A 230,686-nucleotide genomic window follows, 5' to 3' on the forward strand; every position below is an offset into this window, starting at 1 on the left:
CTGCCGGCCCTCATGTACTGGCTGCTCGCCCGCCGCGGCCAGGGCGCCGTCCCCGGGGGCAAGGACGGCGTCCTGGGGTCCGGCGTGCCGGCCCCCGTCGAGCTCAGGAGTCGGTAGGGGTGTACCTGGTGCGCAGCCAGGCGGCGAGCACGGTCAGCGGCACCGCGGTTACGGCTGCCACGGCGAACAGCTCCTGGTAGTGCCCGTGTTCGGTGAGCGGGCCACCGAGCCCCGAGCCGATCGAGCTGCCGACGAACAGGGCGGACACGAACAGCGCGACAGCGGTGCCGCGGGCCGCGGGCACCAAGGTGGTGGCCCATGTCTGGAGCGAGGAGTGGAAGAAGGACCAGCCGCCTCCCAGCAGGATCGCGGCCACTGCGATGCCCGCCACGGACAGGCTGAGGGAGGCGACCAGGAAGCCTCCCGCCATCATCAGGCCGCCCGCCGCGAGCAGCGACCACGCCGGGCGCATCGCCACCCGCTTGAGGAGCCGGGAGAAAGCCAGCGTGCCGACCCCGTAGAGGGCGGTCACCCCGCCCGCGCCCATGGTGCCGACGCCCTGGTCCTGAAGGGCGGGGGCCAGGAACGTGAAGCAGCCCAACAGGACCGCGCCCTCGACCAGGCCGAAGAACATGACGACCCACGACCACCGCAGCCGCAGCACCGAGCCGAGCTGCTCGGTGGGGCGGCGCAGGGTGGTGGCGGTCATGGACTCCGACAGGCCGCGCGTGGCGAACACCGTGATCGCCGCGAGGACGGCGGACAGGGCGAGCATCGCGCGCCAGCTGAGCAGTTCGGACACCCCGCCGGCGACCAGTGTGGCCGCCGCGGTGCCGATGGCGAGAGCGACTTGGAGGTCCGAGAGGGCTCGCTGGCGCACCGCGGGGGAGACGGTGTCCCCGACATACGTCAGGGAGGTGGGTACGACCGCCCCGAAGAAGGCTCCGGTGGCGATCCGCAGCACCACCAGGACGGTCAGGGTCGGAGCGGCCGCGGACGCCAGCCCGCACACCGCCGCGGCGGCCAGCGAGAAGCGGATGACACGCAGGCGCCCGTAGCGGTCGGACAGCATGCCCCACACCGGCTGGGCGCATCCGTACGCGAAGAAGTAGCCGCTCGCGACCAGCACGACCTCGTCGAGGCGTACCTGGAAGCCGGCGGCGACGGCCACCAACAGGGGCGTGATCGCGAACCGGTCGAAGTTGCTGAGGAAACAGGCCACTCTGAGGACCGGTGGCACACGTCCGGCCTCCGGCGGCCGCGGTGTCGAGGCGGGCTGCGCGCTCGGTGGCGGTTCGGGGCCGGTCTTGCCGAGCCGTGTGTCGTGGGACATCTGGTGGCCTCTCTGCGACGCGCGGATGCTGGTCGCTCCAGCCTCGGCCGGACACCCTGCGGGAGCCAGGACACAAAGAGTCCTAGCATCAGCGCTCCCCCTCTGGAGGTGGCGTGGTCCGTCAGCGCCCGGGATATGTTTGATCCCGGATTTTCGCGGGCCTGAATTCCACAAGGCCGTCGGTGAAGAGCGCTTGCGGACAGGAGGGGAGAAGGCCGTGTTCGAGGACATCGAGCTCTCGTCGTTGACCAGTCGCCCGGGAGTGAAGTGGAGCCGGGCCGAACCGGGTGTGCTCCCGGCGTGGATCGCGGAGATGGACTTCGCGCCGGCCCCCGCCGTCCGGGAGGCTCTCATCCGGTGTGCGCGGGAGGACCTGGGATACCCCTCGTGGGACGGGCGGCCCGAGGAGATCCCGCTGCGGGCCGCCTTCGCCGAGCGCATGCGCGAGCGCTACGGCTGGGTGCTCGATGCCGGTCACGTACGGGAGTTCACGGACATCAACCAGGCCCTCCAGGCCGTCCTGCGGGTCGCCACCCGCCCCGGCGACGGCGTCGCCGTGCACACTCCGGCCTATCCGCCCTTCCTGGCGACGGTGACGGACATGGAGCGGCGCCTGCACCCGGTCCCGTACGTCCGGGCGGACGGAGGCTGGGTCTTCGACGCCGACCGGCTCGACGGGGAGCTGGCCGACGGCGGCTGCCGGGTGCTGCTGCTGGTCAATCCGCACAACCCCACGGGGCGCGTGCTGCGGCGCCAGGAGCTGGAGACGATCGCCGAACTCGCCGAGCGCCACGACCTGTTGGTGATCTCCGACGAGATCCACTCCGACCTCGTGCACGGTCCGAACCGGCACATCCCCTTCGCCTCGCTGTCGCCCGAGGTGGCCGCGCGGACGGTGACCCTGACGTCCGCGACCAAGGCGTTCAACGTGCCGGGGGTGCGCTGCGCCGTCGCCCACGTCGGTGCCGCCGACGTGCGCGCGGCACTGTCGTCCCCGACCCATCTGTACGGCGAGCCCAATACCTTCGGCGTGGCGGCCACCTTGGCGGCCTGGCGCGACGGCGACTCCTGGCTGGCAGAACTGCGGCCGGTCCTGGAACGGAACGCCGCGCTCGTGGCCGAGGAGCTGCCCCAGGGCCTCGGATACGCCGTCCCCGAGGCCACCTTCCTCGCCTGGCTGGACTGCCGCGCCCTCGACATCGGCACCGACCCGTACACGTTCTTCCTGGAGAAGGCGCGTGTTCTGCTGAACGACGGCCGCGCCTTCGGTCCCGGTGGCGAGGGCTTCGTCCGGCTCAACTTCGGTACCTCTCCCACCCTCCTGCGGGAGATCCTGGGCCGCATGCGCGAGGCCGTGGGCTGACCGCGCCCGTTCGGCCCCGGTGGGTCCCCGGACAGGGGTACGGGGCGGGGCGGGACCCTGTGCCGGTCCGGCCCCGCACCGCGGAAGGTGGTGTCGGCTAGGCCTCCAGCGGCAGCCGCTCCGAGGCGAAGGCCGGGACGCTCCGTACCGGAACCGGCGCGGCCACCAGGTGCGGATCCACGATCAGGCGCGTCACCCCCAGCGGCTCGGCCAGCGCCCGAAGCGTCGGCTCGGCGAGTTCGACGCAGGCCTGGTCGTCACCCAGCGCCATGGCCAGCCGGGCCCGCGATGTGAAGCCGACGACGGCGCGGCCACCCATCGGGGTCTGGAAGAGCCTGACGAGGTGGCCGCGCCTGCGCCGCCGGACGGGGACGAACAGCCGTCCGGCGGGGGCGCGTCGGGGTCCGGCGCCGTGCCTGGGTTCCATGGGTTCCTCCGTAAGGTGGTCGGCGGTCCGGGAGGAGCCGGCGGTGGCTCCTGGATCCGCCCGGATCGGAGTACGGGACGTCGCGGACGAACATGTGCCGGACCGGGACGACGACGCGGCTGCGCGGAGTGAGCGGCTCCCGATGTCGTCCGCTTCGGCTATGGGAGGTCAAATCCCTTTGGCGCTCGGCCAGTTGACCGTCCCGGCGGATCGGCTCAGGGGGCCAGGTGGCCGGGCGGCCGGTGCGCGCCTCGGTCGGCACGTGGCATGGAGTCCCGCTGACCGGCGCGGCCGGTTCGGTCGGCGTCCGCGGGCCGTGCTCGCCGATGGCCGCCTCAAGGGCGGCCCCGACGGGGGCCGCCCTCAAGGACCGCGGCGAAGGCTGTGGGCACATCCCGGCCATCACCGCCCCGGCCGGTCAGGCCACCCGGTCATCGTGCGCCGCCGCCGGGCCACCCCGCAGGACCACGCCCCCCGGCCCCTCCACGTGCTTCTCCCCCAGCATCACCGTGCCCGCTTCGGCCCCGGTCACCGACGCGACGGCGGGAGCGGACCCGGGCGGTTCGGCCACCAGTCGGCGAAGCCGGGCGAGGGCCTCCTCGCGGCGGGCGGCCGGCTCGTGCTCGGCGCACTCGGCGGCGTAGATGCCGATGAGGCAGTGGAAGCGGTACTGGTGGCCCGGCCCCTCCTCCAGCAGATGGTTGGCGGCCAGGACCGACAGCAGCCGACGGGCGGTGGCGCGGTCCGTTCCCGCCAGCGTCGCGGCGATCTCCACCGTCAACGGGCCGTCGTACAGGCCCAGATGACGGAACATCCGGGCCGCGTCCGCGGGCAGCGCCTGGTACGACGCGTCGAAGACGCCCCGCACGCTGGCCGACGCATCGTCCTTCACCATGAGCTGGTCGAGCCGGCCGCGTTCAGCCGCGTACGGCTCGACCAGCGCGCTCAGCGGCACACCCGGGTTGGCCGCGAGCCGCTCGGCGACGATGCGCAGCGCCAACGGCAGCCCTCCGCACTGTGTCACCAGGCGCGCGGTGGCCGCGCGCTGCCCGTGGAGTCGTCCCCCGCTGAGCTCGGCCAGCAGCTGCGTCGACTCGTTCTCGTCCAGCGGCCCGATGGTGACGAGGTGCGCGCCGTCGCGCGCCGCGAGCCCGCTGAAACGCTGCCGGCTCGTGGCCAGGACACAGGACGAGCCCCGGGGTATCAGCGGCCGCAGTTGGTCGGGGCTGTACGCGTCGTCGAGCACCACCAGCATCTTCTGGCCGTGCAGCAGACTGCGGTAGAGGGTGGCGCGCGCGGCGAGGCCCGCGGGCATCCGCGAGTCGTCCACTCCCAGGCTGCCCAGGAGCTGCCCGAGTGCGTCCGCGGCACTCACCGTGCGGCCCTCCGGTCCGGTGCCCCGCAGGTCCACGTACAACTGGCCGTCGGGGAACCGGTCGATGAGCCGATGTGCCAGCTGGAGGACGAACGCCGACTTGCCCACCCCGGCCGGACCGTCGACCACCGCCACCGGTGTCGATGCACCCCCGCGGGCGCTCTCACCGCTCACCACGTCTTCCAGCCACGCCAGCTCCTTGACCCGGCCCACGAACCCGCGTGCCAGCGAAGGGAGTTGGACGGGTTTGGGCGCGGCCTGGAGCCTGGCGTGCCGGCCCGCGAGCAGAACGGGTGCGGGGTCCGCGCCGGGCGAGCGCGGCTCGGGACGTCCGGACAGGATCTGCTGGTAGAGGTGGCGCAGATCGACGCCGGGTTCTATGCCCAGTTCCCTGCGCAGCAGCTCCCGGGTCTCCTCGTACAGGCGCAGGGCGTGGGCCTGCCGGCCGCCCCGGTACAGCGCGACGATCAGCAGCCAGCGCAACCGCTCCCGCAGCGGCTCCTCCGCCACAGCGCTGGTCAGTTCGGTCACCAGCTCGGCGTGACGTCCCACCGCCAGCATGTCGACGGCCCACTCCTCGACAGCCGTCAGCCGCAGGTCCCGCAGCCGGGCGCGCTCCATCACCGCGAAGGGGCCGGGGACCGCGTGCAGTGCCTCGCCCTGCCAGCACGACAGGGCCTTCTCGTACAGCCGCAGGGTCGCCTCGGTCGTGGTCTCCCCCCGTGACGTGCGCGCCTCGCCGAGGCGCCGGGCGAAGAGCGTGGCGTCCACGGCCGCGGGGTCCATCCGCAGGCAGTACCCGCCGGACTCGCTGCTGAGCACGGCGCCGGCGGCTCGTCTGCCGCGGCCGGGCTCCAGGGCCCGGCGCAGGCCTGCCACATAGGTGTGCACGCCGTTCGCGGCCGTCTGCGGGGCCACACTGCCCCACACGGCGTCCACCACGTTCTCGACGCCCACCACGTCACCGGCCCGGCTCGCGAGCAGGCCGAGCACGGCCCGCTGCTTGGGCGGGCCCAGGGCCACCTCCACGCCGTTCCGCCAGGTGCGCACCGGCCCCAGGAGCTGTATGCGCAGGGGTGCTCCAGCGGTCGCCATGGGTGATTCGCCTCCTGAATGATCTGCACAAACAAGAAGTAGAGGAAGCGCCGTCGCGTCTCGACACTGAGACAGCGTCACGAGAAATGGTTCTTCATGAACGCACGCCAACGCAACGGAGAAATTTCGATGGACCGACGGTTGCACTCACTCGTCGGCGCCAAATCGTGTCCGGCGGGAGGGAGTTATCGGATGAACACCCATGTGAGGCTCACTGAGCACGTTTCCACCTCTCCATTATTGAAAGGCGTACGCGAAAATTACCAGTAAAGGCGTGGCAGCTCAATATCGGCCGCTGCGCCGGAGCCGCATCCGACGGAATGAATGAAGGATGACATCCGTTTGTTTACGCGCTCACGGAGATGACGGGCCGTGCGGGACCACCCGCGAACATCGTGCGGCTCGGCCATCCTCACGCACGTGTTCAAGTGCTCGCTCTGGGCAGTTGAACATCAGCGCGGGCGGCGCCCGGGGGCCACCAGGGCGGCCGGACCCGGCTGCTAGGTTTGACCGATGGCAGCCCTGACACGTTCCAGCGAATCCGGCCGCCGTACGCTCGGGGCCTTCGTCAGATCACGGCGCGAGCGCCTGTCTCCCGACGACGTGGGGATCTCCGACTCCTCGCGCCGGCGCACACCCGGGCTGCGCCGTGAGGAAGTGGCCGCGCTGTCCGGGGTGAGCCTCAGCTGGTACACGTGGCTGGAGCAGGGCCGGGACATCAAGGTCTCCCGCCAGGTACTCGCCTCCCTCTCGCGGGCCCTCAGGCTCTCCGCGCCGGAGATCCGGCACCTGTACCGGCTCGGTGACGAGCTGCCCCCGGACGTCGGGGATCCGCGCGGCTGCCCCGAACGGGACGAGCAACTCGACGCCATGCTGCGGGCGTTGGAACCCAACCCCGCGGTGCTGCTCGACCACCACTGGGACGTCATCGCCTGGAACCGGGCGGAGGCGGGCCTGTTCACGGACTTCGGTGCGCTGCCCGTCGAGCGCCGCAACATGCTCTGGGTCATCTTCGCCTGGCCGCCCGCGCGTTTTCTGATGACGGACTGGGAGGCCCAGGCCGGCCAGGTGCTGGCCCAGTTCCGCATGCGCGCCGACGAGGAACCCGGCGATCCGCGCTTCGCGGCGGTCGTCGCCGACCTGCTGGCCGCGGCACCCGACTTCGCCCGCTTCTGGCAGCGGCATGAGGTCGCCGACTACCGGGCCGTCAACAAGCACTTCACGCACCCGAGGGCGGGCCGTCTCACGTTGCGCCAGTCGAAGCTGATCGCCGCCGACGACCCCCGCCTCCACCTGCTGGCCCGCTTCCCGGCCGACGAGGGGACGAAGGACGCCCTCGCCCTGCTCGTGGAGGAGTAGGGGCGCGCCGCCGTTTCGCGTACGCCCCGCAAAGGTGCCGGCCCCCACGACCGGGTGCGGTCGTGGGGGCCGAGGGGAGATGCGGGCTCACTGCTCGTGCAGGAACTCCCGGATCGGGTAGCCGACATGGCGCTGGTCGGTGAGCGCGTAGCCGAGGATGACGTCGCCCGGCTTCAGCTCGGTGATGTTGTGGACGCTGCCGCCGGGGCCGAGCACCCGCACGTGCCAGTCGTCCTGGCAGATCACGTTCACCTTGCCGCCCGAGGGCGACTCCGCCTCGATCAGGAGCATCGGGCGGCTCTCCATCTTGATGCGGCCGACCACGACGCGCCGGGTGTTGCCGTCGGTGTCGACGGCCAGCAGCTCGGAGCCGGAGCGCAGTTCGGCGAGGTAGCGCGTCCGGTTGGCCGGCGTGAGGCTGTAGGAGTGCAGCGCGGCCGCGTTCACCCGGAAGGGGCGGGTCGGCATGTAGGGAAGCGGGTGCGTCTCGCTGCTCACGAGGATCATGCCCGTGGCGTGCGAGCCGACCAGGATGCCCTCGTTCTGCTTGAAGTGGGAGCAGGTGTCGACGCACACCCGGTCGCCCAGGCCCACGTGGGCGAGCCCGGTCACCGTCAGCTCCTCCAACTTCAGCTGCTCGGTGCCCTCCTGGACGATCTCGGTCAGGGTGGTCGCCTCACCCACCGCGGTGGGCTTGAGCATGATGCCCTCGGGACCGCGCTCAAGGACGGTGAGCGTGATCTCGGCGTCCTCCAGGTCGGTGACCACCGTGATCAGCTTGCCCTCGGCCTTGTCCGTGGCGCCCAGCAGGATCTCCAGCGGGATCTTGCTGGGGTCCTGAAGGAACTCCACCACCGTCCACGCCGCCGTGGACGCGACCGAGCAGGCCACCGCCAGCGACTCCTCGCCGGTGACGGTGACGAAGACGCCCTTCTCCGCGTTGGGCGAGGCCGGCTCGTACTTCTTGGCCAGGGTGTGGTCGACGATCAGGATGTCGGCGGTCTCCGCCAGCTTCGCGGCCGCCGGCTGCGGGGTGTCCGCGAGTATGAGGCCGACCTTGCTCTTGTTCGGCGGAATCGTGGCCAGCAGCTCCGGGTCGTCGGAGACGAATCCGTCGATGCCGACGTGCACGGCCTCCTCGATCACGGTGGCGGTGAGATCCTTCAGCCCGCGGACGTCGATCCAGGTGAGCTTCACAGCGAACTCCTCATTGGTATTCGGGTCAGGTCTGGGCGGGTGTGGGAGAGGCGGCCGCCAGCGCCCGGTCGGGGCGTACGGGGGCACGGGTGGGGATGTCGTCGCCGCCGGTACAGTCGACGGACGGCAGGTGCAGGGCGTCGGCGACCAGGCGCACGGTGCCGGCGACATCGGGCGAGGCCCAGACGTTGCGGCCCATGGCGACGCCGAGCGCGCCCGAGGCCACGACGTCACTGACGGTCTGGGTCAGCTGCCGGCCGCCCACCGGGGCACCGCCCGCGGTGATGATGCCGATCGGGCAACTGCGCACCACCTCGGCCATCGTGACCGGTGAGCCGGTGTAGGGCACCTTCGCGATGTCCGCGCCGAGGTCGGCGGCGAGGTTCGCGGCGTGCGCCACCAGGTCGGGGTCCGTCGGATTGCTCATCCGCGGCCCGCGCGGATAGACCATCGCGATGAGCGGCAGGCCCCAGCGGGTGCAGCCGTCGGCGGCCCTGGCCAGGTCGCCCAGCTGCTCGGCCTCGGTGTCGGAGCCCATGTTGATGTGGATGCTGACGGCGTCGGCCCCAAGCTCCAGCGCCTCCTCGACCTCGGCGAGGCGGACCTTGGCGTTGGCGTCGGGGGCGTGCCGTGTGATGCCGTTCAGATGGAGCACCAGTGCCGTGCCACGCAGTACGTCCGCCGGCAGGAACCGCATGCGGCCCTTGTGCACCAGCAGGGCGTCCCCGCCGTTGCGCGAAACCGCGAGGGCGATGTCGCGAACGGCCGGAGCGGAGGCGATCGGGCCGTCGGCGACCGAGTGGTCAAGCGGCACCACGAAGGTCCGGCCGGACACCGGATTGATGAGGCGGCTCAGCCGCAGACTTTTTCCCGGGGAATGGTGGACCACTTCCATGGAGATTCCTCTCACGCCGGACGCAACCACCCTGGCGCATCCCGGCCGTGCCGGCAGATGGATGGGAGATCGTCCCAGAACTGCGGCGGAAGGCCTGATCGACGGGACTCGGCACATCGAAGTCGTAAAGGTTCGGCCATGTCAAGTGTCCATCGATGCCTATGAGTTGGGTGCCGAACCGCGATTGACAGGGCGTACGGCGACCGTATCGTTGAGCCTTGTCGAATCGCGCTGCACCAGCCGGTCCTCCCCTCTCACTGATGGGCGGACCACCGTAATACGTCCGTCCTCGCGGGCGGACTTTTCTCGGCCGCGGATTGAATATCGACTTGCGCGCGACGCCCACTGATATCTACAGGAGAGCTCAATGAGTGCTTTTCCGCAGAACTATTGGTATGTCGCTGCCTGGAGCAAGGAAGTGGGCAGGAAGCTCCTCAGCCGGACGATCTGCGGCGAGCCGGTCGTGTTCTACCGGAGCCGCGACGGACAGCCGGTGGCCCTGGCGGACCGCTGTGTGCACCGCCGTTACCCGCTCTCGCTCGGCAAGCTCCAGGACGACTCCATCGAGTGCGGCTACCACGGCTTCGTCTTCGACTGCTCCGGGACCTGCACCTTCGTGCCCGGCCAGGACCGGGTTCCGCGCACCGCGCGGGTGCCGCGCTACCAGGTGGTGGAGCGGGACAAGTGGATCTGGATCTGGATCGGCGACCAGAGCAAGGCCGACCCGGCGCTGGTGCCGGACGCGCACTGGCTGGACGACCCCGAGTGGGCATCGGTCGAGGACATGGCGTACTCGCCGTTCCGGTACAGCCTGCTGATGGACAACCTCATGGACCTGTCCCACGAGACGTATCTGCACGCGGGGCTGATCGGCACGCCGGAGATCGCCCGGACGCCGTTCACCACCCACGTCGACAACGCGCGCAACCGGGTCACCTTCTCGCGCCACATGGAGGCCGTGGCGTGCCCGCCCTTCTACGAGAAGACCACCGGCTACACCACGCCGATCGACCGCTGGCAGGACGTGGCGTTCCAGCCGCCCGCGTTCTGGGTGAACAACGTGCGGGTCGCGCCGCAGGGAACACCGGTCGGCCCGAACGGGGACGAGGGCGGCGCCCACGTCAAGATCGTGCACGGGCTCACCCCGGAGACCGAGAACAGCACGTGGGACTTCTGGGCGGTGGTCCGCGACTTCGCGCTGGACGACGACTCCGTCAGCGACGCACTCCTGACGATGAATCAGGAAGTGGTCCAGCAGGACCTGGACGCCCTGACCGTCCTTGAGCAGGTGGTGGCCAACGAGCCGCCGGGGACGCAGGAGCTGAGCGTCGAGATCGACGCGGGCGGCCTGGCCGCGCGCGCGATGCTCCGCAAGATCAACCCGTAACCGTCCGCACCGAGCCCGGGGGGGCAAGACAATGGCTCGCGACACGTTCGAGGTCCTGATCCGCGAGCGGACCGAACTCGCTGCGGGCGTACTGGGTCTGGAGCTGGCGGCACCCGACGGTGGCCGACTGCCCAGCGCGGAGCCCGGAGCCCACATCGACCTGGTGCTTCCCTCGGGGCTCGTGCGGCAGTTCTCCCTGTGCACCCCCGAGGGCCGGCCCGGCACCTGGCGCATCGCCGTCCTGCGCGAGCCGAACGGCCGCGGCGGATCGATCGAGGTGCACGACAGGCTCGAAGTGAACACGCGGCTGCGCGTCGCCGGCCCCCGTAACCGCTTCCCGCTGCTGCCCGCCGAGGACGTGCTGTTCATCGCGGGCGGCATCGGCATCACCCCACTGCTGCCGATGCTCGCCGAGGCCGAAGGCCGGGGCACCCGCTGGCGGCTGGTCTACGGCGGCCGGACCAGGGCGTCCATGGCCTTTCTGCCCGAGCTGGCCCGCTACGGCGCTCGCGTCACGGTCGTGCCGCAGGACGAGTACGGGCTGCTCGATCTCCAGGGGACGCTGTCCGAGGTGCCGGCCGGCGGCCGCGTCTACTGCTGCGGTCCCGAACCGCTGCTCCGGGCGGTGCAGGAGCGCTGCGCCGCGCTGCCCCGACTGACCCTGCACACCGAGCGGTTCGCCCCCTCGGCGTCCGACGCCGACGGCCCCGAGCGGACGGACACGGATTTCGAGGCCGTGCTCAAGCGCAGTGGCCGGACGGTCCCCGTGCCCGCCGGGACCTCGGTGCTCAACGCGCTGCGCGAGGCGGGTGTGGCGGTCCTGGCCTCCTGCGAGGAGGGCACCTGCGGCACCTGCGAAACCACCGTGCTGGAGGGCACACCGGAGCACCGCGACAGCCTCCTCACTCAGGAGGAACGCGCGGCCGGCGACCTGATGCTCATCTGCGTCTCCCGCTGCCGCGGCCCCCGGCTGGTCCTCGATCTCTGACCGCTTCGCATCCCCCACACCCCCGCGTCCCCGCTCGACGGCCCACCGCCCCCGGTCGCACCTGGAGAACACCGATGTCGCACCCCTCGTCCTGGGACGGCCTCATCGAGGACGCGTTCCTCGAACAGGTCCGGGCCCGCCCGTCGGCCACGGCCCTGGTCGCGGGCCCCCTCGTCCTGACCTACCGGCAGCTGTACGAGCGTGCGGCGGGCGTCGCCGCCGGGCTGCGCCGCGCCGGTGTGCGGCGCGAGACCCTGGTCGGCCTCGCCTTCGACCGCTCGGCCGACTCGATCGTGGCCCTGCTCGGCATCGTCCTCGCGGGCGGCGCGTACGTCCCGATCGATCCGGCGTATCCCGATCGCCGGGTCCGCCAGATCTCGGAGACGGCCGCGCTGCGCCTGGTGGTGTGCCCGGAGCCGGTGCGCGAGCGGTTCACCGCGCCAAGTCCCGTGCGAACGTACGGAGTTGACGAGCTGCTCGGCCTCGGCGGCGCACCCAGGGAGGTGGCGCCGCTCCACCGGGAGCCGCGCGCCGGGCACTCTCCGCTGGCCTATGTGATGTTCACGTCCGGCAGCACCGGACGCCCCAAGGGTGTGATGGTCGAGCACCGTGGCGTACTGCGCCTGGTCAAGGACACCGACTACGTCGACCTGTCGCCGGCGCAGCGCATGCTCCAGGCCGCCTCGCTCGCCTTCGACGCGGCGACGTTCGAGATCTGGGGCGCGCTGCTGAACGGCGCGTCGCTGCACGTCGTCGACCACGAGACGGCCGTGGTGCCGTGGCGCTTCGCGCAGGTGATCCGGGAGCAGGGCGTGACCGTCGCCTGGGCCACCGCGCCGCTGTTCCACCGCATCGCCCAGGAGGACCCGACGGCCTTCGGCCCGCTGGTCACTGTGCTGACCGGCGGCGACGTGGTGTCCCCCGGCCATGTGCGGCGGGTCCGCGAGGCCAACCCCTCGCTCACCGTCGTCAACGGCTACGGCCCGACCGAGAACACCACCTTCACCACCACGTTCCCCGTTCACGGGCACACCGAGGGCCCGCTGCCGATCGGCCGGCCGATTCCCGGCACGACGGTGCGCGTCTGCGACGAGCAGGGCCGCCCGGTGCCCGCCGGATGCGTCGGCGAGCTGTACACCGGCGGCGTCGGAGTGGCCCGCGGCTATCTGGCCGACCCCGATCTCACGGCGCGGAAGTTCGTCCTGCTGGACGGAGAACGCCACTACCGCACCGGCGACATGGTGCACGCCACCGAGGACGGGCTGCTGCACTTCCACGGCCGCCAGGACGACCAGGTCAAGATCCGCGGCCATCTCGTGGAGCTCGCCGAGGTCAACGCCGCCTTGCGGGCGGTACCGGGCGTGGCCGACGCGCACACCCGCGTCGTCGGCGAGGCGGGCGAGGAGCGCTCGCTGGCCGCGTACGTGGTGGCACCCGGCATCGAGACCGCGGCGCTGCGGCGCACACTGCGCGAGCGGCTGCCGCAGTACCTGTGCCCGGACCGTTTCGTGCTGCTCGACCGGCTGCCCCTGACGTCGAGCGGCAAGGTGGACTGGCGGTCCCTGCCACCTGCCACGGCCGCCCCGGCGCCGGAGCGCGCGGGCCACGAACTCACCGCCGGACAAGCCCGGTTGGCCGAGCTGTGGGCCGACGTCCTGGACACCGATGCCGCGGGCATCGGCCCGGACTCGGACTTCTTCGAACTCGGCGGCAACTCGCTGCTCCTGGGTGTCCTGATCGGCCGGCTCGCCCGGGAGGGCGTGGTGGTGCGTTACGCGGAGGCGATCGCGACGCCCTCACTCGCCGCGATGGCCGGCACGGTCGCCACCTCTAGCTCCGCCCCGGTGCCGGCCGTCCCCCGCCCGGCACCGGGTGCGGTACCCCTCCACCCGCAGCAGCAGGGTCTGTTCGCGATCTGGCAGGCCGATCCCGAGTCGTTGACGTACAACATCCCGGTGCGCCTGGAGCTGACCGGGCCGGTGGACGCCGAACGGCTGCGAGCGGCGCTGACCACCCTGGTGGCCCGGCACGAGGCGCTGCGGATGCAGTTCACCGTCGACGCCGACGGTGTCAGCCAGGAGCCGGCCCCGCCCGCGGCACCGGAGTTCACGTTTCTGCCCGCGCCGGACGAGGCGGCCGTCGCCGGGTTCGTACGCCCCTTCAGGCCGCACCGTCCCGACGGAACTCCCCTGCTGCGGGCCCTGCTGGTGCGCACCTCGGATCCCGACCGGCACGACCTCCACCTCGACACCCACCACGCGGTATTCGACGGGGTCTCGCTGCGCATCCTGGTCGAGGAGCTGCTGGCCGCGTACGCGGGCGAGCCGCTTCCCGAGCGGCCGGCGGACTACCGGGCGGCGGCGCGGTGGGCCCACGACCGGGCCGCCGACGGGGACGACGCGCCCGACGAGGCTTACTGGCTGCGGCAGTTGGCGGACGTGCCCACCGAGCCGCTGCTTCCGGTGGATCACCCGCGCGGACCGGTCCGGGCCACCCGGGGAGCGGTGGTCAGCGCCGTGCTTGAGGCCGAGCGCTGCGCCGAGGTGCGCGCGGCGGCGCGCCAACACCGCACGACGGCGTTCGGGGTGCTGTTCGCCGGGTGGGCCGCGACGCTGGCCCGGATCTCCGGGCGCCGCGACTTCACCATCGGCACACCCACCAGCGGGCGCGTCCATCCTCATCTCGACGCCGTCGTGGGCATGTTCGTGAACACGGCTTGTCTGCGGGTGCGGCTGGACGACGGCGCGGCCACCCTGGGCGATCTGGTGGCGCAGGCGGACCGGCTGGCCCGCGAGGCGCTCACGCACCAGGGGCCCCCGTTCCCCCAACTGGCACAGCGGCTCGGGGTGTTGCCCGAGCCGGGGCGCAACCCGCTGTTCGACGTGCTGTTCGCGCTCCAGGACATCGACTTCCACGTGGTGCGCCGGGCCGGGCTGACCGCCCGTACCGAACTGGTCAATCCGGGGACCACCCGCTTCGACCTCAACCTCCAGGCGTATCTGCGCCCCGACGCGCTGCGGCTCGACCTGGAGTACGCGACCGACCTCTACGACAGCGCCTCGGCCCAGTGGCTGCTCGACGCGTATCTGGAGGCCGTGACCGAGCTGCTCGACGATCCAGCGGCCCCCGTGATTCGGGCGAGCCGCACGACACCGGCCGCCGACGTCCCGGACTTCGACCTGTGAGGGCCGCCGAAGTGGACACGAAGGGAACCATGAGCACCGCGTTCGAGCTCAGCCGAGCCATCCACACCTTCCCGGAGCAGACCGCGTACTGGTCCGCCCGCCTCGCCGGCTGGGAGCAGCCCACGCTCCTGCCGCGCGACTTCCTGGCGCACGCGGCCGAGCCCTCCCACGACCAGGTCCGGGTGCCGCTCCCCGCCGACTGCGCCGCCCGCTGCCGCACCCTGGTCAAGAACCGGCCCGCACTGGCGCAGGTACTCGTCACGGCCGTCGTCGCGGTGCTGGGTGCCCGAGCCACCGACACCGAGCAGGTGCAGGTGGTGACCGCGCACCGGCCCTCCCCCACGGCAGCCGCCGTCGCCTTCCCGGTGGGTCTGACGATCACCCGGCAGACCACCCCGCGCGAGCTGCTCGCCGCCACCCGGGCCGCGTACCAGGAGGCGACCGCGCACCTGGACGTGCCGGTGGACCACCTGATGCGCACGGAGGGGTACGCGCCCACCGATCTCGCGGCGGGTGTCGACGGGGAACTCTCCGCGGCGCGGGCCGATGACGCCGGGTGCGTGATCAAGGTCGACGTACAACTGAGCGCGCAGGAGCCGCAGTTGGTGCTGCGTCACCGTGCCGACCTGTTCACCGCGGACACCGCGCGGCGGCTGGCCGACGCCTGCGCCCGGCTGCTCGACGCGGTCACCCGCGACCCGGACGCTCCGCTGGCAGACCTCCTCGACGCCGCCCCCGCCGAGAGCGCCGCGATCGCCGGATTCAACGCCACCGCCCACGACTTCCCCGACGGCGTACCGCTCCACCACTTCCTGGAGCGGCGGGCGGCCGAGACTCCGCAGCTGGTCGCGATACGCGACGACGGCACCACGTACGCGGAACTGGACCGGCGTGCCAACCAGCTCGCGCACCGGCTGCGCGCCGCGGGCGTCGGGCCCGGCACGGTCGTCGGTGTGTGCCTGACGCGCTCACCGATCACCCTCACCGCGATCTACGCGGTGCTGAAGGCGGGCGGGGCCTACCTCCCGATCGACCCGACGCTGCCCGCCAACCGCGTCGCCTACATGCTGGAGCACAGCCGCACGGACATCGTCATCGGCGACGCCACGACGCGGGACGCACTTCCGGCCACCAAGACGTTCCTCGACGTGAGCGAACCGGGCGCCTTCGACGGCGACTTGGCCGCCCCCGAGGGCGGCGCGGGGCCGGACGACCTGTGCTACGTCATCTACACCTCCGGCTCCACCGGCCGCCCCAAGGGGGTCATGCTGGAGCACCGGGCCGTCGTCAACCGGCTGGTGTGGATGCAGCGCGCGTATCCGCTGACCACCGATGACGTGATCCTGCACAAGACGCCGTTCACCTTCGACGTCTCGGTGTGGGAGATCTTCTGGTGGACGCTCGCCGGGGCGTCCGTCTGCACCCTCGCCTCGGGCGCGGAGAAGGACCCCGCGGCGCTGGTCGCCCGGATCGGCGAACACCGCGCCACCGTCATGCACTTCGTTCCGTCGATGCTCCAGGTGTTCCTCCAGTACGTGGGCCACAGCACCGGCGCGCTGGCATCGCTGCGCCGGGTGTTCGCAAGCGGCGAGGCCCTCGGCACGTCACACGCCGTCCGCTTCGCCGAGCTGCTGACCGGCCCGCTCGGCGTCGAGCTCGTCAACCTGTACGGCCCGACCGAGGCGGCCGTCGACGTCACGTACTTCCCGTGCGCGGCCCTGGATGCGCGGTTCCCCGTACCGTTGGGGCGTCCGATCGACAACATCGTCCTGAGGGTGCGCACCCGCGCCGGCACCACCGCTCCGATCGGGACCCCGGGCGAGCTGTGCATCGGCGGAGCCGGGCTGGCCCGCGGATATCTGAGCGCTCCGGAGCTGACCGCCGAACGGTTCGTCGACGACCCGCGGCTGCCGGGCGGGCGCGGCTATCGCACCGGTGACCTGGCCCGCTGGCTGCCGGACGGGACGCTGGAATACCTGGGCCGGATCGACACCCAGGTCAAGATCCGCGGCTACCGCATCGAGACCGCGGAGATCGAGCACGTCGCCGAGTCCACGCCCGGTGTCGCCGCCTGCGCCGTCCTCGCGCTCGACGACGGCACGGACCGCAGCCTGTGCGCGTACGTGGTGCCCGGCACGGGCTACGACGAGGCGACGGTGCGCGACCGGCTCGCGGCCGAACTGCCCGCGTACATGGTCCCGCAGTTCGTCGTCGCCCTGCCCGCCATCCCCACCACCCACAACGGCAAGCGCGACGTCAAAGCCTTCCCGCCGCCGCCCCGGACCACCGCCGAAAGCTCGGGAGACGCTCCGACGAGCCCGGTCGCGGTCCGCCTCGCGGAGATCTGGGCGCGCGTGCTGGGTGTGGAGAGCATCGGCATGGAGGACAACTTCTTCGCCCTGGGCGGGGATTCGATCAAGATCGTGCGGGTGCTGGCCGAGGCGCAGCACAGCGGGCTCGACTTCTCCTTCCAGGATCTGTTCGCCCATCCCACGCTCGCCGGGCTGGAGCCGCGCGTACGCCAGGGCACTTCGGACGCCGAGGCGGTCGAGGAGGCGAGCCTGCTCGACCCCGACGACGCCCGCCGGCTGCCGCCGGACGCCGAGGCCGCCTATCCCCTGTCCGCGTTGCAGGCCGGTCTGCTGTACGAGGTGGAGCTGACCGGAAACCGGCCCGGCCTCTACCACGACGTCGTCAGTTTCCGCATTGACGAACCCGTCGTCCTGGACGCCTTCCGGGCCGCGGCCGCCGCGGTCGCCGCCCGCCATCCGATGCTGCGCACCTCGCTGCACGTCTCCGGCTACCGCGAGCCGCTGCAAATCGTGCACGCCGACACGCCTGACCTGGTCGAGGTCACGGACCTGTCGGAACTGGACGAGGCAGCACAGGAAAGGGAACTGGCCGCCTTCTACGACGATGAACTGGCCCGCGGCTTCAGCCCCGAAGACGGCGGCCTGGTGCGCGTCCGGCTGCATCTGCTGGGCGAGCGCGGCTACCAGTACAGCCTCAGCTACCACGCGGCCGCGCTGGACGGGTGGAGCGTCAGCGTGGTCCACCACGACCTGTTCGCCGCCTACTTGGCGCTGCGCGCGGGCAGGGCTCCCGAGTTCGCCCCGTTGAGCTCCGACTACCAGGGATTCGTACGCCTGGAGCGCGCCGCGGTGGCATCGGCGGACAGCCGTGACTTCTGGCAGGGCCTGCTCGACGACCACGAGGGTGCCCGGCTGCCGCGGTACCCCTTCGACCCGGCGGGCGCCCGCGGCGTGGCCATGCACGACGTCGCGCTGGACGGCCCGGTCCCGGCCGCGGTCGAGCGCGTCGCCGAGCGGCTGAACGTGCCGGTGAAGTCGGTCCTGATGGCGGCGCACGTGGCGGTCCTCGTCTTCGTCACCGGCTCCGGCGACGTGCTGACCGGCTACGAGCACAGCGGTCGGCCGGAGGTCGTCGGGGGCGACCGGATCGCCGGTCTGTTCCTCAACTCGGTGCCGTTCCGGGTCCGCCTCACCGACGGCAGCTGGGCCGATCTGGTGCGGGAGGTGTACCGCGCGGAAACGGAACTGCTGCCCCACCGGCGCTACCCGATGGGCGAGATGAAGCGCGTGCGGCAGGTCCAGGAGCCCTTGTTCGAGGCCGTCTTCAACTTCACCCACTTCCACGTGCTGGACGATCTGCGCCGCGACCACGGGCTGCGCCTGGAACGCAGCCGGGTCGCCAGCGAGACGGAGTTCCCCTTCCGCGCCGAGTTCTGGCAGGACGCCTTCAGCGGCGAGGTCGCGCTGTCGCTGCACTACCACCGCGACGTGTTCCCGCCCGAGCAGATCGAGCGGATCGCCGGCTACTACCGGCGCGCCCTGGAGCTGCTGACCACGGAGCCCGAGTCCGCGCACCGCGGTGCGACGCTGATGGGCGACGACGAGCTGGAACTGCTCACGGAGCGGCTGGCCGGACCCGCGCGGGAGCTGCCCAGCGGCGGAGTGCTCGGCCTTTTCGCCGCACAGGTCGCGGCCCGGCCCGACGAGATCGCCGTACGCCACCGCGCGACCTCGCTGACCTACCGCGAACTGGACGCCGCCTCCGCCCACTTGGCTGCCCGACTGCACGCGGCGGGGGTGCGGGCGGGTGACGTGGTCGCCACCCCGATGGACCGCGGAGTTCCGTGGGCGGTGAGCGTCCTGGCCCTGCTGCGGCTCGGCGCGGTCTACCTGCCCCAGGAGCCGACCGATCCGGCGGCTCGGCTGCGCGCCATGCTGGCGCGGTCCGCGTGCCGGCACGTACTCACCGGCGCCGGACACCGGGACACGCTGGTGAGCCGGCTGGCCGGTGACGGCGAAGACGCTCCCGCGGTGCTCTGCTACGAGGAGCTCATCGCCGAGCCGGCCGGGCGGTCCACACCCGGCGCGCCTCCCGGCCCCGGATCCCCGGCCTACCTGATCTTCACGTCCGGTTCGACCGGTGAGCCCAAGGGCGCGCTGATCCACCACGAGGGCATGCTCAACCACCTGCTCGCCAAGATCGACGATCTGGGGATGGGCCCCTCGGACGTGGTGGCGCAGGTGGCCACCCAGTGCTTCGACATCTCCGTGTGGCAGCTGCTCTCAGCCTGGCTGGTGGGCGGCCGTACGGTCGTCTTCGACGCCGAACTCGTCACCGATCTGCCCGGTTTCGCCCGTGCCCTTGAGGACGAGGCCGTCAGCGTCCTGGAGGTCGTGCCCTCGTTCCTGGACGCGCTGCTCGGCGAACTCGACGACCGTCCGCGGGCATTGTCCGCGCTGCGCTGGAACCTGGTCACCGGCGAGGCCTTCCCGCCCGCGCTGACCCACGGCTGGTTCGAGCGCTACGACGTGCCGATGGTCAACGCCTATGGGCCGACCGAGACTTCGGACGACGTCACCCACCACGTGCTGACCGGTCCGGCGACCGGGGAGCGCGTACCGGTGGGCCGACCCATCGCCAACACCAACATCCACATCGTCGACGCCGAGGGCCGGCACGTTCCGTTCGGCACCTACGGCGAGATCCTGGTGACGGGCACGGGCGTCGGGCTCGGCTACCTCAACGACCCCGAGCGCACCGCGCGAGCCTTCGTCCCCAACACCCTCGACGCGCTGTCCTCGACGTCCGGACAGCTCTACCGCACCGGTGACATCGGACGCTGGCTGCCGGGCGGGGTGCTGGACTGCGCCGGGCGGCGCGACCACCAGACGAAGCTGCGGGGCTTCAGGATCGAGCTGAGCGAGGTGGAGGGGGCGCTGGCCGCGGTGCCGGGCGTGGACCACGCCGTGGCACTGGTACGCGGCGACGGCGGCCGGGACCGGCTGGCCGCCTGGTACACGGGCACCGCCGAGCCCGCTCCCCAGGAGCTGTCGGCCGCGCTCGCGCGGATGCTGCCCCGGTACATGCTGCCGGACGTCTTCGAGCGGCTTGAGAGCTTCCCCGTGACGCGGAACGGGAAGGTGGACCGCGCCGCGCTGAGCCGCCGCCCGCTCGCCGACCGGAACCCGGCCGCGGTCGAACCGCCCGCGAACCCCGTGGAGTCGGCGATGGTCGCGGCGTTCGCCGAGATCCTGAGCCTGCCCGCGGACACCGTCTCGGTCACCGCCGGGTTCTTCGACCTCGGCGGCCACTCGCTGGCCGCGATGCGACTCGCGGCCAAGCTGGACGGGGTGACGCTGCGGGACGTGGTGGCCCATCCGACCGCGCGGGCGCTGGCCGAACTGGCCGCCGCCCGTACCGAACCGGCCGGGGCCGAACCGGCCGGGCACGCCCCGGCGGCGGGCCGCAACGCCATCGGTCTCACCGATCTGACCGCGGCCGCCGGTCTTGAGGTCTCCGGACCCCCGGCCACGGTCGTGTGCTTCCCCTTCGCGGGCGGAACGGCCGTCAGCTATCTCGAATTCACCAGGGCGCTGCACCGGGCGGGGGCTCCCGTGCGGGTGCTCTGCGCCGACTTCGGCGACGCCCTGGCCGACGGAGGCGACGCGCGGGAACTGGCCGCCGCGATAGCCGACCGCGCCGAGGGGCCCGTGGTGCTCCTGGGGCACTCGGCGGGTGCCGCACCGGCCCTGGACACCGCGTTCGCGCTCCGCCGTACCGGCCGGGAGCCCGCGCACGTCTTCGTGGTCGCGTCGCTGCCGCGGTCCGACGACCCGGCGGCCTACGACCCCGACGAGGCCCTGCGACGGAGCGACGAGGAGGTGTGGCAGTGGCTCGGGCAGAACACCGGCCTGGACACCGCCGTACTGCCGGCCGCCGGGATGCAGCGGCTCGCCCGGGACTTCCGCCGGGACTCGGCCGCCGCGGCCCGGTCCTGGGCGCGGCTGCTGGCCCTGGTGGGGGACACCGCGCTCGACTGCCCGCTCACGCTGCTGCTCGCCGCGGACGACCCCCTCACCCAGGACCACGAACAGCACGTGCACCGCTGGGCCCGTCTCACCCGCGAGCTCGACCTGAGCATCGTCGGTCACGGCGGCCACCACCTCAACGCGACCCGGCCGGACTTCCTGGCCGAGCGGATAAGAAAGGCGGTCCGCCCGTGAGGGCGCAGGGTGCCTACGAACTGGGAGCGCCACACGCCTTCCTCGAACTGCCGGAATTCGCCGGTGAGTTCACCACCCACCTGAAACTCGAAGGACTCAACCCGGCCGGTTCGATCAAGCTCAAGGCGGCGCGGGCGATGGTCGAGGACGCCGAGGCGGACGGCGTCCTCAAGCGGGGGTCCCGACTGATCGAGTCGACCTCCGGGAACCTCGGGATGGCGCTGGCGTCCGTGTGCGCCGCCAAGGGCTTCCACCTCACGGTGATCACCGATCCGAACGCCAACGAGAACAGCATCCGCTTCATGCGCGCGATGGGAGCGGAGGTGACGGTGGTGACCGAGCAGGACTCCAACGGCGGTTTCCTCCAGACCCGCATCCGCCTGCTCCACCAACTCCTGGCGGAGGACCCGTCGTTGGTGTGGCTCAACCAGTACACGAATCCGGCCAACCCCGGTGCTCACCGCGAAGGCACCGCCGTGGAGATCTTCCAGGGCTTCGGGGAGCCCGACTGGCTGTTCATCGGCACGGGCACCAGCGGCACGCTGATGGGGTGCGTCGAGTACGTACGTGACGCGCGGGCGTCCACCCGCGTCGTGGCCGTGGACACCCTGGGCTCGGTGACCTTCGGCGGGCCGCCGGGGCGGCGGTGGATACCGGGGCTCGGGTCGAGCCGCCGGCCGGAGCTCTTCCGCGACGACGGGTCTTTCGACAAGGTCCTGGTCGAGGAGCGGGACACCGTCATGATGTGCCGTCACGTGGCCAGGACGTACGGCCTGCTGCTCGGCGGCTCCACCGGGACCGTACTGGCCGCGGTGCGGTCCATGCGCGACGTGATCCCGCCCGGCGCCACCGTGCTCGCCATCTCCCCCGACCTGGGCGACCGCTACCTGAACACCGTGTACGACGACGACTGGGTGTGCGACCGCTTCGGGGTGACCGATCTGATCGACATCGAAACCACTGGCATGACAAGGGCACAGGCATGACGAAAGGCGAGGGGACACCGATGGCAGGGTTCTCGGTTCTGAGCGGCAATGACGTCCAGGCGCTGCTTGACGGCAGCGAGAAGGACGTCATCGAGCAGGTGCGTGCGGCCTATCTGACGCACCACAGCGGCGACACCGTCAACCCGGACAGCTACTTCCTGCGCTTCCCCGAGAAGCCCGACGCGCGCATCATCGCGCTGCCCGCCTACCTCGGCGGGGAGGCCGGCGTCGCGGGCATCAAGTGGATCAGCAGCTTCCCGGCCAACGTCGCCAAGGGCGAGCCCCGCGCCTCGGCGGTGCTCGTCCTCAACGACTACGACACCGGCCGCCCGCTGGCCCTGATGGAGGCGGCCGGAATCAGCGCGGCCCGCACGGCGGCGTCGGCGGCCCTGGCGGCGACCGCGCTGAGCGCCGCAGCCCCGGCCACCGTCGGCGTCGTGGGCGGCGGCGTGATCGCCCGCACGCTCTGCCAGTACCTGCACGCGGCCGCAGTGCCGCTCGACCGGGTGCACTGCCACGACCTCGATCCCGCGTCGGCCAAGGCCCTGACGGACCACCTGCGCGACCGGTACGGCGCCGATGCCCGCGCGAGCACGCTGGAGGCCGCCCTGGACTGCGACCTGGTGCTCTTCGCGACCACCGCACCGACTCCGTACGTGCCCGCCGAGCACCGCTTCCGCCCCGGCCAGCTGGTCCTGAACATCTCCCTGCGGGACCTGGCACCCGAGACGCTGCTCCCGGCCGACAACATCTTCGACGACGTCGAGCACTGCATGAAGGCGAACACCTCGCCGCATCTGGCCGAACAGCTCACCGGTGGACGGGACTTCGTCACCGGCACCCTGGCCGGCGTACTGCTCGGCGAGGTGGCCCGCCACCCGGACCGGCCGACCGTGTTCTCGCCCTTCGGCCTCGGCGTCCTCGATCTGGCGGTCGGCCACTGGCTGTACCGGCGGGCGTTGGAGGAGAGCCGGCTGACGGAGCTGCCCGGCTTCTTCGGGGAGACGCGGCGGTGGTGAGCGGGAAGCCGACCCCGGCGATGGCGGCGGGCGACTCCGGCAGCCCGTTGGCCGCACGGCAGTTGACCGCCCTGGTGGTGGCGCGGGCGACGAGCTGTGCGGGCTTCTTCGCCGTGCTGCCCTACCTCGGGCTGTGGCTGGTGGACGACCAGGGCTTCTCTGGAGGAAGCGCCGGTCTGGTCGTGGGCGCCTCCATCCTGGCCAACCGGGCCGGTGCGGTCCTGCTGATCCCGCTGATCCACCGGCTGGGGCTCAAGGCCTCGGTGCTGACGGGCTATCTGGGCGCGGTGGTGGTCTTCGCCGTGCTCGGGCTCGGGCTGACGCTTCCGGTCCCGGGATGGCTGGTCCTCGCGGCGCTGGTCGGCCTGTTCCTGGCGATGTCGACGACGGCGATGAAAGCCTCGGTCGCCGCGCTCCCGGCCGAGCAGCGGCTGCGCGGCTTCAGCTACCTCAACATGGCCGTCAACGCCGGCTCCGCGGTGGGCCCGGTCATCGGCGGCCAGTTGCTGGACTGGCACGCGAGCCGGCTGCCGCTCGCGGCGGCGGTGCTCCACCTGGTGGCGCTGGCCGCGGTGCCGGGACTGCCCGGTGGATGGCGGGCCTGCGAGCCCCCGCGGCCGGTCGCCGACAGCGGCCGCCACCGCTGGCTCCCGCAGCGCCCGTTCGTGGTGTTCGCGCTGCTCGCATGCGGCACCTGGGTGGCGTACGCGCAGGTCATGGACGTCCTCCCAGCCTATCTGGGCGATGCGGTCGAGGCCCGCGACCTGGGCTTGGTGTTCACCCTGAACGCCGTGATGGTGGTCGCGCTGCAAGTGCCGATGTCGTGGCTGTCCCGCCGGGTGCTGAACGCCCCGCGCGGCGGTTTCGGCGTCCTGTGGGCGGCGGCCGGTGCGGTCCTCGCCGCGTCCGTGCTGCTGTTCGCGCTGGGCCGGTCGGCCGGGCTCGCCCTGGTGCTGGTGGCGATGACGCTCTTCACCCTGTCCGAGCTGGTGTGGAGTCCGCTGTACGACGCCCGGATCAGCGAGCGCCGCGGGACGCTGTCCGCGCCGGCCGCCTATGCCCTGGCGGGTGTGGCGTCGGGCGCGGCGGAGTCGGCGGGCGCGTGGCTCGGGACGGCCCTGGTTGTGCACCGCTCCGGTTCGGGAGCGCTGCCGGCGGCGGCGCCGTACTGGGCCGCGGCCGCGCTCGCCCTCCTGACCGGTCTGGCCATGTCCGGCGGCAGGCGCCCCTCGTCCAACACCCCGCGCGATGTGCACGAAGGAGAAGGGAATGACCATGACGTGGATATGTCTGCTCGGGCCTAGCCCCGGCGGGGCGAGGGCCATCGCGCTGCACGGACACCGGGCGGTGGTGCTGGTGGCGCCGGGCGTGGCGGTGCCTCGCGAGGTGGCGGCGCATGCGGAGCGCGTCGTCTTCTGCCCCATCACCGACCACGACGCGGTCCGGTCTGCGATGGGCCGCCTGATCGCCGAACTCGGCCCGCCGCGCCTGGTGGTCTCGTTCACCGAGTACGCCCAGGAGGTCTGCGCCCGCGTCGCCACTGACCTCGGCCTGCCCTCGGTCTCTCCCGCCGCGGCGGCCCACGCCCGTGACAAGGTGGCGATGCGCTGTCTGCTGGAGGGCACCCCCTATGCCTGGCGGTACGCCGCCGGTACCGCGGCAGAGGTCGCCGCCGCGGTGCGCGCCGAACCGGACGGCGTCTCCTGGATCGTCAAACCGGCCGACGGGGCGGGCAGCGCCGGAGTGGCGGCCGTCAACTCGTACGCCGAGCTTGCGCGGTGGCAGGACCGGCTGGCGCGAGAAGTGGTTGCCGGGCGGCGGCCGGGCGCCACCCGGTTCATCGCCGAACACGCCGCGCAGGGGCCGGAGTTCAGCGTGGAGGCGGTCAGCTCGAAGGGCCGGCACACCGTGCTGGCGATCACCGCCAAGCAGACCACGGGCAGCCCCGGCTTCGTGGAGACGGGGCACGTCGTCCCCGCCCCCCTACCGGAGGGCGACGCCGAGCGGCTGAGGGAGGCGGTGCACTGCGTCCTGGACCGCCTGGAGATCGGCCACGGCGCGAGCCACACCGAAGTGCGGCTGGATCCGGTGCACGGTCCCGTCGTCATCGAGACGCACACCCGCGTCGGCGGTGACTGCATCCCCGAACTCGTCGAACTGGCCACGGGCCAGGACCAGTACGAGCGGGCGGTGGCGGCCCTGCTGGACACGGCCCCGGTGCTGACCGCGGCCCCGGTCGCACCGGCGGCGGCGATCAGCTTCGTGCTGCCGCCCGCGTCCGGGACGCTCACAGCCGTCTCCCTCACTCCGGTGGACGACGTGCTGCGCTGGGACTTCGAGCGCGTGCCCGGCACCGACGTCTCGGACGTGCACAGCTCCGAGGACCGGGTCGGTTACGCGATCGCCGTGGGCAGTACCGCGGTGGAGGCGATGGAAACGGCCACCAAGGCGACGGCCGGCGTCTACCTCCAGGTGGCTCCGCACCCGGACCACGCCGTGTGAGCCACCGCCCCTGAGCAATTCCGCGCCCGCCGCGCCCCGTTGGGGGCCGGCGGGCGGCTGCTTGGGGCCGTCAGATCCAGCGCGCGTCCCGGGCGATCCGCAGGGCGTCGATCCGGCTGCGCGCGCCGAGCTTCGCCACCAGGGAGGAGAGGTAGTTGCGCACGGTGCCCTGAGAGAGGTGCAGCTGCGCCGCGATCTCCATCACCGTGTCACCCCGGGAGAAGTACTCCAGTACCGAGAACTCCCGTGTGCTCAGCGGGCAGTCGCTATTGCTGAGCGCGGCGACGGTCAACTCCGTGTCGAAGACGCGCTCGCCCTGATGCACCCGCCGGATGGCCTCGAAGAACTGGCGGGGCGGCATGCTGCGTTCGACCATCCCGCCGGTGCCGGCCGCGAAGGCCTGACGGACGAGCGAGCGGGTCACCGTCGTGGTGAGCAGAATGCTCCGGCAGCCCAGGGACGCGATCTTGTCGGAAAAGGCGATCGCATCGCTGTCCTCGCCTTCGAAGCTGATGATCACCACGTCCGGTTTGTAGATCTCGGCGAACTCCAGCGCGTCGAAATTACTGTCCACGGATCCAACAACTCGAATCCCCTCGTGCTGCTCCAGCAATGCAGCAAGCGAGAAACGGGACAGATGCAAGTCATCGGACACCAATACATCGATTCCCATGCGAGCCCCCTGTGTAGATCCTCGACTTTCGTCATTCTGGGGCAGCTCGACTGGGTGAAGTATGGATGGCGTCTATACAACCGCTGTCGTCGTTCGCGGGGGCGGCACGCTTTCCCCGCGCCCGGCGGCTTCCGGCCGGTCGGCGATGGCCGGGCGCGCGGTCCGCCCGGTCCGGCAGAACCGCAGGTGGCACGGTGTCCGTGCCGGGTCTTCGCTGTTCGCCGACTCCTCGACGGCCGTCGGCCGAGGCGCCGAAAGGGCGGCGGCCCGACGACTTCAAGCCGTGACTCCCTCATACGGCGACAGGCGAACGCGGCCCCTGTTCGCGACCCGGGTCGTTCAGGACCTGGGTCGCCAGAGGCCGCTTTCGCCATGCTCGCCGGGTGGGTGCCGCACCGCGCCGACTCCGGTCGACGGTCCGTCTGCCGGTACGGCGCGGCACTCCCGGCCGGGGGAGAGCAGGTCAGGGGGGCCAGGCTCGGCCGGTGTGCGCTCGGGGGCGCGGCAGGGCGATGAGGACGGCCACGGCCGTGATCACGAGGGTGGCGGCAACCAACTGGCCGGGATGCGGCACGAACTGCACGACGGCGACCGCGGCCGGACCGGCCCCAAGCCGTGCACCCCGTGCGACTACCGACGCCGCTTCCGCCAATCGCCTACCAGCCACCGCAACCCATCCCGTCCGCCGGATGAACCAGCAGAGTTTCCGAACACGTTCTGAAATTAACACCACATGCGTCCGCTGTCGACCTCCAGGGACGACAGAAGTCCGCGACCAGGGCACGACGGGGTGGCGACCTTCCGGGACGGCATGGATCCGCGGCGAGGGCACGACGGGGGTGGCGACCTTCCGGGACGGCATGGATCCGCGGCCAGGGCACGACGGGGGTGGCGACCTTCCGGGACGGCATGGATCCGCGGCCAGGGCACGACGGGGGTGGCGACCTTCCGGGACGGCATGGATCCGCGGCCAGGGCGCGACGGGGGTGGCGACCTCCGGGGACGGCAGGAGCCCCGCGGCCAGGGCGCGACGGAGGAGTGGGCGCCCCGGCCCGAGGCACCGCGTGGCCGCGTCGGCCGACCGCCGTTGATCTCCGCGCGCGGGTCCCGGACGCGGCCCGCGGGCTGAGCGATCAGCGGACGCACCCGGTCAGGCCACCCACGCCTTCCGCAACCGCCGGCGCCACCCGAGGGCCGCTGCGGGCTTGTTCAACTGCCCCGCGTGGCCAGTTGAACAAACCCGGCCGCTGGGCCCGGCCGTCCCCTCGGCCGGACTCCCCCCGAGCAGCCCCCACGTTCCCCGCGGATCGCGTTACCGCAGAAGGCAGCGCGCCGGAGCGGCTGACCTCGATCAATATCCAATCCGTGCGATATTCACCGCGAGTCGTGAGAAATCCACGCGTGAATCAGAGGGATGAGCGCCACCGACGTGGGCTATATTCCATTGAGGCGTCTCATTGAAAGGGCAAACGCATGGAGTGGCGAGGCTGACGTGTAAACCGATGAGTAATTACGTCGAGCCGTCCGGCGGCCGGCGCCGGGAATCATATCTACTCGACGGTTAAACTCGGAGGATACGGAAATGAACACCCCTGTTTATATTGCGTCCGCGGCCGCCTGGATTCCGCCGGCGGAATCGGCGCACAAAGCGGTGGCCGACGGAAAGTACAACGCCAAGGATTTGATCCCGAACAACATTCTCTGCCTGCCCGTCGTATCGGACGACACCTCGGTCCCCGACATGGCGGCGATCGCCGGGCGCCGGGCCATGGACCGGGCCGCCGACATGGTCGGCGACCGAGTGGACATGATCGTGCACGCCTCGATCTACCACCAGGGCCGCGACTACGGCTGGACGTCGGCCCCCTACGTCCAGCGTGAGCTGGGCATCACCGGCGCCTTCGCGGTGAACGTCCAACAGCTGTCCAACGGCGGCATGGTGGCGATGGACCTGGCGATGGCCCAGCTCGAAGCGGGCCGCGGGACCAGCGCCCTGATCACCAGCTCGGACCGTTTCTGCCCGCCCGGCATCGACCGCTGGCGCGGTGCCTACGGCATCGTCCTCGGTGACGGCGCCACCGCGATGGTCCTCTCCACGGTCGGCGGTTTCGCCCGCATCCACGCCATCGAGTCGCTCACCGACGCCTCCCTGGAACCCCTGCACCGCGGCAGCCACCCGTTCACCACGTCCTCCCAGGCCGAGGTCGAGGATCTGCGCGCGCCCAAGAAGTCGTACCTGGAGGAGGTCGGGAGGGAGTCGGTGATGCAGCGCGCCGAGGAGGCGCTGATCACTCTCATCTCTTCGCTGCTCAAGACCACCGGCCACGAACTCGACGACTTCGCCCGGATCCTGATGCCCAACCTCGGCCACGAGCTGATGGGTTCCCAGTTCCTCAAGCCGCTCGGCATTTCTCCCGAACGCTCGCTGATGGACTGGGGCCGCTACACCGGCCACCTGGGCGCGGGCGACCTGACCGCGGGCGTGGCCCGCCTGGTGGAGAAGAAGGAACTGCGCCGGGGCGACCACGTGCTCCTGATCGGCGCCGGCGGCGGCTACTCCCTGACCGCGGCGGTGGTCGAGATCGAGTCGGTGCCCGACTGGCCCGACATGACCACGGACTTCACCCTGCCCGCCGACATCACGGAATGAGGTCGCCCATGAGCCCGCACACGGCACCACCCGTCGCGATCCTCGGTACCGGGTCCTGTGTCCCGGACCGGGTGATGTCCAACGCCGAGGTCGGTGCGCCGGCCGGTGTCGACGACGCCTGGATCGTCCGGAAGACCGGCATTCGCGAACGCCGTTGGGCCGCGCCCGACCAGGCGACGTCCGACCTCGCCACCGGCGCCGCACGGCGCGCGCTGGAGGCCGCCGGGATCACCGCGGACCAGTTGTCCGCCGTCGTCGTCGGAACCTCGACGCCGGATCACCAGCAGCCGGCGACGGCCGCCTTCGTGCACCAGAACCTGGGTGGGTCCCGGACGGCGGTCTCGGTGTTCGACGTGAACGCCGTCTGCGCCGGATTCATGTCCGCGCTCGAAGCGGCCCACGCGCTGGTCGCCAGGACCGGCGGATACGCCCTGGCCATAGGCGCCGACACGTACTCGCGGATCCTCAACCCGGCCGACCGCCGCTCCGTCATCCTGTTCGGCGACGGCGCCGGCGCGGTGGTCGTCGGGCCGGCCGACGACGCCGGCCGCTCCATCCGGACCTCGGCGTTCCACATCCACAGCGGTCTGACCGGCCTCATCCGGGTTCCCGCGGGCGGCAGCAGGCGGCCCTACGATCCGGCGGCGCACGACGCGGGCCTGCAGTACTTCACGATGGACGGTCGCGCCGTGCGGGAGTTCTTCATGAGCACCGTGCCGGGTCTGACCAAGCAGTTCCTGCACGACAGCGAGGTGTTGCCGTCCGACATCGCCCATGTCGTCCCGCACCAGGCCAACGGCCTCATGCTCGACGAGATGGCGCCGACGCTCGATCTGCCCCGCGCGACCGTGCACCGCACCGTGCACGAGTGCGGCAACACGGGGGCCGCGTCGGTCCCGCTGACCCTGGACCGCGCCGCCCGTTCCGGGGCGCTGCGCCGGGGCGACCTGGTCCTGCTGCTCGGCATGGGTGGCGGCATGTCGATCAGCTTCACGCTGGTCGAGTGGTGACCGCGGCCCTCCCGTACTGGAGACGAACATGGAATATCGACGGCTCGGAAACTCCGGCCTGCACGTCCCGGCTCTGAGTTTCGGCGCGGGTACGTTCGGCGGCCGGGGCAGCCTGTTCAGCGCCTGGGGCGACACCGATGTGAAGCAGGCCCGCAACCTGGTCGACATCTGTCTGGACGCGGGCGTCACGATGTTCGACACCGCCGACGTGTACTCGGAGGGCCAGTCGGAGGAACTCCTCGGCGCGGCCGTCGCCGGGCGGCGCGACCGGGTACTGCTGTCCACCAAGGCCGGTACGCCCACGGGGCCCGAGCCATGGGAGATGGGCACCGGCCGGTCCCGGCTTATCCGCTCCGTCGACGGCTCGCTGCGCCGGCTCGGCGTCGAGCACATCGACCTGTTCCAGTTGCACGCCTTCGACGCCGGTACCCCGGTCGAGGAGGTGCTCGCGGCGCTGGACGATCTGGTCCGCGCGGGCAAGATCCGCTACATCGGCGCGTCCAACTTCGCCGGATGGCAGCTGATGAAGTCGCTCGCCGCAGCCGACCGCTCCGGGTTCCCCCGCTATGTGGCGCACCAGGTCTACTACTCGCTCGCCGGACGCGACTACGAGTGGGAGCTGATGCCGCTCGCCCGTGACCAGGGTCTGGGCGCGGTCGTGTGGAGCCCGCTGGGCTGGGGCCGGCTGACCGGCAAGGTCCGCAAGGGACAGCCGCTCCCGGAGTCGAGCCGGCTGCACAAGACGGCCGCGGCCGCACCGCCGATCGACGACGAACGGCTCTACGACCTGGTCGACGTCCTTGACGACGTGGCCGCCGAGACGGGCAGGACCGTGCCTCAGGTCGCGCTGAACTGGCTGCTCACCCGCCCGACGGTGGCGACGGTGATCATCGGCGCCCGCAACGAGGAGCAGTTGCGGGACAACCTGGGCGCGGTCGGCTGGAATTTGGAGAGCGAGCAACTGGCCCGGCTCGACAAGGCCAGCGCGGTCACCCCGCCGTACCCCTACCACCTGTACTACCGACTGCGCGGGTTCACTCCACTGAATCCGCCCCTGGTGTGAGAACGAGGAGCGTCACGTGCCGATGGACCGCTTTATCCGCGCCCTGATCCGATGGCAGGCCGCCGATCAGCCGGCGCCGGCGCGCACGCTCACCGTCGCCGAGCTGCGCAGCCGTTACGCCGACAGCGCGGCCCGCTGGTGCGAGGGCGCCGCGCCGGAACCGATCGCCGCGGTCGCGGACGAGCAGATCGACGGCCGGGGCGGCCGGTTCGGCGTCCGGGCGTATCTGCCGATGGCCGACCGGGGGCGTCTGGTGACGTATCTGCACGGCGGCGGCTGGACGGTCGGTGACATCGACACCCACGACCGGGTGTGCCGTCGCATCGCCGCCGCGCTCGGAGCGGTCGTCGTCTCCGTCGACTACCGCCGCGCGCCGGAACACCCGCACCCGGTCCCGCTCCAGGACGGCATCACCGCGGCCGCGTGGGCGGCCACCGCCTTCCCGGACCGCGACCACGTGATCGCCGGCGACAGTGCGGGGGCGGCGCTCGCCCTGGGCATCGCGATGCACCACCGCGACCACGGCGGCCCCGGGTTCGCCGCGCAGCTGCTGTTCTACCCGCCGGTCGATCCGCACATGAGGTCAAAGTCCCTCCGCACCTTCGGAGTTGGCTACCTGACCGAGGCGGATGACCTTCGGTGGTACTACGAGCAGTACCTGCCGGATCCGCAGTCCAGGACCGATCCGGCGGTCGACCTGCTCGACGCCGACCACCGCGACCTGCCACCGACGGTCATCGGCACCGCCGGATTCGACCCGCTGCACGACGAGGGCGTCGAACTGGCGGCCCGGATGGCCGCGCGCGGCGTCGCCGTCCAGCACGTACCGGCGCCGGACCAGGTGCACGGATACCTGCTCTTGGCCGACATCGTCCCCAGCGCCGCGGCGGCGATGCACCGCGTACTGGCGGCGGCGGAAGGGGCGTTGAGCCTGACGCCGGCCGCGGCGGATCACGCGGACCGGCTGAATCCTGCCCGGGAAGCCTCTGTGTGAGGAGCCCGTCCCGCCTGCGGTCGACCTCCCCACGGCCTCGGCAGCGCGGCACGTTCCATGTAGCCCAACCCCCGATACTCCCGTCAACGACGGGCAGCCGAGCCGGTCAGGTCCGACGGGAAGATCCCCGTCGCCCTGCCGGCCGTCAGGTCCCGGGTGGTCGGCGGCCGGACCGGCTGCCGACCACCCGGGTCCTCCTATGTCCAGGCCGCAGTGGCTCGCCGCCGTGCGCGACGGCCGCTCACTCGTCACTCACCAGGCCAACGGGGTTGCCACGTAGGCGAGTTCACACCCGCGCCTTACCGTCCCTGAGCGCTGACACACGAACACGGCCCCCGTTCACGATCGGATGTGGAAAGTCCCGATCGTCGGGGGCCGTGTTCGTGAGGTTGGAACCGGGTGCCGCGTCGCCGGCCGTCACGTCACGACTTCTACGCTCCGTCGGCGGTGGCGCGGGCGGGCCGGGGCAGGACGAAGAGCGCGATGAGGACGGCGCAGACGAGGATTCCGGCGCCGACCAGCATGCCGAGCGCGTACCCGTCGTTGAGGCTGCCGGGCGTGATCGCGTGGCCGGTGCGGTCGGCGGCGATGGTGCCGAGGGCGGCGAGACCGAGCGAGGCACCGATCTGGCGCGTGCTGTTGAGCACGCCGGAGGCGGCTCCCGCCTCGTGGGGCAGGACGCCCCCGGTGGCGATGGAGACGGCCGGCGCGAGGCACAGGCCGATGCCGACGCTGGCGAGGACGGACGGGCCGAGGACGTCAACCAGGAACGTTCCGTCGGGACGAATCAGACCGAACCAGGCGTAGCCGAGCGCGGCCAGCGTGCCACCGGTGATCAGCATGTTCCGGGGGGCGAACTTGTAGCCGAACTTGACGGCGAGGGTGGAGCCGAGGACCACACCCAGCATGAACGGCAGGAACTCGGCTCCGGCGCGGGCCGGGCTGCCGCCAAGCACCCGCTGGAGGTAGAGGGAGACGAAGTACAGGGCCGAGGCCATGGCGCCGCCGAACAGCAGCATGTAGATGTTGGCGCCCGCGACCGAGCGGTTGGCGAACAGGCCGAGGCGGATGAGCGGGTCGCGCTTGGTGGTCCGCTCGACCTGGATGAACGCGGCCAGCAGCACGACGGCGATGGCCAGCGTGATCAGGGTGGTCGGCGAGGTCCACGAGTGCTGGTCGGTACGGACGACACCGAACACGAGCAGGGCCGCACCCGCCGTGGCCAGCACGGCGCCCAGCACGTCCGGGCGGCCGCGGCGCGCGGCCGGGGTGTCCCGGGCGATGCCGCGCCAGGCCAGGGCCAGCGCCAGGGCGGCCATCGGCAGATTGATGTACATCACCCACTGCCACCCCGCGTACTGGGTGAGCAAACCACCGACCAGGACGCCGACGGCACCGCCGGAGGCGTTCACCGCGCTCCAGATGCCGAAGGCCTTCACACGCTCCTTGCCGCCGGGAAAGGTCGAGGAGAGCAGCGCCAGCGCCGCCGGCGCGACCGCCGCGGCGCCGATGCCCTGCGCGGCGCGCGCGGCCACCAGCTGACCGGGGTTCTGCGCGAGGCCGCCGACGAGGGAGGCGACGCCGAACAGGCCGAGCCCGAACAGCATCATGCGCTTGTGCCCGAACCGGTCGGCGATCTTGCCGCCCAGCAGGAGCAGGCCGCCGAAGGTGAGGGCGTACGCGTGGATCACCCAGGTCAGACCCACCTCGCTGAAGCCGAGGCCGCTGCCGATCTGGGGAAGTCCGACGTTCACCACCGTCAGGTCCAGCGACACCATGAACTGCACGACGGAGACCGCGGCGAGGGTGGTCCCAGGCCGCGCCCCGCTCGCGACGACTGTCTTCTCACTCGCTACTTGCGTACTTGCCACCGCACCCAGCCCCTCTGCTTCTGGTCGTGCCGATAGAGTTTCCGAGCATGTTCCGAAATTAGCAGCGGGGACGGAGAGGTGTCGACCGCGCAGGTCATACACCGGGTGGCGCGGCGAGGCATGATGGGGCGATGCCCCGATCGAACGCACCGCGCCGGCCCGTCGGCCGACCCCCCGTGACCTCCCGCCAGCAGATCCTGACCGCGGCTCGCGGGCTCATCGACGAGTACGGCTGGGAGAAGCTCACGGTCCGCCGGCTCGCGTCCGAGATCGGCGTCGGGACGACGACCCTGTACTCACACGTGCGGGACAAGGAGGATCTGCTCTTCCTGCTGATCTACGAGTACGCGGAGCAGATTCCGCACCCCGAGCTGCCGAGCGATCCGCGGGAGCGGATCATCACGGCCGCCGTCACGATCCACGACGGTCTGGCGGCATGGCCCTGGGCGGCGGAGGTCCTCACCACCGACGGGTTCATCGCCCGGCTCGGTGACTCGTTCCTGTGGCTGGTCGAGACGATCCTGGCCGGAGCCGTCGACGCCGGATGCCCTCCGGAGCAGACCGTCCGGATCTTCCGCAGCATCTGGTACTACACCGTCGGCGAGATCCTCGTGCGCGCGCACACCAGCCACCGCAAGATGGACGAACAGGACCCCACCTACCTCAACCCCTACTTCGGCAAGGCCGACGGACCGCTCCGGCACCCTCACCTGGCCGCCATCGCCGACCGGTGGGCAACGCTGGCCGGGCAGGACACCTTCGCGCAGGGGCTCCGCGCTTTCGTCGACGGCCTGCTCGCGCAGTCCCCGGCGGAGACGTCGCAATCACCGAATCCGGAGCCGAGCTGACCGTTCGACTGCCTCCCGTGGGCAGTTGAACATTTCGAGCAGGGCTGTCGCGAGCGTAACGGATCAAATTCCTGAATTCAGTCCGCGCGCACCCCACGTGCATTACGCACAGCGTTCTGTGAATCCCTCACGCATTCGTTCGTCCGTCATTCATCTCGGGATCAAGTCCGGACTCCGGTCGCAGAGTTCACATCGCTCACCTGCGCCCACGCGCAAGTGACAATGCCACCGGAAGTCATGAGAAATGCATCTACGAGAGCTCGGGGTCGGCATTGTAGCGTGACCGCGTCCCGATGAAACCTCCGCGATCCGAACTCCGGATCACGAAGTACGAGCGCACTCACCGCAAACCATTGCCAGACGGGCATCGAATTCGGAAGAGGAATTGAACAATGAACATCCCTGTCTATATCGCGTCGGCTGCGGCCTGGATTCCGGCCGCCGAATCGGCGGCGGAAGCGGTGGCTTCCGGCAACTACCCGGCCGACGACAACGCCGTGAACAAAATCCCCTGCCTGCCGGTGGCCACGGACGAGATATCAGTTCCCGACATGGGAGCGATCGCGGGGCGAAGAGCCCTCGACCGGGCCGCGGACGTGGTCGGAGATCAGGTCGATCTGATCCTGCATGCGTCGATCTACCACCAAGGCCGCGACCACCACTGGAATTCGGCTCCGTACATCCAGCGCGAGCTGGGCGTCACCGACGCCCTCGCCCTGAACGTGGAGGGAATGTCGAACGGAGGAATGGCGGCGATGGATCTGGCGATGGCCCAGCTCGAAGCCGGCCGCGGGACGAGCGCTCTGATCACCACCGCCGACCGGTTCTGTCCGCCCGGGTTCGACCGGTGGCGGGGTTCGTACGGCATCGTCTTCGGCGACGGCGCCACGGCGATGGTCCTCTCCACGGCCGGTGGTTTCGCCCGCATCCACGCCATCGAATCGACCACCGACGCCTCCCTGGAACCGCTGCACCGGGGCACCACCGCGTTCACCAACGCCTACGGGGTGGTCGTGGACGAGAATCTGCGCACTCCCAAGAAGTCGTATCTGGAGGAAGTCGGGTCGGAGTCGGTGCTGAAGCGCGCCGAGGAGACGCTGATGAGCGTCATCTCCAAGGTGCTGGGCCGGACCGGGAACAAGCTCGACGACTTCGCCAGGATCCTGCTGCCCAACATGGGGCACGGGCTGATGGAGGCCCAGTTCTTCAAGCCGCTGGGCATCCCGGCCGAGCGCACGCTGTGGAACTGGGGCCGCTACGCGGGGCACTTGGGCGCCGGCGACCTGACCGCGGCGGTGGCCCGCCTGGTGGAGAAGAAGGAGGTCAGCCAGGGCGACCTCGTACTCCTGGTCGGTACCGGTGGCGGCTACTCGGTGACCGTGGCGGTGCTGGAGATCGAGTCGGTACCGGCGTGGGCCGAGACCACCACGGACTTCGACCTGCCCGCCGACGTCACGGTGTGAGTTCGCCCGTGCCGGCCCCTTCAGGACCCGCCGCGCTACCCGGCGCCGGGGCGTACGCCCCGGCCCGCGCGGTGGAAACCAGCGGGGCCGGCACGACCGCCGGGACCGACGGCGCCCGGGTGGGAGCTCCTGCCGCTCGGGCATGACCGGGGCATCGGTGTACGTGCCGGACCCGGTGCGCCGCACGGACCCGGAGACCTCAACCTGCTGAGCGCCGATCGCCGCGGGCCGCCGCCCACGGGGATCGGCGCGGCCGGTTCGACCCGCCGCAGGACGAAGGTGTCGAGCCCGCGGTGCGTCGGCTGCCGACGGCGTCGCTATGTGAGTCCGCGTCAGCGGGCCGCCGGCTCGGCCACCGGTTCGGCCGGTTGAGCCGTGCGCGCTCCGTCGGCGGCGGTCCCGGTGGGCGGGGCCAGAGGGAAGGCGCCCGGCTGTCGCAGCTCGCCGATGAGTTCGTCGACGCGTTGCCTGGTGAGGTGGCTCATCGCATACATGTGGACGTAGGTGCGCGCGGCGCCGTCCACGTTCACGGTCTCGCTGGACAGGGAGTAGCGGCGGACGATGGCCGCGTGTGGCTGGCGAAACCGTATGGAAAGCGACTGCGGGCTGCGTGCCACCCACAGGTCCTGGCCCAGCTGCTCCTGTAGCGCGAGAAGTCGCTCGTGCGTGTAGGCGGCGAGGCCGTCGCACTCGGCCGCGAGCCGGGCCTGGTCATCGTAGGAGTGACGGGCCAGGTAGTCCCACATCAGCAGCGAGGAGAAGCCGTTGCGGGAGCCCGCGAAGGTGGTGTCGGCGGCGCCGATGTACTCCGATGCCTTGGGCGGGGCCATCTGGAGTCCGGTGCGGGTCATGAACACTCCGCACGCCCACGGCGTCCCCATCCATTTGTGGCCGCTCATGGTCAGTGAGTGCACGTCGAAGAGCCGGAAGTCGAAGGTCGGCGGGGCCTGTTCCACCATGCCGGCGTCCCGGGCCATCTCCAGGTAGGGCGCGTAACCGGCTCCGAGCGCCCCGTCGACGTGCAGCCAGTATCCCGACCGCTCGTCGGGCTCGCTGTTCGTGTCGCCGTCGCGGTGGACGCGCCGGTTGTCCAGCCCGTGTTCGGCGCAGATGTCGCGCACCGTGCGGGCGACCGCCTCGACGTCGTCGTAAGCGCCTTTGAAGGTGGACCCGTAGTTGAGGCTGACCAGGATCGGGTAGCCGCGACTGGCGAAGAAGCGCACCAGGACGGCCAGTTGGTCGATGTCGATGGCGCCGTCCTCGGTGGAGGGCACCTCCCGCGGCCATGGGGTTCCCGGTGCGAGCGGGTTCTCGTCGGGGTAGCGCGTGCAGCCCAGGGCGTGGAAAGTGTCAATGTCCAGTGCCCGTACCGCTTTGGTCAGTGAGTAGTGGGTGTCTTCGGAGAAGAACGCCACCGGATGGAAATCGTGCGGTCCCTCGCCGCGCGGTGCCTGCTCGAAGGCCACATCGCCCGGCTCGCGGTGGTGGGTGCGCAGGGGCTTGCCCGACAGGTAGTCCCGCGCGTTCCACAGGCCGTACAGGTTCCCCTCGCTGGCGCCCATGGTGAGGACGTAGCCCCAGTACGACTCGGGATCCTCCGGATCGTGCGGCCACTTCGCGTGCCACAGCGAGGCGAAGTAGTCGAGTACGGCCCGCTCAAGCACCTTGGAGTTGAGCGTGTACGAGCTGGACTGGTAGGGGTCTCCGACGTTGTTGAGGTGCCGGTTGAGATAGTGCCCCAGGCGTTGTTCGTAATCGAGATCGCTGGTGACCTGGTAGCCGGCGAAGTTCCGCGTCTGGGTGTCGATGTGACGGCGAAACAGCGCCTCGGCCTCGGTGTACTGCTCCGCGTCCAGTCCGGTGGGAGGCAACTGCACCTTGTGGTGCGGTACTTCGGGCACACCGATGTAGGCCGCCCGGGGGTCGGAGGACGGGGGTGTGCCGTAGGGGCGGCCCCCGACGACACGTAGGCCGCTGAAGGTCTTCTGCCACGGGGTGTCTTCGGGACCGAAGGGTATGTCTGCATGCGTTTCGGCTTCACGAGCCATTGGATCTGATCCTTTCACTGCGCGGCTCCCAGATCGAGCCGGAGTCACGGCGCTGCTTGGGAGAGGCTGCCGGAAGGGTCCTTGGCCGGGGCGGTGGGCGCCGGCGCCGGCACGGATGTGCCGCCCAGGCGCGCGTACTGGTCCGGGCGGGCCGAGCGCAGCCAGGAGGCGAGGGCGACGCCGAGGCCGCCGACGATCAGCAGGAGCCACGGCAGGGCGGTGACGAGGGGCTCGGTGGTCCCGGTCAGCACGTCGAAGTTCGAGACCACCAGGATCGCCGCGGTGATCAGCCCCAGGGCTCCCAGCGCGGGCGCGATGACCGTCTGCCAACGTCCCTCACGCCGACCGCGGAAGTAGCCGATCACGGCCACCGAGGCCACGGCCTGGAGCAGGATGATGCCGAGGGTGCCGAGGCCAAGCATGCTGGTCGACATGTTCACGTACGGGTCCAGACCCGCGGCCGCGAACAAGGCGACCACCACCGTGCTGAAGACGGACTGGATCACGCTGGCCCGGTGCACGGAGCTGCGCCCCGTGTGCGTGGCGTGGAGACTGCCCGGCAGCAGGCCGTCGCGGCCCAGGGCGTACATGTACCGGTTGGCGGCGTTGTGCAGCGCCAGCCAGGAGGCGAACAGGCTGGTGCACAGCAGGACTTGCATGATGACGGTGGCCGCGTGCCCCAGGTAGCTGTCGCTGAGCAGGAAGAACAGGTCTCCGAGGTGGCTCGCGGCTTGGGCGCGTACCCGCTCGGGTCCCACGGCGCCGACGGCGACCCAGCTGGTCAGGGCGTAGAACGAGGCGACCACCAGCACGGCGATGACGGTGGCGCGGGGCACGCTGCGGTGTGGTGCCTTGGCCTCCTCGCCGTACAGGGCGGCCGATTCGAAGCCGAGGAAGGAAGCGAAGCCGAACATCACGGCGACGCCGAGCCCGGGGGCGAACACATCGTGAGGGGCGAAGGAGGCGGAGGGGAGAGCCGCGCCGCCGTGGCGGGCCAGGATGGCGACGTCCAGTGCGACCAGGATGGCGATCTCGCACACCATGCACACGGACAGCAGCCGGGCGCTGAGGTCGGCCTCCCGGTAGCCGAGCATTCCGACCAGGAGCAAGCCGAGTCCCGCCCACACCTGCCAGGGCAGGTCGAGCCCGTGGGATGCGGCCACGCTCTGGGTGAAGTAGGCGAAGGCGCCGAGCACCCCGACCGTGGCGGCGTTGTAGGCGAGTACCGCGAGCAGTCCCGCCCCGGCCCCCGCACGGCGGCCGAGGCCGTGCACGATGTGGGTGTAGAAGCCACCCATGTGGCTGATCCGCCGTGCGATGGCGGCGTAGCCGGCGGAGAAGCACAGCAGGGTCAGGCCCGCGAAGAGAAACATGGCCGGCACGCCGGGACCGGTGCCGATGGCGAAGGCGAGCGGGACGGTGAACACCATCGCGGCCAGGGGGGCGGCCGCGGCGATGATGATGAACACGATCTTCGGGGTGGTCAGCGTGCGCTGGAAGCGTGCGCTCCCCTCGGGCGGGGGTGTGCCGGTCATGAAGGTCTCCAGATTCCGTAAACGTCAGCGCCGTATCGCCACGGCGAACGAAAGATCCACCTCCGAGCGAATCCACACGGGCACCGATTCGCCGCGGTACGTTGCGGTCAACGCGCCATCGGACCGGCTGAGGCCGATCTGCCAGAACAGGAACTCCCCCAACGTGCCGAGGCAGTTCATCGCCTTGAACGCGGCTTCCTTGGCGGCGAACAGGTCGCGCGCGGTGTAGGACCCGGCCGGGGGGAGCAGCAGGCGCCGCTCCTGTTCTCGCAGGATGAACGCGGCGACGCGAGGGGTGATGGTCGTCGGCTCGATGTCGACCCCGACCGCCTCGGCACCGGGGGCCACCACGGCGACCGCGAGCCGGTCCGTGTGGGAGATCGAGCCGGCGAACCCCTGGGGGAAGAGCGGCCTGCCGCCTCGGGCCCGCGGCACGGTTCGCTCGATCGCCCCGGCTGCGGCCAGGGCCGCGGCGGCCGCACGACGACCGGCTGTGAACTGCTCGGCCGGTCCGTGGGGCGGCGGCACCAAAGACGTCTGCATCGACATCTCGGGTGCCGCGCCCCAGGGCACGGCCTGCTCAGCGGTCACCGTGCGGACCTCAGTTGCGCAGCGCCACGACGTGGCCTGCCAGCGAGTCGATCGAGCGCAGCACCTCGGGCTGGACGTCGTCGTCCCACTCGAAACCGAACGCGTCCTCCATCGCCACCAGCAGGGCGACCAGCGCGGTGGAGGGGACCCCGGCCTCGCGGAGCGACACGGCGTCCTGCACTCCGCTGACGAAGGAGGGGCCGCCGAACACATCGACCAGCAGCTCGCGAATCCGCTGCCGTACCTCCACCGCCGTGTCCTCCATCACCGTGTCAGACATTTGCTTCCGCTTCGTCGATGAACTTCCGTACGAGCTCCTGGAAGCCCTCGGGGTCGTCGAGGAAGGGCACATGGCCGGCCTTCGGCATGATCGCGCAGCGACCGTTGGGGAACAGCTCGGCCAGCTCGTGGCCCGCCGTCGGGCCGAGCAGGATGTCGTCGTCGCCCAGGGCGATCAGGGTCGGCGCCTGGATGCGGGTCAGCAACTCGGAGCTGGGGTCGCCCTGCTGAGCCAGCGTCAGGCCGTTGTTGAGCTCCTCGGGCGTCGACATGGCCAGGAAGCTCTCCCGAAGGCCGAGGTAGCCCGGCACGCCGTACTCCTCGATCATCTCCGTGCTGACGAACTCGGGGTACATGTGGCTGAACAGCACCGGTATGTCGTGGCTGTTCAGCGTCCGCAGCCAGGCCCGCTGGAGCATCCGGTGACGCCGCATCTGCGGGCCGACGACCGGTCCGGCCAGCACGAGACCCCGGACCCGGTCCGGGTACGCGAGGGCCACGTCACGGGCGAGCTGGGTGGAGGCCGACGAAGCGAGCAGATACGTCGAGTCGATCTCCAGGGCGTCGAGCAGCCCGACCAGGTCCGCCGCGTGCTCCTCCCAGGTCGGCTCCTGCTCCAGACGCGTGGAGTGGCCGTGGTTGGCGAGGTCGTAGCTCACTACGCGGTAGTGCTTGGCGAGTTCGTCGGTGTAGTCCCGCCAGAACGGCGCGGTGAAGAAGAAGTTGTTGAGCGTCGTGATGGCAATGCCCTCACCTGTGGACTCGCAGTAGAGCTCGACGCCCTCCCTGGTGCGCATCAGGGGTGTGCCCTCGCGGTAACTAAGGTCGTGGTAGTAGTCGCCCTGCTCTGCATCAGCCGACATGGCTTTCCGCCCTCTCTTTGCTCTGGATGGTTTCGGCCCCCGTCAGGGCCGGCGCGAATGTGGCGACGACATCGGCCGCCGAGACTTCGTCGGAGATCTCCCCGCAGGACCGGCCGCAGTACAGCGCCATCTCTTCGATGCGGCCGCTGGTCGCCTCGGTGGGCACCGCCGCGCTGAAGCGCGGCACCAGGTACGGCTTTCCCTCGACCACCGTCTTGCCGATGAACTTCGCGGGCTGCTCCGGATCGGCGGTGACAGGCGTGGCGAGCACGCGGTGTCGTCGGCCCGGCCAGCCGATCTCGTACACATCGGTGATGACGGTGTCGCTCTCGTCGGCGCCGGTCACCGCCGACTTGAAACGGGCGTGGGCCCGTGATTCGTGGGCGACGACGAAGGCGGTGCCGAGCAGCACCCCGTCGCCACCGGCGGCCAGTGCCCGCGCCGCCTCCTCGGGCGAGCCGATTCCGCCCGAGGCGACCAGACAGGCGTCGGGCAGCAGTGCCCGCAGCGCGCCCACCAGGTCGTCACGCCGTGACGTACCCAGGAGGTGGCCGCCCGCCTCGATGCCCTGGACCACCACCACCGCGCCCCGCGCGGCCGCCTTCAGCCCGTCCTCGACCGTCCCGATCTGGACCACCGTCTGACGTCCCGCCGCGGCGACCCGGTCGAACACCGCGTCGTCGGGCATTCCGAAGAAGGACAGGTGCACGCGCTGCGGTGTCTCGTCGAGCACCTGCGCCACCTGCCGGTCGAGCTCGTCCGGCCCGACCACCTCCGGGATCAGGTTCACGCCGACGGGCCGATCGGTTCCGGCGGTCAACCGGTCGAGCATGGCCGACAGCGCGCCGTCGGCCAGCTTGTAGCCGCCCGCACAGCCGGCCGCCCCGGCGTTGGACACCGCGCAGGCCAGCTCCGTGCCCGCAACACCGCCCATGCCCGACTGGAGCAGACTCACGTCCAGGCCGAGCACCTCCGCCGCCGTGGCTCGCATCAGCTCAGGCTCTCGACCGCGGCCGCGGCGGCGTCGGCGCTGCCGAACCGCTCGGTCAGGGCGTGCACCCAGCGCTCCAGGCCGAAGGCGAGGCAGCTGGTGTGCGCGGTGTCCTCGCCGGCCAGGATGCCGCACCGCTCGCCGAAGAAGTTGCGGTGGTAGTTGACGGAGCCGATCGCCAGGCCGTTGACGACGAACTCCTCCTTCACCGGGAAGAGCCGCTGCATCTTCGCCTTGCCGCTGTTCTTGTCGAAGAACGGGTCGGTGGCGACCTCCAGGTGAACGTCCAGGCCGAGTTCGGCGCACAGGGCGGTCACGGCGTCCTTGGCGCGGAGCAGGTGGTTCTTCGCCACGTCCTCCGGTGCGACGCAGACGATCTCCCGCATGGAGAAGCCGAGCAGTCGCTGAAGGCCCTCGTAGTGGGTCTCGTTGCGGAAGCAGGTACCGACCGTGGTCCGCATCGTCCCCTCGGCGGGCAGCGTGGAGCCCGCCAGGTCGACGTAGATCGAGTAGCACGCCGCCGAGGGCAGCGCGAACGCGGTCGACTCCATCACCTCGGCCGGCATCCGCTCGACCGGCCGCTCCGTCTCCTTCAGCAGGGTGCCGAGGCGCTCGGGGTCGAGCCGGGTGGCGGCGAGACCCAGGTGCGGGAAGTTGTCGTAGTAGTCGAAGGTGTCGAGGTCCTTGCAGCGCATCAGGAACGGGAAGCGGAACTCCGGCGCGTTCCAGCCGTCGGCCAGGCGCCGGAACACCGTGTCGATCGCCCGCAGCACCCGCAGCTGGCTGCCGTCGAGAACTCCCAGGCCGTTGTCGGTCACCGTGGTCATCGGACTGCTTCCTCCTTGAAGAATCGGGCGTTCAGCGCGCTGAGGGTGCGGAAGTCGTCCAGATCCAGGTCCTCGGGATCGATCGACTCGCCGGTCAGCTCCTCCAGCAGGAAGATGAACTCGACGAAGGCCAGCGAGTTGATGGCGCGGCTGTCGATGAGGTCGAGGTCGTCGGACAGCTCGTCGAGTTTGGGGTTGCGGCCCACGATGAACTCGCGCACCGCCCGCATGGGCTCGGTCATTACTTGATCAGCTCCCTGCCGACGCCTGCCTTCGAAAGGAACTTCCTGGTCCGCTTCAGCACCTGGTCGTGCGCCTCCTGGCGGGCGGGGTGCTCCAGCGCCCGCCGCCGCAGCGCGAGGGCGTCCGGGATGTTCGCGTCGCGGTAGGCGGCCGGGTTGTAGAGGGTGCCGATGCTGTACTGGAGGTAGTTCTCCAGGTACTCGGCGACCACCGGCACCTCGTCCGGATCGCGCTTGGCCACCTGCGCCAGCAGGTGGGTGAAGACCATCCGGCCGAACGCGACGTGCCGGCTCTCGTCCTGGTGGTGCACCCGGTTGATCTCACGGGCGATGTCCGGCAGCGACTGGTCGGTCGCCATGTGCGCGTTGTAGTAGTCGACGATCTCTTCGAAGATCAGGATGCGCGCGAACACGATCAACTCGCGGGCCACCGACGACAGATGTGCGACCGAGTCGGCCTTCAGCGTCGGCTGCGCCGGATAGAGCTTGCCGCCGTAGCGCAGGCAGAACTGCGCGAAGAACCACATGTGCTCGTTTTCCTCACCGATGAAGTGGTGAAGGAACTCCGAGACGTCCGCGTAGGTCCGCTCGTGAATGCGCATCACGACATCGCTCAGCAACTCACGGATGCCGTGGATGTTGAGGCTGAAGAAGTTGATCGCCTCGTACTTGGTCAGCGCGAGCTGCTGCTCACGGGTCAGCTCGTCCCACATCTCGGTACCGGCCAGCGTGGTGAGGCTCTCGCTCATCCACGGCAGGTCGGGCTCGATGGAGTCGGGCCACTCGAACATCGAATACGGGTTGTAGTAGCCGGATTCGGCCAGGTTCTCCAACCGGCCCAGGTCCAGCACGACCGGCTCGATTTCACGTACCGCCATTTTCACTCGCCCTTCCGAACGACGTGGTGCGAGAGTTCACCCTCAACGCACCGCTCGAATGTCCGCCCGCACCTGGACCGGCAGCTGTGAGCCACATTCGTGATATCCGAAGGACGCATTGCCGGAAGCGGTGGACGGGATCACCTTGTTGTAGATCGACCCGAGGCAGAGCTCCTGGAAGTCCCCGGTGTCCGGCGACAGACGGGCGGCCAGCTGCGCTTTCGCGATGTCGACGGTCTTGAGCGCACCGTCGTCGTCCTCGACCTCCACGCATGCGTGCGGCAGGTCGAGGGCACCGCCGAGCACGCCGCAGAACCAGCCCCGCTTCGCCTCGGCCCGGTATCCGGCCGCGCGGAACCGCTCGGCCAGGAGCAGGCTCGCGGCGATGCAGCTGGTGGCGCCCAGGGCGTGCACCAGCTCGTAGTCGGCCTGCATGGCGACGGGGATCATCTGCCAGCGGTAGCCGGAGTCCAGGTAGTCACGGGTCAGTTGGCGCAACTGCGAGGAGACGAGGGGGGTTCGCGCGCCGACGGTGGTGACCGTCGCCGCGTACGCAGTCGAGCCCGCGCTCGCCCGGGGGACCTCTTCGACGACGACGTTGCCTCCGAAGCGGGCGGCGTCCGGCGCGGCGAAGCGCCAGGGCGCCTCCCCGCCGCATTCGACGCAGTCCAGCTGGACCCGGAAGTCCCATTTCTTGTCGCGCAGCAGATCGTCAACCGGACGGCCGGCGAACCGGAACAGCATGCGGAACGCCAGCTCCGGCTGCGTGTTGGTTCGGCCCGAATACATGCCGAGGTTGTACAGATCGCTCACGTCGAAGTAACGCACCCCCGACCGCGACTCGAACGGCAGGCCCGCATCAATGAGCCTGTCGATGTCCGCAGGATCGCATCTCAGCATTTCCTGGGCCGTGGATTCGGACTGGGTCTTGTCGGAATACTCGGCGGGTATGAACTCGATAGAATTCGCCACCGTTTCCCAGGATGCATTCGGGGTGACAGCTTGACGCAGCACAGCCTATCCCTCCAGGCAAAACGATTTCGCCGGCAACTCGGCGCCCACCACTGCCACAACGCCAGGGCAACGCAACTAACTCGACATTAGCCGCCGGGGGTTGCCTGATGGAATGGTGTTTCCGCATGCGCGCCCGTGCGTTTCGCATACTCGGACTTGAGAAACCGCACCCGGTACGCGCGCTACCGCGACAGCCCCTTGGAGACGCCGGGATAAGGTGCTATACATCTCCCAATTTATCTGCCCGCTTGAGGGCTTACGGCGGCGACCGCTGAAGTGGCCCGCCTGCGGCGTCCGGGCAAACGGGAGGTTCTGTGCGAGTTCCGATGGCTGTCGGGGACTTCTTGGAGCGTGCGGAGCTGGGCTTCGCGGGCAGTGCGGGGGTGGTGGACGAGCCGCTTCAGCCGGCGCCGCCGGTGCCCGCGTCGACGTACGGACGGCTGGGCGAGCGGGTACGGGCCTGGCAGGCGGGACTTGATGCGCTGGGCGTCGGTGTGGGCGAGCGGGTCGCGGTGGTCAGCCACAACTCGGCCCGCCTGCTTGAGCTGCTGTTCGCGGTGCCGATGAGCGGGCGGATCTGTGTGCCGGTGAACTTCCGCCTGAGGCCGGCCGAGGTCGACTACATCGTCCGGCAGAGCAACGCGTCGGTGCTGCTCGTGGATCCCGAGCTGGATGAGGCGCTGTCGTCGGTCACGGCCCGCCACCGGTTCGTGCTGGGCGAGCGGACGGAGTCGGAGCTGATGCGGTTCGGCGTGGAGCCGCGCCCGTGGGCCGACCCGGACGAGGACGCCACCGCGACCATCAACTACACGTCGGGGACGACGGCCCGGCCCAAGGGCGTACAGCTGACGCACCGCAACATATGGATGAGCGGACTGACGTTGGCCCTGCACACGCGGGTGTGGGAGCGGGATGTGTATCTGCACACGCTGCCGATGTTCCACTGCAACGGCTGGGGCATGCCGTACGTGATGGCCGGCCTGGGCGTGAAGCAGGTGATCCTGCGCAAGGTGGACGGGGCGGAGATCCTGCGTCGGGTGGCCGAGCACGGCGTCACGCTGATGTGCGGTGCGCCGGCGGTGTGGAACGCGGTGCTTGAGGCGGCCGCGTCCTGGGAGGGGGAGATACCCGGCCGGGGCCGGGTGCGGATCGTGTGCGCGGGAGCGCCACCCCCGAGCAGGACGATCCAGCGCGTACAGGAGGAACTGGGCTGGGAGTTCATGCAGATCTACGGTCTGACGGAGACGTCTCCGCTGCTGACGATCAACCGCTCCCGCCCGGCCGACGACGGCCTTCCGGCGCTGGAGCGCGCCCGCAAACTGTCCCGCGCGGGGCTGCCGGCGCTGGGGGTGAAGCTGCGGCTGGCCGAGTCCGGGGAGGTGCTGGCCCGCTCGAACGTGGTGCTCGCCGGCTACTGGGACAAGCCGCAGGAGACGGCTGCGGCGCTGGAGGGCGGCTGGTTCCGCACCGGCGACGGCGGCACGATCGACCCGGAGGACGGCCACCTGACCATCTCGGACCGTAAGAAGGACGTGATCGTCACCGGCGGGGAGAACGTCTCGTCGATCGAGGTGGAGGACACCATCTTCAGTCACCCCGCCGTCCGCGAGGTCGCCGTGATCGGCGTACCGCACGAGAAGTGGGGCGAGACGATCAAGGCACTCGTGGTGCTCGCGGCGGGGGCCGCGGCCGACGAGGCGGAGATCATCGCGCACTGCAAGCAGCGGATGGCCGGCTACAAGGCGCCCACCTCGGTCGAGTTCCGCGAGAGCATCCCGCGCACGGCCACCGGCAAGACCCAGAAGTACGTGCTGCGCCGGCCGTACTGGGCCGACCGGGACCGGGAGGTCAACTGACCGGTCCCGTCCGCCCGCGACTCACCCCCGCCCGGAGCGGGCGGGGGTTCGCATGCGCGCCAGGGCGTCAGATGTGTTCGACGGTACGTGCGTAGTCGGCCAGATCGACGCCGGCGCCGTTGGCGATGGGGATCGCCGCGAGGAACTGGTCGGGCAGGTCGAAGCCCTCGACGAGGGTCGCCATGTGCGGTGCGAGGTCGTCGAGGAGCGAGTCGCTCACCAGCGGCAGCTCGCGGACGTGGTCGGCGTTGATGTGTTCCTCGGCCAGGAGGTCGCCGGTGTGGGGGCCGATCTGGTCGAGCAGGAACAGCGTGCACAGCTGCTCAAGCAGCTGCCGGGCCCGGGGTTCACCGGCCTGCTCCACCGCTTCGATGAAGGCGTCGGCCGCGCGCAGGGCGGCGTGGACGGAGACCATCTGCAGCGCCGCCGTGGAAGCCTTGTTCCAACGGGCGACCGAACCCCCGGAGCGCTCGCCGCGCAGGGCGGTCCGGGCGCGCGCCTGCCAGATAGCTTCGGCACGGGCGAGCAGCGTGCGCAGGAAGTGGAGGTCGGTCAGCTTGCCGGGCCGGGCCGACGGGGTGGGCGCCACTGAGGCGGTCTGGTGGCCGAGCAGGAGTTCCGCGGCTGCCTTGGCCCAGATGACGATGTTGTCGCCTTCGGCAGTGACCGTGCCCTCGATGTACGGCGCGTAGTCGGACAGGCCGTTGACGGCGAACAGGCCCTGGGCGCCGCAGCGTTCACGGCACTCGGCGGCGATGGCGCGGGCCTGCCAGGTGATCCAGCCCTTGGCGACCGCCACCTGGCGTTCCGCTTCGTCACGGTTCTCGGTGGTGTGGTGGGCCCACTCGAAGAGCACCGATCGGTGCAGGAAGGTCATGGCGTAGGCCGTGGCCATCGAGTTCAACAGGCGGCTGTGGTGGGTGCGGTGGGCGTTGATGGGGATGCGCTGTCCCACCTTCGGTCCGGCGACGCGACGGTGCTGGCCGTAGCGCACCGCGATGTTCAGGGCGGCCCGTGAGGCACCGATGGCCGCACCGCTCATGCAGAGCTTGCCGACGGTGACCCGGCCTATGGAGTGCAGGAACCGTTTGCGTCGGTTGCCGAAGGTGCTGGTCAGGGTGGCGTCGTCGGCGAGCCGGCCGTGGTCTGCTTCGAGCAGCGCCTCGCGCGGCAGCCGGACCTGGTGGAAGGCGGTGAGGCAGTGGTCGACGGGTGCGCCGGACCGGTAGGGCAGCCGCCGCACCTGGACTCCCGGCAGCAGGCCGCGTTCGTCGCTCAGAGGCGTCAGGAACAGGAACACGCCCTGGTCCTGGCCGTCGACCAGGAGACGGGCGGCGACCATCGCGGTCTTGGGACCGCCCGTGGTGCTGGTGTTGGGCATGAACTTCTGGGCGCCGGGATGCGGTGTGTTGAGGATGAACTCGCCGGTCTCACGGTCGAATTCGGCGGTTGTCTCCAGGCTGGAGCTGTCGTTGCCGTGGTCGACTTCCGTGCACAGGAACGTTCCGATGCGGCGCATGGACGTGAAATCGGAGAGGTCGCGGCGCGCGTCGGGGTCGTGGTCCAGGAGGCTGCCCAGGAACAGGTTGTAGTGGATGCTCGCCACCGTGCACAGGCCCCCGCCGCCGTCCACGATCGCGGCCCACTCGTGCAGGTTCGCCAGCAGGTTCGGGTCCCTGGCGAGGCTCTCGGCGTCTTCGATGGTGTCGTTCATCAGTCGTAACCACGTGTAGGACTGCGCCACCTGTTCGGCGGGCGAGCGGCCGGGCCGGTGGCGGAACGTCTGATTGCTGATCAGCCGGCGCCACCTGCCGTGGTTTCGTTCCCGGTCACTGCCGGACCCGAAGAGCAATCGTGTGAGCTCCTGAGCTGATGGTTCGTCTATTTCGTCTGGTTCAGCGGCAGTTGGGGCCGCGGCGGCGCGCAGGGCGTCCGGCCGGGGACCATGCGTGGGAGGACTTTCGGAATTGGTTGTAGCGGGCCCGCCATGCTGGGTTGTCAGCAGGGTCATTCGTCTCCCCCGTTTATTGCAGATCCGTAGGTTGGGATGTGCAGCGACCAGAAGATACGGGGCGACCGGTTTGCTTCTCAAGTAAAAAAACAGTAACGCGTTGGCAAGCGGTTGCTCGCTCTCCAGTCGGAACCATCCCCGACGAGCAGCTGGACGTGCGAAGCTCCAGGCGGACGTGATCCTGGCCGAAAGCCTTGTCCACCGGGGCTCCACCTCTTCTTTCCCGACCCGACAACCAAGCCAACTGGCAGGCTCACAAGCCAGGTTGGGAACGACTCAGTACGACGAGCCGCAGCCGCAGCCTACCGCGCGGGCTGGCTTCTTTTCGGTGCAGGTTGCCGTCGGAGTGTGCGTCAATTGAGTGCACCACGGGGCCGACGACAGGTACGGCGGTGGATCGCCAACGGAGCGGGAGGATCCTGTGGCGGATACGAACCCGTTGGTTTACTTTTTGTTTTCAGAGTGCTGGTAGGTCAACGGAGGTGTGCTGTGGCGCTGCAGGAACGGGCCATCCGAACGAGGCGCGCCATCCTCGTCGCGGCCGCCGTGGTCTTCGCCGAAGTGGGGTACGAGGCAGCGACCATCTCGGAGATCCTCCACCGGGCCGACGCGACCAAGGGATCCCTGTACTTCCACTTCGCCTCGAAGTTCGAGCTGGCCCAGGCGGTCCTGGCCGGACAGCTCGCCGCGATTCCGACTCCGCCCCCGCAGGAACTGATGCTCCAGCAGGGGGTGGACGAGGCCTTCCTGCTGGCCCATCTGCTCTTCATCGGGGACCCGGTGGTGCGGGGCAGCATCCGGCTGACGGTCGATCAGGGATCCCCGAACGACGCGCTGGACCGGCGGGTGCCGATGAACGCGTGGATCGAGCACAACACCGCGATGCTCTGCGGGGCCAAGGAGCGCGGCGAACTGCTGCCACACGTCGACGTGGCGGCCGCGGCCCGGATGTTCGTCGGCACGTTCACCGGTGTCCAGGTTCTGTCCAAGGTCATGACCAATCATGGTGACCTTCCCGAACGAGTCTCGGACCTACAGCGCCACTTGATGGCGGGCATCGCCGTCCCGGCGGTGCTCGTGCAACTCGACATGGCCCCCGATCGGGGGGCCCGGGTGTACGAGGCGGCACTGAGGCTGCGCGACGAGGGCGGTGCGGCCGAGCAGGCCCCGGCCGCCGAAGCGGCTCGCGCGGCCAGGTGACGGCCGGTCGCACGAGCGGTGCGGCGGGGCAGGTCGGCCCGACGAGGTGAAGGAACAGTCGTTGTGGGCGGGGTCGAACACCCTCAGGGAGGGCCGAAAGACTCCGCTCCTGGCAAGGCGCAACACAACGTGTGCAGAAACGACCAGGGAGAGACGACGATGAAGACGACTGGCTGCCCTTACGCCCTGGATGTGACGGGGCGCGACCTGGCCGCGGAGGGGGCGATGCTGCGGGCGCAGGGCCCCGCCGTCCCGGTGGAACTGCCGGGGAACGTCATCGCTTGGGCCGTGGTCGGACAGCGGCACGTCGAGCAGTTGCTGACCGACTCCCGGGTGTCCAAGGACGCCCGGCAGCACTGGCCGGCGTTCATCGAGGGGAAGATCACCGAGGACTGGCCCCTGTACCCGTGGGTGGCGAACGAGAACATGCTGTTCGCCTACGGGGACAGCCACGCCCGGCTGCGCCGGCTGGTCGCCGGGGCGTTCACCGTGCGCCGCACCGAGCTGCTGCGCCCGCGGGTCGCGGAGATCACCGCGGAGCTCGTCGAGCGGCTCGCCGCCGTTCCGGCGGGAACCGCCGTCGACCTGCGGAGCGCGTTCGCCGAACTGCTGCCCATGCGGGTCATCTGCGAACTGTTCGGCGTCCCGCAGGGCGAAGCCACGGACACCCTGTGCGCCGCGCTGCACACGATCTTCAGCACCACCATCTCCGGCCAGGAGATAGAGGCGGCCCGACTGCAGGCGTACCTGCTCCTTTCGGACCTGGTGAAAGCCAAACGGGCCGAGCCCGGGGACGACTTGACCACCTCGCTGATCGAGGCGCACGACCAGGGAGACCGCCTGAGCGAGGAGGAACTGCTCGGCACGCTCTTCCTCATGATCGCGGGCGGGCAGGACACGACCGCCGCGCTGATCACCAACGCGATGGGCGCGCTGCTGAGCCACCCCGAGCAGCTGGAGCACGTGCTGGCGGGCCGGGCGACCTGGCAGGACGTGTCCGACGAGGCCATGCGGGTGCACACCCCCGGCGCGTACTCACCGATGCGGTTCGCCGTGGAGGACATCGAACTGGACGGCGTGCTGATCCCCAAGGGCGACCCCATTCTGGTCTCGTTCGCTGCGGCGGGCCTGGATCCCGAGCGCTACGGCCCGGACGCCGACCGCTTCGACGTCCTGCGCAAGGACCGCGACATCCTCGGCTTCGGGCACGGTACGCACCGCTGCATGGGCGCACCGCTGGCCGAGGCGGAGGCGACCACCGCCTTCGCCGCGCTGTTCGAGCGCTTCCCCGACATGCGGCTGGCCTGTGCCCCGGACGAGCTGGAGCCCATGAAGAGCTTCCTGATGAACTCCTACCGGGAGCTGCCGGTGATCCTCTCCCCGGCGGCCTGAGGCCGGCACTCCCCGACCGGCGGTGGCTCCGCCCCGGCCGACACCGTGACCGTCTCCGCCTCACCCCGCCGCCCGCGGGCCCGCTCGGCAGCAGGTCCGCGGGCCCGTCGGCCGGGGACCTGGGGGGCTCAGGCGGCCACGGCGTCCCAGGCCTTCTGCGGGGCGGGGTGGTGGGGCCGGCGCGGGGCCCGCTCGGCGAGCTTGGTCATCCAGGCGCCGATCTCCTGGAGCTCCTTGCGGCCCACGGCGGCTCGTACGTGCGGGAACCACATGTGGTCCTCGGTGTCCATGTGGCGTTCGACGATGTCCATCAGGAGGCGAGCCTTGGCGTCGAAGGCGATGCTGCCGGGGCGCATGTCCTGGAGCTCGGCGGCCAGCACCTCGGCGATGTGGTGTTCCTCGCGGAGGTCCACGATGGTCAGCTCGGTCTCCGGGGCGAGGGCGGAGACGCGCGGGTACATGCCCTCCCGCTCGATGTACGCGTACACGGTCAGTGCGCGCAGGAACCGCTCCACCTCCCCGGGATCGCGATCGGCCCGGTAGGACCGGATCAGCCGCCTGAGCTCCTTGTGGCCTTCCCTCAGCATCACGATCGCGTCGGTCGTCGACATGGGCAGCTCCCTGAAGCGCAGGACTCACTTCCGTGACAGGCCAATACCCGGCAAACCGGACGGTCATGCGCCGGGGACCCGGCCCTGCCCGTCCGTCGTCGTACGGATACGAGCCGTCACGAGCGCAGCCGGTCGGGGGTGAGCGGAAGCTCCCGGAGACGGATGCCGGTGGCGTGATGGACGGCGTTGCCGATGGCGGCGGCCGTTCCGACGATGCCGATCTCGCCGATGCCCTTGCTGCCCATCGGGTTGACGTGCGGGTCGTCCTCCTCGATCCAGTGCGCCTCGATGGCGGGCACGTCCGCGTGGCAGGGCACGTGGTAGCCCGCGAGGTCGCTGCCGGTGAACGCACCGAAGGCGGGGTCCATGGGGCCCGCCTCGGTGAGCGCCATGCCCAGGCCCATGGTCATGCCGCCGATGAACTGGGAGCGTGCGGTGCGCGCGTTGAGGATGCGGCCCGCCGCGTACACGCCGAGCAGTCGGCGCACCCGGATCTCGCCGGTGTCGGCGTCGACGGCGGCCTCGGCGAAGTGGGCGCCGAAGGCGTGCCGCGCATACCGCGAGTCCCGGTCCGCGGTGCCTTCGGTGTCGGCGGTGGCCGTGAGCCCCTCCGGCGGCAGCGGGCCCGTCCGCCCGGCCAGCTGCCGGGCCAGCTCCCGGCACGCCTCGTGCACGGCCCAGCCCCACGACGAGGTGCCGGCCGACCCGCCGGCGAGCGGCGCCCGGGGCAGGCCAGTGGCTCCGATCTCCGTACGCACCGACTCGACGCCCACTCCGAGCGCCTCGGCCGCGATCTGGGCGAGGACGGTACGGGCGCCCGTACCGATGTCGGTGGCGTTGATGCGTACGACGTGGAGGCCGTCGGGATGGGCGGTGGCCGTGGCACGGCTCGGCGAGACGAGGACGGGGTAGGTGGCGGCCGCGACCCCGGTGCCGGACAGCCAGCGCCCGGAACGCCGGATGCCCGGCCGCGGGTCGCGGCCGTCCCAGCCGAAGCGCGCGGCGCCCTCGCGCAGGCACTCCAGGAGGTGGCGGCTGCTGAACGGGCGCCCGCTGTCCGGCTCGACGGAGGGCTCGATGCGCGCCCGCAGGGCGATGGGGTCCATGCCGAGGGCGCAGGCGAGTTCGTCGACGGCGGATTCGAGGGCGTACATGCCGGGCGTCTCTCCCGGCGCGCGCATCCAGGACGGGGTGGGCACATCCAGGGCGACGACCCGGTGGGCCGTGCGGCTGCTCTCGCTGGCGTACATGACGCGGGCGGGCACCGCCGCCTGCTCCACGAACTCCTTGACGCGCGAGGTGTGCGTGGTGACCTCGTGGTCGACGCAGACGAGGCTGCCGTCGGTCATCGCCCCGAGCCGGATGCGGTGGCGGGTGGGGGCGCGGTGGCCGACGAGTTCCGTCAACTGCCGCCTGGTCAGGGCGAGTTTGACCGGTCGGCCGGTGTGCTGGGCGGCCATCGCGGCGAGGACGACGTGCGGGCGGGGCGTGCCTTTGGAGCCGAAGCCGCCGCCGACGTGCTCGGCGACGACGCGTACGCGTTCCTCGGGCAGCCCGAACAGCGCGGCCAGCGCGTCGCGCACGGCGTCGGAGCCCTGGCAGGAGTCGAACACCGTGAGGTGGCCGTCCTGCCAGATCGCGGTCGCCGCGTGCGGTTCCATGGGGTGGTTGTGCAGGGGCGGCACCTCGTACGACACGTCGACGCGCACCGGGGCCGCGGCGAAGCGGCCTTCCGCGTCGCCCTGCTGACGGTCCGCCGGGTGGCCGCCGTTGGCCTCGCGGGGGCGGTAGGCCGCCGGGTCCCCCGCGGTGAAGGTGACCTCGTGCGGCTCGCTCTCGTAGCCGACCGTTACGGCCTCGGCGGCGGCGCGCGCGGCCTCCAGGGTCTCGGCGACGGCGAGCGCGACGGGCCAGCCGTGGTGCGGCACCCGGAAGTCCTGGAGCACCGCGAGCGTCGGGTCGTCCTGGTCGCCGAGGCGGGGGGCCGCATCCGGGGTGAGGACGGCGAGCACTCGGGGCAGGGCGAGAGCCGCCGTGGTGTCCAGCGACACGACCCGGCCCCGGGCGATGGTGGCGGGCACCACCCAGGCGTGGGCGGCGCCCGGAGGCGCGTAGTCGACCGCGTACCGGGCGGTGCCGGTCACCTTCGCCCGGCCTTCCCTGCGCTCGACGGGTGCGCCGGTGGTGGGGCCCATGACGGCGTTCCTTTCAGGACCGGGCGGTCAGTGAGCCGAGCACCTCGTGGGCGAGGTCGCGGGCGAGCGTCACCTTGTAGGCGTTGTGCCGGAGCGGCACGGCGGCGGCGAGTTCGGCCTCGACCGCCTGCGTGATGGTTGCGGTGCTGGGCGTGGTCCCGAGCAGCGCGGCCTCCGTCTGCCGGGCGCGCCACGGCCGGTGGGCGAGGCCGCCGAAGGCGACGGCGATGTGCCGGACGGTGCCGCGCTCGAGGTGGACGACGGCGGCGACGGATGCGAGCGCGAAGGCGAACGACGCCCGGTCGCGGGTCTTGCGGTAGCGGGAGGCGGCCCCGCCGGGCAGCGCCGGCAGCACCACGCCCGTGATCAGCTCGCCGGGCCGGATCAGGGTGTCCACGTCGGGCCTGTCCTTCGGCAGTCGTTGGAACTCGGTCACCGGCACGGTCCGCGGGCCCGCGGGGCCGACCAGCTCGACCACGGCGTCGAGCGCGGAGAGCGCCACGGCCAGATCGGAGGGGTGGGTGGCCACACAGTGCGGTGAGTGGCCCAGTACGGCGTGGTCGCGGTTGACGCCCTCGATGGCGGCGCACCCGCTGCCCGGCACCCGCTTGTTGCAGGGCCTGGACAGGTCCTGGAAGTAGGTGCAGCGGGTGCGCTGCAAAAGGTTGCCCGCCGTGGTCGCCACGTTTCTGAGCTGGTCCGACGCGCCGCTGAGCACGGCCTGCGACAGGACCGGGTAGCGCTCGCGGACCACCGGGTGCGCGGCGAGGTCGCTGTTGCGCACGGTCGCGCCGATCCGCAGCGTGCCGTCGCCTGGCTCCTCGATGCGGTCCAGCGGCAGCCGCGTGATGTCGATGAGCACGTCGGGGCGTTCGACGCCGAGCTTCATCAGATCGACCAGGTTGGTGCCGCCGCCGAGGTAGCGGGCCTCGGGCCGCCCCGCGTGGACGGCGGCCGCCTCCCCCACGCTCGCGACGCGCACATAGGCGACCGGCTTCATGCGATCACGTCCTGTACGGCGTTGACGATGTTCGAGTACGCCCCGCAGCGGCACAGGTTGCCGCTGAGCCGTTCCCGGATCTCCGCGGGCGTGAGCTGCACCGGGGCGTCCGTCGGCTGCTCCATGTCGGTGACGACAGAGGGCTGTCCGGCCTTGGCCTCCTCCAGCATTCCCACGGCCGAACAGAGCTGGCCGGGTGTGCAGTAGCCGCACTGGAAGGCGTCGCGGTCGAGGAAGGCGCGCTGCAACGGGTGCAGGTCGCCGTCCGGGCCCGCCGCGGCGGCGAGGCCCTCCACGGTGACGATCTCGTAGCCCTCCTGCGCGACGGCCAGCATCAGACAGCTGTTGACCCGCCGGCCTTCGAGCAGCACCGTGCACGCCCCGCACTGCCCGTGGTCGCACCCCTTCTTCGAGCCGGTCAGGCCGAGGTTCTCGCGCAGCAGGTCGAGCAGGGTGGTGCGATGGTCCACCTCGACCATGTGGGAGGCGCCGTTGACCCGCACCTCCACGCGCGACTCGGTGGCGGCCAGGCGGGCCGCCTGGGCATCGGGCTCAAGGAGGTCTTCAGTCGCGCCGTCGCTTACTTCCATTTCCCGGGCTCCTCGATCTGGACGGGTCAGCCGCCTGCCGCGTACCCACCCTGGTACAGGTGGCGGCCCCCGGCATCTCGGCGGTGGCCGAGCGTGGGACGCCGGAGTGCTCCGGGGCGGGCCGTCCGCCCGGGGAGCGGCCCGCGCCCTGCCTCTCAGGGGCGGTGGGAGCTCATTCCTGCGGGTCCGGCCTGCTCGGCTGGGTCGCCTTCAGGCGCTTGACCGCGGCGGCCAGTTGCCGGCGCTCCGGGCCCGGCACCGGGTCGCCGTCGGCGGAGTCCACCACGTACTGGGCCAGTTCGTGGAGCTTGGTGTTGCTGTGCTGGGACGCCTCGACCAGGACGGTCCAGGCGTCTTCCGGGCCCAGGCCGAAGGAGGCCATCAGCAGGCCACGGGCCATGTCGATGACCGGACGGGTCCGCATGGCCCGGCGGAGCTGGACCACTTCGCTGCGCAGGTCCGGCTCGGCGTCCTCCGGCACGGCTTCCTCCTGGATGCAGAGGCGGACGGTGCCCGTGGCCGGGCCCCCGCCGGGATCGATTTCGCTGACGCCGTCCGGGGAGGCGAGCAGGGGAAGGGTGTGGGTCACGGCCAGCAGCCGGCCCACGGCGGCGCTGACCGCGCGGACGGCGAGCGTCTTGCCATCCCGCAGCGCCCGGTGGCGCACCCGCAGCAGGACGTTGAGACCGGAACAGTCGCAGAAGTCGACGTTGCTGAGGTCAAGGTCGACGCCGCTGCACGAGCGGCCCAGCGCGTCGCACAGCCCGACGTACAGCAGCTCGTCCGCGTGGATGTCGAGCTCGCCGGTGATCACGGCGAGCCGCCGGTCGCCCAGAGGACGGACCTCGATCCCCACCACCGACGGCGGCCGGTCGACGGGCGGGCGCGCCGTTGCGGTGCACGTGGCAGTGCCTCCGTCGGCCACCTGTGCAGTTGTCGACTGCTCTGACATGGCATTGGCTCCCGAAGCGTCCGCACGCGCCCATGGCTTCACTCCATCTCAGGTTCCGACGACACGCCAGACACGTCAAGAGATACCGGAAATTTATTTCGCCTATTTGTTTGCGTGAATGACGCGTCATACCCTGAGGAGATGGGTGCCGTACCTGAACCGCATGCGGGCTGGACGTTTCTGACAAACCACGCCCGTGTGCTGGCCGCGATCGCCGACGATCCCTCCGCCCGCATACGCGACATCGCCGCGCACTGCAGGCTCACCGAGCGCGCCGTCCAGAGAATCATTTCCGATCTGGAGGACGCCGGGTACCTCTCGCACACCCGGCAGGGGCGGTCCAACACCTACCGCATCGAATCGGCCACCCCGCTGCGCCATCCCGCCGAGGCTGGACTGACCGTGGCCTCCCTCCTCGCGGTCCTGGCCCAGCACGACGAGCAACGCGGGCAGCCACCGCGCCTGCAGACGACACCCGTGCAGGCGCGGGAGGCGCGGAGCGAGGGCCCGCGATGACCTTCCGGCAGCCCCGGCCCCTGAGGGCTCCTGGTCTGCCGAACTTCCCGGTCGGGGAGAAGATGGTGGGGACCAGCACGGCGGGAGGCACGAGACCGGGACAGGAGTGAGGTACCTGGCGGGCGGAAGAAGGGGCCGAGCGACATGGACGCATCCGAAGCCTTCGGGGAGCGGCTCGGCCCGCGTCTCGCCGCCTCGGAGCCCGGCGGCCTCCTGGACGTGCTGGGTGTCGCCGCCATAGTCCTCGACCACAACGGGCGGATCACCCTGTGGAGTCCGCAGGCCGAGGAACTGTTCGGCTGGAGCGCGCGCGAGGCCCTCGGCCACCCCGCCGCGAAGATCCTGGTCGCCGAGGAGCACCTCGCCCTGGTCCTCGAACTGTTCGCCCGGGTGATGAGCAGCGGCGAGCCTTGGGCGGGCGTGTTCCCGATCCGGCACAAGGACGGGCGCCAGCGGATGGTGGAGTTCCGCAACATGCGCCTCCAGGACGAGCGCGGCGGTCTGTACGCCCTGGGCATCGCCACCGACGAGCCCACGCTGCGCAGCGTGGAACGCGACCTGGCGCTGTCGGTGCGCCTGGTCTCGCAGTCCCCCATCGGGCTCGCGGTGCTCGACACCGATCTGCGGTACGTGCTGGTCAACCCGGCGCTGTCACGCATCAACGGCGTGCCCGCCGAGGAGCACATGGGCCGCACCGTCAGCGACGCCCTGCCGTTCCTGGACGCCGAGCAGATCGAAGGCTCGATGGTCCGGGTCCTGGCCACCGGCGTACCGCTGCTCGACCAGACGACCGTCGGGCGGGTACCCGGCGATCCGGACGCCGACCACGCCTGGAACGTGTCGTACTACCGGCTTGAGGACCAGGCGGGCCGGATCCTGGGTGTCGCGATCTCGGTCGTGGATGTCAGCGAGCAGTACGACGCCGCCAACGAGGCCGCCGAAGCCCGCAGACGCCTGGACCTGATCGCACGGGCATCGGTGTGCATCGGCACCACCCTCGACCTCAACCGCACCGCGCACGAACTCGCGGACCTGGTGGTGACCGACCTCGCCGACATCGCCGCTGTCGACATCCTCGACTCCATACTGGACGGCCGCAGCGCGCCCGAAGCCCCGCTCTCGGGGCCGGTGGCCATCCGCGCCCTGGCCGTCGCGACCGCGTACCCCACCGAGGCGCTCCAAGCGGCCGACCCGCCGGGCAACATCGCCAAGTACAACGCGGAACGCCTGGTCACCCGGTGTGTCACCACCGCCCGGCCGGTTCTGGTCAGCCATGTGGGGCGCGGGGACCTGGCGAACATCGCCCGCGACGAGCAGGCCGCCGCCCTCCTGGAGCGTGCGGGACTGCACTCCTACCTCGCCGTCCCGCTGATCGCGCGCGGCGAGGTCCTCGGCGCCCTCGACCTCAAGCGGGCCCGCAACCCGCAGCCCTTCACCCACGACGACGCCATCCTGGCGCTGGAACTGGCCACCCGGGCCGCGGTCTGCATCGACAACGCCCGCTGGTTCCAGCAGCAGCGCCACGCGGCGCTCGCCCTCCAGCGCCATCTGCTGCCCCGCCAGCCGCCGCAGCCCGTCGGTCTCGACGTCGCCTACCGCTACCAGCCGGCCGCGGCCATCGGCGAGGCCGGCGGCGACTGGTTCGACGCGATACCCGTCGCCGGCGACAAGACCGCCCTCGTGGTCGGTGACGTCATGGGCCACGGCATCAACGCCGCCGCGACCATGGGCCAGCTGCGCACCGCCGCCCGCACCCTCGCCGGCCTCGATCTCGACCCCGCCGATGTCCTGCGCCACCTCGACCGCATCACCTCCGAACTGGAGGAGACGACCGCCACCTGCGTGTACGCCGTCTACGACCCCCACCGGACGCGCTGCCGCATCGCGCTCGCGGGCCATCTGCCGCCCATCTGGGACCGGCTGGGCCGCCCCCCGCGGTTTCTGCGGCTTCCCACCGGGGCGCCGCTGGGCGTGGGCGGGGTGGCCTTCGAGGCGACCAACGTCGAGTGTGCGCCCGGCGACCGGCTCGTCCTGTACACCGACGGCCTCGTCGAGACCCGCGACCAGCCCATCGACGACCGGTTGCGCGCGCTGCTCGACGTGCTCACCCACCGCCGCCTGCCGCTGGAGGCGACCTGCGACCGCCTTCTGGCCGCGCTGCCCGCACCGCAGGGCCATGACGACGTCGCCCTGCTAATCGCCGAGGTCGCGCCCTCGCGGCGCCACACCTGAACGTTCGCTGGCCGCACGCGGCGAACGGGAGGACCCTGGAACGAGGGGTACGGGTTTCGCGTACGCGGAGGCGAACGTCATGTACAGCAAAGCCACCATCGCGGGCCACCCGGTCCACCCGATGCTCATCGCCTACCCGGTGGCCGGCTACACCGGCACACTGGTGGGCTTCGCCGTGTACGCGGCGAACGGGCAGCAGTTCTGGCTGAACTTCGCCATCGCCCTGAACATCGCGGGTGTCGGCGGCGCCCTCCTCGCCGCGCTGCCGGGGTCCGCCGACTTGGCGTTCGGCATCCCGCGCACCTCCGCGGCCAAGACCGTCGGGCTGGCCCACGCGGGCCTGAACATGGCCGCGTTGGCGCTGTTCGCCATCACTCTGGCCGTGTACGCGTCCCACTGGGACGGACCGGCGAGGAGCGCCACGCTCGGCCTCGCGCTCTCGGCCGCCGGGGTGGCGATCACCATCGGCGGCGGCTTCCTCGGCTGGATGCTGGTCCAGAACTACCACATGGGCGTCAGCCTCACCCCGACCCAGGAACGCGATGAACTGGCCGTCCAGAACGCCCGGTTGATCCGCCTCCACCACGACCGCGCGGCCTGACGCGAGCAGCCCTCAGCTCTCTTCCAGCACCGCCCGGATCACATGCCGCGCATTGCGCGCCATCGCCGCGTTCCGCGTCCGGTACCAGGGCAGCGCGATCAGGGCCTGGGAGAGGGTGCGGGCCCGGCCGCGTTTCCAGGCCGCCTCGTCCACGTCGACGGCCTCACGGAACACCTCGCGTGCGGCGGGCGGCAGCAGGTTCCACGCCGGGAACAGATCGCAGGCCGGGTCACCCGTACCCAGACATCCGAAGTCGATCACCGAGGTCAGTCGGCCGCCGTCGTCCACGAGCAGGTTGCCCGGCATCAGATCGGCGTGCAGCCAGACCGGCGGCCCGTCGTGGCCCGGCGCGCGCAGCGCGTCCCGCCACAGTGCCTCGACGGCGTCGCAGTCGACGCCCTCTTCCGGGATCGCGCGCAGTTCCTCGATCGCCGCCCGGGTCGAGGCGTCGAGCGAGGCGAGTGCCCCTCCGCGATGAGCCTTCGGCGCCCCCGGCAGGGTGATGCTCCGCATCGCGGTCACGAACGCGGCCAGGTCCTCGGCCAGCAGCACGGGCTCGGTCAGCGCCCCCGCTTCGGGGTTCTGCCCCGCCCGCCACCCGTACACCGACCACGGCCACGGGTACCCTTCGGCGGGCTCCCCCGCCCCCAGCACCTCGGGGACGACCGTGGGCAGCAGGGGCGCGAGGCGGGGCAGCCACCGGCACTCCGCCGCGACGTCCCCGGCACCACCCTCCACCAGCGGCAGGCGTACGACCATGGAGTCGCCGAGCCGGTACATGGCGTTGACCGTGCCGCCGGAGGCGAACCGCTCGACCGCGAGCCCGGCCCACTGCGGGAACCGCCCGGCGATCAGGCGCCGTACGAGGGCGTCGTCGATGGGGTGCGGGCCGGGGCGCATCGCGGGTCAGTTCGCCGATCGGGGGTGGAAGAGGGCGTCGTCGTAGTCGGGGAACATCCGGGGCATGTTCTGCCGGAACGCCGAGACCTCTGCGGATTCCTCGGCTCCGGGGCAGAGGGTCTGCAACCAGTACCAGTAGCCGCGTGAGGCGAGCAGCCGCTCCAGGTATTCGGCGAAGCTGAATTGGGTGTCGCAGAGCTCTTCACCGAAATAGTGGTAAGAGACGGTGTCGCCCGGCTCCCCGCCCGGCTTCTGAATGAAGGCCGCACACGCCTCGGGGACGAACATGTCGAAGGGCTTCACCGCCCTGAAGTCCTCGTTCTGCCCAGGGAAATAGGTGATCCCCTCCCAGTCCCCGAATACCTGAGTGACCGGCAGAATGTTGATGAAACCCTGGTCGGAGAGGTTCCCCTTGCGAATGTCGGCCACCGTGTGCCGCCATTCCAGGCGAAGGGAGCCCACCTCCTGGTAGAAGTCGGCCAGGCCGGCGGGGAGATGGCCCTGCGCCAGGCGGCTGGCCTCCGTCAGGTCGGCCTCGGACGCCGGATCCCCCACCACGGAGTCGATCAGATCGAGGTGGGGATTCTGGTCGATCTCTTCGATCATCCGCGTGATGCGCGATCGGATGCCGTGCATGCAGCACTCCTGTTTCGTGAGTTCGAGATAGGATTCCGCTCCGCCCTAAAGGCCGTCGTTACCGATCCACCAGGACTGTTCCTTGTTGTCCAGGGTCTTGACGTCCCGCTCGTTGCCCTGCTGGTCGTAGACGGAGTACTCCACCTCGATGGCGTGCGCCAGATGGTGGGCGTAATTCGAATCGATCTCGCTCTGTATGCCCTGCGGAGCCTTGAGGTCCTTCGCCGACGGCGAGTTGGAGTAATCCACCCGAACCTCGTACTCGACGACGTAGTTCTGGTTCACATACCCCTTGATGTCCTGTTCGACCTTCTTGGAGTGGGTGCTGTTGGCCGACTTCACCAGCGGTGTCAGGTTCTTCATGTCGTCACCCGGCCCGCCGATGTTGTGGTTCAACAGGTGCCCCTGAACCATGTAGTTGGAGAACCAGGTCTGGGTGGCCTGGGAGGCGTTGGAGGAGCCGTCGGGCCACCAGTTGGGGCGGACACTGGGCTTCGACCCTCCACCCGTCTTCCCTGGGTGGACCTCGGCGTGCATGAGCGTTCCGGCGTCGTGGGTCGGGTGGATCGGCCCGTACTGTACGTACGGCTGGCCCGTGAAGGCCCGCTGGATCGCGACGCCCGCGGCCGGTCCGGCTGCCAGTGGGAGCGCTCGCTGCACGGCCGCCTCATCGGAACGCGGCGCGCTCGTGGAGCGCATGACGCGCGTGGCGTTGGCTTCCGCCTCGCGCTCGAAACGGTCGGACGGGTCGGAGACGCTGAGCCCTGACCCGTTGTCCGTGCCGGACACCGGGCCCTGGCGCTGCTGGATCACATGCGTCAGCTCGTGGGCGAGGGTGTGCTTGTCCGCGCCGCCGTCACCTATGACGACGTGGCTGCCCGAGGTGTAGGCGCGGGCGCCCACCTCGGCCGCGGAGGCCTTGGCGGCGCTGTCGTTGTGGATGCGGACGTCGGAGAAGTCGGCCCCGAGCCGGCTCTCCATGTCCGTACGGGTCGCCGTGTCCAGGGGCCTGCCGCTGGAGCGCAGGACGTCGTGGACGGCGGACGACCGCTGCACGGCGGGCTGTTGGGTCTGCTGGTGGCCGCAGCCGGCGCCGTGCTGGTGCCGCTCCTGGGCCGCAGAGGAGTGGTCGGCCTGCCGGAGCATCTGCACGACGGCCGCGTTGCCCGCGCTCGCCTGGAGGGCGAGGAGCTGGGCGGGCACGCCGCCGGGAGCCTCGGTTCTGGCGGGTGCGCGGCCGGACCGCTTGCCGTCGGTGGTCTGAGCCTGCTCGTTGGCGTGCATCCGGGCCTTTCAGGGAAGTCGGACTGGTGCGGGGGCGGGTCCGCCCGCTGCCGTGCCTCCGCGTCGTCACGACGCCGACCCCCGGCGGGCCTACAGCCCCCGCACAAGTATTCCATCAGCATCCAACACACCCCTAACGTCCCGTCAGCCCCACGGTGGCCGAAATCCGCACAGGCGTCAGGGGTTGATCGGTGCGGCTCGGGGCGGGCGGCGGCGCGGTCGCGCACCCAGGGCTTGCCTGCTCGACGCCTTCGTCGCGTTCCCCCGTACGGCCGGACAGGGCCGGACTCGCCCTACGAATGCGCTTACGGCGAGCGGTCAAGGGGTGATCAAGCCAGAGTGGAACTCGCCGAAAGGCGATGGATCGGAGAACGACGATGCGCTACGTCAAGCCGCGTGACCCGGAGATCCCGGATCGGTGCCGACACGCGCGGGCCCGCGCTTGCTCGAACGCTGATCTGTCCCCACCCCGTACTCCTCCCGTCATCGCACCCAGAAGGACATCCCCCATGCAGAACGTCACCCTGAACAACGGCGTCGAGATGCCGATCCTCGGTTTCGGCGTCTACCAGATCCCGCCGGAGCAGACCGAGCGGGCCGTGACCGACGCCCTGGCGGCCGGATACCGTCTGCTCGACACGGCGGCCGCGTACGGGAACGAAGAGGGCGTCGGCCGCGCGATCAGGAACAGCGGCGTCCCGCGCGAGGAACTGTTCGTCACGACCAAACTGTGGATCCAGGACGCGCCCGCGCAGGAGAACACCCGGCGCGCCTTCGAGGCGTCGCTGACCAAGCTGGGCCTGGACCATCTCGACCTGTATCTGATGCACCAGCCCTACGCCGATGTGTACGGCCAGTGGCGGGCGATGGAGGAACTCCACCGCGAGGGCCGCGTCAAGGCGATCGGCGTCGCCAACTTCTACCCCGACCGGCTCGTCGACCTCATCGTCAACAACGACATCACGCCCGCGGTCAACCAGATCGAGACCCACCCGTTCTTCCAGCGCACCGCCGACCAGGAGGTCATGCGAAGGCACGGGGTCCAGATCCAGTCGTGGGGCGGGTTCGCCGAGGGCCGCAACAACCTCTTCGCCCACCCCCTCCTGAGCGAGATCGCCGACAAGCACGGCAAGTCCGTGGCCCAGGTGGTGCTCCGCTGGCTGGTCCAGCGCGACATCGTCGCGATCCCCAAGTCGGTCCACGCCGAGCGCATGGCGGAGAACATCGCCGTCTTCGACTTCGAGCTCAGCGACCACCAGATGGCATCCATCGCCACCCTGGACACCGGAGCCTCCCTGTTCTTCGACCACCGCGACCCGTCCGTCACCGAGCAGTTCGGCGCGCGGCGGCTGGAGGACTGAGGCGGGTGGGCATCGGGTGCCCTGTCAACAGCGCGCCGACTGCCACAAGAGCGGAAAGGAGCCAGGCACTCTGAGGGACCGGCCCTTGCGGGCGGGCCGCGCTCAGCGGCCGATGCTCCTGGGCGGGCGGCGGCGGGCCCAGTCGGCGAAGCCCCGGCGTGGCGGGCGGGCGATGATGTCGCCTCCGCGGGACTGGCCGGCCACCTGGACGCGCAGGGTGACGGGGGCATCCGGGTCGGAGATGGGCCGGATCTTGATGTCGCCGCTGCTGCGCACCAGTTCGTCGGTGTCGACCACGATGCCCGGCCTGGTCACCAGGATCAGGTTTCCGCCCAGGCGCAGATCGACGTCGATGTCGAGGATGTTGTGGGTGATCACGGCGTCCGTGAAGTCGAGCTTCGCGTCGCCGAACGTCATGCGGATCTCCATGCGGCGCGGAACCAGCCAGCGCCCGGCACGGGTGACGTCGCCGAAGCGCTGATCGATCCGGACCAGCTCCTTGGCCTGAGCGGGCATGCCTTCCGATGGCAGGTCGGCGGTCAGACCGGCCAGGTCGCCGAGGGTGCGGGCGGCCAGGGCTGCGTCCAGGCGCTCGTCCAGTTCGGCCACGGTGATCCGGCCGTCGCCCGCGGCGATCTGCAGGATCTCCACGACCCTGTCCCGGTCCTGGTCGGATGCCCGCAGCTCGGGCGTCGCGCCCTGCCCGGAAGAGTCGTCAGCTGGCCTGAGTTCGCCCGTCATGGTCGCATTCTTGTGGCCCGGCCGGTGCCCTGCAAGGCAGCTGATCACCTTGTGGCCAGGATCTCCGCCTGCGCCTCGACCTGCTCCACCACCAACTCCCTTACCCATACGGGCACTTGCCGCCTTCGCGAGGTCCTTCTTCCGTCCAGCTGGATCTCCGGTGCCGCAGCTGTTTCCGGATGGATGGTTGCGCGCGAGCGCCGCCCGTTGTCAGTGGTGCCTGCCAGACTCGTTGCGTACCTCGGACCACGTCCTGGGGTCCTGGACGGACCACGTCGACGCACGTCCGCGATACGTGTCCGTGAGGCATGTCCTCACATACGCCCCCGATCAGGAAGGCAGTTGATGACCGAGGTACCTCCCCCCAAGCACTACGCGCCCCGGTGGGGCGACGACACCCGGCCCGAGCGATCCGCCGTGGGCGGCGAGCGCGAGACGCTGGGTACGGTTCTGGACTGGCACCGGGCGACCTTCGAGCTCAAGTGCGCCGGTCTGCCGCCGGAGCGCCTGTCGCAACAGGCGGTGCCGCCGTCGACGCTGTCGCTGCACGGTCTGCTACGACACCTGTCGGGCGCCGAACGCTGGTGGTTCCGCACCCAGTTCGCGGGTGAGGACGTACCGATGCTCTACTACTCCGACGAGGATCCCGACCAGGACTTCGACAGTCTGGACGGTGATGTCGAGGAGGCCTTCGCCGTCTGGCGGGCGGAGTGCGAACGCTCCCGGCAGATCACGGCCGCCGCGGCCTCCCTGGACGAGACCGGGATCCGCAGGAGTACCGGCGAGCCGATCTCGCTGCGCCGGATCATGGTGGACATGATCGCAGAGTACGCCCGCCACATAGGCCATGCGGACCTGCTCCGCGAACGCATCGACGGCCGCACCGGGTTGTAACCACGCAGAGCCGCGTCCTCCACGCCGTGCCTACGTCAACGGCGCCCGGCGCGCACCCGAGGCGGGTCGCACCCGAGGCGGGTCGCACCCGAGGCGGGTCGCACCCGAGGCGGGTCGCACCCGAGGCGGGTCGCACCCGAGGCGGGTCGCACCCGAGGCGGGTCGCACCCGAGGCGGGTCGCACCCGAGGCGGGTCGCACCCGAGGCGGGTCGCACCCGAGGCGGGTCGCACCCGAGGCGGGTCGCACCCGAGGCGGGTCGGGAGTGGCTCCGCTCTCCCGACCCGCCAAGTCACCGCAGGATCCCGCTCAGTTGCCGACGTACGCCGCGAGGTGTTCGCCGGTGAGGGTGGAGCGGTCGGCGACGAGATCGGCGGGAGTGCCCTCGAAGACGATGCGGCCGCCGTCGTGACCCGCCCCGGGACCGAGGTCGATGATCCAGTCGGCGTGCGCCATCACCGCCTGGTGGTGCTCCACCACGATGACCGATTTGCCGGAGTCTACGAGGCGGTCGAGCAGCCCGAGCAGCTGCTCGACATCGGCGAGGTGGAGGCCGGTGGTCGGCTCGTCCAGGACGTACACGCCGCCCTTCTCCGCCATGTGGGTGGCCAGCTTGAGCCGTTGGCGCTCGCCGCCGGACAGCGTGGTGAGCGGCTGGCCGAGGGTGAGATAGCCGAGCCCGACCTCGGCGAGGCGCTCAAGGATCTTGTGCGCGGCCGGGGTGCGCGCCTCGCCCGCGCCGAAGAACTCTTCGGCCTCGGTCACCGACATCGCGAGCACCTCGCTGATGTCGCGGCCGCCGAGGTGGTAGTCGAGGACCGCCGCCTGGAACCGCTTGCCCTCGCACTCCTCGCAGGGCGCGGCGACGCCGGCCATCATCGCGAGGTCGGTGTAGATGACGCCCGCACCGTTGCAATTGGGGCAGGCGCCCTCGGAGTTGGCGCTGAACAGCGCCGGCTTCACGCCGTTGGCCTTGGCGAACGCCTTGCGAATCGGGTCGAGCAGCCCGGTGTACGTCGCCGGGTTGCTCCGTCGCGAACCCCGGATGGGGCTCTGGTCGACGGACACCACGCCCTCGCCAGGCGGGATCGAGCCGTGCACGAGCGAGCTCTTGCCGGAACCCGCGACGCCCGTGACGACGGCCAGCACCCCGAGCGGGATGTCGACGTCGACGTTCCGCAGGTTGTGCGCCGTCGCGCCGCGGATCTCCAGCGTGCCGGTGGGCTTGCGCACCGTCTCCTTGAGAGCGGCCCGGTCGTCGAAGTGGCGGCCGGTGATGGTGCCCCCGGTCCGCAGCCCCTCGACGGTGCCCTCGAAGCAGACGGTGCCGCCTGCCGTCCCGGCGCCGGGGCCGAGGTCGACGATGTGGTCGGCGATGGCGATGGTCTCCGGCTTGTGCTCCACGACGAGCACGGTGTTGCCCTTGTCGCGCAGTTGCAGCAGCAGGTCGTTCATCCGCTGGATGTCGTGCGGGTGCAGGCCGATGGTGGGCTCGTCGAAGACGTACGTGGTGTCGGTGAGGGAGGAGCCGAGGTGGCGGATCATCTTGACGCGCTGGGCCTCGCCGCCCGACAGGGTGCCCGCCGGCCGGTTGAGCGAGAGGTAGCCGAGGCCGATCTCCACGAACGAGTCGAGGGTCTGGCGCAGTGCGGTGAGCAGCGGCGCCACCGACGGCTCATCCAGAGCGCCCACCCACTTGGCCAGGTCGCTGATCTGCATCGCGCAGGCGTCGGCGATGCTGATCCGCTTGATCTTCGACGACCGGGCGCCCTCGTTGAGCCGGGTGCCCTCGCAGTCGGGGCAGGTGGTGAAGGTGACGGCCCGGTCCACGAACTCCCGGATGTGCGGCTGCATGCCCTCCCGGTCCTTGGCGAGCATCGACTTCTGGATCCGCGGGATCAGCCCCTCGTAGGTCATGTTGATGCCCGCGATCTTCATCCGGGTCGGCTCGCGGTGGAGGAAGTCCTGTAGTTCCTTCTTGGTGAACCTGCGGATCGGCTTGTCCGGGTCGAAGAAGCCCGACTCGCTGTAGAGGCGCGAGTTCCAGCCGCCCCCCGTGTAGCCGGGGACGGTGATCGCGCCCTGCGAGAGCGACTTGGAGTCGTCGTAGAGCTGGGTGAGGTCGAGATCGGTGACGGCGCCCCGGCCCTCGCACCGGGGACACATGCCGCCGGTGATGCTGAAGCTGCGGCGCTCCTTCACCTTCTGCCCGGCGCGTTCCATGGTGACCGCGCCCGCCCCGCTGATCGAGGCGACGTTGAAGGAGAACGCCTTGGGCGAGCCAATGTGCGGCTTGCCGAGCCGGCTGAAGAGGATGCGCAGCATCGCGTTGGCGTCGGTGGCGGTGCCGACGGTGGACCGGGGGTCGGCGCCCAGCCGCTGCTGGTCCACGATGATCGCGGTGGTCAGACCATCGAGCACGTCGACCTCGGGCCGCGCCAGCGTCGGCATGAAGCCCTGCACGAACGCGCTGTACGTCTCGTTGATCAGCCGCTGCGATTCGGCGGCGATCGTGTCGAAGACCAGCGAGCTCTTGCCCGACCCGGACACCCCGGTGAACACCGTCAGCCGACGCTTGGGGATCTCGACGCTGACGTCCTTGAGGTTGTTCACGCGCGCGCCGTGCACACGGATCAAGTCGTGGCTGTCGGCAACGTGCGGCGCGGGCGGCTGCGGGTCCTTCTTCGTGGCCATGCTGCTCGTGTCTCCATCTGTACGTCTGTGGGGGCCGAGCCCTCTTGTACGTCTGTAGGGGGCGGGTCCTGTACGTCTGCGAGGGGCGCGGGGCTCTGTACGTCTGCGGGGCGGGTCCCTGTACCTCTACTGGGCGGGGCCCGCATTGTGGAACCGGCCGCCCCGGCCGCCCCGCCGCCCCGCCGTCCGACTCGATCCGACCGGCGTCGAGCCTAACCGCCGGGTGCTCTGCGGGCGCGGGGTTCTGTTACGTCTGCGGGCCGGGTCCGCGTACCTCTGCGAGGGCCCCCGCGTCCCGGCCGCGCCTCGAACTGCCACCGCGCCCCCGCGGGAGCGCAGAGCACGGGTCGGCGCTCACCGGTCCTGGAGCAGTCCGAGGACGTTGCCGTCGGGGTCCGTGACGGTGGCCACGAGGCGGCCGCCCCCGACATCGTGCGCGGGCTCCTTCACGACGGCTCCCGCCGCGGTCACCTCCGCCAGCTTCGCCTCGATGTCCGGCACGTGCCAGTAGGCGACCGGCGAGGTCATGCCCTGCGCTCCCCCGTTCGGCACCAGCCCGATGGACTGGCCCTCGGCCTCGAAGCCCACGTAGTAGGACTCGTCGGTCTGCGGCGCGACACCGAGCAGGGCCGTGTACACCGCCTTGGCCTTGACCAGGTCGGAGACGGGGTGCAGCACGGTCTTGATTCCCTGCGTGGAAGAGCTCGTCATGATCACTCCTGAGGTTCGCGGGTCAGATCGCGGGCCGGCCGCGATGTCCATGACCGTCACGCTAATGGCGGGCCGACGGGCGCGCTTCTCGATTCCTGATCGGTTCGCTTCCCCTCTCCCCGCGCCCCCTGACGCACGGATCCAGAAACAAGGGCGTCGGGAAAAGCAATCACCGGTTCGAGTGGTCGCCATCCCAGGAGTGGATCGAACGCAAGATCACGGCGCTGCGGCCCGGCAGCACGGACCCGCCGCCCCCACGGGAACGTTCGAGCGACGACTCGCCCCCACGTCACCGTTACGCATGACCGGCCCGGCCAGTTTCCCGAGCACCTGTCCGTACGGATGCCACCGGAGGCGCTCTCATGCGAACCCAGCCCAACATCGTCGGTGTTCACCTCGTGTTCGAACAGGTCGGCCAGGTACTTCTCCAGCGGCGGTCTCCCTCGGCCCGGTTCGCTCCTGAGGAATGGCATCTGCCGGCCGGCCATCTCGAAGCGGAGTCGGCCATGGAGTGTGCCGTGCGGGAGTCCGGTGAAGAGCTCGGCGTGGACATCGATCCGCAGGACCTGCGGCTCGTTCACGTACTCCACTACCGCGGGGCGGGCACCCCGCACATGCAGCTGTTCTTCCGCGTCCTCGCCTACCGGGGAACCCCGAGGATCTGCGAGCCCGATCGCTGCACCGCGCTGGGCTGGCATCCGTACGCGGCGCTGCCCGCCCCCCTCGTCGACTACACCGCCGTGGCCCTGACCGCCATCGCCGCCAACCGCTCGTACACGGCCATGGGCTGGGGCGCGTGATGGCCGCACCCGGGCGCACCGCCCCGCTGCCGCCGCCCCCGCCCGTCGAGATCACGTACGAGGGGAACCACGCCAAGAACCCGCTCAGCGAGACGTCGTTCGCGAGGTTGTGCTCCCGGCTGCCCTCGGTGCTGGCTCACACGGCCCGTATGGCGTGGGAGATCGACCGCGCGGCAGTGCTTCTGCTCCTGTTCTGCCACCTGCTCACCGGTGCGGCCGCCGCAGTCCTGCTGGCCTTCACCGCGCGGGCCATGCAGCCCGTCCTCGGCGCCGGCGCGGCCTCGGAACGCCTCCACGCCGCCCTGCCCTTCCTGCTGGTCATCGCCGGTGCGACCGCCGTCGCCCGGATCGCGACCGCGCTGTCCTCGTACGCGGACGGACGGATCACCCCGGCGCTGACCACCGAGGCGGACGCGGCTCTGGTGGCGGCCGTGTGCCGGGTCGAGGCCGCCGCGCACTCGCGCGACGGATTCTGCGACCGGCAAGAGGCGGCGGAGATGGGCGTGGTCCGCACTCACACGATGGTGCAGGACGCGACCCGCTTCCTGTCCGCGCTGGTCCGGATGGCCACCGCCAGTGGCGTGCTGTCCCTCCTGCATCCGCTGATGCTTCCGCTGATTGTCCTGGCCGTCGTGCCCGCCGGGGTCGGCGCGGTGCTGTCCGCGCGGGTCACGTACGAGACGCACTACGCCAACGTCGGCGACCGCACCGTGCGCCACATGATGCGGTGGTGGTCCACCACCGCGAAGTACACCGACGAGGTGCGGGCGAACGGGATGACCGGCTACCTCCTGTACTGGTACCGGGCCCTGTCCGAGCGGATCGGCCAACGCACCCTGCGCGAGGCGCCCCGGTTGCTGCGCATCGTCCTGGCCGGTTCGGCGATCGGCGGGATCTTCCTCGCCGGCACCTGGGCCACGCTCGCGTGGCTCGCGGTCACCGGCCGCGTGGCGCTCGCCGTCGCCGCGACGGCGGTCGTCGCCGTCCAGACGTCGCTGGCCGCGCTCGCCCAGCTCGTGATCTACGGCGCGGCGATGTTCCACACCAGTCTCTACCTCGCCGACATGCGTTCCTTCCTCGACCTGGCCGAGCAACTCGCGCCCAGGCGCGGAGGGTTGAAGGTGCCGGAGCAGGTGCGGGAAATCCGGCTCGACGAGGTCGTGTACCAGTACCCGGGCAAGGATGCCCCGGCGGTCGACCACGTCTCGCTCACCCTGCGCCGCGGCGAGATCGTGGCCGTGGTCGGCGAGAACGGCTGCGGCAAGTCCACCCTGATGCGCCTCGTCACCGGCATCCTGCTGGCCGACAAGGGCGTGGTGACCTGGGACGGAGCCGACCTCGCCGGGGCGGACCCGCACAGCGTCTGGGCGCGTACCGGTCTGGTGCCGCAGGACTTCGCCCAATGGCCGCTGCGCGTACGCGAGAACGTGACGCTCGGCCAGCCCCGCACCCCCAACGACGACCTCGTGTGGGAGGCCCTCGACGCGGTCGGCATGCGCGGCCCGGTCGCGGACCTGCCCCACGGTCTGGACACCTTGCTGGCCCGCGAACTCTTCGGCGGCGTCGAGCTGTCCGGCGGCCAGTTCCAGCGCGTGGCCTGTTCCCGGGCGCTGTACCGCGGCCCGGCCGTGCTGGTCATGGACGAGCCCACGTCCCAGATGGATGTACGCGGCGAACGCGACATGTTCGACGCGATCAGGGCGATCGCGGCCGACCGGATCACGCTCATGGTCACCCACAACCTGGAGAACACCAAGGTGGCCGACCGGATCGTCGTCATGGAGCACGGCAGGATCACCGAACAGGGGCCGTACGACGAACTCGCCCACGGAGGCGGGCTGTTCGCGGAGCTGCTCGCCATCTCGAAGGACCGGTGAGGCGGCCCGGCGCCGGGCCCCGCTCCGACGACGGTTGACATGTCTTCGTCGCAGAGACCATGATTCCACTAGTTAACTAGTGGAATCATGGAAAGGGAGGGACGCATGCCACACATGGCCACTTCCGGGGCGGCGGCCGGTGGGCAGTGGGCTCTGGAAGCGCGCGGTCTCGGCAAGAAGTACCGGCGGGGATGGGCGCTTCAGGACTGTTCCTTCCGGATTCCGGCCGGCCGGGTCTGCGGTCTGGTGGGGCCCAACGGGGCCGGAAAGAGCACCCTGCTGGGGATCGCCACCCGGCTCGTCGAGCCGACCGGTGGGGAGCTGCGGATCTTCGGGGTACCGGTCGACGAGCCCGGCGCCATGCCGCGGTACGCCTATCTCGGCCAGGACAAGCCGCTGTTCAAGCGGTTCACGGTGACCGAAACCCTGCGGCTCGGCCAAGAGCTCAACCCGGGGTGGGACCAGGCGGCCGCCGAGGGGATCGTCCGGGCCGGGCAGATCCCGCTGGACGCCAAGGTGGGGAGCCTTTCGGGCGGCCAGCGCACCCGCGTCGCCTTCGCGCTGGCCTTCGGGAAGCGGCCCGAACTGCTCCTCCTGGACGAGCCGATGGCCGACCTCGACCCGCTGGCCCGCGACGAGATGGGCTCACTGCTGATGTCCGAGGTGGCCGAGCGGGGCACCACGGTACTGATGTCCTCCCATGTGCTCGGCGAGCTGGAGGACATGTGTGACTTCCTCCTCGTACTGTCCGGCGGCCACGTCCGCATGGCCGGTGAGACGGACGAGCTGGTACCGATGCACACGCTGGTCACCGGGGTGACCACCGACCAGGGGCTCCCGGCCTCGCTGTCCGCGCACACCGTGATCGATGTCCGCACGGCAGGGCGGCAGTTCACCGCTCTCATCCGGCACGAAGGACCGCTCGACCCGAACTGGCAGCGCGCCGAACCCAGCATGGAAGAAGTGCTGCTCGCCTATCTCCGCCACCCCGAAGCTCCCGCGCTGCTCTCCCCCACCGCGGGCCCCGACAACCGAAAGGAGTACGCGGCGTGAGCACCCTCACCAGCACGCCCGTCCAGCAGAAGACCGCGAGGCCCCGGCGGCTGCGCGGACTCCCCTGGCTGATGGCGCGTCAGCACCGCTCGGCACTGCTCGCCTGCACCACGGTGACCGTGCTCGGCGCGGCGTGGATCATCTACCAGCGCGGAGTCATGCTGGACACGCTGCACGGCCAGGGCTGGCCCGGCAAGTCCACCGAAACCCTCGACAGCGCCACGCTCCAGCACCTCAGCGACACCTTCAGCAACGCCGCCCGCTACCTCGGGTACCTGCCGATGCTGTTCGGCGTGTTCCTCGGCGCCCCCCTTATCTCCTCGGACCAGGAACACGGCACCTCCCGGCTCGTCACCACCCAGTCCGTGCCCCGCATGCGCTGGCTGCTGTGGAAGCTGGGCTTCGCCCTGGGCCTCGTCCTGGTGATGACCGGGATCCTCGCCACGCTGTTCACCTGGTGGTACCGGGCCGTCCACCCCGTCGTCTTCAACAACTGGCTCGACGGGGCCGTCTTCGACAACACCGGCCCGGTGCTGACCGCGCTGTCCCTGTTCACGACATCCCTCGGCATCGTCATCGGCACGCTGGTGCGCCGTGCGGTCACCGCCATGACGCTCACCTTCGTCGGCTCGGCCGCCTTCCTCCTCGTCGCCGACCACTTCAGGCCCAGACTCGGCACCCCTCGCCGCCTCGCCTTCCCCCTCAACACCGACACCCCTTCGGCGCTCCACGACGTGGCCCAGGTCGACCAGTGGGTCGGCACGGCGTCCGGCAATCTCTACGGGTGGGGCACCTGTGTCAACGACTCGGCCACCGACGCCTGCCGTGCCAAGCTCGGGATCGTCAACTCGGTCTGGGACTACTTCGGTTACGACCAGATGGGCACCCTGCAATGGACCGGGGCCGGTCTGCTGCTCGTGGGGAGCGCGGCCCTGGTCGCGCTGGTCCTGTGGCGGACGCGGCGCCACCCCTTCTAACCCGTACGACGATGAGCCACGGCATACGCTGGGACGCCCCCACCACCAGAAGGGGCGCTGCCCACCAGGACGGAAGCGGAAGGAGGCGGGTGTGATGGTCGTGTTCCGCATAGAGCGACGCAGCGGCGTGCCCGCGTACCTCCAGATCGTCCACCAGGTCGAACAGGCCCTGCGCATGGGCGCGTTGACAGAGGGCGACCGGCTGCCCACGGCGGCGCAGGTCGCCGCGGACACCAAGGTCAACCCCAACACCACATTGAAGGCGTACCGCGAGCTGGAGCGCTCCGGCCTGGTCGAGGTACGCCAGGGGGCGGGCACCTTCATCACCCGCTCGCTGGCCACCCCGCAGACCGCCGCCGAGTCACCACTGCGCTCCCGCCTCGGCGACTGGATCCGCGAGGCGAAGACGGAGGGCCTGACGGAACAGGACATCACGACCCTGTTCCACGCGGCCCTCAGCGAGACGTTCATGTGACTGAGCCGCCTGGCGTTCGCGCGACGCCGGGCCGAACGGAACCGGGCCGCCGGAGCCGACCGTGCGTCGGCTCGGCGGCCCGCTGGAAGCCGACGGAGCCTTACCGGTTTCGTCCCGTGCCCGATGCCGCGGCCCGCAAGGCGGTAGCGTCGGTCCGTGATCGTATGGCTCAACGGCACCCACGGGGCAGGCAAGACGACAACCGGTGCACTCGTGCAGCAACTGATCCCGGATTCACGGGTGTTCGACGCCGAGAAAGTCGGCGAGACGCTCATGGACATCACGCCGGGGCTGCCCAGTACGGACAACTTCCAGCACTGGCCGCCATGGCGGCCGCTCGTGGTCGAGACCGCCCGTCGCGTACTCGACTACACCGGCGGCACCCTGGTGATGCCCATGACGGTCCTGGTCGAGCAGTACTGGCGCGAGATCAGCACGGGCCTTGCCCAACATGTCATCCCGCTGAGGCACTTCGTCCTCCACGCCGATCAGGAGACCCTCCGCGGGCGCATCGCCGGGGACACCGTCCTTGGCCCCAACTCACCATTCCGTCTCAAATACCTTGAGCCCTACGCCGAGGCGGCCCGTACGTGGCTGCACAGCGAGGCCGAGGTCGTCGACACCACGCACCTGACGCCTGCCCAGGTGGCCCTCCAGATCGCAGAGGCCGTCCAGAGCTGAGGCCCGCCACCTCTCCGTCTGTTCGACACCGGGCACGTCGCACTTGAGGGCCGCGTGCCCGAGAACCCCCGTTGATCTCCGGCTTCCTCACCCGCGTCTGGGCTCGACCGCACCGCTCAGTCAGCCGGCTCAAGTACCCAGGGGGCTCGGGACCGACTTGGCCACCTGAAGCGTGGCATTCACGTCCCAGGAGCCCCCTGAGCCGCTCCAGTCGACTCCTCACGACATCGAAAAGCGCCGTACGGCTCTCTGAGCGCCTGTCGGACCCTTGAAGGTCCCGACACACCGGGCTGGTCCCGCTCGGCGCTCCACGATGGCATTCTGCGGGTCGCTTTTGTGCGCGTATCTCCGAATTCACTGGCCTCGGGTCCATTCTCTGACTAAGGTCAGAGAATGGACCCTTCGGAACAGATCGAGCAAGTACGGCGGTTCAACCGCACCGTCACCGAGCGCGTGGGCGTGCTCCACGAGCACTACCTGGGGCGCGACCGGCCCATCGGCGAGGCCCGGCTGCTCTGGGAGATCGGCGAGGACGGGCAAGACGTACGGCGGCTGCGCGAACGCCTCGGGCTCGACTCCGGGTACGTCAGTCGGCTACTGCGCTCCCTGGAGGGCGACGGCTTGGTGACCGTGGAACCGCAGCCCGAGGACCGACGGGTGCGTACTGTCCGGCTCACTGAGGCGGGCCGCGCGGAGCGCGCCGTGCTCGACGGCCGCAGCGACGAGCTGGCCGGAGCCCTTCTGGAGCCGCTCAACCAAGCCCAGCGCGCCCGGCTCGTGGCCGCCATGGCTGAGGTCGACCGCTTGCTCACCGCCGCCACGGTCACCCTTGACACCGTCGCCCCGGACTCCCCCGACGCCCAGCACTGTCTGCTGGCGTACTTCACCGAACTCCAGGAAAGCTTCGACACCGGCTTCGACCCCGCGCGGAGCCTGCTGCCCGACGCGAGCGAGCTCCGGCCGCCGCGCGGACTGTTCCTGGTGGCACGGGTGGACGGGCAACCCATCGGCTGCGCCGGGCTGAAGCTGCCGCCCGGCGCCCCCGCCGAGATCAAACGCATGTGGGTCGCCCCCCAAGCCCGGAGCCTGGGGCTCGGCCGCCGTTTCCTCACCGAGCTGGAGGCACGCGCCGCCCAGCACGGCCGCGACGTACTGCGCCTGGACACCAACAAGGCGCTCGGCGCCGCGATCGGCCTCTACCACTCGTTCGGCTTCCAAGAGGTCCCCGCCTTCAACGACGAGCCCTACGCCCACCACTGGTTCGAGAAGCGCATCACCACGTCGAGTACAGCGTGAGGCTTCCGGCGGAAGCCGAACCCTCGTCATCAGGTTGAGACTCAAGAACGCAGCACGGTGCGGTTGTGGTGTTGCAGCAGCAGCGTCAGCGCAAGGACGTCCTCCTGCTCCAGCCGATCGATGATGCACTGGGCCAGCTGCTCCACGCTCTCCCATGCCGTCGGGTTGGGCGCCGCTTGGCCGTTGGCGTGCGGCGCACGCTCGGCATCGGCATCGGCATCGGCATCGGCAGCCGGGGTCATAACGCCGTTATGGGTCGGGGCCGCGGCAGGGGTGATGACGCCGTGGTCGATGGAGCCGTCGGCCTGAGTCATAACGCCGTTATGGGTGGAGGCGTCGGCCTGAGAGACAGCGCCGCTCTCGGTCGGGGCGTCGGCCTGAGTCATAACGCCGTTATGGGTGGAGGCACTCTCGGTGGGGCCCGATTCCGTGCCCGCGCCAGTGCCTGACGGAACGTCTGCTGCCGCCTTCGACCGCTGAGCCATAACGGCGTTATGGGGTGCGGGGTCCTGACTGCGGCGACCCTTCTTCTGCTGCTTACGTTCGTCGGCCTCGCGCGCCCGGCGGTCCGCCGCTTCTTGCTGCTCCTCGGGAGAGAGCCGGGCGAGACCGCGTACGTGCTCGATCTTGCGCTTGCCGCTCTCCAGGTCGGCCTGAAGAGCTGGGGTGAGGGCGAGGAGGGACAGCTTCTGGGAGATGTTCGGCTGGCTCAGTCCGAGGCGTTTGGCGGCCTTTCCCTGAGAACCGTAGAAGTCGACCAGCTTCTTGAGCGCGGTGGCGTACTCCAGGTCCGAGAGGCTCTCCTTCTGGGCGTTGGCGACGAACGCCGCTTCCAGGAGGGCTTCGTCGGTGGCGGCGAAGCCGTCGTCGAAGGTGACCTTGATGTCGGTGAACCCGGCCTCCAGTGCGGCGGCCAGGCGCCGGTGCCCGTCCACGACGACGTATTCCGCACCGGCCTTGAGCTCACCCTGCCGCCCGGGACGGCCTTCCAGATAGGCGGCGGCCGACGCCACGGTGATGGCCTGCACCTGTCCGACCTCGGCCAGGCTGGAGGCGAGACCGCTGAGGTCGCCGAGCGCCTCGCGGGGGTTGTCGGGGTTCTCGCTGATCAGCTCGATCGGCAGCACGGAAGCGTGCTGCGGCGGACTGGTGCCGGTGACGTTGGCGATGAGCTGGCCCCGCAGGCTGGTGGCGCGGGCCGCGTTGCTGAATGACGTGGAGGGTCCGACTCGGGTGGCGGCGCTCTGACGACTGTTCACAGGCTTTCCTTGGCGATGGCCCGCATGACGTTGGCTTGGGGGCAGTCGGGTGCGTAGGACAGGAGAGGGACTTTCCCGCGTACCGCTTCGCGCTGTTCCTTGAGACGGTCGATCACCGCGATGACGGGCGGGTGCCCCTCCCCCAGTTCGAGCCATGACTTCATGGACGACGTGATGATGTAGCCGTCGCGTGGGTCGAAGGCGTTGACGACGAGGCCGAGGTAGTCGACCTCGATGCGCCAGTCGTGTTTGCCCGACTCGATCTGGTCGATGAGCATGGCGTAGGCGTCCGCCGAGGAGTCTTCCGCGAGCACGACGATGATCGTGCCGGAGACGCCGGGGGCCTCGCCGTCTCGTCGGCGGCCGTAGTAGATCGCGGCGTCCATGCCCACTCCGAGGCTGGGCGGACAGTCGACAACGATGACGTCGTAGTCCGATTCCAGTGGCTCAAGGGCTCGTTCGAGGGTCGCCTGCCGGTTGCGGGCCGAGACGATCATGATGTCGAGGAGGAAGGAGTCCGGGCAGGCGGGCAGCACGTCCAGGCGGCCGCCGAAGCGGGGCTCCTTCACGGTGACAACCAGGTCCTTGATCGTGCCGTTGGTGGCCTGCCCGGACATGTGCTTCGCCAGGCTGTCCCCGTCGGCGGGGAGGTGTTGGAGGCCGAGCTGTTTGGTCAGGTGCCCCTGGGGGTCGTAGTCCACGAGGAGTACGCGAAGGCCCATGCCGGTGGCTTGTTGCGCCTCCGCGAGCGCGTCCAGGTTCTCCCGGGGAATGCCGGCTGCGGTCGCGGCTTTGACGATGCCACTCTCAATGCTGACGACGGCCGAGGGGTTTTCGGAGTACGCCTCGGCGATCCCGGCGGCGACGGCGGTCTTGCCGACGCCGCCCTTCTGATTGCAGACGATCTTCCGCCGCGGGATCCCGGTGACGGGTCGGTGCTTGGGGGAAGGGTGTTCACGCAGCCACAGTGCGATCGACTGGGCGAGGCCTTGAACGAAGGGGATGCGGCCGCGCTCGTGGCACGTGGCTTTCAGCGCGTCCCACTGGCCGGGCAGCAGCCAGGTCGAGAAGGTCGCGGCCCCCGAGGTGTCGACGGCGGGGAGCGTTTCGTCCGTCGCCCGCCACAGTTCGATGCCCTCGGCGGCGGCATCCTGGATGTCCACGCCGAGTTCAGCGGCGCGAATCTTCAAGTCCTGGCGCAGCCAGGCGGGCAACTTGGAGACAACTTTCTCTCTGTCTCCGACGGGCTTCTGGGTAACCATGGCGTCAGCATACTAACTTCCGCCTTCTTGCGGATGACCTGCCATCACATGGCCCTTCGGCTGCCCGAATTGAGGGGGCAGTGGGCTGCGGAGGGGCTGGGCGGGGGCCCGGGGCGGGCCCTGGGCGGGTGATGGGGACGGCGCTTGTGGCTCCGCTCCCCCGCCCGGACAGGCCTCGGGATGGCACCCTTCGAGTGCCCCACTCCCTCAGCGGTGCGTCGACAGCGGCGCGATTCGGCGCCTTGCCCGCAACCGGTGCCACTTCCGACCCTCTGGAAGGGGCACCAGAAGGGTGCTCGCCGACGCTCCAGAGCGGCGAGTTGGGCGCGCATTGGTTCACAGAAGACGCAGTGCGAACGCGTCAGGCGGCTGCCTTGAGCGCCGATCGGCGCTCGGCCGCAGCTCGTAAACGACTCGACCGAGGCTCGGACGGAGCTCGGACGGAGGTCAGACGGAGCTCGGACGGAGGTCAGACGGAGCTCGGAACAGGCTCACTGTCGGCGGGAGAGGGCTCCGTTATGAGCTCCGCAGGCCCTCTGATGCTTCGCTGGGGCAGCACGAAGAGGCGACAGCTCGACGGCTTTGGGGCAAGTTGAGGTTGGAGGCGCGACGCGAGGAGCGTCCGGACGACGGCGCAAAGCGGCTCTCCGACTCGCAGCAGCTCACTTTCGACTTCACCAGCCGTCGTTTTTTCGAGCCGCGTTCTCGACTTCGGACGGCGGCCGAACGCGTTTCGACGGCCTCTGGCGAGCCTCCGCAACGCCCGGAAGGAGAGCCTGGGAAGCTTCAAAGCGCTCCCCCACACGAAGATTTCAGGCTCGCAGAAGCGCTCAGCTGGGACGGCACCGAGCGGACTTGGCAGCAGCTGAAGGGGCGGTTTCGTCGAGTTTCACGCTGCCACCAACCCCTCACCCTCAGAGTTAAATACCCCATCTGACCTGGGAATATAACGATAGATGTTTCGTCAGAGGTACCCATGAAAGTTTGCTGCGTTATCACTGGGATGGAAGCGATGGAAGTTGTGATACTTGTTGCCATCAATAAACTGATCTATGGAGCGTCCCTTGTCTGGAACGTTGAACCGTAGAGTGTCTTGATTTATGCAACGCTGTTTGTTGCCCTATAACTAGCTGTCTGTCTTACTGCGTTGCTAGTCATCTAACTGACGAACGCGCTAACGAACCATCTAACGTACGGACGGACGAACGAACCAACGCGCTTGCTTGCTTGCTGACCAGCTTGCTTGCTAGCTGTCGGACGAACCGTCGTGCTGTCCGTCCAGCTGACTTACTAGCTTGCAGACGGACTTGCCAGCTGACGTACGAACCCTGTTGCGTACGGACTGACGGACGATCGTGCGTGCTGTCCAGCTTGCTTGCGCACTTACTGACGGACTGACGTACTGACGCGCTTGCCTGCGAACGCGCGAACCATCGAACCGTCGAACCGTCCGTCGATCGCGCTGACCCTCGCTCTGTCTGTCTGTCTGCCGGACTACCTGTCGGTCGGTCGTTCCGTCCGTCCGTCCGTCTTTCTGTCGGACCGTCGGACCGTCGGACCGTCGATCGGTCCGTCTGCCTGTCCGTCCGTCCGTCGGTCCGTCGGTCCGTCGAACGGACGCGCCCGCTGTCGCGGGAACCGTCGGTCTGACGAACTGCCCTTCGTGCCGCCCGTCCGCTCGCGTATCGTCGTACGGCCGGTCGGTCGGCTGGTCGTGCCGAGGCTCAAGCGGCGGGCTCGCGTTCGTTCGGACGGCCAGGGCGGACCGACTCGCTGCCCAGGTGACACCGCGTCAGATGTCCCGCCGTGCGCGCGGTTCAGCGCGTCGCCTCACAGACGGTCGGGAGATCCTGTTATCGTCACCCTCAATGATCCCGTGTCACTAGATCACTGGCCACACCCGGATAGGGGATGGGCGGGAAGTAAAGGGACATAGACGGCCCTTCCTCGCTTCCATCACCGTTCCAGGCCTGGCTTGCTGACCTCGTGTCACGGACGGATAAGTCTGATACCAGCAGCCGATAGGCAGAGAGGCGGTAGTCGCGATGAAGGTCATCGCCGTCGCAACCCAGAAGGGAGGGGTCGGCAAGACCAGCACTACCGTGAATCTCGGGGCGAGCCTGGCCCTCGCCGGCGCACGCGTACTGGTCGTGGACCTCGACCCACAGGCGCAGGCCGGTACTGCCCTCGGAGTGAACCTGTCCGACGGGGAGCAGCTGGCCCGTTCACTCGGTTGGGTATTGCAGGGCCGACTGCAAGGCATGCCGCTGGATCTTCCCAGCGCCTGGTACGACCGCAGTGAGCTCCTCGCCGAATGGGAGGACGCGGGCACCCTGCATCTCCTGGCGAGTGAGGAATCGACGATGACGTCCGTTCAGGACATCATCCACCGCAAGGGCTACCACGCGACGCCGATCGTGCGCCGCATGCTCCTTGAGGTGTCCGACCTCTTCGACTTCGTCGTCATCGACACCCCGCCCGCGGTCTCCTCGCTCTCGGCCACCGCCCTGGCCGCGGCCGACTACGTCGTGACCGTCTGCGTCCCGGAGTACCCGGCCCTCAAGGGAGCCGCCGCCACCCGGGGAACCGTCGCATACGTCAAGGACCGCACTGGCGGGGAATGTGATCCGCAGTACCTCGGCGCCGTACTGAACCGCTCGAACCCGCCGTCGAAGTGGAAGGCCCAAGAGGTCAACATCCGCAACGGCATGCTTGAGGCGGACCTGAAGCCGTTCATGACGGACATCCGCAGCGACAACCGCATCTCGGATTCCTTCGCCTACGGCGTCCCGGCCGCGATCCGCTTCGCCAGCCACGCGCCCGGCAAGTTGTACGGACAGTTGATGACCCAGATCCTTGAGCGTATGCAGCAGCCTGCGCAGAAGTGGGAGACTCCCGAGCTGATCTCGATGGAGGACTCCGTTGAGTAACTCCGAGGACAGCACCAAGCCCGTGCCGCGCGGGGGAGGGGGCAGGCCGAAGAAGAAGGCACCCAACCACTTCAAGGCGGCGGGCACTTCCCTGGTGGCGGGGCTGCTCGCAGGCGCCGACCAGGTGGCCGAGCGGTCGTTCCTCGGCGGCGCCAACCTCGACTCGGAGGCCGGCGGCCCGACGGCTCAGACGCCGCCGAAGTCCGGAAGGTCGGTGCCGCCGCAGGCCAGTGAGGCACCGCCCGCCGCGCAACCGCCGACGCCGACGACACCCATTGGTTCCGCGTCCTCCGCATCCCCGGTGTTCGAAGCCCCGCCGGGCGCTGACATCGATGCCGAAATCGAAACCGGAGCCCGAGCCCAAGCCCAAGCCCGAGTCGACGCGGAACCCGGAACCGGGGGAGGCCCCAGGGCCACGAAGTCCCCTGCGACCCTTGCGTCCCCTCCGTCTCCTACTTCCCCTCCGTCCCTCGCCGCCCGCCGCGCCGCCGCGCCCGACGACGTACGGCCGTCCGCCCGGGTGACCGAGGCGCCGTCAGCGGCTCCTGTCCGTACGATCGCTGAGCCGAAGGCCGCCGTTCGCGAACCCGAGCCCGAGCCCGTGGCCACCCCGGTCCGGCGGGATCCGGCTCCGGTCGACGACGAGGCGTCACCGCCGCGCCGCCGTATGCGGGTCAGCGGGAAGCCCTGGGCTCACACCGCCGTGCACGAGAGCTTCGCCAGCGCCAAGATCCGCTCGGAGGGCTGGACCAGTTATGGATTCCGGCTCGACCCGGAGGTGCTGGCCGAGCTGAAGGAGCGGCTCAAGACGGATCGCCGGACCTCCGGGAACCCCATGCTCAGCCAGGGGCACTACCTCGATGCGGCGCTGCGGCACATCCCCGAGGACGTCCCCTCCCAGATCGCGATGGCGCAGACCTTCCTGGACGACCGGATGGGTGTGGTGGACGCGGGAAAGCAGTCCACTTTCCGGGTGGGTCCGGAGGCCTACGCCCTGGTCTCCAGCCTCAACCAAGGGCTCCAGGAAGCGGATTACGGACGGCGGGGACTGTACGTCGTGTCCGCCGCACTGGAACTTCTGATGCAGGCGATGGACGCCGAGGGGGAGCTGCGGCGGCCCGAACGACGGACAAAGGCGCAGCGCCCGGCAGCCTCCTAAGGGGTAGCGGAACGGCGAAATAGCGGAAGCTGCCGCGCAGTTGGCGGTACTGATGTGGGTGTGGCCCGTGCCTAGGCACGGGCCACACCCACATCCGCGTCCTGGGCGGACCTGCGCGTATACCGATAGCCATACCGATAGATCTAGCGACAGCTCTACCGATACACACAGCGAAGGCTACGGCGATGTTTGTCACGCTCTGTGTTGCGCTGTTTGTTGCCCTCGAACTGTCTTGCTTGCTTACTGTCGGACGATCTATCTCACGGTCTTGCTTGCTAACTATCCATCTGTCGCGAGAGCAATGGGCTGGACCAAATGGGATGACGTTTCCTGATAGGCCAACAAATTCCAGGCACAACAGGCCTGCTGACGAAACAGCAACACGCGCGATTTCTAGTGTCAGGCGGAACCGCGCGAGATTTCCGGTAACGTAATCACCACGATCCACCCATGTATCCCTGGAGTGATGGCCATGTCGCTGACAAACGACCAGCTCAGCGCCAGTGCGGTCGCAATGGCCGCCGGGCTGAGCGAGTCCTGGGCCTGGAAGGCCCGCGACCAAGGCATCCTGTTCGAGCCGCATTTCGAAGACGCCGTCGTCGCGCTGCGCGTGTACGCCTTCGTCTCCCAGATCGTGTGGCCCGGCAGCCGCCGCCCCCGCAGCGCCCGTCAGGACCTCGAACTGTGGCAGTCCAGCGCGGTGGAGGCGGCCCGCCAGGCGGTTGACGATCCGCTCACCACGCGCGAGACCGCGCTGTGGGTCCTGGAGGACTCCGTCTACCTGGTCACCACGCCCGCGGAGCGCGCCGCCTTCGACCTCAAGCACCTGGAAGGGCGGGCCGCGTTCCGCATCCCCATCGGGATGTGGATCTGCGAGCTCCCCGACGCCATAAACGCGCTGCCGCGCCGACGCCAGCGCAACTTCCGTTCCAGGGCCTCCATCTGAGCCCCAGCCCCCTCCAGGAGCCCGCCGGACGGCGAATCTCCTGGGTGCCCGCCCAGACCCCCGAACCCACCGACGACGACAGCCAGTGAGGTGACCCGCAGCCCCCTCCCCAACTGAATCCCGTCCTCGCGTTCGTCAGCAGCCTGCCGAACGGCGATGGCGTTTTGCCTTCTTCCCCCTGCCAGGAGCACATCATCGCTACCAGCACGAGGGCTGGCTCAGTGTTGCCTTCTACTGGTCCAGCCTCGCCCGACCACCCCCTGTCCCCCCACAGCACACCGGGCCGCGAGACGCGCCCCGACAGCCCCAACTCCCGTACTCTCAAGGGAAGTTACGCGCCCGCAGCGAAGCCGGACCGGCGCCAGCGGGTGCGGGTGCCCTGGGCGCTGGTGGAGTCGGCGTTCTACGCCGATGTCGCCCTGGCCGTGTACATGAAGGTCAAGGCCCTCGGGCAGCGGCCGGAGGGCTGTACCGCCGGAGCCGCGACGCTCGCCTCGTACCTGAAGATGTCGACGTCGTCCGTCGAGCGCGGACTCGCGCAACTGCGCAGCCCCCGTCCCGAGGACGGCGTGGTCGAACTCCCCGAGAACACCCGCCGATCCCTGCCCGGCGGCACCGGCACCACCGCGCGCCGCCGGGTCCGGGCCATGTCCGCCACCGAGCGGTACGTATGGCTGCCCGTCGCGGCCTGCGAGGACCTCACGTCGCGTCAGCTGCGGGCGTACGCGGTGCTGATGTTCACGCAGGTGCAGCGCATCCCGCTCACGCTCGGCGAACTCGCCGGGCTCCTGCGCCACCACTCGGGGCAGCGCGCCGGGCAGCCCATCACAGCCACGGCGGCCGCGGCGGTGGTGGACGAGCTGGAGGCATCCGGCTGGGCCACGGTGCAGCGGCGGGCCGGGGGACAGGGACGCAACCACTACCTGGCGCACGAGATCCCGCGCTCGACGACGGCGTACGGGCCCGGGACAACGGCCGGACCGATCGACGCGCCGGCGGACGAGACCACGCGAACCACCGCCAATTCGGCCACCGCATCGGCCACCGGCGAACGTCCTTCCGCCCCCTCCAGGGACCTTCCGCCTGCTGTTGTTGGTGAAGGATCGGGTGCCCCGGTTCGTGGGGGATCGCTCGTGAACAGGGAAGACCAGAGAACTGCCCGACCCGATGACGAGCCCCGCCTTTCCTCACCCGCCGTAGGCGAGACTCGGGTAGTAACGAGCGCTGCGGCTGCGCGAAATCGTCGCGAAGCGCGCGCCGTGAACCCGGCGCCAGGTCTCGCGCTGCGCGCGGATGGCGAAAACTCGCCCCCTCCCGCACAGCGGCCAAGAACCGGGACGAGTGGGGGAGCGGCGAGACCCTACACCGGGCCACAACTCACCCTCAGCCCGCAGATCTACGCCGTCCTTGAACCCGTCCACTGGTTGCTGCACCGGGTCGACAACCCCTTCCTGGTCCGCCAGATCGCCCGCGAGGTGGGCCGCCAGCTGCGCGATGGGACCGATCCCGCCCGTCTGAGCCACCGCCTCACCGTCCGCTTCGCCGGTACGTCCGTGGCCGAGATCCGCGACCCCGGGCGCTGGCTGCTCGGTGTGGCCCTGCCTCGATGGGGCTGCGGCCATCTGGACTGCGAGGCCGGAACGATGTGGTCCACCGGCGCTGCCTGCGCCGTGTGCGCGGAAGTCGTCGCGGACCGACGCGCGGCCCGCCAACGAGCAAGCCGTCCCCTCGACCCGTCCGCCACCGCCGCTGTCGCCGAGACCGACCACAGCCCGGTTGTCCCGGCCGTGGCCGCCTCCGGACCGCCGGGACCGCCCCGTGCCACCTGCGGCGAATGCGGCTGCCGCATCTTCCTGATCGGCCCGTCCCTCACCGACGGTCTGTGCAAGCCGTGCCGTACGCATCACTCTCAAGTCGAGGGAGAGGTCCAGGAGGCTGGTGCCGAGCCGTCGGTGAAGTGCGCCGGGTGGAACGGCCTGCCGTGCGACCGGCCCGCGCTGCCGACCCGGACGGTGTGCGCCCGGCACCGGGCGCGGGAAGTGGCGGGGGAGAGGGAGGCGTCTTGAGGCGGCCCGGCGGGAGAGCGGCCCCGGACGCGCACTCCGCCAGGTACACGGGCCAACCGCGCCGGTCGCCCCCCCACCTGTACGGCACAGCCGCCGCCGACGACCGTGCCGTACGACTACTTCCGTACGGCCGCCGTGGCAGGACGGCACGGTCGCGATCGTCACAGGGCCGCAGTGCCGAGGTCGCGGACGATGCGGACGAAGGCGCGGACCATCTCGTTGTCGACGTCGCTGCGCCAGACCAGGCTCCAGCTGAGGAGGGGCGCGTCGTGGAGGGGGATGTACACGATGTCGGGGCGGGAGTAGTAGCGGACCACATGGGCGCCGAGACTGTTGACGGCTTCGCCCGCGGCGACGATGGCGAACAGCTCGTCCAGGTTGGCCGCCGAGTGAGGGCGTTCGATCTGGCGGCCGCTCGGCGTCCGGTAGGGGATGAACGCGTCCTCCCAGTAGTCGGGCAGCGGCGTGACCGGGCCGATGACGCCGTGGTCGCCGAGGGCTTCGAGTGAGACCGATGGTCGGTCGGCCAGTATGTGATCGCGTGCGGCCAGGGCCACTCGGTGCTCGGTGAACAGCGTCGGCCCGACCGTGAGGTCGGGTTCTTCCACGGGGGTCCAGGACACGAGCACGTCGATGTCACCCGCGCGAAGTTGGCCCCAGGGGTCGATGAACCCCGCGTGCCGGATGCGCAGCCCCCACTGGGGGTGCCGGGTGCGGAAGGCATCCCAGAACGGGCGCAGATCATGGGCGTTGACGGGCATCATGCCGATCCGCAGCACGTCCGTCTTGCCTTGCGCGGTCATCCGGGCCCGCTCAAGGCTCTCCTTGAGGCCCTGGTAGACCGGCCGCAGATCCTCGCGCAGCCGCTCGCCGACGGCGGTCAGCCGCACCGCGCGACTGGTGCGCTCGAACAGGGCCGCCCCGATGGTGCGTTCCTGCTTCTTGATGGCCTGACTGACCCGCGCCGCCGACACATGGAGCCGCTCGGCAGTACGCCCGAAGTGCAACTCCTCCGCAAGGGTCAGGAAAATCTCTATGTCGCGCAGCTCCACCGTGACCCCGCCCCATTCATAAACCCCTGTGTTAACCATCGTTGCGGGATCGGCCGTTGTTCGGCGCCCCCGCCACCGTGATGCTTGTGAGCGCTGCCGGAAGTCACTCCGGCGGCACGAACGACCAGCTCGGAGGGCAGTCTGACATGACCATGGATCGCATCACCGCGTGCCGGACAGCGCGGCGCACCGGACCCGGCCCCGGGCGGTCGCCGGCACCGTGAACATCACCGCTTCCGCCGTCTCCTTGTACATCGCCGACGCGGCCGCTTCCAGCGAGTTCTTCACGACCTACCTGGGATACCGGGAGGAACTGCGCGGTGAGGGCTACATCTGCCTCAGCCGCGATGACGCCGCCGCCGACATCGTTCTGCTGGAGCACTCCGCCGAAGCTCCGCCCCAGGACAGCCCCGGCCCCCAGCACATGGCCGTGTCGTTCACGGTGACCGCCATCGCCGACGAGCACGACCGGCTGCGCCGCGCAGGCGCCCCCATCACCACACCGCTGCGTCAACAGCCCTGGGGCGAATGGGCGTTGCGGCTCACCGACCCCAACGGCGTCATGGTCGAACTCGTCGAATGGGTCCCGCCCGCAGGGGCCTGACCCCCCTGTCGACACGGCGTACACGTCGTACGTGGCGTACACGACGCACACAACACATCGCGTACGCCACCTCCACCACCCCCTTTTCTTCCCGTGTGCCGCGCCCGTCACAGGGCTGTTCGGCGCGCCCCGAAATCCGAGAGATGCATATGGAAGCGATACCTGCCCGAAACCCCCGCCGCTGGCTGATCCTCGTCGTGTTGTGCCTCAGCACCCTGGTGCTGGTCGTCGACAGCATGGTGCTCACCGTGGCGGTCCCCACGATCGCGGAGGAGCTCGGCGCGAGCGCGCAGGACCTCCAGTGGATCCTTGAGTCGTACATGCTGGTATTCGCCGGTCTCCTGCTCACCGCGGGCAGCCTCTCCGACAGGTTCGGCCGGCGGAAGATGATGATCATCGGGCTCGCGCTCTTCGGCGCGGCCTCGGTGATCGCCATGCTGGCGACATCCCCCGATCAACTCGTCGTCGGGCGCTCCCTGATGGGTGTGGGCGGCGCCCTGGTCATGCCCAGTACGCTCTCGATCCTCATCACGGTCTTCGACGAGGCCGAGCGCCCGAAGGCGATCGCCGTGTGGAGCGCGGTGGCGATGGTCGGCCTGGTCGGCGGACCGGTGCTCGGCGGTGTGCTGCTCGCCCAGTTCTGGTGGGGCGTCGTGTTCCTCATCAACATCCCGATCGCCATCCTCGCGATCGTCGCCGCGATGGTCCTGATGCCGGAGTCCAAGGGCCCCTGGCGCAAGGCCGATCCGGTCGGCATGGTGTTGTCCGTCATCGGCATGGCCGCGCTCGTCTGGACGATCAACGAGCTGCCCAAGGGCGGCCTCAGCCACCAGTCCACCCGGATCTCCCTCGCCGTCACCGTCGTGAGCCTCATCGCGTTCGGCGTCTGGGAAGTCCGCTCGAAGTCCCCGATGGTTCCGCTCGCCCTGTTCCGCGACAAGGTGTTCACGGGTGCCAGCTTCTCGCTGGTCCTTCTCACCCTCGCCAACGGCGGCCTGATGCTGGTTCTGACCCAGTACCTGCAGTTCGTCCTCGGTTACACCCCGACCGAGACCGGTCTGGCCTTCACACCGCTTGCCGTCGCCACGCTGCTGTTCAACGCGGTCGGCGCCTCGCTGGTCGCCAAGACGGGCAGCCGCGTGATGGCCGTCCTCGGACTGCTGGTGATCGCCTCGGGCTTCGCGCTCCTGGCCAACATGACGACCGAGTCCGGCTGGACGGTGCTGGCCGGTGCGATGGTGCTGATGGGCACGGGCGCCGGTTTCACGATGCCCGCCGCGATGGGCGCCATGATGGGTGCCATCCCCGACGAGCACGCCGGCGTCGGCTCCGCGCTCAACGACACCATCCAGCAGGCCGGTGCCGCGCTGGGCGTCGCGATCCTGGGCGCGGTCCTCTCCAGCACCTTCACCGGTCACATGCCCGCCGACGCTCCCGAGGCCGCCCGCCACTCCGTCGGCGACGCCGTCGCGGTCGCGATGCGGACCGGGGACGGTGGCCTGCTGGCCGCCACCCACCGAGCCTTCACCGACGCCATGTCCGCCAGCTTCCTCGTGGGAGCGGCCGGAATCGTGGGCGCGGCGATCCTGGCGGCGTTCCTCATGAAGGGGAAGGAAGCTCCTGCCGTCGGCACTGGGAGCGAGACCGGGACGGCCGGTCCGCTCGCTACCGACGCGGCCCTCCCCGTCCACTGACATTCCGTCCCGGCACGGGGACGAAGAGCGGTGATCGCGGCCCCTGTCGGGTCTCGGTCGCCGCGCTTCGGCGGCGGGAGGGGGTGTGGAAGGGGGGCCGGGGAGGGGCGGAAGGGGGGCGGACCGCTTAATGACTTGTCGGCATAGCTATTCCAGCCATCTGTGACGTGTGTTTCGCGTGTGATTCGATGTGCGATCCGTGTAGTGTGCGCTGCTGGAGGTGGTGGATGTGGCCGATGGTCAGGATGAGTTGTTCGCCTCGATCGACGCGCTGCTGGAGCAGGTGTACGCGCAGGACGGGCTCCCCGAACCCGCGGAACGCAAGCGTCTGCGGAAGGCCGCCGGCCTGAGCCAGGAACAGGTCGCCAGGGCGCTCGACGTACGCCGGGAGTCGGTGACCTCCTGGGAGGCCGGGCGCACCGAGCCCCGCCCGCCCAAGCGAGCCGCCTACCTCCGCCTCCTGGACGGGCTCGCCGCACGGCATCCGGCACCGCAGCCGGACGCAACGCCGGACGACGCGGCCGAGCTGTCGGCTCATCCGGCCCGTACGGCCGGTGGGTCGCCGTCCACTTCTCCATCGGCTGCCGTGGCCGAGCCCGCCGCCGTGGCCGAAACAGGCGCCACGCCCGAGCCGGTCACCGCTCAGGCCACATCCGCCGCCCCCGCTGCGGCTCCGCCCATCGAGCACCCCGGCGAGCCGTCTTCCCCGGTGCGCCGTCCGCCGGAGTCGAAAGCCACCCGGAGCGCCGCGCCGGAGGCCGCGCACCGGCCTCCGCCGAAGACCGGGCCGAACACTCGGGCAACCCGGCCGAACACCCGGACCGGGACCAAGCCCACGGCCACAGCCGGGACCGGGACCGCGGCCAAGTCCACCCCCACGACCGGGACCAAGCCCACGGCCAAGCCCACGGCCAAGGCCACCGCCCCGGCCGGGGCCACAGCGACCGCCCCCGATCCGCGTTTCGCGCACGGACCGATCGCCGTCCTGGACGGGGACGGGTCCGCGTACTGCGTCGGCGGTCTCGTACTTGACTGTCCTGTCGACGACATCGTCTCGGTGGTCGAATGGGCCCTGAACGAGGCGAAGTTGGGGGCATCCCGGCTGCACCGGTCGGGCAAGGACGCCGACCCGCTGGTCGTCCTCACGGCGGCTGCCGCCGAACGCCTCGGGCTTCCCGCCGTGTTGGAGGACCGGCGGGGACTGCGCCTGCCGGACGACCACAAGGCCGTCCAGCAGATCACCAGGGCCAAGTGGAAGCTGACCAGGCGCGGTTTCGGCCCGTGGCCCCGCGTCTACCGCCCGGCGCGGGCCGGGCAGCGCCAGTGCGTACAGTTCGCGGTCCTGCCGTGGGGCGCGCTCGACGCGCGGGCCTGGGGGAGCGCGGGCCAGTTGCCGCCGGCCGAACTCGCCCGTGTGCTGGGCGACTACGCGACCCGGGTCATCACCCCGCGCGGCTCGACCGCCGTATCGGGCTTGGAGCTGATGACCGCGCTGCGGCCGCCGACCCGGGCGGTGAAGGACCCGCGCTCCGACGCGTGGGTGTCCGGTGCGATGCCGGGCTCACTCACCGAGCCCGTCGACCCGGCGCCCCCCGAGGCACCCGACGAGCACCCCGTCGTCGCCGCCCGCCACCCGCGCGGCCACCAACGAACCCCCGCCGAGGTCCTCGACGAAGAGGCCTTCGACTGGATCCGGGACCCGCAGTTGCTCACCGACGCCGAGTGCACGCGGAAGTACGCGGTGGGCATCGACGTGAACACCGCGTTCCTCGCCGCCGCGAACCGTCTCGTCGTCGGCCTCGGGGCGCCCGTCCACGTCAGCGCGCCCGCCTTCGACAAGGCGGTGCCCGGATCCTGGCTGATCGACCTGTCGGCCATCGAGACGGACCCGCGCCTGCCCAGCCCCTTCACACCGGACGGCGTACGCCCCGAGGGGCCGGCCTGGTACGCGACGCCCACCGTGGCGTACGCGCACGAGCTCGTCAGCACCTACGGCCTGCCCGTCACCCTCGCCCCCGTGGAGGCGTGGCTGCGTCCGGAGAGCGGGCCCTACCTCGACCCCTGGTACAAGCAGTTGAGCGAGGCGTACAAGGCGACGATGGCCGACCTCGGCATCGAGGCCGGGATGGACGAGGGGGCGTTCCTCGCCGCGATGGAGACGTACAAGCAGAGCGATCCGGGCACGGCCGCCGTGCTGTCCGCCATCAAGTCGACGGTCAAGGGCGGCATCGGCAAACTGCGCGAGCGGCCACAGGGAGCCGGCTACCGTCCCGGCGAACGCTGGCCCGCGCTGGAACGCCCCACCTGGCGGCCCGACATCCGCGCCGCCGTCATCGCCACGGCCCGCGTCAACATGCACCGCAAGCTGATCAAGACCGCCCTCGCCACCCAGCAGGCGCCCGCCCCGGCCGGGCATCTGCACTTCGCGGACGAGGCGCTGCTGCCCGTCGCCCTGCTGTCGGACTGCGCGGTGTACCTGGCTGATGGGCCCGGCCCGCTGGACTTCCTGCCGCGCACCCCCGACGGGAAGCCCGCACCGGGTACGTTCCGGCTGGGAGTCAGCCCCGGCATGGTCAAGCACGAGGGGACCCAGGAACTGCTGTGGGCGGTGAAGATGCTCGACGAAGGACACAACCCCGCCCGGCACATCAAGGGCACCGACGCCGCGATCGACGGAGAGTAGGCCACCTCGATGGGCATCATGGGCGACAGCCTGGACAAGGCCGCGGCGAACACGTTCACCCGGCCCGTCCCCAAGTCCGCGACCGCGCAGATGAAGTTCCTGGTGAAGCAGGAGAAGGGCTCGACCCGGGCGGTGGCGCAGCTGCTCGGGGTCTCCCAGCGCACGGTGGAGCGCTACCTCAAGGGCCAGCTCAAGCAGCCCCGTCCGGAACTCGCCGCCCGGCTGTTCGGCGAGGTGCGCAAGCGGTGGCAGCCGAAGGTGCGCGCACGGGCGCGGCAGCGGGCCGCGGCGACCGGCGGCATCGTGATCGAGACCCGCGCCCGGTTCGGCTACACCGCGGCCCCCGGCACCTCCGACGACGGCCGGCTACGCCTCATCACCCAGTCCCTGCCCCCCGCGTACGCCGCCCGCCTCTTCGAGGCGCAGTCATCCGGCGCCACCGAACAGCAACTCCAGTCCATCGCTGCCGAAGGCCTCCAGGAGATCTACTTCAAGGACCGCGGCCGCCGCGCCCACGACCTCATGGTCGAGTTCACGGACATCGACTACGTGGAGCTCGACTACTAGGCGGGGTGGCAAGTGGACTTCGTGTACGTGGGTGTGAGCCGACGCACGACAGTTGTCACAACGGCAGGCTTGTGAGCCGAAGCACGATAGTTGTCACATAGGCAGGCTGGTTGTCACCGACAGTGTTGTGGGCGGTTGAGCCTGAGCGCGACAGGTCGCAACTGGGGGCATCCGTGTCCGGCCTCCCAGTTCTGGTTCTCCTGGGTCGGCCTCTGCGGGCTCAGGGAAGCGTCAATGTCAGTGGGCTCTGCCAGGGTGTGCGTCGTGGATGAACTGGTGGAGCGTGTCGACGATCAAGATCGTGTGCTGGGGATGGTGGTCAGCCGCCGGCAGGCCATCCAGGAGGGTTGGCTGCACCGAGTCGCCGTGACGGTGTGTCGTGATGAGCGTGGACGGATCCTCGTCCACCGACGGTCGGAGCAGGTATCGCGCTTCCCCGGGCACTATGAGGTCGAGGTCGGTGGCGCCGCAAATGTCGGCGAGTCCTATGAACAGGCCGCCGCGAGGGAGCTGGCCGAAGAGCTGGGCATCCGTGCGCTGCCACGCCTGCTGTTCACGTTCATCAACCGCAGCGGCTTGAGCCCTCACTGGCTCGGCGTGCACGAAGCCGTGGTGCCGGACGCCGTGGTCCCCGATCCCGATGAGGTCGCCTGGCATGGCTGGCTGACCGAGCCGGAGCTGCGGTCGGCCCTGCTGGAGTGGCGCTTCACGCCCGACAGCCACGAAGCCTTCAGCCGGTATCTGGCGTTCCGGACCGCGCGGTCCTGACCTTGCCCACCACGCTCAGGCTCAGCGTCTGTCGATCTCCTTGGCCAGGTGCTCGGCGTGGTCTTCGAGCAGTGGCTGGAGGGCTCCGTAGTAGGGCTGGTGGGCAGCTTTGCGGAGCCACTGGAACACGTTGTGTCGTTCCCGGGTCCAGACGGCGCGGAGTTGGGGGTCCTGGGCGATGTGCGGCGGGCAGGGCGCGTAATCGGGTTCGCCTTCGGTGACCGAGGGTGTCGGATTCTCACTGGTTCTCGTTCGTGCTGGAGGATTCTCATTGCATCTCACGCTTAGCGGCGGCGTTTGCCCCATACATGGGGGTTGATCTCATTTTCCTGGTCCGGTTCTCTCTGTACCTGTCACGGTTGTTTGCGGCAGGTACGCGGAGCCGGGGGTGGCGATGGATCCGGTCTGGTCGATGTCGAGTGGCCCGACGGCGAGGGGGGCGGGCTGAGGAAGTCCCTACTGGGGACGGTGTCCTGGGTTCCGTTCGAGTCGGTGTTCCCGCCCCGCTGGGTCCTATGCAGGCTGACCGAGGAAGCCGCGACTACCGTCATTGACCAGGCATGCCGGATGCTGCGGCTCCCCACTGTCCGAGGGCAGTTTCCCGATCTCGCCGGCGCCGCGTCGCGTGAGCAGATGTCGTACCGGGGTTTCCTCGCGGAACTGCTGCTGGCCGAGTGCGACGACCGGGCCCGCCGCCGCTTGATCGCCAGGGCGCTGCGCTCTTCTTTCAGGTGCTGACGGAAATAGGCGGGAGGCGGCGAGCGCGACCAGACCCAAGGCTGTCAGGGCACGGTGATGACGATCTTGCCGCGCGCGTGGCCGGTGGCGCTGGCGTCGTGAGCTGTGGCGGTCTCTTTCAGCGGGAACACGGCGTGCAGCGGGACCGTGAGGCGGCCGTGGTCGGCGAGGTTGGCCGCAATTGGCAGTCCTGCCCAGCCCGGCGACTCTCCTGCTTGGGAGCGGGAGTACCGCACTCCGTGTCGGTCGGCGTCGAAGTCCGCGATGGTCACCACGCGGTGCGGGTCGCCTGCGATGGCTACCAGTTCGGCAAGAGAGCCCTTGCCGGCCGCGTCCAGAACCACGTCGACGCCGTGCGGAGCCAGTGGGGCAAGGCGATCGGCCAGCCCCGCCCCGTAGGTGACCGGTACGACGCCGAGTCGGTCGAGGAAGCCGTGGTTGCCTTCGCTCGCGGTGCCGATCACGGTGAGGCCGCGAGCCTGGGCGAGTTGCGCGGTGATGGTGCCGACGCCTCCGGCCGCACCATCGATCAGCAAGGTCATGCCCTCGGCGGCATCCAGGGCCTCCAGTACACGCATGGCTGTGTCGATGTTGCCCGCGGCGCCACCCGCTTCCTCGAAAGACCACGACTGGGGCTTGGGTGCCCATGCCTCAAGGACGGCGTACTGGGCCGCGGCGCCTCCCTGATCCAGGAAGGGGACGAGGCCGAAGACCTCGTCTCCCAGGGCGGTGCCGGTCACCCCCTCTCCCACCTCGTCGACTATTCCGGCGGCATCCATGCCGGGGATGTGGGGGAAATTCAGGGTGGCGATGTCCTGCAGCATCCCTGAACGCAGGTAGTGGTCAGCCGGGGTGACGCCGGTGGCACGCACAGCGATGCGGACCTGACCGGGCCCGGCGTGCGGCTCTTCGGCCTCCTCCATGCAGAGGACTTCGGAACTGCCGTAACAGTGGTATCGCATAGCGAACACGGACAACCTCCATACGCGTAGTAAGTCGTTCAGCAGGAGAGCTTGCAGTCGCACACCTCTGCGGGACTGTCAGATTCCTGCTCGGTCTCCGTTGGTGAAGAAATTGATCAGGTCCTGAGGCGTGGGGTTGTGGGCGACTTCGGCGGCGGCCGCGGCACTGCGGGGGAACAGCGCTTGTTCGTATGAGGTGAGGGCGGTCTCGATATCGTCGGGGTGCGCGGCGAGGGCCTCTCCGAGTTCGGCACCGTCCAGCATGGCCAGGTTGGCGCCTTCACCGTTGGGGGTCGAGAGGTGGGCGGCGTCGCCGAGCAGGGTCACTGCCGGCACCCGCTCCCAGCGGTGCCCGACCGGCAGGGCGTGGAGGGGACGCAGGACCGGCGCGGTCCGGCCGGCGGTGATCAGGGCGGTGAGTTCCGGTGCCCAGCCGTCGTACTCCTCCACGATCCGGGCGGCGGCTGCGGCGGCATCGGTGAAATCGATGGTGGCGAACCAGGCCTGCGGCTTGGCCAGTGTGACGAGAGTGCGGAGGACCCCGCTCTGCTCCCGGTGAGCCACAAGCCACTTCCCGTTCCCGTCCGGGTCGAGCGCGGCGAGTGTGCCGCCGCCGACGGCTTTCGCGGTGGCCGGGTGCTGGGCGTCGGCGTCGTGCAGGTACGTCTCGACGAAGGACCGGCCGACGTATTCGGGTGTGGTGTCGGATAGCAGCGGTCGGACTCGTGACCATGCGCCGTCCGCGCCGACCAGCAGGTTCGTGACGACGACGGCGCCGCCTGCGAAGGTCACCTCGTGGCGGCCCTCGGTGAGGGCGCGGACGCCAGTGGCCTTGTGGCCCCATCGGACGGTGTCGTCGGGGAGCGCGTCCAGCAGGATCTGTCGCAGCTCGCCGCGCTGTACCTCGGGGCTTTCGCCCGTGCCGTCGTCGGCCTTGTCGAACAGGACGGTTCCGTTGCGGTCCAGGAGCCGTATCGCTTGGCGGCCCTCCAGGACGATGCCGCGGAACTCGTCCATCAGTCCGGCTGCCTTGAGGGCGAGTTGGCCGTTGTAGTCGTGGATGTCGAGCATCCCGCCCTGCGAACGCGCCGTCGGGGACGATTCCGCCTCGTGGACCGTGACCGGGATGCCGTGGAGGTGCAGGACGCGGGCCAGGACGAGGCCGCCGAGTCCGGCGCCGATGATCGTGACAGGAGTGTGCATGGGGCTCCTTGCGTGTCGCACACCTGCCGGGTGGGCCCCGGCAGATCGCTGGAAGGAAGGCAGCTCGCCTGGGCGTGCGACCGGGCGGGGAACGGCTCAGACGACGATGACCCGGCGCCCGCGCGTGTGACCGGCCTGGCTGTCGATGTGCGCCGTCGGGGCCTCGGCGAGCGTGTACGACTTCTCGACCGGGATATGGAGCTTTCCCCGCGAGATGAGGTCGGCGGCATCGGCGAGGGCTTGCGGCACGTCCCCGGTCACGCCGGAGAACCGGACACCGAACTCCGGCGCGCCGAGATCGGCGATGGAGACCACCTTGTGCGGGTCCCCGGTCAGTTCGACGAGTTCGCGGATCACGCCCGACCCGGCCAGATCGAGAGCCGCGTCGACACGGCCGAGCCGCCGCACCCGCTCGGCCCAGCCGTCGCCGTACGTCGCCGCGAGGGCACCCAGGCTCCGCAGATAGTCCTGGTTTGCGGCCCCGGCGGTGCCGATCACCGTGATGCCGCGCTCGCGAGCGATCTGCAGCACCGCCGAGCCGACTCCCCCGGACGCGCCGCTGACCAGCAGCGTCTGCCCGGACCGCACACCGGCCTCGCGGAGGATGCGCAGCGCGGTCTCCACCACGGAGGGGTACCCGGCCGCCTCTTCGAACGTCAGCCCCTCTGGTATCCGGGCCCAGGCCGACAGCACAGCGACCTCGGCATAGGTGCTCGAGCCGCGCCCGAACACGTGGTCACCAACCTCGACCCCGTCGACGCCCGCGCCGACCTCGTCCACCACCCCGGCGGCATCCTGCCCGACGCCGGCGGGCAACTCGATCGGGCGAACCTTCTGGAACTGGCCTTCCCGGATCCTCCAGTCGACGGGGTTCACGCCCGCCGCCCGCACGGCGACGCGGATCTGACCGGGACTCGCATGGGGCTCCTCGGAGTCAACGAGGTGGAGAACGTCGGGACCGCCGAACTCGGCGAAGCTCACTCTCTTCATGCCGCCGACCGTAACACTAACGGTTATGGTTTAGAAACCGTTAGCCATTTGGATTTGGTAGTGTCAGCGGTATGACCGTGCCGACGACCGGACGCCGCGAGCGCAAGAAGGCCGCGACCCGCCAGAAGATCGCCGACACCGCACTTCGGCTCTTCCTGGAACGCGGGTACGACGCGGTGGGGATCCGCGAGGTGGCCGCGGAGGCCGACGTGGCCGTCACCACGCTCTTCTCCCACTTCGCCTCGAAAGAGGCCCTGGTGTTCGAGCAGGACGCGGACTTCGAGCAACGGCTCACCCTCGCGGCCACCGGCCGGGCGCCGCACGAGCCGCTCATCCCCGCGCTGCGCCGCGAGATCCAGGCCATGGTCCGGCACTGCACGGGGGACGGCACCGCCCCGATCTACCGCATGATCGACGAGTCACGCGCCCTGCGGGAGTACGAGGAGTCGATGCGGCTGCGCCACGCGGAGTCACTGGCAGCGGCCATCGCCGCCGATCCCGACCTGACACAGAGCGCAACGGCCTGCCGGACGATCGCGAGGTTCGTGATCGACGCCTATTCACTGGCCCGTGAGACGGACGATCCGCAGTCCGCCGTGGACGAGATCTTCCGGATGATCGAGGCGGCCTGGAAAGTCACCTGACCTACCACTTTGCGAGCATCGCCCCGAGGTCGGGCCCACCCTGGCAACAGGCTCAAGGACGTCAGGATCTCCTGCAGAGCAACTACTTCGGCGGAGCTGGCACAGGGTGCCCGGCCAGCTGCCTGGGGAACCTCAGCCAAGGACCGTTCCGCCTCTACCGAGAGCGCGACTTCCGCGAAAGCACCTCTTCGGCTTCCTGAAGGTCACCCGCTCCCGGGCGCCGTCCTCCCTCACCAACTGCACCCGTCCCAAGTGCGGTTCGCGCCGCTCGACCGTCCACTCCGTCCCGTCCAGCACCAGGCGCGGGAGAAAGGTCAGCACCGCCGCCGCGGTCACCGGCCCGTCTCCCCGGCGGGCATCACGAGCGGGCAATCCTGAGGCGGGCCGGGCAGGTCGGCTCGGCGACGGCGACTTCGGCGGCCGCCGCGAACGACTCCCGGTCCGCCTCCTTGAACAGGGGCTCAGGGCGTACGTCGATCAGCTGGACGCCCCTGCGGGCCACCCTAGGTGGTCAGTGCGAGCTGCGCTTCACACAGGTCCCGAAGGCGATCTTCAACGGCTGCGAGACGACGTCGACCAGTGCCTTGTGGGTAACGAGCGTTGTGGTTGCGTCCGGTGAGGGGTCAGGCCCGGTGGCCGTCCAGCACCTCGACCGCGGGGTTGAGGGTGTTCCACTCCAGGACCTTTGTGCCGTCCATGCGCTCCACGGTGTAGCGGTCTCCACGGAACCAGAGGCACTCGGCGACCCTCACACCGTCGGCCTGGTACTCCCTTACGATCTGCTCTTCGGTGAAGTGCTCGTTCACCTCGCCGGAGTAGGTGGTGACTTTCAGCTCGCGGCTGTAGGTGGTGCTCAGAGAGGCGGAGAAGCCCTTGTAGGCGAACGACGCCTCAGCGGTCACCGAGATGCCGGTGGTCTCTTCCACCGTCTTGCCGGTGCTCGTTGTCAGGCCGACCGTGACCTTCTTCGTCTTCGTGACCTTGCTGGTGCCGGGGTGCTCGTAGAAGAACACCTTCTGCCAGTAGCCGTACCGCTTGAGGATGTAGTACGGGCTGTTGTCGACCTGCCACTGGGGGGAGGAGTCCCCGATCGTGAAGAAGGGCACGGCCAGCTGGCCGATCAGCACCTCAGGTGTGGTGTCCCGAGAGGGCTCCGTAAAGCCTGTGAGCCGGATGACGTCGCCGATGTCGTTGGGGTCCCTGTCGACCGGCCTGAGGCCCGTGATCTGCGGGTACTCGTCCTCCACCTCCAGCGCCCAGTACTGATGTTCACGCTCGCCCGGCCCGCCGGGGGTGTACTGCTGCAGGTTGGTCGACGGCGATGTGCCCCACCGCTGAGGAGTCAGTTCCAGACCGCTCTTCTTGTTGACGACGGTGTAGTAGCCGCTTGTCGCGGGCCTGAGCATCCACGTCTGCGAGGAGTTCACCGCGGGCGACTGGATGTCGTACTGCTGCACGCCCATCGACGGAGCCGTGCTGTTCTGGTGGACGTTGAAGCAGAGGCCGGTCTTCTTGCTGATCAGCATGACGTCGTCGTTGTCCAGCGGCATGACGTGCCAGACCTGCCTGATGCGGTTGCCGTCGCTCTGCAGCGGATAGATCTGGAGCTGGGTCTCACCGGAAGCCCAGCTCTTGGGTGTCACCACCAGGCCGTTGCTCGGCTTGTTGCGAATCCGGTACGTCCTACCGGGCGTGAATGCCACGGCGTTCCCCTCCTGCTGGGCCCGCACCAGGGTGCCTGCGGGCAACCGGAAGTCACACAGACTGTGCCTGTGATGCCGAGCGTGCCTGACCACGGTTGGTCTGATGGCCCATCACGTCAGCGACGGCAAGCTACCGTCGAACAATGACGGCGGTCATGTAATTGCATGGAGTGGTGACTTTTCTCGCCATGCAACATATGGCGGGACATGCCGGGTTGGCCTGCTTGGCAGCCATGCGCGCGAAGCTCCGGATGACGACGTGGGCAGCTCCCGAGGAAGAGCGATGGCGAGAGTGGACGGACAACCGTCCGCTCCACTGTCGGCCGATCGGCAGGCAGTAGTCGCGGAGGAGCGGATGCCGTAGGGCCCGTGGGCTCCGCCGCACGGCGCAGGCGTAACAGCCGCGAGTACGCGCGAGCCCGTGCGGGCGGGACCAGCGGAGAACCCGCCAACCTCCCAGGCACCCACACGCCAACGATCGGCCTGATGGCTCGGCTTGGCCCTGGCTGCGGAACGCCACGGGGAGCCACAGCAGACGTAGGAGTTCGTGCAGGTCGTTCAGGCCTTGACCTTCGTGACCCTCCATCATCCGGCTCCGCTGTCACGTCACGTCACATCGCTGGATGGGCGCCCTTCCGTAAAGGGGCTGACGGGTGCTCGCGCGGGCTCGTCCGTGGTGCCGGATCTTCAGGTGGTGCGCAGGCCGAGTGGTCCCGCGCGGTTACCGCTGGGGGGCAGCTGGTCGCGCGAAGTCGCCGCCATCTTGACGGTCCTGATCACCGGTGCCGTTTCGAAGTGTGTGACGGCGGGGAGTGCGGCGACCCGGGTGGTCAGGTACCGGTACAGCTCCCGTTGGTTGGCGCACACCACGCTCGCGTACAGATTGGTCGGGCCGGTCGTGGCGGCGGCGAACGCGATCTCCGGATGCCCGGCCAGCGCCTGACCGGCCTCCTCCAGGTGTGCGGGCGCGACCGAGAGCCAGAGCAGGGTTCGGGCGTTCACGCCGAACATTCGCCAGTCGACGTCGATGTCGAGATAGAGCAGGCCGTGTCCGCGCAGCTCCGTCATCCGGCGCCGGACCGTCGTCGGCGACCAGCCGGTCGCCGCGGCCAACTGCTCGAACCCGGCCCGGCCGTCGGTGGCGAGCAGGGCGAGGAGCTTGCGGTCACCGTCGTCGAGCCGTACCGGTCCGCGTCGATGCGGCAGCGCGGGCGGGCGCAGTCGCTCGATCGCCTCCTCGTCCAGCGACCCGAGTTTACCGACCAGGTTGTCCGGGCCGCCGTAGAAGGCGTGCAGCACGGAGTGCGCGGTCACACCCTCCACGCGCGGGGTGCGGGGGAGTTTGGCCAGCAGCAGTGACTCGCTGTCCGCGTCGCTCTCGGTTCGGACCACGCAGGTGATCTCGGTGCCGCCGGAGCTGAGGCTCACCCAGGACGTGTCGGGGCGTTTGGCCAGCGCCTCGGCGACCGTGAGCGACGCGGCGGGCGCACATCGCACCCGCAGAAACCACAGGACGGCCCCCAGCACGGTCGGGTCGATCCCGCCGAGCACCCGTACCGCTCCGGTCGACCGCAACCGGGCGTACCGGCGGGCGATGGTGCGATCCGACACGCCGAGAACCTCGGCGATGGTGCTGAACGGGGCGCGGCCGTCGATCTGGAGGGCGTGTACGAGCTGGCGGTCCAGCTCGTCGTAGTCGGATTCCACCGAGCTGAAGGTAGACGGCGTCAGATACCAACGCAATGGGTTCGGTTTCTGGCTCGGGCAGCTCGGCCGACGGAGCGTTGCTTCTGTCCTCATCGACACATCCAGAACCAACACATCCACAACCGACTCGTCCAGAACCAACACAGACAGAGTCACCACAGACAGAGGAGAGCCCGTGGACACCGATGTGCTCATCGTCGGCGCCGGCCCGACCGGAATGACGCTGGCCAACGAGCTGCTGCTGGCAGGAGTGTCGACCGTGCTGGTCGACAAGCTGTCGCAGCGCAGCGACCTGTCCAAGGCGGGCGGCGTGCAGTCCCGCACGCTGGAGGCGCTCGACCAACGAGGACTGCTTGAGCCCTTGTTGGCCACCGGAGATCACCCCGTCACCACCGGCCACTTCGCCGGTGTCCCACTCCCGCTCCACTCCAACCGGCACCGTTTGGCCTGGCGGGCCGTGCCGCAGGTGGTGATCGAGGGGTTCTTCGAGCAGCATCTCGCCGCGCACGGCCTGCACGCCCGGCGGGACCACGAACTGGTCGGCCTCACCCAGGACGCCAACGGGGTCGCCGCGGCCTTCGCCAACGGGGCCACTCTCCGCGCCCGTTACCTCGTCGCCGCCGACGGTGCTCACAGCGCCGTACGGTCGCTGCTGCGGGCCGGGTTCCCCGGTCAGCCCGGTACGTTGACGATCATCGCCGCCGACGTGCGGCTGGGCGGCGTCGATGCGGCCACGTCGCACACCTGGAACGCGGACGGGCACTGGGCGGCACTGTTCCCGCTCGGCACCGATCCGCAGGGCAGGCAGCTGCGCCGACTGGTCCTCGGCGGGCCGGGCATGTCACTGCCGAGGGAGACCCCGGTCACCGAGGACGACATCCGGCAGGGCCTGAGCACCGTGTTCGGAACGGGGGTTGACCTGCTCGAACTGCGCTACGCCCGCCGCATCACCAACGCGTCGCGGCAGGTCGAGCAGTACCGGCACGGGCGGGTGTTCCTGGCGGGCGATGCCGCCCATGTCCACCTTCCGCTCGGCGCGCAGGGCATGAACACCGGTATGCAGGACGCGCTCAACCTCGGTTGGAAGCTCGCCGCCGCCGTGCACGGCTGGGCACCGAAGGACCTGCTCGACACGTATCACGCGGAACGGCATCCCGCCGGGGCCGCCGTATTGCGCAACGTCCGGGCGCAGAGCCTTCTGATGGACTGGGCCGGTACCCGCGATCCGGACGTGCTGGCCACCCGGGAGGTCTTCACGGCCATGGCCCAACTGCCGGACGTCCAGCGCCATCTCGCCGACCTGATGTCCGGGATGGTCATCCGCTATCCGATGCCGGGCACTGAAGCCCATCCGCTCGTCGGCAGGCCCGCACCGGACCTGGACCTCGGCCCGGCTCGGGTGCACGAACTGCTGCGGTCCGGGCGCGGCATATTGCTGGACCCGGCCGACACGTTCGCCAGGGTCGCCGGACCCTGGTCGGACCGTGTGGACCGGGCGGGCCAGGGCGCCGACACCGAGCCGATGCTCATCCGGCCGGACGGCTACGTGTGCTGGGCAGGCGCCGCTGACCTGGAACCGGCGCTGGACCGCTGGTTCGGCGAACCCCGCTGAGCCGACGTTCAGGACGCCGACCATCCGTCGTGGAGAGGTTGGTGGGCCTCAGTGGGCGTCAGCGGGCGCCGCTGGTGACGGCCAAACGCGCGCCCGCCCACCGTGGGCAAGGCTCACCACCGTGGGCACAAGGTCGGCCAAGTGAGTGCTCGCGTCGGCCGAGTACCGGCCATTCTTCCGGGCTGCCGTAACCACCACCCCGTCAGCAGGGATGATCCGCCCGCGAGGCGTCGTATACGCCTGCCGGAACACGTGTGAGTCAGGGAGCGGACATGGCCGAGCGCCAAGCGGGCACTGTGAAGTGGTTCAACGACGAGAAGGGGTTCGGTTTCATCAGCCCCGAGGACGGCAGTCCTGACCTGTTCGTGCACTTCAGGGCAGTCCAGGGGAGCGGGTTCAAGAGCCTGAAGGAGGGGCAGCAGGTGACCTACGTCGCGGTGCAGGGGCAGAAGGGCATGCAGGCGGACGAGGTCGTCGCGGAGTACTGATCGCGCCATGGCGTCGCGGCTTCGACGCTGCCCGGCGAGCCCTGGACCGTCCGGGCTCGCCGGGACCTGGTGTCACGGCGGGCCCGGACGGTCCTCCCCGCGGGCTGTGAGCGCCTGGTCGACGCGGAGGCGCATCGGCGCACCATCCGCGGCCCGCGGGCTACGGCGGCAAGGCGCGGCACCATCCGCGGCCTGCGGCAGCGACCAGCAGCGACCAGCGGCGGCGAGTCGCGGCAAGCCGAGGTGTGGGAGGTGTGTCACGACAAGTCGAGGTGTGTCACGAGTGGCTGCGGGCCAGTTCCGCCCCGTGCTGCGGTGCGTGGTCGTGGCGGGGAAGCAGGAGCGGGGTGGTCAGCATGAGTAGTCCCGCGACTGTGAGAGCGGTGCGGGGGCTGGTGGCGTCGGCGAGCAGCCCGGCCAGCGCGGTGAGGATGGCGATGGCTGCCTGCTGGCCGATTGACCAGGCCGACAGGGTGCGGGCCACGAGATGGTTCGGGGTGTGTTCGAGCCGGTAGGTGGCGAGCACCGGGGTGTACAGGCTCATGTTGATGATGATCGCCAGCTCGACGGCCATCACCGTGACGAGGCCGACGACGCCGGGACGGACCAAGGCCAGGCCGATCAGCCAGATGGCGCGCAGGGTGCCGACGGTCCGGAAGACCGCGGACCGGCCGTAGCGGGCCACGACACGGTGGGCCAGCCGGGAGCCGATGAGCCCGCCGAGGCAGGGGGCGGCGAAGGCGAGGCCGTACTGCCAGGGCGGAAAGCCGAGCTGGCGAAGGAGGAGGACGGCCAGCAGCGGCTCGGTAGCCATGATCAGACCGCCGACGAGCATGTTGTTGAGGTAGAGCGCCCGCAAGCCGGGGTGGCCCATGATGTGTCGCCAGCCGTCAAGCAGTGCGCCTGCCCGGACCGGGCCCTTGCCCGTCGCCTGTGACGCTTCTTCTCGTTTCCGCGGCGCTTCTTCTCCGCCTCGGATCGCTGTGATGCCCAGCGCGGAGAGCAGGTAGCTGAGCGCGTCGGCCACCACGGTGGTGACCGGTCCGAACAGGGCGATCGCCGCCCCGCCCAGCGGGGGCCCGACCGCGATGGAGCTCCAGTTGGTGGACTCGAACCGGGCGTTGGCCACGAGCAGGTCATCCGGTTGGACGAGGGCCTTGAGGTAAGCCCCGCCGGCCGCGTTGAAGGCGATCTTGGCTGCGGCGACCAGGGCCGAGACCACGAGCAGTTGGACGAAGCTGAGCCAGCCAAAGGCGTAGGCGACCGGGATCGTCGCCATGACCGCGAACCGGGTCAGGTCCATCGCGATCATGACCGGGCGCTTGCGCCGAAACTCCACCCACGGCGCGAGCGGCACCGCGATCAGCGCACCCACCGCAGGCCCCACCGCGGAAAGCGCGGACACCTCGGCGGGGCCGGCATGCAACGCCAGCACGGCGATCAGCGGGAATGCCCCGAACCCCAGCCCTGACCCATAGGCGCTCACCGCGTACGCCGCCCACAGCCAGCCGAACTGCCGACCAAGCGGTCTCCTGCCCACCATGCGCGGCGCGCCCCCTATTTGATGTCCCACCCGTACAGACCGACGTTGACCAGTGAGAGCTAAGCGAGCAGCGCGGCAGCAGGTCAAACAACTGCCCCGCCAGCCAATCACAACCATCCGTTGTTCACTAAGGTGGATCGACGTGGATCTCGAAGCCGTACGTACCTTCGTCGCCGTCGCGGCAGCGGGCCAGTTCCAGGAAGCCGCCGCCACCCTGTCGATCACCCAGCAGGCCGTCTCCAAGCGCATCGCCGTACTGGAGAGGGACCTGGATGTGCGCCTGTTCACCCGCACCGCCCGCGGCGCCCGGCTCACCATCGACGGCCAGGCGTTCCTGCCCCACGCCCGTGAACTTCTCCGGGTGGCGGAGCGGGCCGATGCGTCCGTCCGCCCCGGCCGGCGCGCGCTACGCGTCGATGTCGTCAACCGGCGCATCGTGACAGCGGGCCTCGTCCAGGACTTCTACCGTGCGCATCCCGAGATCGAGCTGGATGTGGTGACCCTGGACGCCGATGTTGAGGGCGCGATCGCCGCCGTCGAAGCCGGGACGATCGACGTCACCTTCCACGCGGTTCCCCCGCAGCAGTACGTACCGGACGCGATCAGGACGGCCCCGGTGATCGACGAGCCGCACCAGCTGCTCGTCGGACCGCGACATCCGCTCGCCAACGCCCGTGCCGTCACGCCGGGGCAGCTCGCCGGACACCGGATCTGGATGCCCGGCCTGGACGCCCGCGGCGAGGTGGCCGTCTACTACGACGAACTCGCCACCGCCTTCGGCATCACGATCGACGTGGTGGGACCCGTCTTCGGAAACGAGGCACTGCTGGCCGAGATCGCCGACTCCTCGGACCTGGCGACCCTGGTCGGTGAAGGTTCGCGGTATCTGTGGCCGGACAGCTATGACCTGCGACGCGTACCGGTACGTGACCCCGCACCGGTCTATCCGATGTCATTGATCTGGCGCGAGGACAACCCCCATCCGGCACTCGGCGAACTGCGCCGCTACCTCGACTCCCGACGAACCCACTCACCCGGCACCAATGTCTGGGTACCGAAATGGCAGCAGCGAACAGCCCCGATGTCGTGATCAAAGCCTGCGCAGCGATGACGGCCGGCAGCCGGGAAAGGTGACTGGCGAGCACACCGGGCTGCTTGCGCAGCGACCCTGAGTCGTTCGGTCGCTGGCTTGGTCTACGGAGAAAAACCCAGGTCACGGCCGTACTGTGACCCAAACAGCGACTGAAGCGACTGAAGCCTCCTATCTATGACGCGCACACGCGCACACGCACGCACACGCGGGAATGTCTTCATAGATCCGACTCTCGGTCGCTTCAGTCGCTACGTTCCCGATGGGAGCGCTGTGACCTGGTGTTTTTCCAAGTCCACAGGCTCGCCCGTTCCGTCGCTGAGGCGCTGTACGCCTTCAGTCGCTGGTCGCTGCTGAGGGCACGGACGTATGCGTGGCCAAGGCGCTCAGGCCTTCGGCAGCGTGATGCCCAGTTCGCGCATCGCCTCGGACTCCGGGCCGCCCTCGGAGCGCTGGGTCTTGTAACCCTTGACGCGCGGGGCGATCGTGCGCGGGTCGACGGCTTCCGACGGGGCGCCGGAGGCGTACAGGCCGCGGGGCTGACCGTCGCGGTCGTGCGGGGCGAGCCAGAACACGCGGCGCAGGAAGGTGCCGGAGGCACGGGAGGAGCGTGCGTCGGGGCCGAGCACCGCGTACCCGACCATGCGGCCGCCGCGGTGGTAGGCGGGCTTGCCGCGGCGGGTGGGCAGCCGGTCCAGGCTCTGGCGCACGTAGTCCAGGTCCGTGGTGTCCTCCAGCCACACGAGCTCGCTCTCGTGGGCGATCTGCCCAGGCTCGATCAGGGCGCTCATGAGGTTGCTCCCACTTCAGCGTTGAGCCCGATACCGGGATAGAACTTCCGCTGATTCGAAAGGATCATGTCTTTGGGGGTGGCGATGCCGACAGTCTCTCGCACCCGGGCGGCGAAGGCTCTGGACGAGACCGGGTTGGCCCCCTCCAGCTGGCACCAGTTCTTGTAACTGTTGTAGAGCTGCGCCTGCTCGGCGCGCATCGCGGGCTCCAGCGTGCAGCACTCGCCCAGGAAGCGTCCGGTGTGGTCCTCGGTCTCGGCGTACGCGGTCGTGGCGGTACGGACCCGCTGAGGGCCGGTGAGGTCCCGCGACCCGGTGAGGTAGCGACGGGCGCCGGTGACCAGCCAGTTGAGGATGCCGGGGCCCTCCTCGGTGACCAGGACGTCGGCGAGGTTGTCCACTTGGCGGTCGTCCGCGACGACCCGCTCGAAGGGGATGAGCTTCATCCTGCGCCAGAACGCGTAGCCCCCGGTGCCCACTTCGGGGCGGTGGTTGCCGAGGAGCCACAGTTTGTGGGTCGGGTTGAAGCCGAAGAAGTCCTGCCGCATCCGGCGGGCCTTGATGCGGTCGCCGCCGGTGAGGAGCTTGACCCTGGCCTCGTCGAACCGGTCACCGGGCTTGAGCTCCGAGCACACGATGATGCGCCGCCCGTGCAGTTCGGCCAGGTCGGTGGGGTGCCCCTCGAAGGGGCGGGCCATGAGGAACCCGGGCGGGGCGGCGTCGGCGTAGTCGCCGAGGAGTTTGACCATCACGTCCAGCAGGACGCTCTTGCCGTTCTTGCCCTGCCCGTACAGGAACGGCATGATCTGCGCGCCGACATCGCCGGTGATGGAGTACCCGAGCAGTACGTGCAGGAAGTCGATCATCTGGCGGCCGTCGGCGTCGTCACCGAAGGTGTCGGTCAGGAACTGCTGCCAGCGCGGTGTGGCCATGGTCCGGGAAGGGACGCTCGTCGCGCGCGAGTGGTAGTGCTTCTCGGGATCGGGCGGGGCGAGGGCCCCCGTGGCGAGGTCGATGACGCCCTCGGGCGTGCACAGCGCGTACGGATCGGCGTCGAGCAGGGAGGCGTTGAGGACCATCCCCGGTGCGGCCTTCGCCTGCATCAGCATGGCCTTCATCCCCGACGTCGACAGGGCCCGGCGCCGATGGCGGCGCAGTGCCGAGTCCGTGTAGCGCGTACGGGCGTCGGTCTCGGCGAGCGACTCGGCCATCTCACCAGCCGCCCACAGCACGGTGTCGTCCTCGTCGATCTCCCAGCGGAACCCGGACCAGCGGTACCAGCCGAGCCCCGGCACGTGCCGGAAGTCGCGTCCGTACAGGGACACGAACAGTTTGGCGTTGCCCCGGTCGCTGAGGCTGTCCGGCAGCAGTCCGTGCTCGGTGGCCTCGGCGGCTCCATGCGCAGTTACGCGATCGGGCGCGGCTTGGGCGGGGATGCTGCCGTCGGCGGAGCCGAGCATGATCTGGCGGGCGACTTCGACCGGGTCGAACAGCCCCTCCCTGGAAGCCGGTGCGTCGTTCACGTACGTACTCCCGGATCGAGCGGCCGTCGGCTCCCCGCGCTCATCCCGCTGCGGATGATCTGCAGACAGCGGCGTTCCTGGCCGGGGCGGGCCTGCGCGGCGGCAGCGACCAGCGCGGCCTCCGCGTCGGCGAGGTGCATGCGGCCGGCGCCGACCAGGCCGCCCGCGGTGAACGCGGCGCGGTTCAGCTTCTCGGTGAAGCCGGCGCCCTCGGCCGTGCCGGCGCAGTCCGTCACCGCGGTCAGGACGGTGGACAGGGTGCGTGCCGCGGCGTCCCGGCCACCGCACGCTGCGATGACGGCGGCACGGGCGCGTGAGGGAACGGGCGTCGCCGCGGGGGCCGTTGGGGCGGCCGGGCGGTGGCCGGTGCGCTCCAGCTCAGCCGCCAGCCAGCCCGGCAGCGGCGCGGGGCGCCTGACGGGATGACAAGCGGTGTACGTGCCGACGGCCGTCGTGGTGCCCGGAGCGATGATGTAGCCCCCGTGGGCGCGTACGTCGACCTGCCAGGCCAGGGCCCGCCGGGCACTGGAGCCGTTGGAGCAGCGCCAGTTGTGGCCGGGCTGCGCGGTGTACCACAGGTGCAGGCCCCCCGAAGGGGTGCGTACCCGAAGGGTGGTGTCGTCCTGGCTCGGGTCCGGTGCGCCGCGCAGCGCGGCCAGCAGCGCCAGGCTGTGGAAGCCGTGTTGCAAGCCGCCCAGGGACACCGAGGCGGGGATGTGAATGCCCGGCAGCAGGCGGTCGGGCTCGGGCAGCGGGGCCGCGTGCGCGTCCACGTCGATCACCACGAGGTTCGCGGGCCCGCAGGCCACGCCCACGCCGAAGCGGGGCTGCTCGGTCCACCAGGCCAGGATCCGGGAGGTGTCGGTGGTGGCGGCGTGAAAACCGTGGCACCAGCGACCGGCGGGGATGCAGGGGCAGTCCTGCGCGCTGTGCGACTGGTCCCGGCAGGGGCCGCAGTTGGCGGCGGGAGTCTTCCTGCCCGGTGCCAACGGGAGGACCGGCCAGCCTTGTTCCGCGCACCACAGAGCGGTCCCGAGCGGCGTCCGCGGTCTGCGCTCCTCGTGCTCGATCGCTCCGCGCGGATATGAGTCGCTATCTGAAAACCCCAGGTCAGGGGGCATGGGTGGTTCCTTTCAGCGACCGAAGCGACTCACCTTCGAGATGTGTTCAGCACAGGCTAGTGCAGAGCGCTCGAACAGTCCCGCGGTCGGCGAACTCCACTGGGGCGCGGGTGCGGGCACGGGGGTCCGCACCCGCGACAGCGACCGAAGCGACCGTAGCCGGGTGTTGATGGCGACATGCGGGCGGAGGGGCGAAATGTCCGCCGTCCAGCGCTTCGTGAGGAGGCCGCAGGGTTCGGAGAACAGCCGGTTCGCCGGCTTCCGAAGGGTCGGGGGCCCGAGGCCAACGGGTCAGGAGTACGTCCGCGCCCTCAGGGGCGCGTCTGCCGGCACCGGGCGCCGTGCATGCTTCTGGGCGCCGTCGTATCCGGCGAACCCTGCGGTGACGTGGGCGAACGTCCTTCGGTGATCAGCATGCCTTTTCCCCCGGGCGTGCGAAGTGGCGCACTTTCCTAAGCAAAATAAAGGGTGCTCGGTCTGTTTGTCGAGTGACTGGGCAGGTCTCCTGAGGCTGAACGGAACGCTTCAGGAACAGCTGGCTGACCAGTGTTCCGAAAGGCCGTCATCATCGTGGCCAGTCTGGACCGTTGGCCTGTCCACAGGATCGGTTCTCGGCCACCCGGCTTCCTCGGCCGAGCCCGCCTCCGTCGTGACGCACACTCCCGCAAGGGCGAGCCGCCAGACGCTCTTGAGCTGAGCGACGGTGGTCCCGGCCGCCGCCCCCGCGTCCGGGTGGCCGCGCAGAAACGCCTCCGCGCCCGCAGTCAGGTACTCGACCAGCATCGCGACCTCCGCCGGCCCGGCGCCGTACCTCAACTGCCCGTTGGAGTGCGCCTGGTCGAGCAACTGCTTCACCACCGGACGCCAGATGTCCGACCAGCCCCCGGTGCCCGGCCGCTCCCTGGCCAGCCGCACCGCACAGCGCACCGCCGTCTCCTCCTCCAGCAGGCGCGTGAGTTCCAGCGTCAGCCCGACGACCTTGCGCAGCGCGGGACCGGGCAGCGCCGAGACTCGCAGCAGCGCCGCCTGTGTCAGCGCGCGGCCTTCGGCCATCACCGCGTCGGCGAGTGCGCCCTTCGTCGGGAAGTGGAAGGTGAGCGCACCCAGGGAAGTACCCGCGGTCCCGCACACCTTGCTCAGCGAGGTGCCCTCGTACCCTTCCCGGTCGAAGTGCGCGGCCGCGGCCTGCACGAGGGCGGCCCGCGTCCGCACCGCCCGGCCCTGCTGCTTCGTCATGCTCACTCCGAGGTGGGGCGGCCGAGGGCGGGGAGCCCGGCTGGGGGCTCTGCCTCGCGTACCCGCCCAGTATCGGCACACCGGCGTCCGGCGCGCCGGGAGAGCGGTCAAGTGGGGGCGGGCCGGGCGTAGTTGGAGCACGAGCAGAACGCGTACGTGCTCATGCACATCCCTGGTGAATGGGCCCACCATCCAGCGCGAATGCGCCATCAAGAGCCCAACAGCGGAAGGGGGAAGGGCGTAAGATACATACCAACCGGTTTTTACTTTCGGACATCTTCCGGCCCGTGATGGCCCGTTGTGGCGTAACCTGCCGTCCGTACGGGTGGGGGAGCCCGGCCGCCGGACGGCGATCACGGGTGTGACATGCCGTTACTGAGTGCGCGACAGCGAGCCCGTCCCGTGCCGTCCCATTGCGGGACGAGGGCCGATGGAGGCACGAAAAACCGGTCCACTGGTTTTGGGTTTTACCCATGCTTTGCGATTTTGCCGGACGACCACCAGAGTCTCAAGCCCTTCGGGACCTGGCCGGGCACGGAAAGCTTCCATTCCGTAACTTCCGCACCTACGGAGTGTTACTGGTGTTAGCATACGAACCCTACGGTTTCTTTTCGGGGGGTGCGGAGGTGTGTTGTGGCGAAACAGGAACGGGCTATCAAGACGCGGGAGAAGATCCTCCTCGCGGCAGCTGAGGTCTTCGCCGAAGTCGGATACGACGCAGCCACCATCGCCGAGATCCTGAAGCGCTCCGGGGTGACCAAGGGAGCCCTCTACTTCCACTTCTCGTCCAAGGACGAGCTCGCCCAGGCCGTGCTCAGCGACCAGCTCTCCTCGGTGCCGCGGGTGCCGACGCAGGAACTGGTGCTACAGGAAGGCCTGGACGAGTCGCTGTTGCTCGCCTACCTGCTCGGCAAGGGCGATCCGATGGTGCGGGGCAGCGTGCGGCTCACCGTGGACCAGGGGACGTCACACGACGCGCTGGACCGGGCCGTGCCGATGCAGAACTGGATCGACCACAACGCGGAGACCCTGGAGCGGGCCAAGCAGAGCGGGGAGCTGCTGCCCCACATCGATGTCGCGGCGGCCGCGAAGATGTTCGTCGCCGCCTTCACGGGCGTTCAGATCCTCTCGAAGATCATGACCGGACACGAGGACATGACCGAACGCATGACGGACCTTCAGAAGCACCTGATGGCGGCCCTCGCGGTCCCGGGAGTGCTCGTCCGGCTCGACTTCGCCCCCGACCGGGGGGCGCGGGTGTACGAGGCCGCCATGAAGCAGCGGGAGTTGGCGGCGGCGGAGCCCGCGTCGGCCTGACGGCGGGTGTGATCCGGTCCGGCGGCGGGGGAGTCGGGGACCGGCGGCGCGGGGCCGGGCGGGAGTGATCGGCCGGCCCGTTGCCCGTCGCGAAAAACTCATTCTGGTCAATTTCGCCGTCGGTGGCCTCGACTCGGACGCTATGGCTGGAGTCGGCACCTCCCTTCCGGTGCTCTTCGAGCGCCTCCCGGACCTGCGGTCGGCCGTGCCCTGATCGGCCCGTTCCGGAAAGGAGGAATCGGGCGAACTCGGCCTCCCGGTCCGACTCTCCGGAGTCTGTTGTTCCGGATAATCATTCGTTTGTTCGTATGCCCTGGCAGTGGAAACCGGCAGAGCGGTTCGTTAGTGTTGATCGCGCGGCAAGGGCTGATGCGATGGTGACGTGCCCTGGCCGGAGGTGACGGCGGCCATGAGGGGGGCCCGTCCCGCCGGGGTAGTCCGCCCGCTGCCTGCCCCTCCGCATCACCGGAGCCTCAGATGGCCAAACAGGAACGCGCGGTACGCACCCGCAACACCTTGATCGAGTCCGCTGCCGAGCTGTTCGACCGGGATGGCTACGACGTGGCCTCGCTGTCCACGATCAGCGCGCGGGCCGGGGTGAGCAGCGGGGCGCTGCACTTCCACTTCACCAGCAAGGCCGCCCTCGCCGACGCGGTGGGACAGGCGGCCGCGCAGCGGCTCGAAGGGATCACCCGTCAGGAGGCCGACTGCGCCCTCCAGATGCTGATCGACGCCACGCACGCCCTGGTGCGCAATCTGGACCAGGATGTGGTGCTGCGGGCCGGGTTCGGCCTGAACGACAGTCTTGAGCACGTTCGCGCCGTCGTGGGCCTGCGTGCCAAATGGCAGGAGTGGGTGGAGGGCGCCTTCGCGCGGGCCGAGGGGGAGTGCGCCCTGGCGCCGGGACCGTCGGCGCGGGACGCGGCGACGGTCGTGGTCGCGGTCACCGCGGGTCTTGAGATCCTGGGCCGCCAGGATGCGTGGTGGCTCTCGCGGGCCCCCCTCACCCGGTTCTGGGGACTGCTGCTGCCGACGCTCGCCGAGTCCTCCTGTCTCGACTCCCTGGTCGCGTCCGGCACCAAGTCCAAGGTGCCCGGCGCGACTTGATGCCGCGAGGCGCAACGCTGCGCGGCGTGACGAGCGAGGTCCGAACGGGGCTGCCCATACGCGACGCGAGAGGGGTAGTCAGAAACCGGGGAAGCGGTATAGTTCCTCTTGTTGCAGGCGGGCCCTGGGCTCCAGCCGCTTCATCCCGTCGAAGCCCTCCCCCGGCTTCGAGGGGTGGTTTCGAGTACCCGTGGCCGTACCTCTGTCCCCCCTGGGTACGGCCACGGGTCGCTTTCCACGTGCTCGTCCGCGCCGGCGAAACGGCCCGCGCGACGAGCCCCGGCCCGTCCGCCGCGGCGTCAACTGCCTGTGCCCGCCCGTGTGTTGAGCGCAAATGAGCCACGCGGCCCCCACTCCACTGGTGCCCGTTCCGGCGACGTACGCCGGTGGGGCCTCCATCGCGTGAGGATGGTCGACGCCTGTGTTCAAGTGTTCAGGCGGCGCTCGCAGCGAGAGTGGTGAGTTGGTGAGTGGTGAATCGTGTGAGGGGAGGTGTGATGCGGAGTAAAAGAACCGGCCTGCCGGTTTCATATTTCTTTTCCTCGAATGCCCTCCTCCCCGGGCCTCGACGGGGCCGAGAGTGCGCCTGAGCAGTCGGCGCACTGGACAGTCGCCGCACCGAGCAGCAGCCGGACGACAACACCACACTCCGCACACCACACTCCCCGCAGAGCTCCTAACGGCGTCGGCGGTTCTTCATTCGGCGGATGCGTTCTTCCCAGCGGCCCGCGCGTCGGCCGGCCGTCCAGATGTGGTGGGCCCAGCAAACCGCCAGGCGCGTTCGTCGGCGGGGGCGCATCACGCCGCCTCGTAGCGGTGGGCAGGCGCTCCCTGCCACTCGATGTCGCGGGAGTCGCCGTCGACCATGGCCTCGGCGTCGGTCTCTTCGAGTCCGGCCTGCCGCAGGAGTTCGACCAGGTCGCGGTCGGAGTGGGCGACGCCGATGTCCTGACCGAGAGCCGTGACGTGCCGACCGCCTCCCGTCGCGCGGGGCCGGTGCACGGTGATCGTCACCTCGTCCATGACTCCAGGGTGATCCGTCCGGCCGCCCGGCGCATTCCGAGATGTGTTTTTTGGGGGCGCCGCGCCGGGGGTCTGCAGCCCCCCGGCAGGATGGGCCAGCGGTCGGCTCAGCTCAGTCGGTTGTCCGCGTACACGAACATCGCATCGCGCTGGTACTGGGCGAGACCCTCGGCGATCTTGTCGTAGTTCGCCCGCATCTGCGGGTCGTCGACGTAGGTCTGACCCAGCCCCCTGTACGCGGCCGCGTTCGGCGTCCAGAACCGGCAGATCCCCTGGTAGTGGACGTCCATTTCGGCCTGTACCGCAGGGTCGTCGACCGGGGTGCCGGCCACCATGAACTCCGCGAAGCGGATCATCTGGGCGGTCACCTCACGCTGCCACTGCTCCGAGTCCTCGTCGGTCATCGTCTCGATGGCCTGCCGGGACTGCTCGTACGCCGCGGGCCAGCGCTCGCGCACCTCGGCTTCGGCGGCGGGGGAGGGCTCGAACCCCTCGAACAGGTTCTCCGGCCTGTTGATCTTCGTCATGCTGTTTCCGTCCTTGTCTTCCTCCAGTTCGGCGATGGTGCGCCCGACCGTGCGGGCCAGCGTGTCCAGTCGGTCCCGCTCGGTGAGCAGGCGCTGGTGGTGCTCGCGCAGCACGGCCACCCGGTCGACCTGGCTGTCCAGAACCGCCTGGATCTCGCGCAGCCCCAGGTCGAGCTCCCGCATCAGCAGGATCTGCTGGAGTCGCAGCAGGTCCGCCGCTTCGTAATAGCGGTGCCCGTTGCTTCCGATCCACGCGGGCGGCAGCAGACCGATCTCGTCGTAGTGCCGCAGGGTCCGGGACGTCACCCCGGACATCCGGGCCACGTCCGCGATCGACCAGGCCATTGCCGTGCCTCCCATCACCCGGCCGGTTTCTCCGGCCGCACAACTGACGGTACGAGTTGACGCAGCGGCAACCGCAAGCCCGATCCGGCGTCCGGATCGGGACGCACGGGGAGACCGGTTATGGAGCACCCAACGACCGCGGGCGGCGGCCTTCGCAAGTCGACCGGTGCGGTACGCCCCCGAGGGCCTCGGTGCGCCACCCCCAGAGGCTCGGCGCGCCTGAGCGACGTCCCGCCGCCGACCGACTGCGGCAGATTCGCGGCCGCTCAGTCGAGACAGAACTCGTTGCCCTCGATGTCCTGCATCCCGAGGCACGACTCGTTGAATTCATCGGCACGCAGTAGCCGCCCGCGTACCGCGCCCAGTGCGACCAGTCGCGCGCACTCGGCCTCAAGCGCGGCCACCCGCTCTTCACCCACCAGGCCGGTGCCGACCCGCACGTCGAGGTGCACCCGATTCTTGACGACCTTGCCTTCGGGAACGCGCTGGAAGAACAGGCGCGGGCCCACACCTGAGGGATCGATGCACGCGAACGCCGAACCCTGACGCTCAGGCGGCAGAGAGCGATCGAAATCGTCCCACGTGGCAAACCCCTCCGGGGGCGGCGGTACGACGTACCCCAGCGCCTCGCACCAGAAACGAGCGACGCGCTCGGGGTCTGCGCAGTCGAAGGTGACTTGGAACTGCTTGATCGACGACATCGGGCCATCGTAGGGGCGAGGTCTTCCGTCGTCTCCACGGGCCCGCTGCTGGCCAGGCTCCCCCTGGCGGCGTGATCACATGCCCACCCCCGGACTTGTCCCCGACGCCCTCCGGGAGATAGGCAAGGGGCGAATGAAGGAGGCCACATGAAGGAGGCCAGATGAAGGAGACGGACGCCGCCGGTGCAGTGGGGGAGCCGGATGTGGATGCCGTGCTCGCCGAAGTGGCGCGGCTGCGGGAGGAGGTGCGTCATCTGCAGGCCCGGGTCCGCAGCCGGCCGCTGATCTCGCACGCTCAGGGCATCCTGGAGGAGCGCTACCAACTCCCGGACGCGGAAAGCGCGTTCGCGCTGCTGCGGCAGGCCTCGCAGCGTTCCAACATCAAGCTGAGGGTCCTGGCCGAAGCGGTCGTGCGTACACCCAGACCTGATCAACACAAGGAGCTGTGGTTCCCGGGACGCACCCGGCAGCCACCGCCGCCGCTGTACGCGATCGGAGTCGAGGACGAGGAGAGCGTGAACCGGAGCACGGTGCTTGGCGCGGTGCTCTCACAGAGTCTGGCCGTCACGGGAACCGACATGGGCAACGTACAGACCGTGGACCGCGACGCACAGGGTCTGCGCATCGAACGGCACACCGGCCTGAGCGAGGACTTCGTGGAGTTCTTCGCCTTCGTCGGCGAGAGCGGTACGTCCTGCGCCCGCGCCGCCCAGGACGTGGCACTGACCACCGTGCACGACGTCGCCACCGACCCGGTCTTCACCGAGCAGGCCCGCCACGCCATCCTCGCCGCGGACAGCCGCGCCTGCCACAGTGTCCCGCTGGTCGATGACGAAGGTACGTGTGTGGGAATGGTGTCCGCACACCTCCAGCGTCCCGCGGCGGACCTGCACCCTGCCCAGGTCAAGGCTCTCATCGCCACCGGCCGCCAGGTGGGCCGCTGGCTCACCTGGCACGAACGCACCGTCGTCGCGGACGCACTGGAATACCTGCACGCTTTGGGAAGGCGCGCCTGAGGGAAGATCTCCGACGAGGGCAGCCGGGGCCACCGGCTCCAGGGGAGGGGAGGCTCGTGGAGATCACCGTGGACACGCTCACCACACCGTGGGAAGGCGTACTGGCAGAGCCTGTTGGCGGCAGCGCGGTGGGCGTACTCGTGCTGGCCGGTTCGAGCGGTCGCATCGAGACGCACCGATGTGACTTGCTGGCGCGAGCCGGAATGGCCGCCCTGTCGCTCAGATGGTTCGGCGGTGCCGGGCAGCCCGGAGGAATCTGCGAAGTTCCGCTGGAGACCTTCACCAAAGCCATCGACCTCTTGCAGGCCAAGGGGGCGGACAGGATCGGCGTGCTCGGAGCGTCCAAGGGCGCCGAGGCCGCTTTGCTGCTCGCGGCCGGAGATCCCCGTATCGACGCGGTGGTGGCGCTCTCACCTACGTCGCTGGTCTGGGGAAACCTCGGCCCCGGCCTCGACGGGAAGAGCCACCCCTACCGCTCATGCTGGACATGGCGGGGCGAGCCCGTCCCGTTCGTTCCGTATGACGACGACTGGGCGCCGACGGAACCGGCCGGCGAGCCCGTCGCCTACGCGCCGCTCTACGAACGCAGTCGGCGCACCTTCCCCGAGGACGCACGGCAGGCCGTGATACCGATCGAGCGGTCCGCGGCGGAACTTCTGCTCGTGGCCGGCGGTGACGATGAGATGTGGCCGTCGGCGGCATTCGCAAGGGAGTTGGCGTCACGGCGGTCCGCGGCGGGCCGTACGTCACACGTTGTCAGCACTCCCGATGCCGGGCACCGACCGCGGCTGCCGGGGGAGGGGCCGCCGCCTCCGTCGGGCCGGTTCCGCTACGGCGGCACGCCACAGGCGGACGCGGCCCTCGGCGCGAAGGCCTGGCCACACATCGTGAGCGTCCTCACCGGACGGGACGCCTCTGCGGTCCCGCCACCGGAACAGGCCGACCGTCACTGAGGTCGGGGGCCCGCCCCCTCTACGCGGGGCATGGGCAAGTGGCTCGCCACGACGGCAACACGTAGACCGGCCTGGGACGGGCAGGCCGTCGCCGTCACGGCGGCGCGGTCGGCCGGGCACCGTCAGCCCGTGACGGTCGGCCCGTCACGGTGGGGCCGTCACCGTCACCGTCGGCCCGGCACCGCCAGCCCCTTACCGTCACCCCGGCGCGGTCAGTCGGCCACGTCGTCCCAAGCCATCGAGCTCATACGCCACCCGGCGGGCGTCCGGACGAACTGGGTCGCCTTGTGGCCGGAGCCCTCGAACCACGTGCCGTTGAGGAAACCGGACTTGCGGTACTCGCTGAACCGCTGCGCGACCGACCCGAACACCTCGGTGTGCTCGGCGACTTCCCACTCGGAGAACTCCGTCAGCGAACCGTCGGTGAGGATCTTCTCGCGGGGCTCGATGAAGGCATCGAGATCGTAGACCACGGGCTCGTCCCCGACGTTGCTGATGATCATCCCCTGCGGGATGAACACCTCCCGGACCCGGTCGACGTCGGGCCGCCTGCCGTCGGTGTTGGTGAACGCACCGAGGAACCTACGCATCAGCCGGTCGAGTTCGGCCTTGACCTCTGAGGCTGCGGAGGCCTGGGAGGCTCCGGACTTCCCAGACGCCCCAGACACGTCTGATGCCCCAGACACGTCGGATGCATCAGACGCGTCGGATACCGCGGAGACCTCAGATACCGCGGAGGCCTCAGGTACCTCAGATGCCTCGGACACTTCAGATACCTCGGACAGCTCGGACACAAGTACCCCCCTGGGAGACGACGGTTCGTGCTTGATCGTCGCCCACGGGGGCCCGCTCAGCAAGGCTGGTGACGCGCCGTCATCCGGAGCTCGGCTGCACCGACGGGGTCGATGAGGGCGACGGGGCCGACGGGTGTGGCTCCGGGGTGGGGAGCCCGAACACGTGCCCGGGGGACACGATGCGCGTGATCGCCTGCCCGAAGAGCGTGCTGGGCTCGATGTTGTTGTGCAGGATGTCCGTGTTGAGGACCACGACCATCGTGGCCTTCGCCTCGGGGAGGTACACCGTCAGCGTCTCGTAGCCGGGCAGTGAGCCGTTGTGGCCGATCCAGCCCTGGACGTTGAGGATGCCCAGGCCGTACCCGGCGCCCGGGATCGGCGTCGGGAGGAACCTGAGGCGCGCGGCCTGCGTCTTGGCGGACAGCAGAGTGCCAGTGGCGAGCGTATGGGCCCAGCTCTTCAGGTCCGGCAGGTTGGAGATCATCGCGCCGGCCGCCCAGGCCCAGGAGGGATTCCAGTCCGTGCTGTTCTCGACCTTCCCGGAGAGGGTCTGGTTGGTGTAGCCCTGGGCGTGCGGGTTCGGGAACTCGGCGCCGGTCGGGAAGACGGTGTGGTTCAGCCCGGCCGGTTTCAGGACCTTCTGCGTGATGATGTCGTGCAGCGGCATGCCGCCCACCTTCTCCACGACCAGACCGAGCAGGATCAGGTTGGTGTTGCAGTACACGAACCGGGTGCCGGGCTGGAACGCCACCGGGTGCTTGAACGAGTAGTCCAGCAACTGCTGGGGCGTCATCGGCTTCTTCGGATTGGTGAGGAACGCCTTCACGAAGCCCGGGTCCTCGGAGTAGTTGAACAGTCCGCTGCGCATGTCCGCCAGGTCGCGCAGCCGGATCTTGTCCCCGTTGGGGACGCCCTTGACGTACTTCGAGATCGGGTCGTCGATGGCCAGCTTGCCCTGGTCGACCAGTTGGAGCAGGGCGGTCACCGTGAAGGTCTTGGTCTCGCTGCCGATCCGCACGTACAGGTCCGGCTTCATGGGCGCGCCGGTGGACTTGTCGGCCACGCCGAAGGCCTTGACGTAACTCCCCTTGCCGGGTGCCGACACGCTGACCGCCACGCCGGGCACGTTCGCCTCGCGCATGACCTGCTTGATGGCGGTGTCCAGGCGGGCGGCGACGGCCGGGGTGAGGTTCGCGAAGCCGGTGTCGCTGGAGGCCGACGCGGAGGGGGACGGGCTCTGGGTCGAGAGGAGGCCGTACGCATTCGCCGTTGACGCCGGTACGGCGAGCACTGCGGTGGCCGTCAGGCCCACGCACGCCTTGCGCCAGTGAATCCGTGAATACCTCATGGGCAGGCCTCCTGCCGGACGAGGAGGTCCGGACGATGACGTCCGGACGAGGACATCAAACCTTTTCCACGCTAGGCCTGCCCGGTCGTCCGCGCATGGCGGTGCTCGGGTTGCGGATCCCGCGAGACCGTGCCGGGCCCGCACCGCGGGCTACCGTCCCGCGCACACCTTCGCGCGCTTCACGGTTGCCAGGTGCGCAGCCGAGCGGCGATGCGTGCCGCGGTGCAGCGCGGGTCGTACAGGTCGCCGGCCAGTTCGGTGAGCTGTTCGCGGGTGGGGTCGACGGGGATGCCGCTCGCGTTGAGGTACATCACGGCCACCGCGCACGCGACGGTGAGGTTGGAGCGCTCCAGCCAGCGCAGCGCGAGGGTGTGGACCAGAGCGGCGGCCCGCGCGAAGGGGCCGCCGTAGACGGGCTGTTCGAGGAGTTCGGCGCGGTGGCGTGCGACGGCGGCGATGGGAACACCCAGGTCGTCCGGCGCGGGGTCGCGGTGCCCCGCGCGTTCGGCGACTTCCAGGATCCAGGACAGGTCGACGTGCAGGGACATGCTCACGCAGCGGCGCCCCGGGAGGAGGCGGTGGGGGTGTGCCGCGCGTCCAGGTCCGCCTCCAGGCCGTCGAGGAAGTCCCCGTGGGTGTCGATCAGCCGCTGGGCGGCCGCCATCCCGGCCGCGCGGGCTCCGGTGGTGTCCTCGGTGATGAGGATCTCCACGTACTTGTTGAAGTCCAGCCCGCGGGCGGCCGCGGCGTCCTTGCCCGCGGCGAGCACCGTGGGCTCAAGCCGAACCTGGGTCTGCTTCTTCGCGCTGCTCATGATGACAAGGTAGCACCCTGGTAGCAGACGGGGCCGGTCGATCTGGAGCCTAGGGCTGGGCGCCGTCGACGAAGTGCCAGTACGTCGTCGCCTCCGGGCGCGGCCGCCGCTCCAGCGGGTCCGCGACCATGCGCCGCAACCGGCCCCACGGTGTGACGGCCAGGTAGTAGACGGCGGCAAGCAGAATCCGGCGCACGGTCGTGCACCTCCTCGGGATCGGACAGCAGGGTCGTCGGCGCGTGAAGGGGTGGGCGGCGCGAACCCGGGCGGACCCTCGGTCCAGGCGCGGGGCCGCGGCACATGACCCGGTCGGACCCTCAGTCCACCGGAATCCTCGCCCGCCAGTCCGCTTCCTCCTCCCACACCGGTTGTGCCTCCTTGCGCAGGAGGAACCCCCCGATGGCGAGCGCGTCGATGTTGGTCCGCATGAAGCACGTGTACGCGTCTTCCGGGCTGTTCACGATCGGCTCCCCGCGGACGTTGAACGACGTGTTGATCAGCACCGGACAGTTCGTCCGCTCCTTGAAGGCCAGCAGCAGGCGGCGCAGGCGGGGGTGGGCGGGGCCCACCGTCTGGACGCGGGCGGTGCCGTCGATGTGGGTGACGGCGGGGATGGTGGAGCGGGGAACCCGCAACAGGTCGAGCCCGGCGGTGCCGGCCGGCACCTCGTGATCCAGCCGCTGCGCCGCGGACACCCGGCTCACGAGCAGCATGTACGGGCTGTCCTGCCGCAGTTCGAAGTAGTCCTTGGCGTCCTCGGCCAGGACGGCGGGCGCGAACGGGCGGAAGGACTCACGGAACTTGGTCCGCAGATTGAGTGCCGACTGCATCCCCGGGTCGCGCGGGTCGGCGAGAATCGAGCGCGAGCCGAGCGCACGCGGCCCGAACTCCATGCGGCCCTGGAACCACCCCACGATCTTGCCGTCGGCCAGCGCGGCGGCCACCTCCCGAACCAGCGCGTCCGGGTCCAGGCGGGTGTAGGGCGCTTGGAGCCGGTCGAGGCGGGCGCCGATCTGTTCGTCGGAGTACTCCGGGCCCAACAAGGCGCCGGACATGGCATCTTGACGGTACGTCAGAATACTCGGCCGATGGTGCGTGCCGGAGTGCTTCGGCTCCCGTACGCCGCCACTGGACATCGCGTCCAGGCCGTCGGCCGTCAGGTGGGCGCGGGCCGCGCCCCGCCCGTGCGTCACCGCCAGTGCCGCGCCCAGCGCGCCGCCCGCGTCGCCCGCCGCCGGCTGCACCCACAGCTCGTCGAGGCCCGCCTGCTCGACCACCTTTCCGTTGGCGACGCAGTTGAGGGCCACCCCGCCCGCCATGCACAGACGGGACTCGCCGGTCAGCGCGCGGGCGGTCCTGGCGAGGCGTACCACCACCTCCTCGGTGACCTGCTGTACCGAGGCCGCGAGGTCGAACTCCCTCTCCGTCAGGGGCCCTTCGGGCTCCCGGCGGGGGCCGCCGAACAGCTCCTCGAAGGCGCGACCGGTCATGACGCGGCCGCGCAGAAACTCGAAACGGCGGACGTCGAGCCGGAAGGTGCCGTCCGGTTTGACGTCGATCAGCCGCTCGCGGATGAGCGCGGCGAACCGCGGCTTCCCGTACGGCGCCAGGCCCATCAGTTTGTACTCGCCGGAGTCCACCTTGAAACCGCAGAAGTAGGTGAACGCCGAGTACAGCAGGCCCAGCGAGTGCGGGAAGCGCAGTTCGGCCAGTTGCCGCAGCTCGGTGCCCCGGCCGTGCCAGAGCGTGGTCGTCGCCCACTCCCCGACGCCGTCGATGCACAGCACCGCGGCCGTGCGGAACGGGCTGGGGAAGAACGCGGAAGCGGCGTGCGAGGCGTGGTGGCGCAGGGCCACGATCGGGGGCACCGTACCGCCGCCCCGGGCGAGTTCGTCGCGTACCGCGTCGGTGGCCCTGCGCTTCCAGCGCAGCCAGCCGGGAAACGAGTCCCGGAAGGCGGGCAGGGCGTGCGGGGCGGATTCGGCGAACGTGGCCATGACCCGGCGGAACTTGAGCGCCGGGTCCTCGTAGTACGCCACCGCCGACAGGTCGTCGAGGGTGATGCCGCCCGCCTCCAGGCAGTACTCGACCGCGTGCCGGGGAAAGGACGGGTCGTGGCGGCGCCGGCTGAACCGCTCCTCCTGGGCCGCCGCGACGGGCACGCCGTCGGCGACCAGGGCGGCGGCACTGTCGTGGTAGAACGCGGACACGCCAAGGACCAGCTCCGTCACGTTCCTCCTCCCCTCATCGGATGCGGGCGGCGCGCGGTTCAGAACATCGGGTAGATGGAGGCGTCGTCCTTGGGCTGGGGCTTCAGCTTCGGTTTGCGGCGCATAAGTCGGTCCAGAATCCTCCGCAGCCGCGTCATGGTGAGTCCGTCCTCATGGGTGAGTCCTCCTACGACAGGTCGAGGTGCTCGGCCAGGACGCGGGCCACGGCGTCGTAGCCCGCGTCCACACAGTGGACCCGATCCACGAACAGCCAGTCGTCGGCGGCGGCCGCCTCGCCGAGCGCGGGGTTGAGGTCGAGGAAGCCGGCCCCGGTGCTCGCGCAGCCCTCGCGCAGCGCCTGCGCGTAGCGGCGGCCCACCTCCATTGAGGCGATGTCGTTGTGCAGCCGCCGCCAGTTGGAGACATCGTCCAGTTCGTCGAAGAGCGCCTTCTCCTGCGGGGCGGGCTCGTCCCGGACCCAGGGGGCTAGGGGTTGCAGTACGTAGGTGAGTCGGGCGCCGAACGCCGTCGCGAAACGCTGCCAGCCCTTGAGGTGACGGATCGTCAACTCACTGGCGTGGGCGATGCGTTGGTCGGGGGTGGGCACGTTCTCCGGTGCCGGGCCGCATTCGAAGAAGGCGCCGTGGCGGCCCTGCTGGGACTCCGGGAGCCTGCTGAGGACCAGGTTGTTGACACCCGACAGCACGACGATCTCCTCGACCTCGTCCAGGAGGTGCTGGAAGAGGGCGGTGAGCATCAGTTCCTGTACGGAGTTCAGGCTCTGGCCCGAGAAGTTCAGCCACGGCCGTCCGGGGGCGTAGCGGGTGCCGAGGCGGGAGGGGACGGTGGCGTGGTCGCCGGTGGCGCCGACGCCGAAGACGGCGGAGCTGCCGGCGAGCAGCCGCACCGGGCCCGGCGGGCGCTCGCCCGCCACGGAGGCCGTCCGGCCGTCCGTGGTGTGCGAGATCCGGAAGCCGCACGGGTCGGTGCGGTAGACCGGGGTGCTCTCGTTGCCGTACTGGAAGAAGCCGATGTACGGCTGGTCCTCCAGGACGAACGTGTAGTGCTCCATCTGGGGCGTCAGTTCGGCCCGTGGGGACTTCACGGTGGGCTGCCCTCCTGCTCGGCTCGTGAGGGGTGGGGGTTACAGGTCGTACAGGGCGCCGGGGCGGTCCTCGCGGATGAGGTCGGCGTTGATGGCCATCGCGGCCAGTGCGCCGCTGGCCGCGGCCATGGCCGCCTGCTGCATGTTCTTGCCCAGGTCACCGGCGACGTACAGGCGCGGCAGCGAGGTGCGGCCGCGTTCGTCGGTCTGCACCTCGGTGAGGTCGGCCGCCTGGAGCCACGGGCGCAGCGGCTGGATGCGCGGCTCGGTCTCCAAGTGGGTGAACAGGGCGGCGAATTCGAGGGAGCGGCCGTCGTCCAGTTTGACGCTGACCCCGTCGGGCCCCCCCGCGAGGCCCAGCACCTTGTCCGCCACGGTGGGCACCCCGGCGGCGGCCAGCCGGGCCTGCTCGTCCTCGGGCAGCTCGCGCTGGTCGGACAGATAGGTGAGGGAGGACGCCCACACCGTGAGGGTGGCGGCCAGACACTCGCTGGGCACCCCTCCGCCGTACACGCCGAACGCCCCGTCGCGCACCTCGTAGGCGTGGCAGTAAGGGCACTCGAAGACGCTCTTGCCCCACAGGTCGGCGATGCCGGGCAGGTCGGGCAGGATCGAGCGCACTCCGGCCGCGTACAGCACCGTGCGGCTGCGCAGCTCGGTGCCGGAGCGGGTCACCGTGACCACCTGGTCGCCGTCGGGCGACACCGAAGTCACCTCGCCGTCGACCAGCTCCACCCCGTATCCGGCGATCTCCGCGCGGGCCCGCTCCCGGAAGTCCGCGATGCTCACACCGTCGTTGGTGGGAACGTTGTGCATGACCCCGGCCGCCATGTTCCGTGCGTCGCCCGAGTCGATCAGCACGGTCCGGCGGCGCGAGCGGCCCAGGTACAGAGCGGCGTTCAGACCCGCGGGGCCGCCGCCGACGATCACGGCGTCATACGGAGTGGCTGTCATTGTCTCCTCTTTCGTCATCTGTGTGCCGGTGGTGCGAGCCCGTACCGTCCACCGCGCCCTGAGTCAGGACGACCTTGCGCAGCGGGGCGAGCAGAACGAGGGCGCCCACGATCAGGGCGGCTCCGAACGTCACGAAGACCGTGGCGACGGAGGAGAAACGGGCGAGCAGACCGCCAAGCGCCGCGCCGAGCGGCATGGTTCCCCAGGAACACAGCCGCGACACGCTCATCACGCGGCCCTGGAGTTCGGCCGGCGCGAACCGCTGGCGCAGGGACAGGACCGGGATGTTCCAGCTCATCATGAACACGCCGTTGCACAGCAGGGCAGCGCCCACCGCCACCACGTTCCCGGCCAGCCCCATCGCGATGTACGCGGTGCCCGACAGTACGAGCGAGGCCAGGGCGAGCGGGATGGTGGGCACCTTCTCGGCAAGCCGGCCGGCCAGCCACGTACCGAAGACCGAGCCGATCGAGCCGACGGTGAGCAGCAGGCCGTAACCGACGGCGTGCAGGCGCAGCGACCCGTACGCCAGGAGCACCAGCATGGAGAAGGTCGCCGAGTACACGAGGCCGTACAGCGCGCTGGCCGCGAGGGTGCGGGCGAGCGCCGCGCGGCCGAGCACGAAGCCGACGCCCGCCCGGATCTCCCGCCACATCGAGGAGCCGGCCCGAGCGGTCTCCCGCGGCGCCGGTACGGCTTTGGCCAGGCCGGTGAGCAGCACGGCGGCGACCGCGTACAGGGCGCCGCCGGTGGCCAGCGCCAGGGTCGCGCCGATCCCGACCAGGAGCCCGGCGAGCGGCGGGCCCGCCATCTCGTTCAGGATGACCTGCGGGGCGAACAACTGCCCGTTGGCGCGCTCCAGTTGCTGCGGGGCGACGATCGCGGGCAGCATCGCGGGGCCCGCGGTCTCGGCGAGCGTCTCGGCGACGCCCAGCACGAACGCCAGCCCGTACAGGAGCGGCACCGAGCCCCCGGCGGCGAACGCGGCGATCGCCCCCAGCAGCGCCGCGGCCCGCACCACATTGCTGAGGACCAGCAGACGGCGCCGGTCGTGGCGGTCCACGAGCACGCCCGCGGGCAGCGCGAACAACAGCCACGGAAGCATGTTGACCGCGGTGAGCCCGGCCACCACCAGGGGCTGGGGATGGCCGGCGACCACGAGCAGGGGCAGCAGGGTACGGGTGATGCCGTCCCCGGCGTTGGAGGCCACCGAGGACGACCAGAGCCACCGGAACGGGCGCCCGAGCCGGGGCGCGCCGCGCAGGGCCCGGGGATCTGCCGTGGTCAAAGAACCTCACTCTGCTGTGGTGCGGGCACTCGTACGCGGTGGCTCATTCAGGCGGACCAGCTGCGCAGGCCCAGGAGCCGTTCACCGAGCGGGGTCAGCTCGGCGCGCCCGTACAACTCCCGTTCCCGCTTGCGGGGTTGACCGTGGTGCTCGTGCTCGTGCGGCGGGATCCGGTCCCGCCAGAACGCGATCCGCGTCTCGCGCAGGGCCGTGTCGTGCTCCAGCGCCGGGGACATGGAGATGTACTGGGCCATGCGCACCCGGTCCGGCGAGCGGTTGGGCCGTACACCGTGCGGCAGCAGGCTGTTGAAGATGATGAGGTCGCCGGGGTCCACCCGCGGGGTGACGATCTCGTGGCCCGTGAGGTCGGGGGTCATCGGGTCGCGGTCGGCGGGCTGCTGGGCGAGCCAGCCGTCGAGCTTCTCGAAGATGCCGGGCACGCACTGGAACCCGCCGATCTCCTCGTCGCCCGCGCTCAGCGACAGCACGCCCTGGCAGCTGATGGGCAGCGGGCGCCGCGAGGTGTCGACGTCCCAGTGGACGAAGCCCTCGAACTCGCGGGTGCCGCGGTTGGGCGGGTTGACGTTGGCGAAGTCGATGACCACCCACAGGTCCGTGGTGTCCCACACGTCCACGAACGCGTCGTACAGGCGCGGCGTCTGGCGGTTGTCCCACATCGCCTGGTGGTTGTAGATCTCCACCAGGCCGCTGTGTCCGGGCAGCCGCTGGCTGGGCGCGTCGCTCTTGTACCAGGTGGCCTGGTCGTCCGGATCCATGTCCTCGAAGGCGAACAGCGCCTCGGTCAGGCGTTCCACGTTGTCGGCGGGGACCGCCTGGCGCACGATGACATAGCCGAGGGTGATCCACTGCTCCCAGTCCTGCGGCGACAGGGTGCGCAGGGGCAGCCGTTTGCGGACGTCCCTGAGCTGGGTGGCTTCCATCGAGCTCCTCGTTCCGGTTGGTGCGGTGGGATGTCGGCGGCGCGTGCGCCGGGAGGGTCAGGAATGGATGACGGTGCGTTCACCGGCGAGTACGACGGCGTCCAGTGGGGTGCTGTCGAGCAGGGCCAGCGCCTCGTCGAGGCTGTTGAGGATCGGGCGCCCGCCCGCGTTGGCGCTGGTGTTGATGAGGACGGGCAGTCCGGTACGGGTCTTCAGGGCCAGGCACAGCCGGTGCAGCAGCGGGTGTTCGGTCGAGGTCACGGTCTGAAGGCGCGCGGTGCCGTCGATGTGCCGGACCTCGGTGAGGTCTTCGGCCCGCTCGGGCCGCACCCGTACGGCGAACAGCATCCGGTCGGTCTGGTCGAGCGGGCCGCTGAAGTACTGGCCGGCCACCTCGACCGGGCACAGCGGCGACACCGGGCGGAACCACTCGCGGTGCTTGATGGCCTGGGAAACGTGTTTGCGCGCGCCGGGCCAGTGCGGGGAGACGAGCAGTGAGCGGTGGCCAAGGGCGCGCGGGCCGGTCTCCATACCGCCCTCCAGCCAGGCCACGCAGTGGCGCGAGGCCAGCAGATCGGCGATCCGCTCGATGAACTCGCCCTCGCTCGTCAGGACTTCACGGCGGTGGCGGGTGTCGGAGGTCGTGGTGATGAGGGCGGGCCCGGCGTAGGCGGGCTCGGCGTCCTTCGTGCGGCGGGGCCGGTCCTGCGCGTTCGCGAGCGCCAGCGCGGCCCCCAGCGCGATGCCCGAGTCGTCACAGCAGGTCGGGATGTGGATGCGGTCGAACAACTCGGCTTGGGCGAGACGGGAGTTGGCGAGGATGTTCAGCGCGCAGCCGCCCGCGTAACACAGCACCCGGTACTCGGGATACCGCGCGTGCAGCGCCGTGACCAGGTGCAGCAGGTCCTGCTCCACGGCCGCCTGCACGGTCGCGGCCAGATCGCGGCAGACCGCGTCCTCGGGGCTCTTGCCGATCACGAAGCGGCGGCCGGAGGCGGCGCGGATCTCGTCGGGGAAGATCTCCCCGTAGGAGTGCACCACGTCGTCGTCGGTCGCGTCGGCGAGCAGCCCGTCGAGATAGCCGCCGGAGCTCTCGTCGTACTCGAACCAGCTGTCCTCGTAGCGCAGCGCGCTGCCGACGGGCGCGGTGTCGCCGAGCGGCGCGAACAGCTCGTCCGAGCGCCGGGACCGCTCCCCGATCATCATGGCCCGCACCACCGGCAACAGATCCGCGTCGACCTCGCCGGTGGCGGCCAGACCGAGCAGTTTGCCGGTGTCGAACTGGCCGCCGTGCACGCGCCGGGCCAGCGCCTCGTAGAGCAGGCCGAAGCGCGGGCCGTTGCGGTTGTCGAACGACCTGACCGGGACCAGGTCGTCGCCGTCGCCCAGGCAGACCATGCCGCACTCGGCGTAGTTGCCGGTTCCGTCCAGGGCCAGGGTGAGCGCCTTGGACTCGCCGGAGGTGTAGTAGGCGAGGGCGGCGTGCGCGTAGTGGTGGCGCACCGCGGTGAGCGGCACCGAGCGGGTGGCGTCGCCGAGCGCCCACTCCACCGGCTTCAACGGGCGCAGGACCGAGGACGCCAGGGCGTCGCCCGGCCTGCTCCAGGTGATGTCCTGCCCGACCAGTTCGGTGAGCGGGCCGGGCAGGATCTCGCAGGCCGGGGTGTACCAGTCGGACACGGCGATGCCGGTGACCGGGCCGCCGGCCCGATCGAACAGCGTGCCGATCCACCCGCCGACCTCGCTCGCGAACGTCTTGTTGCCGCCGCACACGTGGCGCAGTCCCACCTGGCGTTCGGCCTCGATGACATGGACGCCCCCGGGCTCGGCCAGGGCGGCGCCACCGTCGTGTCCGAAGTTCAGACCGATCGTCGGCATGAAGTGCAGCTCCCTCTCAAACGGCGGAGACGACCTGGGCGTGGTGCCGTTCGAGCAGTCCCTGCACGGTTTCGCGCATGTAGGCGCAGTACCCGGGCGACATGACCTGGATCGACCCGTTCTCCTCCTCCAGTGCTCCGGCCGAGCCGCCCGAGCAGGTGCCCTGGAGCTCGCAGCCCTGGCAGCCCGGCCCGTTGGTGTAGGCCCGCATCCCGTAGTCGCGGTAGCCGGGGGAGTTGAAGATGCCGCGCCAGTCGTCGATCGAGCCGAGTTTGCGCGCGGTCGCCTTGCAGGCGAAGACGCTGCCGTTGGGCTCGATGGACAGCTGCCGGCCGACCGCCGGGCAGGTCTTGTAGTCCGCCTGGGCGGCCCACTTCTGCTCGTCCGCGATCATCTGGAACGTCTGGTACCAGTAGCCGCTCAGCTGCACCCCGCGCTCGCGCCCGTAGTCGACGGCCGAGAGCAGCCGCTGCGCGACGTCGTGTGGGCTGTGCTGCTGGAAGAACTCGTTCGCCTGGAAGGAGACGATGACGTCGAGGGAGTCCAGGCCCGCCTCGGCGACGAAGTCGATCAGCGGGGTGCCCCACTTGTCCCAGGTGTACTGCGAAAGGACGGTCGTGATGCTGACCGGGACCCCGGCCGCCTTCATGTCGAGGATCGCCTTGCGGACCACGGGCCAGGCGGTGCGCTGCTGCTGGCCACCGCGGAACTCGCCGGTCTCGGGGACGAGGTAGTCGATGGAGACGGTGGTGGAGACCTGGTGCTCGGCGAGCGCCGCGAGCAGTTCGGCGTCGATCCGCGAACCGTTGCTGGTCATGTCGTACGAGAGGCTGACGCCGTCGTAGGACCCGCCGAAGGTGCGCAGGATGTGCAGGATGGTGCCGCGCGCCAGGGTCGGCTCGCCGCCGAAGAACGACACGGTGAGTTCGCCGCCGCCATTGGCCTTGCGCAGCGCGACGGCCTCCCGGAGCGTCTTCTCGGCGACCTCGGGAGACATGTGCATCGAGGGGTTGCGGCCGCCGTCGCTGCCCTCGTTCCAGTCGCCCTTGGCCAGGGTCGGGCCGGTGTCGCCGCGCGTCGCGCGCAGCTCGACCAGGACGGGACCGGGCTTGACCGACTCGCCGGAGTGGTTGCGTTCCTCGACGCCGCCGTCGAAGTTGTACGCGAAACAGCCCTGACAGCTGAAGTTGCACGCGTTGGTCAGGACCAGCTGGATCGAGGAGTGGAAGACGCCGGTGCTGAGCGCCTCGCCGCGGGTGGACAGCAGCGCGTCGATCTCGGCCGCCTCGTCGTAGCCCGCCGCCACCAGGTACTTGGCCTCGATCAGGCTCTCCACGGTCTCCTTGTCGGCGCGCTCCCACAGCTTGTCCAGGGGCAGCCCCTCGGCCGCGGTGCGCAGGAGGTCGATGGTGTCGCGGTCCACCAGCCGGGCGTTGCCGAACAGTGAGTGGAAGGCAATGGTGCGATCGCCGTCGTCGAAGTTCTCCAGGCGGCCGCCGAAGCGCGAGAAGTCGCGGTCGTTCGCTGAGCGCAGGGTCCGGACATAGCGGGAGGACTGATAAACCGGGGTGGACATCGGCGTGCTTCCTCCTGGGAGTTTCACGGTGTGCGGCGGGAAGCCTCAAGGAGAAGGGCAGGAGAGGGGCCCGTCGTGGTACGGGAAAACCGGGACCCACCGCCGCCGGGAGAGGATGTCGTGCTCAGACCGACCCCGTGACGACAGGTCCCGGAAGAGGAGCGGCGACGGCCTCAGGCCCGCGCGCTCGTTTCTTCCGCCTTCGCGGCGTCCGGAACCGACTCCGCCTTGGGAAGCGGGGTGATCGTCGGTGCATTGCCCTTGTCGGTCGACACGAACCCGCAGGGCCGCGAAGACGCGGTGGGTGTCGGGTTGTTCATCTTGGTGACTTCGGCCATCTGGGTCACTCCTCGCCGTGAGATGTACGGTGCGTGGAACTACCGACGTGTCAGCCAAGCACGGCCGCGGCGGGAGCGAGAACTTTCTTTCTGGCCATATCGGCCGCCCGCCCGCCCGCGCGGCGCAGCCCAGAACCCTGCGCACCAGGGGCCCCACGCGTTACCCGCCCCAAGCCCGCCCGAACGCACCGAACCCTGCCCTTAACTGCGCGAACGTGGCCGGGAGGTGGGCGCACGACCATCGAACCCCGCATGACCCACGAGCTTCCGGAGCGACCCGGCGCACGCTCCGGCTCATCGGACAGACGGACCATTCCCGGCAGGGTCCGCGACCGGTATCCCTCTGGACACGTGGAGGGCGTACACGGTGAATCTTGAGCGGGGGTGCGGTGGGCCGGGTCGGCCGGGGCCGAGCCGGCGGGGCCGGGCGCCGTGGCGCGGGGGAGCACACGCCGCCCTGGCCACTGACTCAGCCGAGTCGCATCGGCCGCGACCCGTGGTTACGCGGCCTCCTCGCGCCGTTCGACCACCAGGAAGCTGTCGCTTTCGAGGTCCATCACCACGGCGGCCGCGTGGCCGCGGCTCCTGAGCTGAGCCGCCAGCTCCTCGGCGGGCCACGACCCGCGCGGGCCACCAGCGGGGAAACGTCCCAGCACCGACATCGAAGCCACCTCCGCATTCAGGCACTCACCCGTACGGTGCGCCTGCCCCCGAACCGCACAACCATGCCCGGACATGCGAAGCCCCCGCCGGGTGGGGGAGTCCGGCGGGGACTGAACTGCGCTTGCCCGGGATCGCGGAAAGCATGCGCCGGGATCCGGGAGTCATCAACGGCGGGGACCATTCGCTGGTGTTGGTCCGCGAACAGCGGGGCCCCGAGCCCTCAGAGCCAGCTGACCCGCATGCCGGTGACCGAGCCCGGGGCCGCGTCGTCCGTCGGGCGGCCGAGCTCTCCCGACCACACCCGGTCAAGGAGCCGGCGGACGGTGTCCGCGATCTCGGGCGCCGCCGTGCGCAGTCCGTGCGCGTCCGCCGCCGGGATCTCGTCCGGGGAGATGCTCGTCTCCTTCAACAGGCTTGAGACGTCGGTGAGTTGGTTGGTCAGCCAGGTCAGTGGATCCCTGGACAGCTCGTCCACGAAGACCCTCGGGCTCGGGTTCCAGCCGTCGAAAGCCGGGTGGTGGTGTGTCCGGTCGAAGGTGTTCGGGGCGGCGTTCGCGTCCTGGAGGAGGTCCACCCGCCACAACGGGCGGCCGATCGTGATGGGCCGTGCGGAGTAGACGGAACCGGTCAACTCGCCGCGTTCGAAGATCCGCAGCTCCAGGCGCACTCCGCGCTCGGGGGTGTCCTGTCCGGGAAGTGGATCCGGGTCCACGAAGTAGAGATCGCTCACCACGACGCCGACCCGCTCGAAACCGAATGCGTACAACACGTCAACCTCCCGGGCTGCTGGTGGGACGTAAGCCTGCTGGTGGGACTTACGTCCTGCTCACCGAGCCTAGGGAACTCCGCGCCTTCGTCACCCGTGCCAAACCGGCCAACGCGCGGGGGCGTTCGGGCCGCACCAGGCGCGTCAGCGGGCTCACCGTTGTCGGTGGCAGGGCCGACGGCCCTGCCACCGGTACGGCGCCGGTCAGGCGGGCTCGGGCCCCTTCGCGTTGATGACCGCGAAGACCGCGCCCTGCGGGTCCTGCACGACGGCCATCCGGCCCGCCATCATGTCGAACGGCGGCTTGAGGACGGTGCCGCCGCCGCGGACCACCGTGTCGACCGCGCTGTCGGTGTCGTCGACGGCGAAGTACGTCAGCCAGTGCGAGGGCGTCTGAGGGGGCAGGTTCTCGATGTTGGAGAGGGCCTGCATGCCTCCGACGGTACGGTCGGCCACGTTCATCGCGAAGTAGCCCTCCCCGCCCTCCATGGGGGCGGCGGTGATGCCCAGCGCCTTGGAGTAGAACGAAGCGGCGGCGTCCGTGTCGCTGGTGTTGAGCTCGTTCCAGATGATCGCGCCGGGTTCGTTGACGACGCCCGCGCCACGGAAGTCCTTGGCCTGCCAGAGGCCGAAGACCGCGCCCGTGGGGTCGCTCGCGACGGCCATCCGGCCGAGCGACATCACGTCCATGCCGGGCACCATCGCCTGGCCGCCGTTGCTCGCGCTCTTCTTCTCCGTGGCGGCGAGGTCGTCGGTGGCGAGGTAGGTGGTCCACACGGCCGGCGGCATCGGGTCGGGCTTGCTGCCGTCCGGATTCATCGCGGCCATGATCCCGGCGACCGGTTGGCCGCGCAGCGAACAGAGCGCGTAGCCGCCGGTTTCGGGCGGTCCGACCTCTCCCTGCCAGCCGAACAGATCCCGGTAGAAGTCGAGAGCCGCCTGCTGATCGGGAACCATCAGGTCGCCCCAGCACGGGGTGCCGGGCGTGTACGGACCGGTGACATCTGGCATGAACAGCCTCCATGGACTGACTGGGCGCGGAGTGGCGTGCGTACCCGCCTATATGACCTCAAAACAGTCAAGCACTGGTCAGTGAGAGGTGCACGGCCGTGAACGACGCCCGGGGCCGTCAGCCGGTCATGGCCGTCCCCAATCGCTCACGGTGCGCCCGCGCCGTGGCCCTCAGCTCGTCCAGCGCGTGCCTGGCGCCCATGCGGTGGCTCAGCCGTGGGCGACGCTGAGCCGGTAGAACGCGACGCGGGCGCCCTTCGTGGTGCTGTCGGAGGACGACTGGTTGTACGAGCCGGCCTTGAAGTACTGCTGGTAGGCGTCGAAGGACGACGGGATGGAGTAGTGGGTGGTGCTCGCGTTGACCGTCACGTCGAGTGTGTGTCCGTCCGATACGCCGATCGTGTAGCTCCACGTCTTGCCGACCGGCACATGGCCCACGGGGTGGCTGGTCTGGCCGCCCGAGGGTGAGTTCTCCGTGCCGAGGACGATGTCGCCGTTGGCGCGGTAGTACAGCTCCACCAGCGGTTTGGTCGAGGAGCCGCCCGTACCGAGGTGGATCTGCCCGACGCAGACGTTGGACGTCACCGACACCACGCGCAGCGTCGCGTCGAGGCGGTGGGTGCCGCGCAGCGGCCAGTTCGCGGGGCTGCCGTCGCGGTTCATCTCGCGCAGCTCGGAGCGGGCGTAATGGGAGTTCGGCGTGGTGACGCCCTTCTCGGGTGCCCAGAACGCCATCGCCCCGTCGTGGCTGTCGGTGTAGAAGTACGCGTCCTGGAACCCGTTGGCTCCCTGGAGTCGCGCGGAGGGGATGGTGGTCGGCGAGCCGGGGGAGCCGATGGGCTCCTGGAGCTCCCACACGGACAGGTCGAAGTGCCCGCCGGGCGCGGTCTGTTGCATGGTCCGCGCGGCGGGGCGCGCAACGGACGGGGCGGCCGACGAGGCGGGAGCCGCGAAGGTGATGCCGGTGGCGGCGGTGGCGACGGCCAGAGGGATGAACAGCGTGCGTATGCGCATGGGTGCTCTCCGGGCTTGTCCGCGTGGGGGTTTACGTACTTGAACAGCGAGTGTGGACGTGAACGATTCGAGGGAACGGTAGAACCCCGGCGGGGGCGGGTCAATATCTGTGACGGCGCGGGATCGGTGGGCGGGCGGGGGAGGCGTGGGTGAGGTGTGCGGCCGCCGTGTCGGCGGCGGAGGTTGCGGGGTCCCGGCCCTGGTGTGGCGGCGGGGGCGGCGCGGTTTCTGCCCCCTGTGCCCCGTTTCAAAGGACGGATTGAAGTGTCCGGTGCCAATCCCATGCGGGACCGACCGCGGCCCGTAGCCTGTGCCGGGTGAACGTTCTCTTCGTCGCGAGCGTGGCGGTTGTCACCGCTGACCCACCGCAAAGCCGCAAGCTGTTCATTGATGCCCTCGGCCTCACGCTGGAGGGCGAAGGCGACGGCTACTACTCCAGCGGAAACATCCCCGGCAGCAAGCACTTCGGAGTGTGGCCGCTCTCGCAGGCGGCAGAGGCATGCTTCGGCACACCGGAGTGGCCCGCCGACCGGTTGGTCCCCCAGGCCTCGATCGAGTTCGAGGTGGAGGACGCGGAAGCTGTCGCGGCGGCGGGCGGCGAGCTTCAGCGCGCGGGTTTCGAGCTGTTGCACGCGGCCCGCACAGAACCGTGGGGGCAGACGGTGACCAGAGTTCTCACGGAGGACGGCTTGATCGTCGGCATCTCCTACGCTCCGGCGTTTCACGGCAAAGAGCCAGCCTGAGCGCCCGGCGCCGCGCCCGCGAGAGAGCGCGACGGAACGTCAAATGTGCGCCCGCCGCCCCCGCTACGCGGGCGGGCTGTGTCTTGCGGCGGTGACGGGGCAGGACCCGCCGGAGGGAGGCGGCGAGTATGCGGCCCCGGTTCAGCGGGGGAGGCGGCGACGAGGTCCCGGCCCCGGTTCAGCCGGGGAGGCGTGGGCGAGGTGTGCGGCCGCCGTGCCGGGCGAGGGAGGCGGCGGCGAGGTTTCGGCCCCCGGTTCAGCGGCGGCGGCGAGGTTCCGGCCCCCGCTCCGGCTGGGCTTCTGTCAATGGGCGCGGATGCGTGGGCAGTTGAGTGCGGGGTAGCCGGAACGGTATGGGTTCCGAACCGCGGCTTCAACGGCGTACCTGGAAAGCAGTCCTGGCCCGCACGGCCGTGCTGGTGGTCGGCTTCGTCTGCATGGTGGCCTTCGCGGTGGCGCTGGCCAGGGTCACCCTGGTTCCCTCACCCGCGTCGGTTCCCCTGACGCACACCAACCTCCACCCGGGTGACTCCATCCGCGCCTACTTCGCACAGCCCGACTGGCGCGACACGGTGAAGCAGGTCGGCGGCAACATCCTGCTCGGGATGCCGTTCGGTGTGCTCCTGCCGGTGCTGTTTCCCCGGACGCGCGGACTCCTTCGCGTCGTCCTCATGACCGCCTTCGTGATGCTGACGGTCGAGACGGCCCAGGGTCTGCTGGTCACCGGCCGCGCCTTCGACATCGACGACGTCATCCTCAACTCCCTTGGTTCCTTTGCCGGTTACCTCCTCCTCGGCCGCAGGCTCGGACGCGCCCTGTACCCCCGGCGCCATCACTGGTGGCAGCGGCGCGCCGCGCCGGTGGAGCCGACCGACACGGAGACGGCCCCGGAGCGGCCCGTCGGGAACGCCGGGGATGCCAAACCCGCCGGGGCCGCCGGGGCCGCCGGGGCCGCTGGGAACGCCGGGGCTGCCGGGGCCGCCGGGGACGACGCCCAGAAGGCGGGGCGGCCGCGTCTGCCGGCCATCCTGAGGGCCGTACGGAAGCCGATCCGGTAGGAGCCGGACCGGCCGTCGCCCCAGGCGCTATTCGGTGTCGATCCCCGTGATCACCGCGTCGCCGAGCGGCGCCTCGTGCGCGGCGTAACCCGCCGTCCGCAGCGCGGCGGCCACCTTCCGGCGGGCCTCCTGCTCGGCCGCCGCGGTGTCGTCCGCCTCCACTTCGAGGCGCACGCTGAAGGCCGGAGTCCCGCTGTAGAAGGTGAGCATGTCCAGCTCCTCCGCCCGGCCGAGGTGGGTCGCCCGTGGGTCGGCGGGACGCAGGGCCCGTACGAGGGCCTCGGTAGTCTCCTCGGTGCGCTCGGCGAGGAGGGTGCCTGGGATCGTCACGACGTAGTTGGTCATGCGGTTTAGGTGTGCCCAGCCGCCGCCGACACACACCCTCCGCGCGCCCGCTCCCCCCGGTGGCCGACCCTCGCCCGGTCAGGGCGCGATGCGGCGCAGTCGTCGGATGGGCGGGCCGTCGAGGAGGGCGACGGCGCCGCCGCCGAGGGCGGCCGCGGTGGAGATCAGCAGCAGGCGGTGGACTCCGGCGAAGGATTTCGCGCCCGGCCGGCTATGCGCCCGCCGAGTGACGCCCAAGGACGGGCTCCGCCAGCAGCCGCGCCATGGGGCAGAGGGTTTGGCCGTGCCGGGCGAAGAGCTCGTCGCGCGAGTCGAAGTGGCCCAGGTCGGCAAGGACGTAGGCCGAGAGATCGCACGCGGGCTCCGCGGCCGGGCACACCGTCGTGCCGTCCCAGTCGATCGCGGTCCTGGACAACGCCTCGAAGAGCGTCTCCGCACCGGCGTTGGTGAAGCCGCCACCGTTGCCCCGGCTCAACTCATCGAGCCCACCGAAGAGTTCGGAGACGGCCAGCCAGGGAGCGGCGGGCCGGCCGGACGGAGACAAGCCCTCGACGCGGAACTCCGGCCAGGCGAGCAGAACCTGATCCGGCACGATCCGGTGCAGCTGGGGGAAACGCGGATACCAGAACCTGCCGTCCACCAGCAGGCCACGCACCCGCGTGGCCACGCCGGATGCCCGCGCGACGGACTCCAGCACGGCCAACCGCTGGCTGCACGAGCCACGACCGCGGCGCAGCACCTCAGACACGGGCCGCTCGTCCCGTACGGAGTACACCGGCCGCACGGTCGAGGCGATCAACCGGTGGGCCTGCCGCAGGGTCGCCATCGGGTCGGCGGGGGCCGACGGCTCCGGCGTCCCGGCGATCCGGTGGAGCAGCGAGGTGACGTGCGGATGCCGCCAGTTGAGGATCCGCGTCGGGTCGGTGCTCCCCGGGGTCTCCTGGCCAGCCGTCCCCGCACGGGCACGGCGTCGCGGCATGAGCAGCGAGCTCGTCATCGCCGTGGTCCTTTCGTTCAGCGCCCTGGCGGGGGCAGTACGTATGGTGACAGAGAATTTGAACGCGTTCAAAGACGGGTTCGGTGCTCGACGGATCCTCCGCGTCCCGGCTCGCCGCGCGGGCACCGCCTGCCCGTGGTTCTTCGGCGTCGGCGAAGATGGGGCGGCGCCGCGTTGGCCGTTCCAGCAGAGGAGTGTTTGCGCAGATGCCCGCTTCCGGTTCCAAGCCTCCGACGATCGCCGATGTGGCGCGCGTCGCGGGGGTGTCGCGCACGACGGTCTCGCACGCGCTCAACGGTCTGGGCAAGGTGGATCCCCGGACCCGGGAGCGGATCAAGCAGATCGCGCTTGAGCTGGGGTACCGGCCCAACTTGCGTGCGCAGCGGCTGCGTACCGGGCAGGCGAAGGCCATCGCGCTGGTGTCGTCCATGCCGTTCGCGGTGGCCGGGGGACCGTCGCGGCTCGGGTTCTACATGGAGGTGGCGGCCGCCGCCGCCGAGAGCGCGCTCGTCCACGACTACGCCCTGGTGCTCGTGCCGCCCGTACAGTCCGGGTCCGCGCTCTACTCCCTGGACGTCGACGGGGCCATCGTGGTCGAGCCCGACACCGACGACGCGGCGGTCACGCAACTGCGCGGGCGCGGGCTGCCGTACGTCGCCCTCGGCCGGCCGGTCGCGGCCGACGACGACGCGCCGTACGTGGACCTGTGGGGCGAGGAGGTCGCGACCGTGCTGCTCAGCCATCTGCGGGCGCAGGGGGCCGGACATCCGGCGCTCGTCGTGGGCTCGGGGTCGCGGCATTCGTCGGTCGACGCCCGTGTCGCCTACGAGCGGATGGCGGCGGAACAGGGCTGGGAACCCATCGTCGAGGCATGGCCCGAGACGGGGGGCGAGCAGGCGGCGTACGAGCGCTGTACGGCGCTGCTCGCCGCGCATCCCGAGATCGACGCGGTGTGCGCGCTGGTGGACGCGTTCGCGGTGGGCGCGGTCCGGGCCATCCAGGACAGCGGGCGCACCATCCCGGACGACGTCATGGTCGCCACCCGCTACGACGGGCTGCGGGCCCGCACGTGCCAACCGCCCCTCACCGCCGTCGATCTGCATCTCGACCGGGCGGCGTCCGACGCGGTGGAGCTGCTGCTCGCGGGGCTGCGGGGCACCGCGGTCACCCCTGCCCCGACCGCGGCGCCCGCGCCGACTCTGGTCGCGCGCGCTTCCTCGATCAGAGCCGTGTAGCGGGCGCCGGGGGCCCCGGCCCGGCGGCGTGGCGGACGGATCCGCACCCGCGAGAGCCCGCACCGTTGCGCGACGGTGCGGGCTCCTGGTCCAAGAAATACTGCGGTCGCTACGGGTCCGTTGTGGAAGTGCAGCGGTCGCTATGAGTCCGTTGTGGAAGTGCCGCGGTTGCTACGAGCCCGGCCGCGAGGTGCCGCGTTCGGCTACGAGCCCGTCCGCGAGGGCCGCGGTCGCTATGAGCCGGTGGAATCCGGGGCGTTGAGGGCGATGGCTCCGGCGGGGCACAGGCCGACGGCCATCCGCGCGGCGGCCCGGTGCTCGGGGCCCGGCGCGGAGTGCAGGAGCACCACCAGGCCGTCCTCGTCGTCCTGGTCGAAGACCTCGGGGGCCGTCAGGGCGCACATGCCGGCGCCGACGCAGCGGTCACGGTCGACGCCGAGACGCAGCGGTTCTTGTGGGTCGCTCATGGGCTACTCCTTGTCCCAGGTGACGGGCAGGCTGATCACACCGTAGATGTTGGCGCGGTCGCGCAGCGGCACCTCCTGCGGCGGCACCGCGAGACGCAGGGTGGGGAAGCGGGCCAGGAGGGCCGGGAACGCGACGGTCATCTCGACGCGGGCGAGCTGCTGGCCCAGGCACTGGTGGGCGCCGTGTCCGAAGGCCAGGTGCCCGGTGGCTTTGCGGTTGATGTCGAGCCGGTCGGGGTCGGGGAACTTGTGCGGGTCGCGGTTGGCGGCCTGTACGGAGACGGTCACCGTCTCGCCCGCCCTGATGAGCCGGCCCTCCACCTCGACGTCTTCGAGCGCCGACCGCATCAGCGGGTCGGCCACGCTGAGATAGCGCAGCAACTCCTCCACGGTCTGCCCGGCGAGGCCCGGATCGGCGCGCAGGGCGTCCAGCTGGTCCGGATTGCTGAGCAGGGCGAAGGTGCCGAGGCCGAGCATGTTCGCGGTGGTGTCGAGTCCGGCGGCGAGCAGCAGCCCGCCGATTCCGGCCAGCTCCTCGTCCGTGAGGTCGGAGGTGGTCAGATCGCTGAGGAGGTCGTCGGTGGGCTCGGCGCGCTTGGCGAGGACGAGTTCGCTCAGGTACTGGAGCAGCGCCGTATAGGCCTCGCCCTTCGCCCCCGCGTCCGCCGTCTGGTCGAAGATGGTCGCCACCTGGCTCTGGAAGCGCTCCCGACCCTCGTAGGGCACACCGAGCAGCTCGCAGATCATGAGCGTGGGCACGGGCTGCGCGAACGCCTCCACCAGGTCGGCCGTGGGCCCGGCCGCCTCCATGGCGTCCAGACACTCCGTGGTGAACTGCTCGACGCGCTCGGTCAGTTGGCGCATCCGGCGGACGGTGAACTTGCCCGTGAGTAGGCGCCGGTAGCGGGTGTGGTCGGGGGCGTCGAGACCGGTGATGTCACCGACCGGCGCCGGCGGCAGCTGCCCCGACAGGCCCTCTATCGGTAACGGCGTATGCAGGAGTTCGTAGCGTGAGCTGAAGCGCGGGTCGGCCAGGACCGCGCGGGCGGCGCTGTGTCCGGTGACCAGATGGCCCAGGTGTCCGTCGGCGTAGCGCATGCGGCGCACCGGCTCGTCGCTCAGGGCGGTGAGCCCGGCGGGCGGGTCGAAGGGGCAGCCGGCGCGCCGGTCGGTGGGCAGGGTGGGCGGCTCGTCGGCGGTGGTGCCGTGGCTCTTCGGGTCGTACGACATGGGGTCCTCCCGTATTCCGTGGGGCGAGGTGCGGCTGGCGTGCAGTGGCGTGCAGTGGCGTGAGGAGCGCGGCGGGGCGGGTTACCACTCGTCATCGGTGAAGTGGTGTGAAGGGAGCTGTGGACTCCTGACCGGTGAAGCGGTGTGCGGGGCGCTGCGGACTCCCGACCGGGACCGGTGAAGCGGTGTGTGGCGGGTGGGGGGCTGTGGGTTCCCGACCGGGACCGGTGAAGCGGTGTGTGGCGGGTGGGGGGCTGTGGGTTCCCGACCGGTGAAGTGGCTTGTGCGGAGCGGCAGTTACCGCTTGGCGCCGGACTTGAAGGTGTGCCGGGCCCACAGGTAACCGACCAGGCAGAGCGCCACGCACCAGGCGAGGCCGATGACCGCGCTGGAGCCGAATTCAGTGCCGAGCCACAGACCGCGCAGGGTCTCGATGATCGGCGTGAAGGGTTGGTACTCGGCGAACCAGCGCAGGCCGGTGGGCATGGACTCGGGCGGCACGATGGCACTGCCGATGAACGGCAGGAACGTCAAGGGCATAGGGATGTTGCTGGCGGTCTCCACGTTCTTGGCGACCAGGCCGATACCCGCGCAGAGCCAGGTCAGCGCGAGGGTGAGCAGGGCGAGCAGGCCGATGGCGGCGAGCCACTCGGTGGGCGTCGCGGTGGGGCGGAAGCCCATCAGGAGGGCGACGCCGATGACGAGCGTGACGCTGATCATCGTCTGGATCACGCTGCCGACGACATGGCCGGTCAGGAACGAGGCCCGGGAGATCGGCATCGTACGGAAGCGGTTGACGATGCCCTCGGTCTTGTCCATGCAGACGCTGATCGCGGTGGTCAGGGCACCGGAGGTGGCGGCCATCAGGATGATGCCGGGCGAGACGTAGTCGATGTACCTGCCGCCTCCGGTGGCCGCCGCGCCGATGCCGCTGCCCAGGGCGCTGCCGAAGGCGTAGTTGAACAACAGCAGCATCATGAGCGGCATGATGACGACGGTGAGCGTCAGGGACGGGTAGCGCAGGGCCTTCTTGAGGTTGCGCCGCAGCATCGTCCTGGAGTCTTTGGCGGCGTACGACAGGGTGGTCATCAGGCGCTCTCCTTGAGCGGTGCGACGGTGCCGGAGGGGCGGGGCCGACCGGTGAGCGTCAGGAAGACGTCGTCGAGGTCGGGGGTGTGCACGGTGAGCGACTCGGCCCGGACGCCGGTGGACTCCAGGGCGTCCAGGACCGCCCGCACGGTGGGGATGGAGCCGTCGCCGGGGATCTGGAGGGAGAGCGAGTCGTCGTCGCGGGTGGCGACGCCGAAGATGTCCGCGGCGGTGTCCATGCTCTGGGCGTCGGCGAACCGCACCCGGATGTGGCCGCCGGGGATGCGCTGCTTCAGTTCGTCGGAGGTGCCCTCGGCGATCAGCCTGCCGTGGTCCAACACCGCGATGCGATCGGCGAGTTGGTCGGCCTCGTCCAGGTACTGCGTGGTGAGGAAGATGGTGACGCCGTCATCCGCGACGAGCTCGCGGATGATCTCCCACATGGTGCGGCGGCTGCGCGGGTCGAGCCCCGTGGTCGGCTCGTCCAGGAAGATGATCCGCGGATCACCGACCAGGGTCATCGCCAGGTCGAGCTTGCGCCGCATGCCGCCGGAGAAGGTGACGGCGGTCTTGTCCGCCACCTCCAGCAGGTCGAAGCGGCGCAGCAGTTCGCCGGTTCGCCGCTTGCCCTCGCGCCGGTCCAGGTGGTGCAGATCCGCCATGAGGAGCAGGTTCTCCTCGGCGGTCAGCAGATTGTCGACGGCCGAGAACTGGCCGGTGACGCCGATCGCGGAGCGCACCGCGTCGGCGGCCCGGGTGACATGGTTGCCCGCGACCCAGGCCTCGCCCGCGTCGGCGTCGATGAGGGTGGAAAGGATCTCCACCGTCGTGGTCTTGCCGGCTCCGTTCGGCCCGAGCAGCGCGAAGACGGTGCCTTCGGCGATGTTCAGGTCGATGCCGTCGAGCACGAGCTTGTCGCCGTAGGACTTGCGCAGTCCGGTGGCGGTGATCGCCGGCGCCGTCGTGTTCGCGGCGCCCGGCGCGCATGCGTGGGGCGTGGTCATGCTGCTTCCCTTTCTGCGGTGGGGAGTTGGGGGAAGGCGGAGTCAGGCACGACGGATGATGATGTCGCCGACCGAGCTCCGGGCATGCACCTCGACGGTCTCGTCGGACTCCTGGGGCCCGGCGGCGGAGCCGAGCGAGTTGCGTACGGTGCCGAACTTGGGGGTCAGGTCGAGCCAGGCCGCGGTGCCCTCGCGGACGCCCACTTCGAGGTCGCCGACGGCGGTGCGCAGGTCGATCCGGCCGCGGGCGACGTCGCCGACGCGGATGGCGCCGTTGGAACTGGAGGCCTCGACACCGGCGTGGGCGACGCCGATCTCGATCCGGCCGTTGGCGGCCTTGGCGTCGACGCCGCTGTGTGCGATGCCGATGGAGATCTCGCCGTTGGCCGCGTTGGCCTTCAGGCTGCCGGTGACCTCGCCGATCGTGGTGGCGCCGTTGCCGTTCTTGACGGTCGCCGCGGCCGCGACGGTGCCGATCTCGACCCGGCCCATGCCGCTGACCTGGATGTCCCCGGTCGAGCGGGCCAGGCGGATGTCACCGGTGCTGGTCTTGAGTTCGGCGCCCGCCACCTCGTCCAGCTGGACGTCACCGAGGCCGGTCCTGAGCACGGTCTCGCCGAGGCGGCCTTCGCAGATGAAGTTGCCCATGCCCGTGGTGCCCCGGACATCGGATCCGGCGGGCAGTTCGATGCTCACCTCGATGGCGCCGGGCTTGCCCCACGGGGACCGCTTCTTGGGCGTCTTGACCGTGAGCCGCCCGCCCGTGCAGGTGACCTGGGTCTCCTGCACGGCGCGTACGTCCTTGGCGTCGGAGCCGTTGTGCGGCAGCACCTCCACGACCGTGTCGGTGCGCTTGCCCGCGCTGATGCGGACGTAGGCGACCTCGAATTCGAGGGTGACGGAGATCGGTTCAGGGGTGTCGAAAGCAGGCATGGCTGTGCCGTCCTTTTGGCTTGGTGGGTGATCCCGCCGGTGAAGCGGGGTGATAGGTGACGTTGGTGGATGGGCGATCCGCCGGTGGGACGGGTGATGGGTGACGTTGGTGGGTCGGCGAGCCGCCGGTGAAAGAGGGGGCGGGCCTCGGCCCTAGCGGACCCAGCCGGTGAAGCCCCGGATGCCCGAGTCTTTGCCGCGACCCGACGGGTCCACGCGCTGTGTGCCGTCAAGGGCGGTGGATACGGCCCGGACCAGCCAGGCGTTGACGGAGAGGCCCTCCGCCGCCGACGCATTCTCGGCGCGGGCCTTGAGATGGGCAGGGAGGCGGAAGTTGATCCGCGACATGGTGCCGTCGTCGGTGTCCGCGTGCGGGGGCGGCGGCGCGGGTGCGGCGAGCGGTGCCCCCGCCTCCCGGTACGGCTCGGCCGCGGGCGGCGCGGTCACCACGAACTCCGGGTCGAGTCCGCGCAGCCGCACGTCGACCGAGCCCGGGGCCAGCTCCAGCGTGACCTCGGCCATGGCCGCGGACAGCGCGTTGAGCAGGGTGAGCCGGGTGGCGGACTCCAGGGGGGCCGTGAGCCGCTCGGCCAGGGCGCGGGCTTCGTCACCGCCGGCGTCCGCCGCGACGGCGAGTTCGTGCCGGAGGTTGTCGACGTAGGGCGTGAGGTCCATGACGCCATCATGGCACATGTATGGCGCCATGGCGAGCCAAGCTGGCTCTTTGGTGGCGCATTAACCTCTGACCTGGCATTTCTCCGGCTTCGGGGTGTGGCGCGATACTGTCCTGCTGAGCTCGTGGCGTGACGGTGGCGCCATCGTGATGTCACGGTGGCGCCACTCGGGCGGCCGGGCCCGGCTTACTGACGTGCCCGCCCGGTGCCATATCTCCGGACGTCTGCCGGGTTCGGCCGGACCGGGCTCAGGGGCCCGCGATGAGGACGGTGCCGGAGACCAGGGCGAAGACGAGGACGAACAGCCGCATCCTGCGGGCGTCGATTCGCTGGTGCACCACGCGGCTCAGCCACGCCCCCGCGGCGATGGCCGGGAGCAGCGCGGCCGCCCAGCCCAGATCGGCGACGTGCCCCCGCCCGGTCGCGAACAGCAGGGTCAGCGAGGCCACTTCGCCCACCAGGAAGCAGGCCGCGACGGTGGAGCGCAGCTCGGCGGGGGGCCGGTGCTGGTAGACCAGCGCGAGCGGGGGACCGCCGACCCCGGTCGCCGTCTCCGTCAGGCCGGTCACCAACCCCGCGCCGACATACGCGACGCGGCCGGGTGCGAAGGCGGGCGCGGCCAGGCTGACGAGCGCCGCCAGGACGGTGGAGACACCGACGAACAACCCGATGCTGCGGTCCGGGATGAGCCAGAGCAGCGCGAGCCCGCCCGGCGTCGCGGCCAGCCGGGCCACCGCGATCCAGCGGGCCCCGCGCAGATCGAGCGAGCCGCGTTCGCGCCAGGTGACGTACAGGTTCAGCGGGATCATCGACGCGAGGACGAAGACGGGCAGCAGCGAGGGGTCGAGGATGCCGGCCACCGGGGCGACGACCAGCGCGAAGCCGAGCCCGCTGCCGCCCTGGACGAACGCGGCGATGCCCACCGTGACGGCGAGGATCACCAGGGTCTGAGGGGTCACTGTGCGGTGCTCCGGTTCGGTGCCGTGGTGTTCAGTGTGGCCGTGTTCCGCGCGTGCGGTGTGTTGCGCGTGTTCCGTGCGGTGGTCGTCTCCCGTGTCTCCGTGTTCTCCCGTGTCCCTGGGTTACGCAACTCCGGGTCCCGCGTCGCCGTGTTCCGTACCGGTATGTCCGGAGCCGTGGTACTCCTCCGAAGCGCCCTGGTCCGTACCGCCGTCTCCCGTACCGCCGTGTTCCGTGCGGTCGTTGAGGTGGGGTGTGCGCGGGTGAGGGGTGCCCGTGCCACGGCGGACCGGGCCAGGGCCGCGGCGCGGCGCACCAGTTCCGGGCCGTCCCAGTCGGTGGGCTGACCGTGCCACAGTCGCAGGCGACCGGCCACGAACACGGCGCTGATCTGGTCGCGGTTGCCGCGGCGTACCAACTCCCAGGGCAGGTCCCAGGACAGTGCGAGTTCGGGGGTGGACACGTCCACGAGCAGGAAGTCGGCCGCCATCCCGGCGGCGATGGTGCCGGTGCGGCCGCCGAGGCCGACCGCGTCCGCACCCCCGGCGGTGGCATGTTCCAGCCAGGTCCAGCCCGCCCCGCAGGACGAGTCGCCGGTGGTCAGCCCGTACGCCAGCCGTTGGGCGAACTCGGCGGCCTCCGCGAGCCGGAACCCGTCCCCCCGGGTTCCGTCGCTGCCGATCCCGAAGCGGACACCGCGCTCGGCCAGCGTGGTGGCGGGGGCGACCGCGTTGCCCTTCCAGGCGCTCGCAACAGGGTTGTAACTGACGGCAGTTCCCGTGTCGGCCAACAGCGACACCTCGCGGGGAGCCAGCAAAGTGGTGTGGGCGGCCAGGAGGTGGGGGCCGAGGGCGTTGATGCTCCCCAGGCGCTCAAGTGGCCGCAGGCCGTGCCGCAGGAGGGAGCGTTCGACCGCCGCCAGATGCTCGTTCACGTGCATCTGGACCACCGCCCCGGCCTCGGTGGCGAGGCGCACCGTCGCGTGCAGGGTGGCGTCGGTGGCAGCTTCGGGGATGGAGATCGCGAGCGAGGGATGGATGAGCGGGTCGTCGGTGTACGCGGCCAGGTGCTTCTCGGCCCGTTCGATGACCGCGGCGGAGTCAGTGTCCGCGGCGGTGTCGTCGCAGATCAGCCCGAGCACGCAGCGGATCCCCGCGTCCCGTGCTGCGCAGGCGACGACGTCGGTGTCCACATCGGCGCGCGTCCCGGCGTCGGTGACGGTGGTGAACCCGCCGCGCAGCGACTCCAGCGCGGCGAGCTTCGCCGCCACATAGGCCGATTCCTCGTCCAGGGCGCCTTCGAGGGGGACCCACACCCGGCGGAAAATCTCCGAGGGCTCACCGAAGGCGAGGGCGGCGCCGAAACTCTGGGTGAGATGGTGGTGGCTGTCGACGAAGCCCGGCATGAGCAGGTGGCCCGGCAGGCGCAGGGGTTGGAGATGCGGATACATACGCTCCAACTCCTCGGTCGGCCCCACCGCCTCGAACGAGCCCGCGGAGACGACCACCGCGTACAACTCCATGACTCCTTCCGGCAGCAGGACCGCGTCGGGGATGAGGAGCAGAGGGCCGCGCGTGCGCAGCCGCTCCTGGGTGTGCTGGTTCATCGGGTGCCTTCGGTGCGCAGATCGGGGCGTACGGACAGCCGGGCGGCGAGGGCCGGTCCGACGTGGTGGAAGAGGACGTTGAGGACGGCCGCGACGAACGCGCCGACCGCGACGCCGCTTTCGAGCAGGATGCGGGCGGTGGAGGGGAACCCCTGGTACACGTCGGGCACGAGGATGGGCAGCAGGCCGAGCGCGAGAGCGACGGCGCAGATGAACGTGTTGGTGTGCCGGTCGAGGTCGCAGCGGGCGAGCATCTGCACGCCGAGCACCGTGATCACGGCGAAGACCACCATGGCGGTGCCCCCGACGACCGGGGCGGGGACGACGCTGATGGCCCGGGTCACCGGCGCGAGGAACCCGATGGCGATGAGGACGACCCCGGCGGCGGCCGTGACGAAGCGGCTGCGTACGCCGGTCACGCGGACGATCCCGATGTTCTCCCCGCTCGTCACCATCAAGGGCATCCCGAACAGGCCGCCGAGTGCCGAGACGAGCGCGTCACCGCGGACCGTCCGGGGCACGGCCACCCGCTGGTCGATCTCCCTGCCCACCGCCTCGGCGTTGATGACGGTCTGGCCGGTGGCCTCCGCCATGGACGCAAGGCTGTAGAGCATGAGCGGCAGGGCGGCCAACACGTCGAACCGCGGCGAGCCGAAAGGCATGAGCCGAGGCACGTCGACCCAGCCGCCCTGGCCGAGGTGGCCGAAGCTCACGTCCCCGAGGAGCAGCGCGAGGGCCGTACCGGCGATGAGGCCGAGCATGACGGAGAGCTGGCGCGGGACGCCGCGGAGGAGCAGATGGAAGACGACCGTGAACCCGATGGTCGCCATACCGAGCGCGAGATGGCCGGGAGCGGCGAAACCGTGTTCCCCGGGACGCCCCGTGACCAGGATCGCCCCGACCTTCACCAGATTGACGCCGACGATCACGATCATCGTGCCGATGACCAGGGGCGGGAAGAACTTCAACAGCCGTGCGAAGAGCGGCAGTACGGCGAAGGTGAAGACGGCGGTGAGGATGACCGCCCCCGCCGCGACGCGCAGGCCGTGCGCGTCGGCGATGGCGAGGAACAGGATCAGCGGCGCGCCGCCCGGCAGCATGACGAACGGCAGCCGGGGCCCGAACTTCCAGAGCCCGACGGACTGGATCAGCGATCCCACGCCGGACAGCACGAAGGCGGCGGAGAGCAGATCGACGGTCAGCCCCGCGTTCAGCCGCAGGGTGGCGCTCATCAGGAAGATGGCGGAGATGGGGGTGGCCGCCATGACCAGCACGTGCTGAACCCCAAAAAGCAGAATCCGGCCCAACGGGCGCGTCTCATCGACGGGGTGAGGGGAGGTGCCGTCGGTTTCGGGGTGGGGGGCAGGAGCGGCGGTGGTGTGGTCGGTTGCCGTACGGGGCGGTGAACCGGCGGTCGCGTCTTCGGCTCCCGTGCGGGGCGGGGACGCGGGGGGCGTGGCCACCGCTTCCGTACGGGAGAGGGCTTCGGGGGGCAGGTCCGGGGCGGTGGCTTGTTCGGGGGCGGTGGGCAGGGAGCGGCGGGGACGGGACACGTGCGAGCTCCGTTCGGGGCGCGTGCGCGGAATTCAGCCGTGGACCGGCCCGGACGGGAGCCACATGCGATCGGCCAAATCGATTTGGCCGCCAGTATGGGGAGGGCGGAGAAGCGGCGTCAAGGGTGGGAGGGGGCCGAGATGGAGGGCGGGATCGGAGGGGAAAGGGCGGGCAATCCGACGAGGCGGCCCCGCTCCCCGCCCGGATCGACTGGCCTCGTGGGCGCGGGATTCCGGGCGCGGTGGGGGCTGACGCCCTGTCGGCGGAGATCGCCGACACCGGCGGGGACCGCCGGGGCGGCTGTTATCCGGGGTCTGAACTCGGCCCGGCGGTGCCGTCCGCGGGCCGGTCGGGCTTCGTGTGGAGGATTTCGCGGGCCTGGTCCGCGGCGCGGGCGATGCTCTCGGAGACGAAGTCGACGAAGCGGGCGATGTTCTCCAGGCGGGCGGCGGCCGGAGTGTCGGGGCCGAGGATGCTGACGCCCTGCCGTGCGGTCTCGGCGAGTTGGGCGTTGGCTCGGGCGCCGGCGATCGTCGACTGGTACATCACGTCGTCGTCAACGACATAGCGCTCGCGGCGACGTTCGTCGCGTTCCCGGCGGATGAGGCCCTGGGCTTCGAGGAACGTGACCGCCTTGGAGACGGACGCCGGGCTGACCTGGAGGCGCTGGACGAGCTCGGACGCGGTGAGGCTGCCCGCGTCGGTGGTGTAGAGGGACGCCAGCACCCGGGACGTCATCTTCGGCAGGCCCTGTTGCATGAAGAGGGCGGTGAACGTCTCCTCGTACGCGCGCACCGCCTCGGCGTCGCGTCCGTGGGCCTGTTCGGGCGCCCGCGCCCCGCGGGGCGCCGCCTGCCTGCGCCGGTGAGTGCGGCGCTCGGTGGCGCGGTGGGCGAGTTCGGCGCGGTAGGCGGTGGGGCCCCCGTTGCGCATGACCTCGCGCGTGATGGTCGAGGTCGGGCGGTCGAGGCCTCTGGCGATCTCCGCGTAGGCGAGCCCGTCGGCCAGCCCCAGCGCGATCTGCTGACGTTCCTGCTGGGTGAGTCTGCCTCCCGGCATCGCGGTCTCCTTCGTGGTCCTGGGGGCCTCCAGCATAGCGTTCATTCTTCATCCATTGCAACGAGCGGGAGGATGGTTGTTGCATTAGAACCATAGCCATTGCAACGTTTTAGCGGCCTTGACCTGCATAAATGTCTAGCGGATGCAACGAGTATGTTGCCGGATCAGCGAATGCAACGTAGCTTTTCACTCATCGGAAACAACGAACCGAAGGAGAGCACAATGCAGAAGTTCGCCACCGCCACCCCGGTAACCGCCGTCCTCGACATCCCCGCGGGGCGCGTCCAGTTCATCGCGGCCGACCGGGCCGACACCACGGTCGTGGTGCTCCCCGCGAACGCCTCCAAGAGCCGCGACGTGAAGGCGGCGGAGCAGACCAGGGTCGAGTACAGCGACGGTGTCCTGCGGATCGACAACCCCGTGAAGAACCAGTACTTCGGCCCGACCGGAGCCATCGAGGTGACCGTCCAGCTGCCCGCCGGCTCCCGTGTCGAGGCGAAGGCCGCCAGCGCCGAGTTGCGCGGCGTCGGACGGCTCGGCGACGTCGCCTTCGAAGGCGCCCACGGCTGGGTCAAGCTCGACGAGACCGAGGGCGCCCGTCTCACCCTCAGCGCCGGCGACATCTCGGTCGGCCGCCTCGGCGGCCCCGCGGAGATCCGCACCCAGAAGGGAGACCTGCGGATCGCCGAGGCCGTGCGCGGCACGGTCGAACTGCGCACCGAGGCTGGTGAGATCTCGATCGGCGCCGCCCGCGGAGTATCCGCCTCCCTGGACGCCGGTACCAGCCACGGCCGCATCCACAACGCGCTCAAGAACACGGACGGCGTCGCCGGCCTGAGCATCCGCGCGACCACCGCCTCCGGCAACATCACCGCCCGCAGCCTCTGAACCGCACACGGCATCTGAAGGAGCATCCCTCATGACCAGCTTGGCCATCGCGGCGAACGGGCTGCGCAAGTCCTACGGTGACAAGATCGTGCTCGACGGCGTCGACCTGGCCGTCCCCGAAGGAACGATCTTCTCCCTGCTCGGCCCGAACGGCGCCGGCAAGACCACCGCCGTGAAGATCCTCTCCACCCTCGTCTCCGCCGACGCGGGTACCGGCGACATCCACATCGGCGGCCACGACCTGGCCGCCGACCCGCAGGCGGTGCGCGCCACGATCGGCGTGACCGGGCAGTTCTCCGCCGTCGACGGTCTGATCACCGGTGAGGAGAACATGCTCCTCATGGCGGACCTGCACCACCTCTCCCGCGCCCAGGGTCGGCGCACCGCCGCCGAACTCCTTGAGCGCTTCGACCTGGTGGAAGCCGCGAAGAAGCCCGCCTCGACCTACTCCGGCGGCATGAAGCGCCGCCTGGACATCGCCATGACGCTGGTCGGCAACCCGCGGATCATCTTCCTCGACGAGCCCACCACCGGCCTCGACCCGCGCTCCCGGCACAACATGTGGCAGATCATCCGTGAGCTCGTCACGGGGGGCGTCACCGTCTTCCTCACCACCCAGTACCTGGACGAGGCCGACGAACTCGCCGACCGCATCGCCGTGTTGAACGACGGCCGGATCGTGGCCGAGGGCACCGCCGAGGAACTCAAGCGGCTCATTCCCGGTGGCCACATCCGGCTCCGTTTCACCGACCCGGCCGCGTACCAGTCCGCCGCCACCGCGTTCAGCGAGCCCGTATTCCCCCAAGCCCCCGGCTCCGCCCGAGCCGGGGGAACCGCCGACGACGAGTCGCTGACGCTGCGGATCCCCAGCGACGGCAGCCAGCGCGAACTGCGCTCCGTCCTCGACCGGTTGGAGTCGGCCGGCATCGAGGCGGACGAACTGACCGTGCACACCCCCGACCTCGACGACGTGTTCTTCGCCCTGACCGGCTCCGACCCGCACCCCGGCCTGCCCAGCCAGCCCAAGGAGGCTGTCCGATGAGCTCCCTGACCCTTGCCGTACGCGACTCGTCCACGATGCTGCGCCGCAACCTGCTGCACGCCCGGCGCTATCCGTCCCTCACCCTGAACCTGCTGCTCACGCCGATCATGCTGCTGCTGCTCTTCGTGTACATCTTCGGCGACACGATGAGCCGGGGCATCGGCGGCGGCGGTGCGGACCGCTCCGCGTACATCGCCTACGTCGTCCCCGGTCTGCTGCTGATGACCATCGGCAGCACCGTGGTCGGGACCGCGGTGTCCGTCTGCAACGACATGACCGAAGGCATCATCGCCCGCTTCCGCACGATGGCGATCCACCGCCCTTCGGTGCTCGTCGGGCACGTCGTCGGCAGCGTTCTCCAGTCGATCACGAGCGTGGTCCTCGTGGGCGCCGTCGCCGTGGCCATCGGGTTCCGGTCCACGGACGCCACCGCCCTGGAGTGGCTCGCGGCCTTCGGGCTGCTCGTGCTCTTCGCCCTTGCCCTCACCTGGATCGCGGTCGGCATGGGCTTGATCAGCCCGAACGCCGAGGCGGCCGGCAACAACGCGATGCCGCTGATCCTGCTGCCGCTGCTGTCCAGCGCCTTCACCCCGATCCACTCCATGCCGGGCTGGTTCCAGCCGATCGCCCAGTACCAGCCGTTCACACCCGCCATCGAAACCCTGCGGGGCCTGCTGCTCGGCAGCGAGATCGGCAACAACGGGTGGCTCGCCGTCGGCTGGTGCCTGGGGCTTACGGTGCTCGGCTACTTCTGGTCGACCTCGAAGTTCAACCGCGACGCGAAGTAACCGCCATGACAGCGCGGGCCACCTCCCGCAATTCGCTCCGCCCCAGGGCGGCGTACTACGACCCCGCGTCGGAGTACGCCGCCCCGTCGGCGTTTCGGGCCATCCATGGGGCCCGCTCCGCCGACATCGTCAGTGACGCCGTCCGCGCGGCGTCACCCCGCCTGATCGGTTCTCGGGAGGCGGTTGATGCGGTACACCTGCGGCACGCAGAGGTTGAGCACCACCGCGGCCGTGAGCAATGCGGCGCACCCCACGAGTACCGTCCCGCTGTCCCAGGCGCGGGCCGCCAGCGCGGTGATGAGGTAGCCGAGAGGGATGGCGAGGCGTTCGCCGATGCTGTTGAACGCGCTCATGCGGCCCAACTCGGCCTGGGGAACGTGCTGTTGGAAGGCGGTGCTCCAGGTCACGATCGCGATGTCGAGCCCGATCCCCGCGAGCACGGCGGTGGCCAGTACGAAGCTGAGCGGCAGGCCCCGGCCCATGGCCAGCAGGGGGAAGGTGAGGGTGAAGCCGGTCGCGACCGAGACCGCCAGCAAGTGGTGCGGCTTCCAGCGCAGGCACACCAGTGTCCCGGCCAGCAGCCCCGTGGCGAACGCGGCCTGGACCAACCCCCAGGCACGTGCGCCCCCGTACCGCTGCGCGGCGATGATCGGCCCGAGGAGCTGGTAGCCGGCCAGCCATGCGGCCACGACGACGGTGCCGGCCGCCGTGTACGTCCACAGCCACGTGCGCGACCAGAAGCCGGTCCAGCCCGCCCGCAGATCGCCCAGGGCGCTGTTGACGGCGAGAGGCGCGTCCAGGCGCAGGCCGAGGAGCAGCAGGGCCGCGACCGCGAAGGTGAGCGCGTCCCAGGCCAGCGCCCAGGCGGGACCGCTGAAGGCGACGACCAGTCCACCGACGACCGGACCGAGCACCTTGACCGCGTTGCTCGGCAGCCGCAGCAGGACGTTGGCCTGCTGGAGGTGTTCGGCCGCGATGATCTGGCTCACTGCTCCCTGGGCCGCGGGCACGGTGAGGGCGGCCGCGGTCCCCGACACGAAGCCGCACACGGCGATCGAGGTGGTCGTCGCGTGGCCGGTGGCGACGGTCGCGGCCAGCGCGCCCTGAGCGGCGGCGGCGAGCAGATTGCCGAGGAAGAGGATCCGGCTGCGGGAGAGCCGGTCCGCGAGAACCCCGCCCGCGAGCAGGAACACGATCGTGGGCACGGTGTTGGTGGCGAGCACCAGACCGAGCGAACCCGCGCCCCCTCCCTCGCCGATCACGGAGTACGCGAGCGCCAGCGGGGCCATCGCGGACCCGGTGGCGGAGATCAGATTGGCGAGTACGAACCGCCGGAAGGCCGCGACCTTCAGGGGTGCCAAACGGATCGTGGGTGTGCTTGCGGCGGTCTTCAACTGTCTCCCTCTGGCCAGGTGTGGCGAGCACCCTAGTACCGACTCGGACCCGGCGCCGCGGCGGGGGGTGATCGCGTTTTGCCTGGTAACAGGCCCAAAGCGAGCGCAAGTTGTCGATGTGAGGGCATGGGCGGAATAGCCGTCGCCGCCGCCGAAAATGCCGCCCCGCACACCGTCACGCCGCCTCCCCACAGCCCAGTTCGGGATCTTGTCCGGGCTATCGTGACCGGATGCCCGAAGCTCCCGAGAAGTTCAACACCGCGATGGCCGCCTGGCAGCAGTGGCAGGAGGCCCCCTGGGGCCGGCTGCGGTACACGGTCGCCGAGGCGAACCTGGCCCGCCATCTCGACGCCCTGGACGGCGGGCCGCTGCGCGTCCTGGACCTGGCGGGCGGCGACGGCGGCGACGCGGTGCGGCTGGCAGCCCGGGGCCACCACGTCACGATCGTCGACTACGCCGCCGACATGCTCGCGGCCGCGCGAGAGCGGGCCACGGCGGGCGGCCTGACCGAGCTGATCACCTGCGTGCAGGCGGATGTGAGCACGCTGCCCGCCGACCTCGCCGACGCGGAGTTCGACGTGGTCCTGTGCCACAACCTCCTCCAGTACGTGGACGACGTGCCCGCCACCCTCGCCGCGGCCCTCGCCCCGCTGAAGCGCGGCGGCCTGTTCTCGGTGATGGCCCTCAACCGGCACTCGGCCGCCCTGAACGTCGCCGTCCGCGAGATGGACCCCGCCGCCGCCCTGGCCGCGCTCGGCACCGACCAGTACCAGGCCCGGACGTTCGACGCGGCGCTGACGCTCCACACCGCCGAGGAGGTCATCCCCGTCCTGCAAAGCCTCGGCTGCCAGGACGTACGGCACTACGGCATCCGCGGCTTCTGCGACTACATCACGGACGACGCACGGAAGTACGACCCGGCCTACTACGCCGAGCTGGAGCAACTGGAACTGGCCACCACGGCTCGCGCGCCCTACATGCACACGGCTCGGGCCTTCCAGCTGACGGCGACCAAGGGGTGAGCCCAATAGCCGTACGGGAGATGCGCGAAGCGGATGTCGAAGCCGTCAGTGCGATCCGCCTGGCCGGCTGGCGGTCCGCGTACGCCGGGATCGTTCCCCCGTCGTACCTGGACGCCATGACGGTGGAAGGCGATGTCGGTCGGCGGCGCACGTGGTTCGCCAATCCGAGCAGGAAATCGACGGAGTTGGTGGCCGTGGACGCGGGCGCGCCCGGCGGGTGGATCAGCTTCGGTCCGTACCGCGGCCAACTGCCCGGAGCCGAACGGGCTGGTGAGATCTACGCGTTCTACGTCCGGCCGGAAATGATCGGCCAGGGCATCGGCCGCGCCCTCCTCGCCCAGGCGCACACACGTATGGCGGCCCAACGCCTCCAGGCATCGGCCCTGTGGGTTCTCGGCGACAACCAGCAGGGCCGCCGCTTCTACGAACGAGCCGGTTACGAGGCCGACGGCGGCACCCAGGACGATGTCTACGACGACACCACCCTCACCGAACTCCGCTACCGGCGGGCGCTCCACCTTCCGGGACCCGCTGGGCGGTTGGGTACCTGACCGGGATCCGCTGGGCGGTCGGCGGCCTGACGTGACCGGGAAATGTGAGGGTCGGGGAGCTGGCCGGGAACCGCCGGGCGGTCGGGGGCCTGACCGGGAAATGTGAGGGTCGGGGACCCGCCCCGGAAATGCGAAGGCGGCCCGGGGGGCTTGCTGCCTAGGGTCGGCCCATGTCCACCTCGCAACTCCCGCGGATCAACGCCTTCCTGTCGGCCTTCGCCCGCCGCCAGGCCGCCCGCACAGTCGACCTCCCCGGCGGATTCGCCGTATACGACGACGCCTTCGCGCATTCGCACGCGAACAACCAGGTCGTCATCGACGCCCCCGTCGCCCCCGAGGCGCTGCCCGCCCTCGCGGAAGAAGCACTGCGGCAGCTGCCCTACCGACTGGTCACCGTCCTGGACGACGAAACCGGAACGGCGTGCGCCGAGCCGATGATCCGGGCCGGATACACCCACTCCACCTACCTGGTCATGCTGCACGCGGGGCCGGTGCCCGAGGCCGGCGCAGCGGAGACGTTGGACCTCGACGCGATGCGCATCCCGCTGACGCGGCGCTGGCGGGGCTTCCTCCCGGCCGCCGACGAGGAGGTCCTGCGCCAGCTCGTCGACCGTCGCGAGACACGTCGCCGCGGGGCCGACGCCGTTCACTTCGTCGGCGCCCGCACGCAGGACGGCGAGGTCGCCTCGTGGGCCGACCTGTATCTCGACCGGGCGACCGGCACCGCGCAGATCGAGGACCTGATCACCTCCGAGAGCCACCTCAGGCGCGGTTACGCCGACGCCGTTCTGGCCACCGCCCTGCGCCTGGCCGCCGACGAGGACTGCGGCACCCGGTTCCTGATCGCCGACGCGGCGGACTGGCCGCGCCACTGGTACGAGCGGCGGGGCTTCGCCGTCGTCGGCCACTCGCACTGCTTCGAACGCGGCTGATGGCGGGACGACGCGCACGGGTTGGCACGTCAGTCTGGTGAGTCACCCGAAGGGTGATCCCTCGCGCGCCCGGGACCAACCAGGTCCAGGCTCGAAGAGGGGACGGGGGTGGGCCATCGACCCCGGGGCCTGGACGGCGGATGACCGCGCTGTCGTACGGCAGGTGGCCGGAGGGGAGGACGGCGTGGCGTACGAACGCGGACCGGCCCGCGGGGCCCGGACAGGCGATGCGGTACTGCTGGTGGCGGGTCTTGCCGATCTCGCGGTGAGTGCCGTGAGCGGTGTGGTGGGGGAGGTGCGCGGACTGCTCGGTCGCGCTGACATGGCCGAGCTGGCCGAAGAGGGCCGACAGGACCTCAGGGCCCGCGGACGCCTCGCCCTGGACCGCTGCGCCACGATTCCGCCGGCCCATCTGGAACTCCTCGCCCAGCACACCCTCGCCCGGCGCGGGGGTCAGGGCGATGCCTGACGGCAGGCGTCCGACGACGGGCAGCGGGCGGGCGGTCCGGTGACCCCGCCCATCACCGGCACGACGGACACCGCCGCGCACGACGGTTTCAAGAGCCGCGTGGACGAGGTGCTGCGGCACTTCGTCAACCAGGAGGTCGACCAACTCCTGGACGTGGACGCCGACTTGGCCCCCGTCGCCGAGCAGCTCGAATCCGCCACCGCCCACGGCAAGCGCCTCAGGGCGGCGTTCTGCTACTGGGGATGGCGCGCGGCCGGACAGCCGGACAGCGACGCGCTGCTGCGGGCGGCGGCCGCGATGGAACTCGTCCACGCGGCGGCCGTCGTGCACGACGACCTCATCGACAACAGCGCCGTACGCCACGGTCTGCCCACTGCGCACATCGCGCTGCGCGCCGCCACGGCCGGCCGGCCGCACCCCAAGACCGCCGCCCGGTCGCTGGCCATGCTGGTGGGGGACCTGCTGATGTCCTGGGCTGGGCAGTTGTTCACCACGTGCGGGCTGCCGGCCGCCTACCTCTCGCGCGCCCGCCCGCTGTGGGCGGTGCTCGCCCGCGAACTGGTGGCCGGGGAGTGCCTGGAGATCCTGCACACCGGCGGCCGCCCTGACCCGTCCACCTCCCTGAAGGTGATCCGCTACAAGACGGCCAAGTACACGGTGGAGCATCCGCTGCACATCGGCGGCGCGCTGGCCGGCGCGCCCCGTGAACTGCGGGCGGCGTTCTCCGAGTACGGGCTGCCGCTGGGCGAGGCGTTCCAGCTGCGGGACGACCTGCTCGGCCTTTTCGGCGATCCGGCCCGCACCGGGAAGGCGAACGCGGACGACATCACCGCACACCGGCCCACCGTGCTGCTCGCGTACACCTGGCAGCACGCATCGCCGGACCAACTACTAGAACTGCAAAGGCTGTTGGGCGCACGCGAGCTCCACGAGGACGGTCTGCGCAGGGTACGGGAGATCATGCACGCCGCCGGTGCCCCGGCCCGTGTCGAATCCATGATCACCGAGCGGATCCGGCTCGCCGAAGCCGTGCTGGACCACACGGACCTGCCCGGCGAAGCCGCCCGCGCGCTGGCCGGCCTGGCACGGACGGCCACCGTCCGCCACCACTGATCACCCCGGCACCACTCACCCCCCTCGTCACCACTGATCCGCCCCCGTCACCGCGAGGAGTCCCGATGGTCTACACCGAGCAGAGCCTGCAAGCGCTGCGGCAGGCGGGCGACGAGCTGGCCGACGCCACCGTGGCGACCCTGTTCGAACGCGGTGAGGTCGGTACGTTCAACACGCTCATGCGGTACGTCTCCACCGCGGGCCAGGAACTGCCCGACGGGCTGCCGGAGGTGGCCCGCGCATACCTCGATGAAACCAGTGCCCCGCCGTCCTGGGTGGACTGGGACGAGATGGAGAAGGCCCGGCTGTTCTTCATCGACAACAACGTGCACATCTCCACCGCCCTCTCGTTCGCGTCGATGCCCGCCTGCTACGTCCTGCCCCACGTGGCCAAGCTCCTCTCCACGACCCACGGGCTGAGTTACCCCTCCAAGCGGATGGCCGAGACCGGGCAGTTCACCGTCTACCTCATGCGGCCCGACGCCTTCGAAGCCGGCAGCCGTTTCATCCCCGCCGCCCAGAAGGTGCGCCTCCTGCACGCCTCCATCCGCCACCACCTGCGCCGCGAGAACCGCTGGGACACCGAGAAACTGGGTACGCCGATCTGCCAGGAGGACATGATCGGCGGGCAGATGATGTTCTCCATCCAGGTGCTCGACGCCCTGCACCGGCTGGGCATCCACATGAGCGACGAAGGCGCCGAGTCGTACTTCTACGCGTGGCGCGTGGTGGGCGCCATGCTCGGCATCGACCAGGCCCACGCACCACAGGACCTCGACCAGGCACGCCAGTTCTCCGACCTGTACATGACCCGCCACATGGGACCGTCCGAGGAGGGCGCCCAGCTGACCCGCCAGCTGATCGACCTGTTCGAAGAGGTCGTCCCCGGTACCCTCTTCGACCCGCTGGTCAGCGCTCTCATCCGCTACCTCATCGGCGACACCTGCGCCGACTGGCTCCAGGTCCCGCGCACCCGCTGGGACACGGCGGTCAAAGCCGCCCCCGCCCTCCTCGGCATCCTGGAGACGATCGAGGACAACTCACCCCTCGGCGCCTGGGCCCTGGACCGCCTGGGCCACCTGACCACCGTCTTCGAACTCAGCTCCCTGACCCGCGGCCGCGTCATGCACTACGCGATCCCCGAGCATCTGAGGAAGGAGTACGACGTCTCCTCGGCCATCCCCCGCACCCGGCGGTGGACCCCGCCAGGGCCCACCGTCGCGGGTCACTGAGCACCTGGATCGCTGACCCGCCACGGTGGGCACGGCTGCGTCACTCGTGTTTGTGGACCCGTACGGCTCCCGTCTGCCCGGCCCGTACGGCGAGGGCCCCTTGCCACGGCTCCGGCAGCGCCAGATCCGTCACCGACCAGAGCTCCGCGGCCCCGGCCCGCGCCCCGGCCTCGACGTCCACCGGGCCCACCGAACCGGGCCGGGTCTCCACCTCGGTGAGGTTGGTGGCGATGCCGATCCCAACGGCCTTGAGAACTGCCTCCTTCCGGGTCCAGCACCGCAGGAACTCCCGGTCCCGCTCCGGTCCTTCGGGGTGCGCCGCGAGGTGCTCCCTCTCGGATCCACTCAGGACCACGCGTGACAGCCGTTCCACGGGCAGGTTCCTCCGCTGCTCGACGTCCACGCCGACCGGTTCCTGGGACACCGCGAGCGCCGCACAGCCCACCGTGTGGGAGATGCTGATCCTCAATGAGGTGGCGGGCAGAAGAACCGCGGGTGGACCGTGATGGGCGTTCGCGCAGCCGGGGCAGGGCAGTCGACCGAGCTCTATGCCTTCGGGCGGAACGCCGAGCACCTCGCTCAAGATGCGGCGGACGGTGACGCGGGCCCCAGCGATCGCGGCTTTCGTGGCGGGGGACTTGGCGCGTGAGACGCGTTGGTTTTCGGCGTAACTGAGCGGGGCCAGGTCCTGCGAATGGACCGTAGCTGGAATCGGCCACCACCAAACATCGGCTATGGACAAGGAGGGACCTCCGATGTGATGCGGTCGGAATGTAATTGAAAATGGTACGACTGGCGTGCTGTACGTCATGCGGAGATGGCCGGAAGAGGACACCGTTCCGAGCGCTCCGGGCGATCTCGGCGCCCCCTTGACCGATCAGCGCCGTGAGGGCGTTTTGTATGCCTGACCTGTTACGGGAACCGTGCAGCTTGCTGCCACTGCGGGGCACTATCCAGGGCCCAGTGGGTCGTCTCGCGTGGTGCGTTTCTCGGGATTTCTTAGCAGGCGAGCATGGACATTGTGCACACTCGGGGCCGCCTCCTGGGTGTCTGGACGTGCAACTTGCTGCCGTTCTTGCCGCGATCGATCGGTTTCGGTTCAGCCCTCCCTGTCTTTTGCGCGACCACGGGCCGCGTCCACGATCGCCGCGATCCAGTCGGCCTCGCCCTGCGTCCCGGCCCCGTCCGGCACGGCCCGGTGCAGCCGATGCCACACCCCGGCCTCGGTCCACACCGTGAACCGGCGATGTGCCGTCGCCGCCGATGTGCCGAACGCGGCCGGCAGCTGCCTCCAGGAACACCCGCTGGTCAGTACGTACACCACTGCCGTGAACACGGCCCGCTCATCACGCGGCGCGGTCCCGCCCCCTTGCGGACGAGCGGCGAACGACGGCAGCAACGGGGCGGCCAGTTCCCACAGTTCATCAGGAACGAGCCGCTTCGAGAGGTAGGCACCCACGAACCGCATCATGCCGCACGAGCGGCACACCACGTGAGACATCAACTTGGTTGATCGCGAAATGGTTTGGAGAGTTGATTGACGGGATGTCAACTTGGTGATCGTTGACGGAAAGTGGGCGCGCCGACTAGCGTTCGAGCTCGATTGCGGCTGCCCGGGGGAAGGCCTTGAGCGGCTGATTCTCGCGATTCCGTCAGATGCCACCTGGGTGTCTCCCACCGGTAAACCTGCGGTTGATGCGGGAAGCGAAAAGGGCCTCGCAGCGCCGAATGACCCGCACCGGCAAGATCGTTAGGGCCGGGCAGGCTTGTTTTGCGCCGTTTGGCCATACGGGGGAAGTGGTGAAGTGGTGAACCGTACGTCTGCTGTGTCCACCCTCTTGCGTGAGGGCGAAGACATATCGGAATCCTTAATTCCGCGACGCTCTCCCACCAGGGGTGGCGACGACGTCGAGGGCGCGCTACTACGCGCGTACAAGCTCATTGAATCGACCATGACCAGCCACCGACGCCGGACGGCGCAGCGATCCGCGCTCACCCAGGGCGTCGAGCTGGAGACCGGCGAGGACGTGGTGGAGCACCTGGTCGGTCTCGCCAAGCGGTCCATCGGCGTGGTCCTGTCGGAACACAACCAACAGACGGAAGCGGTGTGTTCGGCCCTGGAAGGCCTGGGTGACGCGCGCCGCAAGGGGCTCGCTGTCCGGCTGCTGTGCACCCCGCAGGCACTGGGTGCCGCGGCCGTGCGCAACCTCGGACGGCGCGGCCCGGCGCCCGAGATCCGCGTCGCCGTGGCGCCGGTGCAGGAATCCCTCATCGTCGACGGGCGCCTTGCCCTCGTACCGGCGGACGGCCAGTCCGTCGGCGGCCGGGGCTCCACGGTGCAGGACCCGGCCGTCGTGCGGGTCCTTGAGTCGCTGTTCGCCGGCGCCTGGTCGTCGGCCATGTCGCTCGACGAGTACAACCGCCTCGGCGGACGGGCTCGCACGGCTTCGGCGCGCCGCATCCTGTGCCATCTGAGCACCGGACTCACGGACGACGTGGCCGCCCGCGCGATGGGTGTCTCGCTGCGCACCTACCGGCGTCACGTAGCCGAGATCATGCGCGCGCTCGGCGCCAACTCCCGCTTCCAGGCTGGTGCGAGGGCAGTCGAACTGGGATTGATGCCCGGCGCCGACTGATCTGGTACGGGCGGGCGGGGCACGCTCCCGCCCGCCCGACGAGCCATCGCACTAGTACTGCTGAGTCGCAGCGGGGGAGCAAGAGCGTCGATGAGTGCTGTCCAACCCAGGATGCACGAGCGTCCCGGAGAAGATGACGACCAGAGTGATACCACCACACGAGAGGACGAGTTCGAGCGGGCGCTCTTGGAGGTCCGCGCCCTGATAGAGGACACCGTCGCGAAATACCGGGATCAGGAGTCCCAGCAGCCGCTGGTCACCTCCTTGGAGCCGGACGATGCGACCGTGATGGCGAAGACCGCCGAAATAATCGGCCAGGCCCGGCGCAGGGTCGATGTGATCCTCGCCGCCGACGCCGCCCGCTCGCGTGGCGTCGACGGGTTGTTGCGCGATCTCGCCGCGGCGCGCGGCGAGGTGCAGATCAGGGTGTTGCGCACGCGGGCCACGCTCGGCCGGGAGTTCGTCCAGGACTACCGCGAGGCAACCGGGAACATCGACGTGCGGATCGCCCGTATCCCGGTGCTCGACTGTGTACTGGTCGACGGAACGGTTGCCCTGGTGTTCGCCGAGTCCACCATGGGCCCGAGGGCCTCCGTCACCTGGGCGGCCGGCGTGATCGCGACCCTGTGCACACTGTTCACCGCGGTGTGGCGCAATGCCGTCTCGGTGACCGACCGGATCGACTTCGGGGACCGCACCCGTACGGAGTTCGCCCGGCGGATACTGAGCTGTCTGCACGCGGGAGTGACCGACGAGGTCGCTGCCAGGGAACTGTCGGTGTCCGTTCGCACCTACCGAAGATACGTTGCCGAGATCATGGAGCTGGTCGGGGCCGACTCCCGCTTCCAAGCCGGTGTCTACGCCGCTGAGCTCGGACTGCTGCCGACATCACCGGCCCGCGCCCCCGAGCGGGGGCAGCCGACCGGCGGCAGCACTGGCACCTTCCTGTAAAGGCCGTTGCGACAGTTCAACAACGGCGGATAGAAAGCGATTCAGGAATTTCGATTCCTTGGATTCCCGTGTTTCCCGGTGATTCGCCGCGATTCACTTTCGGAGTCCCGTCTCCCGGTCGGCCGGTCATCCCCGGACCGGCCGATGCGGGACGTGGGGCGCGGGCCCGGCGTTGCCCTCACAGCGTCGGGCCCGCGCATCCGCGCCACACGGCGGTGGCCGACCACGAAGCGCCGAACAACCGCTGTGTGGAACGCAGGCCTGGCGCACCGGAGTTGCTCGCTCCAAGGACGGTCCGAAGGTCCCCCCGGGGCGAGCTGATCCCATCCGAAGACGACACGAGCAGGCTGTTACCGTCCGCCGTGACGACAGCCGTGGCTGGAGATGGCGCACGTGACTACCTCGACTCCTGAGCGGGCGACGAGCACCGCCGCGACCTCCCGGCGGGCACTGAGCGGAGTGGGCGTTCTCGACAAGGCCTCGCTGCTGCTCGACGTGGTGGAGAGCGGGCCCGCCACCCTGGGCAAGCTGGTCGCCAAGACCGGGATCAAGCGGCCCACCGCACACCGCCTCGCGCTCGCCCTGGAACGGCTGGGCATGCTCAGCCGCGACGGGCACGGCCGTTTCGTGACAGGGCCACGGCTCGGCGGTCCCGCCAACCGGGCCTGGCAGGAGCGGCTGCTGCGCAATGCGGAACCCGTACTCGGCGAGATACGCGACCGCACGGGCGTGGACGTCCGGCTCTATCGCCGTCAGGGCGAACTCCACACCTGCGTATCCTCCGCCGAAGCAACCACCGACCCGCGCCGCAGTGTGCCGGTCGGTGCCATGTTCCCGATGAAGTCGGGCTCAGTCCCCCAGGTGCTGCTTGCCTGGGAGTCGCCCGAGGAACTGCACAGGGTGCTGCGCGGCGCCCGGTTCAGTGCCACCACGCTGGCCGGTGTGCGCCGCAAGGGATGGGCACAGTGCGTGGACGACTGGGACCCGGGAACGGTCTCGGTGTCGGCTCCCATCCGCACCCCGGACGAAGGAGTGGTCGCGGCCATCTCGCTGTCCGGGCCGCTGGTGCAGCTCTCCAGTACCCCGGGGCCGCGCTTCAGCAGGACCGTGCTCCATGCCGCCGCACACCTCAGCTCCCTGGCCCGGTAGGGCGTCCGGGCCCTCTGGCACGTTCCTGAAGAGATCATTGCGGCCTCCAATTCGCCTGGATACAAAGGATGTTGACGCCCCCCACGGCCTTTTGGCAGTGGGAGGCGGATGCTCCGGCGGTGGTCCCCCGAACTCGCACCGCCGGCGCCTCCCCGGGTGGTGCCGCGCCGCGTCGCGCAGGGCACGCCCGGGAGGAGGCGGGCAGGGACTCGGGCTCACCGCCCGAGAGACCGGGTCCTTGTCGGGGATCGACACTCTGAGGAGAAGCGGATGACCGTGACCACCGCCGCCCGAACCCCCTGGTTCATGCGGCACCCCGCGCCCCGGAAGGCGCGGAAGCGGCTGGTCTGTCTGCCCCATGCGGGCGGGACCGCGACCTTCTTCCACTCGTGGGCAGGAGCGGTGGGCGAGGACGTCGAGGTGCTGGCCACCCGATACCCGGGGCGTCAGGACCGGCTCGCCGAACCGTGTCCACAGGACATGGCCCCGCTGGCGGACGCCGTGGCCGAGGAGTTGGCGCCCTTTCTCGACGTTCCGGTCGTGCTGTTCGGGCACAGCATGGGCGCCTCGCTCGGATACGAAGTGGCCCTGCGTCTTGGACGCTCGCATCCCGGCCGGGTGGCCGGCCTTCTCGTGTCCGCCCGCGAAGCGCCGCACTGTGTCACCCCGAAAGAAATTCATCTCGGCAGTGACGATGAAGTGGTTGCCGAAGTGAAGAGGCTGGGCGGCGACGGTACGGACTTACTGGACGATCCTGACATCCGGGAGATCGTACTGCCGTCCGTCCGGGGGGACTTTCGCATCTCCGGAACGTATCGGGCGGCTGCTCCGGTTCCGGTGGACTGTCCGGTCTTCGGTTATGTGGGAGATCGCGATGCCGGAGTCTCAGAATCGGACATGCGCCGCTGGGCCGAGGTGAGCACAGGTGATTTCGGCCTGCTGATGCTGCCGGGTGGACATTTCTATCTCGCGACCCAGCGGGATGCCCTGCTCAAGGACATCTCCGTACGCATCGCCTGACGCTCTCCTTGAATGTGGAACGTGTCTGCAAAGGGTCAGGGTTGGCAGCTTCCTGACTGGCAAAATCAATCTCGTAATGCCCTCAGTGGACCTCTCACCTGCGGTGATGCGGCAAAGTTGGTTCCCTTTGGACGACTTCAAGCGCCTTGCGTGCGGCTGGGGTTGGATCTACTGTTCCAGGAAAGCGGCTCGAAAAATATGGGAAAGCCGCAGAATTCTCATCTCTCGCTCCCGGCGTTGCCGGCCCGCCTTCGGCCCGCGTCATTGCGATGAATCCCGAGCACCACAAGAATTGTGAGAGGTAACGTCACCATGGCTACTCCGACCGCCGAGCGTGCAGCGACCATCAAGGAAATCGTCTGCGAGATTCTGGAACTCGAGGAGGACGAGGTCACCGACACCAGCCTCTTCCGTGAGGACCACGACGCCGACTCGCTCCGCGCCATCGAGATCCTCGCCTCGCTGGAGAAGGAATTCAAGGTTGTCATCGACCAGTCCGAGCTTGCGCGCATGGTGAACCTGGAGGGCGTGTACGCGGTCGTTTCCGAGACTGCCGGCTGGTAATCACCTTTCGCTGTTCAAGCCGAGACTGGTTGGAGGATTCGATGACGACTCGCGCACGTGAGGGTTCGGCCATCACGGCCCACAGAGTGGTTCTTACCGGATTCGGGGTCTTCTCCAGCATTGGAGTGGGCGCCGCCGAGTTCGCCGAGGGGCTCCGCTCCGGCCGCAGCGGCGCGAAGCCGATCACGGCGTTCGACACCAAGGGGTTCGCCCACGCCAACGGGTGCGAGATCGTCGGCTTCGAGCCGGAGAAGTGGATCCGCAATCTCGATGTCGAGGAGCTCGGACGAGCCAGTCAGTTCTCGGTCGCGGCGGCACGCATGGCCATCGAGGACGCGGACCTCGATGTGGAGGTCCTCAGACAGCAGCGGGGCCTCATCTCCATCGGAACGACCGACGGGGAGTCCTTCGACCTGGACCATCTGGTGGAGAGCCAGATCGAGCACGGTCCCGAGCAGATGGACTCCACCATCGCCCGCCGGGTGCGGGCCGGGCGGCTCTCCGCGGCCGTCGCCCATGAGCTCCAGCTCACCGACGTCGAGGCCGTAACGATCCCGACCGCCTGCGCGGCGGGCAACTACGCGATCGGCTACGGCTTCGACGCGGTCCGCACCGGCGAGGTCGACTTCGCGCTCTGCGGCGGCGCGGACGCCATGTGCCGCAAGACCTTCGCCGGCTTCTACCGCCTGGGCACCATCGCACCGGAGCTGTGCCAGCCCTTCGACGTCGACCGCAAGGGCATCCTCACGGGCGAGGGCGCCGGCGTTCTCGTGCTGGAGAGCCTGGATTCAGCGCTCGCCCGCGGGGCCCGGATCTACGCCGAGGTGCTCGGATACGGCCTCAACTGCGACGCCTACCACCAGGTCGCGCCCAATGAGACCAGCGTCGGGCGCTGCATGGAACTCGCCCTGGAGAACGCCGGGGTCAAGCCGGAGGACGTCGACCTGATCTCGGCCCACGGCACCGGCACCAAGGCCAACGATGTCACCGAGGCCCGCGCCATCCGCCAGGTGTACGGCGAGGACACCCCGCGCACCATCTCGATCAAGTCGATGCTCGGCCACACCATGGGGGCGGCCAGCGCGCTCGCGGCCATCGCGTGCTCGCTCGCGATCGTCCACCGGTTCATTCCGCCGACGATCAACCACGTCACCACCGACCCCGAGTGCGAGGTCGACTGCGTGCCCAACGAGGCGGTCGAGGCTGACCTGCGGATCGTGCAGAACAACGGCCTGGCCTTCGGCGGCAACAACGCGATCGTGATCCTCGGCAAGTACGAGGAGGACCAGTGAGCCGCTGGCCGGTCACCGGAGTGGGCGCGGTCGCCAGCGTGGGCGACGACCCGGACGAGATCTTCCGCAATCTGTGCGACGGCCGGAGCGGCATCGGCACGCTGCGCGGATTCAACCGCGACTGGTACAACGCGGACCACCTGTACGAGGTCGACAACCGCGCCTCCCGCGGCGCCGACACCGTCGGCCGGGCCTCCGCGCTGCTCGCCGAGGCGATCGGGCAGGCGCTGCGGGACGCCGGGCTGCCGGAGGACCTGCGGGGCATCCCGGTGCTGATCGGCACGGGTCTTCGCGAACTCCGCTCGCTTGAGCTGTGGTGGCGCGACGGCGCCGACTTCGACGCCGCGCGCATGCACTTCGGCACGGCGCTGCGCGAGCGCTTCGGCGCCGACGACACCCACACCATCTCCAACGCCTGCTCGGCCTCGCTGTACGCACTCGCTCTCGGCATCGACCTGCTTGAGTGCCAGGAGTGCGACACCGTGGTCGTGGCGGGCGTGGACGTGATCACCGAGAGTATGTTCGGTCTCTCCGACCGGCTCCAGCTCGACCCACCGGACCGGCTGCGCCCGTTCGACCGCGACCGCAAGGGCACGGTCATGGGGGAGGGGGCCTCGGCGGTCGTGCTGCGTCGCACACCCGAGCCGGGGCAGGGCGCGATGTACGGCTGGGTCCGCGGCGTCGGCGTCAACTGCGACGCCTTCCACGCCACCGCGCCCGACCCGGGCGGCATCGCGCTCGCCATCCGGGAGGCGCACACCCGGGCCGGGGTCAAGCCTGAGGACGTCGATCTGGTGATGGTGCACGGCACCGGCACCCCGCTCAACGACGCCGCCGAGGCCACCGCTCTCGCCGACGTGTACGGACAGCACATCTCGGGCCCGCTGATGAGCGGCGTCAAGTCGATGACCGGGCACACCTCGGGCGCCTCCGGCGTCCTCAGCCTGATCGTGGCCCTGAAGGCGATGCGCGAACAACGCGTCCCGCCCATCACCGGCCTCGACCATCCGGCGCCCGAGACGGACGGCTTCCGGCTGGTGCGCGGTGAAGCGGTCCCCGCTCCCGTGAGGCTCGCCCAGGTCGATGCCTTCGGCTTCGGCGGTATCAACGCGGTTGCGGTAGTGGAGGCGGCCAAGTGAGCACGCTGGTGACGGGAGTCGGCCTGGCACTGCCCGGCGTCCGCTCCCCCGAAGACCTGCTGGGCCGGATCGAGGTCTCCGGCGACGCGGTCGACCCGGCGGCGCGGATCGGCAAGAAGGGCCTCAAGTACAAAGACAGAGCTACCCAGTTGGCGCTGTGCTGCGCCGACGAGGCGCTCCGGGACGCGGGGCTGTTCGGTGCGGACGGCCTGAGCGTGGACGGCGAGACGATCGCTGTGATCGTGGCGTCCAACTACGGGAACGTCGACACCGTCTGCTCGGTGGTGGAGACCATCGCGGCGGACGGAGCGGCGAGTGGCATCAGCCCGATGGACACGCCCAACGCGTCCAGCAACGTGATCGCCTCCACACTGGCGATCAAGTACGGACTCCGCGGCCCCAACCTCATGATCTGCAACGGTGCGACATCCGGTCTCGACGCCGTTCGCTGGGCGAACTCGTTGATCGCCGCCCACCGGGCCGACCGCGCCCTCGTCTTGGGCGTGGAGCCCGACAACGAGATCGTCCGCAGGCTCACCGGCGCCGATCACGTCATCGACGGCGCGGCCGCCATCGTCCTGGAACACCCGGCGGCGGCCGCCGAGCGCGGCGCCCCCGGGCGGGCGGTGGTGGGCGCGAGCGTACGGACCGCGGGCGTGCGGGACTGCCTGGAGCGCCTGTCCGGTCCCGAACGGACCGTGCCGGCCGCCTGGTTCGGACCCGGGGCCGACGAAGGCCTCGACTCGGCTGTGCTCGGACCAGGCACCCCGCACCACGAACTCGCCGGAGTGTGGGGCGAGGAGTCGGCCGTTCTCGGTGTGCTGCAATGTGCCGGAGCCGTCGGCTGGTTCGCGGGCGGTGGCGCCGGACCGGTCTTCGCCCTGGCCGGCCGCGACCACGACGACGCCACCGCCGGCCTCGCACTGCTGCGGCCGGAACCCGTCTGATGAGCACCACGCTCGCGCCCGGACAGCCGACGGCGGGGCTCGCCCCGCTGCTCGTCCACCACCGCCCCGCGCTCGCCGGGGCGGCCGGCCCCGCCCGGCGCGGTCTGCTGCTGCACGGTCTGGCCAGCAGCCACACGGTCTGGGACCAGTTGCTCGACCGGCTGCCCGCCGGGGTCGAAACCTGGACCGCCGAACTGCCCTGGCGCGCCGACCACGTACTGCCCTGGAGCAGACAGCAGCAGCGCACCGACTGGATCGCTGCCGCACTCGACCAGGTGCCCGGCGGCCCAGAGGTGGTGGTCGCACACTCCTACTCGGCCAACCTGCTGCTCGACTTCCTGAGCCGGCAGGCGGCGGCGGGCTGCGACCCCCTGAGCCGGTACGGAATCGGCGGGATCGTCCTGGTCTCGCCGTTCTACCGCCGTGAGGCGGACGACTTCGCGTGGGATGCGATCTCCGGCATGCAGCGCGATTTCCTCCACATCATGGAGGAGGGGATACGGACCCACTCGGGACGTCCCATCGACCCCGAGATCCGGCTCCACATGGCGCGCCGGGTGTGCGAGCGGGTCGGCCCCTACGGCTGGCTGCGGTTCTTCGAGGTCTACCTGCGCACACCCTGGCTGCGTACCGAACTGATCGGCGTACCCGTCGTGGTGGTCACCGGTCGGCAGGACTTCGCCTCCGCCGAGAGCGAGCGGCTCGCGGCGGACCTGCCCCGGGCCGAACTGCGCGTCATCCCCGAGTGCGGCCACTACCCGATGGCCGAACGCCCGGAGCTTTTCTCCGCCCTGGTCGGCGGATTCCTCAACCAGATCCCGATCCGGCTGCCGGATGCGGTGCGTGAACGAGCGTAGGAGCGATTGATGTCAGGAACTGCGGTGAAGGCACTGCTGAACGAGTCGACCACGGTGGTCCTCAGCCCCGGCTACGAGGGTGCGAACATCGGCACCATCATCGGCTTCAAGCATGTCAACTACCTGGTCGAGAAGGCCGTCATCGAACACTTCCGGCGCAACGGGCTGCCGGTTGGGCGACTGTACGAGGAGAACGGGCTCGGTTTCGACATCGTCGACATCGACTCCCGTCTGCAGACCGCCCTGGTCGTGGACGACCAGGCCTCGATCGAGGTGACGCCCAACAGCAAGGACGACGCCCGCGAACTCTCCTTCAAGGTCACCATCACCGTCGAGCGCGACGGCGCGCCGAAGAAGGCCGTCGCCTCCAAGGTCAAGGCCGTGCTGCGGTACGACGAGAACGACGTGCGCATGCTGCGCAGGCTGCCGGTGCCGGAGGGCCTTGAGCGGTTCGTGACCGCCCGGATCGGCGGCTCCGAGCCGGGGGCCGAGGTGCCCGCCGTCACCGAGCAGCTGATCTCCGGCGGCTCCGCCGAGAGCGATGCGGTCCTGGAGCAACTCCTCGCCGGCAAGAACGCCTACGGCTGGAAGTTCCGCATCCCCTACCCCTTCGTGCACTTCTTCGAGCGGTTGCAGATGTCGGGCTACCTGCGGCTGATGGAAGAGGCCAAGCACCGCTTCGTGGACGCGCGCGGCCTGTCCATCCGCAAGCTGCTCACCGAGCAGAACTGGATCCCGGCCGTCACCCACTCCCGGGTGCAGCTCCTCGACGAGGCACTCCTCGAAGAGGACCTCTACGTCGTCTACACGGTCGACAACATCTTCAAGAACCTGCTCTACACCTCTCGTCTGGACACCTACGTGGTCCGCGACGGGCGCCTGGTGCAGACCTCGACCGGCACCATCACACACGCCTACGGCGTGGTCGAGAACGGCAAGGAAGGCCGTCTGGTCACCTTCGACGAGCGCGTACTGAGCGCGTTCAACAACGAGCAGGCGTGAGCGAGATGACCTCGGCGGTGCGTGGGCCCGTCATATCGGGGTGGTCGGCGGTGTCGCCGTACGGCATCGGCCGTGAGGCCTTCGCCGAGGGCGCGCGTTCGGGCCGTACGACAGCCCTGGCGCTGGAGCCGGAGCAGTGGGACGGGCCCGACCAGAAGGCGTGTCTGGTACCCGGCTTCGTCAGCAAGGACGTACTCGGGCGCAAGGGCACCCGGTCCATGGACCGGGTGACCGGCCTCGCCGTCACCACCGTGCGCGAACTCCTCGCGGAGACCGGCCACGCGGCGGAGAACGGAGCGGATGTCGGCCTCGTGCTCGGCACGACCACCGGCAGTGCCCAGAGCATGATGGACATCACCCGCGACACCCTGGTGCACGAGAAGCCGTTCTACATCGACCCCTCCCACATCCCCAACGCGATCATGAACTGCCCGGCCGGTCAGTGTGCGATCTGGTACGGGTTGAAGGGTCCCAACGCGACGGTGGCGGGGGGTCGTTCGTCGGGTTTGCTGGCGTTGAATTATGCGCGGCGGTTGCTTGCGGCGGGGCGGGCTCGGACGGTGTTGTGTGGTGCGGTGGAGGAGTACTCGTCGGCTCGTTCGTGGCTGGAGTGGCATACCCGGGGTGACGATGAGTCGGATGTCGTGCTGGGTGAGGGCTGTGCGGTGCTGCGGCTGAGCCCGGCGGACGCGGTGGCCGAGGGCGAGCGACTGGCCGAGGTGCTCACCGTGGAGTCCGGGGTGGCACCGCTCGGCGCCGCCACCCAGACGCTGGCCGCGACGGTGCGGCGTGCGCTGCGGCGGGCCGGTGTGAGCCCCGCGGAGGTGTGGGCCGTGTCGCCCTCCGGGCCCGCGGGCGCGCTGGGACAGCAGGAACGGTCCGCCCTCGACGCGCTGTTCGGCGACCTCGCGGTGCGATGGGTGCCGCAGCCGGGACTGATCGGGGACACGGCCGCGGCGACCGCGGCGTTCCAGGTGATCTCGGTGCTCTCGGCCGCGCAGGACGATCCCGCAGCCGGTGGCCGGATCGCGCTGGTTACCTCCGTCGACCGCGACGGCGCGCTCGCCTGCGCCCTCCTGCGCATCTTCTGAGACATGTCCGCCGTCGGGCGGCGTGTCCCAATCGACAGACGTTCAACGGCGGTTGAAAGGAATTCCCATGGCCATTTCGCACTCCGAGGCCACCGTGACGGTGGAGCTGGACAAGGCACAACTCCGTCGGACGGTGGCGGACATCCTCGATGTGGATGTCGCGGACGTCGCGGACGACGCGAACTTCATGGAGGACCTGGAGGTCGATTCGCTGATGGCCCTGGAGGTCATCGTGGTGCTTGAGAAGCAGTACGGCGTCAAGTTCGCCGAGACCGAACTGCGCCAGGTGGCATCGCTCCAGCAGGCGTACGACCTGCTGGCCGAAAAGCTGAAGGCCCGGTGACGAGCACCGCTTCCCACGGCCCGGTGCGCGCCGCGACGGAGGTGGTCCGGACGGCGAGGGCCGGGGCTGGTGCGGATGCGCTGTCCTCGCAGGCCCGGTTCCGCATCGATCGAGGCGAACCGGTCTTCGCCGGCCACTACCCGGACTTCCCCATCTTCCCCGGTGTGTGCGTGGTCGAGTGCGTCCACCGGGCCGCCCTGGCCACCGCACCCGGCGCCAGCTCCCCGCTGTCGCTCGCCGCACTGGAGAGCGCCCGCTTCGTGGGCGCCGTCTTCCCCGGCGACGTACTCACCGTTGACGCCAAGTGGACGGCTGTCGAAGGCGGTTGGAAGTGCACGGCGACGGCTTCCACGGACCGCGGAGAGGCCGCGAAGGTGCGTCTGCGCTACGTCACGGGGGGAACGAAATGATCGACGCGGCCGGTATCAAGAGGACGCTTCCGCACCGGTACCCCATGCTGCTCGTCGACCGGGTGCTGGAGCTGGTGCCCGGCGAACGGCTCGTGGCGATCAAGGCGATCACCTGTAACGAGCCCTGGTATCAGTGGATCGGCGAGGACGCGGACCTGGAGCGGTTCGCCTACCCCCAGAGCCTCCTGGTGGAGTCATGGGGCCAGGCCGCCGGGATCCTCGCGGTCCACGGCGGCTCCGGCACCGAGGACGGCGCGGGACAGGTCATGCTGGCCGGCGCCATGTCCGGCGTCGACTTCCGGCGCCCGGCGTACCCGGGCGATGTGCTCGAACACCGGGTGCGGCTCCTTCGCGCCCTCACCGACACGGTGATCTTCGAGGGCGAAACGGTGATCGGCGGTGAAGTCGCCATGACGTTCGCCCGCATGGTCATGGCGTTCCGGCCCGGGGACCGGGTGCGAGTGCCGACGGGATCCGCGGGCGCCGTTCCGTAGCGAAGCAATACCAGGAGAGCCAGGAGAGCCAGGAGAGCCAGGAGAGAAGGACATGGCGGAGAACATCGAATCGAAGGTCGCCCTGGTCAGCGGCGGGTCACGCGGAATCGGACGGGAAGTCGTGCTGCGTCTGGCGCGCGACGGTTTCGACGTCGGCTTCTGCTACCAGTCCAATGAGCAGGCGGCAAGAAATCTGGAGAAGGAAGCAGCCGAACTCGGCGGCACGGCACGGGCGTTCCAGGCCGATGTCTCCCATGCCGACTCGGTGCGGTCGTTCGTGGCGCAGACCGAGCAGACACTTGGCCCCGTGGACCTGGCGGTGACGTCGGCCGGCATCACGAAGGACAACCCACTCCTGATGATGCCGGACGAGGACTGGCACAGGGTCATCCAGGTGAACCTGGACGGCGTCTACAACGTCTGTCGCTCCGTCATCTTCGAGATGATGAAGCGCAAGTCGGGCTCCATCATCAACATCTCGTCCGTGGCCGGGGTGTACGGCAACGCCACCCAGACCAACTACGCGGCCTCCAAGGCCGGCATCATCGGCTTCTCCCGTTCGCTCGCGAAAGAAGTCGGACGCTACGGAATCCGCGCCAATGTGGTGGCCCCGGGATTCATCGAGACCGACATGACGGCGGATCTCGGCGAGCGCACCACCAAGAAGGCGCTCCAGCAGATTCCGCTCAACCGCCTCGGCCGCGCCGACGAGGTCGCGGACCTGGTGTCCTACCTCGGCTCCGACCGAGCCTCGTACATCACCGGCGCCGTCTTCCAGATCGACGGCGGAATCACCATCTGACACGGCACCGCACCGACCGTTGCGGACCCCGAAGAGACTCTGAAGGCGGAACAGTCACCATGGTCAAGACGAAGAAGCCACCGCGATGGTACTTCTCGCTGCGCAGCCCCTATTCGTGGTTCGCCTGGCTGGACCTGATGGAGCGATATCCCGATGTCGCCGACGGGATGGAGTGGATCCCGTTCTGGGAGCCCGACGAGATCACCCAGCGGATGCTGGACGAGGCCGAGGTGGAACTCCCCATCGTCGCCATGTCCCGCGCCAAGAACTTCTACATCCTCCAGGACCTGTCCCGGCTGTCCAAGGCCCGTGGCCTGAAGATGACCGTGCCGATCGACAAGGATCCCAACTGGGAGATCTCCCACCTGGCCTATCTCGCGGCAGCTGAGGAAGGCCGCGGCCGTGACTTCGTCGCGGCGGCCTACCGGGCCCGCTGGCAGCAGGGGCGGGACATCACCGCCCGGGAGACGATCGGTGAGATCGCCGCCGAACTCGGCCTGGACGCCGAGCGGTTCGCCAACGCCGGCGACGATCCGGCATTGCGCAAGAAGGGCTTCGACTGCTTGGTCTCGTCCTACAAGGACGGCCTGTTCGGGGTGCCGTTCTTCGTGCACGGCCGGGACAAGTTCTGGGGCGCGGACCGGCTCACGGCGTATGTCGCGGCCTTCCGTGGCGAGCCCATCCGGAACGCCGGGGAATCCTGGCAGGATCATGCAGAGCTGCCGCTGTTCTCCACGGCCGGTGGAGATACTGGGCATGCGGGCGGCTGCGGATAGGCCGCCCCAGGTCCAGTCGTGCTGATACAGGTGACGGTCGGGGTCGGAGAGGTCTTCCGAGGGCGTGGTGCCCGGAAGCCCCATATCCGCCCCGATCGTTTCTCTTTTCCCCGGGCCGGTTTCTCACCGCTTGCCTCGAATTCAAGTAACCCGTCTGTCCGGTTCTCCACAGCCATGCTCATTTGAGGTGTTCAGCCATGTCCGATCAGATCCAAACGGCGACCCTGCCGGAGTTGTTCGAGGCGCAGGTGGTGAGGGCGCCGGAGCGTGTGGCGGTGGTTTTCGAGGACGAGTCCGTTTCGTATGGCGAGTTGAACGCTCGGGCGAACCGGCTGGCGCGGTACCTGATCGCTCAGGGCGTGCGGCCGGAGCAATTGGTGGCCGTCTCCCTTGAGCGGTCCGTGGACGTGGTGGTGGCGGTGCTCGCGGTGTTGAAGGCGGGCGCCGCGTATGTGCCGATCGACCCCGACTGCCCGGCCGAGCGGGTCGCGTTCATGCTGGAGGACGCGGCGCCCTCCTTCGTGCTGGACACGAACGTGCTGAACGCGGTGGATCTGAGTACCTTTCCGTCGGGGAATGTGACGGCGGCCGAGCGGTTGGGCCGGCTGTCCGCCCTCTCGGCCGCCTATGTGATCTATACGTCGGGGTCGACAGGGCGGCCCAAGGGCGTGGTGGTCCCGCACGGCAATGTGGTGCGGTTGTTCTCGGCCACGGACCACTGGTTCGGATTCGGCGCCGATGACGTATGGACGCTGTTCCATTCCTTCGCGTTCGACTTCTCCGTGTGGGAGATCTGGGGCCCGTTGCTGCACGGCGGGCGGCTCGTGGTGGTGCCGTTCACGGTGAGCCGTTCTCCGGGGGAGTTCCGGGATCTGCTGGTGCGGGAGCGGGTGACGGTGCTGAGCCAGACACCGTCGGCCTTCTACCAGCTGGCGGCGGCGGACCGTGAGGCCGGTGAGAACGGCCGGCTCGCACTGCGCCATGTGGTGTTCGGCGGTGAGGCGCTGGACGTGTGGCGGCTGGAGGAGTGGTACCAGCGGCACGCGGACGCGGCGCCCGTCCTGGTGAACATGTACGGGATCACCGAGACGACGGTGCACGTGAGTTACGTGGCGCTGGATTCGGGCCGGGTGGCGCGGAGCGCCGGGAGTGTGATCGGCCGGGAGATTCCGGATCTGGCGGTCTACGTGCTGGATTCGGAGCTGCGTCCGGTGCCGGAGGGCGTTGCCGGGGAGCTGTATGTCGCGGGCGCGGGACTGGCACGCGGCTATCTGAACCGCGGCGCTCTGACGGCGGAGCGGTTCGTGGCGGACCCGTTCGGTGTGGCGGGCAGCCGGATGTATCGCACCGGCGACGTGGCGCGGTGGACCGCCGACGGTGAGCTGGAGTTCGTGGGCCGTGCGGACGATCAGGTGAAGATCCGGGGGTTCCGGATCGAGCTGGGTGAGATCGAGGCGGTGCTCGCGGTTCAGGCCCAGGTGGCGCAGGCAGTCGTGGTGGTGCGTGAGGATCGCCCCGGCGACAAACGCCTCGTCGCCTATGTCGTCCCCGACGCGGGCACCTCGCCCGATCTCGACGCACTCCGCGCCCGCTCGGCCGAGCGGCTGCCCGACTACATGGTGCCCTCGGCCTTCGTCGTCCTCGACCAGGTGCCCCTGACCATTAACGGGAAGTTCGACCGCAAGGCGCTGCCCGCCCCAGAAACCCCCCGTGCCACGACGAGCCGTGCCCCGCGCACCCCGCAGGAGGAGACCCTGTGCCGGCTGTTCGCCGAGGTCCTTGGGGTGGCGCGGGTCGGAGCGGAGGACAGCTTCTTCGACCTGGGCGGCCACTCGCTGCTCGCCACACGCCTGGTGTCGCGGGTGCGCTCGGAGCTGGGTGTCGAGCTCGCCGTCGCCACGCTCTTCGAATCGCCCACGCCGGCCCTGCTGGCCGGCCCCCTCGCGGGCGCGGACGCCGCCCGGGAAGGCGTACGCCGCCAGGAACGGCCCGGCGCCCTGCCCCTGTCGTTCGCCCAGCGCCGCCTGTGGTTCCTGGACCGCTTCGAGGGCGGCGGGTCCACCTACAACCTCGCGTTCGAGCTGCGCCTGGCCGGCGACTTGGACCGCGGCGCACTGAGGTCCGCGCTGAATGACGTGGTGGCCCGGCACGAAAGCCTGCGCACGGTGTTTCCTGAGGTCGACGGCGTGCCGCGGCAGCTGGTCCGGCCGGTCGCCTCCGTCGTTCCGGCCGAGACCGAGGTGTCGCGGACAGGGTTGCGGGAGGCGGTCACCACCGAAGCGGGGCGCCCCTTCGACCTCTCGGCCCAACTCCCGCTCCGCGCGCATCTGTACACGCTCGGCGACCGCGAGCACGTACTCGTCCTGACCATCCACCACATAGCCGCCGACGGCTGGTCGCTGGACCCGCTGGCGCGGGACCTGTCGCTGGCGTACACCGCGCGGTGCTCCGGCAACTCGCCCCAGTGGCATGAACTCCCCGTCCAGTACGCCGACTTCGCCCTGTGGCAGCATCGGGTCCTGGGCGACGACCAGGACCCGGTGAGCCCGGTGTCACAGCAGATGACCCACTGGCGGCAGGCCCTGGAGGGCATCCCCGCCGAGCTGAACCTGCCGGCCGACCGGCCCCGCCCCGCGGTGCTGAGCGCGAGCGGCGGCCTGGTGGACTTCAGGCTTTCCCCCGCCCTGCACCGCGGACTCGCGCAGCTGTCGGGCGAGAACCGCTCGACGCTCTTCATGGCGCTCCAGGCGGGGCTCGCGGCGCTGCTCTCACGGCTCGGCGCGGGCCACGACATCCCGATCGGAACCCCGGTCGCGGGCCGTACGGACGAGGCGCTCGACCACCTCGTCGGCTTCTTCGTCAACACACTGGTGCTGCGCACGGACACCTCGGGCGATCCCGGCTTCCGTCAACTCCTCGATCGAGTAAGGGAATTCGACCTGGCCGCGTACGCGCACCAGGACGTGCCTTTCGAGCGCGTGGTGGAAGCCGTCAATCCGGAGCGGTCCACCTCCCGGCACCCCCTGTTCCAGGTGATGCTCGCGTTGCAGAACAACCCGGAGCCCCGTCTCGACCTGCCGGGCCTCGACGCGCGGATGCGCCAACTGCGCACCTCGACCGCCAAGTTCGACCTCACCTTCGACCTGGTGGAGCGCTACGGCGACGACGGCGCGCCTCGCGGGGTCGAAGGCGTCGTGGAATACAGCACGGACCTCTTCGACCGGGCCACCGTCGAAGCCATGGTGGCCCGCCTCGTCCGCCTCCTTGAGGCCGTGGTCGCCGACCCGGAACTTCCCCTGGGCCAGGTCGAGCTGCTGTCCGCGGACGAACGCGAGCAGGTCCTCGTGGGCTGGAACGACACCGCCCGCGCCATCGACCCGGCGACCCTGCCGCAGTTGATCGAGGAGCAGGCCGCCAGGGCCCCGGAGCGGCCCGCGCTGGTCTTCGGCGACGAGTCGATCACCTACGCGGAACTCAACGCGCGCGCCAACCGCCTCGCCCGCTTCCTCATCGGGCGCGGGATCGGCCCCGAGCAGGTGGTGGCGCTCGCCATGCCCCGCTCCGTCGAGCTGATCACTGCACTGACAGCGGTGGTCAAGGCCGGCGCGGCCTACCTTCCGGTCGACCCCGACTATCCCGCCGACCGCATCGCCTTCATCCTCGAAGACGCCGCGCCGGCCCTGCTCCTGACCACATCGGCCGTCAACGGCGCGCTACCCGGAACACCGGGCCCGCGCCGACTGGTCGTCGATGGGGACCCCGTCACCGCGCAGGCGGCGGGGATGGACGCCGGTGACGTACGGGACATCGAGCGCACCATGGCGCTGAGCGTCGACCATCCCGCCTACGTCATCTACACCTCCGGCTCCACCGGGACGCCGAAGGGCGTCGTGGTCACCCATCGGGGCCTGGCCCCCTTCGCCGCGACGGAGGCCGCCCGCTTCTTCGTCACCCCGGACAGCCGTGTCCTTCAGTACGCCTCGCCCAGCTTCGACGCCGCGGTGCTTGAGGTGTGCATGGCGCTGGCGACCGGTGCGGCGCTGGTGGTCCCGCCACCCGGCCCGCTCGTCGGCGACGCGCTGGCAGAGGTCCTCGCCGGTAACCGGGTCACCCATGCGTTGATCCCGCCGACCGCCCTCGCCAGCGTTCCGGCCGCGGACCTGCCCACCCTGCGGACCCTGGTGGTGGGCGGTGAGGCCTGCTCCGCCGAGCTCATCGCACGCTGGGCCCCGGGCCGCCGGATGGTCAACGCGTACGGGCCGACGGAGGCGACGGTGGCGGCGACCATGAGCGCCCCGCTGTCGCCGCGGACCGGCGCCCCGCCGATCGGCAGGCCGGTGTGGAACACCCGGGTCTACGTGCTCGACGCGGGGCTGCGGCCCGTGCCGCCCGGTGTCGTCGGCGAGCTGTACATCGCGGGCGACGGACTCGCGCGCGGCTATCTCCACCGGCCTTCGCTCACTGCTGAGCGGTTCGTGGCCAGTCCGTACGGCCCGCCGGGTGCCCGGATGTACCGCACGGGTGACGTCGTCAAGTGGACGGACGCCGGAGAGCTCGCCTACCTGGGCCGGGCCGACGACCAGGTGAAGCTGCGCGGCTTCCGCATCGAGCTGGGCGAGATCGAAGCCGTACTGGCCCGTCACGTCGACATCGAACGCGCCGTGGCGACCATCCGGGAGGACCGCCCGGGGCACAAACAACTCGTCGCATATGTGGTACCGGCGTCCGGTGCCGACCCGGACCAGGCAGAGCTGCGCAAGCATGCCGCCCAGGCCCTGCCCGACTACATGGTGCCGACCGCCTTCGTGCCCCTGGAACGGCTGCCCTTCACGCCGAACGGCAAGCTGGACCACAAGGCTCTGCCCGCCCCCGAGCGCACCGGTACGGGAGCCGGTCGCGCCCCGGGCACATGGCAGGAAGAGGTGCTGTGCGGACTGTTCGCGGAGCTGCTCGGCCTGGAACAGGTAGGCGTCGAGGACAGCTTCTTCGACCTGGGCGGCGACAGCATCGTCTCCATCCAGCTGGTCAGCGGCGCCCGCAAGGCGGGCCTCGTCATCACCGCACGCGATGTGTTCCGCCACCGCACGGTCGCGGCGCTCGCCGCCGCCGGCACCCAGGAGGCCCAGCGGCCCACCGGCGCGGCGGACAACGGCGTCGGGCCGATCCGGCCCACCCCGATCATCGAGTGGCAGCGCGAACGCGGTGGTCCGGTGGACCGATTCAGCCAGACCATGCTGATCAGGGTCCCGGCGGACCTGGGCCGGGAGCGGCTGGCGCGAGCCCTTCAGGACCTGCTCGACCACCACGACGCGTTGCGCATGACGCTGACCCGGGGCGCGGACGGCGAACCGTGGGCCCTTGATGTCGCCCTGCCCGGCACCGTACGGGCCGAGGAGTGCGTCGTGCGGACCGACATCGCGGCGTTGGCCGCGGCGGGCGACGACAGCGCGCTGCGCGAAGCGATCGCTGCCGCTACGCAGGAGGCCCTCGGACGGCTGGCCCCAGCCGCCGGCCGCATGGTTCAGGCAGTCTGGTTCGATGCCGGACCGGGGCGGCCGGGCAAGCTCCTCCTCGCCCTGCACCACGTGGTGGTCGACGGCGTGTCCTGGCGGATTCTGGTGCCCGACCTCATCGAGGCCTGGCGAGCCGCGGGCTCCGGCCGGCCGGCCGAACTGCAACCGGTGGGCACCTCGTTCCGCCGCTGGTCCCAACAGCTGACCGCCTCGGCCCGAAGCCCCGAGCGGATCGCCGAACTCCCCTTCTGGGAAAGCCAGTTGAACAAGACGGGCAAGCCGCTGGGAACTCGGCCGCTTGACCCGGGCCGGGACACCACGGGAGCGGCCGCCCAGCTCACCCTGAGCCTGGAACCGGAACGGACGGTTCCCGTCCTGACCAGCGTGCCCAGCGCGTTCAACGCCGCGGTCAACGATGTGCTGCTCACCGCGCTGGCCATCGCCGTGGCCGACTGGCGCCGGCGCCGCGGCGGCGAGGGCACCGCGGTGCTGCTCGACGTGGAAGGCCACGGCCGGGAGGAGTTCGCCCCGGGCATCGACCTCTCCCGTACGGTCGGCTGGTTCACCAGCCTCTTCCCCGTCCGGCTCGACCCGGGCCGGGTGGGGCGGGACGAGGTGCGGTCCGCGGGCCCGGCCGCCGCAGAGGCGCTCAAGCGGGTGAAGGAGCAGCTGCGGACGCTGCCGGACAACGGCATCGGCTTCGGCATGCTCCGCCATCTCAACCCGTCGACGGGCACGGTACTGGCGGCCCACCCGAGCCCGCAGCTGTCGTTCAACTACCTGGGTCGCTTCGCCGCCCCCGCGGAGGCAGAGGCAGCGGAGTGGACCCCCGACCCCCTGGTGGACGTGCTGAGCGCCGGAGCCGACTCCGAGCTGCCGCTCGCCCACCTTCTGGAACTCAATGCGCTGACCCAGGACGGCGCGGACGGCCCCAGGCTTGTCGCCACCTGGTCGTGGCCGGACGGAGTGTTGTCCGAGCCCGACGTGCGCGAACTGGCAGAGGCCTGGTTCGACGCCCTGGACGCGCTGTCGGCCCATGTGGAACGGGCCGGCGCCAGTGGCTGGACTCCCTCGGACCTTCCGTTGGTGTCGTTGTCGCAAGAAGAGATCGACCTGTTGGAATCCGAGTGGAGGACCTCATGACCAAGCCGGGAATCGCCGACGTTCTGCCCCTGTCGCCCCTGCAAGAGGGCATGCTCTTCCTCGCGCTCTACGACGAGAACGCGGTCGACGCCTACACGGCGCAGCTCACCTTCGATCTCGAAGGCCCCCTCGATCCGGCGCGCCTGCGCGCCGCCGGTGAGGCGCTGCTGCGCCGCTACCCCAATCTGGGTGCCGGCTTCCGGCACGAGAAGCTGAGCCGGCCGGTCCAGGTCATTCCGCACCAGTGTGAACTGCCCTGGCAGGAAGTGGACTTGGCGGCGATGGACGCCGAGGAGCGGGAGGCCGCGTTCGCCCGTGTCGCCGAGACCGAGCGGACCCGCCGGTTCGACCTCAGCCGCCCGCCACTGCTGCGCTTCACCCTCGCGCGCCTGGCGCAGGACCAGTACCGTCTCGTGCTCTCCTTCCACCACATTCTGCTCGACGGCTGGTCCTTCCCCCTCGTGGTGAACGACCTGTTCGAGCTGTACGCGCGGAGCGGGGACGAGACGGCCCTGCCGAAGGTGACGCCCTACCGCGACTACCTCGCCTGGCTCTCCCAGCAGGACCGGGGCGGCGCCGAGACGGCGTGGCGCGCGGCCCTCGACGGAGACGTGGAGCCCACCCTGCTCGCCCCGGCCGACGCGGCCAACGGGGTGCGGGTGGCGCCGCAGGAATTCACCGTCGAGCTGTCCGAAGAGGTCACGGCCAAGCTCAACTCCCTTGCCCGCGCCCAGGGATGGACGATGAACACCCTCGTCCAGGGCGCCTGGGGCCTGTTGCTCGCCGCGGCCACGGGGCGCAGCGACGTGCTGTTCGGCGCCACCGTCTCCGGCCGTCCGGCCGAGTTGCCCGGTGTCCAGTCGATGGTGGGTCTGTTCATCAACACCATTCCGGTACGGGTGGGCTTCCACCACGCCGAGTCGCTCGCGGAGCTGTTCGCACGGATCCAGGAACAGCAGACCGACCTGATGGACCACCACCACCTCGGGCTCACCGAGATCCAGCGGCTCGCCGGTCACCGCGCGCTCTTCGACACGCTCGCCGTCTTCGAGAACTACCCCTTCGACTCGCGGGACCTGAACAAGTCGGTCGACGGCGTACGCGTCTCGGGATTCACCGGCCGCGACGCCACGCACTACCCCCTGAGCCTCATCGCCTATCCCGGCGAGCGCATGGTCCTGCGGGTGGGGCACCGCCCCGACCTGGTGGACCGGACCTCCGCCGAGTCGCTCGTCGCGCGTCTCGTCCGGATCTTCGAGGCGGTCGCGGCCGACCCGCAGCGGAGCGTCGCCTCGCTCGACGTCCTGACGGACGGTGAGCGCAAGCTGGTCCTCACGCAGTGGAACGACACGCACCACCCCTCGCGCGGCAGGCATGAAGCCGGCGGAGCCACCCTGCCCCAGCTGTTCGAGGAGAGGGCCGCGCAGATACCGGACCGCACCGCCGTGGTGTTCGAGGGGCAGTCACTCACATACGCGGAACTGAACTCCCGAGCCAACCGGTTGGCCCGCCACCTCATCGAACAGGGCGCCGGACCCGAGCAGTTCGTGGCGCTCGCGGTGCCGCGCTCGCTCGACCTGATCATCTCGCTGCTGGCGGTGGAGAAGGCGGGCGCCGCCTACCTCCCCCTCGATCCGGATCACCCCGCTGAGCGGATCACGTACGTCATCGAGGAGTCCCGGCCCCGCCTGCTCCTGACCAACGGGGCGACGGCCGAGACGCTGCCCGCCGGCGACACCCCGGTGCTCGTCGTCGATGCTCCGCAGAGCATCGAGGCGCTCGCCGGGTACACGGACGATGATGTGACGGACTCGGACCGGACGGCGCCACTGGACGCCCGGCACCCGGCCTACGTCATCTACACCTCCGGTTCCACCGGCCGGCCCAAGGGCGTGGTGGTCCCGCACTGCGGCATCGTCAACCGCCTCGCCTGGATGCAGGGGCAGTACGCACTGGCGGCCGACGATCGGGTGCTGCAGAAGACCCCGGCCGGCTTCGACGTATCGGTGTGGGAGTTCTTCTGGCCGCTCACCGAGGGTGCCACCCTCGTGGTCGCCAAGCCCGACGGGCACAAGGACCCGGCGTACCTGGCCGAGGTGATACGTACCGAAGGCGTGACGACGGCGCACTTCGTGCCGTCCATGCTGCGAGCGTTCCTCGCCGAGCCGGCGGCGGCCGGGTGCACGGCGCTGCGCCGCGTCGTGTGCAGCGGTGAAGCCCTGTCCGCCTCGCTGCGCGACGAGTTCTTCGGGGTGCTCGACGCGGAGCTGCACAACCTGTACGGCCCGACCGAGGCGTCGGTGGACGTCACCTTCTGGCAGTGCCGTGCGGAAGACACCGCGAGTGTGGTGCCGATCGGCCGTCCGGTGTGGAACACCCGGGTCTACGTACTGGATTCAGCGCTGCGGCCGGTGGCGCCCGGGGTCGCGGGTGACCTCTATCTGGCCGGCGTGCAACTGGCGCGCGGCTATCTGCACCGGCCGTCCATGACCGCGGAGCGTTTTGTCGCGGATCCGTTTGGTGGGGTGGGTTCGCGGATGTATCGGACGGGTGATGTGGCGCGTTGGGGTGGGGGTGGGGTGCTGGAGTTTTTGGGGCGTGTTGATGATCAGGTGAAGGTGCGGGGTTTCCGTATTGAGTTGGGTGAGATTGAGGCGGTGTTGGCTGGTTGTTCGCAGGTGGGTGGGGCTGCGGTGGTGGTGCGTGAGGAGGGGGTGGGGGATCAGCGGTTGGTGGCGTTTGTGGTGTCGGCGTCTGGTGTTGGTGGGGTGGATGTTGGGGTGTTGAGGGGTGAGGTTGCGGCGGTGGTTCCGGAGTACATGGTGCCGTCGTTGTTTGTGGTGCTTGATGTGTTGCCGTTGACGTCGAGTGGGAAGTTGGATCGTCGGGCGTTGCCGGCTGTGGAGGTTGTGGCTGGTGGGGGGCGTGGGGCGAGGGGGCCGGGTGAGGAGATTTTGGCGGGTCTTTTCGCTGAGGTGTTGGGTGTGGCCCGGGTTGGTGTGGATGAGTCTTTCTTTGATCTGGGTGGTCATTCGCTGCTTGCTACGCGGTTGGTGTCGCGGGTGCGGTCGGTGTTTGGTGTGGAGTTGTCGGTTCGTAGTTTGTTTGAGGCGCCGACGGTGGCGCGGCTTGCGGTGGAGTTGGTGGGGGCGGGTGGTGCGCGTCAGGGTGTGCGTCCGTATGCCAGGCCCGAAGCCGTCCCGCTTTCCTACGCCCAGCGTGGCCAGTGGTTCCTGAACCGGTTCGATGATGGCAGCGGCGCCTACAACGTCATGCACTCCCTGCGCCTTTCCGGTGCGTTGGACCGAGAAGCGCTGCGGCTTGCCCTGGACGACGTGGTGGCCCGGCACGAGAGCCTGCGCACTATCTACCCCGAGTTCGACGGCACGCCCCGCCAAGTGCTCCTCGATGAGGCCGAAGTCGACTGGACCGTACGCGAGGTGACCGAGGAGTCGCTCGCACGGGCGCTCGCCGCCGAGGCGGGAGAGGGCTTCGACCTCTCGCTCGACATCCCCCTCCGGGCGGCTCTGTTCGTGCTGAGTGACTCCGAGTGTGTACTACTTCTGACGTTGCATCATATTGCGGCGGATGGTTGGTCGTTGGGGCCGTTGTCGCGGGATCTCTCGGTTGCGTATGGGGCGCGGGTTTCGGGTGGGGTTCCGGTGTGGTCGGGTCTTGCGGTGCAGTATGCGGATTTCGCGTTGTGGCAGCGTGAGGTTTTGGGTGGTGAGGAGGATTCGGGGAGTGAGATTTCGCGGCAGTTGGGGTTCTGGTGTGGTGAGTTGGCTGGTGTTCCGCAGGAGTTGATGCTTCCGGTGGATCGTCCGCGTCCGGTGGTTTCTTCTGGGCGTGGTGGGTTGGTGGAGTTTGCTTTGGATGGGGGGTTGCATCGGGGTGTGGTGGGGCTTGCCCGGTCGGGGCGGGCGAGTGTGTTCATGGTGTTGCAGGCGGGGCTTGCGGTGTTGTTGTCGCGGTTGGGTGCGGGTGACGACATTGTGGTGGGCACGCCGGTGGCGGGTCGTACGGATGAGGCGCTCGATGATCTTGTCGGGTTCTTTGTGAACACGTTGGTGTTGCGTACGGATACGTCGGGGGATCCGTCGTTCGGTGAGTTGGTGGGTCGTGTCCGTGAGTGGGATCTGGCGGCGTACGGTCATCAGGATGTGCCGTTCGAGCGTCTGGTGGAGGCACTCAGGCCCGAGCGGTCCACGGCCCGGCACCCGCTTTTCCAGGTGATGCTCGCGTTGCAGAACAACGCCGAGGCCCACCTCGAACTGCCCGGCATCACGGCCACGCCGGAGCCGGTGGACATCGCCACGAGCAAGTTCGATCTGGCCCTCGACTTCACCGAGCGCTTCGCCGCCGACGGCACGCCGGACGGCATCGACGGCTTCCTCCAATACAGCGCGGACCTGTTCGACCGGGAGACCGTCGAAGCACTGGTGGCGCGCCTGGTGCGGGTCCTGGAGTCGGTCGTCGCCGAACCCGGACGCCGGATCGGCTCCGTGGAGGTGCTGTCGCAGGCCGAGCGCGAACGGGCCCTCGTGACGTGGAACGCCTCCGCGCACCAGCTTGCTCCGGCCACCCTGCCGGAGCTGTTCGAGGCGCAGGTGGCCCGAGCCCCGGGCAGTACCGCTCTCGCTGTCGGCGACGAGACCGTCACCTACCAGGTGCTGAACGCCCGAGCCAACCGCCTCGCCAGGCTGCTGATCGGCCGGGGAGCGGGCCCCGAGCAGGTGGTGGCGCTGGCCCTGCCCCGCTCCGCGGACCTGATGGTGGCCCTGCTCGCGGTCGTCAAGACGGGCGCCGCCTATCTGCCCGTCGACCCGGAGTACCCGGCCGAGCGCATCGCCTTCATGCTGAAGGACGCCGCCCCCGCTCTGGTGCTGACCACGAGCGGGACCCCGATCGAGACAGCGGCACCGGTCCTGCTGCTCGACGAGCCGGGGACCGCCGAGGCCCTTGCGGTCCATTCGGACGCCGACGTGAGGGACGCGGACCGGATCACCGCGCTCACCGCTCGGCACCCTGCGTACGTCATCTACACCTCGGGCTCCACCGGCACCCCCAAGGGCGTCGTCGTCACCCACGCCGGCCTCGCCAACCAACTGCGCTGGCTCGCCGCGGAGATCGGGCTGACCCCGCAGGACGTGGTGCTCGCCCGCACCCCGGTCAGTTTCGACGCGGCCGGCGGTGAGCTGTGGACACCGCTGGTCTCCGGCGCGGCCGTGGCCATGGCGTCGCCCGAGGCGACCCGCGACCCCGAGCAGCTGCTCGCGTTCATTGGACACCAGGGCGTCACGGTGGCCCAGTTCGTCCCGTCCCTGCTGGCCGCGACGCCGCTGGACGAGCGGGGCCGCGGCATCCGGGCGCTCCTCTCGGGCGGTGAGGCACTTCCGGTGGCGCTGGCCAGAGAAGCGGCCGCGGCCTGGGACGCACGCGTGATCAATGTGTACGGTCCGACCGAGGCCACCGTCCAGGCCACGGCCGGAAGCCTTGACGGCCTCGGCGACGGCCCCGTAACTGTCCCGATCGGCCGTCCGGTGTGGAACACCCAGGTGTACGTACTGGACGGACTGCTCCGTCCGGTGCCGGACGGAGTCACGGGCGAGGTCTGCATCGCGGGCGACCAGCTCGCCCGCGGCTACCTCAACCGCCCCGCCCTGACCGCCGAACGCTTTGTCGCCGACCCTTATGGACCGGCCGGCGGCCGGCTCTACCGGACCGGCGACCTGGCGCGCCGTACGGCGGCCGGGCAGCTGGAGTACGTCGGCCGCGCCGACGACCAGGTGAAGCTGCGCGGCTTCCGGATCGAACTCGGCGAAATCGAGGCCGTGTTGGCCGCTCACCCCGAAGTGGGCCAGGCCGCGGCGGCCGTCCGCGAGGACCAGCCGGGCCAGCAGCAGCTGATCGGTTACGCGGTCCCGGCGACAGCGCACAAGAAGCTGGACCCGACCGTGCTGCGCAAGCACATGGGCGCCGCCGTTCCGGAGCACATGGTGCCCGCGGTGGTGGTCGTACTCGACGAGCTGCCGCTGACCCCGAACGGCAAGCTCGACCGCAAGGCCCTGCCCGCCCCGGACTTCCGGCAGGGGAAGTCCATGACCGCTGCGCGAACCCCGCAGGAGGAGATCCTCTGCGTGCTGTTCGCGGAGCTGCTGGGCCTTGAACACGTAGGTGTCGAGGACAACTTCTTCGACCTGGGCGGCGACAGCATCGTCTCCATCCAGCTGGTCAGCCGGGCCCGTACCGCCGGTCTGTCGATCACACCCCGTGCGGTGTTCCAGCACAAGACCGTCGAGGCGCTGGCCGCTGCCGCGGGTTCGGTCGCGGGCCATGTCAGCAGCGGAGCCGATGCCGGTATCGGCAAGGTGCCGCTCACCCCGATCGTCCACGAGCTGCGCGAACGGGGCGGCCCGATCGGCCGGTTCAGCCAGACGAGCCTGCTCAGGGCGCCCAAGGAGCTGGACCAGAAGTCGCTGGACCAGGCAGTGCAGGCGATCCTCGACCACCATGACGCACTGCGCATGCGGCTCGACCGTCCCGCCGCCGGTGTCGGCGAATGGGTCCTCGACATCGCACCCCGAGGCGCGGTGCGCGCTGCGGACTGCACGCGACGGGTGGCGGCGGCAGACCTCGGTGAGGAGGCGATGGCCGCCCTGCTGGCTCAGGAGGCCGAGGCCGCGGGCGCCCGGATCGCGCCCGAGGACGGGAAGATGTTCCAGGTGGTCTGGTTCGACGCGGGGGCGGGCCAACAGGGCCGACTGCTCCTCGTCGGTCACCACCTCGTCGTGGACGGCGTCTCCTGGCGCATCCTGGAGATGGACCTGGCCGAGGCCTGGGCGGCGGTGGCCGCCGGGAAGGAACCCGAACTCCCGTCCGTCGGCACGTCGTTGCGCAACTGGGCCGAGCTCCTCGTCTCCGACGCCTACAAGACAGAGCGGGTCAAGGAAGTCGATCTGTGGAACGAGCTCCTGGAGACGCCCGACGTCCTTCTGAGCGACCGGCCGCTCGACCCGACGATGGATGTGGCGAGCACGATGCGCTACGTCAAGCACGCGCTCTCCACCGAGTGCACGACTGCGCTCCTGACGACGGTGCCGGCGGCGTTCAACGCCGGTGTCAACGACGTGCTGCTCGCCGCGCTGGCGCTGGCCGTCGCGGACTGGCGGCGCGGCCGCGGCGAGGACGATGAGAGCGAAACCGGCGTGCTGGTCGACCTGGAGGGCCATGGCCGCGAGGAGTTCGCCGAAGGCGTCGATCTCTCCCGTACGGTCGGCTGGTTCACCAGCCTCTTCCCCGTCCGGCTCGACCCGGGACAGCTCGACTGGGACGACCTGTGGGCAGGCGGCAGCACCGCCGGTGAGGTGATCAAGCGGATCAAGGAGCAGTTGCGGGCGCTGCCGGACAACGGCCTGGGCTACGGCATGCTCCGCCACCTCAACCTGGACACCAAGCCGATGCTGGCCGACGCGCTGCCGCGGCAGCTCGGGTTCAACTACCTCGGCCGGTTCTCCGGGGCCTCCGAAACGTCCGCCGACTGGACGGCCGCGCCCGAGGCCGCCCCCGGAACCAGGGACGACAACGCTCCCATGGCGCACGCCCTGGAGCTCAATGCCCTCACCGAGGACGAGGCCGAAGGGCCGCGCCTGGCCGCGGCCTGGTCCTGGCCGCAGGTGCTGTTCTCCGAGCGGGACGTACGGGAGCTGAGCGAGACCTGGGAGCGGGCTCTTGAAGCGTTCGTCACACACGTCGAGCGGGGCGGAGCGGGCGGCCACACCCCGTCCGACCTGTCCCTGGTGTCTCTGACCCAGGAGCAGATCGACGAGCTGGAGAACGAGCTGGACGACGAGTACGACGACGAAGACGGCGTGTGAGGGAGAGCGGACTGTGAAGCAATCGCGTATCGAGGACGTTCTTCCCCTGACGCCTCTGCAGGAAGGGTTGTTGTTCCACGCGTCCTACGACGCGGATGCGGTGGATCTCTACACCGTGCAGTCCGTCTACGAGCTGGAGGGGCCGCTTGACGCCGACGTGCTGCGGCTCGCGGCCGGCGCCCTGCTCCAGCGCCATGCGGTGCTGCGGGCCGGGTTCCGGCAGAAGGACGGCGCGCCGCCGGTGCAGGTCGTGCGGCGCCAGGTCCGGCTGCCCTGGACCGACCTCGACCTCAGCGGCTTGGACGCCGCCGGGCAGGAGGCCGCTCTTGCCCGGTTCCTCGACGAGGACCAGGTGCGCGGATTCGACATGGCCCGGCCGCCGCTGGTCCGGTTCGCGCTCATCAGGACCGGAACGGACCGGCACCACCTGGTGATGACCAACCACCACATCCTCATGGACGGCTGGTCGGCTCCGGTGGTGGCGGGCGACCTGTTCGAGCTGTACCGCCGGCGTGGCGATGCGAGCGGCATGCCCAAGCCGGCCCCCTTCCGCGACTATCTGACCTGGCTGGGCAAGCAGGACCGGAACGACTCCGCCGCGGCCTGGCGCCAGGCCCTGGCGGGGATCGTCGAGCCGACCCTGGTCGCGCCCGAAACGGCTGCCGGCGCGGGAGTTCCGGAGCACGTCGACCTGGCGCTGCCCAGGAAGCTCTCGGAGGAATTGACGGCCCTCGCACGCCGTCGGGGATGGACGGTGAACACGCTGGTCCAAGGGGCGTGGGGGCTGCTGCTGGGTACGGTGACCGGCCGGGACGACGTCACGTTCGGAGCCACCGTCTCCGGCCGGCCACCGGAGGTGACCGGCGTGGAGAGCATGGTGGGGCTGTTCATCAACACCCTGCCGGTCCGGGTGCGGATCGCCCCGGCCGAGACCCTGGCGCAGCTCCTCACCCAACTCCAGGCACAGCAGACGGAGTTGATGGACCATCAGCATCTCGGACTGACCGAGGTCCAGGCGCTGGCCGGCGTGGGCAGCCTCTTCGACACCCTGGTCGTCTTCGAGAACTATCCGGTGGACGAGGAGTCCCTGGAGGTCTCCTTCGACGGCGTGCGGATAACCGGCGTCAGTGGGCGGGACGCGACACACTTCCCGCTGTCGCTGGCGGCGGCCGCCGACGACGGGATCCAGCTGCGGCTGAGCTACCGGCCCGAGCTCTTCGACCGGGAGACCGTGACCGCCCTGACCGGGCGGCTGCGGCGGATCTTCGAAGCCATCGCGGCCGACCCGGAGCAGCGGTCGGGCGGGCTCGACGTGCTCGACCCCGGCGAGCGCGAGCAGGTCCTCGTGGAGTGGAACGACACCGGCCACGAGGTCGCCCCGGCGACCCTGCCTGAGCTCTTCGAGGACCAAGTGGCACGGACACCCGAGAACATCGCGGTGGTCTGCGGGGACGTCGAGCTGTCCTACGCGGAGCTCAACGAGCGGGCGAACAGGCTCGCGCACCACCTGATCGCCCATGGGGCGGGTCCCGAACGACTGGTGGCGCTCTCGCTGCCGCGCTCCGAGCACATGATCGTCGCCGTGCTCGCCGTCCTGAAGTCGGGTGCGGGTTATCTGCCCGTCGACCCCAAGTACCCGGCGGACCGGATCGCCTACATCCTCCAGGACTCGCCCCCGGCCCTGGTGCTCACCACCGAAGCGGTGGGCGCCGGGCTCCCGGCCACCACGAGCCCGGTGCTGGCGCTCGACGCTCCCACCACGACCGCGGCACTCGCCGCACGACCGGCGGGCAACCCGGCCGACACCGAGCGGATCGGCGCGCTGTCACCGCGGCACCCGGCCTACGTCATCTACACCTCCGGTTCCACGGGCCGGCCCAAGGGCGTACTCGTCGCGCACGAGAACGCCGTCAACCTCGCGGCCTGGGCCAAGGCGGAGATCGGTGCCGAGCGGCTGCGCCGCGTGCTCTTCACCACGTCACTCAACTTCGACGTCTCCGTCTTCGAGATGTTCGGGCCGCTGCTGCTCGGTGGCACGCTGGAAATCCTTGAGGATCTCCTCGCGCTGGCCGAGCGACCGCCGGCGAGCGGCACGGGAACGCTGGTCAGCGCCGTACCGTCGGCGTTGGCCCAACTGGCGGCCCAGGACGGTTTCGCGGTGAGCGCGGACACCGTGGTCCTCGCCGGTGAACCGCTCGGCGGACCGGCCGCCAACGCCATCCGCCAGGCCCTCTCGGCAGGCCGGCTCGCCAACATCTACGGTCCCACCGAGGCGACCGTGTACGCGACGATGTGGGCCACCGACGGCGAGGTGCCGGCCCGGCCCCCGATCGGCCGCCCGCTCCACAACACCCGGGCGTACGTACTCGACGCCCAGCTTCGGCCAGTGGCGCCGGGGGTCGCGGGCGACCTGTATCTGGCGGGGGCCGGGGTGGCCCGTGGCTACGTGAACAGGCCGGCGCTCACCGCGGAGCGTTTTGTCGCGGATCCGTTTGGTGGGGTGGGTTCGCGGATGTATCGGACGGGTGATGTGGCGCGTTGGGGTGGGGGTGGGGTGCTGGAGTTTTTGGGGCGTGTTGATGATCAGGTGAAGGTGCGGGGTTTCCGTATTGAGTTGGGTGAGATTGAGGCGGTGTTGGCTGGTTGTTCGCAGGTGGGTGGGGCTGCGGTGGTGGTGCGTGAGGAGGGGGTGGGGGATCAGCGGTTGGTGGCGTTTGTGGTGCCGGCGTCTGGTGTTGGTGGGGTGGATGTTGGGGTGTTGAGGGGTGAGGTTGCGGCGGTGGTTCCGGAGTACATGGTGCCGTCGTTGTTTGTGGTGCTTGATGTGTTGCCGTTGACGTCGAGTGGGAAGTTGGATCGTCGGGCGTTGCCGGCTGTGGAGGTTGTGGCTGGTGGGGGGCGTGGGGCGAGGGGGCCGGGTGAGGAGATTTTGGCGGGTCTTTTCGCTGAGGTGTTGGGTGTGGCCCGGGTTGGTGTGGATGAGTCTTTCTTTGATCTGGGTGGTCATTCGCTGCTTGCTACGCGGTTGGTGTCGCGGGTGCGGTCGGTGTTTGGTGTGGAGTTGTCGGTTCGTAGTTTGTTTGAGGCGCCGACGGTGGCGCGGCTTGCGGTGGAGTTGGTGGGGGCGGGTGGTGCGCGTCAGGGTGTGCGTCCGTATGCCAGGCCCGAAGCCGTCCCGCTTTCCTACGCCCAGCGTCGCCTGTGGTTCCTGAACCGCTACGACACCGAGAGCGCCGCCTACAACCTCTCGTTCGGACTCCGCTTTTCCGGCGCGTTGGACCGAGAAGCGCTGCGGCTCGCCCTGAACGACGTGGTGGCCCGGCACGAAACGCTGCGGACCCTGGTCGCCCAGGTCGACGGTGAGCCCACGCAGGTCGTGCTCGGGCACGCCGAGGCCGAGTGGGCCGTGTGCGAGGTGACCGAGGATCGGCTCTCCGGCGCGCTGGCGGCGGAGGCCGGGCGCGGGTTCGACCTCGCGGTGCAGATTCCGGTGCGTGCGGCTCTGTTCGTGCTGAGTGACTCCGAGTGTGTCCTGCTTGTGACGTTGCATCATATTGCGGCGGATGGTTGGTCGTTGGGGCCGTTGTCGCGGGATCTCTCGGTTGCGTATGGGGCGCGGGTTTCGGGTGGGGTTCCGGTGTGGTCGGGTCTTGCGGTGCAGTATGCGGATTTCGCGTTGTGGCAGCGTGAGGTTTTGGGTGGTGAGGAGGATTCGGGGAGTGAGATTTCGCGGCAGTTGGGGTTCTGGTGTGGTGAGTTGGCTGGTGTTCCGCAGGAGTTGATGCTTCCGGTGGATCGTCCGCGTCCGGTGGTTTCTTCTGGGCGTGGTGGGTTGGTGGAGTTTGCTTTGGATGGGGGGTTGCATCGGGGTGTGGTGGGGCTTGCCCGGTCGGGGCGGGCGAGTGTGTTCATGGTGTTGCAGGCGGGGCTTGCGGTGTTGTTGTCGCGGTTGGGTGCGGGTGACGACATTGTGGTGGGCACGCCGGTGGCGGGTCGTACGGATGAGGCGCTCGATGATCTTGTCGGGTTCTTTGTGAACACGTTGGTGTTGCGTACGGATACGTCGGGGGATCCGTCGTTCGGTGAGTTGGTGGGTCGTGTCCGTGAGTGGGATCTGGCGGCGTACGGTCATCAGGATGTGCCGTTCGAGCGTCTGGTGGAGGCACTCAGGCCCGAGCGGTCCACGGCCCGGCACCCGCTTTTCCAGGTGATGCTCGCGTTGCAGAACAACGCCGAGGCCCACCTCGAACTGCCCGGCATCACGGCCACGCCGGAGCCCGTCGACCGCAGCGCTGCCGCCTTCGACCTCTCCTTCGAGCTGGCGGAGCGCCACACCGAGGACGGAGCCCCGGACGGCATCGACGGCGCTGTCCACTACAGCGCGGACCTGTTCGACCGGGAGACCGTCGAAGCACTGGTGGCGCGCCTGGTGCGGGTCCTGGAGTCGGTCGTCGCCGCTCCGGAGCAGCGCATCGGCGCGGTGGAGATTCTGTCGGGCGCCGAACGTGAGCGGGTGCTCGTCGAGTGGAACGACTCCGCTCGCGCGGTGACTCCGGCAACCCTGGGGGAGCTGCTGGAGGCACAGGCGGCGAGGACTCCGGACGGCACGGCGTTGGTGGACGGCGACGAGTCGGTCTCCTACGCGGAGTTGAACGCGCGGGCGAACCGCCTCGCCCGGTTGCTGATCGGCCGGGGGGTGGGCCCGGAGCGGGTCGTGGCGCTTGCGCTGCCGCGGTCGGTGGACCTCGTGGTCGCCCTGCTGGCCGTGGTGAAGGCCGGGGCGGCGTATCTTCCGGTCGATCCCGACTATCCGGCGGACCGGATCGCGTTCATGCTGGACGACGCCGCCCCCGCTCTGCTGCTGACCACCGGCGCCGGCGGGATCGAAGCGGTGGGAGAGGTGCTGCTCCTTGACGAACCGGCCGTGCTCGCGGCGCTCGCGGCGCTCGCGGACGGCGATGTGACGGATGCGGAGCGGACCGCGCCGCTGACGGTGTGGCACCCGGCGTACGTCATCTACACCTCGGGCTCCACCGGCACCCCCAAGGGCGTCGTCGTGACCCACCACGGCATCGCCTCGATGGCCGCGCTACAGGTGGAGCGGCTCGGTATCGACGCCGACAGCCGGGTGCTGCAACTGGTGTCACCGAACTTCGACCCCTTCGTCGCGGATGTCGCGATGACCCTCATGTCGGGAGCGGCCCTGGTGCTGTCGGCCGGCCGGCGCAAGCTGGTGGGCCGGGAGCTGGCGGAGCTCATCCACGAGAGCGGGACCACCCACGTGCAGCTGGCGGCCTCGGTGCTCGGGGGGCTTCCCGCCACTGGACTGCCGGGCCTGCGCGGCGTGGTGGTCGGCGGGGAGGTCTGCTCGGCCGAGCTGGTGGCCCGCTGGTCCGCCGGGCGCACGATGGTCAATGCCTACGGCCCGACGGAGTCGACGGTGGCCGCCTCGGTGAGTGGGCCGCTGTCGGCCGGGACGGGTGCGCCGACCATCGGGCGACCGGTGTGGAACACCCAGGCGTACGTTCTGGACGAGGCACTGTCCCTGGTGCCGCCGGGGGTGCCGGGTGAGCTGTACATCGCTGGTGCGGGTCTGGCGCGCGGCTATCTGAACCGTCCGTCACTGACCGCCGAGCGGTTCGTGGCGAATCCCTTCGGGGCAGCCGGCAGCCGGATGTACCGCACGGGTGATGTGGTCGCCTGGACGGCCGACGGTGAGCTGCGCTACCACGGCCGCTCCGACGACCAGGTCAAGATCCGCGGATTCCGGATCGAACTCGGCGAGATCGAGTCCGCCCTGGCGGGAGACCCGCTCACCGGCCAGACGGCGGTGGTGGTCCGCGAGGACCAGCCCGGCCGCAAACAGCTGGTCGGCTACGTGGTCCCCGCGTCCGCGGAGAAGCGGCCGGACCCGGCCGCGCTGCGCAGGCGGGTGGGCGAGACCCTGCCCGACTACATGGTCCCGGCGGTCGTCGTCGTACTCGACGCACTGCCGCTGACGCCCAACGGCAAACTCGACCAACGGGCCCTGCCCGCACCCGACTTCACCACCGCGTCCCAGGGCCGCCCGCCACGCACCCCACGGGAGGAGATCCTGTGCGGGGCGTTCGCCGAGGTCCTCGGAGTGTCCAACGTCGGCATAGACGACAACTTCTTCGACCTGGGCGGCCACTCCCTGCTCATCGTGGACTTGGCGAACCGCGTCCGGGCCGTCTTCGGCATCGAGGTGACGATCCGCAGCGTCTTCGAGGCACCGACGGTGGCGGGCCTGGCCGAGCTCCTGGACGCCGGGGAGAGCGGCGACCCGCTCGATGCGCTACTGCCCCTGAGACGACAGGGCGATCGGCCGCCGCTGTTCTGCGTCCATCCCGGAATGGGCATTGGCTGGCCCTACTCAGGGCTGCTGCGCGCCGTGGACACGGACCGGCCGGTGTACGCACTACAGGCCAAGGGGCTCCTCGACGCCGCCGAACTGCCGCACAGCTTCACCGAGTTGGTCGACGACTACCTCGACCGGATCCGCACCGTGCAGCCCGTCGGGCCCTACCATCTCCTGGGCTGGTCGTACGGCGGTGTGGTGGCCCAGGCGATGGCCGCACGACTTCAGCAGCAGGGCGAGCGCGTGGCCCTGCTGAGTCTGCTCGACGCGTATCCGCTGGATGTGAATCCGGGAGTCGAGGAGCCGGGCCGGGAGCAGTTCCTGCGCGAACTCCTGGAGTCGGCGGGCCTGGTGGCCCCCGCTTCCCCGCTCGATGGCGAGCAGGTGACCGCGGCCCTGCGGGCCGCCGGATCGCCGCTGGCGGCGCTCGACGGCGGACAGCTGGACAACGTCTATCAGGTGTTCCGCAACCTCATCCGGATCAGCAAGGATGCCGCCCCGGGACACTTCGACGGCGATCTCGTCTTCTTCCGTGCCGCCGTCGGCGCCGAGGAGCTCGACCTGCGGGCCGGTAGCTGGAAGCGGTACGTCGGCGGCGAGATCGACACCTACGACGTCGAATGCCGACACGGCGAGATGACCCAACCGCACGCCGCGGCGCGGATCGGGGAAGTGCTGCGCAAGCTGCTGTCCCAGGCCCCGTGACCCTCTCCAGGACATGAACTCCCCCTGAAACAGCGTGACCGTGCGGAGCCGAGCCACGGCCGGCTCCGCACGGTCTGCCCACACACGTCGAAACCCGATCGAGGATGAGTAGCCATGTCTGACCCCCAGGCCGTCCGTCTGCCGCTGACGGCCGCCCAGTCCGGTATGTGGTTCGCGCAGCGCCTGGACCCGGAGAACCCCATCTACATCGGCGGTCAGTTCCTGGAGATCCACGGACCGGTCGAACAGGGCTGGTTCGAGACCGCGCTGCGGCAGGTGGTCCGGGAGACCGAGGCACTGCGGGTCCGGTTCGCCGAGGACGCCGACGGACTGTGGCAGTTCGTCGACCCCGACCCCGACTGGTCACTGCACGTCGTGGACCTCAGCGCCGAGCCGGACCCCCAGGCAGCCGCGGAACACTGGATGTGGACCGACCTGAGCCGGCCGGTCGATCTCACCCGGAACCTGCCGTTCGCCTTCGCCCTCATCAAAGCGGGCCCGGAGCGGTATCTGTGGTACTTCCGGTGCCACCACATCGCCCTCGACGGCTTCGGCGGTGCGCTCGTGGTGCAGCGGGTGGCCGAGCTCTATTCAGTGCTGGCCCGGGGCGAACAGCCCGGCGCGAGCCCGTTCGGCTCCCTGCGCTCGCTGGTGGAGGTCGACTCCGGATACCGGGAGTCGGAGAACTTCACCCGGGATCGGGAGTTCTGGTCCGGGCACGGCGCGGATCGCATTGAGCCGGTCGGCCTGGCCAAGGAGCAGCCCAGGATGCCCCGGCGGCTGATCCGCCGGACCGCCGAACTGGAGCCCGAGGCCACCAGGAGCCTGCGCGCCGCCGCGGACGCCGCCGCCGTGACCTGGCCGCCTACGGTCACCGCCGTCTTCGCCGCCTACCTGAGCAGCCTGACCGGCGCCGCTGAAGTGACGCTCGGTCTCCCCGTCACGGCCCGGCTCGGCAAGGCCGCCCGCGCCACCCCCGGGATGGTCTCCAACGTGCTGCCGTTGCGCCTTGCGGTGCGGCCGCAGACGCCGCTGTCCACGCTGCTCGCCCACACCGCCGGCGAGATGCGCCGGGTCATGAAGCACCAGTGCTACCGGTACGAGGACATCCGCCGGGACCTGGGACTGCTCGCCGACGACCAGCGACTGGTCGGCCCGCAGGTCAACATCATGATGTTCGGCGCGGAGCTCAGGTTCGCGGGACATCTCACCGTCCCGCACACCCTCAACCTGGGCCCCGTGGACGACCTCTCCGTAGTGGTGCGCGACCGGACGGACGGCGGGCTGCGGATCGACTTCGAGGCCAACCCGGATCTGTACTCGGCCGATGAACTCGCTGCCCACCAGGACCGGTTCCTCGCCTTCGTCACCGCGCTCACCACGGCCGGCGCGGATCGGCCCGTGGGCAGCGTGGAGGTGCTCTCGGCGGCCGAGCGTCATCAGGTGCTCGTGGACTGGGCCGGCGCGGGCGGAACGGTTCCCACGGTCACACTGACCGGGCTGTTCGAGGCCCAAGCGGCCCGCACGCCAGAGCGCGCCGCGTTGACCCACGGCGAAGAGACCCTCACGTACGGGGAGTTGAACGCACGGGCGAACCGCCTCGCTCGCTTCCTGATCGGCCGGGGAGTCGGGCCCGAGCGGCTGGTGGCGGTGTCGCTGCCACGCTCGGCGGACCTGGTGGTGGCGGTGCTCGCGGTGCTGAAGTCCGGCGCCGCGTACGTGCCGGTGGACCCGGACTACCCGGCCGAGCGGGTGGCGTACCTCCTTGAGGACTCGGCTCCGTCGTTCGTCCTGGACGAGCCCGCGCTGGCGGCGGTGGACCCCGGCCGCTTCCCGGCGGCGGATGTCACGGACGCGGAGCGCCTCGGCACCCTGTCGGGCCTCTCGGCGGCGTACGTGATCTACACGTCGGGCTCGACCGGGCGGCCCAAGGGCGTCGTCGTCCCGCATGGCAACGTGGTGCGGCTGTTCTCGGCCACGGACCACTGGTTCGGCTTCGGCACGGAAGACGTGTGGACGTTGTTCCACTCCTTCGCGTTCGACTTCTCGGTGTGGGAGATCTGGGGCCCGCTCCTGCACGGCGGACGCCTCGTGGTGGTGCCGTTCGAGGTGAGCCGCTCGCCGCGGGAGTTCCGGGCCCTGTTGGCACGCGAGCGAGTCACCGTGCTCAACCAGACGCCGTCCGCCTTCTACCAGCTGATGTCCGCGGACCGGGAGGCCGACGGCGCCGACGGCCAACTCGCCCTGCGCTACGTGGTGTTCGGCGGCGAGGCGCTGGACCTGTGGCGCCTGGGGGACTGGTACGCGCGGCACGACCAGGGCACCCCGGTCCTGGTGAACATGTACGGCATCACCGAGACGACCGTCCACGTGAGCCATGTGGCGCTGGACTCGGGCCGGGTGGCGCAGAACGCCGGGAGCGTGATCGGGCGGGGCATTCCGGATCTCAGGACCTATGTCCTTGACGGAGCCCTGCGCCCCGCCCCGGTGGGGGGCGCCGGTGAGTTGTACGTGGCGGGCGCGGGACTTGCCCGGGGCTATCTGAACCGTCCGGCGCTGACCGCGGAACGGTTCGTGGCCGACCCCTACGGCGCGCCCGGCACGCGGATGTACCGGACCGGAGACATCGCGCGCTGGACCGTGGACGGGGAGCTGGAGTTCGTGGGCCGGGCCGACGACCAGGTGAAGATCCGGGGCTTCCGGATCGAACTGGGCGAGATCGAGGCGGTGTTGACCGGCACCGACGAGGTCGCCCAAGCGGTGGTGGTGGTCCGTGAGGACCGGCCGGGCGACAAGCGCCTGGTCGCCTATCTCGTACCGGCCAAGGGCGCGGACCTGGACACGACGGCGCTGCGGGCGCTTGCCGCGGACCGGCTGCCGGGGTACATGGTGCCCGCGGCGTTCGTGACGATGGACGGCCTGCCGCTCACCGGCAACGGGAAGCTCGACCGCAAGGCGCTGCCCGCGCCCGAGGCGCCGGCGCGGGCCGCCGGACGCGGGCCGCGCAACCTGCGGGAGGAGATCCTGTGTGACCTGTTCGCCGAGGTGCTCGACCTGGCCCGGGTGGGCGTGGACGACAACTTCTTCGACCTGGGCGGCCATTCACTGCTCGCGACCCGGCTCCTGAAGCGGATCCAGGCAACGCTGGGGGCGGACCTGACCATCCGGAGCCTCTTCGAGGCCCCCACCCCCGAGACCCTCGCCGCGCGGCTCGACGACGACGGCAGCCAGGGCGGCCCGCACGACGTACTCCTGCCCCTGCGGTCCTTCGGCAGCCGGCCCCCGGTGTTCTGCGTGCACCCGGCAGGCGGCCAGGCCTGGTGCTACTCGGGTCTGATCAGACACCTGGGCCAGGAGTATCCGCTGTACGGCCTGCAAGCCCGCGGACTCGACCGTCCGGAGGAACTGCCCCGGACCATCGAGGAGATGGCCGAGGACTACATCGCTCACATCCGCACCGTGCAGCCGGCCGGCCCCTACCGTGTCGTGGGCTACTCGGCGGGCGGTGTGATCGCCCACGCGATAGCCACCCGGCTTCAGCAGGACGGTGACACGGTCGACCTCCTGGGCATCCTCGACACCTATCCCAATCAGCGGATGCCCGCGATCACCGAGCAGGACGTGCTCGCCGACATGCTCGACTGGGTCGGCTACGACCGCAGGTATCTGGGCAAGGCGCCGCTGACCCATGCCCGCGTCACCCAGGTCCTGCAGAAGCTGGGGAGCGCGCTGGCCACCCTGGAGGAGCGGCACGTCGCGGCCATCGTGAAGGTGTACGCGAACATCAGCGAGTTGTTCAACGCGTTCAAGCCCGGACATTTCGAAGGCGACGTCCTGCTGGTCGTAGCGACCCTTGACAAGATCGACATCTCTCCGACCCCCGAGACCTGGAAGCCACATGTCGGCGGAGAAATCGAGATCCGCGAGGTGGACCACAAGCACCAGGACCTGGTGAAACCCGCGCCACTCGCGGAAGTCGGCCGCATTCTCGCGGAGAAACTCGCCCAGATCGACGGCGCCGCGGCCCGGCCATGACAGCCCGGACCGTCGACGTACCCCTGAGGCCAACGAGGAAGGAACTTCGATGAGCGCCAACGACATCGCGGGCGGTGCCGTACGGGAAGAGGTGAATGCCGAATTCTATGCGTGGCTGCGCAGGATGCGGGAGACCGAGCCGGTCGGCTTCGATGCGACGACCGGCCTCTGGTCGGTCTTCGGGCACGCCGAAGCCGTGCAGATCATGGCCGGCCCCGAGGTCTACGGCAACGACCTCTCCGAGATCACCCCGCCGCAGGAGGACTACGACGTCTTCTTCAAGGGGAACATCGCGGGGATGGACGAGCCTCGGCACCGGAAGTTCCGGCAGCTGGTCAGCAAGGTTTTCAGTGCCCGGTACATCGCCGGTCTGGAGGAAAAGCTGACGGCCATCGCCACGGAACTCCTCGACCGGATCGGCAGCAGGAAGCGGTTCGACCTCGCCAAGGAGTTCGCCACTCCCTTCCCGGTGACGGTGATCGCCGACATCCTGGGTGCGCCCCGTGAGGACGGTCCCCGCCTCGCGAAGTGGGCGAGCACGGTGCATGCGGGCGAGGACACCGGAGTGGACGGCCTCACACAGGCCGCCGAGGGCATCCGGCTGCTCAACGCCTATCTCTTCGACCTCATCGAGCAGCGCCGCGCCAAGCCCGAGGACGACTTGATCAGCCTGCTGATCGGGGCCGAGCTCGAAGGCCGCCGGCTGGCCGACGACGAGATCGTCGGTTTCGTCGGAGTGCTGCTCATGGGCGGGATCAGCACCACGGCCGCGCTGATCACCAACATCGTCCTGACCTTCGACCGGTTCCCCGAGCAATGGGCCGAGGTGCGCGCAGACCGGGCGCTCATCCCGCAGGCCATCGAGGAAGTCGTCCGTCTGCACCCCTCGTTCAGCCAGTTCCTACGGATGACCAGGAGGGAAACGGAGCTCGGGGGACGGCTCATCCCGGCCCACTCGATGGTGAAGGTGTGGGTCACGTCGGCGAACCGCGACGCGACGGTCTTCCCCGACGCGGAGCGTTTCGACCTGCACCGCGAGGGCCCCCGGCACATCGGGTTCGGCCAGGGCATCCACTACTGCATCGGCGCGCCGCTGGCCCGGCTGGAAGGCCGGATCGCCTTCGACCTGCTGCTCGACCGCTACCCCGAGTACCGGATCCTGCACGAGGCCGGAGTCGGCCTCCTGGACACCGCGGACATGATCGGAGCCTCGCGCCTCCCGGTGGCGGTCACCCGTGCCTGACCAGCGGGTTCGACAGGAGACGGCGGGACCGGAGACGGAGAGACAGCCATGCACATAGCCCTGTTCAACATTCCCGCGTACGGACACGTCACTCCGACACTGGCCGTCGTCACCGAACTCGTGCGGCGCGGCCACCGGGTGAGCTACGCCGTCACCGAGGAATTCGCCTCGCAGGTACGTGCCACGGGCGCGCGCCTGGTGCCCTACACCACCACCCTGCCGTCGGCGACGAGGGCCGAGGACTGGCCCTGGGACGATCCGGTCGCCATGGCCTCGATCGCACTGGACGAAGCGGTCGCCATTCTTCCGGGACAACAGGCGGCCTTCGACGGGGACCGGCCCGACCTGGTGCTGCACGATTTCGGCGCGCTCACCGCGCGACGGCTGGCGCACCGCTGGAACGTCCCCGCGGTCTGTCTGGCGTCAACCCATGTCTCCGGCGCCGATGCGGCGGAGCGCGCCCAGAGCCTGGAGAACATGGAGATCTGGCTGGCCGATGACCCGCGCTGGAGCGAACACCGCCGCAAGTTCCGGAAGTTCCTCGACGAGGGCGGGCTTGACCTGTCGATCGACGACTACACGGGGTTGCCGGAGCGTTGCCTGGTACCCATACCCAGGGAATTCCAGGTCAATGGTGAGGCTGTGGACGCCCGATACACCTTCGTCGGACCGTGCATCGGAGACCGCGAATTCCAGGGGGAATGGGCGGAGCCGGATGCCGGACGGCCGCTGCTCCTGGTCGCTCTCGGGTCCGCGGGGAGCAAGCAGCCCGAGTTCTACCGCCGGTGCGTCGAGGCTTTCGGGAACACGCCGTGGCAGGTGGTGATGTCGACGGGCGGGCTCGTACCGGACGCGCTCGGGCCGCTGCCCGCGAACGTGCAGGCCTACCCGTCGGTCCCGCAACTGCGGGTACTGGCGCGGGCGAACGCGTTCATCACCCACGCCGGCATGGGTTCCGCCCTGGAGGCGATGTACCACGAGGTTCCGATGGTGGCCGTGCCGCAGGTCAACGACCAGTTCGTCAACGCCGCACGGATCGAGGAACTCGGCCTCGGCGTCCATGTGCCGCTGGACGAGGCCACCCCCGTGGAGCTGCGCAAGGCGGTCGACGACATCGCCGGCGACCTGGGCATCGCCGAGCGCCTGGCCGCGATGCGCCGGTCGATCGACGCGGCCGGCGGGACGGCGGCCGCTGCCGATTTCATCGAGCGCCTGCTGCCCTGAACAGAGCACGACGAGTGAGTGGGCCCCGAGCCCGGTGAGAGGCCGGGCTCGGCGCGGGCCCTCTGCACCGGCTCGGCGACTTCTCCTCCATGAGTACCGGGAGGAAATGTTGGCAGGACTATGCAGCCGCACTGGAGTTCGCTGCAAAGCCTCATGATGCTTACCCCCGTCGCAGTCCAGTTCGGTTGAGCGAAGGTGTTCTGTTTTCATGGCGAATGCGAAGGCGGGGAATATCTCCCACCTGCTGGTGGAGAGTAAAGGCCCCTGGGCAGGCCCCTCTTGCGCCGGTTTTCTCCGGGACGCGGTCGAGCTGGCCGAATCCGGACAGCGTGTGCGGATGCTGCTGATCCAGGACGGTGTCGCGGCGGCACTGGACGGAGCACTGCCCGCGGCGCGGGAGCTGGCCGACGCCGACGCCGAACTGTGGGTGGACCGCTTCTCGTTCGAGCAGCGCGGCCTGCCGGAGGCGGCGCTGCCGGCGACGGCCCGGCTGGTGGACACGGCGGAGATCACCGCGCAGATCCTCGAACCGGACGTGAGGGTGGTGTGGCACTGAGATGGCGCTCAAGGTTCCGCACACCGATGTCCTGCTGACCCTGATGGGCGCGCCGCACGAAAGCGATCTGATCACCACGGCGCTGCGGCTGTCCCAGTCCTTCCTCGACCGGGGCGCGACAGTCCAGGTCTGGGCCTGCGGTTACGCGACCATGCTGACCCAGCAGGGCCTGGGTGAGACGAAGCCGCGCAACCTCGCCGAGTGGTCCACCGAATATCCCTCGATGGCCACCCTGGTGAGGGAGCTCCTCGGCTCCCACCCCGGGCGCTTCCACTGGTACGCCTGCCGGTTCTGCAGTGACGACAGGGGAGCGGTCGCCCACCTTCCCGAGGTTCCGGTACGGGCTCCGGCGAAGTTCGCCGAACATGTCGCCGCTGCCGACAAAACCCTGTTCATGGGGGTGATGTGATGGTGCCGGAATCCCCAGCTGAGACGGGCTCGCACCCCGCCGCCCCGTACGTGGCAGATCCCCGGCGGGCGCTCGCGATCATCGAACGGGCCTATCGGGGCGCCCTGGAGACCCAGTACTCCGACGCCCTGTACTGCGCCTTCCTCTTCCACCGCCACCTCGGCGGACTCGACGTACTGCTGCGCGGCCCGGCCGTCACCCATGCCTCCCACCGCGGCCGTACTCCTCAACTGCGGCTGGGAAAGCGGACAGTGACGACTCTCAACGACCCCCGGGGCGGCGTCGAGGCGCTCCTTCGGTCCGGGGTGAGGGTCTGGGCCGAGGAGCCCGCCCTGCGGGCCCACGGCCTGGACCCGGACAACGACCTGCTCGCCGGTGTGGGAAGTGTGGCGGCAGGTGTCATGGCAACCCGATGGCCCGACTATCACGCGGTGTTCTATCTGTGAGCAGGGTCGATGGGCCCGTCCTGCGTACCCGGATGCGGAGTTCAAGGAGTGAATCGACTGTGAGCGGGATGGTCACTGAGGTACGTGGTCCGGTCATAACGGGGTGGTCGGCGGTGTCGCCCTACGGCATCGGCCGTGAGGCCTTCATGGAGGGTGCGCGGTCGGGACGTACGACCGCCGTGGCGCTGGACTCCGAACAGTGGTCGGGACCCGACCAACAGGCCTGCCTGGTACCGGACTTCGACATCCGCGGCGAGCTCGGCCGCAAGGGCACCCGTTCCATGGACCGGGTCACCGGCCTTGCCGTCACGGCGGTCGGCCGACTGCTCAAGGACGGCGGGGAGCCGATCGGCGACGAGGGCGACGACCGGGCGGCGCTGGTGCTCGGCACCAACACCGGCAGCGCCCAGAGCATGATGGCCCTCACCCACGACACGTTCGTCCAGGACAAGCCCTATCTCGTCGACCCCGCCCAGTTCCCGAACACCGTGATGAACTGTGCGAGCGGTCAGTGTGCGATCTGGTACGGGTTGAAGGGTCCCAACGCGACGGTGGCGGGGGGTCGTTCGTCGGGTTTGCTGGCGTTGAACTATGCGCGGCGGTTGCTTGCGGCGGGGCGGGCTCGGACGGTGTTGTGTGGTGCGGTGGAGGAGTACTCGTCGGCTCGTTCGTGGCTGGAGTGGCACACCCGGGGTGACGATGAGTCGGATGTCGTGCTGGGTGAGGGCTGTGCGGTGCTGCGGCTGAGTCCGGCGGACGCGGTGGCCGAGAGCGAGCGACTCGCCGAGGTGCTCGCTGTGGAAGCCGCCGTGATGGGCCCCGACGGCGCTGCCGCCCCCGTGGCCGCGGTCGTTGAGCGGGCCCTGCGGCGAGCCGGGGCGGGACCTGAGGACGTCTGGGCGGTTTCGCCCTCGTCCCCGGCCGGCGCGCTCGGCGGACAGGAGCGATCGGGGCTCCAGTCGCTGTTCGACGGGTCCGGGGTGCGGTGGGTGCCGCAGCCCGGCGTGATCGGCGACAACGCGGCGGCGACGGCGGCCTTCCAAATGGTGTCGGTCCTCACGGCCGCACAGGACGCGCCACAAGCCCGCGGCCGGGTCGCGGTGATCACCTCCGTCGACCGCGACGGCGCGATCGCGTGTGCCCTGCTGCGGCTGCTCTGAGACACCGCGGCGAACGCCCTGGCAACTTGCGGCCACATGCCCACCGGGCCTGCGGTCATGGGGACTTGAGTGACACGACGAGGAATGGACGGCCTGAATGCCTAACGAGGACGAGTGGGATGCCATAGTCGTCGGCTCCGGACTCGGCGGCCTGGTCTGCGCCGCCTATCTGGCGGTCGGCGGACACCGGGTGCTGGTACTCGAACAGCACGACGTCGCGGGCGGCAACAGCCATGTGTTCCGCCGACGCCGCGCCTACGAGTTCGATGTGGGCGTGCACTACCTGGGTGACTGCGGCCCGGACGGGGTGCTGCCCGCGATCTTCAGCGGGCTCGGTCTGGAGAAGCGGGTCACCTACCGCGAGATGGACCAGAGCGGTTTCGACCGCATCGTGATCCCCGGCATCACCATGGACATGCCGGCCGGCTGGGACAACTACCGGCAGCGGTTGCGGGAGGCGCTGCCTCAGGACGCGGCAGGCATCGACACCTTCATCGACATCAACGCGAAGCTGGGTGCCGAGATGCGCTCGGCGCTGCTGTCGGCCGAGGATCTGACCATCACCGAACTGGTGCGGCGGACCCCGACCACCGTGCGGTGGGGGCGGCGGCCGCTGTCCGAACTCCTCGACCACTGCGGCCTGTCGACGCGGGCCAGGACGATCCTGGCCGCGCAGTCGCCGAACTACGGCATGGGCCCGGACCAGGCCAGCGTCTCCATGCACGCGACCGTCACCGACCACTACGTACGCGGCGCGTACTACCCCGAGGGCGGCGGCCAGATGCTGGCTGCTTCGCTGGCCGAGGTCCTCGAAGCACACGGCGGAGAGCTGCGCACCAAGACCCGGGTGGAGCGCATCCTCGTCGAGAACGGCAAAGTCACCGGGGTCGGTCTGACCGACGGCGCCCTCCTCAAGTCCCCGCTGGTCGTCTCCAACGCGGACTACCGCCGTACCGTGCTCGACCTGGTCGGCGAGGACCACTTCCCGCGCAAGCTGGTGGCCAAGACCCGGGACGCGAAGATGGGCCTGCCCTTCGCCACCCTCTACATCGCGCTCGACCGGGAGCTCCCGGCCCGTCCGAACGCCAATCTGTGGTGGTACCGCGACGACGACATCGCCACGTACTACGAGCAGCTGGCGAGCGGGAGCATCGACCCGGTGCCCTTCCTGTTCATGTCCTTCGCCTCGCTGAAGGACCCCGGTGCGCGCCACGTCTGCCCGCCCGGCCACACCAACTTCCAGGTGATGACGCTCTGCCCGCCCGACTACGAGCGCTGGGGCGTCGAGACCGGGCCGGCCGACGGCGAGCGCTACCGCCGCAAGGGCGTCTACAAGGATCAGAAGGCCAAACTCACCGAGGCGATGCTCCAGGCGGCCGAGGAGGCGATCGGCCCCTTCCGGGAGAGCATCGTGCACTTGGAGGCGGCGACCCCACTCACCCACGAGCGGTACACGCTCTCCACCGGAGGGACGCCGTTCGGCCTCGCGGAGTGGGGCGGCGCGGGCGCCCGCCCGGACACCCGGACCTCCGTCGACGGACTGCACGTGGTGGGTGCCAACACCCGTTACGGCAGCGGAATCACCGGTGTCGCGGTCGGCGGCATCGCGTGCGCTGCGCAGATCCTCGAACGCCGACTGATGCACGAGGTGCACTCGGGCGCGGTCCTCGCGGACGTCGACCTGCTGCCGGAGCGGCCGCAGGACTGGGACCCGCTGGCGGTCTCCCGGGGTACCGCGCGCCGCACCGCGCGCGGCCTCGCCCGGATCGGCTGACGGTCGCCGGGCACAGCGCGCACGTCGGGCCGCGGTCAACGGCCGGGCCGCGAAGGAACGTGAAAGGCCCGGCACTGCGCGGGCGGCAATCAATTCGGAGTCTCTTCTAGGCGGTGGATATGGACATGGCGATCGAAGCAGAAGGGCTGTGCAAGCGGTACGGCGACCACGAAGCGCTGAGCGGTGTCGATCTTTCGGTACCGGCCGGCACGGTGCTCGGCGTGCTCGGCCCCAACGGGGCGGGCAAAACGACCGCTGTACGCATTCTGGCCACCCTGCTCACCTCCGACGGCGGCCGCGCCAAGGTGGCCGGCTACGACGTGGCGGACAAGCCGCAGGAGGTGCGCAGGCGCATCGGCCTCGCCGGGCAGTACGCGGCGCTGGACGAGCGGCTGACGGGCATGGAGAACCTGACGCTGATCGGCAGGCTGTACCGGCTGGGACGCAAGGGTGCCAAGATCCGTGCCGCGGAGCTGCTGGAGCGCTTCGAGCTGACGGATGCCGCCGACCGGGAGACCAAGACGTATTCCGGCGGTATGCGCAGGCGTCTCGACCTGGCCGCCAGCCTGCTCGCCGACCCCGAGGTGCTCTTCCTGGACGAGCCCACCACGGGCCTCGACCTGACCAGCCGGATGACGCTGTGGACGATGGTCCGTGACCAGGTGGCCGCCGGTGTCACGGTACTGCTCACGACGCAGTACCTGGAGGAGGCGGACCACCTCGCCGACCGGATCACGGTGATCGACAAGGGGCGGGTCCTGGCCGACGGCACGCCCGACGAACTCAAGCGCAAGGTGGGCGGTGAGCGGCTCGACATCGCGCTCACCGACCAGGCCGACGCGTCCGAGGCGATCCGGGTGCTTGCCAGGGCCACGGCTGCGGAGCCCACGCTGACGGACGAGGGGCGCGGCGTCTCGGTGACGGTGGCGGCGGGGATGGACACCATCGCCGACGTCGCGGCGGCACTGCGCGACGCGGGTGTGGAGGTATCCGACTTCGCCCTGCGCCGGCCGTCTCTCGACGATGTCTTCCTCAGCCTGACCGGCCATGAGAACAGCCCCGAGAACAGCAAGGAGAAGGCGGCATCATGAGCGAGCTGGTCAGCGACACCTTCGCCCTGACGGGTCGGCACATGCGGCATATCGCCAGGGTGCCCGAGAAGCTCATCGGCGTGACCATCGGACCCGTGGTCCTCGTCCTGATCTTCGGCTACCTCTTCGGCAGCGCGATGTCCGTTCCGGGCGGCAACTACCGCGAATACATCATGGCCGGCATCTTCACGCAGGTGATGTTCTCCGCCCTGGGGACCAGCGCCGCGGGTGTCGCGGACGACCTCAACAACGGTCTGGTCGACCGCTTCCGCTCGCTTCCCATGTCCCGGTACGCGGTCCTGCTCGGCCGTACCGTCTCGGACCTGGCGATGACCGCGCTGAGCTGTGTGGTGATGGCGGTCGTGGGCTCCCTCATCGGCTGGCGAGCCCACAACGGCCTGCTGAAGACCATCGCGGGCTTCGCCCTGCTCCTGCTCCTCGGCTTCACCATGTGCTGGCTCGGCGCGCTGCTCGGCCTGCTCGTTCGCAGCCCGGAAGCGGTCAACTCACTCGCCATGCTCATGAGCATGCCGTTCACCTTTCTCTCCAACGCGTTCGTGCCGCTCGACGGACTGCCGCGCTGGCTCCAGCTGATCGCCGAGTGGAACCCGATCAGTGCGGTGGTGAGCTCCTGCCGTGATCTGTGGGGCAATCCGGGGACGGTGGTCAGCGGTGCGCTTCCCGCGCAGCACCCCGTTCCCACGGCGCTGCTGGTGCTCGGCCTGCTGCTCGCGGTGGTCGCTCCGCTGGCCGCCCGCGCCTACCACCGGGCCGCCGCCCGTTGACGTCGACGCAGCCGAGCAGACGAGAGCGCCTCCCGGGTGGTGTACCGGGAGGCGCTCTCGTCTGTCTCTTGTGTGTTGGTCCCACTGTGCTGTGCCGTCAGGCGGCGACGTGATGTGCGAGCGAGCGGCGGTACCACAGTGCTGCCAGGGCGAACAGGACGCCGCCGAGGGCGAAGTAGAGGTCGATGGTGGTGCCCGACCACTGCGTGTAGGCGCTCGGGTGGGCGTCGCCGGAGACCTGCTCCTCGGTCATCCCCATGAGCCCGTTCTTCATCAGGCCGGTGTCGCGCACCACGGTGTCCACCACGCCCGCCACTCCGCGAACGAGCAGGAGAGCGGCCCCCGTCCAGGTGCAGCAGTGCAAGATCCAGCGTGGCACGGCACGGCCCCACGGCCGGTGGAGCGCGAACGGGACGAGCGCGCCGACCAGGAACATGCCGCTGATCACCACCGCGAACACCCAGTCACCGACGGTCCTGGTCTGCGGCACCGTGGCACTGGCGTCGCCGAAGCCGAAGGTGCCGCCGAAGTACCAGTAGACATGGAAGGCGATGAAGACGATCACCCAGATGAAGGCGGCCCGGCAGACCGTGCGCAACGCGTTCGGGGAGGTCGCCGGGGCGCCGGCCGTCCTGGTCTTCTGGTCCGTGCTCATGAGTGCACACCCTCCGGGGCTGCTGGGGCCGGCCGCGTGCGGCGGGCGTAGGAGCGGGTCGTGGGGACCAGGAACAGTCCTCCGGCGAAGAAGAACGAATTGATGGCCAACGTGCTCCAGAACTCGTCCGCCGTCATCTTGGGAACCGATGAGTCGAACACCCCGACGACGCCCCGCGGGGTGATCCCGGTGGCCACCAGAAGGTTCTCGACCATCCCGGGGCCCCCACGGACGACCAGGAGCACACAGCCGATGACGAGCGGGAGCAGGACCAGCCGACGGGACAGCACGCGCCCCCAGGGGCGGACGGTGGCGAGGGAGAGCACCGCGCCGACCACCGACATGAAGATGACCCACGAGTCGTACACGATGTACGCGGTATAACCCCAGGGGCCCGCGGTGCCCACGTCGGAACCCGGGAAGATCGCCATCCAGGTGTGCCACAGGGCCGAGGCCGACATCCAGACGAACGAGGCGTACGGGGCCCAGCGGACGCCCTTGGTGTCACTCATGGCGACCACCCTGCCCGCGCCGCGGACGACCGGCATCCGTCCTCTGGATGATCCGCCTCCCCCCGTCGGATTAGGACGAGCCGCGGCGAGGGTGACGCGGCCTCGGCGTCAGACTCCACGAGCGCCCTCTGCCAGCGACTTCTCGATCAGGTCGGCGGCCTCGGCGGCGCCTCCGCTCGCCCGGATCCGCTGCTTGATCTCGGCCAGCCGCTCGGCCGCCGCGGTGTCGCCGACCAGGCCGAGCACCTCCTCGCGCAGCCGCTGGGGTGTCACCTCCCCGGGCGGCAGATGCCGGCCGATGCCGCGGGAGGCGAGGATCCCGGCGTTGTCGATCTGGTCGAATCCCTGCGGCACGGCCACCATCGGGACACCGAAGTACAGGCCTTCCAGCGTCGAGCCCATGCCGCCGTGGGTGAGGAAGGCATCGGCCCGCGCGAGGACCTGCAACTGCGGGACGCTGTAGTGGAGTTCGACGTTCTCGGGCAGGACACCGAGGTCCTGCGGGTGGATGTGCCTGCCGGTCGCCAACACCACATGCCACTCGGATCCCGCGAATGCCTCGATGCAACTCCGGTAGAACGGCAGGGAGTTGTTGTAGACCGTGCCCAGCGAAGCGAGCAGCACCGGCCGGTCGTCCGCCGGGGCCTCCCAGCTGCCCTGGAAGCTCCGACCGTCGAGACAGGGACCGACGAAGTGGTACCGGTCGTCGAGAAGTTCGGCGTCCTTCTGGAACTCACGGGGCAGGGTGGCGAGATACCGGTTCGCGCGGCCCCGGTAGACGAACTCGTCGATCGGAAGTTCCGCGCCGTTCGAGTCCAGGAACTCCTGGAACCTGCGCCGGTGGTCCGCCCAGTCGGGATCGTCGGCCAGGAAGTCGTAGAGCGGCGCCAGTTCCTCGGCGATGTCCGGTCCCGCGACATGGGTCGGTGAATTGCGCACCGAGGGCACGCCCCACCGTTTGGCCAGGATCTGTCCGGCGAACGAGGCGTAGTCGAAGAGCACGAGATCCGGACGGTCGTCCTCGAACGCCGCCGCCAGCACCGGAAGGGCGGCGACCGAATCGTTCAGAAACACATCGGACATCGCGACGGCGTCGTCGAGCGGGAAGTGCTCGCCGCGTTCCGGGGAGGGAAAGGTGGAGGGGCACAGGATGGGTGTGGCCCCGGCCGCGGCCACCCGCGGGGCGAATTCCTCGCTCGTCGCGTAGCTGACCCGGTGGCCTCGCCGCACCAGTTCGCCCACGATCGCCAGTGTCGGATTGATGTGTCCGGCGGCCGGAATGCTGAAGACCGCCACATGGGCGGCAGGGGAGATCATCGAAGTCTTCTTCCGTCGAGATGGCAGGTTGCTGCCACGGCCGCGGGCGGGCCGGCGTCTCCGGCGGGCAGCCTTCCGCCCGAACCGTGCCATGTCCCGCGTGAGTACAGAAGACAGTTACCGGCCCCCCTCCTGCCCTGTCGAGCGCTCGGGCAGCTTGCTGCCACACCGGTGTGGGGGGCGCATGTGGTGCCTAGGTTGGACTGATCCCGATCGCGTAGTGGAGCAGGTCTCACTGGAAATGAAAGTTGCCGAGTATGTAAGTGCCGGTGTCGTTTTCGTTGTCTTCCTGATGGCTTTCGCGAAGGGCGCGGGCCGTCTCCTCGGGCTACGGGTCGGTTTGATCAGGGCGTTTCTCGCCGGGATCGTCGGGATAGCCGCACTGGCGCTCTTCAGTCTGGTGATGCAGCGGCCGGAACAGGGCGGCTTTCTCACCAGCGTCCAGTTCGGCAGCACTTTCGTCGTCGCCATGGGATTTCTGGCCGTCACGGAGATCTTCCTGCCCGGTGGCCTCGGCCCGTCCTTCGGCTGGCTGCTCGGACTGCGCGCCCGGCTCGCCCGAGCGCGCCGGTACTCACACATCAGCTCCATCGCCGTACGGCACGGGCTGCGGCCCTATCTGCTGGGGCGTAGAGGCGCGTCCGACGACGGGCGGCCGAGCCGCAGCGACGGCCTCGCCCGGCCGCTGCGCCTGGCGTTCGAAGAAGGCGGCGCGACGTTCGTCAAGCTGGGCCAGATGCTGTCCACCCGCGACGACCTGCTGCCCCCGGCATTCGTAGCGGAACTCAGCCGGCTCCAGTACCAGGTGCCTTCGCAACCCTGGCACGATGTCGAGGCGGTGCTCATCCAGGAGTACGGCAGGCCGGTCGAGGAGGTCTTCGCGGAGTTCGACCCCGAGCCCCTGGCCGCGGCGTCCATCGCCCAGGTCCATCTGGCCCGCCTGAAGTGCGGCAGCGAAGTGGTGGTCAAGGTCCAGCGGCCGGGGATTAGGCCCGTGGTGGAACGCGACCTCGAAATCATGTGCCGGATGTCGGCGATGCTGGAGGTACGCACCCGCTGGGCACGCACTCTCGGCCTCGGCGAACTCGCCGACGGGTTCGCCCGATCGGTGAACGAGGAGCTCGACTTCCGGATCGAGGCGCGCAATCTGGCGATGGTCACCGCCGCCTGGGCCCGGCGGGCCGAGAGCACCGGGACCAGGGACGTACTGCGGCTGCCGGCGGCGTACGAGGAACTCTCCAGTGAGCGCGTGCTCGTCCTGGAACGCCTGCCGGGCATGCCCATCAGCTCCGCGTACGAGAAGCTCGACACAATGGAGGTGGACCGACGCGGCCTCGCCCGCAGCCTGCTGGCCAGCGCCCTCCAACAGGTGCTCGTCGACGGCACGTTCCACGCCGACCCGCACCCCGGCAACATCCTGCTGCTTGACGACGGCAGCATCGGACTCATCGACTTCGGCTCGGTCGGCCGGCTCGACGGACGGCTGAAGTCGGGGCTGCGGAGCTTTCTGCTCGCTGTCCAACAAGGCGATGCGCCGATGCTGTGCGACGCCCTCCTCGATGTGGTGGCCCGTCCCGAGGAGATCAACGAACAGCGCCTCGAACGGGACCTCGGCCGCTTCATCGCCCGCCATCTCGCACCTGGCATCGCCCTGGACATCCAGGTCTTCACCCAACTGCTCCGCCTGGTGTCGGATCACGGCCTCGCGATGCCGCCCGAAGTGGCCACCGTCTTCCGGGCGTTCGGCACTCTGGAGGGCACGCTCACCAGGATCTCGCCCGGGTTCGACATGATGTCCGAGTCCCAGCTGCTGGTCGGCGAGCGGCTCTCCGCACCCGCTGGCGCCTCCGCGGCCGGCGATACGGTGCGCGGTGAACTGTTCGAGGCGCTCGGACGGCTGCGGCGCATACCCCGCCGTCTCGACCGTGTCACCAGCGCCCTGGAGCAGGGCAGGCTGACCGTCGGAGTACGGCTGTTCGCGGACGCGCGCGATCGCCGATACGTCAAGTCACTGGTCCACGACGTGCTGCTCACCTTCATCGGGGCGACCACCGGCATCCTGGGGGCCATCCTGCTCGGCATCCGGCGCGGGCCGATGCTCACCGCCGAACTGGGACTGTTCGAGCTTCTGGGCTACAACCTGCTCGTGGTGTCCGCGACGCTCCTGGTCAGAGTGCTGTTCGACATCTCCCGGCCACATCGCTGAGCGACGGTCCGCCCGGTCCGCTTCTTGACAGCAAACTGCCGACCAACTTGCCGGGGTCTTCCGGCGGCTGGCTACATGGAGCCAGCGAGCCGACTCGCTTCATTCATACGGAGGGACCGAGCTGTGAGTAATCCATTCGAGGCCGAGGACGGCACCTTCTACGTCCTGGTGAACGACGAGGGCCAGCACTCGCTGTGGCCGGCCTTCATCGACGTTCCGTCCGGCTGGCGCGTCAGTTTCGGCGAGGCCGCTCGCCAGGCGTGTCTTGACCACATCACTGAGAACTGGACGGATCTGCGCCCCAAGAGCCTCGTGGACGCCCAGGCCAACTGAGCGCGGCGAGCGGCGGACGGGCGGGACCCCTGGGATGGGGTCCCGCCCGTCCGCCGCTCGCTGTCCCGGCCCGGCGAGGTCAGTTCCGGCCCGGCCGCACCGGCCAGAACAGCTCCGCCCGCCTGCCGGACCGCGTGTGGGCCGCGGCATGCCGGTCGAAGGACAGCCGGAAGGCCTCGCCCGAGGGCCAGAGCATGGAGTGCTGCGAGCGGTACTCCTCGATCGCCCGGTACTTGGCCTCCCAGGCGTCGTCGGAGGCCGGTTCGGCCACCGCGGTGCCGAATCCGCCGGTGCGCAGCAGGTACGGCCGCTCGGCTGTCTGGTGTGCGTAGGGAAGGTCCTCCCAGCACTGGACCGGCACGTCGGCGCCGACCGCGGCGAGGACAGCGTCCCGGGTGCGCCGATGGTCGATGTGTTCTCCCACCGCCGCACAGGTGAGCACGAGGTCGGGCTGACGTTCCGCCACCTGCGCCGTCACCGCGTCGGCGAGGCGCGCGGCCAGCTCGGGCTCGTCATCGGTGTCGTACTCCCTGGACGTACCACCGAGGTCCATCAGCCATGAACCGTCCTTGCCCGTACGGTAGATGACATCCAGGAACGGGCCGTGCACGGGCTCGGCTCCCAGCAGGCCCAGGGCCTTGTGGTCCTCCAGATGACGCAGCGGGACCGGGGCGTCGCCCAGTTGCCATTCGGCGTGGAACAACTCGGCCAGTGTCGAGTGGGGCGGCGTGGGGACACCGGCGAACAGAGTGGTGACCGTCACGGTCGCACCCTGCCCGGCCAGTTCGAAGAGGCGGGCGCCGGCGGACAGGACGGCGTCGTCGAGGTGGGGCGATACCGCGAGTATCTGGGGCACGAATTCCTCCGGGCGCTGAAGGGGCTCGGGAACGGGCGAGCCGCCCGTCCGCCGGAGGGTCGTCCGGCGGACAGGCGGCGGGATCCCGATGAGGGTCAGGAGTGGCTGCCGGTGGTCACCGGCTCCTTGCCGGGCTCGGCGACGGGAGACTGCGGCACCGGCTGCTGACGGCGTCCGGGCCACCAGGCCTTCGGGCCGATCAGCGCGGTCACCGTCGGCACCAGGAGCAGCGCCATCACGAACGCCGTCAACAGGATTCCGAACGCCACCGCGAACCCCATCTGCTGGAGCATCGAGTTGTCGGCCAGCATCAGTACGCCGAAGGTGCCGGCCAGGATGACGGCCGCGGAGCCAATGGTCGGGGCCGACTTCGAGACGGCGAGCCGTACGGCTTCGGACGGGGACTTGCCGTGCAGGATCTCCTCACGCAGCCGTGCCACCATGAGGATGTTGTAGTCGGTGCCGATCGCGACGACGAAGAGGTACACGATGATCGGCAGCATGAAGAGCAGGCCGTGGTCGCCCTTGACGTTCTGGAAGAGCAGGACGGTCGAGCCGAGCGTGGCGGTGAAGCCGAGGCCGACGGCGACCATCAGATAGAACGGCGCCACGGCGCTGCGCAGCAGCAGCCCCAGAATGATCATGATGGCGAGCCCGGCGACCGGGAAGACTACCTTGTAGTCGTGGTTGACCGCGGACTCGATGTCGGCGAGCACCGCCGTCTGGCCGCCCACCAGCGCCCTGGTGCCTTCGGGCGCGCTCGTGTGCGCGGCATCGCGCAGCTTGCCGGAGACCAGATCAATGGCCTGCTCCGAGGCGGGCCGGTACTTCAGGACCACGTTGAACAGGGCGACATCGCCCTTGGGGCTGACCTGGGCGGGCGAGACCTCACCGACGCCGTCGACCTTGGACAGCGACTCCTTGTACGAGTCCAGCCCGGCCTTGTCGAGCTTGGCCCCGCTCAGCGACTCGACGTACACCTGGCTGGGGTCGGTCTCACCCGCGGCGAAGCTCTTCTGCAGATCCGCCATGGCCTGCACCGACTCAAGCGACTTGGGCAGTGAACTCTCCTGGTCGAACTCCGACTTGAAGCCGAACACGCCGACGGCGAGCACGGCGAGCAGTCCGGCAGAGACGGCGGCGACCGCCGCGGGGCGCCGGGCGACCAGGTTGCCGATGCCGTTGGACACCCGGTTCCGCGGCGCCCGCTTCCACGCCTTGGAAGGCCAGAACGCCTTGGTGCCCAGGAGCGAGAAGACGGCGGGTACCAAGGTCAGTGCGGCGACGAGCGTCACGGCGACCGAGATGGCCAGCGACGGGCCCATGGCCTGGAGGCTGCCCATGGTGGAGAGCGTCAGGGCGAGGAAGGCGACCATCACCGCGCTGGCAGCGGACGCGATGGTCTCGCCGACCCGGGTGACGGAGTCGATCAGGGCCTGCTTGGGCTCCTGGCCGGCCCGCAGGTACTCCCGGTAGCGGAACAGCAGGAACAGCATGTAGTCGGTACCGACACCGAAGAGCACGACGATCAGGATCGCGGTGTTGCCGCTGTCGGCCTTGAGCCCGAAGAGCTTGCTGGCGGTCGAGATCAGGCCGTTGGCCATCATGAACATCAGCATGATCATGAGGACCGGCAGGATCGCGATGAGCGGGCTGCGGAAGATGGCGCCGAGCAGAACGACGATCAGCAGCAGCGTGGCCATCATGATCATGGCGTCGGTGTTGCCGGCCGAGTCGGCCGCGTCGACGTTGGTCGCCGAGGGGCCGGTGACGGCCATCTTCAGCGAGGTGCCCTTGAGGAGCGTCTTGCCGTCCGCGCGCATGCTCTTGACCGAGTCGCCGGCCTTGTCACCGGGGTCCTTCTCGGTGGAGAAGACATTGGCCAGCGCGATCTTGCCGTCCTGGGAGACGGCCTCCGGGCTGGTCTGCACGGACTTGAAGGTGTCGTACTTCTTGGCGTTCAGCGCGCCGGTGATCTTGCCGACGTCGGCCTTGTCGGCCCCCGAAAGAGGTGCCCCGTCGGTGCGCTGGAAGACCACGATGGCGGTCGCGGTCTCCTGCTGGGGGAAGGCCCGCTCCTGGATCTTCCCGACCTGGACCGACTCGTAGTGCGAGGGAAGGAAGTCTGCCTGGTCGGTACTGGATTTGAGCTCGGGGGCCAGCGCGGCCAGGGCGACCGCCGCGATGATCCAAGCCACGATGGTCAGCCAGGGCCGGTTGACGGAGAACCGTCCTATCCGTCCGAACATGACGCTCCTTCTGAATGGGTTTTTGTGTTGTTCGCCATGCCCTGTCGAATGTCCGAGAACTTCCAAGGGGCTCAAGGGATTTCAAGAACACGACATTTATGTCGACGGCCCTTGCGGAGAGCCCCAGGAACGGCGACTCTGAACGCTACGGGGCCAAATTCCGTCCGTGCAACGTGCGGCCGAGAATTTCGGACCTCGGGCTGAGGCGCCTCCGCCGCACGGGGGAGAGTTGACTCCCCACCTCGGGGGATGCGCCGGACAGACCGCTCCTGCAAGCCTGGAACCCGGCCTGCCCGACAGTCTCGGCCATCCCCCGCGGGCTGACCGCCCGGACCGCCGGCTCTGTCAGGTTGTTGACAGGAATTCAGAAATTCCCCTGCGGTACGCGCGGAGCGGACACACCAGGTGTCCTCTTGCGGACAGGCCTCACCGAATTCCTGGCCCGGTCCGGCAGGACGTTTCTACGCTCCAGCATGGAGTGCCACGGCCGTGGGGAAAGCGACCCGGAGGAGAGCGGATGGCCGCGCTGACGGCAAAAATGCGAGGACGGTCGCTCTTTTCCCGGCTCACCGTGCCGGAAAAGAAACTGGAGCGCAGACTGCTCCGAAATCTGGAGCTGGTCGAAGCACGCCTGGAGGACTGCGCCGGGCGTGCGGCAGACCCTCGCGTCACCGAGATCGTCGGCCACCTCGTCGCGGCGGGCGGCAAACGGATGCGCCCGCTTCTCACGCTGATCGCCGCCGAGTTCGGCGACTCCTCGGCCCCGGGCGTCATCGACGCCGCCGTGGTCGCCGAGCTGGTCCACACCGCTTCGCTCCACCACGACGACGTGATGGACCGGGCCGCCATCCGCCACGGCGTCCCCAGCGTCAACGCGCAATGGGGCAACTCCGTCGCGGTCAAGGCGGGCAACTGGCTGCTGGCCAGGGCCGCCCAACTCTCAGCAGGCCTGGACGCCTCGGCGGTTCCGCTTCAGGCCGAGGCCTCGGAGCGGCTGATACTCGGCCAGATACAGGAACTCGCAGGCCCGGCGCGCCCTGAGGACCGGCTTTCCCACTACTTCGGCGTCATCTCCGACAAGTCGGCGGCCCTGATCTCCTTCTCGCTGCGGCTGGGAGCATTGCAATCGGGCGCGCCCGCTCACGTCGGAGAGGTTCTCGCGGAGTACGGCGAGCACCTCGGCGTCGCGTTCCAGATCTCCGACGACCTGATCGACATCACCTCCTCCCCTTCACTCCTGGGCAAGGAGCAGGGAAAGGACCTCGCGGTCGGCGTCTCAAGCCTCCCGGTCCTGCTCGTGCTGAGCGACGCCGATCCCCGCAACGACGAACTGCGCGCCCTGCTCGCCGGTCCGGAGGGGCTACGGGGCGAGAGCCGGCGCAGGGCACTGGCCCTGCTCCAGGAGTCACGGGCGATGGACCGGGCCGGCGCGATCATGAACGAGCACCTGGCCAAGGCTCGTTCGGCCCTGGCCGAACTGCCCGTAGGGCCGCCGCGGCGGGCCCTCGACGGACTCTGCGACTTCGTGGCTTCTCGCAAGCAGTAGCCGACATCAGACACGGATGCTCCGGGCGCCCAAGACACGCTCGCGCGGCCCACGATGGGGGAACGACTCTTGACACTGGACACAGGCACCATGCGTGAGCGCACGGTCGAGCTGCGGGGCATCAAGGACGAGGTCGAGCGCGGCAGCGCCAAAGCCACCGAACAGCAGCACGCCAAGGGGAAACTGACGGCCCGAGAGCGGATCGCGCTGCTCTTCGACGAGGGTTCGTTCCAGGAGGTCGAAGCGCTGCGCCGGCACCGGGCGACCGGGTTCGGGCTGGAGGACAAGCGGCCGTACACCGACGGGGCCGTGACCGGCTGGGGCACGGTGCACGGCCGCACGGTCTTCACGTACGCCCACGACTTCCGGATCTTCGGCGGCGCGCTGGGCGAGGCCCACGCCACGAAGATCCACAAGATCATGGACATGGCCCTGGCGGCCGGTGCCCCGCTGGTGAGCCTCAACGACGGTGCGGGCGCCCGGATCCAGGAAGGCGTCTCGGCGCTGGCCGGTTACGGCGGCATCTTCGAGCGGAACACCAGGGCATCCGGGAGCATTCCGCAGATCAGCGTGATGCTCGGCCCGTGCGCCGGCGGGGCGGCCTACAGCCCGGCGCTGACCGACTTCGTCTTCATGGTCCGCGACACCTCGCAGATGTTCATCACCGGCCCCGACGTGGTCCGCGCCGTGACGGGCGAGCAGATCTCCCAGAACGGCCTCGGCGGCGCCGATGTGCACGCCGAGATGAGTGGAGTGGCACACTTCGCGTACGACGACGAGGAGACCTGCCTGGCGGATGTCCGCTATCTGCTGTCGATGCTGCCGGACAACAACCGCCAGGCCCCGCCCGCCGTTTCCGCCACCGACCCGGTGGACCGCCGCTGCGATGTCCTGCACGACCTGGTCCCCACCGACGGCAGCCGGCCCTACGACATGCGCCAGGTGATCGAGGAACTCGTCGACGGTGGCGAGCACATGGAGGTCCACGAGCGCTGGGCGATCAACGTCATCTGCACCCTGGCCCGACTCGGCGGCCAGGTGGTCGGCATCGTCGCCAACCAGCCGCGGTCGCTCGCCGGTGCCCTCGACATTCACTCCTCGGAAAAGGCCGCACGCTTCGTCCAGTTCTGCGACTCGTTCAACATTCCGCTGGTCACGCTCGTGGATGTGCCCGGTTTCCTGCCGGGCGTGGAGCAGGAGCACGGCGGGATCATCCGGCACGGTGCCAAGCTCCTCTACGCGTACTGCAACGCGACGGTGCCCAGGATCTCGGTCGTGCTGCGCAAGGCTTACGGCGGCGCGTACATCGTGATGGACTCCCGCTCGATCGGCGCCGACCTCTCCTACGCCTGGCCCGCCAACGAGATCGCGGTCATGGGCGCCGAGGGCGCCGCCAATGTGGTGTTCCGACGTCAGATAGCCGCGGCGGACGACCCGGAGAGCACCCGCGCCCAGCTCGTCAAGGAGTACAAGACCGAGCTGATGCATCCCTACTACGCGGCCGAGTCGGGTCTGGTCGACGACGTCATCGACCCTGCCGAGACCAGACGGATCCTCATCCGTTCACTGGACATGCTGCGCGAGAAGCATGCGCCGCTCCCGGTGCGCAAGCATGGGAACCAGCCGGTATGAGTGACATCGCAACCGGAGCCGAAGGGGCCGCGGACCCCGAAGCCCCCACCCTCGCGGGCCCGCCCGCTCACGTGCTCATCCGGGTCGACCGGGGGAACCCGACGGGTGAGGAACTGGCTGCGATATCAGCGGTGTTGGTCGCACGCGCCCGCAATTCACGCGCCGCCCAGAGCCCCGCGGTCGACCCGCGCCGCCCCGCGCGCTGGGCCGGCCCCGCACCGGGAAGCTGTTCGCCCCGCTCCTGGCTCTTCCTGCGATGACCGCGTCGCCGGACGCAAGCGCTGCCGGTTGTCAACACCTGAGGCGCTGCTTGATGTTGGGTAGGGTCGCCGATCATGACTGATGACTGGCGCAACGACCGGATCGGCAGTGCCCTTCGGGGCGAGAACCCTGCGGTGCTCCGCAAGCTGAACGCGGGATTCGCGGTGATCGGGGACGTCCAGTTCCTGCCGGGGTACTCGGTGCTCCTGGTCGACGATCCCTCGGTGCAGCGGCTGTCGGAGCTTCCGAAGAGCAAGCGCCTGGCGTTTCTCTCCGACATGGACGCGCTGGGTGAGGCCGTCGAACGCGCCTGCACGCGGCTCGACCCGGCGTTCCGGCGGGTCAACCTGGAGATCCTGGGGAACGCCGACGCGTTCCTGCACGCGCACGTATGGCCGCGGTTCGACTGGGAGCCGTCCGATCTCGTGAGCCGACCGGTGTGGCTGTATCCGCGCGAGCGGTGGAGCGATCAGCGGTACGCCCTTGGTCCGCAACACGACGCGTTGCGCGAGGCGATCAACGAAGAACTGGGCGGCCTCCTCTCCTGAGGGGTCCGGACCCGACGACCCGGCAACGTCCGTCGGGCGGTCTGGATACCGGCGTTGTCCTCGGCGAGGCGGGCTGCCGGCGCGGCCGGATCGCTCCGGCGGGCCGTGCCACGGGCCGTACTCGACGGGGTGGCGGCGGCCCACCGGACGATCACGGCAGCCCGTGGCGCTCGCCGGGCCGCCGCTCGGGCGTTCGCGGCCGGTCAGGGGCCGGTACCGGGCCGGAGCGTCGCACCATCGCCCCAACTACCGCCAATTCAGCAGGAGTTGGGATCCGGCCCTCGGTCGGGCCCGCTCTCGCTCCTCTCCTGTTTCTCGGGTCAGACGCCGGTGGCGGAGGTGTGGAAGTAGTGCCCCTGGTCGAGGTCTTCGAGGAGGCCGGGGAGGGTGGGTTGCCAGTCCAGCAGCTCGCGGGTCAGGGCGCTCGACGCGGGCGAGTCGAAGCCGACCAGGCCGCTCAGCCAGGTGAAGTGCTCGGCTGCGGCCTCGGGTGCCACGGAGGCCACCGGCACGTCGAGGTGGCGGCCGATGACCTCTGCGACGTCGCGGATCGTGACGCCCTCCTCCGCGACGCCGTGCAGTACGGATCCTGCGGGCGCCTTCTCGACCGCCAGCCGGAACAGTCGTGCGGCGTCGAGGCGATGGACGGCCGGCCAGCGGTTGCTGCCGTCGCCGAGGTAACCGGAGACACCCTTGGCGCGGGCGGTGGCGACCAGCATCGGCATGAAGCCGTTGTCGCCGTCGCCGTGGCAGGTCGGGGAGAGCCGCACCACGGAGCTGCGTACGCCGCGCGAGGCGAGGGCGACCGCCGCCTGGGCGGTGGCCGCTCGCATCAAGAACGGTGATCCGTCGATCGTGGCCGTGTCCCGCTCGGTCGCCACCCGCCCGGGTGCCAGGCCGATCATGCCCGAGGCCAGGACGAACGGGCGGTCGGTGCCGGCGAGCGCGTCGCCGAAGGTGTCGACGGCGCGGCGATCGGCTTCGGCAGCGCCCTGGTAGTCGCCGCTGAAGGCGATGTCGTGCTTGAAGGCGAGGTGGATCACCCCGTCCGACGCGGCGGCCGCGTCCCGCAGCACGGTGAGGTCGTCGACGGTGCCGCGGACGACCTCCGCCCCGGCCGCCTTGAGTGCGACGGCGGAGGCGTCCGATCGGGCGAGCCCGACGACTTGGTGCCCCGCGTCGAAGAGTGCGGGTACGACCGCGGAGCCGAGCCAGCCGGACGCGCCGGTTACGAAGATGCGCATGGGAAACGCCCCAAACTGTCGATGTCAGTGACTGTCATCAACCGTAGCACCTGATGTCAGTCACTGTCATCGCGTAGGATCTCCGCATGGGTAGATGGGAGCCGAACGCGCGCGAACGGCTGACGGAGGCGGCGCTGGAGCTCTACAGCGAGCGCGGCTACGAGCAGACGCCGGTGGCGGAGATCGCCAAACGGGCCGGCCTCACCGAGCGCACCTTCTTCCGGCACTACGCCGACAAGCGCGAGGTGCTGTTCGCCGGTGCGGGTGCGTTGCGGGACCTGTTCGTGACCGCGGTCGCCGAGGCTCCGCAGTCCGCCGCGCCGATCGACGCGATGGCGGCGGGGCTCAACGCGGTCTCCGAGATGTTCGCCGGACGCCGTGAGCAATCGCGCCGGCGCCAGTCCGTCATCGCGGCCAACGCGGAACTCCAGGAACGCGAGCTGATCAAACTCGCCTCGATCGCGTCCGCGCTCGCCGACGCCCTGCGCCGACGAGGCGTCACGGACCCGGCCGCGAGCCTGACCGCCGAAGCGGGAGTCGCCGTCTTCAAGATCGGCTTCGAACTCTGGATCACGGCGTCCGAGGAACGCGAGATGTCGCAGTTGATGCGGGAACTGCTGGACGAGCTCAAGGCCGTGACCGCGCGCGCCTAGGCAGGCGGACCGGAGGCCGAGGGGAACGGTTCGAACCGCTGCCGGCCCAGGGCCCGGGACGGGTGGGCGGCGTCGAGACATGCGTCCAGTGGGCGGAGCCTAGGGCAGGTGGTCGTCGTCGCGTTCGCGGCGCCGTTCCGGCAGGCGGTGGCTCGTGAAGGGCCTGCTGGTGGTGAACTCCCGGAATTTCAGGGCGGCGTCCGAGAGGTGGGTCTCGCGGTTCCACACCAGGGTGAGTATCCGGTGACAGTCGGGCGCGTTCACGTGTACCCAGGCGACCTGGGCGCGGGCCTCCGTACCGGCCAGGCGGGACATCGTCGGGATGAGGCCGATGCCGAGGCCGGCGTTGATCATGTCCTGGCTGGCACCGGGCTCGTCGCCCTCGCAGGACACCAGCGGTGTGAGCCCTTCGGAGGTGAACAGCCTCTCAAGCAGCGCCCGTTGCCAGTGACCGGGGCGGGTGGTGACGAAGGGTTCGTCGGCGAGTTCGGGGATCGTCACGCTGTCGCGTCCGGCGAGCCAGTGGCCGGGCGGAACCGCCAGCAGCACGTCCTCGCGGGCGAGCTCGACCGATGCGAGGTTCTCGCCCGTCAGCTGCTGGGAGGCGACGCAGAAGTCGACCTCGCCGGCGCGTAGCTGGCGGTCCATCTCCGGCGCGTTCGACTGGAAGAGCCGGGCCTCGGCGCGGGGATAGGCGGCCCGGAAGCTGCCGAGGAGATGGGTGATGGTCAGGAGGGTCTCGGAGGCGACACTGACCCGGCCGAGCCCGGTGGCACGGGCTTCACGGACGGCCCGCCGCCCGTCGTCGAGCTCGCTCAGGGCGCGGTCGACATGGCGCAGGAACATCGCACCGTATTGATTGAGCCGGATACGGCGGCCCCGCCGGTCGAAGAGCGGGGTACCGAGATCGGCCTCCAGACGCGCGATGGTGCGGCTGAGGGAGGGCTGGGCGACCCGCAGTTCCTCCGCGGCACGGCTGATGTGCTCGTAGCGGGCGACGGCCTGGAAGTAACGCAACTGCAGCAGGTCCACGATCCACCTTCACTCATGCGCCGGGAGCCTGCGCCGGACCTCGCCCCGGGAAAGCCGGACCTGGGGACGGGGGCCGGGCGGCTCGCGAGGCGGTTCTCCGGTTACGCCGCGGACAGGGCGAAGGCGAGCAGGGCCGTCGAGGTGAAGTCGTCGGCGGGCTCGACCGTCTGCCAGGCTCCCACCTGGTCGACGTAGCGGGCGCCCTTGCCGTCGAACCGCTTCCAGTCGGCGGTGCCCGCCGCACAGGCGCGCGTCGATTCCAGGGTCTCGCCGTCACCGGAGAGCTTCTTGGCTCCGTTGGGCCCGTTGACCACCGCGCCGCGCAACACCGCGCCGCGGCCGGTGAGGCTGCCCGCCAGATTCGCCACCTGGTGGGCGGGGCAGTGCGGGAACAGTTCCCCCGTACCGATCATGAAGCTGGTGCCCCAGGCGTTGGCGCCCAGCGCCCAGCCGCGCTGCTGTCCGGCGAAGGCGTCGTAGTGGTGGTCGCCGGTCGCTTTCGCGTAGAGGACCGCTGTGGCCACCAGGCCGAAGGTGTGCGGTACGGCGTCGAAGTCCGTATAGACCGCGCCGGCCCGGAACGGGTCCTTCGCGGCGCGGCGCTCACCGTCGGTGAGTTGCCTGCGCAGATCCGCGGCGACGGCGTTCGATGGGCCAAGGCGCAGCAGGTCCGCGTGGGCCAGCGCGCTCACGTCGGAGATGCCGAGTGTTCCGAGGTTGCCCGAGGCCAGGTAGGCACGCGCCCAGTCTGCGGCCTGGGTCTGCCAGCCTCCGGCCCGGCCGTCCCCCAACGCCTTTGCCGCCAGGGCCAGTTCGACGGCTCCGAACTCCATGTCGTCCTGCCAGGAGTCCTCGGAGTAGAAAGCGGGTGGGAAGGTGGTGACCAGTTGGCGGGGGTTATGTGTGTCGGCCTGGCCATAGACGGCGGCGGCCTTCTCCAGCCACTGCCGGGCACTGGCCGGATCATTCGCCGCATCGGTCTGCGCGGCCAACGCGAAGGCGGCCGCGACCCGGCCCGCGAGGTTGGGGCTGATGGGCGCGCCGGGCTCGTTGGCGCGGAAGACCGGGCGGAACTTGACGAACTGGTCCGTGTCACCGGCACGCACTTTCAGCGCGTCGTCGGCCTCCGGCAGACGCCACACATCGTGGTCGCTGTGCAGGTCCTTGGTGCCGGCGCCTATGCCGACCTGCGCGTAAAGCGTCCGGGTGTGGCCGTCCCACATCTTGTCGAGCCAGGACAGCCCGTGCCGGGCCTCGGCCGCAAGGCCGGGTGTGGCGGGCAACGCCCTCTGAGCCAGGAGCAGTTCGGCCGTCGCGTAGGAGGCGGTGTGGGTGAACTTGAGGTAGTCCCCCGCGTCGAACCAGCCCCCCGACACATCGACGGGGCCACCGACCCGCCGCAGCGGCGCGGTCAGCTCGGTGCCGTCCCCGTTGTACTTGGGCGCGGCGTACACGCTCGCCGAGCCGTCCGTGAGGTGTGCGGGCTTGCGCCCGAGGGCGCCGGGGACGATGTCGGCACCGTCACGCTGCGCCTGGAAGAAGCGGACGTTGTCAGCGGCCAGGTTCTTCATCAGCTCGCTCGCCGGAGCCACCGTGAAGCGAGGTGAGGTGGCCTCGGCGGTGCCGGTCAGGCGCAGCCGGTAGCTGCCGGCCGCGGTGAGAGCGGACAGGTCGAGGGTGCGTATGGAGTCGTACGCGCTGTTCCACGCGCCGGTGCGGGCTCCGGGCCCCCCGGTGAGGACCGCCCGCCCGGCCTCGTCGACCACCTCGAACCGCGCCCCGGCCAGCTTGTCGTCCGGGCCCATCGCGAAGGCGACCTTGTGCTCGGCGCTGCCGTAGCCGCCCTGGTCGACCCGGATGGTGACCGGGCCGGGCCCGTCTCCGTTCGAAGGCAGCGCGTACCAGACGGCTCCCGCCGCGGCGAGGCAGAGCGCGACACTGAGGGCGAGGACGCGGGGGCGTTTGAAGCGCGAAACCATCGGGTCGGGCTGCCTTCTTTTGCTGAACGGGGAGCAGCAGACAGACCTCGGAACGAGCCGGGGGCCGGATTCGCATGGCGGCACCGGACGTTCGAGCAGATCCATCACCCGGCGGCGCCAGGTCGACACCAGATTACGTGCACTCCAAGGTCACCGACCTGCCCGGGGCGGCGACCCCAACACGCCGAACAGGCCCCTCCTCCATTGCCCTCATGAGGCGGCACATCGTAGTACGGGCCCGGCAGCCCCGGCAGCCCCGGCAGCCCCGGCAGCCCCGGCAGCCCCGGCAGTCCCGCGCAGGCTTGCCCAGCCAGGCAGCCAGCCAGCGCTCGTTGCTACGAACTGGTGCCAGTGATCGGTGGGTCAGCGGCCGGTCGTACCGTCGATGAGTTCTCGGAGGATGTCGACGTGGCCCGCGTGCCGGCCGGTCTCCTCGATCATGTGGGTGAGTGCCCAGCGGATGCTGGGAGCGGGACGGCCCGGCCGCGGCCGGGGGACCGGTGCGCCGAGATCGGTGCATCCGTCGAGGACGCCGTTGGCGGCCTCGACCGTGCTCCGGTAGCGGGCCACGACATCGGCCACGCTGTCCGCCGGTGCGGCACGGAACGTCGCCTGCCAGTCGGTGACATCGTCCCCGAGGAACATCGAGCGCTCGACGCACGTCAGGTGATGGAGCAGGCCGAGCAGGTTCGTGCCCGAGCGCACCGCGGCGGTTCGCGCCTGCGGTTCGGGGGCGCCGTCCACCTTCGCGGCGATCGATGTTCGGAGGTAGTCGAGGAATCCGCGCAGGACCTCGCTCTCGTCGCTCCCGGTCCGGGGCGGCGGGGTGTCGCGGCGTCGGTTGCGGCGGGCGGGGCTGGACATGTGGTCTCCCTTCGTCTGCTGAATGCCGAGGACCGGCCTAGGGGGTCAGCCGGTGCGGCGGATGAGGATGACGTGGTCGGTGACCTCGGCGGTGCGCCCGTCCGGGCCGGTCGCGATCCGGCGGGGTGCGTCGGCCCGCTCGACCGTCCACGTCTCGGCAGCCAGCGCCATACCCGCGGCGACGTCCCGCGGTTCCGGCGGGCGGATGGCCGGATCCTGGTTCCACGACCACGGCGCGGTCGAGCCGTGGTCGACCACCAGCAGGCGCCCGCCGGGGCGCAGTGCGTACGCTGCCGAGCGCAGGACGGTGGTCCGGTCCAGGTCAAAGAGCGTGTGCAGGTAGTGGGCGCAGATCAGGTCGAACGCGCCGGGCGGGAACGACGTGTGCAAGTCGGCCCGCATGGGCCTGACATGGTCTCCCAGGTTGTGTGAGCGAGCGAGGACGGCGAGCTGTGCGACGGCCACGGCCGAGATGTCGACGGCGGTGACGTGCCATCCCTGGCGGGCGAGCCACAGAGCGTCGCCGCCATTGCCACATCCGAGGTCCAACGCGTCACCCGGCGGCAGCCCCGCCACCGTCTCGGTGAGGCGGGCATTGGGCTGCGGGGCGTCGGCTGGCGGTCGGTCCGCGTAGACGCCGTCCCAGAACGCGGCCGTGTCGATGGTGTCCATCAGGGCTCCCTGTGTCGGTGGCCCTCAGTCTCGCCAGGTCTTCACGACCTGGCACGGAATCTTGCGGTTACGGCAAGATGGCCTGATGGGTGGCGAGTTGGAGGACGAGGAAGTACTCGGCGCGGTGGGGCCGCGCCTTCGTGCGCTGCGTCGTGACCGCGGCATCACTCTCGCCGACCTCGCGGCGACGACCGGAGTGTCGGAAAGCACGCTGTCGCGGCTGGAGAGCGGGCTGCGTCGGCCGAGCCTGGAACTGCTGCTGCCGCTGGCGCGTACCTATGACGTTCCGTTGGACGACCTGGTCGGCGCTCCGCGCACGGGCGATCCCCGTATACACCTCAAGCCGATCAGACGGTTCGGGATGACCTTCGTGCCGCTGTCCCGTCGGCCTGGCGGGGTGCACGCGTTCAAGATGATCATCCCCGCCCGGCCGGAACCACTGGAGCCGTCCCCGCAGACTCACGAAGGGTTCGAATGGCTCTACGTGCTCAACGGACGTCTGCGGCTCGTCACTGGCGAGCGCGACCTGACGTTGCCGCCCGGTGAGGCAGCCGAATTCGACACGTCGTTGCCCCACTGGCTGGGCAGCGCCGACGGCGGTGCGGTCGAACTCCTCGTCCTGTTCGGCCTGCAAGGGGTACGGGCGCACATACGCACCGGCCCCGTTCGGCCGTCTCGGGCCGAGAACCAGCCCTGAATTCAGTGAGAGCGGGGACGAGGCCCGCAGCCAGAGGGCGCGCGCTTGATCCTCAGCCGATCGGCTTGCGGACCTCGTTGCGTACCTTGACGGTCAGTTCGGCCGCGGCGGCGACATCGACGTCGGTGGGCTTCTGCCCGAGTGACGCGGGGCTGACGACCCCCACGCTTCCGACGGTGTTGCTGTCGCCCCAGGCGCACATCGGGAACGTGACGCTGAGGGCGCCCTGCGTCTTGGACAGCACCTGGCAGAAGATCCGGACGTCCGAGCCGGCGGGAGTGGCGTCCTTGGGCTGCATCACGATGGTGGCGCCGTCCGCTTCCCGGGCGCCCCGCAGCATGCTGTCGCGTTCCCGCTCCGGGGCCTTCACCCTGCCGTAGATGCCGGACAGGACCATCGACGTGCCGTCGCCCTTGGCCCCCGAGTACTGCCCCATGGCCGGCTGCGGATCGCGGATGTCCGCCTGGGAGGTGTTCTTGAGGCTCTCCCGGCCCTTCTCGGACAGGTCCTGCGCCAGTGTGTACTGCCCGTTCAGGATCGTCTGCGGGACGGTGAGACGGTACTTGGCCTCGGGGAAGCCGCCGGCCGTGCCGAGGAGCTTGGTCACGGCGAATCCCAGCCCGCCCAGCACCACCAGCGCGACGGCGATGATGCCGATGACCATCCCGGTCCGGTTCTTGCGCGGCGGCGGCCCCATCGGCGGCATTCCCCACCCCTGCTGCTGGGGGAAGCCCTGCTGCGGGAACGGCTGCTGGGGGAAGCCCTGCTGGGGGAACGGCTGCTGCGGCCAGGGCTGCTGCGCCCCATAGGGGCCGGGCGCCGGCGGCCCGGATGGCGGGGCGCCGTACGGGCCTTGGGACTGCGGACCGTAGGGACCCGGCTGCGGCGGCGAAGGCGGCATGTTCATGCCGCTGACGCTACTTCACCTCGGCGAAGGCGCAGCCGCCGGGCCGAACCGATGCGCGGGCCCCCAGGGTGATCGTCGCCCCCCCGCTGTTGCCCTGTTGTTGACGCTGAACAGTGCATGCTCTCATCAAAGTTGAACGGGTTCAAATCTTTGCGGCGGCGGCGCGGCGGCGGCGCGACACGCGCTGTGGGAGCGCGACTGCCCGCGCAGGTGCGCCTGGGGCGCTCCGCCCGCGTTGCTCTGTTGCGCACTGCCGCGTTGCCCAAGTGCACGCTTCGGCGTTTTCCTGCTGTAGCCCCCTATTTCAAGGAAGTGCCGACATGTACCGTCCTGCCCATATCGCCATGATTGGCACCCCTGTGGTCAGCCATGTGCTGCCCAGCCTGGAGATCATCCGTGAGCTGGTGGCCCGTGGTCATCGTGTGTCGTACGCCAACGCCCGGCACACCGCCGAGCTGATCGCCCCCACCGGCGCCGAACTGGTCCCCATCACCTCCACTCTCCCGGTCGACGGCAGCGACTGGCCGCAGGACCCCATCGCCGCCGCTTCGCTCTTCCTCGACGAGGCGATGGCCGTACTGCCGCAACTGCACGCCGCGTACGACGACGATCCCGCCCACGTCTACCTCTACGACGTCGGCGCGTACGCGGGCCGCGCGCTGGCCGAGGCGCAGGGCCGCGCCCTCATCCAGCTGTCCCCGGCACATGTGGCCTGGGGCGGGGCCCAGGAGGAGATCGGCGCGGCGCTCGCCGCGCTGCCCGGAGGGCCCGCCTACCGAGAGCGGTTCGCCGCCTGGCTGGACCGGTGCGGTGCGGTGACCACGAACGTGGAGGAGTTCACCGGCCGGCCGCGGCGAGTGCTGGCCATGATCCCGCGCGCCATGCAGCCGTACGCCGACCGGGTCGACGCCGATGCGGTGACGTTCGTCGGCCCGTGCCGCGCCGCCGCTGAGGAGGAAGGCAAGTGGGCGCGCCCGGACGGCGCGGAGAAGGTGCTGCTGGTGTCGCTGAGTTCGGCGTACACCCGGCAGCCGTCGTTCTACCAGCAGTGTGCCGCGGCCTTCGCGGATCTTCCGGGGTGGCGCGTGGTGTTGCAGATCGGCAGCGACATCGATCCGGCCGAGCTGGGAGACCGGATTCCGCCCAACTTCGAAGTGCATTCGCAGACAGCCCAGTTGGCGATCCTGGAGCAGGCGGACGCGTATGTGACGCAGGCCGGGATCGGCAGCAGCAGTGAGGGCCTGTACGCCGGTGTGCCGATGATCGCGCTGTC

The 230,686-nt window shown here is 70.1% G+C and carries 186 protein-coding genes and 4 pseudogenes (2 of these 190 only partly in view); 100 read left to right on the plus strand and 90 right to left on the minus strand.

The features are described from left to right. On the plus strand, positions 1–117 hold the end of the coding sequence (locus OG522_RS37975) for a purine-cytosine permease family protein (RefSeq protein WP_329467998.1). The gene continues 1,332 nt to the left of window position 1, outside the view; the window shows 117 of its 1,449 coding nt (coding positions 1,333–1,449); the start codon falls outside the window, past its left edge; it ends in the stop codon at positions 115–117. On the opposite strand, the gene OG522_RS37980 is transcribed toward OG522_RS37975, so the two are convergent. Beyond that, positions 104–1,333: an MFS transporter gene (locus tag OG522_RS37980; protein ID WP_329467999.1), complete on the minus strand. Its 1,230-nt coding sequence runs from the start codon at positions 1,331–1,333 to the stop codon at positions 104–106. The genes OG522_RS37975 and OG522_RS37980 overlap by 14 nt on opposite strands. 217 nt (positions 1,334–1,550) lie before the next feature. On the opposite strand from OG522_RS37980, the gene OG522_RS37985 reads away from it, so the two are divergent. Then, complete coding sequence (locus tag OG522_RS37985) at positions 1,551–2,696, plus strand: MalY/PatB family protein (protein WP_329468000.1); 1,146 nt, start codon at positions 1,551–1,553, stop codon at positions 2,694–2,696. Positions 2,697–2,793: 97 nt separating this feature from the next. Here OG522_RS37985 and OG522_RS37990 read toward each other — a convergent pair whose 3' ends face one another. Both OG522_RS37990 and OG522_RS37995 read right to left on the minus strand, forming a co-directional pair. Further along, the gene (locus OG522_RS37990; RefSeq protein WP_329468001.1) at positions 2,794–3,123 is read right to left on the minus strand and encodes an SAV_915 family protein; all 330 of its coding nucleotides are present in this window, start codon (positions 3,121–3,123) and stop codon (positions 2,794–2,796) included. A gap of 418 nt (positions 3,124–3,541) precedes the next feature. Then, positions 3,542–5,593 (minus strand): AfsR/SARP family transcriptional regulator, encoded by a 2,052-nt coding sequence (locus tag OG522_RS37995; protein WP_329468002.1) that lies wholly within the window; start codon positions 5,591–5,593, stop codon positions 3,542–3,544. A gap of 513 nt (positions 5,594–6,106) precedes the next feature. On the opposite strand from OG522_RS37995, the gene OG522_RS38000 reads away from it, so the two are divergent. Then, entirely contained in the window at positions 6,107–6,952 is an 846-nt protein-coding gene (locus OG522_RS38000; RefSeq protein ID WP_329468003.1) for a helix-turn-helix transcriptional regulator, read from the plus strand. An 87-nt stretch (positions 6,953–7,039) separates the two neighbouring features. Here OG522_RS38000 and OG522_RS38005 read toward each other — a convergent pair whose 3' ends face one another. Both OG522_RS38005 and OG522_RS38010 read right to left on the minus strand, forming a co-directional pair. After that, the gene (locus OG522_RS38005; RefSeq protein ID WP_329468004.1) at positions 7,040–8,149 is read right to left on the minus strand and encodes a 3-dehydroquinate synthase II family protein; all 1,110 of its coding nucleotides are present in this window, start codon (positions 8,147–8,149) and stop codon (positions 7,040–7,042) included. Positions 8,150–8,174: 25 nt separating this feature from the next. After that, positions 8,175–9,044, minus strand: a complete 870-nt coding sequence (locus tag OG522_RS38010) for a 2-amino-3,7-dideoxy-D-threo-hept-6-ulosonate synthase (protein WP_329468005.1) — start codon at positions 9,042–9,044, stop codon at positions 8,175–8,177. Positions 9,045–9,411: 367 nt separating this feature from the next. Here OG522_RS38010 and OG522_RS38015 point away from each other — a divergent pair, with 367 nt between their 5' ends. The 8 genes from OG522_RS38015 (at position 9,412) to OG522_RS38050 (ending at position 25,647) form a co-directional block, all read left to right on the plus strand. After that, on the plus strand, positions 9,412–10,431 hold the full coding sequence (locus OG522_RS38015) for an aromatic ring-hydroxylating dioxygenase subunit alpha (RefSeq protein WP_329468006.1): 1,020 nt from the start codon (positions 9,412–9,414) through the stop codon (positions 10,429–10,431). Between the two features lie 31 nt (positions 10,432–10,462). Then, entirely contained in the window at positions 10,463–11,419 is a 957-nt protein-coding gene (locus OG522_RS38020) for a PDR/VanB family oxidoreductase (RefSeq protein ID WP_329468007.1), read from the plus strand. A 74-nt stretch (positions 11,420–11,493) separates the two neighbouring features. Then, positions 11,494–14,604 carry an amino acid adenylation domain-containing protein gene (locus OG522_RS38025; RefSeq protein WP_329468008.1) on the plus strand — a complete coding sequence of 1,037 codons (3,111 nt, stop codon included), beginning with the start codon at positions 11,494–11,496 and terminating at the stop codon, positions 14,602–14,604. 29 nt (positions 14,605–14,633) lie between these two features. After that, a complete protein-coding gene (locus OG522_RS38030; protein ID WP_329468009.1) occupies positions 14,634–21,140 on the plus strand; it encodes a non-ribosomal peptide synthetase in 6,507 nt (2,168 codons plus the stop codon). Beyond that, positions 21,137–22,126: a 2,3-diaminopropionate biosynthesis protein SbnA gene (gene sbnA / locus OG522_RS38035; protein ID WP_329468010.1), complete on the plus strand. Its 990-nt coding sequence runs from the start codon at positions 21,137–21,139 to the stop codon at positions 22,124–22,126. Before OG522_RS38030 ends, sbnA begins: the two co-directional genes overlap by 4 nt. Positions 22,127–22,146: 20 nt before the next feature. Continuing rightward, on the plus strand, positions 22,147–23,145 hold the full coding sequence (sbnB, locus tag OG522_RS38040; protein WP_329468011.1) for a 2,3-diaminopropionate biosynthesis protein SbnB: 999 nt from the start codon (positions 22,147–22,149) through the stop codon (positions 23,143–23,145). After that, the gene (locus OG522_RS38045) at positions 23,142–24,449 is read left to right on the plus strand and encodes an MFS transporter (protein WP_329468012.1); all 1,308 of its coding nucleotides are present in this window, start codon (positions 23,142–23,144) and stop codon (positions 24,447–24,449) included. Before sbnB ends, OG522_RS38045 begins: the two co-directional genes overlap by 4 nt. After that, positions 24,415–25,647, plus strand: a complete 1,233-nt coding sequence (locus OG522_RS38050; RefSeq protein ID WP_329468013.1) for an ATP-grasp domain-containing protein — start codon at positions 24,415–24,417, stop codon at positions 25,645–25,647. The genes OG522_RS38045 and OG522_RS38050 overlap by 35 nt, the downstream gene beginning before the upstream one ends. A gap of 70 nt (positions 25,648–25,717) precedes the next feature. Here OG522_RS38050 and OG522_RS38055 read toward each other — a convergent pair whose 3' ends face one another. Further along, positions 25,718–26,320: a response regulator transcription factor gene (locus tag OG522_RS38055; RefSeq protein WP_329468014.1), complete on the minus strand. Its 603-nt coding sequence runs from the start codon at positions 26,318–26,320 to the stop codon at positions 25,718–25,720. Positions 26,321–27,902: 1,582 nt separating this feature from the next. Between OG522_RS38055 and OG522_RS38060 the strand changes: the two genes are divergently transcribed. From OG522_RS38060 to OG522_RS38075, 4 genes are read left to right on the plus strand one after another with little or no spacing between them, the layout of a single operon-like run. After that, positions 27,903–28,970 carry a ketoacyl-ACP synthase III family protein gene (locus OG522_RS38060; protein WP_329468015.1) on the plus strand — a complete coding sequence of 356 codons (1,068 nt, stop codon included), beginning with the start codon at positions 27,903–27,905 and terminating at the stop codon, positions 28,968–28,970. Positions 28,971–28,978: 8 nt separating this feature from the next. After that, positions 28,979–29,980, plus strand: a complete 1,002-nt coding sequence (locus tag OG522_RS38065; protein WP_329468016.1) for a 3-oxoacyl-ACP synthase III family protein — start codon at positions 28,979–28,981, stop codon at positions 29,978–29,980. 28 nt (positions 29,981–30,008) lie between these two features. Further along, positions 30,009–31,043: an aldo/keto reductase gene (locus OG522_RS38070; protein WP_329468017.1), complete on the plus strand. Its 1,035-nt coding sequence runs from the start codon at positions 30,009–30,011 to the stop codon at positions 31,041–31,043. Between the two features lie 22 nt (positions 31,044–31,065). Further along, positions 31,066–32,037 carry an alpha/beta hydrolase gene (locus tag OG522_RS38075; RefSeq protein ID WP_329468018.1) on the plus strand — a complete coding sequence of 324 codons (972 nt, stop codon included), beginning with the start codon at positions 31,066–31,068 and terminating at the stop codon, positions 32,035–32,037. A 431-nt stretch (positions 32,038–32,468) separates the two neighbouring features. Here OG522_RS38075 and OG522_RS38080 read toward each other — a convergent pair whose 3' ends face one another. Continuing rightward, positions 32,469–33,908 (minus strand): DHA2 family efflux MFS transporter permease subunit, encoded by a 1,440-nt coding sequence (locus OG522_RS38080; RefSeq protein WP_443074868.1) that lies wholly within the window; start codon positions 33,906–33,908, stop codon positions 32,469–32,471. 131 nt (positions 33,909–34,039) lie between these two features. Between OG522_RS38080 and OG522_RS38085 the strand changes: the two genes are divergently transcribed. Both OG522_RS38085 and OG522_RS38090 read left to right on the plus strand, forming a co-directional pair. Beyond that, positions 34,040–34,756, plus strand: a complete 717-nt coding sequence (locus tag OG522_RS38085; protein WP_329468019.1) for a TetR/AcrR family transcriptional regulator — start codon at positions 34,040–34,042, stop codon at positions 34,754–34,756. A gap of 392 nt (positions 34,757–35,148) precedes the next feature. Then, positions 35,149–36,219, plus strand: coding sequence for a ketoacyl-ACP synthase III family protein (locus OG522_RS38090; RefSeq protein ID WP_329468020.1), 1,071 nt, complete (start codon positions 35,149–35,151; stop codon positions 36,217–36,219). Between the two features lie 332 nt (positions 36,220–36,551). Here the strand turns inward: OG522_RS38090 and OG522_RS38095 are convergent, their stop codons facing one another. The 10 genes from OG522_RS38095 to OG522_RS38140 are packed head-to-tail and all read right to left on the minus strand — an operon-like array spanning position 36,552 to position 45,445. After that, a complete protein-coding gene (locus OG522_RS38095; protein WP_329468021.1) occupies positions 36,552–38,267 on the minus strand; it encodes a pyridoxal-dependent decarboxylase in 1,716 nt (571 codons plus the stop codon). Between the two features lie 44 nt (positions 38,268–38,311). Further along, positions 38,312–39,802 carry an APC family permease gene (locus OG522_RS38100; RefSeq protein ID WP_329468022.1) on the minus strand — a complete coding sequence of 497 codons (1,491 nt, stop codon included), beginning with the start codon at positions 39,800–39,802 and terminating at the stop codon, positions 38,312–38,314. Positions 39,803–39,826: 24 nt separating this feature from the next. Continuing rightward, complete coding sequence (locus OG522_RS38105; RefSeq protein ID WP_329468023.1) at positions 39,827–40,393, minus strand: 4'-phosphopantetheinyl transferase superfamily protein; 567 nt, start codon at positions 40,391–40,393, stop codon at positions 39,827–39,829. A gap of 10 nt (positions 40,394–40,403) precedes the next feature. After that, positions 40,404–40,673 (minus strand): hypothetical protein, encoded by a 270-nt coding sequence (locus OG522_RS38110; protein ID WP_329468024.1) that lies wholly within the window; start codon positions 40,671–40,673, stop codon positions 40,404–40,406. Further along, positions 40,666–41,535 carry an alpha/beta fold hydrolase gene (locus OG522_RS38115; protein WP_329468025.1) on the minus strand — a complete coding sequence of 290 codons (870 nt, stop codon included), beginning with the start codon at positions 41,533–41,535 and terminating at the stop codon, positions 40,666–40,668. Before OG522_RS38115 ends, OG522_RS38110 begins: the two co-directional genes overlap by 8 nt. Continuing rightward, a complete protein-coding gene (locus tag OG522_RS38120) occupies positions 41,525–42,526 on the minus strand; it encodes an NAD(P)H-dependent flavin oxidoreductase (RefSeq protein WP_329468026.1) in 1,002 nt (333 codons plus the stop codon). Before OG522_RS38120 ends, OG522_RS38115 begins: the two co-directional genes overlap by 11 nt. Beyond that, positions 42,526–43,353, minus strand: a complete 828-nt coding sequence (locus OG522_RS38125; RefSeq protein ID WP_329468027.1) for a hypothetical protein — start codon at positions 43,351–43,353, stop codon at positions 42,526–42,528. Before OG522_RS38125 ends, OG522_RS38120 begins: the two co-directional genes overlap by 1 nt. Next, positions 43,350–43,595, minus strand: coding sequence for a phosphopantetheine-binding protein (locus tag OG522_RS38130; protein ID WP_329468028.1), 246 nt, complete (start codon positions 43,593–43,595; stop codon positions 43,350–43,352). The genes OG522_RS38125 and OG522_RS38130 overlap by 4 nt, the downstream gene beginning before the upstream one ends. Next, positions 43,595–44,473 (minus strand): diiron oxygenase, encoded by an 879-nt coding sequence (locus OG522_RS38135; RefSeq protein WP_329468029.1) that lies wholly within the window; start codon positions 44,471–44,473, stop codon positions 43,595–43,597. Before OG522_RS38135 ends, OG522_RS38130 begins: the two co-directional genes overlap by 1 nt. Positions 44,474–44,515: 42 nt before the next feature. Then, complete coding sequence (locus OG522_RS38140) at positions 44,516–45,445, minus strand: hypothetical protein (RefSeq protein ID WP_329468030.1); 930 nt, start codon at positions 45,443–45,445, stop codon at positions 44,516–44,518. Positions 45,446–45,801: 356 nt separating this feature from the next. On the opposite strand from OG522_RS38140, the gene OG522_RS38145 reads away from it, so the two are divergent. Then, positions 45,802–47,343: an AMP-binding protein gene (locus OG522_RS38145; protein ID WP_329468031.1), complete on the plus strand. Its 1,542-nt coding sequence runs from the start codon at positions 45,802–45,804 to the stop codon at positions 47,341–47,343. A 67-nt stretch (positions 47,344–47,410) separates the two neighbouring features. On the opposite strand, the gene OG522_RS38150 is transcribed toward OG522_RS38145, so the two are convergent. Next, positions 47,411–49,057, minus strand: coding sequence for an acyl-CoA dehydrogenase family protein (locus OG522_RS38150; protein ID WP_329468032.1), 1,647 nt, complete (start codon positions 49,055–49,057; stop codon positions 47,411–47,413). Between the two features lie 786 nt (positions 49,058–49,843). Here OG522_RS38150 and OG522_RS38155 point away from each other — a divergent pair. Together OG522_RS38155 and OG522_RS38160 are read left to right on the plus strand one after the other, a co-directional pair. After that, entirely contained in the window at positions 49,844–50,554 is a 711-nt protein-coding gene (locus OG522_RS38155; protein ID WP_329468033.1) for a ScbR family autoregulator-binding transcription factor, read from the plus strand. Positions 50,555–50,713: 159 nt separating this feature from the next. After that, positions 50,714–51,946, plus strand: coding sequence for a cytochrome P450 family protein (locus OG522_RS38160; protein WP_329468034.1), 1,233 nt, complete (start codon positions 50,714–50,716; stop codon positions 51,944–51,946). 128 nt (positions 51,947–52,074) lie between these two features. On the opposite strand, the gene OG522_RS38165 is transcribed toward OG522_RS38160, so the two are convergent. From OG522_RS38165 to OG522_RS38185, 5 genes are all read right to left on the minus strand, one after another. Further along, complete coding sequence (locus tag OG522_RS38165; protein WP_329468035.1) at positions 52,075–52,557, minus strand: hemerythrin domain-containing protein; 483 nt, start codon at positions 52,555–52,557, stop codon at positions 52,075–52,077. A 116-nt stretch (positions 52,558–52,673) separates the two neighbouring features. Continuing rightward, a complete protein-coding gene (locus tag OG522_RS38170; protein ID WP_329468036.1) occupies positions 52,674–54,752 on the minus strand; it encodes a xanthine dehydrogenase family protein molybdopterin-binding subunit in 2,079 nt (692 codons plus the stop codon). 13 nt (positions 54,753–54,765) lie between these two features. Beyond that, on the minus strand, positions 54,766–55,752 hold the full coding sequence (locus OG522_RS38175; RefSeq protein ID WP_329468037.1) for an FAD binding domain-containing protein: 987 nt from the start codon (positions 55,750–55,752) through the stop codon (positions 54,766–54,768). Next, complete coding sequence (locus OG522_RS38180; protein WP_443074878.1) at positions 55,749–56,231, minus strand: 2Fe-2S iron-sulfur cluster-binding protein; 483 nt, start codon at positions 56,229–56,231, stop codon at positions 55,749–55,751. The genes OG522_RS38175 and OG522_RS38180 overlap by 4 nt, the downstream gene beginning before the upstream one ends. 283 nt (positions 56,232–56,514) lie before the next feature. Further along, positions 56,515–57,294, minus strand: coding sequence for an ANTAR domain-containing protein (locus OG522_RS38185; RefSeq protein ID WP_329468039.1), 780 nt, complete (start codon positions 57,292–57,294; stop codon positions 56,515–56,517). 141 nt (positions 57,295–57,435) lie between these two features. Between OG522_RS38185 and OG522_RS38190 the strand changes: the two genes are divergently transcribed. The 3 genes from OG522_RS38190 to OG522_RS38200 all read left to right on the plus strand — a co-directional run bounded on the left by OG522_RS38190 (position 57,436) and on the right by OG522_RS38200 (position 60,643). Further along, a complete protein-coding gene (locus tag OG522_RS38190) occupies positions 57,436–57,810 on the plus strand; it encodes a helix-turn-helix transcriptional regulator (protein ID WP_329468040.1) in 375 nt (124 codons plus the stop codon). Positions 57,811–57,954: 144 nt separating this feature from the next. After that, positions 57,955–60,042 carry a SpoIIE family protein phosphatase gene (locus OG522_RS38195; RefSeq protein ID WP_329468041.1) on the plus strand — a complete coding sequence of 696 codons (2,088 nt, stop codon included), beginning with the start codon at positions 57,955–57,957 and terminating at the stop codon, positions 60,040–60,042. 79 nt (positions 60,043–60,121) lie between these two features. Continuing rightward, positions 60,122–60,643 carry a DUF2231 domain-containing protein gene (locus OG522_RS38200; protein WP_329468042.1) on the plus strand — a complete coding sequence of 174 codons (522 nt, stop codon included), beginning with the start codon at positions 60,122–60,124 and terminating at the stop codon, positions 60,641–60,643. Between the two features lie 12 nt (positions 60,644–60,655). On the opposite strand, the gene OG522_RS38205 is transcribed toward OG522_RS38200, so the two are convergent. Genes OG522_RS38205 through OG522_RS38215 form a run of 3 tightly spaced genes read right to left on the minus strand, consistent with a single transcriptional unit; the run spans position 60,656 to position 63,463 of the window. Continuing rightward, positions 60,656–61,543, minus strand: coding sequence for an aminoglycoside phosphotransferase family protein (locus OG522_RS38205; RefSeq protein WP_329468043.1), 888 nt, complete (start codon positions 61,541–61,543; stop codon positions 60,656–60,658). 6 nt (positions 61,544–61,549) lie between these two features. Then, complete coding sequence (locus OG522_RS38210; RefSeq protein ID WP_329468044.1) at positions 61,550–62,179, minus strand: hypothetical protein; 630 nt, start codon at positions 62,177–62,179, stop codon at positions 61,550–61,552. Positions 62,180–62,224: 45 nt separating this feature from the next. After that, entirely contained in the window at positions 62,225–63,463 is a 1,239-nt protein-coding gene (locus OG522_RS38215) for an eCIS core domain-containing protein (protein ID WP_329468045.1), read from the minus strand. A 509-nt stretch (positions 63,464–63,972) separates the two neighbouring features. Here OG522_RS38215 and OG522_RS38220 point away from each other — a divergent pair. Further along, positions 63,973–64,824 (plus strand): aldo/keto reductase, encoded by an 852-nt coding sequence (locus OG522_RS38220; RefSeq protein WP_329468046.1) that lies wholly within the window; start codon positions 63,973–63,975, stop codon positions 64,822–64,824. A gap of 102 nt (positions 64,825–64,926) precedes the next feature. On the opposite strand, the gene OG522_RS38225 is transcribed toward OG522_RS38220, so the two are convergent. After that, the gene (locus tag OG522_RS38225; RefSeq protein WP_329468047.1) at positions 64,927–65,565 is read right to left on the minus strand and encodes a DUF1707 SHOCT-like domain-containing protein; all 639 of its coding nucleotides are present in this window, start codon (positions 65,563–65,565) and stop codon (positions 64,927–64,929) included. 345 nt (positions 65,566–65,910) lie between these two features. Between OG522_RS38225 and OG522_RS38230 the strand changes: the two genes are divergently transcribed. Next, entirely contained in the window at positions 65,911–66,459 is a 549-nt protein-coding gene (locus OG522_RS38230) for a DinB family protein (RefSeq protein ID WP_329468048.1), read from the plus strand. A 308-nt stretch (positions 66,460–66,767) separates the two neighbouring features. Here the strand turns inward: OG522_RS38230 and OG522_RS38235 are convergent, their stop codons facing one another. Further along, the gene (locus OG522_RS38235) at positions 66,768–69,152 is read right to left on the minus strand and encodes an excinuclease ABC subunit UvrA (protein WP_329468049.1); all 2,385 of its coding nucleotides are present in this window, start codon (positions 69,150–69,152) and stop codon (positions 66,768–66,770) included. 354 nt (positions 69,153–69,506) lie between these two features. Continuing rightward, on the minus strand, positions 69,507–69,863 hold the full coding sequence (locus tag OG522_RS38240; RefSeq protein ID WP_329468050.1) for a VOC family protein: 357 nt from the start codon (positions 69,861–69,863) through the stop codon (positions 69,507–69,509). A gap of 362 nt (positions 69,864–70,225) precedes the next feature. Between OG522_RS38240 and OG522_RS38245 the strand changes: the two genes are divergently transcribed. The 7 genes from OG522_RS38245 to OG522_RS38275 all read left to right on the plus strand — a co-directional run bounded on the left by OG522_RS38245 (position 70,226) and on the right by OG522_RS38275 (position 77,022). Beyond that, a complete protein-coding gene (locus tag OG522_RS38245) occupies positions 70,226–70,663 on the plus strand; it encodes an NUDIX hydrolase (RefSeq protein ID WP_329468051.1) in 438 nt (145 codons plus the stop codon). Then, positions 70,663–72,540 (plus strand): ABC transporter ATP-binding protein, encoded by a 1,878-nt coding sequence (locus OG522_RS38250; protein ID WP_329468052.1) that lies wholly within the window; start codon positions 70,663–70,665, stop codon positions 72,538–72,540. Before OG522_RS38245 ends, OG522_RS38250 begins: the two co-directional genes overlap by 1 nt. A gap of 105 nt (positions 72,541–72,645) precedes the next feature. Beyond that, the gene (locus OG522_RS38255; protein ID WP_443074869.1) at positions 72,646–73,593 is read left to right on the plus strand and encodes an ABC transporter ATP-binding protein; all 948 of its coding nucleotides are present in this window, start codon (positions 72,646–72,648) and stop codon (positions 73,591–73,593) included. Further along, entirely contained in the window at positions 73,590–74,570 is a 981-nt protein-coding gene (locus OG522_RS38260) for an ABC transporter permease (protein ID WP_329468053.1), read from the plus strand. The genes OG522_RS38255 and OG522_RS38260 overlap by 4 nt, the downstream gene beginning before the upstream one ends. A gap of 94 nt (positions 74,571–74,664) precedes the next feature. Continuing rightward, positions 74,665–75,045 carry a GntR family transcriptional regulator gene (locus OG522_RS38265; protein WP_329468054.1) on the plus strand — a complete coding sequence of 127 codons (381 nt, stop codon included), beginning with the start codon at positions 74,665–74,667 and terminating at the stop codon, positions 75,043–75,045. A 156-nt stretch (positions 75,046–75,201) separates the two neighbouring features. Next, positions 75,202–75,726 (plus strand): ATP-binding protein, encoded by a 525-nt coding sequence (locus tag OG522_RS38270; protein WP_329468055.1) that lies wholly within the window; start codon positions 75,202–75,204, stop codon positions 75,724–75,726. Positions 75,727–76,119: 393 nt separating this feature from the next. Continuing rightward, the gene (locus tag OG522_RS38275; RefSeq protein ID WP_329468056.1) at positions 76,120–77,022 is read left to right on the plus strand and encodes a bifunctional helix-turn-helix transcriptional regulator/GNAT family N-acetyltransferase; all 903 of its coding nucleotides are present in this window, start codon (positions 76,120–76,122) and stop codon (positions 77,020–77,022) included. Positions 77,023–77,063: 41 nt separating this feature from the next. Here OG522_RS38275 and OG522_RS38280 read toward each other — a convergent pair whose 3' ends face one another. Together OG522_RS38280 and OG522_RS38285 are read right to left on the minus strand one after the other, a co-directional pair. Then, positions 77,064–78,281 carry a ParB/RepB/Spo0J family partition protein gene (locus tag OG522_RS38280; protein WP_329468057.1) on the minus strand — a complete coding sequence of 406 codons (1,218 nt, stop codon included), beginning with the start codon at positions 78,279–78,281 and terminating at the stop codon, positions 77,064–77,066. Further along, the gene (locus tag OG522_RS38285; RefSeq protein ID WP_329468058.1) at positions 78,278–79,543 is read right to left on the minus strand and encodes a ParA family protein; all 1,266 of its coding nucleotides are present in this window, start codon (positions 79,541–79,543) and stop codon (positions 78,278–78,280) included. The genes OG522_RS38280 and OG522_RS38285 overlap by 4 nt, the downstream gene beginning before the upstream one ends. A 2,045-nt stretch (positions 79,544–81,588) precedes the next feature. Between OG522_RS38285 and OG522_RS38290 the strand changes: the two genes are divergently transcribed. The 4 genes from OG522_RS38290 to OG522_RS38305 all read left to right on the plus strand — a co-directional run bounded on the left by OG522_RS38290 (position 81,589) and on the right by OG522_RS38305 (position 86,644). Beyond that, complete coding sequence (locus OG522_RS38290; protein WP_329468059.1) at positions 81,589–82,473, plus strand: ParA family protein; 885 nt, start codon at positions 81,589–81,591, stop codon at positions 82,471–82,473. After that, positions 82,466–83,632, plus strand: coding sequence for a hypothetical protein (locus OG522_RS38295; protein ID WP_329468060.1), 1,167 nt, complete (start codon positions 82,466–82,468; stop codon positions 83,630–83,632). The genes OG522_RS38290 and OG522_RS38295 overlap by 8 nt, the downstream gene beginning before the upstream one ends. Positions 83,633–84,104: 472 nt before the next feature. Next, on the plus strand, positions 84,105–84,578 hold the full coding sequence (locus OG522_RS38300) for a hypothetical protein (protein WP_329468061.1): 474 nt from the start codon (positions 84,105–84,107) through the stop codon (positions 84,576–84,578). A 221-nt stretch (positions 84,579–84,799) separates the two neighbouring features. Beyond that, complete coding sequence (locus OG522_RS38305; protein WP_329468062.1) at positions 84,800–86,644, plus strand: hypothetical protein; 1,845 nt, start codon at positions 84,800–84,802, stop codon at positions 86,642–86,644. A gap of 161 nt (positions 86,645–86,805) precedes the next feature. On the opposite strand, the gene OG522_RS38310 is transcribed toward OG522_RS38305, so the two are convergent. After that, a complete protein-coding gene (locus tag OG522_RS38310) occupies positions 86,806–87,735 on the minus strand; it encodes a LysR family transcriptional regulator (protein WP_329468063.1) in 930 nt (309 codons plus the stop codon). 130 nt (positions 87,736–87,865) lie between these two features. Between OG522_RS38310 and OG522_RS38315 the strand changes: the two genes are divergently transcribed. From OG522_RS38315 to OG522_RS38340, 6 genes and pseudogenes are all read left to right on the plus strand, one after another. Next, positions 87,866–88,300 carry a VOC family protein gene (locus OG522_RS38315; RefSeq protein ID WP_329468064.1) on the plus strand — a complete coding sequence of 145 codons (435 nt, stop codon included), beginning with the start codon at positions 87,866–87,868 and terminating at the stop codon, positions 88,298–88,300. A 149-nt stretch (positions 88,301–88,449) separates the two neighbouring features. Continuing rightward, entirely contained in the window at positions 88,450–89,994 is a 1,545-nt protein-coding gene (locus OG522_RS38320; protein ID WP_329468065.1) for an MFS transporter, read from the plus strand. A gap of 229 nt (positions 89,995–90,223) precedes the next feature. Beyond that, a complete protein-coding gene (tap, locus tag OG522_RS38325) occupies positions 90,224–92,677 on the plus strand; it encodes a telomere-associated protein Tap (protein ID WP_329468066.1) in 2,454 nt (817 codons plus the stop codon). A 9-nt stretch (positions 92,678–92,686) separates the two neighbouring features. After that, positions 92,687–93,244, plus strand: coding sequence for a telomere-protecting terminal protein Tpg (gene tpg, locus OG522_RS38330; protein WP_329468067.1), 558 nt, complete (start codon positions 92,687–92,689; stop codon positions 93,242–93,244). Between the two features lie 234 nt (positions 93,245–93,478). Further along, positions 93,479–94,012, plus strand: a complete 534-nt coding sequence (locus OG522_RS38335) for an NUDIX hydrolase (RefSeq protein WP_329468068.1) — start codon at positions 93,479–93,481, stop codon at positions 94,010–94,012. 492 nt (positions 94,013–94,504) lie between these two features. After that, a pseudogene (locus tag OG522_RS38340) lies at positions 94,505–94,741 on the plus strand (hypothetical protein); the annotation flags it as partial. 53 nt (positions 94,742–94,794) lie between these two features. Here OG522_RS38340 and OG522_RS38345 read toward each other — a convergent pair. The 3 genes from OG522_RS38345 to OG522_RS38355 form a co-directional block, all read right to left on the minus strand. Next, positions 94,795–95,721 carry an NADP-dependent oxidoreductase gene (locus tag OG522_RS38345; protein ID WP_443074870.1) on the minus strand — a complete coding sequence of 309 codons (927 nt, stop codon included), beginning with the start codon at positions 95,719–95,721 and terminating at the stop codon, positions 94,795–94,797. A gap of 69 nt (positions 95,722–95,790) precedes the next feature. Then, complete coding sequence (locus OG522_RS38350; RefSeq protein WP_329468069.1) at positions 95,791–96,915, minus strand: FAD-dependent oxidoreductase; 1,125 nt, start codon at positions 96,913–96,915, stop codon at positions 95,791–95,793. Between the two features lie 96 nt (positions 96,916–97,011). Further along, on the minus strand, positions 97,012–97,905 hold the full coding sequence (locus OG522_RS38355; protein ID WP_329468070.1) for an NADP-dependent oxidoreductase: 894 nt from the start codon (positions 97,903–97,905) through the stop codon (positions 97,012–97,014). 71 nt (positions 97,906–97,976) lie between these two features. Between OG522_RS38355 and OG522_RS38360 the strand changes: the two genes are divergently transcribed. Then, positions 97,977–98,549 (plus strand): TetR/AcrR family transcriptional regulator, encoded by a 573-nt coding sequence (locus OG522_RS38360; RefSeq protein ID WP_329468071.1) that lies wholly within the window; start codon positions 97,977–97,979, stop codon positions 98,547–98,549. A gap of 358 nt (positions 98,550–98,907) precedes the next feature. Here OG522_RS38360 and OG522_RS38365 read toward each other — a convergent pair whose 3' ends face one another. The 3 genes from OG522_RS38365 to OG522_RS38375 all read right to left on the minus strand — a co-directional run bounded on the left by OG522_RS38365 (position 98,908) and on the right by OG522_RS38375 (position 101,959). Then, positions 98,908–99,051: a hypothetical protein gene (locus OG522_RS38365; protein WP_329468072.1), complete on the minus strand. Its 144-nt coding sequence runs from the start codon at positions 99,049–99,051 to the stop codon at positions 98,908–98,910. 121 nt (positions 99,052–99,172) lie between these two features. Further along, positions 99,173–100,252: an RICIN domain-containing protein gene (locus OG522_RS38370; protein ID WP_329468073.1), complete on the minus strand. Its 1,080-nt coding sequence runs from the start codon at positions 100,250–100,252 to the stop codon at positions 99,173–99,175. Positions 100,253–100,939: 687 nt separating this feature from the next. Then, on the minus strand, positions 100,940–101,959 hold the full coding sequence (locus OG522_RS38375; protein ID WP_329468074.1) for an Lrp/AsnC family transcriptional regulator: 1,020 nt from the start codon (positions 101,957–101,959) through the stop codon (positions 100,940–100,942). A gap of 175 nt (positions 101,960–102,134) precedes the next feature. On the opposite strand from OG522_RS38375, the gene OG522_RS38380 reads away from it, so the two are divergent. Together OG522_RS38380 and OG522_RS38385 are read left to right on the plus strand one after the other, a co-directional pair. After that, positions 102,135–103,571, plus strand: coding sequence for an FAD-dependent monooxygenase (locus tag OG522_RS38380; RefSeq protein ID WP_329468075.1), 1,437 nt, complete (start codon positions 102,135–102,137; stop codon positions 103,569–103,571). A gap of 272 nt (positions 103,572–103,843) precedes the next feature. Next, positions 103,844–104,059, plus strand: a complete 216-nt coding sequence (locus OG522_RS38385; protein ID WP_329468076.1) for a cold-shock protein — start codon at positions 103,844–103,846, stop codon at positions 104,057–104,059. 277 nt (positions 104,060–104,336) lie between these two features. Here the strand turns inward: OG522_RS38385 and OG522_RS38390 are convergent, their stop codons facing one another. Further along, a complete protein-coding gene (locus OG522_RS38390) occupies positions 104,337–105,602 on the minus strand; it encodes an MFS transporter (protein WP_329468077.1) in 1,266 nt (421 codons plus the stop codon). A 142-nt stretch (positions 105,603–105,744) separates the two neighbouring features. On the opposite strand from OG522_RS38390, the gene OG522_RS38395 reads away from it, so the two are divergent. Beyond that, the gene (locus OG522_RS38395; protein WP_329468078.1) at positions 105,745–106,692 is read left to right on the plus strand and encodes a LysR family transcriptional regulator; all 948 of its coding nucleotides are present in this window, start codon (positions 105,745–105,747) and stop codon (positions 106,690–106,692) included. A gap of 386 nt (positions 106,693–107,078) precedes the next feature. Here the strand turns inward: OG522_RS38395 and OG522_RS38400 are convergent, their stop codons facing one another. From OG522_RS38400 to OG522_RS38415, 4 genes are all read right to left on the minus strand, one after another. Further along, positions 107,079–107,483 (minus strand): DUF6009 family protein, encoded by a 405-nt coding sequence (locus tag OG522_RS38400; RefSeq protein WP_329468079.1) that lies wholly within the window; start codon positions 107,481–107,483, stop codon positions 107,079–107,081. Further along, on the minus strand, positions 107,480–108,943 hold the full coding sequence (locus OG522_RS38405) for a DNA primase family protein (RefSeq protein ID WP_329468619.1): 1,464 nt from the start codon (positions 108,941–108,943) through the stop codon (positions 107,480–107,482). The genes OG522_RS38400 and OG522_RS38405 overlap by 4 nt, the downstream gene beginning before the upstream one ends. A 59-nt stretch (positions 108,944–109,002) precedes the next feature. Then, positions 109,003–110,127 carry a bifunctional DNA primase/polymerase gene (locus OG522_RS38410; RefSeq protein WP_329468080.1) on the minus strand — a complete coding sequence of 375 codons (1,125 nt, stop codon included), beginning with the start codon at positions 110,125–110,127 and terminating at the stop codon, positions 109,003–109,005. Positions 110,128–110,652: 525 nt separating this feature from the next. Continuing rightward, complete coding sequence (locus tag OG522_RS38415; protein ID WP_329468081.1) at positions 110,653–111,363, minus strand: TetR/AcrR family transcriptional regulator; 711 nt, start codon at positions 111,361–111,363, stop codon at positions 110,653–110,655. Positions 111,364–111,996: 633 nt separating this feature from the next. Between OG522_RS38415 and OG522_RS38420 the strand changes: the two genes are divergently transcribed. Both OG522_RS38420 and OG522_RS38425 read left to right on the plus strand, forming a co-directional pair. Beyond that, positions 111,997–112,680: a ScbR family autoregulator-binding transcription factor gene (locus OG522_RS38420; RefSeq protein ID WP_329468082.1), complete on the plus strand. Its 684-nt coding sequence runs from the start codon at positions 111,997–111,999 to the stop codon at positions 112,678–112,680. Positions 112,681–113,157: 477 nt separating this feature from the next. Then, complete coding sequence (locus OG522_RS38425; protein ID WP_329468083.1) at positions 113,158–113,787, plus strand: ScbR family autoregulator-binding transcription factor; 630 nt, start codon at positions 113,158–113,160, stop codon at positions 113,785–113,787. Between the two features lie 798 nt (positions 113,788–114,585). Here the strand turns inward: OG522_RS38425 and OG522_RS38430 are convergent. The 3 genes from OG522_RS38430 to OG522_RS38440 form a co-directional block, all read right to left on the minus strand. Further along, the gene (locus OG522_RS38430) at positions 114,586–114,810 is read right to left on the minus strand and encodes a hypothetical protein (protein ID WP_329468084.1); all 225 of its coding nucleotides are present in this window, start codon (positions 114,808–114,810) and stop codon (positions 114,586–114,588) included. Positions 114,811–114,917: 107 nt separating this feature from the next. Continuing rightward, entirely contained in the window at positions 114,918–115,682 is a 765-nt protein-coding gene (locus OG522_RS38435) for a MerR family transcriptional regulator (protein ID WP_329468085.1), read from the minus strand. A 266-nt stretch (positions 115,683–115,948) separates the two neighbouring features. Next, on the minus strand, positions 115,949–116,383 hold the full coding sequence (locus OG522_RS38440) for a VOC family protein (RefSeq protein ID WP_329468086.1): 435 nt from the start codon (positions 116,381–116,383) through the stop codon (positions 115,949–115,951). 161 nt (positions 116,384–116,544) lie between these two features. On the opposite strand from OG522_RS38440, the gene OG522_RS38445 reads away from it, so the two are divergent. Beyond that, positions 116,545–117,399 (plus strand): ANTAR domain-containing protein, encoded by an 855-nt coding sequence (locus tag OG522_RS38445; protein ID WP_329468087.1) that lies wholly within the window; start codon positions 116,545–116,547, stop codon positions 117,397–117,399. A gap of 56 nt (positions 117,400–117,455) precedes the next feature. Then, positions 117,456–118,352 (plus strand): acyl-CoA thioester hydrolase/BAAT C-terminal domain-containing protein, encoded by an 897-nt coding sequence (locus tag OG522_RS38450; protein ID WP_329468088.1) that lies wholly within the window; start codon positions 117,456–117,458, stop codon positions 118,350–118,352. A 212-nt stretch (positions 118,353–118,564) separates the two neighbouring features. Here the strand turns inward: OG522_RS38450 and OG522_RS38455 are convergent, their stop codons facing one another. The 17 genes from OG522_RS38455 to OG522_RS38535 form a co-directional block, all read right to left on the minus strand. Next, positions 118,565–119,146, minus strand: a complete 582-nt coding sequence (locus OG522_RS38455; RefSeq protein ID WP_329468089.1) for a DUF4440 domain-containing protein — start codon at positions 119,144–119,146, stop codon at positions 118,565–118,567. Between the two features lie 79 nt (positions 119,147–119,225). Then, entirely contained in the window at positions 119,226–120,494 is a 1,269-nt protein-coding gene (locus OG522_RS38460) for a serine hydrolase domain-containing protein (RefSeq protein ID WP_329468090.1), read from the minus strand. A 179-nt stretch (positions 120,495–120,673) separates the two neighbouring features. Next, on the minus strand, positions 120,674–121,042 hold the full coding sequence (locus tag OG522_RS38465) for a fic family toxin-antitoxin system, toxin component (protein WP_329468621.1): 369 nt from the start codon (positions 121,040–121,042) through the stop codon (positions 120,674–120,676). Between the two features lie 2 nt (positions 121,043–121,044). Next, positions 121,045–121,308, minus strand: coding sequence for a hypothetical protein (locus OG522_RS38470; RefSeq protein ID WP_329468091.1), 264 nt, complete (start codon positions 121,306–121,308; stop codon positions 121,045–121,047). A gap of 49 nt (positions 121,309–121,357) precedes the next feature. Then, entirely contained in the window at positions 121,358–121,504 is a 147-nt protein-coding gene (locus OG522_RS38475; RefSeq protein ID WP_329468092.1) for a hypothetical protein, read from the minus strand. Positions 121,505–121,625: 121 nt separating this feature from the next. Continuing rightward, on the minus strand, positions 121,626–123,539 hold the full coding sequence (locus OG522_RS38480; RefSeq protein ID WP_329468093.1) for a carbamoyltransferase family protein: 1,914 nt from the start codon (positions 123,537–123,539) through the stop codon (positions 121,626–121,628). 166 nt (positions 123,540–123,705) lie between these two features. After that, positions 123,706–124,623 carry an SGNH/GDSL hydrolase family protein gene (locus OG522_RS38485; RefSeq protein WP_329468094.1) on the minus strand — a complete coding sequence of 306 codons (918 nt, stop codon included), beginning with the start codon at positions 124,621–124,623 and terminating at the stop codon, positions 123,706–123,708. A gap of 39 nt (positions 124,624–124,662) precedes the next feature. Continuing rightward, a complete protein-coding gene (locus OG522_RS38490; RefSeq protein ID WP_329468095.1) occupies positions 124,663–125,577 on the minus strand; it encodes an NAD(P)/FAD-dependent oxidoreductase in 915 nt (304 codons plus the stop codon). Beyond that, the gene (locus tag OG522_RS38495) at positions 125,558–126,865 is read right to left on the minus strand and encodes an MFS transporter (protein ID WP_329468096.1); all 1,308 of its coding nucleotides are present in this window, start codon (positions 126,863–126,865) and stop codon (positions 125,558–125,560) included. Before OG522_RS38495 ends, OG522_RS38490 begins: the two co-directional genes overlap by 20 nt. 47 nt (positions 126,866–126,912) lie before the next feature. Further along, complete coding sequence (locus tag OG522_RS38500) at positions 126,913–127,806, minus strand: phytanoyl-CoA dioxygenase family protein (RefSeq protein ID WP_329468097.1); 894 nt, start codon at positions 127,804–127,806, stop codon at positions 126,913–126,915. A 57-nt stretch (positions 127,807–127,863) separates the two neighbouring features. Continuing rightward, positions 127,864–129,684: a carbamoyltransferase C-terminal domain-containing protein gene (locus OG522_RS38505; protein WP_329468098.1), complete on the minus strand. Its 1,821-nt coding sequence runs from the start codon at positions 129,682–129,684 to the stop codon at positions 127,864–127,866. 16 nt (positions 129,685–129,700) lie between these two features. Beyond that, positions 129,701–131,260, minus strand: a complete 1,560-nt coding sequence (locus tag OG522_RS38510; protein ID WP_329468099.1) for a radical SAM/SPASM domain-containing protein — start codon at positions 131,258–131,260, stop codon at positions 129,701–129,703. Positions 131,261–131,433: 173 nt separating this feature from the next. Further along, complete coding sequence (locus tag OG522_RS38515; RefSeq protein WP_329468100.1) at positions 131,434–131,598, minus strand: hypothetical protein; 165 nt, start codon at positions 131,596–131,598, stop codon at positions 131,434–131,436. Positions 131,599–132,098: 500 nt separating this feature from the next. Continuing rightward, the gene (locus tag OG522_RS38520; RefSeq protein ID WP_329468101.1) at positions 132,099–132,260 is read right to left on the minus strand and encodes a hypothetical protein; all 162 of its coding nucleotides are present in this window, start codon (positions 132,258–132,260) and stop codon (positions 132,099–132,101) included. A 221-nt stretch (positions 132,261–132,481) separates the two neighbouring features. After that, the gene (locus OG522_RS38525) at positions 132,482–133,030 is read right to left on the minus strand and encodes a hypothetical protein (RefSeq protein ID WP_329468102.1); all 549 of its coding nucleotides are present in this window, start codon (positions 133,028–133,030) and stop codon (positions 132,482–132,484) included. 201 nt (positions 133,031–133,231) lie between these two features. Next, a complete protein-coding gene (locus tag OG522_RS38530) occupies positions 133,232–134,038 on the minus strand; it encodes a VOC family protein (RefSeq protein WP_329468103.1) in 807 nt (268 codons plus the stop codon). A gap of 210 nt (positions 134,039–134,248) precedes the next feature. Further along, positions 134,249–135,052, minus strand: coding sequence for a polysaccharide lyase family 7 protein (locus OG522_RS38535; protein ID WP_329468104.1), 804 nt, complete (start codon positions 135,050–135,052; stop codon positions 134,249–134,251). A 317-nt stretch (positions 135,053–135,369) separates the two neighbouring features. Between OG522_RS38535 and OG522_RS38540 the strand changes: the two genes are divergently transcribed. Further along, complete coding sequence (locus tag OG522_RS38540; protein ID WP_329468105.1) at positions 135,370–135,795, plus strand: VOC family protein; 426 nt, start codon at positions 135,370–135,372, stop codon at positions 135,793–135,795. Positions 135,796–136,148: 353 nt separating this feature from the next. After that, positions 136,149–136,622: pseudogene (locus OG522_RS38545) on the plus strand (VanZ family protein); the annotation flags it as partial. Between the two features lie 258 nt (positions 136,623–136,880). Here the strand turns inward: OG522_RS38545 and OG522_RS38550 are convergent. The 3 genes from OG522_RS38550 to OG522_RS38560 form a co-directional block, all read right to left on the minus strand. After that, positions 136,881–137,198, minus strand: coding sequence for a hypothetical protein (locus OG522_RS38550; protein WP_329468106.1), 318 nt, complete (start codon positions 137,196–137,198; stop codon positions 136,881–136,883). A gap of 78 nt (positions 137,199–137,276) precedes the next feature. Further along, positions 137,277–137,435 carry a hypothetical protein gene (locus OG522_RS38555; protein ID WP_329468107.1) on the minus strand — a complete coding sequence of 53 codons (159 nt, stop codon included), beginning with the start codon at positions 137,433–137,435 and terminating at the stop codon, positions 137,277–137,279. Beyond that, positions 137,410–138,195: a transglutaminase domain-containing protein gene (locus OG522_RS38560; RefSeq protein WP_329468108.1), complete on the minus strand. Its 786-nt coding sequence runs from the start codon at positions 138,193–138,195 to the stop codon at positions 137,410–137,412. The genes OG522_RS38555 and OG522_RS38560 overlap by 26 nt, the downstream gene beginning before the upstream one ends. Positions 138,196–138,401: 206 nt before the next feature. Here OG522_RS38560 and OG522_RS38565 point away from each other — a divergent pair, with 206 nt between their 5' ends. Further along, positions 138,402–139,430 carry a LacI family DNA-binding transcriptional regulator gene (locus OG522_RS38565; protein WP_329468109.1) on the plus strand — a complete coding sequence of 343 codons (1,029 nt, stop codon included), beginning with the start codon at positions 138,402–138,404 and terminating at the stop codon, positions 139,428–139,430. Between the two features lie 233 nt (positions 139,431–139,663). Here OG522_RS38565 and OG522_RS38570 read toward each other — a convergent pair whose 3' ends face one another. The 10 genes from OG522_RS38570 to OG522_RS38615 form a co-directional block, all read right to left on the minus strand. Then, complete coding sequence (locus OG522_RS38570; RefSeq protein WP_329468110.1) at positions 139,664–139,897, minus strand: ferredoxin; 234 nt, start codon at positions 139,895–139,897, stop codon at positions 139,664–139,666. 3 nt (positions 139,898–139,900) lie between these two features. Continuing rightward, on the minus strand, positions 139,901–141,127 hold the full coding sequence (locus OG522_RS38575; protein ID WP_329468111.1) for a cytochrome P450: 1,227 nt from the start codon (positions 141,125–141,127) through the stop codon (positions 139,901–139,903). A 297-nt stretch (positions 141,128–141,424) separates the two neighbouring features. After that, complete coding sequence (locus tag OG522_RS38580) at positions 141,425–142,216, minus strand: ABC transporter permease (protein ID WP_329468112.1); 792 nt, start codon at positions 142,214–142,216, stop codon at positions 141,425–141,427. Next, on the minus strand, positions 142,216–143,220 hold the full coding sequence (locus OG522_RS38585) for an ATP-binding cassette domain-containing protein (RefSeq protein ID WP_329468113.1): 1,005 nt from the start codon (positions 143,218–143,220) through the stop codon (positions 142,216–142,218). Before OG522_RS38585 ends, OG522_RS38580 begins: the two co-directional genes overlap by 1 nt. A gap of 42 nt (positions 143,221–143,262) precedes the next feature. Continuing rightward, positions 143,263–144,153 (minus strand): DUF4097 family beta strand repeat-containing protein, encoded by an 891-nt coding sequence (locus OG522_RS38590; protein ID WP_329468114.1) that lies wholly within the window; start codon positions 144,151–144,153, stop codon positions 143,263–143,265. Positions 144,154–144,306: 153 nt separating this feature from the next. Next, the gene (locus tag OG522_RS38595; protein WP_329468115.1) at positions 144,307–144,828 is read right to left on the minus strand and encodes a hypothetical protein; all 522 of its coding nucleotides are present in this window, start codon (positions 144,826–144,828) and stop codon (positions 144,307–144,309) included. Positions 144,829–145,075: 247 nt separating this feature from the next. Beyond that, positions 145,076–145,786 (minus strand): sulfite exporter TauE/SafE family protein, encoded by a 711-nt coding sequence (locus OG522_RS38600; RefSeq protein WP_329468116.1) that lies wholly within the window; start codon positions 145,784–145,786, stop codon positions 145,076–145,078. Continuing rightward, positions 145,783–147,393: an amidohydrolase family protein gene (locus OG522_RS38605; protein WP_329468117.1), complete on the minus strand. Its 1,611-nt coding sequence runs from the start codon at positions 147,391–147,393 to the stop codon at positions 145,783–145,785. Before OG522_RS38605 ends, OG522_RS38600 begins: the two co-directional genes overlap by 4 nt. Beyond that, positions 147,390–148,658 (minus strand): uracil-xanthine permease family protein, encoded by a 1,269-nt coding sequence (locus tag OG522_RS38610; protein ID WP_443074879.1) that lies wholly within the window; start codon positions 148,656–148,658, stop codon positions 147,390–147,392. Before OG522_RS38610 ends, OG522_RS38605 begins: the two co-directional genes overlap by 4 nt. A gap of 592 nt (positions 148,659–149,250) precedes the next feature. Next, positions 149,251–150,006, minus strand: coding sequence for a GbsR/MarR family transcriptional regulator (locus tag OG522_RS38615; protein WP_329468625.1), 756 nt, complete (start codon positions 150,004–150,006; stop codon positions 149,251–149,253). Between the two features lie 222 nt (positions 150,007–150,228). Here OG522_RS38615 and OG522_RS38620 point away from each other — a divergent pair, with 222 nt between their 5' ends. The 3 genes from OG522_RS38620 to OG522_RS38630 are packed head-to-tail and all read left to right on the plus strand — an operon-like array spanning position 150,229 to position 152,724. Then, positions 150,229–150,894: a DUF4097 family beta strand repeat-containing protein gene (locus tag OG522_RS38620; RefSeq protein WP_329468118.1), complete on the plus strand. Its 666-nt coding sequence runs from the start codon at positions 150,229–150,231 to the stop codon at positions 150,892–150,894. A gap of 31 nt (positions 150,895–150,925) precedes the next feature. Then, complete coding sequence (locus tag OG522_RS38625; RefSeq protein ID WP_329468119.1) at positions 150,926–151,936, plus strand: ATP-binding cassette domain-containing protein; 1,011 nt, start codon at positions 150,926–150,928, stop codon at positions 151,934–151,936. After that, positions 151,933–152,724: an ABC transporter permease gene (locus OG522_RS38630; protein WP_329468120.1), complete on the plus strand. Its 792-nt coding sequence runs from the start codon at positions 151,933–151,935 to the stop codon at positions 152,722–152,724. Before OG522_RS38625 ends, OG522_RS38630 begins: the two co-directional genes overlap by 4 nt. A gap of 152 nt (positions 152,725–152,876) precedes the next feature. On the opposite strand, the gene OG522_RS38635 is transcribed toward OG522_RS38630, so the two are convergent. Further along, complete coding sequence (locus tag OG522_RS38635) at positions 152,877–154,076, minus strand: MFS transporter (RefSeq protein ID WP_329468627.1); 1,200 nt, start codon at positions 154,074–154,076, stop codon at positions 152,877–152,879. A 272-nt stretch (positions 154,077–154,348) separates the two neighbouring features. Here OG522_RS38635 and OG522_RS38640 point away from each other — a divergent pair, with 272 nt between their 5' ends. From OG522_RS38640 to OG522_RS38665, 6 genes are all read left to right on the plus strand, one after another. Continuing rightward, positions 154,349–155,140 carry a class I SAM-dependent methyltransferase gene (locus OG522_RS38640; protein ID WP_329468121.1) on the plus strand — a complete coding sequence of 264 codons (792 nt, stop codon included), beginning with the start codon at positions 154,349–154,351 and terminating at the stop codon, positions 155,138–155,140. Further along, a complete protein-coding gene (locus OG522_RS38645; protein ID WP_329468122.1) occupies positions 155,137–155,691 on the plus strand; it encodes a GNAT family N-acetyltransferase in 555 nt (184 codons plus the stop codon). The genes OG522_RS38640 and OG522_RS38645 overlap by 4 nt, the downstream gene beginning before the upstream one ends. Positions 155,692–155,861: 170 nt before the next feature. Then, positions 155,862–156,623 carry a GNAT family N-acetyltransferase gene (locus OG522_RS38650; RefSeq protein ID WP_329468123.1) on the plus strand — a complete coding sequence of 254 codons (762 nt, stop codon included), beginning with the start codon at positions 155,862–155,864 and terminating at the stop codon, positions 156,621–156,623. Between the two features lie 184 nt (positions 156,624–156,807). Further along, positions 156,808–157,092 carry a polyprenyl synthetase gene (locus OG522_RS38655; RefSeq protein ID WP_329468124.1) on the plus strand — a complete coding sequence of 95 codons (285 nt, stop codon included), beginning with the start codon at positions 156,808–156,810 and terminating at the stop codon, positions 157,090–157,092. A gap of 39 nt (positions 157,093–157,131) precedes the next feature. Next, positions 157,132–158,205, plus strand: a complete 1,074-nt coding sequence (locus OG522_RS38660; protein WP_329468125.1) for a polyprenyl synthetase family protein — start codon at positions 157,132–157,134, stop codon at positions 158,203–158,205. Between the two features lie 65 nt (positions 158,206–158,270). Then, complete coding sequence (locus tag OG522_RS38665; RefSeq protein ID WP_329468126.1) at positions 158,271–159,437, plus strand: oxygenase MpaB family protein; 1,167 nt, start codon at positions 158,271–158,273, stop codon at positions 159,435–159,437. A gap of 40 nt (positions 159,438–159,477) precedes the next feature. On the opposite strand, the gene OG522_RS38670 is transcribed toward OG522_RS38665, so the two are convergent. Continuing rightward, a complete protein-coding gene (locus OG522_RS38670; RefSeq protein WP_329468629.1) occupies positions 159,478–160,011 on the minus strand; it encodes a 4'-phosphopantetheinyl transferase family protein in 534 nt (177 codons plus the stop codon). Between the two features lie 479 nt (positions 160,012–160,490). Continuing rightward, a pseudogene (locus OG522_RS38675) lies at positions 160,491–160,905 on the minus strand (transposase); the annotation flags it as partial. A gap of 484 nt (positions 160,906–161,389) precedes the next feature. Between OG522_RS38675 and OG522_RS38680 the strand changes: the two are divergent. The 29 genes and pseudogenes from OG522_RS38680 to OG522_RS38820 all read left to right on the plus strand — a co-directional run bounded on the left by OG522_RS38680 (position 161,390) and on the right by OG522_RS38820 (position 209,250). Further along, positions 161,390–162,073, plus strand: a complete 684-nt coding sequence (locus tag OG522_RS38680; protein WP_329468127.1) for a helix-turn-helix transcriptional regulator — start codon at positions 161,390–161,392, stop codon at positions 162,071–162,073. 90 nt (positions 162,074–162,163) lie between these two features. Next, entirely contained in the window at positions 162,164–163,024 is an 861-nt protein-coding gene (locus OG522_RS38685) for a LuxR family transcriptional regulator (RefSeq protein WP_329468128.1), read from the plus strand. A gap of 393 nt (positions 163,025–163,417) precedes the next feature. Continuing rightward, positions 163,418–164,173 carry an IclR family transcriptional regulator gene (locus OG522_RS38690; protein ID WP_329468129.1) on the plus strand — a complete coding sequence of 252 codons (756 nt, stop codon included), beginning with the start codon at positions 163,418–163,420 and terminating at the stop codon, positions 164,171–164,173. A 270-nt stretch (positions 164,174–164,443) separates the two neighbouring features. Beyond that, positions 164,444–165,193 carry a thioesterase II family protein gene (locus OG522_RS38695; protein WP_329468130.1) on the plus strand — a complete coding sequence of 250 codons (750 nt, stop codon included), beginning with the start codon at positions 164,444–164,446 and terminating at the stop codon, positions 165,191–165,193. Positions 165,194–165,505: 312 nt separating this feature from the next. After that, positions 165,506–165,757: an acyl carrier protein gene (locus tag OG522_RS38700; protein WP_329468131.1), complete on the plus strand. Its 252-nt coding sequence runs from the start codon at positions 165,506–165,508 to the stop codon at positions 165,755–165,757. A 41-nt stretch (positions 165,758–165,798) separates the two neighbouring features. After that, positions 165,799–167,049, plus strand: a complete 1,251-nt coding sequence (locus OG522_RS38705; RefSeq protein ID WP_329468132.1) for a beta-ketoacyl-[acyl-carrier-protein] synthase family protein — start codon at positions 165,799–165,801, stop codon at positions 167,047–167,049. After that, entirely contained in the window at positions 167,046–168,188 is a 1,143-nt protein-coding gene (locus tag OG522_RS38710; protein ID WP_329468133.1) for a beta-ketoacyl-[acyl-carrier-protein] synthase family protein, read from the plus strand. The genes OG522_RS38705 and OG522_RS38710 overlap by 4 nt, the downstream gene beginning before the upstream one ends. Beyond that, positions 168,185–169,135: a beta-ketoacyl synthase N-terminal-like domain-containing protein gene (locus OG522_RS38715; protein ID WP_329468134.1), complete on the plus strand. Its 951-nt coding sequence runs from the start codon at positions 168,185–168,187 to the stop codon at positions 169,133–169,135. The genes OG522_RS38710 and OG522_RS38715 overlap by 4 nt, the downstream gene beginning before the upstream one ends. Continuing rightward, positions 169,135–169,992 (plus strand): alpha/beta fold hydrolase, encoded by an 858-nt coding sequence (locus OG522_RS38720; protein WP_329468135.1) that lies wholly within the window; start codon positions 169,135–169,137, stop codon positions 169,990–169,992. Before OG522_RS38715 ends, OG522_RS38720 begins: the two co-directional genes overlap by 1 nt. A gap of 9 nt (positions 169,993–170,001) precedes the next feature. Then, the gene (locus OG522_RS38725; RefSeq protein ID WP_329468136.1) at positions 170,002–170,994 is read left to right on the plus strand and encodes a hypothetical protein; all 993 of its coding nucleotides are present in this window, start codon (positions 170,002–170,004) and stop codon (positions 170,992–170,994) included. A gap of 5 nt (positions 170,995–170,999) precedes the next feature. Further along, positions 171,000–172,085 carry a beta-ketoacyl synthase N-terminal-like domain-containing protein gene (locus tag OG522_RS38730; RefSeq protein WP_329468631.1) on the plus strand — a complete coding sequence of 362 codons (1,086 nt, stop codon included), beginning with the start codon at positions 171,000–171,002 and terminating at the stop codon, positions 172,083–172,085. A 67-nt stretch (positions 172,086–172,152) separates the two neighbouring features. Beyond that, positions 172,153–172,428: an acyl carrier protein gene (locus tag OG522_RS38735; protein WP_329468137.1), complete on the plus strand. Its 276-nt coding sequence runs from the start codon at positions 172,153–172,155 to the stop codon at positions 172,426–172,428. Continuing rightward, positions 172,425–172,838 (plus strand): 3-hydroxyacyl-ACP dehydratase FabZ family protein, encoded by a 414-nt coding sequence (locus tag OG522_RS38740; protein ID WP_329468138.1) that lies wholly within the window; start codon positions 172,425–172,427, stop codon positions 172,836–172,838. The genes OG522_RS38735 and OG522_RS38740 overlap by 4 nt, the downstream gene beginning before the upstream one ends. Then, entirely contained in the window at positions 172,835–173,332 is a 498-nt protein-coding gene (locus OG522_RS38745; protein ID WP_329468139.1) for a 3-hydroxyacyl-ACP dehydratase FabZ family protein, read from the plus strand. Before OG522_RS38740 ends, OG522_RS38745 begins: the two co-directional genes overlap by 4 nt. A gap of 52 nt (positions 173,333–173,384) precedes the next feature. Then, on the plus strand, positions 173,385–174,134 hold the full coding sequence (gene fabG / locus OG522_RS38750; protein ID WP_329468140.1) for a 3-oxoacyl-[acyl-carrier-protein] reductase: 750 nt from the start codon (positions 173,385–173,387) through the stop codon (positions 174,132–174,134). A gap of 59 nt (positions 174,135–174,193) precedes the next feature. Then, on the plus strand, positions 174,194–174,910 hold the full coding sequence (locus OG522_RS38755; protein WP_329468141.1) for a 2-hydroxychromene-2-carboxylate isomerase: 717 nt from the start codon (positions 174,194–174,196) through the stop codon (positions 174,908–174,910). 212 nt (positions 174,911–175,122) lie between these two features. Next, positions 175,123–181,566, plus strand: a pseudogene (locus tag OG522_RS38760) (amino acid adenylation domain-containing protein); the annotation flags it as partial. Beyond that, on the plus strand, positions 181,563–189,443 hold the full coding sequence (locus tag OG522_RS38765) for a non-ribosomal peptide synthetase (RefSeq protein WP_329468143.1): 7,881 nt from the start codon (positions 181,563–181,565) through the stop codon (positions 189,441–189,443). The pseudogene OG522_RS38760 and the gene OG522_RS38765, both read left to right, overlap by 4 nt. Before the next feature lie 13 nt (positions 189,444–189,456). Beyond that, positions 189,457–196,527 (plus strand): non-ribosomal peptide synthetase, encoded by a 7,071-nt coding sequence (locus OG522_RS38770; protein ID WP_329468144.1) that lies wholly within the window; start codon positions 189,457–189,459, stop codon positions 196,525–196,527. A 114-nt stretch (positions 196,528–196,641) separates the two neighbouring features. Next, complete coding sequence (locus OG522_RS38775; RefSeq protein WP_329468145.1) at positions 196,642–200,562, plus strand: amino acid adenylation domain-containing protein; 3,921 nt, start codon at positions 196,642–196,644, stop codon at positions 200,560–200,562. 49 nt (positions 200,563–200,611) lie between these two features. Beyond that, entirely contained in the window at positions 200,612–201,805 is a 1,194-nt protein-coding gene (locus tag OG522_RS38780; protein ID WP_329468146.1) for a cytochrome P450, read from the plus strand. A gap of 48 nt (positions 201,806–201,853) precedes the next feature. Then, a complete protein-coding gene (locus OG522_RS38785) occupies positions 201,854–203,029 on the plus strand; it encodes a macrolide family glycosyltransferase (RefSeq protein ID WP_329468147.1) in 1,176 nt (391 codons plus the stop codon). A gap of 208 nt (positions 203,030–203,237) precedes the next feature. After that, entirely contained in the window at positions 203,238–203,585 is a 348-nt protein-coding gene (locus tag OG522_RS38790) for a hypothetical protein (RefSeq protein ID WP_329468148.1), read from the plus strand. Between the two features lies 1 nt (position 203,586). Continuing rightward, complete coding sequence (locus OG522_RS38795) at positions 203,587–203,994, plus strand: hypothetical protein (protein ID WP_329468149.1); 408 nt, start codon at positions 203,587–203,589, stop codon at positions 203,992–203,994. After that, complete coding sequence (locus OG522_RS38800; protein WP_329468150.1) at positions 203,994–204,440, plus strand: DsrE family protein; 447 nt, start codon at positions 203,994–203,996, stop codon at positions 204,438–204,440. Before OG522_RS38795 ends, OG522_RS38800 begins: the two co-directional genes overlap by 1 nt. 68 nt (positions 204,441–204,508) lie before the next feature. Further along, positions 204,509–205,600 carry a beta-ketoacyl synthase N-terminal-like domain-containing protein gene (locus tag OG522_RS38805; protein ID WP_329468151.1) on the plus strand — a complete coding sequence of 364 codons (1,092 nt, stop codon included), beginning with the start codon at positions 204,509–204,511 and terminating at the stop codon, positions 205,598–205,600. Between the two features lie 97 nt (positions 205,601–205,697). Beyond that, on the plus strand, positions 205,698–207,374 hold the full coding sequence (locus OG522_RS38810; RefSeq protein WP_329468152.1) for a phytoene desaturase family protein: 1,677 nt from the start codon (positions 205,698–205,700) through the stop codon (positions 207,372–207,374). 119 nt (positions 207,375–207,493) lie between these two features. Beyond that, positions 207,494–208,465, plus strand: coding sequence for an ATP-binding cassette domain-containing protein (locus tag OG522_RS38815; RefSeq protein ID WP_329468153.1), 972 nt, complete (start codon positions 207,494–207,496; stop codon positions 208,463–208,465). Next, entirely contained in the window at positions 208,462–209,250 is a 789-nt protein-coding gene (locus OG522_RS38820) for an ABC transporter permease (RefSeq protein ID WP_329468154.1), read from the plus strand. Before OG522_RS38815 ends, OG522_RS38820 begins: the two co-directional genes overlap by 4 nt. Positions 209,251–209,347: 97 nt before the next feature. On the opposite strand, the gene OG522_RS38825 is transcribed toward OG522_RS38820, so the two are convergent. The 3 genes from OG522_RS38825 to OG522_RS38835 all read right to left on the minus strand — a co-directional run bounded on the left by OG522_RS38825 (position 209,348) and on the right by OG522_RS38835 (position 211,734). Then, complete coding sequence (locus tag OG522_RS38825) at positions 209,348–209,905, minus strand: DUF3995 domain-containing protein (RefSeq protein WP_329468155.1); 558 nt, start codon at positions 209,903–209,905, stop codon at positions 209,348–209,350. Continuing rightward, positions 209,902–210,417: a DUF3995 domain-containing protein gene (locus OG522_RS38830; RefSeq protein WP_329468156.1), complete on the minus strand. Its 516-nt coding sequence runs from the start codon at positions 210,415–210,417 to the stop codon at positions 209,902–209,904. Before OG522_RS38830 ends, OG522_RS38825 begins: the two co-directional genes overlap by 4 nt. Before the next feature lie 108 nt (positions 210,418–210,525). Beyond that, positions 210,526–211,734, minus strand: coding sequence for a macrolide family glycosyltransferase (locus OG522_RS38835; RefSeq protein ID WP_329468157.1), 1,209 nt, complete (start codon positions 211,732–211,734; stop codon positions 210,526–210,528). A gap of 292 nt (positions 211,735–212,026) precedes the next feature. Between OG522_RS38835 and OG522_RS38840 the strand changes: the two genes are divergently transcribed. Both OG522_RS38840 and OG522_RS38845 read left to right on the plus strand, forming a co-directional pair. Continuing rightward, a complete protein-coding gene (locus OG522_RS38840) occupies positions 212,027–213,940 on the plus strand; it encodes an ABC1 kinase family protein (RefSeq protein ID WP_329468158.1) in 1,914 nt (637 codons plus the stop codon). Positions 213,941–214,063: 123 nt separating this feature from the next. Further along, positions 214,064–214,273, plus strand: coding sequence for an MbtH family protein (locus tag OG522_RS38845; RefSeq protein ID WP_329468159.1), 210 nt, complete (start codon positions 214,064–214,066; stop codon positions 214,271–214,273). Between the two features lie 79 nt (positions 214,274–214,352). On the opposite strand, the gene OG522_RS38850 is transcribed toward OG522_RS38845, so the two are convergent. After that, the gene (locus OG522_RS38850; protein ID WP_329468160.1) at positions 214,353–215,129 is read right to left on the minus strand and encodes a PIG-L deacetylase family protein; all 777 of its coding nucleotides are present in this window, start codon (positions 215,127–215,129) and stop codon (positions 214,353–214,355) included. A gap of 95 nt (positions 215,130–215,224) precedes the next feature. Continuing rightward, entirely contained in the window at positions 215,225–217,378 is a 2,154-nt protein-coding gene (locus OG522_RS38855) for an MMPL family transporter (protein ID WP_329468161.1), read from the minus strand. 517 nt (positions 217,379–217,895) lie between these two features. On the opposite strand from OG522_RS38855, the gene OG522_RS38860 reads away from it, so the two are divergent. From OG522_RS38860 to OG522_RS38875, 4 genes are all read left to right on the plus strand, one after another. Continuing rightward, positions 217,896–218,924: a polyprenyl synthetase family protein gene (locus tag OG522_RS38860; protein ID WP_329468162.1), complete on the plus strand. Its 1,029-nt coding sequence runs from the start codon at positions 217,896–217,898 to the stop codon at positions 218,922–218,924. Between the two features lie 90 nt (positions 218,925–219,014). After that, entirely contained in the window at positions 219,015–220,556 is a 1,542-nt protein-coding gene (locus OG522_RS38865) for an acyl-CoA carboxylase subunit beta (protein WP_329468163.1), read from the plus strand. After that, on the plus strand, positions 220,553–220,816 hold the full coding sequence (locus OG522_RS38870; protein ID WP_329468164.1) for an acyl-CoA carboxylase subunit epsilon: 264 nt from the start codon (positions 220,553–220,555) through the stop codon (positions 220,814–220,816). The genes OG522_RS38865 and OG522_RS38870 overlap by 4 nt, the downstream gene beginning before the upstream one ends. A 75-nt stretch (positions 220,817–220,891) precedes the next feature. Continuing rightward, positions 220,892–221,365 carry a diadenosine tetraphosphate hydrolase gene (locus OG522_RS38875; RefSeq protein ID WP_329468165.1) on the plus strand — a complete coding sequence of 158 codons (474 nt, stop codon included), beginning with the start codon at positions 220,892–220,894 and terminating at the stop codon, positions 221,363–221,365. Between the two features lie 320 nt (positions 221,366–221,685). Here OG522_RS38875 and OG522_RS38880 read toward each other — a convergent pair whose 3' ends face one another. Next, positions 221,686–222,609, minus strand: a complete 924-nt coding sequence (locus tag OG522_RS38880) for an SDR family oxidoreductase (protein ID WP_329468166.1) — start codon at positions 222,607–222,609, stop codon at positions 221,686–221,688. Between the two features lie 86 nt (positions 222,610–222,695). On the opposite strand from OG522_RS38880, the gene OG522_RS38885 reads away from it, so the two are divergent. Further along, positions 222,696–223,262, plus strand: a complete 567-nt coding sequence (locus OG522_RS38885; RefSeq protein ID WP_329468167.1) for a TetR/AcrR family transcriptional regulator — start codon at positions 222,696–222,698, stop codon at positions 223,260–223,262. Between the two features lie 99 nt (positions 223,263–223,361). Here the strand turns inward: OG522_RS38885 and OG522_RS38890 are convergent, their stop codons facing one another. From OG522_RS38890 to OG522_RS38905, 4 genes are all read right to left on the minus strand, one after another. Next, a complete protein-coding gene (locus OG522_RS38890) occupies positions 223,362–224,294 on the minus strand; it encodes a LysR family transcriptional regulator (RefSeq protein WP_329468168.1) in 933 nt (310 codons plus the stop codon). A 101-nt stretch (positions 224,295–224,395) separates the two neighbouring features. Further along, the gene (locus tag OG522_RS38895) at positions 224,396–226,273 is read right to left on the minus strand and encodes a glycoside hydrolase family 9 protein (RefSeq protein ID WP_329468169.1); all 1,878 of its coding nucleotides are present in this window, start codon (positions 226,271–226,273) and stop codon (positions 224,396–224,398) included. Between the two features lie 363 nt (positions 226,274–226,636). Beyond that, positions 226,637–227,137 carry a DinB family protein gene (locus tag OG522_RS38900; RefSeq protein ID WP_329468170.1) on the minus strand — a complete coding sequence of 167 codons (501 nt, stop codon included), beginning with the start codon at positions 227,135–227,137 and terminating at the stop codon, positions 226,637–226,639. A gap of 45 nt (positions 227,138–227,182) precedes the next feature. Next, entirely contained in the window at positions 227,183–227,809 is a 627-nt protein-coding gene (locus OG522_RS38905) for a class I SAM-dependent methyltransferase (RefSeq protein ID WP_329468171.1), read from the minus strand. 85 nt (positions 227,810–227,894) lie between these two features. On the opposite strand from OG522_RS38905, the gene OG522_RS38910 reads away from it, so the two are divergent. Continuing rightward, complete coding sequence (locus tag OG522_RS38910; RefSeq protein ID WP_329468172.1) at positions 227,895–228,506, plus strand: helix-turn-helix domain-containing protein; 612 nt, start codon at positions 227,895–227,897, stop codon at positions 228,504–228,506. Positions 228,507–228,558: 52 nt separating this feature from the next. Here the strand turns inward: OG522_RS38910 and OG522_RS38915 are convergent, their stop codons facing one another. Next, positions 228,559–229,413 carry a hypothetical protein gene (locus OG522_RS38915; protein WP_329468173.1) on the minus strand — a complete coding sequence of 285 codons (855 nt, stop codon included), beginning with the start codon at positions 229,411–229,413 and terminating at the stop codon, positions 228,559–228,561. Between the two features lie 344 nt (positions 229,414–229,757). On the opposite strand from OG522_RS38915, the gene OG522_RS38920 reads away from it, so the two are divergent. Further along, positions 229,758–230,686, plus strand: the 5' portion of a protein-coding gene (locus tag OG522_RS38920) for a macrolide family glycosyltransferase (protein ID WP_329468174.1). It continues 238 nt past the right edge of the window; only the first 929 of its 1,167 coding nucleotides appear in the window; it begins with the start codon at positions 229,758–229,760; the stop codon falls past the right edge of the window.

It is taken from the genome of Streptomyces sp. NBC_01431 (assembly GCF_036231355.1).
Taxonomy (GTDB): Bacteria; Actinomycetota; Actinomycetes; order Streptomycetales; family Streptomycetaceae; genus Streptomyces.

Bases quoted from the DNA above. Each gene is read 5' to 3' on its own strand.
- OG522_RS37980 (WP_329467999.1), bottom strand. From the start codon at position 1,333: ATGTCCCACGACACACGGCTCGGCAAGACCGGCCCCGAACCGCCACCG.
- OG522_RS37990 (WP_329468001.1), bottom strand. From the start codon at position 3,123: ATGGAACCCAGGCACGGCGCCGGACCCCGACGCGCCCCCGCCGGACGG.
- OG522_RS37995 (WP_329468002.1), bottom strand. From the start codon at position 5,593: ATGGCGACCGCTGGAGCACCCCTGCGCATACAGCTCCTGGGGCCGGTG.
- OG522_RS38000 (WP_329468003.1), top strand. From the start codon at position 6,107: ATGGCAGCCCTGACACGTTCCAGCGAATCCGGCCGCCGTACGCTCGGG.
- OG522_RS38010 (WP_329468005.1), bottom strand. From the start codon at position 9,044: ATGGAAGTGGTCCACCATTCCCCGGGAAAAAGTCTGCGGCTGAGCCGC.
- OG522_RS38015 (WP_329468006.1), top strand. From the start codon at position 9,412: ATGAGTGCTTTTCCGCAGAACTATTGGTATGTCGCTGCCTGGAGCAAG.
- OG522_RS38020 (WP_329468007.1), top strand. From the start codon at position 10,463: ATGGCTCGCGACACGTTCGAGGTCCTGATCCGCGAGCGGACCGAACTC.
- OG522_RS38025 (WP_329468008.1), top strand. From the start codon at position 11,494: ATGTCGCACCCCTCGTCCTGGGACGGCCTCATCGAGGACGCGTTCCTC.
- OG522_RS38030 (WP_329468009.1), top strand. From the start codon at position 14,634: ATGAGCACCGCGTTCGAGCTCAGCCGAGCCATCCACACCTTCCCGGAG.
- sbnB (WP_329468011.1), top strand. From the start codon at position 22,147: ATGGCAGGGTTCTCGGTTCTGAGCGGCAATGACGTCCAGGCGCTGCTT.
- OG522_RS38050 (WP_329468013.1), top strand. From the start codon at position 24,415: ATGACCATGACGTGGATATGTCTGCTCGGGCCTAGCCCCGGCGGGGCG.
- OG522_RS38055 (WP_329468014.1), bottom strand. From the start codon at position 26,320: ATGGGAATCGATGTATTGGTGTCCGATGACTTGCATCTGTCCCGTTTC.
- OG522_RS38060 (WP_329468015.1), top strand. From the start codon at position 27,903: ATGAACACCCCTGTTTATATTGCGTCCGCGGCCGCCTGGATTCCGCCG.
- OG522_RS38065 (WP_329468016.1), top strand. From the start codon at position 28,979: ATGAGCCCGCACACGGCACCACCCGTCGCGATCCTCGGTACCGGGTCC.
- OG522_RS38070 (WP_329468017.1), top strand. From the start codon at position 30,009: ATGGAATATCGACGGCTCGGAAACTCCGGCCTGCACGTCCCGGCTCTG.
- OG522_RS38075 (WP_329468018.1), top strand. From the start codon at position 31,066: ATGGACCGCTTTATCCGCGCCCTGATCCGATGGCAGGCCGCCGATCAG.
- OG522_RS38085 (WP_329468019.1), top strand. From the start codon at position 34,040: ATGCCCCGATCGAACGCACCGCGCCGGCCCGTCGGCCGACCCCCCGTG.
- OG522_RS38090 (WP_329468020.1), top strand. From the start codon at position 35,149: ATGAACATCCCTGTCTATATCGCGTCGGCTGCGGCCTGGATTCCGGCC.
- OG522_RS38095 (WP_329468021.1), bottom strand. From the start codon at position 38,267: ATGGCTCGTGAAGCCGAAACGCATGCAGACATACCCTTCGGTCCCGAA.
- OG522_RS38100 (WP_329468022.1), bottom strand. From the start codon at position 39,802: ATGACCGGCACACCCCCGCCCGAGGGGAGCGCACGCTTCCAGCGCACG.
- OG522_RS38110 (WP_329468024.1), bottom strand. From the start codon at position 40,673: ATGTCTGACACGGTGATGGAGGACACGGCGGTGGAGGTACGGCAGCGG.
- OG522_RS38115 (WP_329468025.1), bottom strand. From the start codon at position 41,535: ATGTCGGCTGATGCAGAGCAGGGCGACTACTACCACGACCTTAGTTAC.
- OG522_RS38120 (WP_329468026.1), bottom strand. From the start codon at position 42,526: ATGCGAGCCACGGCGGCGGAGGTGCTCGGCCTGGACGTGAGTCTGCTC.
- OG522_RS38125 (WP_329468027.1), bottom strand. From the start codon at position 43,353: ATGACCACGGTGACCGACAACGGCCTGGGAGTTCTCGACGGCAGCCAG.
- OG522_RS38130 (WP_329468028.1), bottom strand. From the start codon at position 43,595: ATGACCGAGCCCATGCGGGCGGTGCGCGAGTTCATCGTGGGCCGCAAC.
- OG522_RS38135 (WP_329468029.1), bottom strand. From the start codon at position 44,473: ATGGCGGTACGTGAAATCGAGCCGGTCGTGCTGGACCTGGGCCGGTTG.
- OG522_RS38150 (WP_329468032.1), bottom strand. From the start codon at position 49,057: ATGAACGACACCATCGAAGACGCCGAGAGCCTCGCCAGGGACCCGAAC.
- OG522_RS38160 (WP_329468034.1), top strand. From the start codon at position 50,714: ATGAAGACGACTGGCTGCCCTTACGCCCTGGATGTGACGGGGCGCGAC.
- OG522_RS38165 (WP_329468035.1), bottom strand. From the start codon at position 52,557: ATGTCGACGACCGACGCGATCGTGATGCTGAGGGAAGGCCACAAGGAG.
- OG522_RS38170 (WP_329468036.1), bottom strand. From the start codon at position 54,752: ATGGGCCCCACCACCGGCGCACCCGTCGAGCGCAGGGAAGGCCGGGCG.
- OG522_RS38175 (WP_329468037.1), bottom strand. From the start codon at position 55,752: ATGAAGCCGGTCGCCTATGTGCGCGTCGCGAGCGTGGGGGAGGCGGCC.
- OG522_RS38180 (WP_443074878.1), bottom strand. From the start codon at position 56,231: ATGGTCGAGGTGGACCATCGCACCACCCTGCTCGACCTGCTGCGCGAG.
- OG522_RS38185 (WP_329468039.1), bottom strand. From the start codon at position 57,294: ATGTCAGAGCAGTCGACAACTGCACAGGTGGCCGACGGAGGCACTGCC.
- OG522_RS38190 (WP_329468040.1), top strand. From the start codon at position 57,436: ATGGGTGCCGTACCTGAACCGCATGCGGGCTGGACGTTTCTGACAAAC.
- OG522_RS38195 (WP_329468041.1), top strand. From the start codon at position 57,955: ATGGACGCATCCGAAGCCTTCGGGGAGCGGCTCGGCCCGCGTCTCGCC.
- OG522_RS38200 (WP_329468042.1), top strand. From the start codon at position 60,122: ATGTACAGCAAAGCCACCATCGCGGGCCACCCGGTCCACCCGATGCTC.
- OG522_RS38205 (WP_329468043.1), bottom strand. From the start codon at position 61,543: ATGCGCCCCGGCCCGCACCCCATCGACGACGCCCTCGTACGGCGCCTG.
- OG522_RS38210 (WP_329468044.1), bottom strand. From the start codon at position 62,179: ATGCACGGCATCCGATCGCGCATCACGCGGATGATCGAAGAGATCGAC.
- OG522_RS38215 (WP_329468045.1), bottom strand. From the start codon at position 63,463: ATGCACGCCAACGAGCAGGCTCAGACCACCGACGGCAAGCGGTCCGGC.
- OG522_RS38220 (WP_329468046.1), top strand. From the start codon at position 63,973: ATGCAGAACGTCACCCTGAACAACGGCGTCGAGATGCCGATCCTCGGT.
- OG522_RS38225 (WP_329468047.1), bottom strand. From the start codon at position 65,565: ATGACGGGCGAACTCAGGCCAGCTGACGACTCTTCCGGGCAGGGCGCG.
- OG522_RS38230 (WP_329468048.1), top strand. From the start codon at position 65,911: ATGACCGAGGTACCTCCCCCCAAGCACTACGCGCCCCGGTGGGGCGAC.
- OG522_RS38235 (WP_329468049.1), bottom strand. From the start codon at position 69,152: ATGGCCACGAAGAAGGACCCGCAGCCGCCCGCGCCGCACGTTGCCGAC.
- OG522_RS38240 (WP_329468050.1), bottom strand. From the start codon at position 69,863: ATGACGAGCTCTTCCACGCAGGGAATCAAGACCGTGCTGCACCCCGTC.
- OG522_RS38245 (WP_329468051.1), top strand. From the start codon at position 70,226: ATGCGAACCCAGCCCAACATCGTCGGTGTTCACCTCGTGTTCGAACAG.
- OG522_RS38250 (WP_329468052.1), top strand. From the start codon at position 70,663: ATGGCCGCACCCGGGCGCACCGCCCCGCTGCCGCCGCCCCCGCCCGTC.
- OG522_RS38255 (WP_443074869.1), top strand. From the start codon at position 72,646: ATGCCACACATGGCCACTTCCGGGGCGGCGGCCGGTGGGCAGTGGGCT.
- OG522_RS38265 (WP_329468054.1), top strand. From the start codon at position 74,665: ATGGTCGTGTTCCGCATAGAGCGACGCAGCGGCGTGCCCGCGTACCTC.
- OG522_RS38275 (WP_329468056.1), top strand. From the start codon at position 76,120: ATGGACCCTTCGGAACAGATCGAGCAAGTACGGCGGTTCAACCGCACC.
- OG522_RS38285 (WP_329468058.1), bottom strand. From the start codon at position 79,543: ATGGTTACCCAGAAGCCCGTCGGAGACAGAGAGAAAGTTGTCTCCAAG.
- OG522_RS38290 (WP_329468059.1), top strand. From the start codon at position 81,589: ATGAAGGTCATCGCCGTCGCAACCCAGAAGGGAGGGGTCGGCAAGACC.
- OG522_RS38300 (WP_329468061.1), top strand. From the start codon at position 84,105: ATGTCGCTGACAAACGACCAGCTCAGCGCCAGTGCGGTCGCAATGGCC.
- OG522_RS38310 (WP_329468063.1), bottom strand. From the start codon at position 87,735: ATGGTTAACACAGGGGTTTATGAATGGGGCGGGGTCACGGTGGAGCTG.
- OG522_RS38320 (WP_329468065.1), top strand. From the start codon at position 88,450: ATGGAAGCGATACCTGCCCGAAACCCCCGCCGCTGGCTGATCCTCGTC.
- tpg (WP_329468067.1), top strand. From the start codon at position 92,687: ATGGGCATCATGGGCGACAGCCTGGACAAGGCCGCGGCGAACACGTTC.
- OG522_RS38335 (WP_329468068.1), top strand. From the start codon at position 93,479: ATGTCAGTGGGCTCTGCCAGGGTGTGCGTCGTGGATGAACTGGTGGAG.
- OG522_RS38350 (WP_329468069.1), bottom strand. From the start codon at position 96,915: ATGCACACTCCTGTCACGATCATCGGCGCCGGACTCGGCGGCCTCGTC.
- OG522_RS38355 (WP_329468070.1), bottom strand. From the start codon at position 97,905: ATGAAGAGAGTGAGCTTCGCCGAGTTCGGCGGTCCCGACGTTCTCCAC.
- OG522_RS38360 (WP_329468071.1), top strand. From the start codon at position 97,977: ATGACCGTGCCGACGACCGGACGCCGCGAGCGCAAGAAGGCCGCGACC.
- OG522_RS38385 (WP_329468076.1), top strand. From the start codon at position 103,844: ATGGCCGAGCGCCAAGCGGGCACTGTGAAGTGGTTCAACGACGAGAAG.
- OG522_RS38390 (WP_329468077.1), bottom strand. From the start codon at position 105,602: ATGGTGGGCAGGAGACCGCTTGGTCGGCAGTTCGGCTGGCTGTGGGCG.
- OG522_RS38400 (WP_329468079.1), bottom strand. From the start codon at position 107,483: ATGAGCGCCCTGATCGAGCCTGGGCAGATCGCCCACGAGAGCGAGCTC.
- OG522_RS38405 (WP_329468619.1), bottom strand. From the start codon at position 108,943: ATGCTCGGCTCCGCCGACGGCAGCATCCCCGCCCAAGCCGCGCCCGAT.
- OG522_RS38410 (WP_329468080.1), bottom strand. From the start codon at position 110,127: ATGCCCCCTGACCTGGGGTTTTCAGATAGCGACTCATATCCGCGCGGA.
- OG522_RS38415 (WP_329468081.1), bottom strand. From the start codon at position 111,363: ATGACGAAGCAGCAGGGCCGGGCGGTGCGGACGCGGGCCGCCCTCGTG.
- OG522_RS38425 (WP_329468083.1), top strand. From the start codon at position 113,158: ATGGCCAAACAGGAACGCGCGGTACGCACCCGCAACACCTTGATCGAG.
- OG522_RS38430 (WP_329468084.1), bottom strand. From the start codon at position 114,810: ATGGACGAGGTGACGATCACCGTGCACCGGCCCCGCGCGACGGGAGGC.
- OG522_RS38435 (WP_329468085.1), bottom strand. From the start codon at position 115,682: ATGGCCTGGTCGATCGCGGACGTGGCCCGGATGTCCGGGGTGACGTCC.
- OG522_RS38440 (WP_329468086.1), bottom strand. From the start codon at position 116,383: ATGTCGTCGATCAAGCAGTTCCAAGTCACCTTCGACTGCGCAGACCCC.
- OG522_RS38445 (WP_329468087.1), top strand. From the start codon at position 116,545: ATGAAGGAGACGGACGCCGCCGGTGCAGTGGGGGAGCCGGATGTGGAT.
- OG522_RS38460 (WP_329468090.1), bottom strand. From the start codon at position 120,494: ATGAGGTATTCACGGATTCACTGGCGCAAGGCGTGCGTGGGCCTGACG.
- OG522_RS38465 (WP_329468621.1), bottom strand. From the start codon at position 121,042: ATGTCCCTGCACGTCGACCTGTCCTGGATCCTGGAAGTCGCCGAACGC.
- OG522_RS38470 (WP_329468091.1), bottom strand. From the start codon at position 121,308: ATGAGCAGCGCGAAGAAGCAGACCCAGGTTCGGCTTGAGCCCACGGTG.
- OG522_RS38490 (WP_329468095.1), bottom strand. From the start codon at position 125,577: ATGACAGCCACTCCGTATGACGCCGTGATCGTCGGCGGCGGCCCCGCG.
- OG522_RS38500 (WP_329468097.1), bottom strand. From the start codon at position 127,806: ATGGAAGCCACCCAGCTCAGGGACGTCCGCAAACGGCTGCCCCTGCGC.
- OG522_RS38505 (WP_329468098.1), bottom strand. From the start codon at position 129,684: ATGCCGACGATCGGTCTGAACTTCGGACACGACGGTGGCGCCGCCCTG.
- OG522_RS38510 (WP_329468099.1), bottom strand. From the start codon at position 131,260: ATGTCCACCCCGGTTTATCAGTCCTCCCGCTATGTCCGGACCCTGCGC.
- OG522_RS38515 (WP_329468100.1), bottom strand. From the start codon at position 131,598: ATGGCCGAAGTCACCAAGATGAACAACCCGACACCCACCGCGTCTTCG.
- OG522_RS38520 (WP_329468101.1), bottom strand. From the start codon at position 132,260: ATGTCGGTGCTGGGACGTTTCCCCGCTGGTGGCCCGCGCGGGTCGTGG.
- OG522_RS38530 (WP_329468103.1), bottom strand. From the start codon at position 134,038: ATGCCAGATGTCACCGGTCCGTACACGCCCGGCACCCCGTGCTGGGGC.
- OG522_RS38535 (WP_329468104.1), bottom strand. From the start codon at position 135,052: ATGCGCATACGCACGCTGTTCATCCCTCTGGCCGTCGCCACCGCCGCC.
- OG522_RS38550 (WP_329468106.1), bottom strand. From the start codon at position 137,198: ATGACCAACTACGTCGTGACGATCCCAGGCACCCTCCTCGCCGAGCGC.
- OG522_RS38560 (WP_329468108.1), bottom strand. From the start codon at position 138,195: ATGACGAGCTCGCTGCTCATGCCGCGACGCCGTGCCCGTGCGGGGACG.
- OG522_RS38565 (WP_329468109.1), top strand. From the start codon at position 138,402: ATGCCCGCTTCCGGTTCCAAGCCTCCGACGATCGCCGATGTGGCGCGC.
- OG522_RS38570 (WP_329468110.1), bottom strand. From the start codon at position 139,897: ATGAGCGACCCACAAGAACCGCTGCGTCTCGGCGTCGACCGTGACCGC.
- OG522_RS38575 (WP_329468111.1), bottom strand. From the start codon at position 141,127: ATGTCGTACGACCCGAAGAGCCACGGCACCACCGCCGACGAGCCGCCC.
- OG522_RS38580 (WP_329468112.1), bottom strand. From the start codon at position 142,216: ATGACCACCCTGTCGTACGCCGCCAAAGACTCCAGGACGATGCTGCGG.
- OG522_RS38585 (WP_329468113.1), bottom strand. From the start codon at position 143,220: ATGACCACGCCCCACGCATGCGCGCCGGGCGCCGCGAACACGACGGCG.
- OG522_RS38590 (WP_329468114.1), bottom strand. From the start codon at position 144,153: ATGCCTGCTTTCGACACCCCTGAACCGATCTCCGTCACCCTCGAATTC.
- OG522_RS38595 (WP_329468115.1), bottom strand. From the start codon at position 144,828: ATGGACCTCACGCCCTACGTCGACAACCTCCGGCACGAACTCGCCGTC.
- OG522_RS38605 (WP_329468117.1), bottom strand. From the start codon at position 147,393: ATGAACCAGCACACCCAGGAGCGGCTGCGCACGCGCGGCCCTCTGCTC.
- OG522_RS38610 (WP_443074879.1), bottom strand. From the start codon at position 148,658: ATGGCGGCCACCCCCATCTCCGCCATCTTCCTGATGAGCGCCACCCTG.
- OG522_RS38615 (WP_329468625.1), bottom strand. From the start codon at position 150,006: ATGCCGGGAGGCAGACTCACCCAGCAGGAACGTCAGCAGATCGCGCTG.
- OG522_RS38620 (WP_329468118.1), top strand. From the start codon at position 150,229: ATGCAGAAGTTCGCCACCGCCACCCCGGTAACCGCCGTCCTCGACATC.
- OG522_RS38625 (WP_329468119.1), top strand. From the start codon at position 150,926: ATGACCAGCTTGGCCATCGCGGCGAACGGGCTGCGCAAGTCCTACGGT.
- OG522_RS38630 (WP_329468120.1), top strand. From the start codon at position 151,933: ATGAGCTCCCTGACCCTTGCCGTACGCGACTCGTCCACGATGCTGCGC.
- OG522_RS38640 (WP_329468121.1), top strand. From the start codon at position 154,349: ATGCCCGAAGCTCCCGAGAAGTTCAACACCGCGATGGCCGCCTGGCAG.
- OG522_RS38650 (WP_329468123.1), top strand. From the start codon at position 155,862: ATGTCCACCTCGCAACTCCCGCGGATCAACGCCTTCCTGTCGGCCTTC.
- OG522_RS38665 (WP_329468126.1), top strand. From the start codon at position 158,271: ATGGTCTACACCGAGCAGAGCCTGCAAGCGCTGCGGCAGGCGGGCGAC.
- OG522_RS38680 (WP_329468127.1), top strand. From the start codon at position 161,390: ATGACCAGCCACCGACGCCGGACGGCGCAGCGATCCGCGCTCACCCAG.
- OG522_RS38685 (WP_329468128.1), top strand. From the start codon at position 162,164: ATGAGTGCTGTCCAACCCAGGATGCACGAGCGTCCCGGAGAAGATGAC.
- OG522_RS38695 (WP_329468130.1), top strand. From the start codon at position 164,444: ATGACCGTGACCACCGCCGCCCGAACCCCCTGGTTCATGCGGCACCCC.
- OG522_RS38700 (WP_329468131.1), top strand. From the start codon at position 165,506: ATGGCTACTCCGACCGCCGAGCGTGCAGCGACCATCAAGGAAATCGTC.
- OG522_RS38705 (WP_329468132.1), top strand. From the start codon at position 165,799: ATGACGACTCGCGCACGTGAGGGTTCGGCCATCACGGCCCACAGAGTG.
- OG522_RS38720 (WP_329468135.1), top strand. From the start codon at position 169,135: ATGAGCACCACGCTCGCGCCCGGACAGCCGACGGCGGGGCTCGCCCCG.
- OG522_RS38725 (WP_329468136.1), top strand. From the start codon at position 170,002: ATGTCAGGAACTGCGGTGAAGGCACTGCTGAACGAGTCGACCACGGTG.
- OG522_RS38730 (WP_329468631.1), top strand. From the start codon at position 171,000: ATGACCTCGGCGGTGCGTGGGCCCGTCATATCGGGGTGGTCGGCGGTG.
- OG522_RS38735 (WP_329468137.1), top strand. From the start codon at position 172,153: ATGGCCATTTCGCACTCCGAGGCCACCGTGACGGTGGAGCTGGACAAG.
- OG522_RS38745 (WP_329468139.1), top strand. From the start codon at position 172,835: ATGATCGACGCGGCCGGTATCAAGAGGACGCTTCCGCACCGGTACCCC.
- fabG (WP_329468140.1), top strand. From the start codon at position 173,385: ATGGCGGAGAACATCGAATCGAAGGTCGCCCTGGTCAGCGGCGGGTCA.
- OG522_RS38755 (WP_329468141.1), top strand. From the start codon at position 174,194: ATGGTCAAGACGAAGAAGCCACCGCGATGGTACTTCTCGCTGCGCAGC.
- OG522_RS38765 (WP_329468143.1), top strand. From the start codon at position 181,563: ATGACCAAGCCGGGAATCGCCGACGTTCTGCCCCTGTCGCCCCTGCAA.
- OG522_RS38775 (WP_329468145.1), top strand. From the start codon at position 196,642: ATGTCTGACCCCCAGGCCGTCCGTCTGCCGCTGACGGCCGCCCAGTCC.
- OG522_RS38780 (WP_329468146.1), top strand. From the start codon at position 200,612: ATGAGCGCCAACGACATCGCGGGCGGTGCCGTACGGGAAGAGGTGAAT.
- OG522_RS38785 (WP_329468147.1), top strand. From the start codon at position 201,854: ATGCACATAGCCCTGTTCAACATTCCCGCGTACGGACACGTCACTCCG.
- OG522_RS38790 (WP_329468148.1), top strand. From the start codon at position 203,238: ATGGCGAATGCGAAGGCGGGGAATATCTCCCACCTGCTGGTGGAGAGT.
- OG522_RS38795 (WP_329468149.1), top strand. From the start codon at position 203,587: ATGGCGCTCAAGGTTCCGCACACCGATGTCCTGCTGACCCTGATGGGC.
- OG522_RS38800 (WP_329468150.1), top strand. From the start codon at position 203,994: ATGGTGCCGGAATCCCCAGCTGAGACGGGCTCGCACCCCGCCGCCCCG.
- OG522_RS38805 (WP_329468151.1), top strand. From the start codon at position 204,509: ATGGTCACTGAGGTACGTGGTCCGGTCATAACGGGGTGGTCGGCGGTG.
- OG522_RS38810 (WP_329468152.1), top strand. From the start codon at position 205,698: ATGCCTAACGAGGACGAGTGGGATGCCATAGTCGTCGGCTCCGGACTC.
- OG522_RS38815 (WP_329468153.1), top strand. From the start codon at position 207,494: ATGGACATGGCGATCGAAGCAGAAGGGCTGTGCAAGCGGTACGGCGAC.
- OG522_RS38820 (WP_329468154.1), top strand. From the start codon at position 208,462: ATGAGCGAGCTGGTCAGCGACACCTTCGCCCTGACGGGTCGGCACATG.
- OG522_RS38825 (WP_329468155.1), bottom strand. From the start codon at position 209,905: ATGAGCACGGACCAGAAGACCAGGACGGCCGGCGCCCCGGCGACCTCC.
- OG522_RS38830 (WP_329468156.1), bottom strand. From the start codon at position 210,417: ATGAGTGACACCAAGGGCGTCCGCTGGGCCCCGTACGCCTCGTTCGTC.
- OG522_RS38835 (WP_329468157.1), bottom strand. From the start codon at position 211,734: ATGATCTCCCCTGCCGCCCATGTGGCGGTCTTCAGCATTCCGGCCGCC.
- OG522_RS38840 (WP_329468158.1), top strand. From the start codon at position 212,027: ATGGCTTTCGCGAAGGGCGCGGGCCGTCTCCTCGGGCTACGGGTCGGT.
- OG522_RS38855 (WP_329468161.1), bottom strand. From the start codon at position 217,378: ATGTTCGGACGGATAGGACGGTTCTCCGTCAACCGGCCCTGGCTGACC.
- OG522_RS38860 (WP_329468162.1), top strand. From the start codon at position 217,896: ATGGCCGCGCTGACGGCAAAAATGCGAGGACGGTCGCTCTTTTCCCGG.
- OG522_RS38865 (WP_329468163.1), top strand. From the start codon at position 219,015: ATGCGTGAGCGCACGGTCGAGCTGCGGGGCATCAAGGACGAGGTCGAG.
- OG522_RS38870 (WP_329468164.1), top strand. From the start codon at position 220,553: ATGAGTGACATCGCAACCGGAGCCGAAGGGGCCGCGGACCCCGAAGCC.
- OG522_RS38875 (WP_329468165.1), top strand. From the start codon at position 220,892: ATGACTGATGACTGGCGCAACGACCGGATCGGCAGTGCCCTTCGGGGC.
- OG522_RS38880 (WP_329468166.1), bottom strand. From the start codon at position 222,609: ATGCGCATCTTCGTAACCGGCGCGTCCGGCTGGCTCGGCTCCGCGGTC.
- OG522_RS38885 (WP_329468167.1), top strand. From the start codon at position 222,696: ATGGGTAGATGGGAGCCGAACGCGCGCGAACGGCTGACGGAGGCGGCG.
- OG522_RS38895 (WP_329468169.1), bottom strand. From the start codon at position 226,273: ATGGTTTCGCGCTTCAAACGCCCCCGCGTCCTCGCCCTCAGTGTCGCG.
- OG522_RS38900 (WP_329468170.1), bottom strand. From the start codon at position 227,137: ATGTCCAGCCCCGCCCGCCGCAACCGACGCCGCGACACCCCGCCGCCC.
- OG522_RS38905 (WP_329468171.1), bottom strand. From the start codon at position 227,809: ATGGACACCATCGACACGGCCGCGTTCTGGGACGGCGTCTACGCGGAC.
- OG522_RS38910 (WP_329468172.1), top strand. From the start codon at position 227,895: ATGGGTGGCGAGTTGGAGGACGAGGAAGTACTCGGCGCGGTGGGGCCG.
- OG522_RS38915 (WP_329468173.1), bottom strand. From the start codon at position 229,413: ATGAACATGCCGCCTTCGCCGCCGCAGCCGGGTCCCTACGGTCCGCAG.